The following is a 230,686-nucleotide window of genomic DNA, read 5'->3' on the forward strand; positions in this document are numbered from 1 at the left end:
CGGCGACATAGTGCCGCGCGGCCGGGTTGAGCGCGCGTCCAAGCCGGTGAAGAGCGCCCGCCCCGCTGCGCCGCCGTCAATGGAATTGCGGCAATGCCTGGTGAAACTACAGTCGCAATCCGTTGCCTTCACCCCCCTGCCCGACCAGAATTTCGGTGGCGGCTGTTCGGCGATGGGCAGCGTGAAGCTGCTCGACATCGGCGTGCCTGCCACCAACCTTGGCGCGATGACGTGCAATCTGGCGGCCAATTTCGCGGCCTGGGCACGCTATGGCGTTCAACCGGCTGCGCGGCTGATCTTGGGCGCGGAGATCGAGCGGATCGAAACATTCGGCACCTATAATTGCCGCCCGATCGCGGGGAGCGGCAAACTGAGCGAACATGCGCACAGCAATGCCGTCGATGTATCGGCCTTTGTCCTGTCGGATGGGCGGCGAATCACGGTTCAACAGGGCTGGAATGGCGACCGCCAGACCCGCCAGTTTCTGGAAATCGTCCGAGCCAGCGCCTGCAAGCGGTTCCGCACGGTGCTGAGCCCTGACTATAATGTCGCGCACCGCGATCATTTTCATTTCGACATGGGCGGTCGCGGCGGCTTTTGCCGCTGAGCGACAATCAAATAGCGGCGGCTTTTGCCGCTGAGCGCTCTTGGGTTTTGCCGCCCACGCGCCTAAGTTAGTTTCAATGACAAGAAAAGAGATTGAGGAACGCAAGTTCCGCCCCGCCCGCCAGGAAGCCGCCGATGCGCAAAAGCAGGTCGGCACACCGCAAACCAGCAGCGCGGCCTATCGCCTGGCCTTTCAGGACACGGAATTTCTGCTGCGTGAAGATTTGCGGCCCGTCCGTTTCCAGCTGGAACTGCTGAAGCCCCAATTGTTGATGGACGAAGCGGGGATCGAATCGACCTTCGTTTTCTACGGGTCGGCGCGCATTCCCGAACCGGAGCAAGTGCAGGCCCGGATCGATGCTGCAACAACGCCGGAGCAGCGGCGGATCGCTGAAAATCTGGGAAAGAAAGCGCGCTACTATGATGAAGCGCGCAAGCTGGCGCGGACAGCCGCCCAATATCCCGTGACGCAAAGCGGATGCCGTCATTTCGTCGTCTGTTCGGGCGGTGGCCCGTCGATCATGGAAGCGGCCAATCGCGGCGCGGCGGATGTTGGCGCTCAGACACTCGGCATGAACATCGTCCTGCCGCATGAGCAGGCCCCCAACCGCTTCGTTACGCCGGAGCTGTCCTTCCAATTCCACTATTTCGCGCTGAGGAAGATGCACTTCCTGCTTCGCGCGCGGGCGCTGGCGGTATTTCCCGGCGGATTCGGTACATTCGACGAGATGTTCGAGCTGTTGACTCTGATTCAGACCGGCAAGATGAAGCCCATTCCCGTGCTGCTGTTCGGACGCGAGTTCTGGACGCGGGTAGTGGATTTCGAAGCATTGGCGGATGAAGGCGTGATTTCGCCTTCGGACCTCAATCTGCTGACCTGGGTCGAAACGGCGGAAGAAGCCTGGGCGGCGGTGCAGAGCTTTTACGAGGATAGTGACGCGCCGGGTTGCGGTTAGAAAACGGCGCGCTCCTGCGGAGGCAGGAGCAGGTCATCTGTTATCCAACCCTTGCCCTGTTTGCCGCACAGGATTAGGGCGCGGCCATGCGTGATGAGCTTGCCCATGTCGATTGCTGGATCTTCGATCTGGACAACACGCTGTATCCGGCGAAAACGGACCTGTTCGCGCTGATCGACGTCAAGATGGGCGAGTTCATCCAGGGCTTGCTGGGATGCGATCCTGACGTCGCAAAGGCCACGCAGAAGCGTTATTTCATGGAACATGGCACGACGCTGTCAGGCCTGATGCATCATCATGGCATCGAACCGCGCGCTTTCCTCGACTATGTGCATGATATTTCGATGGACCGGCTGGAGGTGGACGAGGCGCTGAACGCCCATATCGCCGCCCTGCCCGGCCGCCGCCTGATCTTCACCAATGGCGACGCGGACTATGCGGCACGCGTGATTGACAAGCTGGGGCTGTCCGGCGCGTTCGAACTGATCCACGACATCCACGCCTGCCAATATATTCCAAAGCCCGACCCGTCGGGCTACACCGAACTGTGCCGCGTGCACGGGATCAACCCGGCCCGCGCCGCCTTTTTCGAGGATATGGCCCGCAATCTGAAACCCGCCAAGGCGATCGGCATGGCCACCATCTGGGTGAACAACGGGTCCGAAGCAGGCAATCACGACCATCATCCCGACTTCATCGATTTCGAAACCGACCATCTGACGCCATTTTTGGCCGACATCATTGGGGAAAAGCCATGAGCCAAGATCTGATCGCCACCATCGACGCCGCCTGGGAAGATCGGGCCAATATCAGCCTGACGACGCAGGGAGCGGTACGCCAAGCGGTGGACAAGGCATTGGCGCTTTTGGACAAGGGCGAACTGCGCGTCGCCGAGCCGACCGCGGAAGGCTGGCAGGTCAATCAGTGGGCGAAAAAGGCGGTGCTGCTGTCGTTCCGCCTCAACGACAATGTCATGATCGACAATGGGCCGGGCGCGGGCCATTGGTGGGACAAGGTGCCCAGCAAGTTCGCCGGATGGGACGAAGCCGCGTTCCGCGCCGCCGGTTTCCGCGCGGTGCCGGGCAGCTTCGCGCGCGCCGGATCGCATATCGCCAAAAATGTCATCCTGATGCCCAGCTTCGTCAACATCGGTGCGTTCGTCGATGAAGGCACGATGGTCGACACCTGGGTGACGGTGGGCAGCTGCGCCCAGATCGGCAAGAATGTCCATCTGTCCGGCGGCGTCGGCATTGGCGGCGTTCTGGAACCGCTGCAGGCCGGTCCGGTCATTATCGAGGATGACTGCTTCATCGGCGCACGTTCGGAAGTCGTGGAAGGCGTGCGCATCGGCAAGGGTTCGGTCCTGTCGATGGGCGTGTTCATCGGCATGTCGACCAAGATCATCGACCGCGCCACCGGGGAAGTCTTCATCGGCGAAGTGCCGCCCTATTCCGTGGTCGTGCCGGGATCGCTGCCTGGCAAGCCGCTGCCCGACGGCACACCGGGGCCGAGCCTCTATTGCGCGGTGATCGTGAAGCGCGTGGACGCGCAGACGCGGTCAAAGACCGCGATCAACGATCTGCTGCGGGACTGACAGGAACTCGCCCCTCCCCCTTCAGGGGAGGGGTTGGGGGTGGGGGCGAGCGAAGCGAGCGCTGGGCTGGCTGGCCGAGCTGGGCTGGCCGAGCTGGGCTGGCGGATAGGTTGCTGGCGATCATTACATGATCGCACCCTCCCCTTCCCCCTCCCGCAGGCGGGAGGGGCTTATAAGTGGCATTTAAGGCTCAGCTCTCCTACATCTGCCCCCATGCCGCCATCCACGCCTGACAACACACCCCTTCCACCCGTCTGGGCAACATTGCGGCGGTTTCTGCCCTATCTGTGGCCCGCCGATGCGCCTGCGCTGCGGCGGCGCGTCGCTATCGCCATGATCCTGGTAGTGATGGCAAAGGCCATCAGCCTGGCCATGCCCTTCGCCTACAAAGGGGCGATCGACCGCATGGCACCGGGGATGGAGCCTGCTGCCGGGCTGGCGATCGCACTGGTGGTCGCCTATGCCGGGGCGCGGTTCGCCAGTGTCTTGTTCGACAATTTGCGCAATGCCGTGTTCGAGCGGGTGGGGCAGGAAGCCGGGCGGCGGCTTTCGGACGATGTGTTCGTCCATCTGCACCGGCTGTCGTTGCGCTTTCATCTCGACCGGCGCACCGGCGCGGTCACCAAGATCGTCGAACGCGGCACCAAGAGCATCGACACGATGCTCTATTTCCTGCTGTTCAACATCGCGCCCACGGTGCTGGAACTGACGGCGGTCTGCGTCATCTTCTTCGTAAAGTTCGGGCCGGGGCTGGTGGTGGCGACGCTGGTGATGGTGGCGCTCTATATCTGGTTCACGCGCACCATCACCGAATGGCGCAATCAGTTGCGGCGCGACATGGTGGACATGGACACCAACGCCGTCGCCCATGCGGTGGACAGCCTGCTGAATTTTGAGACGGTCAAATATTTCGGCGCGGAACAACGGGAAGCCGCCCGCTATGGCAAAGCCATGCGGCGCTATGCCGAAGCGGCGGTGAAATCGGAAAACAGCCTTGCCTGGCTCAACGTCGGGCAATCCCTGATCACCAACCTTATGATGGCGGGCGCGATGGGATATACCGTCTGGGGATGGAGCCGGGGCGCGTTTTCGACAGGCGACGTTGTGCTGGTAAATACATTACTTAGCCAACTATTCAGGCCGCTCGATCTGCTGGGCATGGTGTATCGCACGATCCGGCAGGGCGTTATCGACATGGAGGCGATGTATAAGCTGATCGATACGCCGACCGAAGTGGGCGACAGGCCCGACGCGCCAGCGCTGAAGGTGAAGTCCGGTGAAGTGCGTTTCGATCATGTGCGCTTTGGCTATGATCCCGATCGCGAAATCCTGCACGATGTCAGCTTCACCGTGCCAGCGGGCCGGACGCTGGCGATTGTCGGCCCTTCAGGTGCGGGGAAATCGACCATCGCCCGCACGCTGTTTCGCTTTTACGATATTCAGCAGGGCCGGATAATGATCGATGGGCAGGATATCGCGGCGGTGACGCAATCCTCGCTTCGCGCCGCGATCGGCATCGTGCCGCAGGACATGGTGCTGTTCAACGACACGGTCGGCTATAATATCGGCTATGGCCGCGAAGGGGCGAGCCAGGCAGAGATCGAGGCAGCGGCCAGGGCAGCCTCCATCCACGACTTCATCATGCGCCTGCCACAGGGATATGACACGCGCGTGGGCGAGCGTGGCCTCAAGCTGTCCGGCGGCGAAAAGCAGCGCGTGGCGATAGCGCGCACGCTGCTCAAGGACCCGCCGGTGCTGGTGCTGGACGAGGCCACGAGCGCGCTCGACAGCCGGACCGAGACCGAAATTCAGGACGTGCTGCGCAACATAGCGCGCAAACGCACCACGCTGATTGTCGCCCACCGCCTGTCCACCGTCGTCGATGCCGATGAGATCATCGTGCTGGATCAAGGCCGCGTCGTCGAGCGGGGTCGTCATGCTGACCTGGTCCGCGCCGACGGCCTTTATGCGGTGATGTGGACGCGGCAGGCGAGCGAGCGGGAAGAACCCGTCAGCGAACCGGCCCTGAGCGACCTACGCTAACGCCGATCCGGCACTCAGCGCCCAGTATGATCAATGCCATTCGACGATGGGTTCTGGCTTGTCCGGGGCGACGAACGCCACCCGTTCAAACTGAACCGCGATCAGGCAACGGGGCGCCAGCGACACGTCATGCTGGAAACAATGGATGGGCTGGCCGTCCGCAAACCCGGAAATCTTGCCTTCCAGTTGGAGCTGATATCCGCGCGCTGACGGCGCTTCGCCTTCCTCCAGCTTGACCGTGGACGAATAGGGGCGGTCGCCGCGCCGCAACGTCCTTGGCCCCTCAGGTGAATAAAATTGAGCGATCGCCAGGCGCTGGCCCTGGGAGGCGGCGACGTCCTTCAGCACGCCCCCCTCGGCGGGGCACTGGTCCGCGCGGGTCCATGGACGGCGTATCCAGAACCCCTCGACCGCATCGAATTTCATGTCCGCCGCCAGCGTTTTCACCCATTCCGTATCGGCAAGGCTGTTGGCGCGGGCGCGAAGCCTGAGCGCGCGGCTCTTGGGATTGAAGCTCCACCCTGCCCACGCATCATCCGCTCCGTCCGTCATTTCGCCCGCGCAACCAAAAGGCATGCGCAGGATGAAGGATCGCCCGACCAGTTGCGCGTTGGATGGCGGCATCGCGCCGCCGCTGGCCGTCGCATCCGCCGCGCTTGCCGCAGCCGCCAGCAGGGCTGCGCGGTCCAGCGGTGGCGGTGGCACCGGAATGACGGGGATCTTGGGAACCTCCACCTTGGGTGGCTGTTTCGGTTCGGCCTGCGTGGGCTGGGGCGAGGGTGCCTGCTCCCGTGTAACGATGGCGACCGTCAACGCGGAACCCGCCGCAGCGGCAATCAGATAGGAAAGAATGCGCAACCGGATATTCTGTTCTGCCATGAACCAAGCCTAGCAGATATGATGGCGAAATTGACCCCTAGGCTCAAGATTTTCCTCGCCAATCTTCCATTTTCCCTGCCGGAAATCCTCCTTTATGCTACCGGGTGGCCATGACGCTTGAGCAACTAGTCACCCTTCTCGTGCTGGCGGGCGTGGTTGTCGCCCTGATCTGGGACAAGGTTCGGGCCGATGTCGTCGCCCTGTCGGGTGCGGCCATCCTTCTTCTGACCGGTGCGGTGCGGCCCAGCGAGGTGCAGGGTGCCTTTGGCAGCCCGGCGATCATCGCGCTCGCTTCCCTGTTCGTCATCGCCCACGCCATGGAATTGTCGGGACTGCTCGACCTGCTGATCCGCAAGGCGGTCGCGCTCTGCCGCCGGATCGGCGCGCTTGGCATCTGGTTGCTGATCCTGCTGTGCGGCGGCGCTTCGGGCTTTTTGAACAACACGCCCATCGTGGTGCTGGCTGCGCCCGTGGTGCGGGACGTGTCCCAATCGCTGAAGCTGGACCCCAAACGTTTCCTCATGCCGCTATCCTACGTCGCGGTGCTGGGGGGATGTTGCACGTTGATCGGCACGTCCACCAACCTGCTGGTTGACGATATGGCGCGGTCGTCGGGTCAGCCGCCTTTCTCCCTTTTCGAAATCACGCCGGTGGGTCTGGTCGTTGCCGCGGCTGGCGGCCTCTACCTTTTCTTCTTTTCTGGTCGGCTGCTCGCCAGGCCCCTGCCCGCACGGCTTGAACGGATGGAAGCCGCCCTGCCCCACCATGTCAGCCATGTGGACGTAGCCGGGGACGCGGTCGGCGATCCGGGCAGTTTCGTCGAGCAAAGGCCGCTCGCTCCCGCCAAGGCCATTGCCTCCACCGTGATCTTCCTGGGCGTCATCATCCTTGCCGCGCTCAACATCACCCCCATCGCTGCTTCGGCGTTCGGCGGAGCGGTGTTGCTGATATTGCTCCGCGTCATCCGGCCTGAGGAAGCCTATGGCGGGTTGCGGCCCGAAATCCTGATGCTGATCGTCGGCATGGTCGTGATCGGCATCGCGCTGGAACAGACGGGCCTTGCATCGTCGGCCACCAACGCGCTGATCGACAAGGTCGGACTGTTCGGCCCTCTGGGCGCGCTCATCCTGCTCTATGGCGCGACTTTGTTCCTGACCGAACTGCTATCCAATGCCACCGTGGCCGTTCTGGTGACCCCGATCGCGGTCGCGCTGGCCGAAAGCCTGAATGTCAGCCCTCGCCCGTTCCTGGTGGCGGTGATGATGGCGGGCAGCGCTGCGTTCGCCACGCCTTTCGGCTACCAGACCAATGTCCTGGTCTATCAGATGGCGGGTTACAGCTATCTCGACTTCACGAAGGTCGGGCTTCCGTTGAACTTGGTGACCTGGGTCGCGGCGGTCGCCGCCATCCATTGGTTCTTCCCGTTCTGATAGTCTAGGCCCGCGCGCGCCGCCCGCCTTCCGCCATCGCAAGTTCAGCCACATCCGCGCCCGTTGGCCGCTGAAACAACCTCAACCCGAACTGGGGCAGGATGGCGATCAGGTGGTCGAAAATATCCCCCTGCACCCCTTCATATTCGTCCCACACCGTGCTGTCGGCGAAAGCATAGATTTGCAGCGGCAGGCCATATTCGCTCGGTTCCAGCTGTCGCACCAACAGGGTTTTGTCCTGCGCGATATCACCGCGCGCCTTCAGATAGGCATGCACATAGGCGCGAAAGGTGCCGATATTGGTGAGCCGCCTGCCATTGACGGGGTTGCTCGCGCCATGTTGCTGGTTCCAACGGCCGATATCCTGTTGCTTGGCCTGCAGATATTCCTTCAGCAGCGAAAATCGCGTCAGGTTCTCGACGTCCTGCTGTTCAAGGAACCGGACGCTGCTCTGATCGATCATCAACGAACGCATGATGCGCCGCCCCCCGGATTCCGACATGCCGCGCCAGTTGCGGAAGCTTTCTGATATCAGGCGATGGGTGGGAATGGTCGTGATCGTCTTGTCGAAATTCTGGATCTTCACGGTGTGCAGCGCGATGTCGATGACGTCGCCATTGGCATCAAGCTGCGGCATTTCGATCCAGTCGCCCACGCGCACCATGTCGTTCGACCCGATCTGCACGGAAGCCACCAGTGACAGGATCGTATCCTTGAACACCAGCATCAAAACCGCAGCCATCGCGCCCAGGCCGGACAGCAGCAGCAGGGGCGACTGGTCCATCAATGCCGCGATCATCAGGATGGTGGCGGTGGCATAGACCATCAGTTTCGCCACCTGCACATAGCCCTTGATCGGCCGGTTCGCGGCATGGGGACGGCGCTGATACAGGTCATTGAACAGGGCCAGCAGCCCGCTGACCGCAATGGCCATCGTCAGGATGATGAAGGCCGCGCACAGGCTCTGGACGAACGATACCAGCCCCGCGGGCAGATGCGGCACGGCAGCGATGCCCTGCTGAATGACCAGCGCGGGCACGATGTTCGACAGCCGCGCGACGATCGCGCCTATATGCTGCGCCTCTATGTGAAAAGGCAGGTGGCGCAGCAACCGCAACAACACGCGCAGCACGATGCGTTTGGTGATCCAGTTCGCGATCCAGGAAAACAGGCCCAGCAGCAGCAGCGCCAGCCCGCTCTGCATCCACGGCTCACGCACATAGCCTTGGACCAGCGTGTCCAGACTGTCATTGGCGATGGGAAGATGGGTGATCAAGCGTGCGCCTCCTGCGCGAATGGGTCGCCCTGCAGGGACTTGCCTGCCGTTTCCGGCATAAAGCGCAGCGCGAAAAGGCCGACGATGCACGCGATCATCATCGTGAATGCGGGCATCAATTCATTGCCGGTCAGGGTGATGAGGCCGCTGTTGACCGCTGGCGCGGTGCCGCCAAAAATCGACGTCGACACATTATAGGCAATGGCAAAACCGGCGAAGCGCACCTGCGTCGGGAACAAGGCGGGAAAGGTCGCCGATATGGTCGCCAGCTGCGGAACATACAGCAGTCCCAGTAGGGCAAAGCCGACGATGGCGCCGATCAGCCCCGTGCCCATCAGCAGATAGAGCGGCACCGCCCCGATCAGCAGCCCGATCAGCGAGACGCGCCACATCGGCCGCCGCCCCACCCGGTCCGACAATTTGCCCGCAAACGGCAGGAAAGCCATCATGAACAACATGCCGATGATCGGGACGATCAGCGCTTCGTCCGGCGAAAGGCCGATGCGCCGCTGGAGGTAGGTCGGCATGTAACTGAGCAGCGTATAGTTGACGACATTGAGCGCCACGACCAGCCCACCGACGACCAGCATGGGCCGTCTGTAGCGCCGCATCAGCAGGCTGAGGCCGGGGGTAGGCGCGGTGCTTTCGCGGCTTGCATGTTCGCGGAAGATCGGCGTGTCCTCCATCTTGGACCGCAGATACATGCCCACCAGCCCCATCGGTCCGGCAATCAGAAAGGGGACGCGCCATCCCCACTGGTGCATCGCCTCTTCACCCAGCGTCAGGGAAAATCCCAGCATCAGCGATGCACCCAGCGAAAAGCCCGCCAGCGTCCCGAACTCCAGGAAGCTGCCGAAAAAGCCCCGCCGGTCGTCGGGTGCATATTCCGCCATGAACGTCGCGGCACCGCCATATTCGCCGCCGGTGGAAAAGCCCTGCACCATGCGCAGGATGATCAGCAGCGCGGGTGCCCACATGCCGATGCTGGCATGACTGGGGATCAGCCCCACGCACAGCGTCGCGCCCGCCATCAGCAATATGGTCAGCGCCAGCACCGACTTCCTGCCCAGCCTGTCCCCCAACGGACCCCAGAACAGCCCACCCAGAGGCCTGACCAGAAAGGAAATGGCAAAGGTCGCCAGCGCGAACAGCACCGCTTCGTCCGTATCTCCGGGAAAGAGCGCAGCTGAAATATAGGTGACGCCATAGGCGTAGATGCCATAGTCGAACCATTCGGTCGCATTGCCCATGGCCGACGCGGCAATCGCCCGGCGCATGGTGACGGCGTCCGCCGCCTGCGCGTCAGGCAAGGGTGGAAGGGTGGCCGAAGTTGCGGTCATCTCATTTGTCCTGCGATGGGTTCGTCATCCGAAACATTGGGGTCGAGCAGCGATGCCATGGGCGTCGTGCGCGGCATGATCTGAAAATCCTGCTGCTCGGCGGACGGGACGGGATCGGAGGCCCTCTGACGCCACAGGCCCAGCAACAGCGCGAGGCCAGCGCAGATCGCGATGAACAGGAACAGCCCGCCCGTGCCCGCGACGGTCATGAAGCCAGCGGCGCAGACCGGACCGAATGCCGCGCCAACGGAGTAAAGCAGCACCAGCCTTCCGCTGGCCGTCACGCGTTCCGATTCCAGCAACCGGTCGTTGCAATGGGCGACACACAGGGGATAGAGCGCGAAGCTGAGACCGCCGAACAATGCGCCCAGCGCCAACAGGCCGAATCCGCCCGATGCTGTCAGCGCCAGAGCGAGGCTGACCAGCGCGACGACAGCGAAACTGATGATGATGACGACCCGCCGGTCATAACGGTCGGACAGTCGGCCCAGCGGCCATTGCAGCGCTACGCCGCCCAGAATGACGATCATCATGAACCGCGCGGTTTCCGCCAGTTCCAGCCCCAGCCGCCGGACGTGCACCGCGGCCAGACCATAAAAGGCCCCCAGCATCAGCCCGGTGGCGAGAGCGCCAATGGTGCCGAGGGGCGAAGCCGCCAGCAGCGACCGGATCGAAAAGGCGCTCGCTTCGACCGGGGCGGGCGCTGAACTGCGAGTGAGACAGAGCGGGATGATCGCGAGCGAAATCAGGATGGATGCAATCTGGAAAGGGACAGCCGGATAAGCACCTGCCGCGCCCAGCAGCAGTTGGCCCACGGCCTGTCCCGAATAGAGAGCGACCATATAGGCCGCCAACACGCTGCCCCTCATGTGCGGCTCTGCACGGTCGTTCAGCCAGCTTTCCAGGCAGACGAACACACCGGCGACACAGACACCATCGATCAGCCGCAGCATCGACCAGAATAAAGGGTGCGCCAGCAATGCGTAGGCCAGGGTGCTCGCCGACAGAAGCGCCACGAAGGCGGCAAAGGCGCGGATATGCCCGACCTGCCGCACCACGCCGCCAGCCCGCAGCGACCCCAGCACCAAACCGCCGAAATAGGCGGTCGCGACCATGCCGATCGCCATGGTGCCGCTGCCCGCGCGCTCCAGCCGAAGACTGATGAGCGTCGCCAGAAATCCGCTTCCACTCATCAGCATGAATATGGACAGCAGCAGGCTGCGGACAGGCTGGATCGCCAGGAACATGGGTGCAGGCAGCGTCGGCGTCAGGCCGCGCGCCGTCCCTCCAGCACAGGCGCACCTTCTTCCACCAGCGCCCGATGCAGCGCCTGCACGGCGGTATCGAACTGGGCGGCATGGACCACGAACTGGACGTCCACATTGCGGATCTGATGTTGCATCGCGACCACTTCGACATCTGCCGCGGCCAGCGCCTGAAGCGCGTCAGGCACCAATCCCGGCCTGGATATATCGCTGCCGATGACGGAAACGATGGCCACTGGCTGCGTCGATATCGCCGCGTCCTGATAGCGCGCCTGCAGGTCCGCTATCACCCTTTTCATCGTCGTCGGGTCGGTCGCCAGATAATGGGTGATGGTATTGGCGTTGGACGATTTGCTGACGATCCAGGCATCATGCCGGGCCAGCGCGTCCAATATCGCCGCATCATATCCCTTCACGCCCACCATATCCTGTTCAAAGAACTGGAGCGCCTGGGCGTGGCGGATGCCGGTGACGATCTCGACGCGCGGGCTTTCCGACACATAGTCGCCGCAGATCAGTGTGCCGCCATCCTCCCGGTCGAACGTATTGCGGACGCGCAGCGGGATGTTCGTCTGGCGCAGACCCCGGCCCGCGCCGGGGTGGATCGCCTCCATGCCCAGATTGGCCAACTGATCGGCGACATCATAATTGGTGCGACCGATCTTGCGCGCCTTGTCCGTGCCGACCAGTTTCGGGTCGGCGCTCGACAGGTGGAACTCCTTGTGGATGATGGCTTCCCGCGCGCCAGTCAGCACAGCGATACGCGAAAATGTCATTTCCGAATAGCCACGCGCATAGCGTCGCACCATGCCCTCGCTGCACCCGGCATATCCGGTGACGATGGGCAGGCTGGTGGCAAGGTCGACGCCTGCAAAGGCTTGTTCGATCCGTTCGTCCAGGCCGCGCATGTCCTGCTGGTCCCAAAGCGTCAGGTCGACGAAGCGCGCATTGACCCCACGGTCGCGCAACAGCAGCGCGGTGCTGTGGGCGCTATGCGCTTCCCCCAGCCCCGCCAGCAGTTCGCGCACGGTCATCAGCTGTTCCTTGACGCAAAAGCGCCCGTGGCTGCGCAGCCGCGCCAGATCTTCCAGGCAGGCCGCGACCGCGTCGATGCGCCGGTCGACAAAGGCGTCCGCTTCCTGAACGCTTTGCGGCCGCACGAATATCGCGGCGTTGCGTTCCTGCATGGCGCGCCGGACATCTCCCATCGCCAGCCGCCATCCGTCCGCGCCATCATCCGCGACGAAGCGGGCATAGACACCGGAAACACCGCTTTTCTTGTGCTCCAGCAACAGGTCGGTCATCCCGGCATAGGCTGACACGACGAAGATGCGGTTATAAAGGTCCGCGCCCTTGCGGCCCGCGATCAGGACATTGTCGAACAATGTCGCGGTCGCCGCCATGGATGTTCCGCCGATCTTCTCGACGCTGTGCGTGCCTGTCATGCCAGCACCTCCGCCATCAGCGGCCCGGCCTGCGGCACGACCGTTTCAGCCTGCGCGCGCGCGGCGATGAAATCGGGCCTTGGCTTGTCGACGCCGAACGGAGCCACCAGCCGGTTGCTGACGGCGTTATACACCAGAAAAGCGTTGGCGCGCGGGAACGGGGTGATGTTCCCGTTCGACCCGTGCATGGCGTTGCAGTCGAAAATCACGACAGCGCCCGGTTTCCCGGTCGGCGCGACGATGCCATGCCGGTCGGCCAGCTCCGCCAGGCTGTCTTCGTCCGGCACGCCATATTCCTGGCGCTTGAGCGACATGCGATAATGGTCTTCCGGCGTCTCCCCAACACAGGTCAGGAAGGTGCGGTGCGATCCGGGGATCAGCATCAGCGGCCCGTTATTCGGCGTGTTTTCAGCCAGCAGCACCGACATGGACAGCGCCCGCATCCGGGGCATGCCGTCTTCGACATGCCAGGTTTCGAAATCGCTGTGCCAGTAAAATTCCTTGCCCTGGAATCCGGGCTTATAGTTGAGCCGCGACTGGTGGATATACACATCGTCACCCAACAGAAAGCGCGCGACATTGGCCAACCGCTCGTCGGCGGCCAGCCGGGCGATGACCGGACTTTGCGCGTGGATGCGAAAGATCGACCGGATTTCCCGGCCATCCGGCTCGCTGATGACCGTTTCGGCCTCCAGCGCATCGGGATCGGCCAGTAGCTTGCCTGCCTCCCTTTGCAGGAAAGTGACTTCCTCTTCGGAAAACAGGTCGTCCAGAACCAGATAGCCATCGCGATCGAACATCGCGGCCTGATCCTGCGTGATGGGTGCGTCATTGGTCCAGTCGCTGTGAACGACAGGGTCCAGACGCGGCAACATTTCCGCCTGAACGGATTGGCGGGACGGGTAGATGTCTTGCAAGGGACTTCCCCCTTTCTGGTTTAGGGTCAACTTACGGGCGCAGGCTCGCGCGCCATGTCGGCAGCCGCCGGATAGGCCCCGTTTTCGTCATGCACTTCCCGACCCGTCACGGGCGGGTTGAACACGCACGCGGTCAATATGTCGGTTTCCGGCCGCACCACATGCTTGTCATGGGCGTTGAGCGCATACATCACCCCGGACGCGAGCCGGTGGGTGACGCCTGTCCCCAGATCCTCGATCGTGCCCGTTCCTTTCAGGACCAGCACTGCTTCCAGATGGTTCTGATAGTGCATGTGGATCTCTTCGCCCGCATACATGGTGGTGACATGGAAGGAAAAACCCATGTCGTCATCCTTCAGCAGAAGACGGGCGCTTTCCCATTGTTCGGTGCGGACATTCTGGTCCGACTTGCGGATTGCCTGAAGCTTGCGAACGATCATGACTGTCTCCTTTTTACTCGGCGGCCACGCCGATGGGCGCGGACAACGCTTCGCGAATGCTGCGTTCCACTATGTCGAGCCCGGCTGACAGCAGGGCGTCGTCGATGATGAGCGGGGCGAGCACCTTGACGATTTCGTCATGCGCGCCGCTGGTTTCGATGATGACACCGCGATCGAAGCAGGCGGCGGTGACCGTGGCGGCGGTTTCGCCAGATCCCAGGTCGATGCCGCGCATCATGCCCCGACCACGGGTGGACAACCCAAATTCGACCGCGATCGCGTCCAGCCGCCGCTCCAGCAACGCGGCGCGGCGGTCGATATCCTCCTGAAAGCGGCCATCGCTCCAGAAGTGACGGAACGCCGCCGTCGCGGTGACAAAGGCGTGGTTATTGCCCCGGAATGTGCCGTTATGTTCGCCCGGCGACCATTGATCGAGCTCGGGACGAAACAGCGTCAGGGCAAAGGGCAGGCCCATGCCCGACAATGACTTCGCCATCGTGACGATGTCAGGCGTAAAGCCCATGCCTTCGAAGCTGAAAAAGCCACCCGTCCGGCCGCATCCGGCCTGGATATCATCGACGATCATCAGCGCGCCGTGGCGCTTGGCAATATCGGCGATCTTGCGCAGCCATTCAGGCGACGCGACATTCAGCCCACCTTCGCCCTGCACCGTTTCCACCAGGATCGCGGCGGGCGCATCCAGACCGCTCGACGGGTCGGCCAGACGGCGTTCCAGCAGGTCCGCCGTGTCCACGTCGGGTCCGTGATAGCCGTCATAGGGTTCATGCGCGACATGGTTCAACGGCACACCCGCGCCACCGCGCTTGGCGGCGTTGCCGGTGCAGGCCAGCGCGCCCAGCGTCATGCCGTGAAAACCATTGGTGAAGGCAATCACCATTTCCCGGCCCGTCACCTTGCGCGCCAGCTTGATCGCTGCTTCCACCGCGTTGGTGCCGGTCGGCCCGGTGAACATCGCGCGGTAATCCAGCCCCCGCGGCTTCAGGATCACCTGCTCCAGCGTGTTCAGGAAATCCGCCTTCGCATCGGTATGCAGGTCAAGGCCGTGGGTGATACCGTCACCCGCAATATAGTCCAGCAGCGCCTGTTTCAGCACCGGATGATTGTGACCATAGTTCAGCGTCGAACAGCCGGACAGGAAATCCAGATAGCGGCCACCCTGATTGTCGTGCATCCACACGCTTTCCGCCCTGGTGAACTGGCGGGGCATGGACCGGGTATAGCTGCGCACGACGGATTCGCGGCGCTCGTAAATGCTCGTGTCGGGTGCGTGGGACGTGGGCTTGGGACGGGTGAATATCATCTCGTCGTTCCTCCTGTTGATAATTTGCGCCGTCAGCGGCGCAGCGGGCCGATGCATGCTTCCCACTCGGTGGCGTGGGCGCCGGCGAAATGGGCGTCGCGCTCGAACAGCGCGCGCCGGGAAAGTGATGCATTCCATCGGGCGGCCAGCCCTTCGAACAACGCCCATGATGGCTTGTTGTCGTCCGTGACGGTGGTGATCAGGTGCGTGACGCCGCCAGCCTCTGGCCGGTCGAGCAGCGTTTCGATCATGCGGCCAGCCAGCCCCACCCCCCGTGCAGCCGGGGACACCGCGACCTGCCAGACAAAGAAGCATTCCGGGCTGGACGGAGGGCGATAGCCCGAAACCCATCCGACAATATCCCCCTGCCGTTCGGCAACGATGCAGAAGTCGGCAAAATGCGTGCACTGCAACAGGTTGCAATAGGCCGAATTCGGATCCAGCGGCGGACAAGCCGCGATCAGCCCGGTGATGGCGGGACCATCGGTGGCAGTCGGCCTGCGAAAAATCATATCGCCACTAGGGCCGGGGAGGGGATGCGAAAAAGAAGACCGTGGCAGCCCCCGCGCCGCGCCGGATATTCGATCAAAGATTGTTAATCTCCCGAATTATATTTTCAGGCAGGACGATGTCTCCTGCGATGATGCGGCGCTTTATATGCTGATTTTGACTCAGTTTTCAACCCTGAGCTGCCAAAACCAATCCTTCGGCTACCGAAGCATCTGGGAAAGATGCTTTATTATTCGAAGGAAACGGACTGGCGCAGCGCTCTGCATTTCTCTATCAATTGACTATGGATTCAGAGTTCGCCCCGCTCACGCTTCGCGCCCTTCGCCGCGTTCTGCGCGCGACGGAAATCGGCAGCCGCCAGCTTGCCGCCGCCACGGGCCTCACCCCATCGCAATTGCTGGTGCTCCGGGAAATCGCCGCTAGGGAAGCGGCCACGCCCAGCGCCATCGCCAACGCCCTGCAATTCAGCCAGGCGACGATTACCACCATTGTCGACCGGCTACAGGAATTGGGCTTTGTCCATCGGCAGCGCAGCGACCGGGACAAGCGACAGTTTATCCTGACAGTCGAATCCGCTGGTCAGATGGCATTGGCGGGCGCTCCCGATCCGGTGCAGACGACCTTTACCGCGCGCTTCGTTCGCCTGCCGCAATGGGAACAGGCGATGATCCTGGCGGCGGTCGAGCGCCTTGCCATGCTGATGGATGCCCAACATATCGACGCCGCGCCCCTGCTGGACAGCGGCCTGATCGACCGGTCAGAGCCCGCCTGAGTGATGACCGCAGGATCACGGCGGACGCCAATGAACTTCACCCTCTCCCTTCGTGGGAAGAACGGCCAATGACACAGCGCAGCGCGAACCCCATGCTCCGCCGCGCCAGGATCATGCTGCGGCGTCACGGTCCCCAGGCGCGGGTCTGGCGTCGGCGTATCGCTATCGTAGGCGGCGCAATTCTTGTCGGCCTGGTGGCGTTGCTGTTCGCGCATCTTTCGGACCTGGCGGGGGAATTGTTCCTGGAAGGGGCGCGGCGATGGTGGTGGGCACCGCTGGCCGTGACGCCGCCCGGCTTTGCGCTGCTGGTATGGATCACGCGCAAATATGCGCCACTGGCCGCAGGCTCCGGCATTCCTCAGGTAATCGCCGCCTCTCGCGATCCCGATCGCGGCATGGACAGGCTGGTGTCAGCCCGCACAGTATGCACCAAATTCTTCCTGACCATCGGCAGCCTGTTTCTGGGCGCGTCGGTCGGGCGCGAAGGACCCACGGTCCAGATCGCGGCGTCGATCATGGGATATGCGCACCGGGTCATGGCCGTCCCGCTGCGCGCCTCCGTCTATATCGCTGGCGGCGCGGCAGGTGTGGCTGCGGCCTTCAACACGCCGCTGGCTGGCGTCGCCTTTGCCATCGAAGAATTGGCCGCCGCCTATGAACAGCGCATGACCTTGCTGGTGATGGCCGCCGTCCTGATCGCTGGCATGGTCAGCCTGGGCATATCCGGCGACTATGTCTATTTCGGCGAGATGCGACAGACGTTGAGCGCGCGGGACGCGCTGATCGCCGCGCCGGTCGCAGGGGTGTTTGGCGGTCTTGCGGGCGGGCTGTTTTCACGCCTGATGTTGGGCGCGGGCGTGACGAGTTTCGCGCCGATGCGCTGGATGCGCGCCCGGCCCATCCTGTTCGCCGGAATATGCGGCCTGGTCGTGGCGATGCTTGGAACCTGTACAGGCCTGACCTGGGGCACCGGCTATCGCACCGCTCATGCCCTGATATCCGGGGCCGACGTCCCCCTCTGGTTTGGGGCTGCCAAATTTTTGGCAAGCCTGGCAACCGCCGTATCCGGCCTGCCGGGCGGTATTTTCGCGCCGTCGCTGTCGGTCGGCGCAGGCGTCGGGGATATGCTGCGCAATATCTTCCCCTCCTACCCGCCCGGTGCCATCGTGCTGCTGGGCATGATCGCTTATTTCACCGGCGTGGTCCGCGCGCCTTTGACGGCGGTGATCATCATATCGGAAACGACCGCCAGCCGGGGCCTGATGCTGCCCCTTCTGGCATCGGCGCTGACCGCCGATTTTGCTGCCCATCTCATATGCAAGGAACGGCTTTATCACGGCCTGTCGAGAAGGTTCATCACACCTTCCCATGGGGCGGGTTAACCTCTGCAAATGTGAAAAAAAGGTGGAACTTCGATCAAGCGCCCCTAGTTTACGATGAGGCGTAACGCCTTTTTGCCTATTGAAATCGTGGTCGTGTGTCTGATTTTTTCCTTCCGGCGCGCGTCCGCACAGCCGGAGAAATGACAAGATGCACCGTGCTTTGCTGACAGCCCTGTTTGTTTCAGTATCCCTTCCCGCTTTCGCTCAGGACGCCGCCCCTGCCGGGCAGGCCGCCACCCCCGCCGGGGAGGCCGCCGCCGCTCCCGCGCCAGCCCTCAGCCCGGACCAGATCAAGGCCTTCAACCAGGCCGTGACCGACTTTACCGCCGGTCAGCAGGCGCAACAGAGCGGCGACAATGTCACGGCATCCGCGAAATATGACGCCGCGCTGCCCGCCATCCGGGACGCGGTTAAGGCGCAGCCCGACAATATCGACAATGTGAACTTCCTGGCCAATGCTCTTTACGCTGCGGCAGCGGCCAATGCCGGGCTGCAAAAGCTGGACGCGGTCCCTCCGCTATATGAAGAAAGCCTGCCTTACTGGCGGCAGGTCATCGCGGCCCGGCCTGCGGACGCACAGAGCCGGGGCGTTCTGACCGGAATATTGATCCAGCTGGGCAATTTCAAACTGGGCAAGCAAGATAAGGCAGGTGCCGCGCCCTATTATGCCGAAGCGCTCCCACTCGCGCGCAAGGCGGTCGCCGAGAAAGCCGACGCGATCAACAAGAACATCCTTCTGTCCGCGCTGATCGGCGCAAGCCAGACGAGCGATGATCCGGCTATCAAGGCCGAAGCCGTCACCATGTCGAAGGCGATGATTGCCGATGGCAGCATCGACGCGATCAACAAGCCCGCCGCCCAGGTGCTCGCCGGAACCCCGGCAGCCTGATGATCTGACAGGGTTGGCATGTCTTCAGCCTGATGCTGGGGGCATGCCGACCATTCCTGCTGTTAAGCCAGCCGCGCGTCGTTCCGCCGCGCCGGGAAGACCCCGTTGATCGCGATGACGATAAAGGGAAAAATGGTGCTGCCGGTGAGGATTGAACTCACGACCTCAGCCTTACCAAGGATGCGCTCTACCACTGAGCTACGGCAGCACTTCACCATTTTCGCGCCCTGTCGGGCGACGGAGCCGGGCCTATGGCTGCGCGCGCCCACCTTGTCAAGGCGCTTGCGGCTACCGGTCCGATTTGCTTTAGGCGGTGCATGACAAGCGGACCGGATGATCGCAAGGAGCGGCTGGCGCAGGCGCTGCGCGACAATCTGCGCCGCCGAAAGGCGCAGGCGCGCGCCGTCACCACCGAACCACCGCCAGCAAAGCCCGATCCCGACCGATAAAAGCAGTCCACACGTCAAAGCGGCGCGCAGACTCCGTTGAGCCAGTCGCGCGCATCGCCATCCAACTGCGGCCCGATCTTCTCCAGCACCATGGCATGATAGTCGTCCACCCAGCCGCGCTCATCGGTCGTGAGCAACTCCACCGCGATGGCGTTCCGGTCGATCGGCGCAAAGGTCAGCGTTTCGAAACCCATCATCGCCCGCTCCCCGCCGGGCACATCGCGGCTTTCGACCAGCACCAGATTTTCGATGCGGATCCCATATTCGCCAGTCTTGTAATAGCCAGGTTCGTTGGACAGGATCATGCCCGGCTGCAACGGCTCATCACCGCCGCCAAATGTCGCGATCCGCTGCGGCCCTTCATGCACTGACAGGAAACTGCCGACGCCATGGCCGGTGCCATGGGCATAATCCAGCCCTTCCGCCCACAGATATTGCCGCGCCAGACTGTCCAGCTGCCCGCCGCGCGTCCCTTTCGGAAACTGCGCGCGGGCCAGCGCGATATGGCCTTTGAGAACCAGCGTGAAGCGGCGCTTCATCTCATCGCTGGCAAACCCGATTGCAACGGTGCGGGTGACGTCGGTCGTCCCGTCCCGATACTGCCCCCCTGAATCGACGAGGTAGAGCGAGTCAGGCTCGATGCGACGGCTGGTTGTTTCATCGACCCGGTAATGGACCACCGCGCCATTGGGTCCCGCGCCGCTGATCGTGTCGAAGGACAGGTCCTGAAGTTCGCCCGTATCGCGCCGGAACGCCTCCAGCCGCGCCGCCGCACCCAGTTCATCGACGCCGCCCTTGGGCGCTTCGACCGAAAGCCAGTGCAGGAACCGCGAAAGCGCCGCGCCGTCACGCAGCTGCGCCGCCTTATGCCCGGCAATCTCAACCTCATTCTTGATCGCCTTGGGCAGCACGGCGGGGTCACGCAGAGCCAGCACCGTCGCGCCACCCGCCTCCAAAGCCTCAAATATTGCCGCGACCGCCCGGTCGGGATCAGCGACCACCGTCCTGCCGTCAAAACCGCCAAGCGCCTGCGCGAAATCAGCGCGATCATGCACCCTTACGGCACTGCCCAGATGCTGGACGATCGCCTCATCCATCTTTTCCGGCGCAACATAAAGGTCGGCTGTCGCATCGGCATGGACAATCGCATAGGCCAAAGCGACCGGCGTCCGCGCAACGTCCTTGCCACGGATGTTGAAGGTCCAGGCGATGGAATCCAGCGCCGACAGCACCACCGCATCCGCCCTTGCCGCGGCCAGCCAATCGGCCATCGCCTGCAGCTTTTCCGCCGCGCCTTGGCCGGCATAACGCTCGTCATGCACCATGATCTTCGCGCTGCTGGGCGCTGGACGATCCGCCCAGACCGCATCGACCGGATTGCTGTTCACAGCGACCAGCGTCGCGCCTCGCGCCGCCACCGCCTCGCTCGCAGCCTTCACCCAGGCCCGCGTGTGCAGCCAGGGGTCATAGCCAATCCGCCCCCCCTCCGGCGCATGCGCGCCCAGCCATCCGGCGACCGAGCTTTGCGGAACGCCCTCATACTGCCACTGCGCCCCGTCCACCTGTTCGCGCACCTGCAGCGTATAGCGCCCGTCCACGAAGATCGCGGCGTCCTGTGCCAGCACCGCCGCGCTGCCTGCCGACCCCTGAAAACCCGTCAGCCACGCCAGCCGCTGCGCATAGGCCCCGACATATTCGCTCATATGTTCGTCGGTCAGCGGAATGACGAAGCCATCCAGCCCGTCGCGCTCCAATTGCGCGCGCAAAGCCTTCAGCCGGTCTTCATGGGTAGACATGGAAATTCCCTTGGATCACATCGGCCCCCTTGCGCAGGCCCTATCGCCGCCAACATAAGCAGGCATGCGCGCATATGCCAGCGCGCCCGACCCATGACCCAGGACTGTGAATGACCGCTTCCCTTGTTCCGCCCACCGCCGCCCGCCGCCCGTTCAGCCTGACCCGTCACGGCGTCACCGTCGAAGACCCTTGGGCATGGTTGCGCGACCCCGGCTATCCCGACGTGAAGGACAAGGATGTGCTGGCCTATCTGGGGGCGGAGAACGCCTTTTTCGAACAGGCCATGGCTCCGCGCAAGGCGCTGACCGACACGCTGTTCGCCGAAATGAAGGGCCGCATCAAGGAAGACGACCAGTCGGTCCCGCAGAAAGACGGCGACTATGTCTATTGGCGCGCCTTCGAAGTCGGGGCGCAATATCGCAAATGGTATCGGCGGCCGGTAGCGGCCAAAACCGACGGAACCGAGGATCAGCTGATCCTGGACGAACCGGCGCTGGCAGAAGGTCATGAATATTTCCGCCTGGGTGCGATGTCGGTCAGCCCGGATGGCCGTTACCTCGCCTACGCCATCGACAATAATGGATCGGAACGGTTCGAAGCGCGGATCAAGGATCTGTTCACCGGCGAATTGCTGCCGGAAATCATCCCCGACACGCTGTCGTCGCTGGTCTGGACCAGCGATAGCAAGGGGCTGCTCTACGGCATCGCCAACGAAAACTGGCGCACCGACAATGCCCGCCTGCACTGGCTGGGCCAGCCGGTCGAATCCGATGTGGAACTGTTCCATGAAGATGATGACGGCTTCCGCGTCTCGGTCGGCCTCACATCATCGGAAAAATGGATCGTCATCGCCACGGGCGATCATGTGACGACCGAAGTCTGGCTGCTCCCCGCCGACAATCCCACCGCCGCGCCGCTGCTGGTGACGGCGCGTCAGCCGGGCTGGGAATATGAAGTCGATGAACATGACGGCACGCTCTACATCCGCACCAACGACACCCACCCCAATTTCCGGCTGGTGAAAGCGTCTCTGGCCGCGCCGGGCGAGTGGGAGGAAGTGATCGCGCCTGACCCGCATTTCTATCTGACCGACTTCACTTTGTTCAAAACCTTCTACGTCACCGAAGGTCGGCAGGACGGGCTCGATCAGATCGAACTGCGCGATTATGCCACGCACAGCGCCAAACGGCTCCCCTTCCCCGAACAAAGCTATTCGGCGTCGCTGGACGACAATCCCGAATATGACGTGACGAAACTGCGCATCGGCTATGAATCGATGGTCACGCCCGACACCATCTATGACTATCATCTCGCCACCGGCGAACTGGAAGTGCTGAAAGTCCAGGAAATCCCGTCAGGCTATGACGCGACCCGTTATACGACCGAACGGCTGATGATCCCGGCCCGCGACGGCACGCAGATTCCGGTTTCGATCGTCTATCCCAAGGGCCTGCCCCGCGACGGCAGCGCGCCGCTCTACCTTTACGGCTACGGTGCCTATGGCATCGCGATGGAGCCTGGCTTTTCGACCAGCCGCCTGTCCCTGCTGGAACGCGGCTTCGCCTTTGCGCTGGCGCATATCCGGGGCGGCGACGATCTGGGCCAGCAATGGTATCTCGATGGCAAGCTGGACAAGCGCACCAACAGCTTCACCGACTTTGTCGACGTGGCCAAGGGGCTGATTGAAAAGGGCTATACGTCAAAGGGACGCATCGGCATTTCCGGCGGATCGGCGGGCGGCGAATTGATGGGCGCGGTGATCAACAGCGATCCCGATCTTTGGGGGGCCGTGGTCGCCCATGTGCCCTTTGTCGATGTCCTCAACACCATGCTGGACGAAACGCTGCCCCTGACGCCCGGCGAGTGGCCCGAATGGGGCAACCCGATCGAGGACCCCAAGGCATTCGAAACGATCCTGTCCTACGACCCTTATTGCAATGTGAAGGCGCAAAATTATCCGCCGCTGATGGTCACAGCGGGATTGAACGATCCGCGCGTCACCTATTGGGAGCCCGCCAAATGGGTCGCCCGGCTGCGCGCCACCAAGACGGACGACAATGTCCTGCTGCTCAAGACCAATATGGGCGCGGGCCATGGCGGAAAGTCGGGACGCTTCGAAAGCCTGCAGGAAACGGCGGAGGAATTTGCCTTCATCCTGTGGCAACTGGGGGTTGATCAGGGGTAAGCCCAATGGCCCGGAGGTCCTGATGCCATCAACCTACACAACGCAAATCACCGCCGGGCCGGAACACATCGATATCCTTGGCCATGTCAACAATGCGGTCTGGGTGCAATGGATGGAGCAGGTGGCGACCGAACATTGGACCCGCGACGCAGCGCCGGAACATCTCGACGCCTATATCTGGGTCGTCACCCGGCATGAGATCGACTATCGCGGCAATGTGAAAGCGGGCGAGGCCGTCACCGTCCGCACCTGGATTCCCGATGCCCCGCGCGGCGCGCGTTTTGACCGGCACATGTTATTCACCGGCGTCGATGGCAAAGTGAAGGTTAGCGCCAAATCCACCTGGGCGATACTGGATCGGCAATCGGGCCGCATCCTGCGGGTGCCGCCGGATGTCGCCGCCCCCTTCCTCGACCAAGATTGATCGTCAACCTGTCACCATCAGCCCCAGCCATAATGTCCGGGGCGTTCCAAGGTCGATCGACCCGCCCGCATTGCGGGTCACCACCCTCTCATCCAGCAGATTTTCGCCCCTGGCGATGATCGTCGCGCCATGGCCGATGGGGAAACGGGCCACCGCATCCACGGTCAGGGCATCGGGCAGCACATCCGATTGCAGGTCATCCTCATATTGTTTCGACACATAGCGCATGGTGGCGGACAGTTCCGGCCCCTGCGCGCGCCGCCACGCCAGCGTGGCACTGGCGGCATGGCGCGGGCTTTGAGCGGGCGAAAGACCGTCGAAATCCTCCCCCGGCGCATGGACCCTGCTGTGGCTATAGGCATAGGATGCCGACAGTCGGAAAGCGCCAGCATCGGCGCTGGCAGTCAATTCCACGCCTTTCGCAACGATGCGGTCGATATTCTGCCGTTCCCGCACGACGATCGCGCGCCCGCCGGTCACCGTCGAACTGATCGTCACATTGCCGACCGCATTGTCGAGCCGGTTGTAAAAGGCGGTGGCGGCCAGCCTGACGTTGGGCATCGGTGCCAGGTCGATGCCCGCTTCCACGCCCTTCAACTTCTCATTTTCCAGCGCCGGGTTGGCGCGCGTCGTCACCATCGACGCGGCTGACGCGATCACGAATGGACGATAGAGTTCATTGAGCGTCGGCAGGCGAAAGCCGGTATAAGCAGCTCCGCGCAGCGCCACGGCGTCGCTGATGCGATAAAGCGCGCCTGCCCGGCCCGACACTTCCCAGCCTGATCGGTCGGGAAACCTGTTGTCGGCAGCGCCCAGGCCCGCCGCGCGGAAAAATCCGTCCCGGATCGTCCAACGGTCCGCGCGGACACCGCCGGTCAGCACAAGGTCGCCCAACGTCCAGTCATCCTCGGCGAACAGTCCCGCCGTGACCTGCTTGCCCCCCGCATGCCGATGCGCACTGGCAAGGCCGGTCATGGCATTATAGGCGTCCTCGAACATGTCGCCGCTGGACAATCGGCTATCCGCGCCGACCCGCAACATATGGCCACCCCCAACGGGCGGGCGCAGTTCGATCTTGCCGCCAAGCCCCGTCGACGGCGTGTTCCGCTGGTCCAGTGACTTGCGGAAGGGTGGGCTGGACGAAATGACGATGTTCGAAAAATTGCGCGCCTGGACATAAGCGAGCGCGTCCAATTGCCACCGCCCCCGCGATACATAGCGAATGCTGGCGTCCTGCCCCTCGCTCACGCTGTCCGCCCCCCGGAACCGCAGCGTGCGCTCATCGCGAAAGATCGTTGCGCGGAACTGCACTTCCGACGTGGCCGACAATGGGGCCGCCGCCCGCAAATTGGCGGACCAGCCATCATAGGCGGCTGGCACCGTGGCCGCTCCACGCTGATCTTCCGGCACCGTATGGAATCCATCGCCGCGATCCCAGCGGCCCGACAGCGACACAAGGCCGCCGCCCAGGTCGGGGCTGAAGCTGGCCGACAATTCGGTGGCGTCGCGGCTGCCATAAAGGGCGCTCGCGGCGAAAACGGGAAGCTGGTCACGGGTGGCGCTGGCCAGTTCGATCGTCCCCGCGACCGCTCCTGCGCCGAACGGCCCCACGCCACCCCCGCGCGTCACCCGCACGACCGAAAGCCGGTCGGGGACCAACGCGCTAAACGGGATATAGCCGAAAAACGGGTCCGCCATCGGCACCCCGTCCAGCAGCACCAAGGTCCGGCTCGACGCATTGCCGCCCAGCGCTCGCAGGGTCGCGCCCTGTGCGGACGGATTGGCCGAACGGCTGTCGGACCGGCGGAATTGCTGGAACCCGGCCACGTCGCCCAGAATATTCTCGATCCTGCCCGACGCACTGTTCAACAGCCGGTCGCGATCGATGACCACCGATCCATAAGCAGGCGTGCCGGGCGGCAAGGGCAGGCCCGCGCCTGTGACGATGATCTTTGCCGGATCGATTTGGGCGGGCTGGCCCAGCGCGGCAGAGGGGAAGGCCAACAGGATGATAGGCAAGGCGGCTGCGTATTTCATGCCGCCTGCCCTACATCTCCCCCGCCTGCCCGGCAATCGCGCGGAGGAGCGTCTGGATCACGCCAGGGCCGAACCCTCGGCCCGCTCGATCAGCTTGTCGATGGTCAGCGGATAATCCCTCAGCCGAATGCCGGTCGCATTGTAGATCGCGTTCGCAATCGCCGCGCCCGCCCCGCAAATGCCCAGCTCCCCCACGCCCTTGGCCTTCATGGGGGAGCTTTTGTCATCCAGCTCCTCCACAAACAGCACATCCTGTTCGGGGATATCGGCATGCACCGGCACCACATATTCGGCCATGTCATGATTGACGAAGAAGCCGAAGCGCGTGTCGACCTGCAATTCCTCCATCAGCGCCGCGCCCGCGCCCATCGTCATGGCACCAATCACCTGGCTTCGCGCCGACTTGGGATTAAGGATGCGCCCAGCGGCAAAGGCCCCGCCCATACGGCGGATGCGGACTTCAGCCGTGTCGATGTCTACGCCCACCTCGCAGAAATGCGCGCCAAATGTCGCTTGCGCATAACGTTCGGTCAGGTCGCCAAACTCGATCCTGTCCTCCGCCCAAAGCCCGTCAGGCCCGGCGACCGCTGCCAAGGGGCGCGACTGGTTGCCCAGCCGCAGCAAACCATCTTCGAAGATCACCTGTTCAGCGGGGAAGCCCGCCCGTTCGGCCAGCTTCGTGCGCAGGGCCACGCAGGCGGCATAGACGCCAGCGGTCGAACTGTTGCCGCCGAACTGGCCGCCCGAACCCGACGATACCGGAAAGCGGCTGTCGCCCAGCCGGACCGTCACCGCTTCCAGCGGCACGCCCATCATTTCTGCCGCCGTCTGGCCGATGATGGTATAGCTGCCGGTGCCGATATCGGTCATGTCGGTTTCCACCGTCACCCGCCCCTGCGCATCCACGCCAACCCGCGCGCCCGACGAAGCGACCAGGTTGTTACGGAACGCCGCCGCCATGCCCATGCCCACCAGCCAGCGTCCGTCGCGTTTCTGGCCGGGCCGGGAATCGCGCTGCTCCCACCCAAACCGCGCCGCGCCCTGACGCAGGCACTCGACGAACTTGCGGCTGGAAAAGGGGCGCTTGGGTCCCACTTCCGGGTCATACTGCACATCATTGCGTATGCGCAGTTCAACCGGATCAACCCCGCACGTCTCCGCCAGTTCATCCATGGCGACTTCCAGCGCCAGCATGCCCACCGCCTCACCCGGCGCGCGCATCGCATTGCCTTCCGGCAGGTCCAGCGTCGCCAAACGGTGCGCCGTCCGGCGATGATCGCCCCGATAAAGCAACCGCGTCTGCATTGCCGCCGTTTCCGGCTCACCACCGGGCAAATCGCCAGACCAGACCTCATGCGCGATCGCGTCGATCACCCCATCCTTGTCCGCGCCGATGCGGATGCGCTGGATGGTCGCGGGGCGATGAGTAGTATTGTTGGGGATTTGCGACCGCGCAATCGCGACCTTCACCGGCCTGCCCACGGCGCGCGCGCCCAGCGCCGCCAGCAGCGCGTCGGCACGCAGGAACAACTTCCCGCCAAACCCGCCGCCGACATAGGGAGAAACAACGCGAATGCGGTCCTTTGGAATTTTCAAGGTCCGGGCCATGTCTCCCACGGCCCAGGCCACCATCTGATTGCTCGTCCACAGCGTCAGCCGGTCGCCATTCCAGGCCGCCGTGGTAGCATGGGGCTCCATCATGGCATGGCTTTGGTCGGGGGTGGTGTAGCTCTGGTCGATCTGCACCGCCGCGCGCCCGAAGGCGGCGTCGAAATCACCCGCGCTCGTGTCGGCGGGGCCTCCAAAACCATCCTCCGGCTTGGCCGCCCTGTCACGGTCGGCGGCTAGGTCGAATCTTCCCTGCTCAGCCCTGTAGTCGATCCTCAGAAGGCGGGCGGCGTCACGGGCATTTTCCAGCGTGTCAGCGATCACCAGCGCCACCGCCTGGTCATAATGTTCGACCGCAGGCCCACCCAGCAGATGAGCCGTGTTCATATTTCCCTTGCCCAGCGGACCGGCATTCTGATGGGTGACGACACCCAGCACGCCAGGCGCGACCTCCGCTGCGGTCAGGTCCATGGCGGCGATCCGCCCTTTGGCGATGGCGGAGCCCACGATCCAGCCATAGGCGGCGTTGGGGGCGGCATCATGTCGCTCATAGGCGTAGGGGGCGGTGCCCGTCACCTTCGCCGCGCCTTCGATGCGGTCATGGGCTATGCCGACAACCCGACCACGATCAATCGGATTGGCGGTAGCAGGTCTATCGAACTTCATGCCCGCGCCTCCTTCTGACGGAAAAGGGACGCAAGCGTTCGGGCCGTCAGCCCCTGTTTGAACGCATTTTGCGCGGTGGGTTGCGCGCCAGCCAGAGCAGCATCGGCCACAGCCTTTGGTCCTGACCCCACGGCGGCATCGGCGGCATCCACACGCCAAGGCTTGGGAGCGATGCCGCCAAAGGCAAAGCGCGCACTCCCGTCCTCTCCGAACACTGCCGCCACCGACACCAGCGCAAAGGCATATGAGGCGCGATCGCGCACTTTGCGATAGACCTGCGTGCCGCCGATGGGCGGGGGCAAAGTCACCGCCGCAATAAGCTCTCCCGGCGTCAGCCTATGTTCGACATGGGGCGTGTCGCCCGGCAACAGGTGGAAGTCCGCGATGGGGATCGACCTGCGCGTTCCGTCCGCCGTCACAGTCTCCACATTGGCGTCCAGCAAGCGCATAGCCACCGCCATGTCGGACGGGTGCTGCGCAATGCAGGCGTCACTGGTGCCGATAATTGCCAGCCCCCGGCTGATACCCTTCATCGCCGCGCAGCCGCTGCCCGGTTTTCTTTTATTGCACGGCATCCGCGTGTCGTAGAAATAGGGGCAGCGAGTGCGCTGGAGCAGATTGCCCGCCGTCGTGGCCTTATTGCGTAATTGCCCTGATGCTCCGGCCAGCAGCGCGCGGCTGAGCACCGCATAGTCGCGCCGCACGACCTCATTCGCGGCAAGATCGGTATTGCGGACCAGCGCGCCGATGCGCAGCCCGCCCTCATCCGTCGCCTCAATCCGATTGAGGCCGATGTGATTGACATCGATCAGGTGCGTGGGTGTTTCAATCTGCAGCTTCATCAGGTCCAGCAAATTGGTCCCGCCCGCAATGAAGCGCGCGCCCTGGACGCTGGCGGCGGTTTGCGCCGCTTCCTGAACGCTGGCCGCACGGCTGTAGGTAAAGGGCTTCATGCTTCGCCCTCCCCTGCGACATCCCGAATGGCTGCGATGATGTTGGGATAGGCGGCGCAGCGGCAGATATTGCCGCTCATCCGTTCGCGCAGTTCTGCGTCGGAAAACTCAACCTCGCCCAGATCCTGCGTCGCGTGGCTGGGAATGTCGGCCGCAATTTCCTCCAACATGGCCACCGCCGAACATATCTGCCCGGGCGTGCAATAGCCGCATTGATAGCCGTCATGGGTGACGAAGGCGCGCTGCATCGGGTGCAGGTTGTCCGGCGAGCCCAGCCCTTCGATCGTGGTCACATTCTCGCCTTCGTGCATGACCGCCAGCGTCAGGCAGCTGTTGATCCGCCGCCCTTCGACAATCACGGTGCAGGCGCCGCACTGGCCATGATCGCATCCCTTCTTGGTGCCGGTCAGGTGCAGATGTTCGCGCAGCGCATCCAGCAACGTGGTGCGTGGGTCCAGCTGGAGATGCACGTCCCGACCGTTCACGGTGAGTTCGACGGCGTCCATGCCACCTCCCTTGTTCGATTGTGGCACCCTTGCGGGCGCGTCCTGCGCTTGAGCCATCACAGGAAGGATGACCGCTGCCGCGCCGCTGCCCTGCAGCAGGCCTCGGCGACTCAAATGATCGGATGTCATATCCGTTTCCTTCTCCCTGCCTGAGACCACTACGCAGCACTATCGGGGATGATCCCGCATCCCCAAATAATAACATCCATCATTAGGACCATATCAGGTCGATGGCAGCGCGCAGGGTTCAACCATGCCCGTTCCTTGTGGCCCCCTCTACCTCACCGCACGTTGCGCGCGTTCGAAAAATTTGTGACCAGCCCAATTCTCCCCTTGCCCGTTCAAGGAACCGCTGCTAGTTGCCCGCCTCACCCGCCGAGAGGGACATATCCTCCGGCCGCCAGAGCGGGCGTAGCTCAGGGGTAGAGCACAACCTTGCCAAGGTTGGGGTCGAGGGTTCGAATCCCTTCGCCCGCTCCAGATTTCCAGAAAAATTATCACCGGCTTTCGCCCGGAACAGATTAGTCGTTCGCCGGAAGCAAAGCGTCGCGGGGTGCGAGCGGCCTGCGGCGGGCCCTGTTTGCTGTCAATTGGTTGCCGCCCCTGCTGGAAACGGTGATGCCACTCCCTGGATCATGATCTGGACTTACAGCGGTTCCGCCCACATGTTGCATGATAGTCGTAGTGGGAGAGAGACGTGTACAAGCATATTCTGATCGCGACCGATGGATCCGAGTTGGGTCAGCGGGGTATGGAACATGGGCTTTCGCTCGCGCGGGATTTGAACGCGCGCGCCACCATCCTGACGGTAACCGAACCATTCCCGATCTATTCCGGCGCAAATTTCGGGTTCGCTCCAAGTGGGGCAACAATCTCGGACTTTGGGGCCGGTCAGCAAGAGACCGCAAAAGCCTTGCTGGCGGCGGCTAGTCAAGCTGCCCGGAGCGCGGGCGTAGAGGCGGAGACCGTGTATATTGCTGACGCACAGCCTGCGGAGGCTATTGTCGATGCGGCCAACTCACGCGGTTGCGACCTGATCGTAATGGGATCGCATGGACGTCGCGGGATCGGTCGCATTGTCATCGGCAGCAAGACCTGGGAGGTCGTTTCACACGGCCATGTTCCGGTGCTGGTGGTCCGCTAGAACCTGCCGGTTAGAGCATGATCCGATCTGACTGAATCGAATCATGCTCTAATTATCCTTTGTTTCCCGCATTTTCCGAGTCGTCAGATGATGCCATCTGACTGGAAAATGCTCTAATCCTGCGCCCGTTCATCGGGCTTCGGACTGGGCGGAACGCCGAAGGTGGCCCATTCCGCGCCGGAATGCGGAGGGGGAGGCAGCGGATTCTCGTTTACCTCCGCCCTGCCGCCGGACACATGACGGCCATGGATATACGCCTTGGCGATCATGTTGGCCGCGATCGGTGCCGTGATGAACAGGAATAAAGTGATGAGTAGCTCATGCGCGGACCAGGAGAGGCCGTGCGTGGGAAAGTAAATCATAGAAGCGATCAGACAACTGCCCACGCCGAGCGTGGTCGCCTTGGTCGGGCCGTGCAGTCGGCTCATGAGCGAGGGCAGGCGCGCCAGGCCCCAGCTGCCGATCAGCGCGAACGCGCCACCCAATATGATTAGCGCGGCGATGATGAAATCAAGAATTGCAGTCATTGCCCCATCCCTATTCCACGATGTCGCCGCGTAGCAGGAACTTGGCATAGGCCACCGTCCCCACGAACCCGACCATCGCCAGCAACAGCGCCGCTTCGAAATAGACGGTGGTTTTTTCCATGATGCCGAACAGGATGATGAGGGCGATGGCGTTGATGACCATCGTGTCCAGCGCCAGAATGCGGTCGGACGCGGTCGGCCCGCGCAACAGCCGATAGAGGTTCAGCAACACGGCAAGAGCAATACAGGCGAGGGCGATCATCAGCGCCAGGTCGATCATCGAAAAATCTCCAGCAACCGCCGCTCATAGCGGGATTTGATCCGTGCGACCTCCGCCTGTGCGTCGCCAGTGTCGAGCGCGTGGACGAGGAGATGGCGGCCATCGGTCGATATGTCCGTGGACACTGTGCCCGGCGTCAGGCTGATCGTGCCCGCCAGCACTGTGATGGCCTCAGCGGATTGCAGGTCCAGCGGGATATTCAACCAGCAGGACCGCAGATCGCGGTTGCGGCGGAAGAGAATGAGGCGAGCAACGTGGAAATTCGCGATAATGATGTCACCGATCACCAGCAACACATAAGCGATTAGCGGCCAGCCATATCGCACCGACGGACGCTCTGGCCAGAAGGGAGCCGTAAACAGCGGCACCAGCGTGCCAAATATGACGCCCAGCAGAAGACCGCCGACACTCAGTTCGTTGAGCACCAGCAGCCACATGACGATCAACAGCCATGTCAGTCCGGGATGGGGGAATAGACGCTTCACCTACCTGCCCTTCCCTGCGTCGGGGCCGAGAACCGATCCGACATAGCCGTCGGCATCAAGAATCTGGGCGCTGGTCGCCTGCATATAGGCGGTGACGGGGCCAGCGCCTGCGGTCAGCGCGGCCAGCAAGGCAAGCAGGAAGATGGCGGGCACTGCTTCGCCCCAACGCGCCGTTGAACGATCGGATGTGATCGGCGGGGTGGAGGTATCTTTCCAGAACAAGTCACTGCCCGCCTGCGACAGGCCGACCAATCCGATCAGGCTGGTGACCAGAACCACCGTCCAGATCACCCCCATATAAGGCGAGGGGGTCGCCGCCTGCAGGATCAACAGCTTGCCGATGAAGCCGGACAGCGGCGGCAGCCCCAACAGCGCGACGGCGGCGGCCAGGAACTGGAAGCCCAGCCATCCCTGCCCCTTATAGCGTGGCGTGGGCACGATCGCTTCATCTTCCCCACCGCGCCAACGGATGATCAGGTCGATGGTCAGGAACAGCAGCGCAGCGGAAAAGGTGGTGTGCGGCAGATAATAGAGCGCCGCCGCCAGCGCAGGCCCATCGAACAGCGCGATGGCGGTAAGCAATGTCGCGGTCGAACCGATGAGGGCGAACGCAGCCATGTCCCCAAGCCCGCGCGCCGCGAGCAGGCCGATAAATCCGAGCAGCATCGTGCCGAGCGCGGCGGGCAGCAGGAACGACCCTGCCCCCGCATCGCCCAGGATCAGCGGCATCGTGCGCATGATCGCGTAAGCGCCCACCTTGGTCATGATCGCGAACAGCGCGGCAACGGCGGGTGCGGTCGCCGAATAGGTGCGCGGCAGCCACAGGTGAACCGGCACCAGCGCCGCCTTGAGCGCGAACACCACGGCCAGCAGCAGGCCACCGGCCCGCAACAGTCCACGATCGCCTGCGGGGAGCGCGGCGGCGCGAACCGCCATGTCGGCCATGTTGAGCGTGCCGGTAACCCCATAAAGCAGACCAAGCGCGATCAGGAACAGGATCGATCCGATCAGGTTGACAACCACATATTGGACCCCCGCGCTCAGCCTTCGCGCGCCCTGCCCATGCAGCATCAGGCCGTAGGACGCGATCAGCAGCACTTCGAAGAAGACGAAGAGGTTGAAAAGGTCCCCGGTCAGGAAGGCACCGTTGATGCCTAGCAGCTGAAACTGGAACAGCGGATGAAAATGCCAGCCTTTGCGATCGACCCCGGTAAACGTGGCATGAACCGCGACAGCAAGCCCCAGCAGCGCCGTCAGCAGCAGCATCAGCGCCGAAAGCCGATCCAGCACCAGCACGATGCCGAACGGAGCGGGCCAATCGCCCAGCGCGTAGGCGATGGCTTCACCCGATGCAGCCCGTGTCATCAATATGATCGCGACGACGATCATCCCCATGACCGATGCGATGGACACGATCGCGCCCGCCCAGCGATATCGCAGCCAGAATAGCAGGCTGGCAGTGGCGGCAAAGGCGGGCAGCAGTAATGGGGCCGCGATCAGCGCGTCCATCATGGCCGCGCCTCCGGGTCGGGGCGGGGCGGATCAGCCTCCACCACGCCGTCAACCTGGTCCGTCCCCGTTTCCAGGAAATTGCGCAGTGCCAGCACCACAGCGAGGGCGGTCATGCCAAAGGAGATGACGATGGCCGTCAGCACCAGCGCCTGCGGCAGCGGGTCGGTATATTCGGTCAGCCCCTTTTCATAAAGCGGCGGACGGTTCAGGACCAGACGGCCGATGGCGAACAGGAACAGGTTGATCGCATAGGACAGCATGGCGAGGCCCAGCACCACCGGAAAGGTGCGGCCGCGCAGGCAGAGATAGATGCCAGCCATGGTCAGGACGCCAATCGCCGACGCAACCAGAAACTCGATGCTCATGCCTCCGCCTCCCGCAGGGTCGCGGGATCGATGTCCATCGGACCTTCGTCGTCATCCGGTTCCTTCTGCACCCGCTGGGCGACGTGGCTGAGTTCGGCGAGGGCGAGCATCACGGCACCGATTACCGTCATGGCAACGCCGACATCGAAGAACATGGCCGTCGCCAACTCGAACGTGCCGATCAACGGCAGGGTGAAATAGCCGAAAGAGCTGGTGAATAGCGGCGCATGGAAGAAGAGCGAGCCGAGGCCGGTGAGCGCGGCAATGATGACACCCAGGCCGATCAACAGATGTTCGTCGATCTGCCGCCGCTGATCGGCCCATTCGAAGCCCGACGCCATATATTGCATCAGCATCGCAATCGACACGACAAGACCGGCGATAAAGCCGCCGCCGGGCATATTATGCCCACGCAGGAAGATGTAGAGCCCGATCATTGTCGCCAGCGGCAGCAGCAACCTGGCCGCCACGGCGAACATCATCGGGTGACGTTCCGGGGAGCGGGGCAGGTCCGCGACCCATTCGCGCAGCCTTCGTCCCGACACGCCACGGGTCGCCGGTTGCAGCAGCGCGAAGATGGTCAGCGCGGCAATGCCCAGCACAATGATTTCCCCAAATGTGTCGAAGGCGCGGAAATCGACGAGGGTCACATTGACGACATTGGTCCCGCCGCCATGGGCATAGGAATTGGTCCAATGGTAAGCGGAAATCGGATCATTGGGCGCGCGCGTCATCACCGCCCAGGCCGCAAGGCCCGTTGCCGTGCCGCCCGCCAGCCCGATCATCCCGTCGCGCAGCCTCCGGCCATTGCTCGACACACGCGCCGGTATCTTGGGCAACAGGTTGAGCGCGAGCAGCAGCAGCAGGATCGTCACAATTTCGACGGAAATCTGCGTCAGCGCCAGATCGGGTGCCGACAGGTAGACAAAGGCCAGGGAAACGATGAGGCCGATCACGCTGATGTAGATGAGGGTCAGGAAACGCTGCCGCTGTACCTTCACCACTGCGGCCACCGCTGCCAGCAGCAGCAGCCATGCGACGACCGCGACAGGCGGCGCTGCTATGGTGGCGCGGGTGCCCGGCGTATAGCCGCCGGTCCACGCCCCTACCGCGCCGAGGATGATCGCGACTATGAACAACAAAACGAGCTGCCGTTGCAACGATCCGTTGTGGATGGTCCGGGTGATCGTGTCGGCGCAGCGGACCATCCATTCGACGGTGGATTCGAACAGACGCCGGGCGTCCGGCAGGCGTACCGCGTCCCAGCCCCGCTGCAACAAGCCGTGCCGCCGCAGCAATGTCGCGCCGATGATCACGGCCAGCACGCTCATGCCGAGCGCGGGGCTCAGTCCATGCCAGAGCGCAGGTTTGAACGGCGGCGCGGTCCCGCCCGTGACAACTGCGGCGGCCGGAGCGATCAGGTCGAACGTCAGCGTCCGGGGGAACAGGCCGACCAGGACGGTGAGAGCGACCAGCACGGCGGAAGGAACCCATAGCCCCAAGGGGGGATCATGCGGGTTGGCCGGGTAGGATGCGGGGCGCTGGCCCAGATAGAGGTGGAAGATGTAGCGCAGCGAATAGGCGACAGATAGCGTCGCCCCGATCACGGCCAGCAGCGGAACCGCCCAATTCTGCCCGGCCCAGACAATATGGGCGGTTTCTTCCAGCATCATTTCTTTCGACAGAAAACCGCCGAACGGCGGCAATCCCGCCATGGACGCCGCAGCGATCACGCCCAACGTCGCCGTGATCGGCATCAGGCCCGCGACGCCGCCCAGCAGACGGATGTCGCGCGTCCCCGTTTCATGATCGACAATCCCTGCATTCATGAACAGCGCCGCCTTGAACAGCGCGTGGTTGAGCAGATGGAACACGCCAACCATCGCCGCCGCAGGGGTGCCAAAGCCGAACAACATGGTCAGCAGGCCAAGATGGCTGACCGTCGAGTAAGCCAGGATCGCCTTTAGGTCGTGGCGGAACAACGCGATCGCAGCGCCCATCACCATGGTGACAAGCCCGGTGGTTGATACCAGATAGAACCACAGATCCGTCCCCGCCAGCACTGGCCAGAAACGGGCGAGCAGGAACACGCCCGCCTTCACCATGGTAGCAGAATGGAGATAGGCGCTGACCGGCGTGGGGGCAGCCATCGCGTGCGGCAGCCAGAAGTGAAAGGGAAATTGGGCCGATTTGGTAAAGCAGCCGAGCAGGAACAGCACCAGCGCCACCGGATAGAGCGGCGACGTGCGGATCGCGTCTCCGCTGGCCAATATGTCGGCCAGTTCGAACGATCCGGCTATCTGGCCGATCAGCAGCAGCCCCGCGATCAGCGCTAGGCCGCCGCCGCCCGTCACCGCCAGCGCCATGCGCGCGCCCTGACGACCTTCGGCCTTGTCGTTGCGAAAGCCGATCAGCAGGAAGGAGGAGAGGCTGGTCAATTCCCAGAAGATCAGCAGCAGCAGCAGGTTGCCCGACAGCGATATGCCCAGCATCGCCCCCTGGAACAGCAGCAGCAGGGCAAGGAAGCGGCCCATGGGTTCGTTCGCGGGCAGATAGAAGCGGGCATAGATGACGATCAGCAGCCCGATGCCCAGAATGAGCGCCGCAAAAAGCCACCCCAGCGCGTCGACCCGCACGCTGATATCCAGTCCCAATGCGGGCACCCAGTCGGCGCGAAACTGGACGGCTTGCCCCCCCAGCACTGAAGGTGCCAGCAGCGCGAGCAATAGCAGGCCCACCAGCGCGGGCGTACAGGCAATGCCGGCCAGCATGTTGCGATGCGCACGGCCAGCGACCGACGTCAGCAGCGCACCGATGAAGGGCAGCAACATGAGCAGGACCAGATGCAAGAATTTCCCCCTGCGCAACGCCTGGGAACGGCATCGCGAATGCGTTTGCTGGTGGACGCGGAGCGACTATGTCCGCTTTCCGCTATCGGGGCAGCAAGGTCAACCGGCCAAGCCCGGATAATCAGACCACATCCTGGCCCCGCCCCGTGTGAAACGGCGAGACCGGCCAGCTGAGAGGGGTGACGGCGACCTACCCTGGCATGGTGACGGTTATCATATGCTACCACTGCAGCCGGTGCGATGATGCTGTCGTCAGTGTAAGAAACCGTTGGGATAGCCCTATGTCCGGGACGCATTCCGCTCGCGTTCTGGCCGGGGTTATGACAGGATAGGCATAATAGCGAGCAAGGTTCGTTCATTCGATGAGCGGCGACTGGGAAAGGATATTCCCGTGGAAAGCCGATGCCAACTTGCGCTGTTCCGCTTTTTGTTCGTGCTGGGTTTGTTGTTGCTCAGTGCTGTATCTACGCTTGTCCAGGCCGAACGGTCGACTGACAGGCGCGAAGTGCCGCGGCTCACGATAGACGGGGCCATTGGCCCGGCGACCGCCGATTATATCGTTCGCGGCGTTGCCGCTGCCGCGGAAAACGGCGCGCCCATGATCCTGATCCAGATGGACACGCCTGGCGGCCTCGACACCTCCATGCGCGAAATCATCCGGGCCATCGTCAACGCGCCGTTTCCGGTCGTGACCTATGTCAGCCCGAGCGGTGCGCGCGCCGCGAGCGCCGGAGCGTTCATTCTGACCGCAAGCCACGTCGCGGCGATGGCGCCGGGCACCAATGTCGGCGCGGCCAGCCCGGTCCAGATTGGCGCGCCCGGCCTGCCTCCCGCGTCCGACCCCAAGGATGGCAGTGGCGACAAGCCCAAGGATGGCACCTCCACCCCGCAAAAGCCCGCCAGCACGAGCGAGGCCAAGGCGCTGAACGACGCCATCGCCTACATCCGTTCGCTCGCTGAAATGCGCGGCCGCAATGCCGAATGGGCCGAAGCCGCCGTTCGTGACGCAGCCAGCCTTTCGGCGCAGGCGGCTCTCGATCAGAAGGTGATCGACCTCATCGCCCGTGACGACGCCGATCTGTTGGCCCAGTTGCACGGACGCGCCGTGAAGATCGGCGGCGGAGAGGTCCGCCTCGATACGCAAGCGGTAGCCCTTGCCAATGTCGATCCCAACTGGCGAACGCGCCTTCTGGTCGCGATCACCAATCCTAACATCGCACTGATCCTGATGATGATCGGTGCCTATGGCCTGCTGTTCGAGTTCATGAATCCGGGTGCCCTTTACCCCGGAACGATTGGTGTCATCTGCCTGCTGGTGGGCCTTTACGCGCTGTCCGCCCTACCGGTGAATTACGCCGGAATTGCGCTGATCATTCTGGGCATGGCGCTCATGGCCGCCGAGGCCTTTGCCCCATCCTTCGGCATATTGGGCATCGGCGGCCTCATCGCCTTTGCAATCGGCGCGACGATCATGTTCGACACCGACGTTCCGCAGTTCCGCGTAACCCTCCCCGTGCTGGGCGCGGTTGCCGTCGCCAGCCTGGGCGCGACCTTGCTGACCATGCGGCTGGCGCTGCAGTCGCGCCACAAAAGGGTCGCCACGGGGCGCGAGCAGATGGTCGGCACAGTTGCGCGCGTGCTGGATTGGGAAGGGCAAGGCGGGCATGTCCAGATCCATGGGGAACGTTGGCGCGCCGCCAGCACGGTTGAATTTCGATCCGGCCAGTCCGTGCGGGTCATCGATGTCCAGGGCCTGACCCTGATGGTCGAACCGCCTGCCTGACATTTGGGAAAGGAGACACGTCATGGAGATGATCGGAAACCTGGCATTTTATATTCCGCTGATAATCCTGCTGCTGATCTTCCTGATGGCGGCGATCAAGATCCTGCGGGAATATGAGCGCGGCGTCATATTCACGCTGGGCCGATATACGGGCGTCAAGGGGCCGGGCTTGATCCTGCTGGTGCCATTCGTGCAGCAAATGGTGCGGATCGATCTACGCACGATCGTGCTGGATGTGCCGACCCAGGACGTTATTTCACGGGACAATGTTTCGGTGAAGGTGAACGCGGTGATCTACTTTCGGGTGATCACGCCGGAGGCCGCGACGATCCAGGTCGAAAATTACATGCAGGCGACCAGCGAACTTGCCCAGACCACGCTTCGTTCGGTGCTGGGCAAGCATGAACTGGACGAGATGCTGGCCGAGCGCGACAAGCTCAACGCCGATATTCAGGAGATTCTGGATGCCCAGACAGACGCCTGGGGCATCAAGGTCGCCAATGTCGAAATCAAGCATGTGGACATAGACGAATCCATGGTGCGGGCAATCGCTCGCCAAGCCGAAGCCGAGCGCGAACGGCGGGCCAAGGTCATCAACGCTGAAGGTGAGCAACAGGCAGCGCATAAGCTGCTGGAGGCCGCCGAAATCCTTGGTCAGCGTCCCGAGGCCATGCAGCTGCGCTACCTTTCGACGCTGAATGTCATCGCTGGGGAGCGCAGTTCGACCATCATATTCCCCTTCCCCCTCGATTTTCTGGATCTGCTGAAAAACATACAGCGCGACGGCTGAAGCCATCGGAGAAATGATGTCGGCGCGGTGGATGCTTCGCGGGGCGGGAAGCGACCGGCCCGGCCGCGTCCCGCCCCCTTCGTCATTCCGCTGCGGGCAGGTAGATTTCGCCGCCCTTGTTTTTGAACGTCTCGCTCATCTCCGCCATGCCTTTTTCCGCATCTTCAGCTGCGATGAATGCGTCGGCGGGTTGGTTTTGCTTCGCTGCGAAGTCGCGAACCTCTTGAGTGATTTTCATCGAGCAGAACTTCGGGCCGCACATTGAGCAGAAATGCGCGGTCTTGGCGCCTTCGGCAGGCAGCGTCTGGTCGTGATATTTCTCCGCCGTGTCGGGATCGAGCGACAGGTTGAACTGATCGCGCCAGCGGAATTCGAAGCGCGCGCGGCTGAGCGCGTCGTCGCGAACCTTGGCGGCGGGGTGGCCCTTGGCAAGGTCGGCGGCGTGGGCGGCGAGCTTGTAGGTGACGACCCCCACCTTCACATCGTCGCGGTCGGGCAGGCCCAGATGCTCCTTGGGCGTGACGTAGCAAAGCATAGCTGTGCCATACCAGCCGATCATCGCCGCGCCGATGCCACTGGTGATATGGTCGTAGCCCGGCGCGATGTCGGTGGTTAGCGGCCCAAGCGTGTAGAAGGGGGCTTCGCCGCACGCCTCAAGCTGCTTGTCCATATTCTGCTTGATCTTGTGCATGGGTACATGGCCCGGCCCTTCGATCATCACCTGCACATCCTGTTCCCAGGCGCGCTTGGTGAGTTCGCCCAGCGTGTAGAGTTCGGCGAACTGCGCCTCGTCATTGGCGTCGGCGATCGATCCGGGACGCAGGCCGTCACCCAACGAATAGGCGATGTCATAGGCTTTGCAGATTTCGGTGATCTCGTCGAAATGTTCGTAGAGGAAGCTTTCCTTATGATGGCTGAGGCACCATTTCGCCATGATCGACCCGCCGCGCGAGACGATGCCGGTGACGCGCTTGGCGGTCATCGGGATATAGGGCAGGCGCACGCCCGCATGGATGGTGAAATAGTCGACGCCCTGCTCCGCCTGCTCGATCAGCGTGTCGCGGAAGATTTCCCAGGTCAGTTCCTCGGCAATGCCGCCGACCTTTTCCAGCGCCTGATAGATCGGCACGGTGCCGATCGGGACCGGCGAGTTACGCATGATCCATTCGCGCGTGTCATGGATGTTGCGGCCGGTGGAAAGGTCCATCACCGTGTCGGCGCCCCAGCGGATCGACCAGACCAGCTTATCGACTTCACTCGCCACGTCGGAGGCGACGGCCGAATTGCCGATATTGGCGTTGATCTTGACCAGAAAATTGCGGCCGATCGCCATCGGTTCCGATTCGGGGTGGTTGATGTTCGACGGGATGATGGCGCGACCGCGCGCCACTTCGTCGCGCACGAATTCGGGCGTCACATAATCGGGGATCGATGCCCCCCAATCCTGACCGTCGCGGATATATTCGGCGAGCCGGGCGCGGCCCAGATTTTCGCGGATCGCGACATATTCCATCTCCGGCGTGATGATGCCGCGCCGGGCATAGTGCATCTGGGAGACATTCATGCCCGGCTTGGCACGCAGCGGGCGCTGGACCGTTTTGGGGAAAGGCTGAACGCCGCCGCTGCGGTCGGGACCTTTCAGGCCATTATCTTCGGGCTGGATGGCGCGGGCATCATATTCCGCCACATCACCACGAGCCATGATCCAGTCGCGGCGCAGCGTGGGCAGGCCCGCCATGATGTCGATGCGGGCGTTGGGATCGGTGTAGGGGCCGGAGGTGTCATAGACGCGCACGGGCTGTTCGCCGCTGCCGGGCTCAAGTTCGATTTCGCGCATGGCGACCTTGAGCGGGCCGACATGGATTTTGCGGCTGCCCCGGATGGGGCCGGTGGTGACGTTCATTGCGGCCTGCTGGCCGGTGAAGCCTCCGGCTTCGGGCATTTCTGTGCGGGCTGGAATGTCGGCCATGAAGGTTCCTTTCAGACGATGAGGGTCGCTCGACCAGTCAGGCCAGCGAAAAAGAGGAGGATGCCGAGCAGGATCGAAACGACCGCCCACGCACGGGTGAAGTTCAAGGACCAACGGCCGATTCTGAGCAGCGGCCCCGGCACGGCGAGGAGCAACGCGCCTTCGATCAGAGCGGCGTAGCCGACGAGGCTGACGATCACGGCCAGTGGGTCGGTCCAGACGCTGTGGATCAGGACGAGCGCCGCGCCGATGGCGAAGACAGGAAAGCCCAGCGCCATCACCAGGCCGGGCGACCGTTCCAGATCGTCCATCATCTTGCGCCAGCGTTCAGGCGCGACCAGCCCGCCAATGCCGACAACGATCATGTAAAGGCCGATGGCTTCGGCCAGGCGCAGGGTCAGGACGGAAATTGTGTCCATCGGCAATCCGTCCTCCTCTTCGTCGCTGGGCGGAAGAAGGGCGCGGACATGCCTATGACAAGCCGTCCCTCCCTACGCCGGTCTTATCCGGATCAGGTTCAGCGGGTCGCAGCCACATCAGCTGCCTCTCAACCGCCTGTGAGCGGTCCCCCGGGGATGAGCCGGAATAGCCGATGGCGCGCGTCAGGGAAAGCCCCCGCGCGAACAAGGGAGCGCTGGACAGTCCCCGTGCATTTACGCAGTGATGCGCAACATGAAACATCCCGACCTTACCACCAAGCAGGGGCGAAAGGCGTGGCGGCACGACATGCGCATGATCGCCGTTCGCCCCCGCCGCTATGGACTGTGGCTGCTAACGGCGGGATTTCTGCTGCTGCTGACGCCATCGGCACTGGATGTGCATAGCCTGTTCGGATTGTGGCCGCCGATGCTGGGGGCGATCTGCATATTGGCGGGCACGCCCCTGCTGGTTGCCAGCGTCCTGCTGCGGCGTCGCTATGCGCAACAGCGCCTGGCTGGTCATGCGGTGGTTGAGCGGATCAGGGGCTGAATGATTTTGAAGAGGATCGTAACGATGATTTCCGCAACCCTGCTGACCGCCGCGGGCGCGCCGCCGCCTGCACCCGCCGACGATCCCTATGTCTGGTTGGAGGATTGGACCGGCCCGCGCGCGATGCAATGGGTCGAGGCGGAAAATCAGGCGACAGTCGCAACGTTGCAGGGGGACCGCCGCTACAAGGGTTTCTACGATCAGGCGCTGGCCATCGCATCGGCCAAGGACCGGATCGCCATGCCCATGATGATCGGGGGACGCATCTTCAATTTCTGGCGCGATGCCGATCATCCGCAGGGCATATGGCGCGTCACCAGCGAAGCCGATTATGCGACGGAACAGCCCCGTTGGGAAACCGTGCTCGACCTTGATGCCCTGTCCAAAGCGGAAGGCCGCAAATGGGTGTGGAAGGGCGCGAGCATCCTGGACCCCGAAGAGAAACTGGCCCTTATCCACCTGTCCGACGGCGGCGAAGATGCGGTTTCCTTGCGGGAGTTCGACCTGCAAGCCGGTCAATTCGTGCAAGGCGGATTCGATGTGCCGACGTCAAAGCAGAATGTCGATTGGGGGGATGAGGACACGCTGCTGCTGGCGCGCGACTGGGGCGACGGGTCGATGACGGCATCGGGCTATCCCTTCATCGTCAAGGCGGTGAAGCGAGGCTCTCCGCTTAGCGCGGCGGTGGAGGTCTATCGCGGTGCGCCCACCGACCAGCTCGGCGTCTATCCGATGCTGCTGTCCGATGGGGACGACAACCGCGCGGCATTTCTGGTGCGCGGCGTGACCTTCTTTGGCAATGAGACCTATTTGCTGACCGCAGCGGGCGCGAAGAAGCTGCCCCTGCCCGCCAAGAGCAGCCTGCAGGGGCTGGTGCAGGGCGAGTTGTTGATCCAGACCAGCGAGGATTGGACCAGCGGCGGCGTCACCGTGCCTGCTGGGGCCTTGGCGAGCGTGCCGCTGAAAGCCCTGGAATCGGGTGAAGCCTTGTCGCCCCGCATCCTGTTCGCGCCCAACGAACGGCAGTCGATCGACGGCGTCGCCGCGACCAGAAGCCGGGCGATCGTGACGATCAACGACAATGTGCGCGGGCGGGTGCTGAGCTTTGCTCCGGGCGCGGACGGGTGGACGTCGCAGGCGGTGGAACTACCGGACAATGCGACGATCAGCACCGTGGCGGCGACGCATCGGAACGACCGGGTATATTTGAGCGTCGCCGGATTTCTGGCCCCCACGACGCTGTGGGCGATGGACGCGGCCAGCGCCGCCCCGGTTCAGGTCAAGGCGATGCCCGCTCGGTTCGACGCGGCGGGACTGGTGGTGGAACAATATGAGGCGGCGTCCAGCGACGGGACCAAAATCCCCTATTTCATCGTCCACCGAAAGGACATGAAGCGCGACGGATCGACGCCCGCGATCATGACGGCCTATGGCGGCTTCGAAATTTCGATGACGCCCAGCTATGCCGCCATCATGGGCAAGCTGTGGCTGGAACGGGGGAACAGCTTCGCCGTCGCCAACATTCGCGGCGGGGGTGAGTTTGGTCCGGCCTGGCACGAAGCAGGCAGAAAGACGAAGCGGCAGATCATCTATGATGATTTCGCCGCCGTGGCGCGGGACATATTCGCGCGCGGCCTGTCGTCTCCGGCGAAATTCGGCATTTATGGCGGCTCTAACGGCGGGTTGCTGATGGGCGTGCAGTTCAGCCAGCATCCCGATCTGTGGAAGGCGGTGGCCATTCAGGTGCCGCTGCTCGACATGGTCCGTTATGAACAGATTGCGGCGGGCGCGTCGTGGGTCGATGAATATGGCAGCGTTTCGGTGCCGGAGGAAAAGGCGTTTCTGGAAACTATATCGCCCTATCGCAACATTCGGGCGGGGGTGGCCTACCCCACCCCCTATGTCTGGACCACGACCAAGGACGACCGCGTCGGACCGCAACATGCGCGGAAATTCGCGGCCCGGTTGAAGGAATACGGCTTGCCTTATCTTTTCTACGAAGATTTGGCGGGGGGCCATGCCGGCGACGCCGACATTGAACAGAGCGCACGGTTGCAGGCGATGCAGATGGCCTATTTCGCGCGGGAGCTGGAAGGCAAGTGATCGGGTCGCCCCCTTCGCGGTCGCCTACTCCACCCTGTCGAACATCAGTTTCATGCCCGTCCGGGGCCGGATGGTCAGGCGGCTGACCGGCTCAGGCTCGAACCCTTGCGGCACCGACAGGCGATAGCCGCGCAGGACGCTGGCAATCACCGTCATCACCTCCTGCTGGGCGAAGCCTGCGCCGACGCAGACGCGCGGGCCGCGGCCAAAGGGGAACCAGGCCTGCTTCACCATCTCCGCATTGGCGGGATCGTCGAAGCGATCGGGATCGAAACTGTGCGGGCAGGCCCAATTATCCTTGTTGCGTTGGGTCAGCCAGGGCGCGACCACCAGCATCGCGCCTTCCTCCAAATGCTTGTCGCGCATCGGCATCGGGCAGGGCACTTCGCGCGGAAAGAAGGCGACAGGCGGATAGAGGCGCAGCGTTTCGCGGAAGATGTTGCGGACGTGCCCCATGTCCTTGAGCATGGCGGCGGTGAGCGGGGCATCGCCTGCCAGCGCGCCCACTTCAGCGCGGGCGGCGTGCTGAATATGGGCGCATTCGGCCAGCATGTAGAGCGCCCAGGTCATGGTGCTGGCAGACGTTTCATGGCCGGCCAGGAAGACGGTCGAGACCTGGTCCATCACCTGTTGCAGGGTGAAGGGATCACCGGTTTCGGGATGCTTCGCCTCGATCAGCGACTGGAGGATGTCCTTGTGCGGCACCTCGCCACGCTCATGGAAGCCCTGATAGCGGGTCTCGACAATCGGGCGGAAGACGTCGTGGATCGCCTTGGCGGGTTTTAGCGACCGCTGTTCGAACCAGCGCGCCGGAACGCCGTAGAGGCGCAGCATCGAGGCGCTGTGGGCGTAGCGCTGGAACTTGCCGAACGCGTTGTGGATGATGTTGGAGCGATGCTCGTCCAAAGCTTCGGAAAAGAGGGTGCGGAAGATGATGTCGGCCGCGACATGGGTCATCATCGGGTCGATATCCACCGGCTTTGTGCGGTCGGCGGCATCGATGCGGGCCAGCAGATCGTCGGCGGCGGCGACCATCAGCGGCATGGACCGGTGCAGCGCGGTATGGGCAAAGGCCGGATTGACCATCGCGCGCTGGCTTTCCCAATCCTCGCCATTGGCGGAAAAGACGCTGTTGCCGATCAGCGGCGACAGGTTGCGGACCAACTCGCGATGCTTGGGGAAGGCGGTGCCCCCGCGCAGCACCTTGTCCACCAGCGGCAGTTCGTTGGCGATATACATGATCTGGCCGGGCATGCGGATTTCGCCCAGCTTCATCGTGTAGCTTTTTTCGAACAGCACATGAATCCAGCTGTGCCAGCCGCGCAGGAACCGCTTCATCAGGCCGCGCTTGGTCCGGGGCGGCTGCGGATAGGGAGGCGTGAAAGGATCGGTCACGGAATGGCCCTGAAAGCTGTAATGGCCTCGTCGATGGTGCGGCGGCCTGCGGTCAGGCTGACATAATCGAGCGGCGACAGGCGGTCACCCACGCGCAGATAATCGAAATGCGCCTCATATTTATTCGACCAGCCGCCATGATAATTTTCGGGATCGTAAAAAAGGTGGAAGCGCGGCGAAAGCAGGTCAATGCGCGCGGCGCAGCGGTCTGAAACCAGGCGGATCGGATGCACGTCATGATAGGCCGCGCCATCGGGCGGGGCGGATAGATCGACAAGGCGGAAATGCTTGTCGTCCAGCGCCTTCAGATCGCCATGATACCAACGGGCGTCCTTTCGCAGCGCGATCACCGGCACGACCTGACCCAAGGTCAGGGCGGTGAAATGATCGGGCAGCGGCTTGGCACCGCGCAGTTCCAGGATGCGGCGCAGGACGCTCATCGCGTAGATAGTGCCATTGCTATGGGATGCGAAGATCACCTCGTCCCACGGGCCGTCCATCTCCTGCGCGATGCGGGCGGCGAACTGGTCGAGACGGGCGTTCATATCTTCACCCGGTCCCTGCGCGGCGACCGTGTGGTTGTAATACATGAAGCGCAGCAGCCATGGCACGATCAGCTTGTTGAGGAAGCGGCCCGACAATAGCGCGCTGATACCGATCCCGATCAGCGCAGCCCCCCACAATGGCAGCAGCAGCGACAGGAGCAGCGCCGGGACAAGCGCCAGCGCCAGCGGGATCAGCAGGGCCAGCAGCGGCGGATAAAGGATGGTGATGACCGGGCCGGGGCGCAGCTTGCGCATACGCCGAAACTGCATGTGCCGGGCATGCGCGCTATAGGTGGCGATGGAGCGCCAGGCGAGCAGCAACGGATTGCGAATCCACACTTTTCCGACCAGATCCTCCCAGCGGAGAAACTCATATTCCGTCTCGACCCCGGCGCTTTCGTTGGAGACGGTCCAGATCGCGGACGATGCGGGGCCGGAACGGCGCGCGCTCACATCCACCTGCTCGCCCGACAGGCGCGCATAACGCTCCGCCTGCTCCCGATAGAGCTGGTGATAAAAACGCACCCCGCGCGGATCGAAACCGCCAAGGTAGAAGACTTTACGCTTGAACTTTTGCACGGCCCTGTTCCACATCGGGCCATGACGACACCCGAACGCGATTACTGCTATTTCATAGATCACCGCAAATACAACCGAAACATCGGCTGTCGTCGGCATGACAATGCCTATGGCATCAATGGTGGCGGCGGGGAGCGGGACCGGTGGCGGGCCGATTTCGCCTTTTACCGGCATATGCGGGGCAATGGCGATCCGATGGCGCTGCCCGCTTTGCTCGCCTGCCTGGTCTTTGGCTGGTTCTGCTGGAACTATCATCCGGGCAAGGGGCTGTGGCGGGGACAGCTCTTGCGCCGCTTCGCGAAAGCGCCGAAGTGAGCGGCATGACACAGCAACGCCATGTTTCGGTTGGATCAGTGACCTTCGGCAACGACCTGCCTTTCGTCCTGATTTCCGGCCCGTGCCAAATCGAAAGCCGCGATCATGCGATGATGATGGCGGAAAAGCTGGCGGGGGCGGCGGACAAGGCGGGCGTGCCCTTCATCTTCAAATCTTCCTTCGACAAGGCGAACCGGACGTCCGTGTCGGGGCAGCGGGGCGTGGGCATCGATGCTGGGTTGGCGATCCTGGCGGAGGTGAAGGCGCGGCTTGGCTGTCCGGTGTTGACCGACGTGCACGACGCTGGGCAGGTCGAGGCAGCGGCGCAGGCCGTGGACATCCTGCAAATTCCGGCCTTTCTTTGCCGCCAGACCGATCTGCTGATCGCCGCCGGGCGGACGGGGGCTGTCGTCAACGTAAAGAAGGGCCAGTTCCTCGCGCCCTGGGACATGGCGGCGGTGGCGCAGAAGGTCGCTTCGACAGGCAATGATCGCGTCCTGTTGACGGAACGGGGCGCGAGCTTTGGCTATAACACGCTGGTGAGCGACATGCGTTCGCTGCCGGTGATGGGTGAGACTGGCTATCCGGTGGTGTTCGACGCCACCCATTCGGTGCAGCAGCCCGGCGGACTGGGCTCTGCCTCAGGCGGGCAGCGGGAATTTGCGCCGGTTCTGGCACGCAGTGCCGTTGCCGCAGGGGTCGCGGCGATCTTTGCGGAGGCGCATGACGACCCTGACCAAGCGCCGTCCGACGGGCCGGTGATGCTGCCGCTGGAATGGATGGGGCTGCTTCTGGACAAGCTGAAGTCGATTGATGCGGTGGTAAAGGGATAAGAACCGCCTTTTCCCCGTTCGGGCTGAGCTTGTCGAAGCCTTCCCATTTGTAGAGAAGTAGAGCCCTTCGACAAGCTCAGGGCGAGCGAAGATTATGGCCGGGTCTGCCCCGTCCCCCGGACTTGCCATTTATATGTCGTCAGCCCTTCCAGCGCGACCGGGCCGCGCGCGTGGAGGCGACCGGTCGAAATGCCGATCTCCGCTCCCAGGCCAAATTCCCCACCATCAGCGAACTGGGTCGACGCGTTCCACATCACGATCGCGCTATCGACGGCATTCAGGAAATGTTCGGCCCGCTCGGCATTCTCAGTGATGATCGCATCCGTGTGGTGGCTGGCGTGGGCAGAAATGTGGCCCAGCGCCTCGTCCAGGCCGTCCACCATGCGCACGGAGACGATGGCATCGAGATATTCGGTGTCCCAATCTTCGTCCGACGCAGCGGTGACGCGCGCATCCATCGCCTGAACCGCTTCGTCGCCGCGCACTTCGCATTTGGCGTCCAGCAACGCCTTCACGATGGCAGGCGCTGCGTTGAAAGCCTTGTCGATCAGCACTGTTTCGGTCGCACCGCAAATGCCGGTTCGACGCATCTTGGCGTTGACCACCAGCTTGACCGCCATTTCGGGATCGGCCGCGCCATCAACATAGCTATGATTGATGCCGTCGAGATGCGCCAGGACCGGCACGCGCGCCTCCTCCTGCACGCGAGCGACCAGGCTCTTGCCGCCCCTGGGTACGACGAGATCGATAAACTCCGACGCCTTCAACAGCGCGCCAACGGCAGCGCGATCGGTAGTGGGCACCAGTTGCACGGCATCGGCGGGCAGGCCCGCTGCGGTCGCGCCCTCGATCAATGCGGCGTGGATGGCGCGGTTGCTTTCCTTCGCCTCACTGCCGCCGCGCAGGATCACCGCGTTCCCCGCACGCAGGCAAAGCGCAGCGGCGTCCGCGGTCACATTGGGGCGGCTCTCATAGATGATGCCAATGACGCCCAGCGGCACGCGGACGCGGGAAAGCTCCATGCCGTTGGGCCGGACCTGCGTATCGATGACGCTGCCCAGCGGATTGACCAAAATAGCGACCTGCTCCACGCCTGCCGCCGTCGCGGCGACCCGGTCTTCGTCCAGCCGCAGCCGGTCGAGCATGGCCGGGGACAGACCGTTGGCGGCGGCATTTTCCATGTCCCGTGCATTGGCCGCAAGAATCTGCGGCGCGTGGTCGCGCAACGCCTGGGCACCGCGACGCAGCGCGTCGATCTTTTGCGCATCGGTCACGGTCGCAAGGATGGCGGCGGCGGCGCGCGCGCGTGCGCCCATGCCGCTGATCAGCATTTCGGGGGTCTGGGTCAGGTCGTTCATGATAGTTCATGCCTTTCGCCCGCGCCCTTAGCATGAAAACCAAATGGAACGGAACGGCAGAAAACGATGGCAGCAGCGGTCACGCCGCCTGCGCCAGCCTTTCCGTTACGAGGCCCCTGAATGTACGGCACGGCGGGATGTTGCGCCATTCCACATTCTCTACGACATCATCGAACTGCGCGGACAGAAGCCGCCGCACATAAGCGGAATATTGATAGACCAGAAACTCTCCGCCAGGGCGCAACACGGCCCGAGTTTCAGCACAGATCGCGTCGCCCACGCCGTCGGGCAGAGTGGAAAAGGGAATGCCGGACAGGATGTAGTCCGCCTGGCGATGCCCTGCCTCCGCAATAAAGCGGCGAACGTCAGCGGCAGACCCATGCACGACCCGCAAGCGCGGATCGGCGATGCGCGCTTCCAGCCAGGCAACGAAATCGAGATTAAGGTCGATCGCGATCAGCGTGGCGTCGGGGTGCATCCGGTCCAATATCGTCCGGGTGAAGGTGCCGACCCCCGGACCAAATTCCACGAACAGGCGCGTGCGCTGCCAATCCACGCCGGACAGCATGCTGTCCACCAGCATCGATGAAGACGGAATGATCGATCCGATCATGCCCGGATGCTTCACGAACTGGCGGAAAAACATGCTCCACTGACTGAGGAAGGTCGCAGAACCATCCCGGCCGCGTGCCAGAAACCTGTTTTTATTCACGGGAGTGGAGGCCATTTACCCTCGCCTGATTGCCTTCTTTTCACGGCCTTGCAAATAGCGGCACGGCTTGCAAGCCGCTTTACAAGCAACCCGAACAAAAGACCGGGTTTTCGACTGGTTAAGCGAACGCGCGGATGGCGGATCGGTTCAATCCCCTGCCGCGCGACCCGCTCAATCGTCCCGTTCGCGCGATCGGACCATCCCCGGCGACACGAAGCCGATAGGATCGACCCGCATCGCGCTTTGCTTCAGCTGAGACTGGATCTGCTCATATTCATGTTCCATCTCGGCCGTTACGGACGCGCGGGTTTCGTCGAGCGCGGCCAGGAAATGCGCCTGGGTGACCTTTTCCACCGTCATTGATTGACGCAGCGCGAACAGGCCCGCCCGGCGAACCAGATCTTCCAGGTCCGCACCGGTGAAACGTTCCGCGCGTCCCGCGAGCAGATCGAGATCGACATCGTCCGCCAGCGGCATCTTGGCAGTGTGGATTGCTAATATATGCCGCCGTCCGCTTTCGTCGGGCACCGGAACATAGATTAATTCATCGAAGCGCCCCGGACGGAGAAGCGCAGGGTCAACCAACGTTGGCCGGTTGGTCGCGCCGATCACGACCACCGACTGCAACTCCTCCAACCCGTCCATTTCGGCGAGGATGGTGTTCACCACACGCTCGGTCACTGCCGGCTCGCCCAGCCCGCCGCCGCGTGCCGGGACCAGGCTGTCCAGTTCATCGATGAAAATGACCGTCGGCGCTACCTGACGGGCGCGGTTGAACAGGCGCGCAATCTGCTGCTCGCTTTCTCCATACCATTTGGACAACAGGTCGGACGATTTTGTGGCGATGAAGTTCGCCTGCGCCTCGCGGGCGACCGCCTTCGCCAGCAATGTCTTGCCAGTGCCGGGCGGGCCATAAAGCAGGAACCCCTTGGCCGGGCGAATGCCGATCCGGCGAAAGGCGTCAGGGTCCTTCAGCGGCAGTTCCACCCCTTCCTTGAGGCGCATCTGCGCGTCGTCCAGCCCGCCAATGTCAGCCCAGCCGATATTGGGTGCCTGCACCATCACTTCGCGCATGGCCGAAGGCTGGACTCGCTTGATCGCGGACATGAAGTCGTCGCGCGAAACGGACAGCTCCTCCAACACGTCGGGGGGAATCGTCCCTTCCTCCAGATTCAAACGCGGCATGAAACGGCGCACTGTTTCGATCGCCGCCTCGCGGGTCAGCGCCGCCACATCCGCACCGACGAAGCCATAGGTCATCCTGGCCAGTTCGCCCAGATCGACGCCCTCGCCCAGCGGCATGCCGCGCGTATGGATGCCCAATATTTCCCGCCGCCCGCGCTCATCGGGAACGCCCACGATGATTTCGCGGTCGAAACGTCCGGGCCGACGCAATGCCTCGTCAATCGCTTCAGGCCGGTTGGTGGCTGCGATGACGACCAGATTGGTGCGGGGCTCCAACCCGTCCATCAAAGTCAGCAATTGCGCAACCAGCCGCTTTTCGGTTTCGCCGGTCACATTGCCGCGTTTGGGCGCGATCGAATCGATCTCATCGATGAACAGGATCGAAGGCGCGGATTTGGTAGCGGCCTCGAAAATTTCGCGCAGCTGCTTTTCCGACTCGCCATAGGCCGAGCCCATGATTTCCGGCCCGTTGATCAGGAAAAATTCGGCCTCCGATTCATTGGCGACCGCGCGGGCGAGCCGCGTCTTGCCCGTTCCCGGCGGACCATGCAGCAACACCCCCTTGGGCGGGTCCACGCCCAGCCGCTCGAACAGTTCGGGATAGCGCAGCGGCAGTTCCACCATTTCTCGCAGCTGATCGATCGCGTCGGCCATGCCACCGACGTCATCATAAGTGACGTCGGCGCGCCGCGATTCGCGCGGCTCCTCATATTCCGCGCGCAGCTCGATCTCGGTGTCGGCATCGATCTGGACGAAGCCCTTGGGCGTTGTCGATACGACAACCAGCCTGATTTCCTGGAGCGCATAGGCCGGGGCCGCGAGCATCTGGCGCAGATGGGGCGGCATGTCGTTGGGCGGCACCTGCTGCTGTCCCGCCGTAGCGACCACGTCGCCCGCCGCCAAGGGCCGCTGAAAAAAGACCCGCTTCAGCCCGTCGGGGTTGCCCTGAAGCCGCAGATTATTTTGTGCAGGTGCAAAAACGACACGCTGCGCCGCTTTGGGCTCAATCTTGCGAATGTGGACGAAATCACCTGACCCCGCCCCCGCATTGGCCCGTTGCAGCCCGTCGAGCCGAAGCACGTCCAGCCCTTCATCTTCCTTATAAGGACGCACGACGCGTGCGGGGGTCGAGCGCTTTCCAGCAATTTCGACCACATCACCTTCGGCGAGTTGCAGTTCAGCCATTGCCGACACCGGCAAACGCGCAAGGCCGCGCCCGGCGTCTTCGGGACGTGCATTAGCCACCTGAATCTTGCGTCCCGGACTTTCTTGTTCGGCCATCGCCATCCCCATTCTTGTCGTCGCGTAACGAGATAGGTAACGCCGCCCGCCATGGGAAGGCCCGACCCCAACGGCGGCACGAACAAAAAAAAGGGCTGACCCGAAGGCCAGCCCGAAAAGGTTAAGGAGAGGATGCCTGAAAGGCCCGATCCCTCTGCCCGGCGCAAATACCCTTCGCAAGTGCGAAAAGGAAGGAGGAGTTGCAACTTTTGCATCTTGCCAAGCGGCCCGTTTTACTGCTCATGGGGAACGGATAAGAAAGAAAGCTGGAACAGTTCGTTAGAGAGGAAGCGATGACGCGTCGCAGCGCATCGCCGATATAGATTGACCCTTTATGCGCAGATTGCCGCCCCTTACAGCCCTCGAGGCTTTTGTTCAGGTCGCCCGCCTTGGTTCGGTGAAGGCCGCGGCGGAAGAACTTGCGCTGTCCACGCCCGCGCTCAGCCGACGCGTCCAGGCGCTGGAGCGCTTTATCGGCCGCCCCCTTTTTGATCGCAAACACCAGGCACTGGAAATCAACGCCGACGGTCAGCGGCTGCTAGACGACATCGCGCCCGCACTGGATGCGATGAGCCAGGCGTTGGAGAATATACAAAGCGGCGGCAACCAGTTGCGCCTGCGACTGGCCGTCATGCCATTGTTCGCGACGCAGCGGCTGTTTCCGCACCTGGGGGCGCTGCGGGAGAGGCATCCGCAACTACACATCGACATCGAAACCACGCCCCATGCTGTCGCGCGCTTGGGTGAAGGACTCGATGCGGCGATCGTGCTCGCCAAGGATATCGATCCCGCGCTTTACGCGCATGAACTGGATCATGACGAAGTCTATTTGATTGGCCGCAAGGCGCTAATGGAACCGTCGCAAGCGCTGGCTTCGCCCGCAGACCTTGCCCAACATACCATATTGCTTCACCGCGATATGGTGCTGGCGTTCGAGGCGTGGAAGGAAGCGGTCGGCCTGCCCGATCTTCAGCCGCTGGCTATCGACAATTATGATTCGGGCCAGTTGATGCTGGAGGCGGCAGCACAGGGATTGGGCGTCGCGGTCATGCACGCCAGCCATTTCAACGAAGCCGACGATTCGCGGCTGATGCGCCTGTTTCCCGCGACTCGGGTGGAAAGCCCCTACCGCTATTTCTTCGTCTGTCGCCCGCGCGCGCTTCAGACACGGGCCGTGCGCATTTTCCGCGATTGGCTGGTCGGGGCGGACATCTGACAAGCTAAAGACGGCTGTCTTCAACGGCTTGTCCCTTTTTACCTAGCAACGGCTTAACCCTGCCTTCCGTGGACCGTTATAGGACCCATGAATGGGGCATCATCATCAGCGGCAAGCCCGCAACACGGCCTGACCAATCGGCTCACACGTTGGGCAAGGGGGCTTTCGAGCAAAGGCGAGATTGAGAGCCACGAGGAGGAGGCAGATCCTCATCGTGCGCGGATCGGCAGCATCGCGCACAGGGAAATTACCCGACGGCGCAAGCTGTACGAAGATATTGGCGACTTCCTGTTCGCGCATGACCTGGACCTGACACCGCTCAATTTCGGCGTCGCGCATGACTATATAACCGGCGCGCATATCGGGGTGGAAAAGGCCGTGAAGGCAGTCCTCACCGAACGTGGAAAGATCACCAACAGCTGGGTCGAAACCGTGGTCGCGGAACAACGCACCGACGAGGTGACACCCGAAGCGCTCGCATCCATGCTGTGCAAGGTGGAGGAGAATCTGTCCGAATTCACCGGCCTGATGACAGAATCGCGCAATTCCGCGAAGGATTATGGCGCGGCCCTGCAGGAAGAGGTGAAGGGGCTGGCCCCCGGCGGCAACAATGAACCGGTTCTTAGCCGACTGGTGGCGCTGACCCGATCAATGGTCGAAAAAACCCGGCAGGTCGAAACCCAGCTGCGCCATAACCAGAAACAGAATTTGGCCCTGAAATCGAGCTTGGAAAGCGCTCGCCGCGCCGCGGAGCATGATCACCTGACCGGCCTGCCCAATCGCCGCGCCTTCGAAGCGGCGCTGCAACAGGAACTGACGCTGGCCAAGGAGCAGAATGAACAGCTGTCGGTGGCCTTTTGCGACATCGACCATTTCAAGCAGATCAACGACATTCACGGTCATGACACGGGGGACCGCGTCCTGAAATTCGTGGCCGGCCTGCTCGCGAAGATCAGCAACGACCGCTGCCATGTGGCGCGGCACGGCGGCGAAGAATTCGTCATGCTGTTCCGGGGCAAGACGGCGGCAGAGGCCTGCGAGGCGGTCGACGGCGTGCGCGAAGACCTGGCCACGCGCAGCCTGGTCAATCGCAGCAATGGCGAACGCATGGAGCGGGTCAGCTTTTCGGCGGGAGTCGCCAACGTATTTTTCTACGATGATCCGCGCAGCGCGTTGAAGGCGGCAGACCGGGCGCTGTATCTGGCCAAGGAACATGGCCGCAACCGGGTGTATCTGGCGGCGGAGGCCGACTAAGCATCGCCGCCCAAGGGCTACACCGTTATCCCCCGGCGAACACCCTAGAAGTCCGGCTTTTCATAATGGGCGGGCGGCGTGATCACCTCCATCCGTTCGGACAGGAGCGGGCGGAAGGAGGGACGGGATTTGAAGCCTGCATACCAGCGCTTCACCGTCTCATGCCCGGCCCAGTCGATGCCGCCCAGATAATCAGCGACCGAAATATGCGCTGCGGCGGCAATGTCGGCCAAGCTGAGGGTTCCTCCGGCCATCCAGCTGCGATGGTCCAGCAGATAGTCCATATAATCCATATGGACATTGGCGCGCTTCATCGCCTCCCGCAGCACGCGGGCGTCAGGCGGCGCTCGCTCGATCAGCCGCTTCTTCATCCGTTCATGCAGCAGCGGACCAACCACATCGCCATAGAAATTCTGGTCAAAGAAGGCCGTCAGCCGCCGCACCTCGGCGCGCCCTGCAGCGGTGCCCGAAATCAGCGGGAATTTTTCCACCGTTTCTTCAAAATATTCGCAGATGGCCTGGCTGTCGATCAGGGTGATGCCCTTTTCCTGATCCACCATTACCGGCGTCGTGCCCGCCGGATTGAGGTCGAGAAATTCGTCCCGCATCAACCATGGCGATTCGCGCACCAAGTCGTAGCCCACGCCCTTTTCACCGAGCAATAGGCGCACCTTGCGCGAAAAGGGACATAGGGGGAATTGGAAGAGTTGCCACATATGCGTCCCTGTTAAGCGGAGCGGGGCAGCGCGAAAAGCGGCAAATGGCGGTTGGGATCAAATTGATGAAATGATGGGAGCGTGACCGGACAGCGATGTATCGGACCCAGAGCATAGCACGCGTCCGTTTCCTGTTTTTGCTTCGGTTTTCGCGCTATTTTCGCACAAACCGGGTCCCACTTTCGTAGTTGATGTTCTAGAGGTCTGCGCAGCGAGGGTTTCGCAATGGAAAGGGTTCCCGATGTCTGACGATTTTTTCCCGGTTCCTTCTGAATGGGCTGCTTCGGCGCTGCTCGACCGGGACGGACGCGCGTCGGATTATCGCCGTTCGATCGAAGACGCGGATAGCTACTGGCTGGAGCGGGCAAAACGGCTGGACTGGATGCGTTTTCCAGCGAACAGCAACGAAAGCAGCTTTGCCGAGGCCGATTTCGGCGTGCAATGGTTTTCCGACGGCATCCTGAATGTCAGCGCCAACTGCATCGACCGGCATCTGGCCGAACGGGGCGACCAGACTGCCATCATCTGGGAACCCGATTCGCCCGATGCTGAACCGCGCCGCTACACCTACGAGCAGGTCCATGAGGAAGTGTGCCGCTTCGCCAACGTGCTGAAAGGGGCGGGTGCCAGCAAGGGTGATCGCATCACCGTCTACCTGCCGATGATCCCCGAAGCGGCCTTCGCGCTGCTCGCCTGCGCGCGGATCGGCGCGATCCACAGCGTCGTGTTCGGCGGTTTTTCGCCCGAAGCGCTGGCTGGCCGCATCATCGACTGCGATTCGACACTGGTGATCACCGCGGACGAAGGCTGCCGCGCAGGCAAGAAGGTGCCTTTGAAGGCCAATGTCGACGCCGCGCTGAAGGATTGTCCCAGCGTCAAGAAGGTGGTCGTGGTGCAGGCCACCGGCGGCGCGGTCAACATGGCCGACGGTCGCGACGTCTGGCTGCATGAAGAGGCGACCAGGGTCTCTGCCGACTGCCCGCCTGAACCGATGAACGCGGAAGATCCGCTGTTCATCCTCTACACATCGGGATCGACCGGCAAGCCCAAGGGGGTGCTGCACACGACGGGCGGCTACCTATTGTGGGCCAGCCTGACCCATGAATTGTGCTTCGACTACCGGCCCGGGGACATTTACTGGTGCGCGGCCGATATCGGCTGGGTCACGGGTCACAGCTATATCGTCTACGGCCCGCTGGCGAACGGGGCGACCACGCTGATGTATGAAGGCGTGCCCAATTATCCGACGCCAAGCCGCATCTGGGAAGTGGTGGATCGCCACCAGGTGCAGACCATTTTCACCGCCCCCACCGCCCTGCGCGCGCTGATGAAGGAGGGGGACGAATATGTGACCCGGACCAGCCGCAAATCGCTGCGCCTGCTGGGAACGGTCGGCGAACCGATCAACCCTGAAGCGTGGCGCTGGTATCACCATGTCGTCGGGGAAGATCGCTGCCCGATCATCGATACCTGGTGGCAGACCGAAACCGGTGCGGCGATGATCGCGCCAATGCCGGGTGCCACGGATTTGAAGCCTGGTTCCGCCACATTGCCGATGCCCGGCGTCGTGCCCCAGATCGTCGATGGCGAAGGCAAGGTGATGGAGGGCGCAGCGGAAGGCAATCTGGTGATCGCCCAGAGCTGGCCGGGGCAGATGCGGACCGTATGGGGCGACCATGAACGCTTCTTCCAGACCTATTTCACCACCTTTCCCGGCAAATACACGACCGGCGACGGCGCGCGACGCGATGCGGATGGCTATTACTGGATCACCGGGCGCGTTGATGACGTCATCAACGTATCGGGCCATCGCATGGGAACGGCAGAGGTCGAAAGCGCGCTGGTGCTGCACGAAGCCGTGGCCGAAGCCGCCGTGGTTGGCTTCCCGCACGACATCAAGGGCCAGGGCATCTACGCTTATGTGACGCTGAACAGCGGCGAGGTGCCGGGCGAGGACCTGCGCAAGACCTTGGTCACATGGGTCCGCTCCGAAATCGGGCCGATCGCCACGCCCGACGTCATCCAGTTCGCTCCGGGCCTGCCCAAGACGCGGTCCGGCAAGATCATGCGCCGCATCCTGCGCAAGATCGCGGAGGGCGAAGTGTCCGCGCAGGCGCTGGGGGATACCAGCACGCTGGCCGACCCTTCAGTGGTGGAGGATTTGGTGGCGAACCGGCAGAGTTGATAGGATGAGGGCGCAGGGGCAGCATCGGCTGCTCCTGCACAGGCTGGAGGACCAGCCCTAAATCATCTCGCCGATCAGCAGGCGGGGCAGCGCGCCGGATTCGCCGCGCGCTTCGGCCATGAAGCGATTTTTGAGCAGCGACGTCCGCTGCACCGCCGCCAGTCCGAAGCGGCGAACAGCCGACGGAATCCGGCCAGGCACGTCGAACAGCCGGACCAGCCCATCCATCGCAACGCTGACCGACAGCGCATCCATACCGCGCCAACGCTGGTATCGGGCCATTAGCTGGGCGTCGCCAGGGTCCAGGCCCAGGCGCATGCCTTCGACCAGCACCTCCGTCAGGGCCGCCACGTCGCGCAGGCCCAGGTTCAGGCCCTGTCCGGCGATCGGGTGGATGGCATGGGCGCTATCGCCCACCAGAGCCAAGCGCGTGTCCGTTATGCGGGCAGCATGGTGGAAACCCAGCGGATAGGAGGAACGCGGCCCCGCCAGTGAAATATCGCCCAAAAATCCGCCCATGCGCTTTTGCGCTTCAGCCAGCCATGCACGTTCTGACAGCTTGAGCATGGCAGGCGCCAGGTCTGTTGGCACAGTCCATACAACCGCTGATCGGGTGCCGGGCAGCATTGGCAGCAGGGCGAACGGGCCACCGGGATAGAAGATTTCATAGGCCGTGTTGGCGTGCGGTATCGCATGGTCGATGGCGGTCACCATCGCCACATGCTTGTAATTCCAGCGGGTTGTCCGAATGCCCGCAGCCTCGCGCGTGGGGCTGTTGCGTCCTTCGGCTCCAACCAGCAGCGCGCCCTGGATCGTCTCTCCGCTGGAAAGCGTCACGGTTACGCCATCCGCATCGCGGTCGACATGGGTGGGGCGGTCGGGCTGAAAGCGGACGAGATTGTCAGCTTGCTCTGCCGTTTGGGTCAGGGCAACGCGCAGGTCGCGATTGGGAAACATGATCCCCATCACGCCGTCATCTGCGTCGGGGGCGAAATCCAATGCGCCCGGCTCCAGCCCGTCGCTCACCCAGATGCGATCGATCGGGCAGCCCTTGCCGTCCAGCCGCTGGGCGACGCCGATGGCGGACAGCATCGCATGGCTGGTGGAGGAAATAGCGGACACGCGACCGTCGAAGCCGGTGGCATTGGTTTCCACCGGATCGGCCGGATCGACCACGGCGCAGCGCACGCCATGTCCCGAAAGAGCGATGCCCAGGGTAAGGCCGACCAGGCCTCCGCCCAGAATGACGACGTCGAAGCGTTGCATGAAGGCTCTTGTAGGGCGTCGAGAGATGAATGGGAAGCGTACGGAGCTGTCATACATTGGGCTCCTGCCTTCGCAGGAGCACGTCATACGATATTAGAGCTTGCGCACCCAAGTCGCCGGGTCGGCAACCGTGCCACGTTGGATGCCCGTGAGTTCAGCCCGCAGCATCTCGGTCACCAATCCGCCATCGCCATTGCCGACAGTAAAATCGCCTTCGACGCTCTTGACCGTGCCGATCGCCGTGACCACCGCCGCAGTGCCGCAGGCGAACGCCTCGCGCAGCTTGCCGCTCATGGCATCTGCGCGCCATTGGGCGAAGCTGTATCGTTCTTCACGCACATCATGCCCCTTGGCGCGGGCAAGTTTGATGATGCTGTCACGGGTGATGCCGGGCAGGATGGTGCCGCCCAGCGGCGGCGTCACCAGCGATCCGTCCTCCATCACGAAGAAGACGTTCATGCCGCCCAATTCTTCGACCCATTGATGTTCGGCGGCGTCCAGGAAAACAACCTGGTCGCAGCCGTGCGCGGTGGCTTCGGCCTGCGCGACGAGGCTAGCGGCATAGTTGCCGCCGCACTTGGCCGCGCCCGTCCCGCCCCGCGCCGCGCGAGTATAATGTTCCGACACCCACAGAGTGACCGCTTTCTTGCCGCCCTTGAAATAAGCACCTGCGGGCGAAGCAATGACGCAGAAAATATATTCAGCCGATGGCCGGACGCCCAGAAATGTCTCACTCGCGAACATGAAAGGCCGCAGATACAGGCTGCCTTCACCGCCGGGGATCCAGGCGGCGTCGATCTTGACCAGCTCTTCGACGGCCTCCAGGAAAATATCCTCCGGCAGGACGGGCATTGCCATGCGCTGGGCGGACTCGGCGAATCGGCGGGCATTTTCCTCTGGACGGAACATGGCGACCGTGCCGTCCGCCAATCGATAGGCCTTCATGCCTTCGAACACTTCCTGCGCATAATGCAGGACGGCGCAGGCAGGATCGAGCTGGAACGGTTCGCGCGGGCCGACGCTGTGGCTGTGCCAGCCCTGACCTTCGCTATAGCGGATCGTCACCATATGATCGGTGAACAGGCGACCGAACCCCGGATCTTCCAGCATTACCGCGCGCTGGTCAGCCGATACAGCCTTGCTGCTCGGGTTGACGATAAAGCGCGGCTTCTGCTGGACGTCCATGTTGGTTGCTCCCTGGGATGACCGGCCGCCTATGTCACAAACGACCCGGCGAAACAATGTGTCATCATTGCTGACCTAATGCCATTGATTTCTGAACGCCGATCCGCATGCGATGACATCTTGGCGCGATGATCGCTCCACTCTATTCCCCGTCCATGCAGTTTTTTTCCGACAATGCGACGCCCGTCTGCCCCGAAGTGATGGCGGCCATCGCTGCGGCCGACCAAGCGGACTTCGGCTATGACGGCGACGCGTGGAGCGGACGGTTGGATCAGGCCTTTTCGGCTCTGTTCGACGCGCCCGTAAAAGCATTGTGGGTTACCACGGGCACTGCGGCAAACAGCATCGCGCTCGCCTGCCTATGCCCACCCTATGGCGGCGTCATCTGCCACGAAGAAGCCCATATCGTGGTGGATGAGTGCGGCGCGCCCGGATTCTACACGCATGGCGCGGCCCTCATGACACTGCCGGGCAGCGGTGCGAAGCTGTCCCCCGACATGGTGAAGGATCGCCTGGGGGCCACCCGACCCGACGTGCATCAGGTGCCTGCACGCGCGATCAGCATCACCCAGGCGAGCGAATATGGCTTGGCCTACACGCCCGACGAAGTTGCGGCACTGGGGGCCGTGGCACGCGACCATGGGCTGGGGTTGCATATGGATGGGGCGCGCTTTGCCAATGCAGTAGCGTTTTTGGGCTGCCATCCCGCCGACCTGACTTGGCGCGCAGGGGTGGATATAGTGTCATTCGGCTGCGTGAAAAACGGGGGCATGATCGGCGAGGCGATCGTCTTCTTCGGCGCTCAAGCGAAGGATCGTGCTGCGCAGGCCGAACGCTGGCGCAAGCGGGGCGGGCATTTGTTATCCAAGGGGCGCTATCTCGCCGCGCAGCTGCTCGCCATGGTCGAAGGCGACCTTTGGCTGTCGAACGCCCGCGCCGCCAATGCCGCTGCCCGGTCGTTGGCAGACGCGGCGAGCGGTCGATTGCTCCACCCTGTCGAAACCAACGAGCTTTTCATTCGCCTGACCCACGATGAGGCTGCGCGGCTGCGCGCCGCCGGTTTCGACTTTTACGATTGGGGCGAAGGCGCGGCGCGGCTCGTCACCAACTGGTCGCAGGATAAGGACAGCGTGCAACCAATGGCCGATGCATTGAAGGCGCTGGGATGACCGACGCCAGCGCGAATCGCGGCATAATCCTTCCGTTTCTGCTGGTGGTGCTGATCTGGAGTTCGACCTGGATCGTGATTCGCGACCAGCTTGCCGCCGTGCCGCCCAGCTGGTCGGTCTGCTACCGTTTCCTGCTGGGCGGCATCGGCATGGCGCTGTTCGCCCGGTTGCGGCGCGTGCCGCTGACCCTGCCCTGGCAAGGCTTGGCGTTCGCGACATTGTTGGGGCTGGCGCAGTTCGTGCTGAACTTCAATTTCGTATACCGCGCCGAACATTATCTGACGTCGGGCGTGGTCGCGACCGTCTACGCCCTGCTGCTGATTCCCAACAGTCTGCTCGCCTGGATCGCCTTTCGCCAGCCGGTCAGCCGGTCCTTCATCCTGGGATCGATGGTGGCGATCGTGGGCATCGCCATGCTGCTGTTGCGCGAATATCGCGCAGCGCCAGTGTCCTCCGACGCCGTGCTGCTGGGCATCGCCCTAAGCACCGCCGGGCTGTTCAGCGCGTCCGCCGCCAATGTGATGCAGGGCATGGATATAGCCCGACGCTTGCCGATGGTCGCCGTGCTGACATGGGCGATGCTGATCGGCAGCGGGATAGATGCTGTTTTCGCGTGGATCACGGTCGGGCCACCGGTGGTGGAGTGGCGCGCAGGCTATCTGTTCGGCATCGCGTGGCTGGGGATCGCCGGGTCGGTGATTACCTTCCCGCTCTATTTTCAGCTGATCCAGCGCATGGGCGCGGGCCGGGCGGCCTATACCAGCGTGCTGATCCCGGTGATCGCCATGCTGATATCGACCGTGACGGAGGGCTATCGCTGGACGACGCTCAGCCTGGCCGGAGGGTTGTTGGCAGTGGTGGGCATGGGGATCGCGCTGCGGTCGAAGGCGACGTAACGCCTACTGCGGTCGCGACAATCCGCGCTGGCGAAGGTCGGGTTCATACATCCGCTTGGCCGCGTTCACCTTGGCAATCAGGCTCGCAAGCGGTTCGGGCGCGCAGGCAGGACGATCAGGCACGGACATGCTGGTCATCCGATGGCTGAGTGCGGCGAAAACATGCTCGATGCGATCCATGGTCTGTCCCTGCAAGTTGGCAGGTCCATCCATCGCGCCTTTTGGTTAACGAGCCGTAAGCGATGTTGCGGCGTTGCGCCGAACCGAGCCTAAGGCCCTTCATCGAAACAGGCCGCAAGCCCTTCCCTGTAGGTCGGATAGCGGGGTGCCCAGCCCAGCAGCCGCTTGGCCCGGCCATTCGCGACCCGCCGGTTTTCGGCATAGAAGGACCGCGCCATGGGCGAAAGCTGCGCCTCTTCCAGCGTCAGCAGCGGCGGCAGCGGCTCACCCAGCATGGCGCACGCGGCCTCGATCAGGCGGTTCTGCGCACAAGGCAGGTCATCCGCCAAATTGTATACGCCGGGCGGGCCATTGAAGGACGCGATGATCCCCTGGACAATGTCATCGACATGGGCGCGGCTGAATATCTGTCCCGGCAGGTCGATCCGATGCGCGCGCCCATCGCGCACCCGGTCCAGCGCCGATCGCCCCGGCCCATAAATGCCCGGCAAGCGAAAGCGGCGCATGTCGGGACGGAGCGCCCCCCAGTCCGCGTCCGCCTGAACCCGCGATCCGCGTCGGCCGGAGCCGACTGGGCTATTTTCATCCACCCAAGCTCCAGCGGCATCGCCATAGACGCCGGTGGAGGAAAGATAGCCGCTCCACAGTGCTGGCGCAGCGGCAATGGCCGCGCCGTAACGGACGAGGACGGGGTCGAAGTCCCCCTCGGGCGGGGCGGAGGACAGGATATGCGTGGCCTGTTTCACGGCCTCGCGCACCGCCTTTTCGTCATCGAAGGCGATTGTTTCGCCGTCAGCCGCGCGCCGGACGCCGGTGACTTGCCAGCCCTCGCTACCCAGCCGGGTGGCGAGGCGGGACCCGGTATAGCCCATGCCGATGATGAGCATATGAGGCATGATCTTAGACCGTGAAGCTCTCGCCGCAGCCGCAGCTGCCCTTCGCATTGGGGTTGTTGAAGACGAAACCGGCGGTGAAATCATCCTCCACCCAGTCCATCGTCGATCCAACCAGATAGAGCACCGACGCCCCGTCAATGTAGAAGGTGCCTCCCGGAGTTTCGATCTTCTCGTCGAACCGGGCTTCCTGCGTCACATAATCAACCGAATAGGCGAGGCCCGAACAGCCACGGCGAGGCGTCGACAACTTGACGCCGATCGCGCCCTCGGGTGCCTGGCTCATCAGGTCGGCGATGCGCGCTTCAGCGCCCGGCGTCAGGATGACGGCGGCTGGACGCGCACGAGGCTTGGTCTCAATGGTCATTACAGCATTCCCAGTTCCAGCTTGGCCTCGTCCGACATTTTCTGCGGGTCCCATGGCGGGTCCCAGACGAGGTTCACTTCCGCATCTCCCACGCCCGGCACCGCCCCGACGCGCAGTTCGACTTCACCCGGCATGGATTCGGCCACCGGACAATGAGGCGTCGTCAGCGTCATGGTGACGACGGCATGGCCATCGTCCGTCAGGTCCACGCCATAGATAAGGCCGAGGTCATAGATGTTGACCGGAATTTCAGGGTCATAAATTTCCTTCAGCGCGTCGATGACGGCATCGTAGAGATTGCCGCCCGGCTCGACCGCAGGCACCTGTTCCGGTTTCTGCGCCAGAAATCCTTCCAGATAATCGCGCTGGCGCGGAGCGTCGTCCACCCGCGCCTTGGGCGGCACGTCCACCGCCTCGACCTCTTCCACCATGATCTTGCGTTCCCCGGATTTTGCCTCAGTCATTGGCGAAAATCTTCCTCACTCGCTCTATGCCTTTGACCAGCGCATCGACGTCACTATCGTCGCTATAGATGCCGAAGCTGGCCCGCGCGGTCGCCTCTACACCCAGGTGGCGCATCAGCGGCTGCGCGCAATGATGCCCGGCCCGGATCGCCACGCCGGTTTCGTCCAATATGGTGCCGACATCGTGCGGATGCACCCCCTCCACTTCGAAGGAGAGGATTCCCGCGCTGTCCTCCGGCCCGAACAGGCGCACGCTGTTAAGGTTTTCCAGCGCGTTGCGGGCCTTGCCCACCAGCGCGCATTCATGCGCATGGATCGCGTCTAGGCCGATCGTTTGGACATAATCAATCGCCGCAGACAGGCCGACGACGCCGGTAATATGTGGCGTCCCGGCTTCGAACCGGGTCGGCGCAGGGGCATAGGTGGTCTTTTCAAAAGTCACCTTGTCGATCATCGACCCGCCCCCCTGATAGGGCGGCATGGCATCGAGCAGTTCCTTGCGGCCCCAGAGGACGCCGATACCGGTCGGACCATAAAGTTTGTGCGCGGAAAAGACGTAGAAATCGCAGTCCAGCGCCTGCACATCGACGGCAAGGCGCGGCACCGCCTGACAGCCGTCGATCAGGATTTTCGCGCCAACATTATGCGCGATGTCAGCGGCACGACGGACATCAAGGACGCTGCCCAGCACGTTCGACACATGGGCAAGCGCAACCATTTTATACGCCGGGGTGATCATCGCGGCCATGGCGTCCAGGTCGATCTTGCCATCCGTCGTCAGGGGGACGACATCGATCTGCGCCCCAACCTTTTCAGCGGCGATCTGCCATGGCACGATATTGCTGTGATGCTCCAGCACGGACAGCAGGATGCGGTCGCCCGCCTTGAGCTGCGTTCCGACCCAGCTGTGCGCGACAAGGTTGATCCCCTCGGTCGCGCCACGGACATAGACGATTTCGCTGTCCGACGCCGCGCCGATGAAGTCGGCGACCTTGCGCCGCGCAGCCTCATAGGCCAGCGTCATGTTGGCCGACCGCTCATAAACACCGCGATGGACCGTCGCATAGTCGGGGCCATAGGCACGGGCGATGGCGTCGATCACGGCATGGGGTTTTTGCGCTGTGGCCGCACTGTCGAGATAGTGCCAGTTGCCGACGCCGGGGAAATCATCCCTCAGCCTCAGAAAACCGTTCGGGCGAACGGAGCTGGGTTCACCCGTCATACCAGCGTCTCCAGCTTGGCGATCGCAGCCGCTTCGAGGCGGTCCTTGATCGCCTCATCAGCGACATCGTCGAACACGCCCGCGACAAAGGCCTTGAGCAACAGCGTCTTGGCCGTCGCCGGGTCCATCCCGCGCGACGCCATGTAGAACAGCGCCTGCTTGTCCAGCTCGCCCACCGTCGCGCCATGGGCGCATTTCACGTCATCCGCGTAGATTTCCAGTTCAGGCTTGGCATTGGCCGTGGCGGTGCGGTCGAGCAGCATCGCTTTTACCGACTGGAAGGCGTCCGTGCGCTGTGCATCGCGCGCGACGTTGATGGAGCCCAGATAGCTGCCGGTGGCCCGCTGGCCCAGGATCGAGCGGATCGTCTGGCCGCTGGTCGCGTCCGGCTGCGCATGGGTCACGGAGGTGATGATCTCCAGAGTTTGGTCCCCACCACCGATAATCGCGCCGTTCAGTTCGAAATGCGACCCTTTGCCCAGCGTGACGGTGAAGGTCACGCGGCCAAATTTGCCGCCGATATTGAGGACATGGAAATCGCAACGCGCGCCATCCGCGATGCTGATCACATAATCATGCACCGCCGCCGCGCCTTCGCCTTCATCCTGCAACAGATGATGGCGGGCCGTTTCGCCAGCCGCCACGTCAATGCGTGTGGGCGCACGAGTCGGCCAGATGGTCGCCAGCGCTTCCAGGTCGCTATAGCGCCATTCCTCTGCCTTGCGCGTGGGAAGGATGAGCGTGGTCACGCCGCGACCACCTCCGCCCCAACTACCTCGGCATAGCCTTCGCGTTCCAGTTCCAGCGCCAGTTCGGGTCCGCCCGACTTCACGATCCGCCCGCCAGCAAGCACATGGACATAGTCCGGCCTCACATAATCGAGCAGGCGCTGATAATGAGTGATCAACAGCACGGCCTTGTCGGGCTTGCGCATGATCGCATTGATCCCCGCGCCCACGACCTTGAGTGCGTCGATGTCGAGGCCGGAGTCGGTTTCGTCCAGAATGGCCAGCTTCGGATCAAGAATGCCCATCTGCACCATTTCGGCGCGCTTCTTCTCGCCACCCGAAAAGCCGACATTCACCGGACGCTTCAACATCTCCATATCGAGGCCGAGCAGGGCCGCCTTTTCCTTGGCGAGCTTGATGAACTCGCCGCCGTTCAATTCCTTCTCGCCCCGCGCGCGGCGCTGCGAATTGAGGCTCTCGCGCAGGAATTGCAGGTTTGAGACGCCGGGGATCTCTACCGGATACTGGAAGCCCAGGAACAGCCCCGCCGCAGCGCGCTCATGCGGGTCCATGCTGAACAAGTTCACACCGTCCAGAGAGGCCGTGCCACCGGTGACTTCATAGTTCGGACGGCCGCCCAGCGTGTAGGCCAGAGTCGACTTGCCCGCGCCGTTCGGCCCCATGATCGCGTGGATCTCGCCCGCGTTGATCGACAGCGACAGACCCTTGAGGATCGCCTTGCCGTCGATTTCGTTCGAGAGGTTGTCAATCGTCAGCATCATTCAATCCTTGTGCGCGCGCTGGAGCGTCCGCGCGGTCCAGAAAGCCATGTCCCGCACATCGCCCGGCGCGGGGAACAGCGTGTCGATATGGCGCTTGATCGGCATATAGGGCCACCAGTCGGCACCCGGTTCGGGCGCGCCTTTTTCCAGCAGGCCGACGACGAATTCGCTGACCGGTCCCATGCGAGCTAGGTTTGGAGCCTTTGCCTTGTGAAATGCCTTGTCGGTGCGCAGACGCTCGGTGAACGTCTGGTCGCCGCTCTCCAACGCAGCGCGACATTCGGCCTGATAGGCATCCAGGTCGCCGAAATCCTTGGCAGCGCGGGCCTGAAGCTCGCCTTCCTCCAGCTCATAATCCTCGGTCAGGATGCGAATGGCGGCGGTCCACGACTGACCATTGCTCACGTCCTCCGCAAAATCGGCGAGGGCATCCTGAATATCGTCTTCGTCGCTCAACTTACTTGTCCTTGAGATTTGATAAGCCCCTCCCCTGAAGGGCAGGGGAGTTCAAGGGTTGCCCCTTGTCGGATCACCCGACGCTACCCTCCAGCGAAATGCCCAGCAGCTTCTGTGCTTCGACAGCGAACTCCATCGGCAGTTGCTGCAGCACTTCGCGCGCGAAGCCGTTGACGATCAGGCCGACCGCCGTCTCCTGATCCAGCCCGCGCTGCATCGCGTAGAATAGCTGGTCATCGCTGATCTTGCTGGTGGTCGCCTCATGCTCGATCTGCGCGGAAGGATTGCGCACTTCGATATAGGGAATGGTATGCGCGCCGCACTGGTCGCCCAGCAGCAGGCTGTCGCACTGGGTGAAGTTGCGCACGCCTTCCGCGCCCGGCGCGACGCGCACGAGGCCGCGATAGGTGTTGTTCGAACGACCGGCGCTGATCCCCTTGGACACGATGGTCGAACGCGACCCCTTGCCATTGTGGATCATCTTGGTGCCGGTATCGGCCTGTTGCAGATTGTTGGTGAGCGCCACCGAATAGAATTCGCCGACGCTATTTTCACCATTCAACACGCAGCTTGGATATTTCCAGGTGACGGCAGAGCCGGTTTCCACCTGCGTCCAGCTGACCTTGCTGTTGCGGCCCTGGCACAGCGCCCGCTTGGTCACGAAATTATAGATGCCGCCCTTGCCATTCTCATCGCCGGGATACCAGTTCTGGACGGTCGAATATTTGATCTCCGCATCGTCCAGCGCAACCAGTTCGACCACAGCGGCGTGAAGCTGATTCTCGTCGCGCATCGGCGCGGTGCAGCCTTCGAGATAGCTTACATAGCTGCCCTCGTCCGCGACGATCAGCGTGCGTTCGAATTGCCCTGTATTCTCCGCATTGATGCGGAAATAGGTGCTGAGCTCCATCGGGCAGCGCACGCCCTTGGGGATGTAGACGAAGGTGCCGTCGGAAAAGACCGCGCAATTGAGGGTGGCGAAATAATTGTCGTGCATCGGCACGACCTTGCCCATCCACTTCTTCACCAGATCAGGATATTCGCGCACCGCTTCACTGATCGAGCGGAAGATGACGCCCGCCTCTTCCAACTCCTTGCGGAAGGTGGTCGCGACCGAGACGCTGTCGAACACGGCATCTACCGCGATCTTGCGGCTGCCCTTGACCCCTGCGAGCATTTCCTGCTCGGCAATCGGGATGCCCAGCTTCTGATAGGTGGCCAGGATTTCCGGGTCGACTTCGTCCAGCGAATTCAGCTCTGCCTTCTTCTTCGGCTCGGCGTAATAATAGGCGTCCTGATAATCGATCGGCGGAATGTTGAGCTTGGCCCAGTCCGGCGACTCCATCTTCTGCCACATGGCAAAGGCCTTCAGCCGCCATTCGAGCAGCCATTCCGGCTCATTCTTTTTGGCGGAGATGAAGCGAACGGTATCTTCGTTCAGCCCCTTGGGCGCGAAGTCCTGCTCGATGGCGGAGGACCAGCCATGCTCATAGGCAGAGGCGCGCTCTGCGGCCTCATGCGCTTCGAGATTGCGGATGCCAATATCCTTCAATGTAGCTTCTTCGGTCATGCCATCTCTCGTGTCAGGCTGGCGATGGTGACGCTGGCCAGCGCCGATCGAATCGCATCATTCGCCACATTCATATGGGCGCGCACCCGACAGTCCTGTTCCAGCAGGCAATCATGCGCGCCATGATCCGCGCAGGCAGTCATCGCGATGGGGCCTTCCACCGCCTCCACCACGTCAGCCAGGGTGATCGTCGCTGGCGGGCGCGATAGGCGCACGCCGCCGCCGGTGCCCCGGCTGGATTCCAGCAGACCAGCAGCCGAAAGCCGGCTCACCAGCTTTTGCGCCGTCGGAAGCGGGATGCCCGTTTCGGCGGCCAGCGTCGTCGCGTTCATGCGGGTCGCCCCGCAATGACGCGCGGCAGCCGACATCAGCACCACGGCATAATCTGCAAAACTCGAAAGCTTCATGCTGGTAGCGAGCGCTCCACCTTGCGAACCATTCTCAAATCGGATCGAATCCGTCTGATTGCGCATGTGGTCCCGGCTGGCCGGGGAATCAAGGTATTTTTCGCCCGGCGCTCAGCTCAGCCGGTTCAATACCGCGACATCGCCGCCCAGCGAACGGCGCAACAATGTCAGTTGCGCGACGGCGGTCGGTTCTGTCTGCAACTGGTGGGGCGTCAAGCCGATGAAATGCTTGATCTCCCGAATGAAGTGCGACTGGTCATAGAAGCGGCCATCCTCACAAAGGTCCTGCCAGCTATGCCCGTCCAGGGCGATCCGCGCGCTGCAACGCAAGGCGCGGTATTTGCGGGCGAGCAATTTGGGCGGGCAGCCATAATGACGGTTGGTCAGGCGGGCCAGCTGCCTGGGCGACAAGCCCGTGCGTTGCGCCAGCGTCTCGATTCGCGGCGACCCTTCTCCCATCAGCCAGCCATCGACCGCTTCCAGCAGCCTCCAGGTGGAATCGGAAAGCGGGTTCACCAGATCCTCAAGAACCGACCAGCATAGAGCCGCCATCGCCTGGGAATCGTCCATCCCGCGTAATCGATGAAGCAGATCTTCAAAGACGCGGCCCTTCTCTCCGCTTACACCCCCAAGCCGGTCAGCCTGCATGCTCGCATCGCCTCCATGGATGCTCAGCCAACCCGCAGGCAGCAGGGACATGCCCGCCACTTGTGATGGGCCGTCCAGGTGGAAGCATGTGGCACCCAGCGTCGGACCCAGCAGGCAGACTTCAGGCGTGGGAGCAGCCGTTCCATCGTGAAAATGATATGTGCCGCCGCCTTGCAGCATGAGGCGCAATTGTGGGACGTCGGCTCGCGTGACGTCAGAGTATGAATCAAGCGTTTCGCTGAACAGATAGAAGGAGCCGAAATAGGGCCGCAAATGTTCGGGCGGAGCGAAATACTGTAATCGAACGGGTCCGTCTTCAGCTTCCACCATAAAGGAAAGCGGCGCGCCGCCTTCCTTTTTCGCTACACTTTGCGCCCCCCCGGGCGCATCGCCATAAAGTCGGCTCATACTCACCCCTTGCACCCACTATTGGGCCATAGCGCCAAACGTGCAAGAGGTGTTGTTAGCGCCCACTAACTTTTTCTGAACTCAGGAAAAAGATGGCCCGGCAACAATGTTGCCGGGCCAGTGAAAGGTCTCGTCAGCCAAAATGGCTTAGAGCCTTCGGGTCGCATGGCTTTCATACGTCCGAATCGGATAATCATGATTGGATGGATCGGACATTCGCTGGATCGAATCGGGACGATAGGCGTCGAATCTCGCCGACGATCGTCGTTCTGGGGCGACTGTTGCAATCCCGCAACAGCGACTCGACGTAGCCATGATGCGCTGGCATAGCGCGGCGATGTTTTATCACCTGATCCGCCCGCTCTTCTTTTCCATGGATGCCGAGCGCGCGCATAATCTGTCCATCGCGTTGTTGCGGATGATGCCCACGCCTGCCGCGAAGAAGGCTGACCCCATGCTGGCGCAGACCGTCGCTGGCGTCCGCTTTCCCAATCCGGTGGGCCTTGCCGCCGGTTACGACAAGGAAGGCCTGGTCGCGCACAAAATGCACGGCTTTGGCTTTGGCTTTGCCGAACTGGGGACGCTGACCCCCTTGCCCCAGCCCGGCAATCCGCAACCCCGCCTGTTCCGGCTGGCGCAGGATCGTGCCGTCATCAATCGGATGGGCTTCAACAATGGCGGCCAGGCGGCGGCGGCCGAACGAGTCGCCAAGCGCCGCAGGGCTGGCGGGCCGGTCATTGGCATCAATATCGGCGCGAACAAGGACGCGACGGACAGGATTGCCGACTATGTAACGGGGGTCATGTGCATGGCCCCCCTGGCCGACTATCTGACGGTCAACATTTCATCGCCCAATACGCCGGGACTGCGGGCCTTGCAGGACCGCGCCGCGCTTGATCAATTGCTGGGTGCCGTCATGGCCGCGCGAGGCACCGACCGCACGCCCATTTTCCTGAAGGTCGCGCCGGATCTGGAGCAGGCGGATGTGGAGGATATAGCCGCTGCCTGCCTGGACCATGGCGTCGATGCGCTGATCATATCCAACACGACCATTTCGCGGCCCGAATTGCGGTCTCACGATGCGGACGAGTCGGGCGGCCTGTCCGGCGCGCCGCTGACGGACCTGTCGCTGCAGCGGCTGCGCGACTTCCGCCGCGTGCTTGGCAAGCGTCTGCCGTTGATCGGCGTGGGCGGCATCGCCACGGCGGAGCAGGCCTATGCCCGCCTGCGCGCCGGGGCGAGCCTGATCCAGATTTACAGCGCTCTCGTCTATGAAGGCCCCACCCTGCCCCGGCGGATCAACAGCGGACTCAAGGCTCTGCTGGCGCGGGACGGATTTGCCCATGTGAGTGACGCCGTCGGGGTCGACGCCTGATTCGACCCGGACGATCAGTGGCTTGCCCCGACCCGTCGCAACGATAAGGTGCGGCCATGATGTTTCGCCTTGCCGGGCCGCTGGCCGCCTTCGCCCTGTTCGCCCTTCCCTCCATGCCCGTTCAGGCGCGGGAGCCGGTTTCCACCAGCGCAACTGTTTCGGCGGCCGACCCCCGCGCGGCGGCGGCTGGTCAGGACATATTGCGTCAGGGGGGAAGTGCGACCGACGCCGCCATTGCAATGATGTTGGCGCTCAACGTCGTCGAACCGCATAATAGCGGCATCGGCGGCGGCGGTTTCCTGATGCACCATGATGGCGAGACAGGACTGCTGGAATCGATCGATGGGCGGGAAGCCGCGCCCGCCGCCGCCCGGCCCGACCGCTTCATCGACCCTGATGGCAAGCCAATGACATTCCGCAATGCCTGGCCCGGCGGCTATTCCGTTGGCGTGCCGGGCAATTTGCGGCTGGCATGGATGGCGCACCAGAAATGGGGCAAGCTGCCATGGGCGACGCTGTTCGACCCAGCGATCCGCCTGGCGAGCGAAGGGTTTGAGGTGCGGCAGCGGCTGGCGACCGCGATGAATGCGGTCGCGCCGGTCTGGGCCGATTTCCCGGAGATCCAGAAATATTTCTGGGTGGACGGCGCGCCTGCACCTATCGGGACGACGCTTAAAAATCCGCCTCTGGCTGCGCTGTTCCGCCGGATCGCCACGGAGGGGCCGGATGCCTTTTATCGTGGCGAAACGGCAAAGGCGATTGCCGATACCGTCACATCCGCACCCAAAAATCCGGTGCCGATGACGCAGGACGACCTTGCGTCCTACAAGGCCAAGTCGCGCAAGCCCATTTGCGGACCGTATCGCGGCTACACCATATGCGGCATGGGTCCGGCCTCTGCGGGCGGCATCACCGTGCTGCAGATTCTGGGCATGGTCGAGCGTTTCCCGCTGGCGCGCTGGGGCAAGGACGATGTGCGTTCCTGGCATGTCATCGGCGAGGCGATGCGGCTGGCCTATGCCGATCGTGACACATGGCTGGGCGACCCCGATTTCGTGAAGGTGCCTGTGGCGGGCCTGATCGACCCCGCTTATCTAAAGCGTCGGTCCGCGCTGATTTCGATGAACCGCGCGCTAGGCATCTACAGCCCCGGAACGCCGCCCGCAGCCGACCCCCGCACCATGGCGGGCCCTCAACCGGAGAGCGGCACCAGTCATTTCGTCGCGGTGGACCGGGATGGCGACATCGCCAGCTGGACATCGACGATCGAAAGCTTTTTCGGCAGCCAGCTGATCGCCCAGGGTGTCATCCTGAACAATGAACTGACCGACTTCAGCTTTACGCCCGAAAGAGACGGCGCTCCTGTCGCCAACCGGGTCGAGCCGGGCAAGAGGCCGCTGTCATCCATGTCGCCGACCATCGTGTATGACAAAGACGGCACGCCTGTTTTCACCATCGGCGCGGCGGGCGGACGGACCATCATCATGCAGGTCGCCAAGGCGCTGATCGCCCATTTCGACTGGGGGCTATCCGCGCAGGATTCCATCGCCCTGGGACTTGAGTTCTTCAACGCCGACGGGCTGGTGCTGGAAAAGGGAACGTCGCTTGAGGCGATGAAGGTGCCGCTGGAACAGCTGGGGCACAAGGTGACGGTCGCGCCGCTCGGCCTGAAGGCCAATGCCGCCGAACGCCGGAGCGACGGTCGCTGGGTCGGCGCTGCCGATCCGCGCAGCCCCGGCGTATCCCTGCAGGAATAGCATGGCTAGTCGAGCTTCAACCCGGCGACGTTGAAGGCGAAGGGAAAGGTCGCATCTTTTGGCCCGACCACCAGATTGACTTTTAAAGTCTCGCTGTCCTGGATCGCTTCATAGGCCTTTGACGCGGGGAGCACTTCGATGCCGTCCTTATTCTCGGTCATGCGGCCTTTCCATTCATGCGTCTTGCCATCACCCGTCACCGCCGTGACGCTGCAGTTGGACAAGTCGCAGGTGAAGGGGGCGCCGACCAGCTTGACGGTCACCTCCGCACCGCCTTCCTTCATCGGCTGGACCAGCAGCACGGAAAAGCTGTCCGGCGCGGTCATGGTGGAAACGCTGTTGGTGCTGCCAATATAGGCGACCTTGGGCTTTGCTCCTGCGTCGCCTTCATATTTCCATTGCTGGCCGATCTGTTCGCGCTGGGTCGGTTCCTGCTCTGCTGGAGAGCAGGCCGTCATCAGCCCGATCGTCGCCACCACCATGATGCCGCGCATCGCCAATCTCCTTGCTTCCGTTTCGGTTACGCAAGGAGAACGCGTAGCGGCTGCCGAGTTTCCTCGTTTCAGCTGTAGCGCGCGGCCGTCTGGCGGATCAGCGCGATCATGTTGGGGATGCCTTGGGTCCGATTGGAGCTGAGCTGGTTTTTAAGATCAAAGGGAGCAAGCGCGGATTCAATATCGGTCGCCCCGATCGCCACGGGCAAACGATCCTGCACGGTCAGCAGCACCAGGGCGATAATCCCCTTGGTAATGGCTGCATTGCTGTCCGCCAGAAAATGAAGACGCCCGTCATCCAGCACCGTGGGATAGACCCATACGGCTGCCGAACAGCCGCGCACCAGCGTCGCGTCGGTCTTGAGCGCATCGGGCATCTGTTCCAGCGCCCGGCCAAGGTCGATCAGCAGCCGATAGCGATCGTCAGCATCCAGAAATTCATATTCCTCCTGGAGATCGGCAAGGACGGGTTGGTCGGTCATACCCGCCATATAGGGAGAAAAGCGGCCCGCGAAAGCCGCTTTTCTCCCTATATATCCTTCCTGTCGGAAGCGTCGCCCGCGTCGCGCCGGGTCGATCAGCGCAGATTGTCGATCTCTTCTGCCAGGCGGGTGTTGCGGCTGGTATAATGGGTTTCGATGTCGGCCAGGCGGCGATCAATGTCGCGGAATTTGGAACGGACATCCCGCGTCGAGCGCGCCGGATTGGAGCGCACGCCCTGCCAGAATTTCTCATCGTCGCGGTCGGTGTAAAGGCCCAGCGGCTTGTTTTCGGCGAAATGCGCGACCGCGAAATAGGCGATCAGCGACCAGGGGAACGCCCCCATCAGCGTGACCAGCACGGCACCGACGCGGACCCATATCACATCGATCCCGCTATAGTCGGCGATGCCGGAACAGACGCCGAGCCATTTGCCATTCTGCTTGTCGAGATAATATTTGGTGCGGCGGGCGCTCATCTTACGTTCCTCCGGTCGAAATCATAGTCACTGTCCTGCGCTGGACGGGCGGGGCGGAAATCGGGGTTGTCAGCCGCGACGATCCGTTCGACCGTCTGCAACCTGTCCTCCAGCCGCCGGGCGAGCAGATGCAGTTCGTCCAACAGCCGCTCGTCTTCGTCGGTGATTTTGGGCGCCTGTTTCCACTTGGTGGAATAGTGCAGGATCAGCCAGGGCATGCCGATGAACAGCATGCCGACGACGGCGATGGGAACAACGATGTCTTCCACGATGTCAGGCTCCCTTGTTCATGCCAGCCTTGAGCGCGGCGAGTTCGGCGTCGACCTTGTCGGACGATTGCAGCTCCGCAATCTCTTCCTCCAATGTCTTTGGCTGCTGTCCCAGCGCCATGGCGTCGGCGCGGCCTTCGGCCATGTCGACCCGGCGTTCGAGCATGTCGAACCGAGCAAAGGCTTCGTTCACCTTCTCACCCGCATAAGCTTCCCGAAGGCGCAGACGATTTTGCGCGCTTTCCATGCGCGTGACCAGGCTGCTCTGCCGGGCGCGGGCTTCGCGCAGCTTGGCCTGCAACTTGGCGATATCCTCCTCCGACGCCGCCAACGCTTCGTCCAGCACTTCGATTTCATGCGACAGCTGTCCGGCCATGTCGGTCGCCTTCTGCTTTTCCACAAGCGCCGCCTTGGCCAGATCTTCGCGGTCCTTGCTCAACGCCAGCTGCGCCTTTTCCGTCCAGCTGTCCTGCAACGCCTGCAGCTTGCCGATGTGACGGCGCATTTCCTTCTGGTCGGCGATCGTGCGGGCGGCGGAAGCGCGCACTTCGACCAGCGTCTCTTCCATCTCAAGGATGATCATGCGGATCATCTTGGCCGGATCTTCCGCCCGATCAAGCAGGTCTGTGACATTGGCGGCGATGATGTCGCGGGTGCGGGAGAAAATACCCATCTGAACTTCACTCCTGTCTGGCTGCATAAGATGACGCTGCGGCGGCTTTGCCTTCATCATTGCAGGGGCCGTGCCAATTGCTGACATCAGCCGGAAAATGGGCGCTTTAAACGGTCGTTGTCGGACGATAGGCGTTGCCACTTGCCAAATCATGGTATTTTTCACCATAAGTTGGCAATGGAGAAGGCAGCCTATTTCATCGGCCAATCATTAGCGTTTCTGGACGCCGTCGAACAAGCCAGCCGCGCAGCCGAACTCAACCGCCCGGTTTTGATCGTTGGGGAGCGGGGGACGGGCAAGGAACTGATCGCTGAGCGGCTGCATCGGCTGTCGCCGCGCTGGGGCGAGCCGCTGATCATCATGAATTGCGCAGCGCTGCCCGAAACTTTGATCGAGGCGGAACTGTTCGGCCATGAACAAGGCGCGTTCACCGGCGCGGCCCGCGCCCGCGCCGGTCGGTTCGAGGAAGCGGACGGCGGCACGCTGTTCCTGGACGAACTGGGCACATTGTCCATGGCGGCGCAGGAGCGGCTCTTGCGCGTGGTCGAATATGGCGAAGTGACCCGCATCGGCGCATCCCGGCCCAAAATGGTCGATGTGCGCATCATCGCGGCGACCAATGATGACCTGCCTTTGGCCGCCCAAACGGGACGTTTCCGGGCTGACCTGCTCGACCGGTTGAGCTTTGAGGTCATCACTCTGCCGCCGCTGCGTGTTCGCGACGGGGATGTCGCCGTTCTGGCGGATCATTTCGGGCGGCGGATGGCGGCTGAACTTGGCTGGGAACAATGGCCGGGCTTTGCCCCCGCGAGCATAGCCGAACTGGACGCGCACCAGTGGCCGGGCAATGTCAGGGAATTGCGCAATGTGGTGGAACGGGCCATCTATCGCTGGGATGATCCTGCGCGGCCCGTTTCGCGCATCATTTTCGACCCGTTCGCATCGCCCTGGAAACCCGCAGCGCTCCAGATGGCGGCACATCCGCCCGAAGCGCAGTCACCGCCCGCAACCCCGCCCCCCGAACAGGTCAGCGACCTGCGGGCCACCGTCGATGCGCATGAAGCGGCAATCGTCAGGGCCGCGCTGGAACGTTACCGCTACAACCAGCGCGCCACCGCCAAGGGGTTAGGCCTCAGCTACGACCAGCTGCGGCACTGCATGAAGAAGCACCGTTTGGCTGTCAGCTAAAGCCCCTGCAATCAGCGCGTCGGCACCGGCTCCGCGCCCGAATAATCGTAAAAGCCCTTCCCGGTTTTCCGACCCAGCCAACCGGCTTCGACATATTTCACCAACAACGGCGCGGGCCGATATTTGGGATCGCGCGTCGTCGTCTGCAGCACGTTGAGCGCTTCCAGGCAGGTGTCGAGGCCGATATAATCGGCAAGCGTGAGCGGACCCATGGGATGATTCAGCCCCAAGCGCACGCCGGTATCGATATCCTGCATGTTGGCCACGCCTTCGCCCAGGGTGAACACGGCCTCGTTCAGCATCGGCAACAGGATGCGATTGACGACGAAGCCGGGCGCGTCGAACGCATGCACGACCTTCTTGCCAAGGCGCTTCACATAGGTTTCGACCGCGGCAACCGCCTCGCTCGACGTGGCCAGTCCACTGATGACTTCCACCAATGCCATTGCAGGCACCGGATTGAAGAAGTGAACGCCCAGGAAGCGCTCCTTGTCCGGCACGGCCTGTCCAAGGCGCGTGATGGGAATGGACGATGTATTCGACGCCATGATCGCGCCGGGTGCCAGGACCCCGCCGAGATTGGCGAAGATGGTGCGTTTGATATCCTCACGCTCGGTCGCTGCTTCGATGACCAGTTGCGCTTCGGACAACGGGGCCAGTTCACCGCTCACCCGGATGCGCGCCATTGCGGCGTCCACATCTGCCTGGGTCTGCTTTCCCTTCTCCACCGCCTTGCCAAGCTGCCGGGCGACGCCATCGCGGCCCTTTTCAGCGCGCGCCAGGTCGATGTCGCACAATATGACGTCGTAACCGGCCTGAGCAGAAACCTGCGCGATGCCCGCACCCATCTGACCAGCGCCAATGATACCTATTACCCGGATCTCGGTCACAGCCTTACCTCCGCTCTGATTGATTTGCCCGATTGATTTGGACGTTGCCCTAGCGGCAAGGCGCGGACGCGACCAGTGGTTTTGCAGCCCGGCACAGTGCGGGGCCGGACAGGGAAGGGATGGAGCACGACAGAAGGCCCCACCTGCCCGGCAGAATGGTTTCATGACGGTTATTTCCGTCTTTGCGCTGCGGCTGCATGATGGCTAAAAGGCCGCGCATGTCCGCTTTTGTGCCCATGCCCGCGCCGGCGACCGGAAGGTTCATCGGCGCGGCGCATCATTTTCCCCTGCGCGTCTATTTCGAGGATACGGATCTATCGGGTCTGGTCTATCACGCCAATTACCTGCGCTATATGGAGCGGGCACGGTCCGACATGCTGCGCGTCGCCGGGATCGACCAGCGCGCGACGCATGAAGCGGGTGATGGCGTCTATGCTGTCACGGACATCAAGATCCGCTATCGCCGCCCGGCGCGGCTGGACGATGACCTGATGGTGGAAAGCCGCGTGACTGCATTCGGGGCCGCGACCTGCGCCATTCATCAGAGAGTCAGGCGCGGCGAGGAATTACTGACGGATGGCGAAGTTTCGGTCGCCTTCCTGACGCAACAGGGCCGTCCACAGCGGCAACCAAGGCCCTGGATCGATATTTTTAGCCGTTTGATGACAGGGGAAGACATCAACCCATGAGCCTAATGATGCCCGGCATGGGCGCAGCAGCCGGCGCCGCCGCGCAAGCCGCCACCATTTCGCCGCTCGTCCTGTTCCTGCAGGCGGACATCGTCGTAAAGGTGGTGATGCTGGGGCTTTTGCTCGCCAGCATCTGGACCTGGGCGATGATTATCGGCTTTACCTTCACCCTGCGCCGCGCCAGCCGTCAAAGCAGCGCGTTCGAGGATGATTTCTGGAAGGCCGAGGATATCGACCGCTTCTTTGAAGCACGGGGCAAGGCGGACTTTCCCGCTGCCAAGGTGATGGCCGCAGGCGTCACCGAATGGCGGCGATCCACCGCGCAAAAGGTCATAGACCGCGAAGGGACACGCGACCGGCTATCGACCAGCATGTCGAGCACCATCGCGACGGAAATCGATCGCCTGTCCGATCGGCTGAACATCCTTGCCACCATTGGGGCGGTCGCGCCCTTCGTCGGGCTGTTCGGCACGGTATGGGGCATCATGCGCGCGTTCACCGCGATTGCGGCTGAACAGAATAGCTCGCTCGCCGTCGTCGCGCCCGGCATTGCGGAAGCATTGTTCGCCACCGCCATCGGCCTGTTCGCAGCTATTCCAGCAGTCATCGCCTATAATCGCTTCAGCCATGGCATCAACCGGATGGAAGCCAAGCTGACCCGCTTTGCCGACGGTTTCTATTCCACGCTGAGCCGCGAGCTGGAGGCGCAGCGGTGACGGGAGCAGACATATAATGGCCATGTCGGGACCTCCTTCCGGCCGCCGCGGGCGTGGCCGCGCGCCGATGGCGGACATCAACGTCACTCCGCTGGTCGATGTCATGCTGGTGCTGCTCATCATCTTCATGGTGACGGCCCCGTTGCTGGTGACGGGCGTGCCCGTGAACCTGCCGGAAACACGCGCCAAGGGGCTTGACCAGGACCAGCAGCCCAAGGTCGTGTCGGTCGATCGCGATGGCGCGATCTTCATCGACGACGATCAGGTGAGCGACGTCGACCTGCCCGACCGGCTGGCGGAGATCATGTCGGCCAATGCCGGACAACCCGATCCGCCCCAGATTTTCCTGCGCGCCGACACCGCCCTTGATTATGGCCGGGTGATGCGGGTGATGGGGGAACTGAACCGCGCAGGCCTGAACAAAGTCGCGCTCGTCAGCACGGGCAGTGAGGGCGGCGATGCATCCGCCGCGACTGTCAGCAGCGGTTCAGAATAGGAGCCATAGGGACCGGGGATGGAGAGCGCGGAGAAAATCGGCCTTGGCGTAGCGACGGCGGGACATGTCCTGCTGTTCGGACTCCTGTCCGCCGGTTTCCTGGCCACGCCCAATCCGCTCAAGCTCAATTCGCCGCCGATGGACGTGAGCCTGATCGATGAGGTTGCGCTGGAATCGATGGCACCCCGCCTGTCCACGCAGCCGCCACCGCCCAGCGTCGCGCCCGAAGAAGGCCCGACCGAAGACGCCGCGCCTGCCGCTTTGCCAGAACCGGCCCCCGCGCCGGAGCCGGAACCCGCGCCACCGCCCAAAAAGCCATCCCCGCCCCGCAAGGATGTGCCCAAGGCTGCGCCCAAGCCCAAGCCCGCGCCCGAAAAACCGGCTGTAAAGGCCAAGCCTACGCCGCCCAAGCCAAAGGCCGCAGCAGCGCCCGCCCCGGCGCAGCAGAAGGCGAAGGCCAAGCCCAAGGCTGACTCGCCTGCACGCGCATCAGGCGAGGGAAAAGCGCAGAAACCGCGCGGCTCGATGCTGGGCAAGGACTTCCTGAAAGGCATCGACACCGAAGCCGACGCGCCGCGCAAGCCCGCACCAGCCCCGGCTGCCACCTTGGGTCCGGCGCAGAAGGCGGCGCTGGACGCCGAAATTCGCCGCCAGCTCAAACCACATTGGCGTCCGCCGTCGGGAGCGGATGCCGATCAGCTCGTCACCCTGCTGGAAGTGCGGCTGGACAAGAATGGCCGTGTCGTCGGCGCGCCTGAAGTGATCGAACAGCGCGGGGTGACGGCCAGCAACCGCCCGCAGGCGCAGATCCATGCGGAACGCGCCATCCAGGCGGTGAAGCTGGCTTCGCCTTTTCGCAACTTGCCGCCTGAATTTTACGAACAATGGAAATGGCTGCGGCCACTTCGTTTTGATGCGAGGCTGAACCGATGATGACGACCCTGTTGCGCCGCCTGAGCGTGGCCGCCACCGCCCTGATCGCCCTGGCCACAGCCCCCGCTGCCATGGCGCAGCTGTCCGTGGACGTTACCGGCGAGATTGAAAGCAATCTCAAGATCGTGGTCCCGGCGCTTCCGGCGCAGGCCGAAGTCTCCACGCCTGCAGGATCATCGACCGAACTCGGTCGCAAGATCGCGGAAGTCATCGCGACCGACCTCAAAGGGTCCGGCCTGTTCGATCCGTCCGGGCCGGGCGGCATCCCTACTATCGCTTTCCCGGAAGTCACCAACCCCGTCTATGACAAATGGGGCGCTTATCAGGCGCTGGTGCAGGGGTTCGTCCGCACCACGGGCGGGGAAGCCGACATCACGGTGGGCTGCTACCTCTACGATGTAGCGCTGAAGCAGGAATTGACCCGTCAGGGCTATGTCGTCGCCCCGCGCGACTGGCGGCGCGCTGCGCACAAATGCGCCGACGCCATCTATGCCCGGCTGTCTGGGGAAAGCCCCTTCTTCGACAGCCGCATCGCCTATATCGCCGAGAGCGGACCGAAGGGGAACCGCACCAAGCGGCTTGCCATCATGGATTCCGACGGCGCGAACCACCGCTTCATCACCAATGGCCAGTCGCTCGCGCTCACGCCGCGATTTTCCCCCGACTATAAGTCGATCGTTTATGTGAGCTATCTGAACAACCGGGTGCGCATCTATGTCTATGACATCGGCACTGGCAGGCAGCGGCTGGTGACCGAAAGCAGCAATCCGACCTTTGCCCCGCGCTGGTCCCCGGATGGTCGCACCATCCTCTTTTCCATGGCCGTCGCCGGCAACACCGACATTTATCGCGTGCCTGCCGGCGGCGGGACGCCGGTGCGGCTCACCAACGCGCCGGGCATCGATGTGGGCGGTAGCTATTCACCCGACGGAACGAAGATCGTGTTTGAAAGCGATCGGTCGGGCAGCCAGCAAATCTATGTCATGAACGCCGATGGTTCAGCCCAGCGCCGGATCAGCCATGGCGGTGGGCGCTATGCGACGCCCGAATGGAGCCCGCGCGGCGACCTCATCGCCTTCACCAAGATCGCGGGCGATTTCAAGATCGCGGTCATGACGCCGACCGGCGATAATGAGCGGATCCTGACCAATGGCTGGCAGGACGAGCAGCCGACCTGGTCCCCCAATGGACGGGTGCTGCAATATTTCCGCACCAGCGCCGGTCGCCAGGGCAGCAGCCAAGTGTGGCAGGTCGACCTGACCGGGGTTAACGAACGCCGTATCCCCACGCCGCTCAGCGGTTCCGACCCTGCCTGGGGTCCATTGCTGCCCTGATATGGAACCAGATCGTCCCGACAGCGTAACGACATGATCAACGCTGCGGATTTCAACTCTCTTCAAGGAGATCCCGATGAAACTGTCCCGCCCCCTCCTGATCGCCGTTTCCGTCCTTGCCCTCGCCGCTTGCGGCAAGAAGGCACCCAAGGACCTGCCGCCACCGCCCGCCGGTGACCCCAGCGCGCAGACCGGCATCGGCACGACGCCCACCGGCCCGGTCAAGGGCAGCCAGGAAGATTTCGTGGCGTCGGTCGCGTCCGACCGAATCTTTTTCGACACCGACCAATATGATGTCGATGCCCAGGACCAGCAGACCTTGCAGAGCCAGTCCGCATGGTTGCAGCAAAACCCCAATGTCCGCGTCACGATTGAAGGCCATGCCGACGAACGCGGCACGCGCGATTATAACATCGCCTTGGGGGAACGCCGCGCCAATGCTGCGAAAAACTATCTTGCATCGCTGGGCATCGACCCCGGCCGGATCAACACGGTAAGCTATGGCAAGGAACGCCCGGCGGCGCTGGGTTCGGACGAATCCGCCTGGGCGCAGAACCGCCGCGCGGTGACCGTCACCGTCCAATATTAAAGCCGTCGGGTCGCACCAGGCTTTAGGAAGCCCGCCGGTCAACAGATCGGCGGGCTTTTTCATTCCCGCCTACCCTCGCGGGGAGCAGCTAAGGCAGCTTGCGCCGCTCCGCGATGCGGCGTCCGATCAGTTCCATGACATTCACGGTAATCTCGACCGCCGTGTCGGGCAGATCGTCGAACAACTCCCGTGTCAAACCGTCCAGCCGCGCCTCTATCCGCGCGGCCAGGTTGCTGCCCGCAGGCGTGAATTGAACGTGGTTCGACCTCTTGTCCTTGGGGTGGGGAAGGCGTTCGATCAGCCCCATGGTGGCCAGCTGATCCAGCGTGCGCACCAGCGATGGCTGCGTGATGCCCAGCTGTTCGGCCAGGTCCGCCTGCCGCACGTCGGGGCCCAGCCGGGCAAGGTGCACAAGGCACCAGCCCGCGCTGGCCGAAACCCCGAACTGCGCTAAGGCTTCATCCGTCAAATGCCGCCAGCTTCGCGCCACCTGCGGCATTTTCTGAACCAGCGAATATGTCAGGTCAGAGCGGGACATAAGGGTTAGTGGGCGGCGATATTATCGACCGCGCCACCGCAGCCTTTCACGCGCGCCGCGCGCCGGAAAAGCCAGCCGCACCGAATGCGCCCAACTGCATGGTGCCGTTGATGGCATCACCGTCCACGACCGCTTCGCAATCCATCGTCATCGGCATGGGGAGCGTCATGTTCATCTTCCAGGTCAGCTTGTCGCCGTCGACTTTGCCATCGGCCACGTCGAGGGAGCCCATCATGCCTGCGAAGGTGCCGTTGAAACTGTCCCCCGTGCTGATGACCGTAAAAACGCCCTTCTGGTCGCCCAAGGGTGTTTTTGCCACGCAGTCATAGGCACCATCGACATTCGGCATCATGCAATCTCCTTCGCTGCCATCAATCGGCAAGTGTACCCATTTCAACGGGCAGGCCCACCGCGTCAAGCTGCGGCCGCACAAGCTTCGCATCGCCGACCACGACCCAGATCAGCCGGTCGGGATTGATCGCTTCCCGCGCCGCCTGGTCAAGGTCGGCCGGGGTCATGGCCCGGTAGATATCGGGCAGCTTTTCATAAAAGTCGTCGGGCCGCCCCAGCAGGCGGTTGCGCATCATCGCGCCCAACAGATCGGACGATGTTTCGAAGCTGCCCGGCAGCGACAAGATCTGGCTGTTGATCGTCTGGTTGCGCTCAGCCAGCGTCGTACCCTTTGCCGTCAGGAAATCCGTCACATCCTGGCGCGCCGCGATGATGGATTCGCCGGTCTTGTCGGTCTGCACCGGCGCATAGATCAGCAACGGAATGGTTTCCTTCACCCCCGGCAGCGCGCTGCCCGCATAATAGGCCCAGCCTTTCGTTTCCCGCAGGTTCATGATCAGCCGCGACGTCGAACTGCCGCCCAGCACCTCGTTCGCGGTGGTCAACGTCACCGGATTGTCAGTGCCGCGCTTGTTGGTTAGCAGGCCCGCCAAGATCATCGACTGCGGGCTTTGCGGCTTGTCCACCAGGATGATGCGCGCTGGACGCATCATGCGGTCCATGCGGAACAGCTTCGTACCCTTGGCGACCGCCGGAGCCTTCCAGTCGCCGAACCGCTTTTCCAGCAGCGGCATGATGTCGGCCAGGTTGGTATCGCCCGTTACGAAGATGGTCGCATTGTCGGGCCGCATCCATGTGTCGTGGAACGCGATCATATCCGCGCGCGTCGCTGCCTTCACGCCGCTTTCGGTGCCGGACCCCGTGAACGGAATGCCATAGGGATGCGCCTTTCCATATAGCAGGGGCGGCAGCAGTCGCTGGGCGATCGGCATCGGTTCGGTCTTTTCCGCCGCGATGCGCGTCAGCAACTGGCCCCGCAGCCGCTCCACCTCCGCCGGGGCGAAGGCGGGGTTGCGAATGATATCGGCGAGCAGCCCCAGTGACGCGTCCAGATTGGGCTTGAGCGCGTATAGGCCGACAGTGGTGCTGTCCATGCCGTTGCCCGCGCTGATCGACGCGCCCAGCCTTTCCTGTTCTTCGGCGATCTGGATGGAGGTGCGGGTCGCCGTTCCTTCATCCAGCAGCGCCGTCGTCAGCCCTGCGACGCCCAGCTTTTCCTTGTCATCCGCCGCATTGCCGGCGTCGAACGATACCGAGACACGCACCACCGGCACGGTCGCGCGCCGAGCGAATATGACCGGGATGCCGTTTTTCAGCTTCGCACGCTCGACGTTCGGGAAATCCAGATCCTTGACCGGCTGAATCGCCGGCTCTGCGATTTTCGTGGGCGCTGGCGGCGTCGCGGCAGCGGGCGATGGCTTGTTGGGATCGCGGAAATAGGCCGGGCGGTGGGTGGCATTGCCCGCCAGCGCATTATCCTGCGCCGACCGCTGCCCCGGTGCCACGGTCAGTCGGAATATAGGCCGCCCCAACCATTTGCGCGCCGCCGCACTCACCGACTGCGGCGTCGCGGCGGCGTAAGCGGCCAGATCCTTCTTATATTTGCCCGGATCGTCGGAATAAACCGCGCCTTCGGCCAGCGTCACCGCTTTGCCACTGAAACCGCCCACTTTCTCCAGACCGCCGATCGTGCCGGACAACTGCCGGGTCGCCGCGCGCCGGACTTCATCGGCGCTGGGGCCATTTTTCAGATAGTCGGCGAGCAGCTGGTCCAAGCGCTTGCCGACGGCGACCGGGTCCTGCCCCGGCTTCACATCGACGGTTATCTCGGCAATCGACAGCTTTTCGAACGACTGGACGCTGGCCTTCACACCCACCGCGACCTTTTCGCCGCGCACCAATATATTATCGAGCCGCGACGAGCTGAGCCCGCCGAACACCGACATGGCAAGGTCAAGCTGTGGCAGGTCCTCGGAATTGACGCCCGGCACGATCCAGTTGCGATAAAGCCGGGTCGCAGCGACATTGTCGTGCATCAGCTTGTCGACATCCTGGTCCAGCGTGGGGACCGTCGCGTCGACGTCCACGGGTGCCGGACCCGCCGGGATATTGCCAAACCATTTTTCGACCTTCGCCTTGGCGGTCGGCACATCGATGTCGCCAGCCAGCACCAGCACGGCATTGTTAGGGCCGTAATGCGTCCTGAACCAGTTTTGCACGTCGGCAAGGCTGGCGGCGTTCAGGTCCGCCATCGACCCGATCGTCGAGTGGCGATAGGGATGCCCTTCCGGCAGCATGGCGGCCAGCTGCGCATATTCCACCAGGCCATAGGGCTCATTTTCGCCCATCCGCTTTTCATTCTGCACAACGCCGCGCTGCGTATCGAGCTTTGCCTGCGTAACCGCGCCCAGCAAATGACCCATGCGATCTGATTCCAGGAACAACGCCCGGTCGAGCGCGCCGGTCGGCACCGTTTCAAAATAGTTGGTGCGGTCGAACCAGGTCGTGCCGTTCCAATCGGTCGCGCCGATATCCTCCAGCCGTCCGAAAAAGGGTCCATCGGCATTTTCCGAACCGTAGAACATCAGATGTTCGAACAGATGGGCAAAGCCGGTCTTGCCCTTGGGCTCGAAGCGCGACCCCACATGATACCAGACCGACACCGCGACCACGGGAGCCTTGCGGTCGGTATGGACGATGACGCGCAACCCATTGCTCAGCGTGAACTGTTCGTACGGAATGTCGACGGCGGACACGAGGCTGGAGAGCGGTGCGGGAGCCGTCTGGGCAGCGGGGGCAGCGAGCGCGGCAGGGGTGGGAAAGGCGATGAGGGAGAGGCTCAAGGACGACAGGCCGAGCGACAAAGCCAGACGGCGCGCGGTGGAGGAAAATGTCATGTGTGAGGCGCCCTCATCAAAAGCTGGAGACCATGGCCGGGGAAGCTACGGTGACCGCAGCATAGCGGCGCATGGGGACGGCGCAATATGATTGGGATATGATGAGCGGCGCAAGCAGGGCTTATCTCCCTCAAATATGGGCAGCTTTGCTCAGGGCGCGCGGCGATGCTAAGGATATTTGCATAGCGCCTCTTGTGTGTCATTTATGCAACATTACATCGTGGCAAGTTTCACGAAGGGCTTCCTATGAACCTCGAAAAATTCACCGACCGCGCCAAGGGCTTTCTCCAGTCGGCGCAGACCGTTGCGATCCGCATGAGTCATCAGCGGATCAGCCCGGAACATCTGTTGAAAGCGTTGCTGGAGGACCAGCAAGGCATGGCGTCCGGCCTAATCAAGGCCGCAGGCGGCGACCCCGCCGTGGCGCTGCGCGAAACGGATGCGGCGCTGGCCAAGGTGCCCGCCGTTTCGGGCGGAGGCGCGCAGCAGACGCCGGGCTTGGACAATGATGCGGTGCGGGTGCTGGATAGCGCCGAACAGATCGCGGCGAAGGCAGGCGACAGCTTCGTCACGGTCGAACGGCTGCTGCTGGCGCTGGCCCTTGCCACGACCAGCGCAGCGGGCAAGGCGCTGAGCGCGGCGGGCGTGAAGGCGGAAGGGCTTAACGCGGCGATCAACGATCTGCGCGGCGGGCGGACAGCCGACACGGCGGGCGCGGAGGATCGCTATGACGCGCTCAAGAAATTCGCCCGCGACCTGACCGAAGCGGCGCGCGAGGGCAAGCTGGACCCCGTAATCGGTCGCGACGAGGAAATCCGTCGGACGATCCAGATTCTGGCTCGCCGGACCAAGAACAACCCGGTGCTGATCGGCGACCCTGGCGTTGGCAAGACCGCCATCGCCGAAGGCCTGGCGTTGCGCATCGCCAATGGCGACGTGCCCGACACGCTGAAGGACCGGACGCTGATGGCGCTGGACATGGGTTCGCTGATCGCGGGCGCGAAATATCGCGGCGAGTTCGAGGAGCGGCTGAAGGGCGTGCTGGACGAGGTGAAGGGCGCGGAAGGCCAGATCGTGCTGTTCATCGACGAAATGCACACGCTGGTCGGCGCGGGCAAGTCCGAAGGCGCGATGGACGCGGGCAATCTGCTGAAGCCTGCGCTCGCACGCGGCGAGTTGCACTGTATCGGCGCGACGACGCTCGACGAATATCGCAAACATGTTGAGAAGGACCCCGCGCTGCAGCGGCGCTTCCAGCCCGTCTTCGTGGGCGAGCCGACGGTGGAGGATACCATCTCCATCCTGCGCGGGCTGAAGGAAAAATACGAACTGCACCATGGCGTGCGGATCACCGATGGCGCGATCGTGTCGGCGGCAATGCTGTCCAACCGTTACATCACTGACCGCTTCCTGCCCGACAAGGCCATCGACCTGATGGACGAGGCCGCCAGCCGCCTGCGCATGGAGGTGGAGAGCAAGCCTGAGGAGATCGAGACGCTCGACCGGCGGATCATCCAGCTCAAGATCGAGCGGGAGGCGCTGAAAAAGGAAAGCGACAAGGCGTCCAAGGATCGCCTGGCGGCGCTGGAAGAGGATCTGGCGAACCTTGAACAGCAGTCGGCGGAACTCACCCAGCGCTGGCAGGCGGAAAAGGACAAGATCGCAGGCGAAAGCAAGCTCAAGGAGCAGCTGGACGCCGCGCGAATGGAACTGGAACAGGCGCAGCGGGCGGGCGACCTCGCGAAAGCGGGCGAGCTGGCTTATGGGCGCATCCCCGAACTGGAGCGCAGGATCGCCGAGGCCGAAGGCGCCACCGAGGGCGCGATGCTGCGCGAAGAAGTGACGAGCGAGGACATCGCTTCGATCGTCAGCCGCTGGACCGGCATCCCGGTCGACAAGATGTTGGAAGGCGAACGCGAAAAGCTGCTGGCCATGGAGGCCGAACTCGCCAAGCGCGTCATTGGCCAGGCCGATGCGGTGAAGGCCGTGTCGACCGCCGTGCGTCGTTCGCGGGCGGGCTTGCAGGACCCGAACCGACCGCTTGGGTCTTTCCTGTTCCTAGGCCCGACCGGCGTCGGCAAGACAGAGCTGACCAAGGCGTTGGCCGGTTTCCTGTTCGACGACGACAGTGCGATGGTGCGCATCGACATGAGCGAGTTCATGGAGAAGCATTCGGTCGCCCGGTTGATCGGCGCGCCTCCGGGCTATGTCGGTTATGAGGAAGGCGGCGTGCTGACCGAGGCGGTGCGGCGGCGGCCCTATCAGGTCATCCTGTTTGACGAGGTGGAAAAGGCGCATGGCGACGTGTTCAACGTGTTGCTGCAGGTGCTGGACGATGGCCGCCTGACCGATGGGCAGGGGCGCACGGTCGATTTCACCAACACGATCATCGTGCTGACATCCAACCTGGGCAGCCAGTTCATCGCCAGCCTTGCCGACGACGAGCCGGTGGAGAAGGTCGAGGACCAGGTGATGGATATCGTCCGGGCGCATTTCCGACCGGAATTCCTGAACCGGCTGGACGAGGTGATCCTGTTCCATCGCCTGGGCGCGGACCATATGGCCCCGATCGTCGACATTCAGGTTGCGCGGATCGGCAAGCTGCTGAAGGACCGCAAGGTGACGCTGGACTTGACGGACGGCGCGCGGGCGTGGCTGGGCCGGGTCGGCTATGATCCGGTCTATGGCGCACGGCCATTGAAGCGCGCGGTGCAGCGCTACCTTCAGGACCCGCTCGCCGACCTGATCCTGCGCGGCGAGGTGCCCGACGGGGCAACGGTGAAGGTCGATGAGGGTGACGGGGCGTTGCAGCTGAGCATCGCATGAAAAAGGGGCGGCAGTTGCGCTGCCGCCCCTTCTCAGGTCGAGCCATGGACAATCAGAATGTAACCGATGCGCCTATGAAGAATGACCTGCCAAGCGGATCATAAGTGGCGGGGAAGGTATTGCCGCTGTTTTCGATGGTGCCGCCATAATCATTGCCGACGACCGGCGGCTTCTTGTCGAACAGATTGTTGATGCCGCCGCGCAGCTGGAAGCGTTCAGCAACGCGAACCGTGCCGCTGAGATCGAAATAGCTGCGTGCGCCGATTACCGGGACGACGAAGTCCGCCGGATCGGCCCCGTTCAGGACAATGTCGTCCTTGGTGAGCTTACCGATATAGCGCCAGCGAAGCAGCAGGCTGACGGGGCCATAGTCCAGCTGCGTGTTCTGGACGAACTGCCATTTCGGCTGAGGCCGCAAGCAGGTCTTGCCCACCAGACCGACGCAGTCATAGGAGGGGAAGATGGCGGCGGGCTGATCCACCGACTTGATCGCGCGCGTCGCGTTGATGCCGAATTGCAGACGGGCATCCTCGCCAATCTTGAACTGATAGGCGGCGGCAATGTCGATGCCGGTACGCTTCAACGATGCAGCATTGAGCGTGCTAGCGTCGACGCCGGTTTCCGTGCCGCCGCTCAGCGACCCGTTGAGGGGGTTGCGACTGATCAGCTGACAGAAGAAGCCGTTAGGGTCCTGCTCCTGTTCGTAGCAGGCATCGATAATGACCTGTTCGGAAAACTGGGTGATCGCATTCTTCACCTTGATATCGAAATAGTCGATCGAGGCAGTGAAGCCAGGCAACTGGCGTGGCGCAAGGACCAGGCCGATGCTGAAGGTGTCCGACTTTTCCGGCGTCAGGACGGGATTGCCGCCGATATAATTGTTGATCTGACCAGCGATTGGACCGTTGACGGTGCCGATCCGCCCGGCAGGAACCCCCGTGTCGAGGCATAGTTGCGTCAAGGCCGCGTTACCCACGGGGTTGGAGCCAGCGCAGGGATCACTTTCCAGATCCCCGGTGCTGGAGGTGCGGGGTTCGCCCAGCTCCGCCAGATTGGGCGCCCTTACGGCCCGCTGATAGAGGCCGCGCACGCGCAGGCCCTGGGTCGGCTCCCACTCGCCGCCGGCCTTGAAGGTCCAGTTGGTAAAGCTGTTTGCAAATGTGCCGCCAGTGACGAGGTTGGTGACGTCGCTACTATATTTGGAATAGCGCAGGCCGCCCTCAAATGTCAGGGCTTGTGCGAAGGGCATGTCCTCCAGCAGCGGCACGCGGATTTCCGCGAACAGTTCCTTCACCGTATATTTGGCGTCAATGGGCGACTGCGACCCGAAGCCAGGCGAGTTACCCGCGACCAGATTAGCATCTGGCCGGGACACCGTCTTTTCCCGGCGATATTCCGCGCCGACCGCAAAGCCAGCCGCCGACGACGCGGTAGGAAGCGTGAACATATCCCCGGCGAGCGACGCACCAGCAACGAACTGCGTCGTCTTGTCCACCGCTTCCAGATCGAGACGGATGAACTGCCCGGCCTCCGGCGTCAGGTTACCGGCACCGAACAGGTTGACGGGGACGCAGCCATTGCTGGGATCGATGCAGGTAGGCACGCCGCCCACATTGCGGACCAGCAGGCCCTGCTGCGTCTTGGCGAAATCAATATCGTTCAGATACTGCTGCCTGCGCTTCACCTGGCCATATTGCGCGAACACCTCATAATTGAGGGAGTCGGTAATGTCTCCGCGCAAGCCGCCGACAAATTGCAGGGCCTTGTTGCGATAGATGGAATCGCGCGTACCCAGTTCGGTCGTGCGACGGCCGAAGGCTATGTCCACGTTACCGTCATTATCCGTATCCAGCGGCGACAATATGGTGCGGGCCTGATCCGACAGGAAGGGATTGTCGAGGTTCACCGTGAAGGGGAAGAAGAAGGTGCCCGACGGTGCGAGGATCGTCTTCACCTGGGTATCGACGTAGGAAACCCGGCCAAAGAAACGGGCTGAATCGGAAAATTCATATTTGAGCAGGGCGTGCGCCTGATATCGTTCCTGCGGGGCCTGGAAGAGGTTGTAGGGATTGAAGTTGAACGAACCGACCACCGGCCCCAGATCGCCGTTCGGCCGGAACTGGGCGAAGCAGTTGCCGTCATCGATATCGGCTTGCGAACAAATGGTGGGAAAGCTGTCCGAGATATTGCCCGGCGTGTCGGTAAGGCTGCCTGACGGCTGAAGATCCGCCTGGCCCAACGCGAATTCGGAAAAGCTGCGCCGACCCTGGCTGAGGGCGGCAGTCGTGGTATATCCGCCGTTCACGACGATATGCCCGCGCCCTTCGTTGAAGCTGGTGCCATAGGTCAGGCTGGCGTCGAACGTCCGCGCGTCTCCACGGCTCGTAATGCCATATTGCGCGTCTGCCTTGAAACCCTTGAACTCGTCATCAAGTATGAAGTTGACGACCCCCGCAACCGCGTCGGACCCATAAACAGCCGAAGCACCGCCAGTCACAACGTCCACGCGCTTGATCAACGCCGCAGGGATCATGTTGACGTCGACGATGCCGTCATTGTTGTAGGGTACGAACCGCTTGCCATCGATGAGGACCAGCGTCCGCTTCTCCTCCAGATTGCGCAGGTCGATCGTAGCCGCGCCTTCATTACCATTGTTGGTTTGACCGCCGATGCCCGGAACGGCCTGGGGGATGTCACGGAGCACGTCTTCAACGGAGGTAGCCCCGGACAATTTGATCGTATCGGCTGAAATGATCGAAATGGGCGAATTGGACGTCAGGTCCGGTCGGGCAATACGTGACCCGGTCACGATGATGGTTGCCGTCTCTCCCTCTGCGGCGTCAGATTGCACAGTGTCCTGTGCAACTGCCTGGAAGGAAGTGAACAGCCCCATGGTTGCGATCGCGATCGCAGACGCAGCGGCCCCGTTGGTCAGCAGCGCTGACTTGATAAATTGTTTCACGGTCCAGTCCCTTGCTCTGGAAGCACGCAGGGGAGTCCTGCGGCATTTTTATGGCGCAGGAAAAGGGTGGAAAGCCCGACAGCAAACCCTTCGTCATGCGCGCTGCATGCTAGTCTGCGCAGTCGTTTTAAGAGTGTAAAGCAATGTCAGACGCATCGCACACTTTGCTATTATACTGTCGTAAATTTGCCACAACGGGTTTCAAGGCGAGCTGAACGATTGTTCAATAACATTGTTATAGGCCTGCGAAGGTCTGGGAAACTTTGATTTCCGCCCCCTGCCCGGCAGTGCGATAAAATTGCTCTTCAGGAGAGCAGGGGGTGTCACTGAGCGGGCATCGGCCCTGCCAGACGTAGGGGATCGATGCGGGCGTCGTTCCAGCGGAGACCCCAATGAAGATGCGGCCCCGTTGCGCGGCCAGTCGCGCCGACAGCGCCGATCCGCTGCCCACGCACGACGGCATCCCCCAATTTCACGTCGATGCGGGAAAGATGCAGGAAAGCGCTGCTGAGACCATGGCCATGGTCGATCATCAACAGCCGCCCTTCCAGCGTGAAGGGGCGATCGGCAGCCAATATGACCACGCCATCGGCGGGCGCGACGACAGGCTCTCCGGTTGCTCCGGCTATATCAATGCCGCCATGATAGGAGCCCGGCACGCCCTGATAGATGCGTTGCGATCCGAACAGACCTGATATGCGTCCGATGCGCGGCCACAGAAATGCCTGTCGCCACCCCTGCGCGCCGGTCACCTTCGCCCGGGCCGCCGCGATCTGTTCGAGTTCGGGTCGGCGCAGGGCGAGGAAAGCTTCACTGCTCCGGCCAGCACGCAACGGCGCGTTCACCCGCTCTATCCGCCAGCTCCCCGGCGACACGGCAATCGAACGATCTGTCGTGCGTCCATCAGCAAAGCGCGCCGTCAGGCGCGCTTGCGGCAAGGCGTCGCAGTCAAATCCGATGAGGAAGCGGCCATCCGCGCCGATTGGAACCGGCTGGTCATCCAGCCGCATTTCTACCGTGCCAGATGGTGCCATGCCGGTGAGAATGCCGCCTTGCACGGCTGGTCCCGACAGAATGATGTCCGTTGGTGAAGCAAGGGAAGGAGCGGCAACCGTGGCAATCGCCAGCGCCACGACCATCATCCGCAGCATCACCGCCAGCCGTTCATACACCCGATCAATGCCCACCCGTCTATTCGCCCCGTGCCCTCAATTCCGCCTGGGCAGAAACTTCGGCGCTCGCATAAGGCTCCTGCCGCGCGATGCTCCAGTAGCGCAGGTCGTCGAGCGGGATTTTCTGACCCGTCACCGCGCAGACGACATGATCGCCCGCCTGCAGGACGCGGAAGCTGTAGGCCATGTAATGCAGCCGGGCCGGACGATCACGGTTGGACATCAGCATGAGTTCAGTCGGCCTTTTTCAGATCATGCCGCATCAGGAAAACAGGTCCTGCTGTCGGCGTTCTTCGCTCTCACGCGGCTTGCGCGACGGACGGGCTATAGGGGATATAGCCTGCGGTTGTGGCTTCTCAAGAGGGTCGGACGGCGGGCCGCCATCGATTGCCGCGCCTATCGCGCCATCGGCGAAATGAAGCGTCACCGTCCCGGCGGCCTGCGCCCCAGCCACCGACTTCACCAGCTGCCCTGCTGCCATGACCCGCGCAAAACCACGGCGAAGCGGCAGGTCGGGATTGACCGAGACGAACAGCCGCGACAGGCGATCGAATGCCGTCGCCTGATCCTGGAAAATACGGGTGAGATAGTCGGGGCGCAGGCGAAGGCGGTCGACGCGCTCCCTGGCGCGGCTGAGATGCTGGTGGAGCAGCGCAGGGCGGAGAGCGCCGCCTGCCTGATTGAGGTGCGCACGGGCATCGGCCAGGCGGTGGCGCAGGCCATTGCCCAGATTGTCCGACAGTTGGTCCAGCCTTTGCCGCTGTGGCGCGAGCAACGTATCGAGCGTCGGCATCAACCGCATTTGCATGTCCAGACGCTCACGCGCCTGCCCGGCGCTGCGACGCACGGCGCGCTCCATGCGGAGCCCCTGTTCCCTTAACATGGTCACTAGGTCGGCGCGTACCGGGACCGCCATTTCGGCTGCTGCCGTTGGGGTCGGCGCGCGCATGTCGGCGGCATGATCGCACAGCGTCGTATCGGTTTCATGGCCCACGGCGGAGATGATCGGAATCGAACATTCAGCCACGGCGCGGACGACGATTTCCTCGTTGAAGCTCCAAAGATCCTCTATCGACCCACCGCCGCGCGCCACGATCACCAGGTCGGGGCGCGGGATCGGCCCGTCCGCCTGCATCGCACTAAAGCCGCGCACCGCCCGCGCGACCTGCTCGGCGGCCCCCTGCCCCTGCACCAGCACGGGCCACACAAGCACATGGGTCGGGCAACGATCCTCCAGCCGATGAAGGATATCGCGGATGACCGCGCCGGTGGGCGATGTCACCACGCCGATGGTGCGGGGCATGAAAGGCAATCGCCGCTTGCGGCTGCCGTCGAACAATCCTTCCGCGCTCAGCCTGGCCTTCAGCTTTTCCAGCAGCGCCATGAGCGCGCCTTCACCCGCCAGTTCCATCCGTTCGATGACGATCTGATATTTGGACCGGCCGGGATAGGTGGTGAGCTTGCCGGTGGCGATCACCTCGACCCCGTCCTGCGGCGAGAACGGGAGCCGGGCCGCGCCGCCCTTCCACATCACGCCGTCGATGACGGCATTATCATCCTTGAGGCAAAGATAAATGTGTCCCGACGCTGCCCGCTTGAAGCCCGAAATCTCACCGCGCAACCGCACATGACCGAAACGATCCTCTACCGTGCGCTTCAATATCGCGGACAATTCGCTCACCGACAGCGGCGGCGCGTTGTCCCCTGCCCGTTCCTCGGCTAACAGGCGGGCCGACGCATCGATACCAGCTTCAAATTCCGGGGACATCGGCGAAATGAACATCCTTCTGCTTGGCGGTGGTGGCCGCGAACATGCGCTGGCCTGGAAGCTGGCGCAATCGCCCTTGCTACAGACCCTTTATGCCGCACCGGGCAATCCGGGCATAGCCCAGCATGCCACGCTGGTCGACCTTGACGTCGCCGATCATCGCGCCGTGGTGGATTTCTGCCTGCGCCAGTCGATCGGGCTGGTCGTGATCGGCCCGGAAGCGCCGCTGGTCGATGGGCTGGCCGACAATCTGCGGGTCAAGGGCTATCCGGTGTTCGGACCGGGGAAGAAGGCGGCGCAGCTGGAAGGGTCCAAGGGCTTTACCAAGGATCTGTGCAAGCGGGCCGGCATACCGACGGCAGGCTATGAACGGGTCCACAGCAAGGGCGGCGCGGTCGCCGCGCTCGATGACTTCGGGTTGCCGGTGGTCATCAAGGCCGATGGCCTGGCGGCGGGCAAGGGCGTGATCATCGCCGAGACGCGCGAAGAGGCCATTGAGGCGCTGGACTTCATGTTTTCCGGCGCGTTCGGCGGAGCGGGCGCTGAAGTCGTGCTGGAAGAATTCATGACGGGCGAGGAAGCGAGCTTCTTTGCGCTGACCGACGGAAGCGCCATCCTGCCCTTTGGTTCGGCGCAGGATCACAAGCGGGTGGGCGACGGCGACACCGGCCCCAACACCGGCGGCATGGGCGCCTACAGCCCGGCGCGAGTCCTGACCCCCGAACTGGAAGCGGAGGTCATGGAAAAGATCATCCGACCGACCGTCGATACGCTGGCCGCCGAAGGAACGCCCTATTCCGGGGTGCTCTATGCCGGTTTGATGCTGACCAGCGAAGGCCCCAAGCTGATCGAATATAATGCGCGCTTTGGCGACCCGGAATGCCAGGTGCTGATGATGCGCTTTGACGGCGACCTTGCCGCGCTTCTGCTCGCCGTGGCGCAGGGGAAGCTGGCGGATCAGGGGCCTGTGCAGTTGGCGGACCGGGCCGCGCTCACCATCGTCATGGCGGCCAATGGCTATCCCGGCACGCCCGAAAAGGGAGGCGAGATTCGCGGCATAGACGCAGCCCAAGCCAGTGGCGCACATGTTTTCCATGCGGGGACGGCGGAAAGCAACGGTTTGCTGGTGGCGAATGGCGGACGGGTGCTGAATGTCACGGCTACCGGCGACACAGTCAGCCAGGCACAGGCCGCCGCCTATCGTGCCGTCGATGCCATCGATTTCCCCAGCGGTTTCTGCCGCCGTGACATTGGCTGGCGGGAAGTAGCGCGCGAGACACGATAAAAGGTCAGACCGCCCTTGCTACAAACCGCCGGGCGTTCTTAGATAGCCGTCAGAACAGGGAGGACTGAAAATGCAGGAATTCTTCATGGACTACGGCCTTTGGCTGCTGGTCGGGCTGTTGATCGTCATCGCGCTGGTGTTCCTGCTGGCAGGACGGCGCAAGGCAGATATTCGCGGGGATGATGCGCAGGTTGCAGCCCCGACAGCGAATGCCGCCGACATAGCCCCCATCCCCGCCGCCCCGGTGCGCGCGCCGATCTCTGAACCAGTTGCTTCCTCGGCTCCCGAGCCAGTGGCGGCTGCGGAACCAGTGGTAGCGCCGACTCCGATTCCCGCCTCTCCATCGGTCGCCATGCCTGCGGGGGAAAGTGATAACCTGCTGCGAATGAAGGGGGTCGGCCCCAAGCTCAACCAGCAGCTCATCGACCTGGGCGTGACGCGCTACGCCCAGATCGCGAACTGGACTGACGCCGACATCGCGACGATCGACGGAAAACTCGGCAATTTCAAAGGACGCCCCGTGCGCGACCAGTGGGTCGAACAGGCGAAATATCTGGCCGCTGGCGACTTCGCAGGCTTTGAAGCCAAATACGGCAAGCTCTGACCGTTCAGGCTCCGCCAGCTGAGGTTTCGAAAGCTGAAATCAGCCGCGCGCCAGCAACTCGCGGGCGCGGGGGGCGAGGCGGTCGGTCGCGGCGCGGTGGATGCCGGGGGCGGCGCAAAGAAGGCCGAAGGCGGTAGGCTGGGGACGGTTGAAGGACAGTGGGTCGCCTAAGGCATCTGTGACGATTGCGCCGGATTCCTGCGCGATCAAGCCAGCGGCGGCGATATCCCATTCATTGCCCCAACGCACGGTGGCGACTAGGTCAGCTTCGTCCGCCGCCACCATGGCCATCCGCAGGGCGATGCTGTTGGGCTTGTCCACGGTGACAAGGTCGCTGTCGTGGCGGGGCAGTTGGTCGGCAGGCACGCGAGAGCCGGGCAGGCGGGTGCGCGTCCCGGCGGTGAGCGACCGCCCGTTTCGGCTCGCCCCCTGCCCCGCCTGCGCCAGCCATAGCTGGTTGCGAGCGGGCGCGGCGAGGATGCCGACGCGCACCGCGCCCTGTTCGACCAGCGCCACGGAGACGGCCCAGCCAGTACGCCCACGCAGATAGTCGCGAGTGCCGTCGATCGGATCGACGACCCACACGCGCGAGAGATTAAGCCGGTGAACCGTGTCCGCAGTCTCTTCCGAAAGCCAGCCGGCACCCGGATCGATCGCGCCCAGGCTTTGCCGCAGCATCTCGTCTATTTCCAGGTCCGCTTCGCAGACGGGATGGCCGGGCACTTTTTCCCATTGGCGCACGAGCGTCTGCCCGCCCGCCCACAGCGTCAGCGCCCGGTCCGCCGCATCCGATACCGCACCGACAATGGCGCGCAGGTCGATATCAGCCTCCGGCAATGGTCATCCCGTCGACGCGAAGCGTGGGAACGTTCATGCCGTGGCGGAACGCAAGGTCGTTGGCGGGCGTCATCGCGCGGAACATGTCCTTCAAATTACCCGCGATGGTGATTTCCGACACGGCCTGGCCGATCACGCCATCTTCGATCAAAAAGCCCACCGCGCCACGGCTATAGTCGCCGGTGACGCCGTTGACGCCCATGCCGATCAGGCTGGTAACATAAAGCCCGCGCCTGATGTCCGCCATCAACGCGGCGGGCGAGAGGCTGCCCGGTTCCATATGCACATTGCTGACCCCGGCAGAGCCTCCGCCCCGGCTGGCATGACCGGTCGGCTCAAGGCCCAGTTGGCGCGCCGAGGCGCTGTCGAGCAGCCATCCGGTCAGCACGCCTTGTTCGATCAACGCCCTGCTAGCGACGGGAAGCCCTTCTCCATCAAATGGCCGCGATCGCAAACCGCGCACCCGCAGCGGATCGTCGATAATGGTGACGGCGCTGTCGAACAGCGCCTGGCCCAGCGATTCGAGCAGGAAGCTGGAACGCCGCGCGATGGCCGGTCCCACCATGCCGCCGACCAGATGGCCGATCAGGCTGGACCCGACGCGCGGATCGAAGACGACGGGCATGACGCTGCTTTCGACCTTGACCGGATTGAGCGATGCCACCGCCCTTTCCCCGGCCCTGGTGCCGATCGCTACCGCATCCTCCAGGTCCTGCAGATAGCGCGCGCTATGGCTGGCATGATCACGCTGCATGTCCGCGCCCGTCCCGGCAAGGACGCTGGCCCAGGTCGAATGGCTGGTGCCTGCATAGGCTCCGGCGAACCCATGGCTGGTGACCAGTGCCATCTGGCTGCGGCCGTTGGATGCGCCACCGCCTTCGCTATTGGTCACGCCGGACACGGCACGCGCCGCTTCTTCCACGATATGCGCCCGTTCGCGCAGCGCCGCAGGTTCAGGTTCCGACGCGTCGGCCAGATCAAGATCGGCAGGCGGTTGCCGCAGCAGGCGATCTTCAGGCGCAAGCCCCGCATAGGGATCTTCCGGTGCCTCGCGCGCCATGGCGATGCAGCGTTCGACCAACGTCCCCAGCGTCTGCGGGTTCATGTCGGACGCGGAGATGCTGGCCGACCGCTGGCCGATGAAGAGGCGAAGGCCGATCTCTTCGCCTTCCGATCGTTCCACATCCTCCAGCGCGCCCAAACGAACCGACACGGTGGTAGACGCATTGCCGGAATAGACCGCATCGGCTGCGTCCGCCCCGGCCCTGCGTGCCGCGGTCACCAGATCCTGAGTGCGCGACTGGGCTTCTTCGAGGCTGAGCATGGGTTTGCGGCGATCCTGCTGGGTTGAGTGAAGGCTCAGGGCCTTACGCGCTTGGTCCGGGCGGGACAAGCTGCCCGTCGAGCCAGTGTTTCAGAAGATGGTGGGCGACGGCCATGGGCGGGGGCGCAATGAAAGGCGCGGCGGGATCATTGGAGAGGGCGGCGCGCACCCCGGCAGCATCGCACCAGAAGGCATGTTCGATTTCCGTTTCATCCAGCGTCAACGCGTCATCCTGCGCCTGACCGATGCAGGCGATCATCAGCGAGGATGGGAAGGGCCAGGGCTGGCTCATGACATAGCGGACGGAATGGACGGTGACGCCTGCTTCCTCCTTGATTTCGCGGGCGACCGCTTCCTCGATCGTTTCGCCCGGCTCGATGAAACCGGCGAGCGCGGAATAGAAGCGCTCCGGCCAGCCGTGCTGCCGCCCGACCAGCACCCGTCCGTCATGTTCGGCCAGCATGATCGCCACGGGGTCGACGCGCGGAAAATGCTCCGCATTGCAGGCGCTGCACCGCCGCGCCCAGCCCGCCTTTTCAGGATGAGTCGGCGACCCGCAAACGGCGCAGAAGCGATGGCGGGCATGCCAGTGGACCAGGCTGCGCGCCGTGCCATATAGCGCGACTTCGTGCGCGGGCAGTTCGTTCGCGACGGCGCGGCTCCGCTCTGTCGGGAAAAAACCGCCCTCCACCCCAGCCGATAGACGGACAAAGACCGGGCGCTGGCTTTCGTCGAGACCGAGCAGCACATGGTCCTGCGCCTGCGCGCCCGGCTCCGGCGCTGTCATAACCAGATGCCCGTCCGCCGTGACGGGATCGAGGCCATCAAGCACCACCAGCCGCGCTTCAGGCGATGCAAACGCCTGCGCAACCAGTTCCGGGCGGGTGCGGATATGATCGGCCCGGTCGATTTGCCCTCCAACGAACCCAAGCTGTTCGCGGCGCAGGCCGCTGCGGTCATGCATCTTGCCTACTCTCCTTCATCGCAGCCTCTGCCGCCCGGCGGAACAGGGTGGGAAGCCCTGCCTCTGCAATCTGTTCCAGCGGCCACCATTCGCCGTCGCCCGGCGGCGCGACGTCCAGCGGCAGATGCGTCACATGCACGGTCAGGTTCAGCGAAAAATGCGTGAAGACATGGGCCACTGGGTCAGCAAGCGTCGTCCATCCTGCGGCCAGCGGCGGGGCGGCGTCAGGCGCGGCGCTCCAGTCCGATGACGGCAGCGCCCGCATCCCGCCCAGCAGACCCTTGGCGGGACGACGGACTAGCCAGACGTGGCCATCGGCTCGCTCAATCCACCAACCATGACCCAGGCGGTGCGGGCGTGGCTTCTTGGCCAGCCTGACCGGAAAGGCGGCGGGATCGGCGGTGCGAAAGGCGGCGCAATCTTCTCGTAACGGGCAGATGCCGCAGGCAGGATTGCGCGGCGTGCAGATGGTCGCGCCCAAATCCATCATCGCCTGCGCAAAGTCACCCGCGCGGCTGTCGGGGGTGATGCGGCCCGCCGCCGCGCGAATCTCTGGCCGGGCGGCAGGCAACGGCGTTTCGATGGCAAAGAGCCGCGCCACCACCCGTTCGACATTGGCGTCCACCACGACCGCACTGTGGCCAAAGGCGATCGCGGCGACGGCGGCGGCGGTATAGTCGCCTATGCCGGGCAACGCTCGCAGGCCTTCTTCGGTCGATGGGAAAGCGCCGCCATGGTCCGCCGCGACGACGCGGGCGCAGGCGAGCAGGTTGCGAGCCCGCGCATAATAGCCCAGCCCGGCCCATGCCGCCATCAGGTCGGCATCCTGCGCCCCGGCAAGTGCATCGACTGTCGGCCAGCGTTCCGTGAATTTCGTGAAATAGGGGATGACCGCGGCCACCGTCGTCTGCTGCAGCATGACTTCGGAAAGCCACACGCGATAGGGGTCGGCGGCGTTGCTTCCCGGCGGCGCGCGCCAGGGCAGGCGGCGCGCGTGAAGGTCATAATGCGCCAGCAGGTCCCCGGCGATTTTTGTGTGAGTCCCCTCGACGCGCATGGCGGCGCTATGCCATTAAGCGAGCGATGACGGAACGCCCCGCAACGCCGAAAATGAAAAACCGCGATGCCAAGGGCAACGACCGTCCCCGCGTGGGCGGACCACGGCAGATTGCCGACCTGATGCCGCAGATCGGCGCCGCCGCGTTTCGCAAATTCGGGTTCGTCCAATCCAGCATCGTGACGCGCTGGGCCGAAATCGTGGGCGGGCATTATGCCGACATTTCCGCGCCCGAATCGATCCGCTTCCCAGTGGGCAAGAAAGCAGGCGGCACGCTGCAACTGACGGTGATGAGCGGCCATGCGCCGATGATCCAGCATGTGCTGCCCGACATCATCGAACGAGTGAACCGATTTTTTGGCTATGCCGCCGTGGCCAAGATCGCGATGCGTCAGGGCGAAGTGCGTCCCACGCCTTGCGAGCGCCGCCCGCCCCCCCGCAACCTGAAGCCCGTGCCGGTGGAACTGGGCGACTCGCTGCGCGGCATCGGCGACCCTGAACTGCGTGCTGTGCTGGAATCGCTGGCTCAGGGGCTTGCCAATTCCAACGGCTTGCCCAAAATCAGGTGACAGATGCTTCGGCTGCCATTCAGGGTGCGCACTATATGGTTCGGCATATGAGAAAATTTCTCCTGCCCCTGACGGTAGCGGTCGTCCCTACCGCCCTCGCCGCAGCCCCGGCGGCGAATTGGACCAATCAAGTGAGCCTGTCGCCGATCGGCGGCCATGTGCTGGGCAACCCGGCAGCGCCCGCCAAGCTGGTCGAATATGTCAGCTACACGTGCAGCCACTGCGCCCATTTCGTGGCGGAGGCGAGCGGGCCGCTCAAGACCGGCTATGTGCACGGTGGCAAGGTCAGCGTGGAGGTCCGCAATGCGGTGCGCGACAAATATGATCTGACCGCTGCCCTGCTTGCGCGGTGCGGCGGGCCAAAGCGTTTCTTCGGCAATCACGAGGCCCTGTTCGCCAACCAAAATGCATGGATGGAAAAGCTGCAAGTCTATGATCGCGATGCCGCCAAGCCGCAGGATCAGAAGGCGGCGCTGCGCGACATCGGGCAGAAGACCGGGCTCTATGCCCTGATGGCGAAGCGCGGCTTCACGCCTGCGCAACTCAACGCATGTATCGGCAATGCAGCGTCGATGAAGCAGATAGTGGCGATGACCGATGAAGCCTGGAAAAAGGTGAAGATCGGCGGCACGCCCGCCTTCACCATCAATGGGGCACTGGCTGGCGGATCGAGCTGGACGGACTTGCGCGCCGCATTGCCGACCACCGCGCAGTAAACTAAACAAGCCGAACGACACGCCCACAAGCGGAGCTGAATTACGTGAAAGCCCTTCCCGGACTCGCCCTGATCGCCCTTTCCCTGACCCTGACCGCCTGCGGCAAGACGGATGCGGGCAATTCGACCGCCGCCGGCCCCGTGGACGCCGTTGCGGCCCCCGCCGGAACCAGTTGGTCATCGACGGTGACGGCCACGCCAGACGGCAACTTCGTCATGGGCAACCCGCAGGCGAAGGTGAAGCTGCTGGAATTCGCGTCCTACACATGCAGCCACTGCCGCGACTTCGCCGCCGAAGCATCGGACGAAATCCGCAAGATCGTTGACACCGGCAAAATGAGCTATGAGCTGCGCAATTTCGTGCGCGATCCGATCGACATTTCCACATCGCTGCTGGCGCGCTGCGGCGGCAAGGACCTGTTCTACCCGCTGTCCGACCAATTTTTCGCCAACCAGAATGCGATGTTCGAAAAAGCGCAGGGCTTGGGCGACGCGAAATATCAGCAGTTGATGAGCGCGCCACCGGCTCAGCGCTTCGGTCAGCTCGCCGATGCCATCGGCCTCATCGATTTCGCCAAGCAGCGCGGCATCGCCGAAGATCAGGCTAAGCAATGCCTGGCTGACACCGCCGCCGCGGAAAAACTGGCCAAGGGCGTCGAAACCGCGAGTTCGGAATATAAGATCGAAGGGACGCCGACTTTCATCCTGAACGGCACCGTGCTGGAAAACACCGCAAATTGGGCAACGTTGCAGCCCAAGCTGAAGCAAGCGGGTCTTTGATTGTCATCCGGGGGGCTGACATTCCATTGTTCCTGTTCAGCAGGGGGCGCGGTTACGCAACCCTGCCCTGAAGTCGTCTTGTGCAGATAAAGCGGCTCAAACTATCCGGGTTCAAGAGTTTCGTGGACCCCACGGAGCTGCGGATCGAACCGGGGCTGACAGGCATTGTCGGCCCCAATGGTTGCGGCAAGTCCAACCTGCTGGAAGCCATAAGATGGGTGATGGGCGAATCCAGCGCCCGGTCGATGCGCGGCGGGGGCATGGAAGATGTGATCTTCGCGGGCACATCCACCCGGCCGCAGCGCGACTTTGCCGAAGTGTCGCTGCTGACGGTGCAGGAACAGGGTGAGCTGTTCAACGCCGTTGAAGTCGGCGCTGATGGCGAGCTGGAGGTTACGCGCCGGATCGAGCGCGGCGCGGGCAGCGCCTATCGCGCCAATGGCCGCGATGTCCGGGCCAAGGATGTCACGCTGATCTTCGCCGACGCCGCCACCGGGCCGCACAGCCCGGCGCTGGTCAGCCAGGGGCGCATCGCCGCCGTCATCGCCGCCCGACCGCAGGAACGGCGCGCCATGCTGGAAGAGGCGGCGGGTATTTCCGGCCTGCACGTCCGCCGCAGGGATGCCGAGCAAAAGCTGCGCGCTGCCGAAGCCAATCTGGTCCGGCTGGACGAAATCCTGTCCGATATGGAGGCGCGGGCCAACAGCCTGCGCCGCCAGGCCAAGGCCGCCGAACGCTACATCCGCCTATCGGAACAAATACGCAGCGCGGAAGGACGGGTGCTGTTCGCCCGCTGGCGCGAGGCAGCGGCCAGCGCCGAGGCTGCGCGGACGGAGGCGAAGGAGGCGGAGAATGCCGTCATCGAGGCGCAGGAAGCGCAGCGCGCCGCCGCCGTCCACGCCAATGCGGCGATGGAGGAACTGGCCCACAGGCGCGCGGCGGCGCAGGTCGCTCGCGATGAGGCGAGTGAGGCAGGACATAAGCTGGCCGCGTTGCGGTCGGAGCGCGACGGCGTGGTGCGGCGGCTGCATGACCTGGCGCAGCAGGCGGACCGGCTGGAAGAAGACCGTCTGCGCGAAGGCGCGCTGGCCAATGACGCGGCGGAGGCGATCACGCGCCTTGGCGATGAAGCCAGGAAGCTGAAAGCGCGGATCGCGGAAACCGAAGCGATACGCCCCGACTTTGCCGCCCGCATCGCCAGGGCCGAGGATGCAGCGCGCGACGCCGAACTGGAATTGGCGAAGGCAATGGCGCGCCAAGCGGGGGAGCAGGCGGAACTGCGCGTTGCCGAAGCCGCCTTGACCGCAGCCCGCAGCCAGATGGAGCGGGCGGAGCGGGATGCCGCGCGGCTGGAGGCCGAGGCGGCGGCGCTGCCGGATATCGCGCCTTTCAAGCAAAAGGGCGCAGACGCGCAGGCCGAACAGCAACGCGCGTCCGCCGATCGCGACAGCGCCGAAGCGGCGATTCGACAGGCCGACGCCGCGCGCCAGACCGCCGCCGAAGGCCGGGCCACCGCCGAATCCACATTGGCGGCGGCGCGGGCCGCGCTGGCTGCGCTGGATAGCGAGGCAGCGGCGATCCGGCGCACGGTCGACGGCGGCGGCAACGGACATGTGCGGGCGCTGGACCGGCTGAAGGCCAGGCCCGGCTATGAGAGGGCCTTGGCCGCCGCTCTGGGCGACGATCTGGAAGCGGGGATCGGGGATGATGGCACGCGGCGCTGGGCGGGGGCCGTTCCGCTCGACAGTGATCCGCCTCTGCCCTCCGGTTGCTCGTCGCTTGCCGATCATGTCACCGCGCCTGCTGAACTCAGCCGCAGGCTGGCGCAGATCGCAGTCGTTGAGAGGGATGAGGGACAGCCGCTGGCCACAGGTCAGCGGCTGGTGACCAAGGACGGCCAGATGCGCCGATGGGATGGCTATGTCGCGGCGGAAGGCGGCGCGGCGGCGGCGGAACGGCTGATCCGGCTCAACCGATTGGAAGCGATTCTGGCCGCCCACCCCGCCGCGCAAGCCGAGGTCGAGGCGGCGCGCGCGGCGCAAGACGCAGCAACGACCCGCGAACGCGACTCCGCGCAGGCGCTCGCCGACGGGCGCGCTGCGCTCTCGAACGCCGAGCAACGGCTGCGCACAGCCCTGCGCGCAGGCGACGAAGCGGCGACGGCGCTGGAACGACTGTCGGGACGCCGCGAAGCCATCGAAGAACGGCTCACCCAGGCACGTGCCGATTTGAGCGCTGCACAGGCTGAACATGACCAGGCGCAGGCAGCCCGTGCTGCCATGTCCGACGGCGCGGAAACGCGCGCGCTGGTCGCGTCGCTATTGCAGCAGAGTGAAAGGGCGCGGACGTCGGTTGGCCAGCTTCAGGCAGATCAGGCGCTGGCCGACCGTGCGCTGGCCGCCGACCGTGAACGCATGGCCGCCGCCGACGCCGAAGCGAAGGGCTGGCGCGCGCGCGCCGGGGAAGCCGCCAAGCGAATCGGCGCGATGGTCGAGCGTGGCGAAGCCTTGGCAAAGGAACGCTCCGACATCGCTGATGAGCCCGACCGGGTCGCCGCCGCGATTGCGCAGCTGAGCGAACGGGATAGCGGGCTGGCGCAGGCGGCCGAAACAGCGCGCCTTGCGGAAGCGGAGGCGCAGGTCGCCTTGCGCGTCGCGGAAAGCCACGCTGCGCAGGCGGGGGAAAAACTCGCCGAGGCACGTGAGCGGCGTGCCACGACCGTTGCCCGCGCCGAAGCGGCGGACGAAAAGCGGATCGAAGCGACCCGCCTGTCAGGTGAACGTTTCGAATGTCCGCCACCGCTGCTGCCGGAAAAGCTGGGCTTCGCGAGCGCCGAAGTGCGGATAGCGCAGACGGAGCAGGCGGACCATGACCGGCTGTCGGCAGAGCGCGAACGCATCGGGCCGGTCAATCTGGTGGCAGCGCAGGAGCTGGAAGAGCTGGAGACGACGCAGGCCACGAGCCGCGCCGAAAGCGAGGAACTGACGCAGGCGATCAACCGGCTGCGCGGGTCGATCGGCAGCCTCAACCGCGAAGGTCGGCAGCGGCTGCTCGCCGCTTTTGAAGCGGTGGACGGGCATTTCCGTCGGCTGTTCACCACCTTGTTCAACGGCGGCCAGGCGCATCTGGAACTGATCGACAGCGACGACCCGCTGGAAGCGGGCTTGGAAATCATGGCGCAGCCGCCGGGCAAGAAACTGGCCGCGCTGACGCTGTTATCCGGCGGCGAACAGGCGCTGACAGCGGTTGCTCTGATCTTTGGATTGTTCCTGACCAACCCGGCGCCGATTTGCGTGCTGGACGAAGTGGACGCCCCGCTGGACGACGCCAATGTCGAGCGTTTTTGCGACCTTCTGGACGCGATGGTGGCCCAAACGGACACGCGCTACCTGATCGTCAGCCATAATGCGGTTACGATGGCGCGGATGCACCGGCTGTTCGGCGTGACCATGGTGGAGCGCGGCGTCAGCAGGCTGGTGTCCGTCAATCTGGGCGGAGCCGAGGCGCTGCTGGCGGCGGAGTGAGCGGGTAGGATCTGCTCCTGTGATTTTCAGGACCACAGCTTCATTCGGCGGAATAGACCGCGCTGGTTCATCGGCTCCAGCATTTCATCAGGACCTTCCGGGTCCAATACCTCATGGTCGGCCAGCCAGGTCTGCACATCGTTGAGATCGGGCGTGACATAGGGGCGCAGGGTGCGGCCCGGCTTGTCCCGCAGTTCCTCAATCCCGGCGACCAGCCCGCGCTCGGCGATGACGGCAGCCACGCGCTCGACCGGCAGATCGAGATGTTCGGCAATCAGGTCATCTCGGATCGACAGAATGGTTGCTTCCTGCCCGGCATTGGCGGGCAGGCTGGCGTCGATGGTCACGTCGCACTCGGTATCCAGCCGCAACGAGCGGTTGTTCATGTTGGACGAACCCACGCGGATCACGCGATCATCGACGATCAATATCTTGGCATGGACATAGATCGGCTCCCCCCGGACGGTGAAGGGATGATAGATGCGCAACCGACCGTGAATGTCGCGGGCGCGCAATGCTTCCACCAACCTGGCGCGGGCCGTGTCCATGGCCTGTTGTTCCAGCCAGCCGTCCGCCTGTTCCGGGTTGATGATGACGATGTCGGGACCATCCGGTTCGCCAAGCCGCGCCGCCAGCGCTTCGGCAATGCGGCGGGAGGCGAAATATTGGCTTTCGGCATAGATGGACCGCTTCGCCGAGGCGATCTGGTTGAGGTAGAGCCGCTCTATTTCCAGCACCGGCTGCTGGTCATCCATTTCCGGCGCGGAGCGGGAAATGGCGACATCCACCTTTTCGAACTGCACGGGCAGCGCTTCGGGCCAGCAATCATGCTCGCCCTCTATGCGGGCCAGCTCACCGCCCCCAGCCTTGCTCCAGCGCGCGCGGGCATGATCACCCAGCACCATGGCAACATCCCCCTGCAGAGCGGTGGTCGCGTCGTGCCAGGGGCCATAGGGGTCGCCGTCGGGATGCCGACGGTTGGGGTCGGCGTCGCGATGATGGCGCGTGTCCCATCGATCGGCGGTCATGTCGATGCCGCCGCAAAAGGCGAAACAATCGTCGATCACCACGATCTTCTGGTGATGCGATGCGGCGGGTGGATGATGGCTGTCCAGCTTCACACGGATGCGCTTGTGCGTCATCCACTTGACCGTGGTGAACAGGTTGGTGGGTTGCACCATCGACTTCATCGCGCCCACGTCCCAGCGCAGCAGGAATATCTCCAGTTCCGGCGTCTGTTCGACCAGCCAGCTGATGAAATCGCCAATGATGACGGGCGCATCATCCTTTGCCTCATCCTGACGAATCAGGCTGATCGCGGCGTCGAAATCCCAGCCGATCAGCATGATCCGCCGCTTGGCCTTCATCATCGCGGCGCGGGCATGGCGGAAATAGCATTCAGCGTCGATGATGACGCTGGCGCGTTCGGCGCGGGCGATGCGCCAGCAATCGTCGCTTTCGCGCGGGGCGGTCATGCGCTGCCCACGACCAGGCAGCCCAGGAACATCAGCAGCCCGGCAAAGCGATTGGACCGAAATTTGCGGAGAGGGTCGACGCCGTCCTCCTTCAAGGTTGCCGCCTGCCAGGCGAGGTGAACGGCCACGGGCAGGAGCGCCACAAGCGCCAGAAGCTGCGGCCTTACCTGCCAGAGCGCGGCGACCCAAAGCGTGAGCGCGACAATATAGCAGAGCGATACGCCCGCACGGACGTGTCGGCCCATCGACAGGGCGCTCGACCCGATGCCGATCAACGCGTCATCCTCCCGGTCCTGCAGCGCATAGATGGTGTCATAACCCACGACCCAGAAAATCGTGCCACAATAGAGCAGCAGGCCCGGTGCCGTCAGCACGCCCATAACCTCGCTCCACCCGACCAGCGCTGCCCAGGAAAAGACGAGGCCGAGCCACAGCTGGGGCCAGCCGGTGATCCGTTTCATGAAAGGATAGGCGGCGACCAGCGCCAGACTGCCCAGCGCGACAACTTGCGCGGACAGACGCAGCTGATGCAGGACGACAAGGCCGATCAGGCACAGCAGGATCAGCCATGCCCAGGCCATGTTGAGGGATATCGCCCCGCTTGCCAACGGGCGCGCTGCCGTGCGCGCCACCTTTCTATCCAGATCGCGGTCGACAATGTCGTTGAACACGCACCCCGCGCCGCGCATCGCGATGCTGCCGATCAACAGCCACAGGATGAGCGGCCAGCGTTCGCCCACGCCGCCCGCCAGCGCCGTCGCCCATGCGCCCGGCCAGAAGAGCAGCCACCAACCAATCGGACGGTCAAAACGCGCGAGCAGCGCCAGCGCCCGCGGCGTTTCCGGCAGCCGGGCGAGCAGGCCCCGCGCCTGCGTGTCGGGAACTATGCTGTCACTCAACGTCACGCTCGCTTGTGGAAGGGCCGTTCTTCCTCTTTAGAGAAATGGAAGGGTTCGACAAGCTCAGCCCGAACGGAGTGCAAGGATATGACCGCAACCCCCGCCTGGCCGCCGCAAAGCGCCCCGCGCCTGCATGTCGAAACGCAGTTGGGCGAAGGCGTGGCTGTGCCGGTCGATGGCAATCCGGCCCATTATCTGATCAGCGTCATGCGGATGAAGCCCGATGACATCGTGCTGCTGTTCGACGGACGGTCAGGCGAATGGGCGGCACGGGTGCGGGACATGCGCAAGCGCGACCTGGTGCTGGAATGCGTGCAACAAACCAGGCCGCTGGACGATGTGCCCGATTTCTGGCTGTGTTGCGCGCCCATCAAAAAGGGGCGCATCGATCTGATCGCGGAAAAGGCTTGCGAACTGGGCGTTGCCAGGCTGCAGCCCGTGCTGACGCGTCGGGCGGTCGTGGACAAGCTCAACCTTGACCGGCTGCACGCGCATCTGGTCGAAGCGGCGGAGCAATGCGGGCGGACGGCGCTGCCGGAACTGAGCGCGCTCATCAAGCTGGACGCCCTGCTGCGCGACTGGCCGCAGGAACGCTGGCTGTTCTTTGCCGATGAAAGTGGAGGGCAGCCACTGGCAACCAGTCTGGCCGCCCATCCCGGCCCGGCGGCGTTCCTGATCGGTCCCGAGGGCGGGTTCGACCCAGCCGAACGCGACGCCATCCGCGCATTGCCAAAGGCGGTGCCAGTGTCGCTCGGCCCCCGAATCCTCAGGGCGGAAACGGCGGCAATCGCGGCGACAAGCGCATGGATGACGATCAACGGCGATTGGGGCGAACGCGATCGGCCCGCGATCACGGCGTGGCTGAGAGCGCCTTTTCAAGGGATCTGACGCGGTCGTCCGATTATCGCGCTCATTAGCAGAAAATGGCCGTCTTATACTTTTACACATGGTTGCAGACGCCTTATATCGACCGCGACGTCATCGAGTGGCGTTGGCTCGATGTGGCATGGGATCTAGCGCCCAGTTTCCACGGAAGGCGGAACTGGGCTTTTTTTAAGATCGGAAAAGCGAAGATAATGAACAATCCTAATGCCAATGCAGCCAATGATATTGCAGCACACTTTCACTCGTTCACGAATCTGACCGCTCATGCGCAAACTGGCCCGTTGGTCATTACTCGCGGCGACGGGATCTTCGTGGAAGACGACAAGGGCAATCGCTATCTTGAGGCGATGTCGGGCCTGTGGTGCGCGTCGCTCGGCTTCAGCAATGAACGTCTTGCCAAGGCGGGCAGCGATGCCCTGTACCAGCTGCCTTATTATCACACGTTCACCGGGCGCTCGAATCCGGCTGCGGCGGCACTTGCCAGCAAACTGATATCGATGGCGCCGGTGCCGATGTCGAAGGTATTCTTCGCCAATAGCGGCTCTGAAGCGAACGATACCGCGGTAAAGCTGATCTGGTATTATAATAATGCGATTGGCCGGCCGGAAAAGAAGAAGATCATCGGACGCATCAACGCCTATCATGGCGTGACCGTCGCTGCCGCAAGCATTGGCGGGATTCCGGTCAATCATCGCGATTTCGACCTGCCGATCCACAATATCATGCACGTCGATTGTCCGCACCATTTCCGCTACGCGCAGCCGGGGGAAAGCGAAGAGGATTTCGCCACCCGCCTGGCCGACAATCTTGAAAAGCGCATTTTGCAGGAAGGTCCCGAAACGGTCGCTGCATTCTTTGCCGAACCCGTCATGGGTGCAGGTGGCGTCATCGTCCCGCCCGCCACATATTTCGAAAAGGTGCAAAAGGTACTGGCGAAGTACGACGTGCTTCTGGTCGCCGATGAAGTCGTGTGCGGCTTTGGCCGGACCGGCGAGATGTTCGGATCCACCACTTACGGAATGAAGCCCGACATCATCAACACCGCAAAGGCGCTGTCGTCGGGCTACGCACCCATCTCAGCGGTGATGGTCAATGAGAAGATTTTTTCGGCCATCGCGGAAAACAGCGGCAACATCGGCACTTTTGGTCATGGCTTCACCTATTCGGGCCATCCGGTCAGCTGCGCGATCGCGCTCGAAACGCTGAATATCTATGAAGAGGATAACATCCTCGCGCATGTCAAATCCCTGACACCGCAATTCCAGAAGGGTTTGCGCAGCTATGAAGGTCGCAAATTCGTCGGCGAAGTTCGCGGAGTGGGGCTCATCGGCGCCATCGAGCTGTTCGCGGACCCCGCGAACCGCGTCGCCTTCGATCCGGCGGCAAAGGCCGGCACGCGGGTCGTGGAAATCGGGCTGGAACAGGGCATCATCGTGCGGGCTTTGGGCGATATAATGGTCCTGTGCCCACCGCTCATCATCACGTCCGAGGAATTGGACGATCTGTTCGAGCGCTTCGCCCGGACCATGGACATTTTCGAAAAGAGCTTCGCGTAACGGCATCGCCCCCGACAAGCAGCTGTGCCATGCACAGCTAAGCGGTCGGGGGCGACTGACCTATCGCGGCTTATGGCGGGTCCCGCGATGTTGAAGGCGCGACATCGCAGCGCCTCTCTCGACCGCCAACAGTAGATGACAAGCCAAAGGGCAGGCACAGGCCGTGGCCCGTGCGCTGCCTTCCGGTAACGGACTAGCCCTTAGGAATAACGGCTGATGGCAAGGTCAGCGGTTTCGATTTCTGGCTTCCGACCGCCGATAATATCCGCGATCACCTGCCCCGAACCGCAAGCCATGGTCCATCCCAATGTGCCATGGCCGGTATTGAGGAAGAGATTGGGAATATTCGTGCCGCCGATGACCGGCGTGCTGTCGGGCGTCATCGGCCGCAGTCCTGACCAGAAGGTCGCCGCACCGAGGTCGCCCGCGCCCGGAAAGAGCGAGCCCACCGAATATTCGAGCGTATCCCGCCGCGCCTTGGGCAGCCCCTTGGAATAGCCCGAAAGCTCCGCCATGCCGCCAACCCTGATCCGGTCGCCCAGTCGCGTGATTGCGACCTTGTAGCTTTCATCCAGCAAAGTCGAAACCGGGGCGCGGGGTTCATCGACGATCGGCACGGTGATCGAATAACCCTTCACCGGATAGACCGGCAACCTGATCCCCAGAGGTGCCAACAGCAGCGGCGAGTAGCTGCCAAGCGCCACCAGATAGGTATCGGCCTGAACCCGCCCCTGATCCGTTTCGACATGGCTGACCTTGCCGTCGTTCGTCGCGATCCGCGCAATGGTCCGACCGTTAAGGAAGGTCACGCCGCTGGCTTTCGCCATCTCGGCCAAGGCATTGGTGAACTTGAAACAATCGCCGGTTTCATCATTGGGAAGCCGCAGCCCCCCCGCCAGCGGAATGTCGCTACTGGCGAGGCCAGGTTCGGCCGCGATGCAGCCTGCCGGGTCCAGTACTTCGAACGGCACGCCATCGGCCTTCAGCACCGCAATATCCTTGGCGATGCCGTCGAGCTGCTTCTGCTCGCGGAACAACTGCAACGTTCCCTGGCTACGCTCATCATAAGCGATGCCGGTTTCCGTCCGCAGGTCGATCAGCCGGTCACGACTATATTCCGCGAGCCGCACCATCCGGCTCTTGTTGATCGCATAGGACCGCTCATTGCAGTTGCCCAGCATCGCTGTCATCCAGCGCAGCATCGCCATATCCATTTGCGGGCGCAAAATCAGCGGGGCATGCTTCATGAATAGCCAGCGCAATGCCTTCATCGGGATCCCCGGCGCGGCCCAGGGCGAGGCATAGCCCGGAGAAATCTCCCCCGCATTGGCAAAGCTGGTTTCCAGCGCCGGGCCGTCCTGCCGGTCGATCACGGTCACTTCGTGCCCCGCCTGCGCAAGATACCAGGCGGACGTTACACCAACGACTCCGCTGCCCAGAATAGCGACCTTCATGCCATTATGCTCCGTTTCTGATCGACCCGCTCCGCCACGACAAGTTCGCGGCGATAGCGGCGACCCAATTGGGTCAGGATTTCATAGGAAATGGTGCCCGCGTCCGTGGCGACATCGTCGATCGTCTGGTGAGGACCGATCAATTCCACCGCTGCGCCGGGATAAATCAGTTCGGCAGGCACATGGGTCACGTCCAGCGTGATGCTGTCCATCGACACCCGCCCGGCGATCGGCACGCGGATGCCCGCGATAAAGACCGACCCGCTATTGCTCAGATGCCGGGGCCAGCCATCGGCATAGCCGACCGGGATGGTCGCGATCCGGCTTTCGCGCTCGCACTTGTGGGTCAGGCCATAGCCCACACCAGCACCCGCGGCGATGGTCCGCACCTGCACGATCCGGGCTTCCAGGGCGACGACGGCGCGCAACGGGCGCGCGCCGGTTTGCGCCACGCCGCCATAAAGCGCGATGCCGGTCCTGACGATGTCGAAATGTCCGCGCGGCAGGAAACTGCCACCGCTATTATCGAGCGAGCGGGGCACATCGGGGAAATGCCGGGTCAGCGCTTCGAAATTAGCGGTTTGCTGCGCGTTAAAGGCGGAGTCCAGCTCATCGCCGCAGGCCAGATGGCTCATGATCAGCCGGACGTCGATCCCCGCGAGCCGTTCAGGCTGATCGGCCAGGACGGCGACCTCCTCCGGTGGCAGACCAAGGCGCGCCATGCCGCTATCGACCTGAAGCGCGGCTGGCAGCGGCTGGCCCATCCGGTGCGCCAAGGCGCTCCACCGTTCGATCTGGTCGAGCGAGTTGAGCACCGGCGTCGCCCCGATGGCAGCGCATTGCGCTTCGGCACCGGGCTGCAATCCGTTGAGGACGAACAACGGCACATCGGCGGGCAAGGCGGGCTTCAGCGCAATGGCCTCACCCAGTTGCGCCACAAAGAAATGGCGGCAATTCGCCTTCAGCAATGTCTGCGCGACAAGCTCTGCGCCGATGCCATAACCATCGGCCTTGACCACCGCCGCGACCGACGCTGGCGCGACCTGCCGTTGAAGCGCGCGATAATTTTCAGTCAGCGCATCCAGATCGATGCGCAACACGGCTCCGGCACTATCCGCACATTGCATGGCGCTTCCCTTCACAGGAATATTATCGCCATAATCCGTGGATATATTCCCAAAATGTCGAATAATCGTCTAAGATAGTGATAATTTTAGTGGATCATTCGCAGGATATGCAGAATGTTGAAATCAGTCGACGGCACGGACCGGGCCATCATCCGGGCCTTAAGGCTCAACGCTCGCCGTGCGAATTCGGAAATCGCGGCGGAAGTCGGCCTGTCGCCATCGGCCTGTCACCGCCGTATCCGCATGCTGGAGGATGCCAACGTCATTCGCGGCTATACAGTAATCACCAGCGCGCTGGACGCCGAGGCGCGCGGGGTCGATGTGCTGGTGCAGGTGACGCTGGAACGGCAGACAGAGGACTATCTCGCCCGGTTTGAACATGCGGTGCGGCAATGCCCGGAAATACGCGAATGTTTCCTGATGACCGGCGGCGTGGATTATTGGCTGCGCGTCCAGACCGACAGTGTGGAATCCTATGAAGCCATCCATAGCGAGCTATTGTCACGCATGCCCGGTGTGACCCGCATCAGCAGCAGCATCGCCATGCGAGACGCGCTGCGCCCGCCGCGAACGAAGAGGCGTTAGCAGCCACGGGACATCGCGACTTTACGAAAGCGCTTTGCCTCCTATGATAACCGGCAAAATGGGAGGATGTAGTGGACAAGGCGCAAATCGAAGCGAAGGCGGCGGAGCGTCTGGTTTCCGGGCAGGCGTGGGACGATTTCTGCGACGTGCTGAAAGTGGCGGGTCGGTTGATCGACGAATATGGCAGCCAGCCGTCCGACCTGGATCGCGCGGAATATTATCGCTTCCTGTCCCGCGTCGCGCGATCAAGCCTGGAACGACTGGTCGAAAATGCAGAACCAACGCGCCCTCGTCTGCGCGACATGGTCTGGCGGCAGTCGATCAACGTGCAATGCCCTGACCACGACCATCTGATGTGCCAGTTTGACGAGGCGCGCGACTACCGTATCGTAGGGACGCGCGGCACGATCCCCTATTTTGTCATGGCCGTTCTGACAGCACCAGTGCCCGGCGATGCCGCCGCGCGGGACTGGGCGCCGGAGGGGGTCGATGGGCTGAAGGCATTCGATCCTTCCAACCTTAAAACAACCGCTTTCCTGGGCAGTCAGCAGCTTCATGTCGAAGATGACGGCTCATTCGAAGTCATCCTGTCACAGGATGATCCGGGCGAAGGCAAGAACTGGCTGAAGCTGAACGCCGATACCAATTGCATCCTCATCCGCCTGGTCTGGCATGAGCGGGGCAAGGAAGTCGCGCCGGTCATGCGGATCGAGCGGATGGATGAAGCACAGCCCCTGCCCATCACCCCGGCGCTGATGGCCAACAACCTCGCCTGGGCGGCGCAGGGCGTGCTGGGCTATGCCGAACTGGTGCGCAACTGGTGGCAGGGCGGGCAGGGCGATTTCGCGTCCAAGCCCAATCGGCTGGACTATAGCCGGGCGCAATATCTGTCGAACGGTGGCGTCCCCGACCGGCACTTCGCTTTCGGCAGCTGGCAGGTGGAGGGGGACGAAGCGCTCGTGCTCGAATTCACGCCGCCCGAATGCGAATATTGGAACTTCCAACTGTGCAACATCTGGCAGGAAAATCTCGACACGTTTGAAGATGGCGGCGGTTACGTCACCAAGTTCAAGCGAGTGCAGGAAGCGGACGGGACCGTGCGCATCGTCATTGCGGCGCGCGACCCCGGCATCGGGGGCAACTGGGTCGACACGTTCGGCCATGACAAGGGCATGTGGGGCTTGCGCCTGATCCGCACGGAAAAGACGGCACCGGTAAAGCTGTGGCGCGTGCCGCTGACCACGCTGGAGGCACGGGGCAACCAGGCGCTCGATCCGGCGTTGGCGGTCGACACCGGCCAATTCGTGGACTGAACCATGGCTGTATTATCCCTGGACCATGTCAATATCCGCACGGCCGACGTTCCGGCGACCACGGCCTTTTTCCGCGACCTGCTGGGGTTGCGCGCCGGGATCGCGCCCGGCGCATCCTCCATCGATCAGGGCTGCTGGATCTATGACGGACAGGACCGACCCATTGTCCATATCGGGCCGGTCGATGCCACCTATCCCAGCGACGGCATTGCGCCCTTCACCCCGGCGCGGGGCGGCGGGTCGGTTCACCACGTGGCGCTGGAATGCGATGGCTATGAAGAAATGGCTGCGAGGCTGAAGGACGCAGGGCTGGCGACGGCGCAGAGCGACATCCCCTCCATCGGCCTGCGACAGCTGTTCGTGACCGAAGCCAACGGCATCCTGCTCGAACTCAACTTTCGGGAGGATTGATCATGCTGGGTCCGTCCGACCTGGTTTTGTGCGGCCCGCCGATTGCTCATATTCCGTTGCTTGACCGGCTAGCCCCGGCGCAAAAGGCCGGGTTCGCGGCGGTTTCGGTCACGCCGGGGGATTTGTGGGCGCTGGACGAACAAGGCGTTTCCCTGCGCGACCTGTCAGTTCGTCTATCTGACCACGGCCTGCAATTGGCGGAGGTCGATTGCATCGGCTGCTGGCTGCCGTCCCACGCCCATGCGCCCGCCGATGCGCGCTTTCGCGAGTTGCTCCTGACCCTGACACCTGAACGGGTGATCGATCTGGCGGCGCAGGCGGGCGCGCGATCTGTCGTGGCGGTCGAGATGATGGGCGTGACGCCTTCATTGGATGAGGCAGCCGAAGCATTCGCGCGCATCTGCGATCTGGCGGCGGAGCATGACCTGCCGGTGCATATCGAATTCCTGCCCTTTGGCGGCATCGCCGACCTCGCCGCCGCGTGGGCCATCGTCGAAGCTGCCGGGCGACCCAATGGCGGATTGACACTCGACAGCTGGCACCTTTTCCGCAGCGGTTCGACGCTGCAGCAACTTGCGGCGATACCCGGCGAACGCATCTTCACCGTGCAGATCAACGACGCACCGGCCCGTCCGGGCGCGGACCTGTTTGAAGAAACGATGACGGGCCGACTGCTGCCGGGCGAAGGCGACTTTGATCTAACCGGCTTCATCCGCACGCTCGACCAGATTGGAAGCAGGGCACCGATCGGCGTCGAAGTCTTTTCCCAGACGCAGGCGGGGGCGACGATGGATCAAATATCAATGGCCTGGGCATCCAGCGCGCGGGCGACAATCGAAAAGGCGAGGAACAGTGATGAGCGATGACGGTCAGCGGATTGGCGCGGCAGTGGTGGGCACGGGCTTTGGCCTGTTCACCCATGTCCGCGCCCTGCGTGAGGCAGGCTTCGAAGTGCGCGCCATCGTTGGTCGGAACCGGGAACGCACCGCGCAACGCGCCGCACCGCTGGGCATTCCGCTGGCGTCGGACAATCTGGAACAGGTGCTGGCTGACGATCCCGCGATCCGGCTGGTGACCGTGGCCACGCCGCCCCATGCGCACTACACGCCCGTCATGCAGGCGATCGCCGCCGGACGTGCGGTGATGTGTGAAAAGCCCTTTGCCAGGGATCTGGACCAGGCACGGGAAATGCTGGCTGCGGCGGAAAAGGCGGGCGTCGTCCATGGGTTGGGCGCGGAATTCCGTTTCGACAGCGCGCAGGCGCTGCTGCGCCGTGTCGTCAAGGACGGGCTGATCGGTGATCCGCTGATGTTCAGCCGCATCTACCAGCAGCCGGGCCAGGGCGAGGATGAACCGCTGGCCGACTGGTGGACGGACGCCAGCCAGGGCGGCGGCTTCCTGGGCGCGTTCGGCACTCACATGATTGATCAACTGCTGTCCACGCTTGGCCCCATCAAGGCGGTAAGCGCGATACTGCGCAAGCTGGCAACCACGCGGCCCGACATGACGTCGGATGATTTTTATAACGTCCAGTTCGTCACCGAGGGCGGTTGTAAGGGGGTGATCGAGGCCGCAATGAACTTCCCCGGCCCGTTCGTCATGGCGACCAAGGTCGCTGGCACAAAGGGTGCGGCCTGGATCCAGTCGGGTGCGGCCTTTGGCGATCCAGAGGAAGTCTGGCTGAAGGACGCGCAGGGCGCGCGACGGATCGACATGCCCGCCGAACTGATCAACCCCGCGCCCGAACCCTTTCCCGTGACCGAACTCATCCAGACCGAGATGGACCGTTGGCATACGCAGGGCTTCGACGTCGCGCCCTATGCCAAGCTGTTCGGCCAGATGAAGGCGCGAATGACCGGCACCGCGCCGCCGCTCCCCGATGAAGGCGGCACCTTCCATGACGCCGCAGCCGGTCAGGCGGTGCTCGATGCGGCACGGCGCTCCGCCGCCGAGGGCCGCTGGGTCGAAGTGGAGGCGGTTTAGACACCCCCTTCGCTTCCCCCCGTCCTCGCCGTCTGTGAGCGGCATCAGCATTGCAGCGAATTCATCGGCTGGTTCTGCAGGAACTGGCGAATACCCCATCCGTGCGCACCGTGATCCTGGTCGCACCCTTCCCAAAGTTCCGCCGCTGACGCGGATGGTCTATAACGAACTCGAGGTCGTTAAGAGCGGCTGACGGGTCAAACGGGTCGGCAAAGCTGGTCGTAAACGTCGCTGACCTTCTGGCTGTGGACCACTTCGCTGAAGCGATGACGTGCATCGACCTGCGCGCGGCTGGCCATGGCGGCTGCGGCGGCTGTGTCACGGCTGAGCCGGGCGCATTGGTCGGCCAACGCGTCCGCGTCGTCGGGATCGACCAGCACGCCCATCCCTCCTTCCAGCGCTTCGATATTGCCGCCCGATCGCGCGGCGACGATGGGGGTTCCGACCAGCATCGCTTCGACCAGCGTGCGGCCAAAGGGTTCACGCACCGCTGGCACCACCAGCTGGTCACACGCAGCGATCCAGAAAGCGCCCGGCGTGCGATAGCCCATCAGCTTCACCTGATCGCCGACGCCCTTCCTGCCGATGCGCCGCTGCAACGCGACGTCCATGGATGGCACGACCGACTCGCCGAACATGACGCCCACCACTGGCCGATCGAGCTTTTGGCGCAGCGCTGCCATCATGTCGATGAACAGCAGCGGTCGCTTGCGCGTGATGAACGCCCCGAAAAAGCCAAGGACCAGCGTGTCGGGTGTGACGCCCAGTTCGCGAACCAGTGTTTGGTGTGCATGGGCCCGGTCGATGTTCATGTCCGGGTTGAACGGACTATGCACGACGACCGCCTTCCTGCGCGCCGACCAGCGACCGGGCGCAGGCAGTGAGAAAGACGATACGGTCAACACCTGATTGGCGAGCAGCGGGGCAAGCAGGCGCAGCCCCAGTGCGCTAGGATCTCCGCGATGATGCCAGACCAGCTTGGCCCCCGCCAACCGCGCCGCGAGCGCCCAGTTGGCGTTGGTCTGGCCGTCATTCACATGGACGATGTCGATCCGGTGGCGTTGCAGGAAACGAACGCGCGGCCAGATGCCCCCCATGGTACGTACGAATTTGCGGATCGTGAACGGTTCGCCCGGAACGAACAGGCCGCAGCTTCCGGGATCGTCCAACTGCTCATGATCGGCGAAGAAGCGCGCGATCCGACCATCGGGCAATTCCGGTACGACGACGACGTCATATCGGGCGGGGTCAAGGCGGTTGAGCAAGCCCTTCACTGAAATATGGCTGCCGCCGACCGTGTCCCCCGAAAAAGGAAAGCATAGCCGCACCCGCGCATAGGCGGACGCAGCTTTCAGATCGCACTCATTCAACTGAACCAGGGAAGGTGACAGGGCTTTCATCTAGAAATCGCTCCTTTGCATCACCGCCCGCGACAACACGTCCAGAAATTGATCGAGGTTGGCGAGCCCGTCGCCATCCGCGTCCTCCCAGGCATCGGCACGGCGCGGATCGGTGCCATTGCGCGATTCCCAGCCGTCATCCATGCCGTCGCCATCGGCATCTGGATAAGCAGCCCCCGGCTCTATTTCATCGATGACGCCCGGCTGTTGGACGATGCGGCCCTTGCGGTCGCGAAGCTGATCAATCGCCCGGCGGTCGAACGGATCGCGGGGAAAGGCACCCGCTTCGCGCAAAACCTGATCATAAGCCTCCCGAGCAGGCAGGGGTGCGATAGTGACAGGACAGGGTGGCGTCGTCACTTCGGCTTCCTCGATCAGGGGCGATTTACGGACAAACTCCCCTTCGAACTGATTGTCCGCGATGTAGACCTTCGCCAGCCCCTTCGTCCCCAGCACGTTGCGGGTGATGCCGATGGTGGCGGCATGCGTATTCTTGCCTGCGATGAAGCTGTTGCCGATCAGGGCGACAGGACCGCCGCCATAGCTTTCCCAAATTTCCGCGAATTCCGACTGGGCATTGTAGAAGACATTGTTGATGACTTCTGTGCAGGAACCGGGTGGGAAGTTGATGTCGGGGTTGCGATCACCATTATGAGCGCAGAGGTTTCCAATGAAACTGAAATGCTGCGCGCCCTTGGGATCGCTCGCCAAAAGCGCGCATTTATCATGTTTGGGGATGCCTTCGGCGAAGATGGAATTGCTGACCGTGATCCAGTCATTGTCGCCATAGCCATTGACCAGTTCATCGCGCGCCCAGCTGCCACTAACGTGATCAAGGATGACCCGTTCGCTGTTTTCGATCGTGAAATTGTCTTCTGATCCCCGATCCCCGCCGATGCGGTCGTTGCGAACGCGGATATGACGGACCACGACATCATGCGTGTTTTTGATAAGAAGCGGCGTGATGCCCAGCGGTCCGCCCTCATGCGCCAGGGTGATGCCCCCTCCCGGAGCCGTCTGGCCCGCGATGGTCAGATATGGGTTGCGGATGACGGGCGGCTTCGTGGCGAAGCGGATCAACCCCGCCACTCGGAACACGCAGACACGCGGTCCCTGAGCGTCAATGCAAGCGCGCAAGGAGCCAGGGCCGCTGTCGGCCAGACTGGTGACGGCGATGACCCGTCCTCCGCGGCCGCCCTTGCTGGCGGCGCCATAGCCAACCGCGCCAGGAAATGCCTGCTCGCCCTTCACGCCTTGGGATGCGCTCTGGGATGCGTTGGTGGACCCGGAACAACCTGCGATCACGATGATAGCCGGAATTATCAGGCCGACCCCTGCGCGAACGGCCCGCCGCACGCCGATCCTGGGGGTTCCATAGGAACCTTTTGGCGCAACACGGCCCCGCCCGGTAGTCCCCGGTCGGGCGGTCGCAGTGCTCCCGCCGCCCATTGCACCTGTATTTGACGGCGAATCGCCATCGTGCGGATGATGCGTCACCAATTGCCCTTATCCGCCCGCGCCCGCTGCCCTGCGCAACGTCTTGCAAGCTGTGTTCCTTATCTCGTCGCGCGCAGATGGGATCAACGGAGCAGGAGGCTGATGCTGCGGCAAATTTGGGTAGATTCGCCCGGCAACGAAGGGACGATGCCGTTCCAGGGCCTTGAGCTGGAGCACATGCCCTATGGGCTAGCCATTATGCGCATATGGCTGTCCCGAAGTCCGATTGCTCCGGCCATCGTGCAAAGGCACGGTCCACAATGCCCTGGGAGGAGGGAAGGATGACCATTTCCGCGACTACGCCCGGCATCCCGCATGGCCCGCTGTCCGGTACGTCCATGGCGGGGGACAAGTGGGACAGTATCGCCCGCTATTCGTTGCTGGCATCAATCTTCATGAGTGGATGGTTCCTGCTGCGCGTGGGAACGGTCAATTTCACCTTTTCGGACGCAGCCCTTCTGATCTGCCTTATCATTACCGCCGCGCGCGGCCGGTTGGGGGCCATGCCCTTCGGTTCGCTTACTCCCTTTTGGGTGACGGGACTTGCCATGATGCTGGGCGGCCTGTTTATCGGGTCCATCATGAATGGCGATCCGCTCCGCTGGGTCAACATCGCGCTCCAATACAGCGTTTCCTTCCTACTGATCCCCATGGTTCTGATGCAACAGGACGATCAGGCGCGGCGGATCGGGCCACTGCTGTTCATGCTGGGGATCGTGCTTTCGCAGATCATCGGCATCACCGTGACGCTCCTCTTCACGCCCAGTGACACGCTGCCATGGCTGGGCACCGGATTTTACACCGGCAACCTGCGGCTGGGGTCGCTGTCCGGTGAGCCCAACAGCAACGGAGCGGTTATTTCCTTCGCCATACCCATGTTGCTCTATGCAGTGCGCCAGCGGCTGATCTCCCTCTATCTCGCGCTCGCCTGCCTGCTGCTGCTGGTATGGGGGCTACTGCTAACGGCGTCCTTTACCGGGTTCACCGCGACCCTGCTGACGGTTTTCGTCTGCCTGCTGCTGCTCGGCGGCTTTCGCTACATCGCTGGGCTGGCCGTCGTCATGGGCGCAGCCTTTGCCCTGTTCATCGCCAGTGGCGCTCCCCTGCCCAAGGCGTTTCAGGAGCGGGTCGGCAACGCCGTGGAAAGCGGCGACCTGACTCAGGCAGGCACCTTCACGGGCCGATCCGAACTGATCAAGGAAGCATGGACCTTTACCGAACAATATAGCGTCATCGGCATGGGCGTGGACCGCTACCGGGAGCTAAGCGCACATGATAATCCGGTCCACAACCTCTATCTGCTGATCTGGAACGAAGGCGGCATCATCGCCTTCACCGGACTGATCCTCCTGCTATCCTTGCTGTGCCTGATGGCGGTGGGCGGGCTGCGCGACCGAGAGCGGGGGGCACCCGCCATTGCAGTGCTGCTGGTATTCCTGATCTACACCCTGTCATACCCCCATATGTATTCCCGCATGTGGGTGATGCCGGTGATGATCATGCTGGCGCTGCTTTACGGTCCGCGCCGCGCGGCGGATACTCCCCGCGGCCAGTACATCTATTCAACCCCCGCCGGCCCGCAGCAGATGCCCAGTTTCTGACACGCTTCATCGCCAGGCGATCAGGCAGCGCCGATCAGCAGTGTCACGTCATCAGTCCGGGGATTGCGGGAACCACCGGCGATCGCTTTGCCATCCAGATGGACGACACGGTGCAGCACATTGGGTAGGCCAAGAACATGGCTGGCGATCGTGCCGGGGAACACTGCAAGGGTATCCAGATCGATAGGCAAGTCATGCCATTGCCCCCCAGCAAAAATCTGGGTCAGTGTGCGTTCCCGCCGACCGCACAATGCGGTGAGGTAGCGATAATCATAATGCGCGCCCTCGATCACGCGCTGCCCTGACGCGACCTGCCGAGACGGGTCCCGCCGCAGCAACATGTCATTCAACCGCCGGACGACCCGCCGCATCGCCGGTATATGCGCCAGCAAGCCATAGAGGTCGGATAAACCGCGCGGACTCAACACCCCAGCCGCCTCCCATCTTTGCACATCCAGCGCGCAGCCCGCTCGTCCCCAGCGCCCCATGGAGTTGCGGGCAAGCGCACCCAGATTCGCGAAATCCTCGGCGGTTTCCTGATATTTGAGACGTTGGACCGCCACCTCAAAATGCCCAGGCAACGTGCCTTCCGGGATTATCGCGGCCATCAGTCGTTGGCCCAGAGTCCAGCATTGATCGAGCACCGTCTGACTCGGCGCATAATGACTTTCATCCTTGACGAAGGAAGCAGGCCGGGCGGCCACGCGTCCGGTATCCTGTTCCCGCGACAAAGCCATCTTCCGCGCGATGTAGCCGTGCCTTCCCGGCTGAAAGTAAAATAGATCGCCCAGACTCGCCGTTATATCGGCGGAACCATAATAATTTCGGGCGATATTCACCAAGGGTGCCTGCCAGGGAAGCTGCTCTTCATCATTCTCCAGCAGATCGCGCCAAAGCGTCGACACAAGTTCGGGACAGTGAATCAGCACGGCGGCATTTCCGGCAGCGAAAAGCCGCGCCAGGGATCCTGCCTTCACATCCTGCAACCCGATTCTGGTTATCACTGAATATGTCCCGACATTGCCAGCTTGTTTTATGGTTCGGAATTCGTGGCGCAATTGCCGGTAAGGGGAACCTCATAATAGTCATGAAGCAGAAACACATGCTGACCGCCGACACTGAATAGCATCCTGCTCACAGGGGGCCGCGGAACGAATATCCATCGGGCAAGGAAGGTCGACCGTGCGCGCCTCATCCTAAGGGTTAGCTACAATGCGCACCGCTGGCTCCCGATGCGCTTTTGCACTGCGGGACCGCAGCAATCATACCCGTCTCAAGGAAAACGGCCATCGGGCCGATTACCACCGCATGCTCCGCAAGAAGAGGGAGATTAGCATGGCGTCCGCTCAGCTGACATTGACCGATGGCACCGGTTCGTCCAGCGGCTCCGCAAAACCGCGCGACCTGTCGTTCGAACTGCAGCAAATGAGCGCCCGCCAGATTTGGTTCCTGCTGCGGCGGCATATCAAGCTTGTGGCAGGGATCGTGGTCACCTGCGTCCTTATCGTCCTCGCCATCCAACTCCAGTTGCCCAATCTGTACCAGGCGACGGCGACCGTTCAGGTCCAGCTTAACGACGCTTCTGGATCGAACCAGGCGGACGCCGTCCGCAATCAGCAGCGTGTAGCGAACGAAGCGCGCATGTATCGGTCACAGGCGCTGGCGGAAAAGGTGGTGAAGGACCTGAAACTGCACCGCAACCCCCACTTCACCAACAATAATCCGATGTCGGTGCCGCAAGCTGCGGCGCAACTGATCGGCAACACGCAGGTATCGAGCTCGGCCGATTCCGATATCATCGACATCACCGTCCAGTCGCGGAAGCCGGACATGGCCGCTCGCATCGCCAACCGCTTCGTCCAAAGCCTGCAGGAGCTGCGTTCGGAAAGGCGGCAGGAGTGGCGAAATGACGTCACGCGCGCCTTGACCAACGAAGCAGGTAGGCTTTCCAGCGAGGCCTGGCGCGCTGAACAGGCGGTCGCCGACTTTCGGCGCGAACATGCGATGCCGGTGGGCGCCGGGAGCGCCGAGGATTATCAGCAGATGAACAGGCTGGCGGTCGAAGCGGCGTCCAGTGCCGCGCTGAGTTCGGGCATGCGCGCCCAGGCAGCAGGCGTCAGCAGCGCCGCGGGCATGCGCACCGTGGCAGGTGCCACCTCGCCCGCGCTGGACAATCTGCAGAAGCAATATGACGATTTGGTCCGCCAACGATCGGAACTGTCCGTGCAGATGGGCGCGAACCATCCACAGATGCAGGCACTGAGCGCGCAGATCGGCCAGGTCGGAAATGCGATGTCCCAGGAACGCTCGTCCGTCATCTCTACCCAGCAGGCACGCAACAATGCCGACGCCGGGCGTGAACGCGCCCTGGCGATCGCAGAGGCCAACGGGGCGGCTGCCCGGGCCGGTCAGTTGCAGGCGCGGCTGAACGCGATCACCAGCGCGGCGTTCCGCAACAATGCCAATTCGGTAGACCTATCAATCCTGGAGCGTCGTGCGGAAGTTGCGCGCCAAGCCTATCTGACCACGGCCCAGCGCGCGCAGACGGTACGCGCGGAACTGGAGACGACCGGCGTCAATTCAACCATGATGTCAGCCGCCCCCGTGCCACTTTATCCTTTCGCTCCCGCACCCAAGAAGATGGCCGTTGCTGCCTTTGTCGGATCGACGATGCTGGCGCTGCTGATCGTTCTGGGGATTGAGATGTTCGACAACAAGCTGCGCAGTGGCGAACAATTGCGTCGGCTGTTCGGGCTACGCACGCTGGCGATGCTGCCCGCGATGCCCCAGGCCATCGGATCGACTGTCGAGGATAATCCAGTCGTCACCGAACCACAGTCGCTGTTCACCGAAGTTGCCAGGAATTTGGCGAGCGAGGTCGAGGCCCTGCCACGAATGGAAGGCAGCCAGCGCGTACTCGTTACATCGCCCATGCCAGGCGATGGCAAGTCGAGCGTGGCGCTGACGCTGGCGGCGGCCGCCGCGTCGATGGGGCGGCGTGCGATCGTCGTCGATCTTGATCTGCGGCGGCCTGGCCCCAGCGTGCTGCGCAGCATTCAGGACAGTTCGAACCTGCCCGATCTTATCGACGTACTGAGTCATAGGGGCGAAACGCGAAAGCTCATCCCGCAGATCGAATCGCATGTCGAACATGATGCGGCTCATGGTGCCGCACCTGCGTCGCTGCTGCCCGTGGTCCTCAGCACCCGCGAACAAATACGCAATCCGGCGGCGTTGGTGCAGGGGTGGCAGGTAGCGCGCCTGCTTGATGAACTGCGCGAACAGTTCGACTTGGTCGTTATCAACGCCCCGGCGATTTTGGCGGTTCGAGACGCCCGAACCCTGTCCAGCCTGGCCGATTCGACCGTGATGGTCGTGCGCTGGGGCTCGACCACGGTGGAACAGTTGCGGGCATCGCTCCAGATGGTCAACAATCAGGTCGCTGGCGCGGTCTTCAATCAGGTGGACTATGAGGAGCATGCACGGCGTGGCTATGGCGATGCGGTGCAATTCTATATGGGTTCCGCCGCTTATTATTCGGACAGCTTCCCTGCCCGGCAGAAATGGACAAAGACCGCCAGTGACCGCGTGCGCAAAGTTTTCACGCGCGAAGCAGCTTGAAGGGCGGCGGGGCGTTGGAGGACACCGGTCTCGAAAGCCCAATGGCAGAGGGCGAGACCCGACCACTGCAGTTGCTTATCATCGATCCCAGCCCCCTGCGCCGCGCGTGCATGACAGTGGCGCTGGAATCGAGCGGGCTGAAGGTCATGTCGCTCGCCACGCTTGATGACCGCCCACCGCAATGCGAGGCTGATGTCATTCTGTTCCAAGCCGGGGACACAGCGGAAGAGGCTGCGTCCCTGACCGAGCAGATAGCCAGAGCCGCACGCCGCTGGCAGGATGTGGCCGTTCTGGTGATCGCCGATCATAATGATCAGCGACTGATGCTGTCCGCGATCGCTGCGGGCGCGCATGGCGTATTGACGTCCAACATCAGCGTGCCGCGCATCCAGGAAGCCTTGGCTTTGCTGAACGACGGACTTTCAATCTATCCCGTCGCAGTGAGCAAGGCGATCCAGACCCGGCTCAAAATTCAGGCCAGCCCGCCCGATGACACCAGCGATCGGGTCAAGACCGCGATGGATCAGCTTGCTACTCTGACAAGACGGCAGAGAGACGTGCTGGAACTGCTGGCGCAGGGCGCGTCGAACAAGGATATCGCCAACCGCCTCCAGATCAGCGAGAGCACGGTCAAAGTCCACGTCCGAGCCATCATGGCGCTGAAAGGTGCATCCAACCGCACACAGATCGTCGCTCATTTGCTCAAGGGTGGGCATCTGGGCGATTAGGCAAGGATGCATCGGCGCTGCTGCGCGATCACATTCGCGTGTCCCCTATCCGACTGTCACCCGGCGTTGGCGGCGACCGGGGGGCGTCGCGATTTTCGCAACCAGAATATATCCATGAGCACGGCCTCGACTATGCCCAGCACGACATGGGCGATATTGCCGCCCAAAGCGCCATAGCGCGGAACCGCATAGCTGGCGACCACAACGAAGATCGCGGTTCCCAGGCCGGAAATGGCCAGAACGTGCCAGGACTGGTTCATCGCCAACATGGCCGATCGTGATGGAGCTGCGTGCAGCAACAGCATCACCGCGAACAATTGGGTGAGCAGCAGGACATAGGCATCGGAATAGGCCTCGCCCGGTCCCAGACGGATCAGCAGAGGGCCAATCAGCCAGCCGCCCCCCAGCATGAGGATTCCCACCAAGGCGAGCGCCGCCTGCACTTGCAGCGTCGTCGCCCTGAATCCGCGCAAATTGCCTTTGGCCCACATGCGGCTGACATCGGGATAGATCACTGCCTGCACCTGCGCCCCGACCTGCATCGCGACCTTGGCGATCCGCTTGGCGAGATAATAGACCGCCGCCGCGCTCGTCCCCGCCAGTGCACCTACAAATAGGGAGTCGGCTTCTGTCGTGATCACGCGCAAGGTCAACGACAGATTTGTGGAGCAGGCAAAGCCGAAAAAGCCCGGAAAATCGGTCGTCAAACCCTTCAACTTTGCATGGAGCGGGTTCGCTATGCCCATCGCCCGAAGAGCGCGGAAACCGGTCCAGAAGACGATAAGGGATCCCAGCACCTGCGCGGCGGTCCAGGCCACCATGAATCCCAGGACGCCCGCGCCGCTGATCATGCAGAACAAGGCGAAGAAGATGCGCAGGACATTGCCCGCAACCTGCGCGTAGGCGAGCATTTTGAACTGGCCCGACAATCGCAATGCCGCGACCGGAACGCCTGCGACATTGAAAAGCGTCGCGATCGAATAGATGGCGACCAATTGTATGTGCAGCGGCTTCAGCCCGAACAGCGGGCCTAAAAGCAGCGCCAGCGCGATAGCGGTGACAGCGGCCAGGGCGGCAGCGCCCATGTCCAGCATAAGGCCATAGCAATAGAGACGCTGCATGCGGCGCGGCGACGCCCGGTTTTCGTCCTGAACGGCAAACCGGATAAGCGGTTGCCAGGATTCAAAGCGCAGGATGCGCTCCACGACCCGGTTATAGGACAGGACAAGCACCATGACGCCATAGGTCGCCGGTCCCAGGGACCGGGCAGCCATGGCGACGCTGACCAGCATGATGAGCGCATTCAGGAAATTTCCTGACAATAAATGCCCCACAGCGACAAGGCGGGCGCGCGTCCCCTTGACGAGGAACGCGCCAAACCTGTCGTGCAGCATCCGCAGGGCGCGCGGAACGCCCTGATTGGTCGGATATGTCATGATGACCCCTTTTTTGGGCCAGAAATTGTCAGGATCGTTTCAGCGCGCCGCCAATTCCATGGGCGCAAGCTGCGCGGCAGGAGGAACGTGCATGCCGACGGGCAGATCCGGTTCCACTTCGGTCACACGGCCACGCATGCCGTGATTGGCCGCCCAGATCGCCGCCTGGGTCCGGTTCTTGACGCGAAGCTTGCGCAGCACCGCCTTCACATGAACCTTCACCGTCGCTTCGCTGATTTCCATACGCTTGGATATGACCTTGTTGGGGCAACCCATGATGAGCCAGCGGAGTATTTCCAGCTCACGATCCGACAGGCAGGCTGCATCCACCGGACGTTCGACTTCCAGTGCGTCCGCAAGGCTGGGCCGTGACTGCAATTCATCGGCCAGCTGCGGTGGCAGGACCCGTTCGCCCATCGCCACCAGTCGAAGGGTAGCAACCAGCCGGTCGCAGGAAATTTCCTTGACGATATAGCCCAGCGCACCCAGCTGGAATGCTTTCAGCATGACCTGGAAATCGAAGCGATCCGACAACAGGACAAGGTAGGAACAGGAAAATCGCTTCTTGAGGAGAGACAATATGTCCTCGTCAAGCTCATCCATTCCATTGTCGATGAGAAGCAGCGCCGGAGCGGCATCCTCCTCGGGCATTTCCACCATCTCCAGTGCGGAGGCGATAGTGGCGTACTGCGTCACTCGGAACTCGCGATCCATGAGGATCCTGCTAAGCCCCTCTCTTACGATAGCATTTCCGCACAACAGACGCACATTGACTGGGTAAGCCATTGGGTGTTCCCCTCATGATCCCTTCCATCTTCGTTCGCAGGCCCCGAAGAAGTATGGAAGTCCAGTTATCAAATGCCTGCAGTGCAACCCTTTCTTTTGCTTTCAACAACTTATGACTAGCACATTTTCCACAGTAGAGTCTTGAAATGCGCGATGGAAATTTAGGGTTATGCTAACATTCCGTTAAAATGCTGATTTTATCGGTTATTTTTGGAATGTGAGAGCAGGATAGCGTTAATAAAAACGCTCATTTACACCTTTTGATGTAAGTCTAACGTTTTAAAAATCGGGCTATGAAGCCGCTGCTCGACATATCTTTGGTACGAGAAAAAAGGTGAGCGGAGAATCGCGGCTGCGCAGATTTAAAATGCTAAGCAATTGATATGTCACCGTTGATGCCCCTCATCTGAATTACATGGTCATATTGCAGGGCACCAGCCAGGCGGATTTCGAGTGCAATTGGGGATAGAAACGACAAAAATGGGCGAGTCGGCACCAGGAAATAGTGGCTGCCGCAGCCCGGCGGCCCCTTCAACCCACCTGCCGGATCATGACAAAAGCCTCCGCCGCATGTCGGTAGACCGTAGCGCCTCTTAGCGTCGCCAAGGCCCGGATGGCATCGATGGACCGTTCATCGGGGCTGGGTTTGACCTGGGTTTCAAAGCTTGAAAACGCCGCGATTTTGGCATCGATAGTGGTGCTGATATCAATGAAGACGTTGGGGATGAAGGCGGGTGTCACGCCGGGGGCCAGCCAATTGGTTTCGGACAAGGTTTCATAAGCCAGCACGCATGCAGGACCGCTGCTGGTGCGAGGGCGGGCGTGAACCATCGCCGCGTTAAAGACGATCTGATGATCCAGATGGATGTCGCCAACAAATGGAACCAGCAGGAGATCCGGTTCGATGCGGGAGAGCGCCGTGGACAGGGAATGGTTAAGGTCGCTGCGCGGAACCTGATCCAGCGCGGCGGCAGGAAAATCAAGAAAATGCGTGTCCGCCACGCCAATCATGGCGTGAGCATGCAGCGTTTCCCGGCGAATACGGTCGACCAGGCTCTGTTCGAACAAGGGCGGCTGGCCGCGCGTGACCACGATCACATGCACCTCTATCCCGGCCGCAGCCGCGCGCGCCATGGTGCCGCCACAACCCAATATCTCATCATCCGGGTGCGGAGCCACGACGGCGATCCTGCGAACAGTTGATAGCAGATTCATTCACTCATTCCCCAAGCAGGACGTGCAATCTGGGTGGCTTTTCGGGTCCGCTCCAATCCGTAGCGACCAGCCCGGTGCGATTACCGCACATCACCGTGAAGCTGTCGTCAGTGCGCGCGATCACCTGCCCAGGCCGGGCGAGATGCCGTTCTGCATCGTCGACCGACGCGGCCCAGATGTGAAGATCGGCCCCCTTCAGGCGGGTGAACGCGCCGGGATAGGGGCGGCCCGACGCTCGGATGAGGCGCGACACATCAGACGCGGGCAAGGTCCAGTCGATCAGGCCGTCCATCGGCGTCCGCCGCGCCGCCCAGGTCGCGCACGCCTCATCCTGCGTCGCGCGGCCCGCTTCGTCCCGCGCGAGCGCGCCGAGCGAACGGTCCAGCATGATGGCCAAGGCCGCCATATGTTTCGCATAAAGGGATGATGCGGTTTCGAGCGGTGCGACATGAAAAAACTGCTGATCCAGGATCGCCCCCGTATCGGTGCCCGCATCTATCCAGAACAATGATCCTGCGGTGATCGGCTCCTGCCGAAGGATCGTCCAGGGTATGGCGGCCCGACCGCGCAGCCGCGGCAATGCGGCGGGGTGGTAGCCAACCACCCGCTCGCTGAAGCGCTGCAGGAAGCGCGGCCCGCAAATCTGGGACCAGCCCATGACGAACACATAATCGGGACGCACATCTGCCATGGCATCCAGCGCTTCGTCCCGGTTGACGTTATCGACATATATGACCGGACAATCCCTGGAGCGCGCTGCGGCGGCGATGTCGGTGAAGTCCGAATGACGGTGACCAAGTTCGGGTTGCAGCGTGACAACCCCGCCCACCGTCCAGTCGGGGTGCCGGGTCAGCGCATCAAACGCAATCGTTGTGGTTTCAACCGCCCCAATAAGGAGGGCGCGCTTCATCGGCATGCCAATCGATCCTTTTTTCCCCCGCGACCATGACCCCGATCGTGTGCATCAATATCCGCGCGTCCAGCGCCACAGATCGATTGCGCACATACCAAAGATCGTATCGGAGCTTTTCCTCGACCGTCAGCAGCGTGTTGCCGCTGACCTGCGCCAGTCCGGTGAGGCCGGGCCGGACAAGGCCGCGCATCCTGCCCGCTTCGCCCAGCGCATGGATTGTATGCGGGAGCAGCGGACGCGGCCCCACGAAATCCATGTCGCCACGCGCGATGTTGATCAGTTCCGGCAACTCGTCCAGCCGGGAGCGGCGCAGGAAGCGACCCACGGCCGTCACCCGCAATTCGTCAGGCAGGGGAACACCGCTGTCATCGGTCAGGTCGCGCATGCTGCGGAACTTGAGCATCTCAAACTCTCGTCCGCCCTTCCCGCTGCGAATCTGCCGGAACAGTATCGGCCGTCCCACACTGGACATAACCAACACCCCCAAAAGCAGCAAAAGCGGCGACGCGAGCAGCAGGCCAGCAGCCGCACTCCACGCCGCCGGTCGGAACATTGGACTCATGCGCCCTCCGGCGTGAGCGTGGCCCTGGTGACGCCTCTGGACGGGGGAACGGTCACAGGCTCCTTGCCCTGCAGCCGCATGACATCCATCAGCGTGCAGTTCACCTTGTCGACATCATAGACGTCCACGGCCCTTTGGCGGGCCGCCTGGGCCATATTGCCGACCAGCGCCGGGTCCGACGCCAGCCGTTCCATCGCGGCGGCCAATGCCGGGGCATCGCGGGGCGGAACCAGCAGGCCATTGACACCCGGTTGAATGGGATCGCGGCAACCGGGCATGTCGGTAGTGATTACCGGCCGCCCGATCGCCAGCGCCTCCAGAATAGTGCGGGGCAATCCTTCCCGATAGTAGGATGGAAGGACGAAAACATGGGCCGACGCAACGAAGCTGCGGACATCGCGGGTTTCCGGCAGAATTTCGATCAACCCTTCTTCCCGCCATTGCCGCAGGTCGGCGGCGCTATAGCCGGTCGGGTTTTCCGTTTCGGGGCGGCTCAACAGCAGGAAACGCGCGTCCGGGTGCTTGCGCCGTAGCAGGCGCGCGGCTTCAACATATTCGCCCACACCCTTGTCGCGCATCAGCCGTCCCACCATCAGGAAGGTGAAGGGACCGTCGGGCAAGGGTGCCTGGGCAAAATGGCGCACGTCGATGCCCGACCCCGGAACCTGCATCACGCGCTGGCCTGACGAAACGATACCGCTATCGAGCATCTCACGATGGTCATCGCCATTGAAGACGAAGATGCATTCTGCCCGCCGCACTCCACTGCGATAGAGGCGCGACACGGCGGCGCGCAGCCACCGGCGGTCCTGCGCTTCGCCGCTGAAGACATAGCCAAGCCCGCTCATGATCGCGAAATAGCGCGACCGCCCCAGCAAACGCGCAGCAAGCCCGCCATAGATGATCGGCTTTTGCGTGTAGGCGACCACGACATCGGGCCGCTCGGCACGCAGCAGGCGCAGATAATGGAACAGGGTCCGCGCGTCGTGCAGCGGATTGGTCCCGGCCCGCGCCATCGGTGTGCACCGGAACCGCACGCCCATGGCCGCCAGCCGGGCAAGAACCTCAGGCTCTTCATCAGGCGCGCAGGCCAGCACGTCATGCCCCTGAGCCACCATGCGGGCGATCAGCGCGCCGCGAAAGTTGATGAGCGACCAGGACAGGCTGGAAAGGATGACGACCTTCATTCTGCACTGATCCTTCGATGACGCACGACCGTCGGTCGCCCACTGCCCTACCGGGGTATCACAGCGCCTGCACAGCAAGGCCTGTGCATCGGTAGATTACTCCTTTGAGGCAGTGCCGCTTGGCGTCGACGCTGTGTTGCGCCCCGAAATTGCGCGCTTGGGAAGTGCGAGTAGCCAAAAGCGCCACCGACTGCTTCAGGCGGGACCAGTGTGGGATAAAGGATAGTGTCTGATCGACCGATTACCGTGCGGCGATGCTTCCGATAGCTTGGCTGCAGACCGGCGGATGTCGGACGGAGCCGCGCATCTGCTTTCCAGCTGCCTTCCGGCCTCTTCCTTCCGCTTGCACAGGATCTCTACGGGAGCCCGGAATGTCGAATGTTGCGTCCACGAGGCAAGATCGGACCCCAGACGTCCAGCGCGAAATTCCCGCCACGACATTGCTGATCCGGCTTGAAGCTGCCGCGCGGGCCTTCGTTGAAAAGAGCCCGTCTCGCGCTCGTGCCGTCAGGCTCGCCACGATCCTGATAGTCGACGCGCTCGCAATGATGACGGCCTTTCAGTTGTCGCTGATAATATTGTCCAGCCTAGAAATGTCGCCCACAATGCATGATCCACGGTTCGCCCTCGCTTTTGTGGGCGTCAACCTGATAGCGCTGTTCGCCATCGGCACTTATCGGCAAAGCTGGCGGTTCGTGTCGGTCGGGGATGCGCTGCGCGTTGCAGGCAGTCTGCTCGTCACGTCATGGCTCATCTGGATGGTCACCGCCGGGTTCGTCATTCCCCAGCAAATGTATCGCGTCATGATGACGACGTTCCTGACCGTCAATGTTCCGATCACGGTGGCGGCGCTGCTGGGCGCGCGGGTCGCGCGACGCGCCTTCTTCCAATATCTTCGTGCAGCGCGGCTACGGCAATCTGCGCAGACGCGGGGCCGCATCCTGTTGCTGGGCGAACTGGACTGGGCGCGGGTGATGGCCGACCTGGTGCCCACCGATGCTCAGTCTGGCCTTGAGATTGTCGGCGTGATCTCCTTCGACGGGCGCGACCGGCGGCTTCAGGTCGGCGGCCTGCCGATTCTGGGATCACCCGACATGCTGCCGCAGATCGTCGCCGAGCTGGACCGCGCGGGCAAACGCCCGGTCAGCCTGGTGGTGCAGGAAAGCAGCGAGCGGCTGGACCGGCAACAGATCCTGCGCATCGCGGCGGCCGCCGAGCAGGAAAATCTGATCGTTTCCCGCTTCCGCAATCCGTGGACAGGGCCGCAACCGGATAAGGGCGACCGCCTGTCGATAGAAAAGATGCCGCTCGCCGAATTGCTGGGCCGCCCCGAAATCACGGTCCAGCACAGCTATCTGGAACGGGTCGTCACCGGCGCGCGCATCATGGTGACGGGCGCGGGCGGAACTATCGGTGGGGAACTGGTGCGCCAGCTGGCCTATTATCGCCCGTCCGAGATCATATTGCTCGATCACGCCGAATATAATCTCTACGCCATCGAGCTGGAAGCGAGGGAATCTTTCCCCGATGTCCGGTTCCACGCCGAACTTTGCTCCATCCGCCAGCGCGCGGCGCTGTGGCAGGTGTTCGAGCGGCGGCGGCCGGAGATCGTCTTTCACGCTGCCGCGCTCAAACATGTGCCGATGGTGGAGGCCAACCCGTGCGCGGGGGTGCATACCAATGTGCTGGGAACGCGCAACGTGGCGGACGCGGTCTGCGAATTCGAAGCGCGCGCCATGATCCAGGTCTCAACCGACAAGGCGGTCAATCCCGTCGGCCTGATGGGCGCGACCAAGCGGCTGGGTGAGCTATATTGCCAGGCGCTGGACCTGATCGGCAGTTGCGACCCGGACAGCCCCCGTTTCCTGACCGTCCGCTTCGGCAACGTGCTGGGGTCGAGCGGGTCGCTGATCCCGCTGTTCCAGCATCAGATCGCGGCAGGCAAGCCGCTGACCGTCACCCACCCGGACATCGAACGGTTTTTCATGACCGTGCAGGAAGCCGTGCTGCTGATCCTGCAGAGCAGCGCTCGCGCCCTGGAAACCGATTCGGAACGCGGCACCATCTTTGTCCTCGACATGGGCGAGCCGGTGAAGATCGTCGAAATCGCCCGGCGGGTCATCCGCATGGCGGGCCTTCGCCCCGACATCGACGTGCCGATCAAGTTCATCGGCCTGCGTCCGGGTGAAAAGCTGTTCGAGGAACTGTTCGACATGTCGGAAGACAAGATCGAAAGCGCCATTCCAGGTATTTTCGAGGCGATGCCTTCCCCCATCCCGCTTGAAATGCTGGTCGAAGGCTTTGGCCAGCTGGCCCGGCTGATCGCGGCCGGGGATTCACGGGAGTTGATCCGCCTGACCCATGAGATGGTGGCTGCGTCGGCCAGTTCGCGCTGGGCTGAAATATTGCGGCGGCTCGCTGCGGAAAGCCAGGACACGGTGTTCATGATGCCGCGTGGTCCTGAAGCCGCACCCGCATTGCCGGCAGCCCCGACGGCCCTGCCGCGCGATGTCGCCTGACCTTATCAGGAGCAACCCATGATCCAAGCCGCCGCCGCTTCCCTTTCCACCGTCCAAAGCCTGCCGGGCGACGAGCGGTTGAGTCCGCTTGACCATGCAGAACTGCGCTGGCCCCAGCACGAGCCGGACGAAATAGCCGCCGTGGTTCGGCTGCTCGAAACCGGGCGGGTCAATTCGATGATGCATGGCGAACAGACGCGCCAGTTCGAAGCCGAATTCGCCGCCTTCTGTGGCATGTCCCATGGCATTGCCGTGTCGAACGGCACCGTTGCGCTGGAACTGGCGCTCCGCGCGTTGGGGGTGGGACCGGGCGATGAGGTCATCGTCCCCTGCCGCAGCTTTTTCGCGACTGCCGCCTGCGTCGTCGCGGTGGGCGCAACGCCTGTGTTCGCCGATATAGACCCCGTCACCAACGGCATCGATCCAGCGTCGGCGCGCAGGATGGTCACCGCGCGAACCGCCGCGATCCTGTGCGTCCATCTAGGTGGCTGGCCCTGCGACATGACGGCCCTGCGCGCGCTGGCTGACGAGGAAGAATTGTGGCTGATCGAGGATTGCGCCCAGGCGCATGGGGCCAGCCTGCACGGCCAGATGGCAGGATCGCTGGGCGACGCTGCGGCCTTTTCCTTTTGCACCGACAAGATCATGTCGACAGGCGGCGAAGGCGGCATGCTGCTGCTGCGCAGAGAGGCGCACTGGAAACGGGCCTGGGCCTATAAGGACCATGGCAAGAATCCCGATAAATTCTTTAGCCCCCCGACCAAGAGCGGCTTTCGCTACCTGCATGACAGTTTCGGCACCAATTGGCGCATGACCGAAATGCAGGCGGCCATCGGTCGGGCGCAGTTGGCGAAGCTTCCCGGCTGGATCGCCAGGCGACGGCGCAACGCGGATGCGCTGGCCCGCTTCCTGGCCGACGAGCCGGGCGTGGAGGTGCCGATGATCCCTGATCATGTCGGCCACGCCTTCTACCGACTTTACGTCACGATCGACCCGAAGCGGCTAGGGGAAGATGGAACGACCACGCCCATCATCGACCGGATGTGCCGCATGGGCATGCCGGTGGGCAGCGGGTCCTGCGCGGATATGTCGCAGGAGGGTGCATTCGACGAAATCCACCCCCGGCGCGACGGCGCATTGGCCGCCGCGCGTGAGGCAGGGCGGCGCAGCATCGCGTTTCCGGTCGACCATCTGCTGGACGAAAGCGACATGCGCCGCATGGCCAATTGCCTGCGGATCGCGCTGGCCGAACTGGATAAATGAGGAAACGCGAGGCGCACGACATATGACGATCAATCATCGCCTGCCACATTTCGTTATCATCGGCGCGGTCAAGGGTGCCACGACCTGGATTCACAACCAGTTGAGGGACAATCCTGCGGTCTATCTGCCTGCCCCGGAGCCGCATTTCTTCAGCCAGGAATATGATTGCGGCCTCGATCATTATCGCCGCTTCTTCGACGGTGCAGCGCCGGGCCAGATGCTGGGCGAAAAGTCCGCCGACTATCTCGCCCATCCGCTGGCGGCCGCGCGCATGGCGTCGATTTTGCCGCAGGCCCGGCTGGTCGTGCAGCTGCGCAACCCCGTCGACCGCGCCTATTCCGACTATAAGATGCTGTTCCGGCGTGGCACCGTGACGCAGGGACCGGAAGCCTATCTGGACGGGCGGCCAAGCGATCAACCGCGCTTCCTGGAAGATGGCCTCTATGCCCGTCACCTCCGCCGCTGGCTTGACCATTTCAGCGCCGACCAGATCAAGATCATCCTGTTCGAAGATGTGAAGGCCGCGCCTGAACAGACTGTGGCGACGGTCAGCGCCCATGTCGGCGCGCCCTGCCATTATTCGAAGCAAGTGGGCGCGAGTCCGCGCAACGACAGCAGCGAGCGGTTCCTGCCGCTGCCCGTGCGCACCGCCTTGGCGCCGCTCAAGGATGCAGCCCGACCGCTGCGCGGTAACAGCATGTTCGAAAAGGTGCGGGGACTGTTCGCCCGTCAGATCCAATATCCACCGCTGCCAGGCGCATTGCGCACGCGCATGATGGACTATTATGCGCGAGACATTGATGATCTGGAAACACTGATCGGTCGCGACCTAAGTCATTGGAAACAAAAGTCCCGCCTGGCGGCGTAGAAGTAAATGTTCCAAATGCGCTGGCGAAATATCCCCTTTTCGCCTGCGCCCGATACGAAATTGCTCGCCGCAACGTGCCGGAAAGGCTTACACTCCACTTGTCAGTTGAGAGGGGAAACAGATGAGCAAGCGGTTCACCCATAGTGTCTGCCTTGGCATTTTCGTTCTGACGGCAGCCTGTTCCAGCGGTCTTTCAAATCTGGCGAGCCTACCGCCCGCCCCGACAGTCGCCTACCGTCTGGGCGCTGGCGATGAAGTCCGGGTTTCCATTCCGGGCCTGACGCCGACCGGCGCGACCGAGGCAAGCTATGTCGTCAACGACCGGGGCCAGATCGCCCTGCCGGTGCTGGGCGATGTTCCCGCCAACGGCAAGACCGTGCCGGAACTGCAAGCCAGCATCGCAGAGCTACTGACCCAGCGGCAGTTGCTGAACGCTCCGACCGTCAGCGTGCAGCCGGTGAAACTGCGCCCCTTCTACGTACTGGGAGAGGTCAAAAGTCCCGGCGAATATCAGTATCGCGCCGGCATGTCGGTCCTTGCGGCTGTTTCAGCGGCGGGCGGCTACACATTCCGCGCCCAGCAGGGCAATGTCGGGGTCACGCGCATGGTCGACGGCAGGCAGGTTGAAGGCCGGGCCAGCGAGCGCGACATGATCCAGCCCGGCGACACGATCCGCATCTATGAGAAGTGGTTCTGATGCAGAACCGGTCATCGGCGCAAGTCGCCATCGCCATCGTGGTCGCCGGCAGCGCACTGCCAGCCACCATTGCCCATGCACAGGATCTTCGATCCGCCGAAACCTTCCTGGACGTTCCATCCGCCTTGTTCGTGCCCACGCCTTTGCGGCTGGGCACTGCAACCGCCACGATCGGGGTCGATACCCGGCTGGAATATGACAGCAACATCTATGCCCAGCCGTCCGATGAAAAGGATGACTTCAAGCTGCTGGTCAACCCCTATGTGGAGCTGGTCCGATCAGGCGGCACGCTGCAGCTTTCGGCCCGCGCCGTCGGCAATTTTCGCCGTTATTTTCAGTATGACCGCGAAAATGCCGAAGCGGGACAGGTCGCCGCAGGGGCGACCTGGACGCCGTCCGCCGCTGACAAGGTTACGGCTGCGGCCAGTTGGAGCCGTGTCATAGAGGATCGCGGCGAGCCTGAAGCACGCGTCAACACCTTGATCGGCCCACGGAAGCTCAATGTCGTGAATGGCGACCTGTCCTACACCCGCCAAGGGACGCGGTTCGGCGTCATGGTGCGCGGCACTGCCAGTCGGTCCCGTTATCTAAGCGCCCTGGACGATGATCGCGAGCTTGATAATTTCGGCGTTCTGGGGCGCGTTTTGGTGCGCGCAACGCCGCTGATGAACGGCTTTGTCGAAGGGTTCGTGTCCAAGCGGGATTACCGGATCACGCCGTTCGGCAGCCCCGACCGCGATTCATCCACCTATGGCGGTCGCGTGGGGGTCGCCATTGATCCGGGGGGCACGATTCGCGGCGACGCAGCCGTCGGCCTTTATCGGTTCGATCCCAAGGATTCGTCGATCGAAGCGCGCACCCGTCTTTCGGCACAGGTCAGCATGACCTATTCGCCGCAGACGCGCACGGCCATCACGCTGGACGGGTTCATCGGCAACGTCGCCACCTACCGCACCGGCGTGCAATCCCGCGAAGACATGCGCTTCCGACTGGGCGTTCAACAGGAGGTTCGCCACAATCTGCGAGGCGAAGTGGGCCTGGTCTATCGCCGCAGCAAATTCTTTGGCGCAGGCGACGTCCAGAAGATCTACGGCGTCACCGGAGAGCTGGAATATTCGCTCAACCGCCGTATCGCGATCGCAGCCGACATACGCTATTCCAAGCGCGTAAGCTCCGTCCCGTTCGATGAATTCGAACGGGTCCGTGCCGGGCTGATACTTCGGCTCCACTACTAACCCATTGTGCGGCGGCCCTTTCATCCGAAGGGTCGCCGCCTACCCCCTACGCGCAATGGACTTAAACGTCCCCGGCTCAGAAACTTGGTAGCAACATGATGTTGTAAACAAGGATTCTTGATGCTCGTCCGCGCCAGCCGACCGCCGAACATCGCTTTCGTCCTTCCAGGTCTGGGAGCTGGCGGATCGGAACATATAGTCAGCCTGTTGTGCAATCATTTTGCGGCGCTGGGCTGGACCGTCCGGCTGATCGCGTTCGAGGATGAGACGACCCCGACCTATTACAGCCACCATCCGGCTGTTCGGATCGTGCGCCTGGGCATGAGATCCCGCCGCAGGCCCGCCCCCGCCGCAGCGTTGACCATGTTCAAGCGGCGGCAGAGGCTGCAAGCCGCGCTTGAGGAAGCCGCACCCGATCTGGTGGTGAGCTTCCTTACGCGAACCAACATTCTGTCGGTGTGGAGTGCCCGTCGGATCGGTGTCCCGGTGATCGTGTCTGAACGCAACAATCCTGAACTGCAAACCTTGGGGACCGTTTGGAGCAAACTGCGCCAATGGGCCTATCCGCGATCGGCGGGGCTGGTCACCATGACCCAGGGCGCGATGGATCATTTCGACCGCACAATGACCGTGCGGGGTTGGGTCATCCCCAATCCGGCGCCGCCGGCTGCCGCCGCCATGCCGCACATGTCGGACGGCAGGACCATCGGGGCGGTCGGCAGGCTGGTGCCGCAAAAGGGGTTCGACCGGCTGATCGACGCCTTCGCCCGCGTAGCCGCCGACATTCCCGATTGGCGGCTGGTGATCTGGGGCGAAGGGCCAGATCGCGCCGCACTGGAAGCCCAGAGGGACAGGTTGGGCCTGTCCGACCGAGTCACATTGCCCGGCATTACCCACCAGCCAGGCGAATGGATCGCCCAATCGGATATGTTCGTCCTGTCTTCCCGCTTTGAAGGCTGGGGCATTGTGGTGGGTGAAGCGATGGCGGGCGGACTGCCGGTCATTTCGTTCGATTGTCCCTGGGGGCCAGCGGAAATGATCGAGCAGGGCCGCAGCGGCGTGCTAGTGCCCAATGGCGACGTTCCGGCGCTGGGCGATGCCATGGCCGCACTGTGCCGCGATCCCGCGCGGCGCGATGCGCTGAGCATCGAAGCGAAGGCGCGCATGACGCTGTTCGACATGGACCATATCCTCGCCAGCTGGCGGTCGGTCATTTTCGAAGTGTTGAAAGATCATCCCGTTGGGGCGGAGCAATGAACGCTATGATGTTGAAGACCCTGGCGCGGACGGTAAGGCAGCGGTGGCGCGACGAACCCTATCTGCGCATGGTGGCCGCGAGCGCCGACGCTTTTCTGGTATCCTACCCCAAAAGCGGGCGGACGTGGCTGCGCTATCTTCTATCCTGTTATTTCGCGGAAAGCGCCGGGCTGGGGTTTGAACCCGACCTTACCACCACCTTTGGCGTGCTGCCGAATTTCGATCGTGATCCGGTGCGCGGCGTCGATGCCTTTATCGGGCGCGGCGCGAAGGCCGACCTGCCGCTCGTGCCTGTGAGCCATTTGCCCTACCGCCCACAGCTTTTCCTCGACAGGCCGGTGCTGTTCCTGGTGCGCGACCCACGCGATGTGATCGTGTCGGCCTATTTCCACGCGACGCGGCACAAGAAGAGCTTTTCGGGCGACATGGACGCATTCCTGTCGGAACAACATTATGGCCTGCACGCCCTGATTGCCTACCTCAATAGCTGGGCAGAGGGGCTGAAAAGCCACCCTCATCACGTCATCAGCTATGAAGAGATGCTCGCCAATCCCGAACAGGTGGTAACCGGCATCCTGACTTTCCTTGGCGAGGAGCCACGGCCCGACATATTGGCGAGAGCTGTCACCGCCGCGCAGTTCGACCGGATGCGCGACAAGGAACGGGATAGCGGCATCCCAGGCCACGACTATGACCGCACCGATTCACAAAGCATGCGGATGCGCAGCGGCAAGGCAGGAACCTTCGGCCAGTGGCTTCGGGAGGATCAGGCCAATCTGATCGTGGAGCGTTGCCGCCGCGAACTGTCGCCGGAAGCCAGGGCGCTGATTGCGATCACGCACCCCGACTTTCAGTCCTTCCGTGAAGGCCGGTGACCGATGCGCATCTGTTCGATCATCACCAGTTTCACGTCCGGCGGTGCAGAGATGCTGGCGCGAGACCTGGCCGAACGGTTTGCGGCGACCGGCCATGACGCGACGGTCATCGCGCTGAGCGACGCGTCCCGGATCGGCAACGACTGCGACACCGAATCCGCGATGATGGATCACATCCGGCAGGCGGGCGGACATGCGCTATCGCTCGGTCTTCACAACCGCAATGCATGGATCACAGGCGCGCGCTGGCTGCGCCAGATCCTGCGGACCACGCGCCCCGACGTCATCCACAGCCATACAGCCCGCGCGCTCCCCGTCATGGCGCTTGCGCGCCCGCAGGTGCCGGTGATCCTGACCCACCACAACAGCCGCCTGTCCTTTCCGCCTATGGCCTTCCACGTCTTCAACCGGATCGTGGACGGCTATGTGGCGATCAGCGAGCAATGCGAGGCGACCCTGCGGCAGCATAGCCGCAAACCCATCCAACTGATCTGGAATGCTGCCAATCCACGATTTCAGGCGGCAGGACCCCGTCGGGTACTGGCGCGGGACCCGCGAATCCTGGCCGTTGGCACCGTGTCGGAGCAAAAGGATTATCCGACGCTGGTGCGTGCCGCCCGGTTGCTGGCGGCCGCCATGGCCCCTCAGGGGCGCAAGCCGCGCATAGCCATCGCCGGGGGCGGGCCGATGCTGGGGCAACTGCAGGCGCTGGTCGAAGCCACCGGCGCGAGCGAGCATGTGGAATTGCTGGGCGCGCGGGGCGACGTCGACATGCTGATGCGTCAGGCGGACCTGTTTGTGAACAGTTCGCTATGGGAAGGCTTTCCCATTTCCCTTATCGAAGCCGCGACCAGTGGCTTGCCGATGGTGGCCACCCGCGTGGCGGGCAACAGGGAAATGATCATTCCGGGCGTGAATGGCGAACTGGTGCCGCCAGGGGATGCCCAGGCCCTGGCCGCCGCCATGGCTACTGCTTTGTCGGATGAGGCGGCCTATGCGGCGCTGTCCGCCGGAGCGTTGGAAAGCGCACGCCGCTTTTCTATCGAACGGTGCGCCCACGCTCATCTGACGCTGTATGGCGACCTGCGCGGCAGGCGGGACGGCGCGCCTCTTCCCCGGCAGGTTGCCGCCACCGGATGATCATGAGCGAAACCATGCGAATTGCCGTCCTAACGGACATCCATGCGCTCAGCGGCACATTGGAACCAGCCCTTTCCGCTGCGCGGGCGGAAGGGTTTGATGCCATGCTGATCCTGGGGGACCTGCTGACCTACGGCGTCCAGCCGGCAGAGACGCTGGATCTGGTTCAGGATGCCGTGGATCGGGACGGCGCGATTCTGGTGAGCGGCAATCACGATCTGCTCTACATGGCGGACGCGGATGCAGCGGCTTATGCCGCCGACTTGCCCGACTGGCTGCGCGAAAGCGTCGACTGGACCGCGCAGCGCGTGCCAGCAGGAGCGATGGACCGCTTCGCTTGGCGCAAGGACTGGAGCCAAGGGCCGCTGTTCGCCGCCCACGCCAATCCCTATTCGTTCGGCGACTGGCGCTACATCCGCTCCATCGAAGATGCCCAGGCAGCGTCCCCGGCACTGACAGAGCGCGGCTACAGTTTCGGCATTTTTGGTCATTCCCACCGAATGCGGCGCTATGATTGCGATGCGGCGACGATCTTCACCCTCGCCTCCTTGGGCCAGCCGCGGGACGACCAGGATCGAACGCCGCAATGGGCGATGGTGACGCTAGACCAGCAGCAGGTCACTGTCGCCTCCCGCCCCATCAGTTTCAATCCGGAGGACTATATGAAGGCGATCCACGCCACCAGCATGACGGCATCGACACGGGAGCGGCTCTGCCGGTTTTTTGCATGAAGGCGCTGGTCACGGGCGCCGGAGCCGTTCTGGGTCAGGGCATTATCAAGTCGCTGCGGCAATCGACGCTGGATTGCACGCTGATCGCCGCCGATCCCAACCCTCTTTCATCCGGCCTCTACTGGGCCGACGCCGCCTACCGCCTTCCACTGGCCCATGACCCAGCATTTGGCGAGCGCATCGATGAGCTGCTCGACCGCGAGCGGCCAGATGTCGTGCTGGTGGGAACGGACATCGAGCTCTCCTTCTTTGCGGAGCAGCGGCAACGATTGGAATCGCTGTTCGGCACCCATGTGATCGTCAGCGATCCGCGCGTTGTCGCGATTGCCGACGACAAGCTGGAAACCGCGCGCTTTTTCCAAAGCGTCGGCCTCAATCCCCCGCGCTCGGTCTGTGGGCTGGATGATGAAGGCGTGGAAGAACTGGTGGCGGCGATAGGTTTCCCGCTGGTGGTCAAGCCGCGCGTCGGCGCTCGGTCGGTGGGCGTGTCCGTGGTGCATGACAGGGACGCGCTCGAACAGGCGCGCGTTGATCGGGAGGGGTTGGTCATACAGGAATGCGTCGGCGATCCCGACAGCGAATATACCGCCAGCGTCCTCTTCTTCGACGACGATGTGCAGGCATCGATCGTGATGCGACGCGATCTTCGCGACGGCAATACCTATCGCGCCTATACCGGCGACTATCCCGAACTGAACGAACAGGTTCGATTGCTGGGCCGCGCGCTGCGGCCCCATGGCCCCGCCAACTTCCAGTTTCGCACCGACGCGCAGGGGAAGCCGCGCGTTTTTGAAATCAACGCCCGTTTTTCCGGCACCACGCCGCTGCGCGCGATGGCCGGATTCAACGAAGTGGAAATGTGCATACGCCGCCTGCTGTTCGACACCCCGATCGTGCAGCCAAAGATTCGATCCGGGGTGATCCTGCGCTATCTGGACGAAATGTTCGTCCCGCAGGATCGCATCGACGCTGTCCGGTGAAACCGGGCGCTGTCCTCGCGCTGACGGGTGGGTCCGGGTTTATCGGCGGGCATTTCGCCCATGCCGCCAGAGCTAGGGGCTATCGCATCCGCCATCTCGGCCGACAAAGGCCCTTGGCTGCGGCAGCGGGGGATGAGTTCCGACCGCTCGACCTGCGCGCCGTCGATCCACACGCACCTTTGTTGGAAGGGTGCGACGCGCTGATCCATCTGGCAGCCTATATTCCGCGCGATCATCAAGATCCTGCGGAGGCCGCGCACTGCTGGAACGTCAACGCATTGGGAACGCTTCACCTGCTGGAGATGGCGGATCGGGCAGGGGTCGCCTATGTCGTCCAGACGAGCAGCGCCAACGCCTACGCCCCCACCAGCCAGCCCCCGGACGAGGATTCGGCGCTGTTCCCGTCAAGCCGGGGCTATTATCTTGGCTCGAAGATCATGCAGGAAATCTATGCCGGGCAATATTGCCGGACTGCAGGCCTGACGCTTGCCACCTTGCGGCTTGGTTCGGTTTACGGACCAGGTCAGGAAAGCGGCGCACTGGGCAATATGGTGCGGGCGGCGAAGGCTGGGCAACCGATCCGGGTCGTGGGATCAGGCCGCTTCGGTTCGGACCTGGTCCTGGTCGATGACGTCATCGACGCGTTGTTGCTGGTGCTGGAGAGGGATTCGTCTGGTCCCTTCAACGTTGGCAGTGGGGCGCGAACCAGCATCGCCGAACTTGCGCAGGCACTGTCCGATCTTACCCGATCGCCGATCCGCCGGGACATGACGGAGGGCGAATCGGAATGGGGCTTTCCCGCGCTCAACATCGATCGCCTGAAAGCCTTGGGCTATCGCCCAAAATCTATCGGCCTGGGGCTACGCGCGATGCTGGAATCGCGGGGACAAGTGCCTTTCGACGCCTAGAGACCGGACTGGAAAGGCGTTTTCCTCAGCTTCCGTTCGGGCCGCCGGTGTTGCTGCCACCACCGCCGCCCATTCCGCCCATGCCACCAGCACCCACGGCGCCGATATTGCCAAAAATTTCGTCCAACAAGCTGCGATGACGGCCAAGTGTCGGCGTCTTGTCACCGCTCGGCGAGATTTTGGCGACCTGCTCCAGTCCCATACGGTCGACTGCGGCGACATTGCCCGCTGCATCGAAACGGACGCGAAGGATGGTCTGCGCAACGGGCTTCGGGTTGGAAAAGGCCAGCGCGCGCATGTCGCGCGACACATAATACCAGTCCTGATCGCCAAATTGCGCGGCGAAGGTCGGACGCCCCAGCGTGCCTTCCACCGATGCGCGGTTGTCGACGCCCGGCTGGATGGAATCGACCAGCAGCTTGTCGACCTGATACCCTTGATGCGTGCGGATGCGGGTGCAACCCGACATCCCCAGCGCAAGCGCCACAAGGCCACCCGCGAGCAAGATCCGCCCGCTGCGGGACTGTCGGCTGAACTGGCGCATGAACTTCTCCTGCCGGGACGGGACCCGGGAATCCTTAAAGCTGACGCCGCCATTGCATCGGGCGGCTCGCCGATCAATATGGAAATGAGCGGACCCCGGCAAGGGGGCCTCGTTCGGTTCATCCAGGAAACAGACACGTCATGCCAAAGCTTTTCCGGCGCCTGTTCGCAAGCCACGATCCCAAGAGTGCGATGCAGCCGCTTTATCAGGCCATTGTTCAGGAGGGCCGCCAGCCCCACTGGTATCTGGAAGGGCAGGTCCCCGACACGGTCGACGGGCGGTTCGACATGATCGTCGCCATATTGGCGCAGGTGCTGATGCGGCTGGAAAGCCTGGACGCGGCGCAGGAAAGCGTGTGGTTGACGGAATTATTTATCGACGACATGGACGGACAGCTGCGACAGGAAGGCATTGGCGACGTGGTCGTCGGCAAGCATATCGGCCGCATGGTCAGCGCCCTTGGCGGTCGCCTGTCCGCCTATCGCGCAGCCCTGGCGGGCGAAGCGGAACTGAGCGAGGCGTTGACGCGCAACCTTTATCGCGGGTCGCCGCCCGCTGCTGACGCGCTGGCTCATGTCGAATCGCGCCTGCGTTCGCGCTGGGTCAGCCTTGGCACGGTCGCGCGCGACGCGCTAATTGCAGGAGAGCTGGGATGACATCCCCTACCCCCGAATTTTCCCGCCCCGTCCGCATGGATCAGCTGGCCCGGCATGCCCAGGGCGTGACGATCAGCGCCGAATCCGCCGAGCGGGAAGCGCTGGCCCGCCGATTCCATCTGCTGAGCCTCGACCGGCTGGAGGCGGAATATGGCCTGACGGAGGACGCGGGCGGTGTATCGGCACGCGGACGTCTGCGCGCGGAACTGGTGCAGCCCTGCGTCGCAACCGGACTCCCCGTCCCCGAAAGCATCGAGACCGACTTTGTGCTGCGCTTCGTCACGGAAAACGAGACCGGTGGCGAAGGAGAAGAGCTGGAGATCGATTCGGACGATTGCGACGTCATCGGCTATGACGGGCAGGTGATCGACATGGGGGAAGCCGTCGCGGAAACGGTCGCGCTGGCCATGACGCCCTACCCCCGCTCCCCGGACGCGGACGCCCATCTTCGCGAAGCAGGGGTGCTAACGGAGGAGCAGGCCAGCCCGTTTGCTGCGCTGCTGTCGCTCAAGAACAAGAAATAAACGAGACGGCTGAGCGCTGATCATGTTTCCCTTTCGTTCCTGCCGTGCCATAGTCGCGCGCCATGGAAACCCCGCCGACCGGCACGCGCAAGATCATCCATGTCGACATGGATGCCTTTTACGCATCGGTCGAACAGCGTGATGATCCGGCCTTGCGCGGCAAGCCGATCGCCGTGGGCGGAGGTGGGCCGCGCGGCGTGGTCGCGACCGCCAGCTACGAAGCGCGCCTGTTCGGCGTAAAATCAGCCATGCCCGGCGCACGGGCACGGCGGCTCTGCCCGGACCTGCTGTTCGTTAAGCCCCGTTTTGAGGCCTATCGCGCCGCATCGTCCCAAATACGGGCGATCTTTGCGCGGTTCACCGACATCATCCAGCCATTGTCGCTCGACGAAGCCTATCTGGACGTCACCGCCAACAAGCCAGGCATCGCGTCGGCGACGGTGATTGCCCAAGAGATTCGCAGCATGATCCGCGATGAAACCGGCCTGACCGCCTCTGCCGGCGTGTCCTATAACAAGCTGATCGCCAAACTGGCGTCGGACCAGAACAAGCCCGATGGCCTGTGCGTCGTCCGTCCGAGCGAGGGTGCAGCCTTCATGGCCAGGATGCCGGTCCGCCGCATCCACGGCGTCGGTCCCGTGACGGCGCGGCGAATGCAGGCGCTGGGCATAGAGACGGGCGCTGACCTGCGAGCGCGCGACCTGCCCTTCCTGCAACAGCATTTCGGCAGCGCCGCCCCCTTCTACTATCGCGCCGCGCGGGGGGAAGATGACCGGCCAGTCCATGAACGGCAGGAACGCAAATCCGTCAGCGTGGAGGACACATTTTTCGGCGACCTCGTTGCAGAGGACGCGCTGGTCGCCGAAGTGGAGCGGATCGCCGCCAGCCTATGGACCAGGGTCGAAAGAAGCCGCGCCTATGGTCGAACCGTCGTGCTGAAAATCAAGTTCGCCGATTTTCGCATCATTACGCGATCCAAAAGCTTTACCGCGCCGGTGCGCTCACCCGATCTGCTCGCGCAAACGGGCCGCGCGCTGCTGCGGGCGCAACTGCCCTTGCCGATGGGCGCAAGGCTACTGGGCCTTGGCGTTCACAATCTGGATCATGAAGAGAGCGAAGAGCCGGGGCCGCAGCTCAGCCTCATTCTGTAGCGCCTTCAGAAAGGCAGCCAGTTCCGCTTTTCAGTGAATTTCATATAGCCCGCATTGATCCCCAGCCGATATCCGACGCCCAGCCGGATCGGGATGAGCACGACACTGCCCCAGCGCAGATAGCTGGCGGTGAAGCCACCCACCAGATAGGCCGTGCCCTCTGCTGCGGGAAACCGATGATAAAGATCCTGCGTGTCATAGAGATTATAGACGAGGACAAAGGTGTTGGCCGCGTTGCCACCCACATCGAAGCCGATCGACGGGCCAGTCCAATAGACCTGACGCGTGCCTTCCACCTTATGATTGAGCGTGCCGGATCCGTAGCGAAGGCCGACGACGAATGCGCCCGACGCCTCCCGCCCGGCGATATAGGCATTGGGGCGGCCCTGGTCCTTCAATATCTTTTCGATCAGACCAGCCAGGCCCTCTGCGCCCTTGCCGAACACGCCTTCGGCAGCACCGATCAGGTCATCTTCCTGATAGGATTCGCTGGAAGACGGAGCAGCCGGGGGTGAGTTGGCGGTGACCGGTGCCCCGGTGGCGGTGCTGTCCGATACGGGGGGAGCCTGTTCTGGAGTCGTCTGGCCCGGCGTTACACCAGGATCGATGCCCGGATCGGTGGGCGCGCTGTTCTGGGGCGGCACTGGGGCGAGATCGGCATCAATGGCGCTGTTCGGGTCGATCGTGCGTATCTGGGCCTGCGCGGCGACCGGTGCCAGTGCAACGCCGCCAATCGCCAGGATCAGCGTGCTCAATCGCGTCACGCGTGCCGTCGCCCGCTTCATCGTTCCGATCATGCCCGCCATTCCCTGTTTTGCCCGATCTTCTATCATCCCGCAGATTATCCCGTTTCAAGCTGAAACGACAATGAACGAACGGCGACCGGAGTCGATTCCGCGCCGGAACGAATCGCCGCCAGCTACTCTCAACAATTTTCGTGCGACAGGACCGTTGCCATGGGCAAAAGCCGCCGCTATAGCCCAATCCGCCTAGCCGCTGTCCCGCCCCAAGCGGGCGTTCAGGCCATGTTTGGAGACGTGGGTGAGTGGCTGAAACCAACGGTTTGCTAAACCGTCGTGCTGAGAATTCGGCACCGAGGGTTCGAATCCCTCCGTCTCCGCCAACACGCTGTCCTTTCACATTCGTTCCGAATCACCAGAGCAGGACCTGATCCAGGGAACATGGACCAGAAACTAACCCAGCGGGACGGTGACGAATTCGACCTGAGCTATCTGCCACGCGACGAGATGGTCGATACCTATCAATGGGAGCGCGTTCCTGAGGTGCCGGAGAACCGCTGCGCAATCTGACAAAATGCGGTCGCGCGTGGCGCGCCTTAAGCCTTAAGGGCTGCCAGCAGCTTTTCTATGTCTTCAGCATCATTGTGAATGCTGACGGAAACGCGCAGAATATCGTCCATGGCTCCCGCGTGGATATTGGCGGCCTTCAACCGCTTTCCCAGCAGTGGGTCATGTCTGGTGTCATAGACGATGAATGGCGCAACGCTGTCGGTAGGCGTGATCCGCGGATAGCCCATCGCCGCAAAACCTTCGTCCAGTTGCTGGAGGAGGAGCGCACGATGCTTTGCGATGGCATCCACGCCGATGCTTTCGATCAGTCCGATGGAAGCCTGTAACGATATCGCGGCGGTGACCGGCAGACTTCCCCCTTCGAACAATCCAATGGGACCAGGGACCATTTCCCACCGACGTTCGGTCCCAGTCAGGGGCGGCCAGGGCATGATGTCGCGCGCGATCTGGCGAAATCCCAGCAGCGGGCGCTCCAACTGCTGCACCACAGACGGTCGGACATAGAGGAACCCCAGCCCCATATCGCCCATCAGCCATTTATAGCCGCTGGCTGCACAGAAATCGACGCCCGTCGATGTGACGTCGAAGGGGACGGCACCGACCATCTGGATTATGTCGGCATAGACCAGCGCGCCGTGGCTGTGCGCTAGTTCCGTCAATGCCGCCAAGTCATGGCAGAAGCCCGTCATGTTGGAAATGGCCGACACGGCAATCAGACGAACCTCGCCCCGCTCAAGTGCCTTTGCGATATCGTCTAGGTGAATGCGCCCATCGCGCGGCTCCACGATGCGCACGTCCGCGCCTTTGGCCGCAAGAGAATCGTAGAAGCAGATCGAGCCGTCAAAATGCATGAGGTCGGTGACGATGGCACCGCTCGCAGGCAGGGCGAGCGCCCGCACGACCATCTGTTCCGCCATCGTGGTGGAGGGGACGAGGGCGATATCTTCCGCCGCAGCACCGATCAACCTTGCAAATGCGGCGCGGCTACCCCCTTGCGCAGCCGATCCGATATCTTCTCCCCAGCCCCCATCAGCCGCCCGGAAATGCGCATGTTCCTCCATCGCCTGAACCGCGACGCGCGGCAGCGGATGCCAGCGCGCGCCGTTCAGCGCGACGCGGCCCAAATCGGGAAATTGCGCCGCCGCGAGTTCGGACAGGGGTAGGTCTGCCATGCCGCATCACTCCTCGTGGGCAGCGGTCATCGCACGATAGAAGAAAGATGCAATAGCGTCGTCCTGCGCGGCCAGGCCGGTCAGGTCGACCATCGTGATCATATTCGCTTCTCTGATAAATGGCGCAGGAGAGGTCGCGGACAGCATCTCGCCCAGCGGTCGGTCGGCATCTTCGCGTACCAGCCCCGCGCGCACGGCATGGCCGAAATCGCCATGATGCAGGCACTGGCCATGATCGTCGGTCGCGATCAAGGCGCAACGCGCGACGAGCAGCGGGTCGAGTTCCGCCTTCCCCGGATTGTCGGCACCCAGTGCGACAATATGAGTTCCTGGCTTGACCCATTCCGACCGTATCAGCGGTTCAGGCGACGGAGTGGTCGCGATGAGGACGTTGGCCCAGTCGCAAAGCGCCCTTAGGTCATCATATGCCGTAGCGGGGGGACAGGTGTTCAATCGGGACACAAGACCGCTCGTACGATCGCCATTTCGGCCCCAAATCCCGATGCCTTCAACATCGCAGAAATCCGGTAGCCATTGCGCCGCCAACTCTGCCTGAAGCCCGCTGCCCACAATTCCTACGCGGAGCGGGCCAGACGGAGCGGCGACCTGCACGCCCAGAATGGCAGCAGCAGTCGTGCGCCAGGCGGTCAGATAGCCCTCATCCTCGAACAGGGCGAGCGGGAAGCCCGTTTCCTGGCTACACAGCAGCAGCAGACCATTGGCGCTCGGCAAGCCTTTGCGCGGATTGCCGTAAAAGCCGGTGGCCATTTTGATCGTGAAATTGTCCCCGCCCTTTAGGAACCCTGATTTAATGTGGCAGTCGCCGCCCGCAAAAGTAAGATGCGTGGGTGCCGGGAGGGCGTATTCGCCCGCCGCATGATCGATCAACGCTTGCCGGACCACGGCCAGTACCCCGTCAGGCGCAAGGTGGCGTTCCAACTGCGCTCGGGTGATGCGTAGCGGCGGACGCACCTGCGGATGCTCGATCGTCTTATTCAAAATATACTCGTATCATTCATGAAAGGCCAAGTAACGATGCCGGGCGGCGATATTCCGCCCGGCATCGTCCTGCGACCCGCTCGCGGGATCAGAAGGTTTTGGCGACCGACACACCGATGGTGCGTGGGCTGATCAAGCCCAGCTGGTACGGCGCATTCTTCGCGATGGTGTCACGCGGCACGCCGCTGACATAGCCACGCTTGTCGGTCAGGTTCTTCGCGAACAGCTGCACGCGCACGCCGCCGTTGAACTCCAGCCCTGCCCGCAGGTCTAGCGTCGTATAGCCGGGCAGCGGCAGGCGCGGCTGCGTCACGCGCGAGTTGAACTCGCCGATCCGCCCGCCCAGATAAGCGACGGTGAAGCCCAGGCTGCCCTGCACATCCGTGCTGAGCGGAATGACCTGATCGACCGCCAGGCTCGCCTGCCACTTCGCGGAGAAGGGAAGCCGGTCGCCCTTCCTGCCGTAGATGGTGGCGTTGGGCACGTCCTCCTCCAGCTTCGCGTCGGTATGAGTCAGCGCCGTCGCGACGGTCATTCCCGTAACCGGCCGCGCCGTTGTCTGCACTTCGAAGCCACGGCTGACCGCCTTGCCGCCATTGGCGTAGAAGGTGTTGCCGGTCGCGTCGCGTTGCAGCAACTGGATGCGGGTCCAGTCGATCCAGTAACCCGATGCTTCCAGCACCAGCCCGCCATCCAGGAAGCTGCCCTTCAGGCCCAGTTCGTAGTTGATCGCACGATCGGGATCATATTTCTGCGGCACGACCCCGCCGGCGTTCGAGTTCGGACCACCGGGACGATAGCCGGATGCCGCGCGGGCATAGACCATGACGTCGGGGGTGATCTTGAAGCTCGGCGACACCAGCCATGTGAAGGCCGAACCGGAAATCCGCCGCGTCGGGATGGTGTAATCGCCATCCAGCGGACCATTGCCCTGTTCGTTGTACCGCTGCTTGTTCTGCGCGTAACGGCCACCAACCTGCAAGCTCAGCTTTTCGCCGAAATGGAAGGTCAGATCGCCGAACCCGGCAAATTCCCGATAGCGATAGGGATAGCGGTAATTGCCCAGCAGGGTCTGGAATTCGGATGTTTCAGGCGTGACCTCGTTAAAGGTCTGGCGGCCCAACGTCCGTTCGCTGGTGAAAAAGCCACCGACCAGCCAGTCGATCGACTGCTTGCCATTGGACGCAAGGCGCACTTCCTGCGAAAAACGCTTGGTCTTAAACCGGTTGGCAAAGCTGATCCCGGCAGCGGGATTGGCGGCAAACCGATTGAAGGTGTAGGTAACGTCGGTGTAGCCAGAATAGTCGTTCACGGTGTAACCGCTCAGCGACGTCAGCGTTGCCGGGCCGAGGTCGGCAGTGACCGTCCCCGAATAAAAGCGCACCTTGCCCCTGAAGCTGTCGGCTCCCGCAATCCGGCTGTGCTCATATTCGCCGAAGATCGGGTTGAGGTTGAAATCGGTATCGACCGTGCCTGAATCATGGGTCCGCGTGTTCTGAAGCAAGGCGTTCAGCTTGACCTGCACCGCTGGCGAAGGCTTCCACAACAGCGATACGCGCCCGCCTTCGGCATGGCCGTCATTGGTGTTGCGCTCACCCGTCAGGACATTGTCGATATAGCCCGGATCGTTGCGGTAGAAACCACTGACCCGCAGCGCCAGTTCGTCGGCGATCAACGGAATGTTCACCGCGCCGCGCAGGGCAAAGCCTTCTTCGCCGTGGGCGACCGTGGACGCGTCGGCCTGCACCCGGCCGGAAAATTCCTGCGTGTTGGGATCGGTCGTCACATATTTCAGCAGGCCGCCCAGGGCGCTGGCACCGTAAAGCGTGCCCTGCGGGCCTTTCAGCACTTCGATGCGGTCGAGGTCGGACGGATCCAGATCCGCTGTCAGCTGATCGCCATAGCCTGCCGACGACGCCGAACCATAGGGAACATCGTCGATGGTCACGCCAACCGTCGGGTTGCTGCCCGCGCCGGTGGTCAAGCCACGGATCGCAAGCGTGGTCACGCCTGAATTGCGTCCATTGAGATTGAGGCCCGGAATGCGCGCAAAATAATCACGGAGCTGAACAAGGTTCTGCTGCGCAAGTTCCTGCGTATTCACAGCGGTGAGCGACATCGGCACGTCAATCGCACGCTCCAGACGCTTCTGCGCGGTCACCACAATAACGGCGCCCATTTCCGGCGCGGGCGCGGGCGCGGATTGCGCCTGAACCTGTCCAGCAGCCAGAACGGACATAGCCGCCCCAGCCAACATCATCGATCTCATGATCATGGCCATTTCCTTCCTCTTCCTTCGGCAGGGTTCTATGAACTCTCCACCCGACATGCCCCCCATGTCCGTGCGAGCCGAACCGCGAAGTGTTTAGACATAATGTCTGTTTTGGCTTGTATGTCAAATTATTTTCATCATAGTGTCGCAATTGCCGCATCGGCTGATAGACTGCCGGGCGCGCGGCGGTCGGGTCGATGCCCGGAGGGGTATGGGAAGAGAAATGAACCGCGATATGTCCGAAGACCTGGCCCGTCCCGTTCCGGCGGCGACGGCCATGTCACTGCCATTTTCGGTCAAGATCGGATGGGCGCTGGGGCAGTTGCCGATCGCCAGCCATATCGGCGTCGCGTCCTTCTACCTCCTCTATTTCATGACCGACGTGCACCATATCCCGCCTGCCTGGGCCGGGGTCGCGCTATTGCTCCCGCGTCTTTTCAACATGTTCTTCGATCCGGTGATGGGTTCGCTGTCGGATCGGACGCGAACGCGCTTTGGACGTCGCCGTCCCTATCTGCTGGGCGGATCGCTGGTCTGGGGCATCGCCTTCATCCTGTTGTTCGGCCTGCCGGTGCTGGCCGATCCGCGTCCCGGCATCGTCCTGTTGTTTGCGGCGTTCATGCTGGTGACGATCGGGCAGACGCTCTACCACGTCCCCTATTCCGCAATGCTGGCGGAAATGACCCGTAACAGCCGCGACCGCATCAGCCTTGCGTCGTGGAAGGAGTCGGTGTCGCGAATCGGTATCCTCATCGCCGCCACCACCACGCCCATCCTGGTGGCGTGGTTCGCATCCGAGGCACAGGGTTACCGAGTCGCGGGGGTGGTCTTCGGTGCCGTCATCATTTTTGGCGGGCTGGTCGCGTTCAAGACGACGGCAAAGGCACCTTCGCGCGAGGACAGTGCGCATGTCCCCGTCAGCTACCGTGCGCAGTTTCAGGCGATGCTGGACAATCGGCCCTTCTGCCTGCTGGTCATCGCTTATGTGTGCATCATGGCGGCGGACGAGTTGTTCAGTTCCAGCCTCATCTTTTACGCCGTCAACGTCCTTGGCCAGTCCGAAGCCTTTGTGGGCAAGGTCTATCCGATCAGTTCGATCGCGGCGATCTGCACCATCCCGGCGTGGAACCGCGCCGCGGTGCGGCTGGGCAAGAAGAATGTGCTGCTGATCGCCATCGCGGGCATGGCGGCGACATGGCTGTCCCTGCTGGCGATTCCGGCTTCGCATGCCTGGGTCATGTATCCGTTGATGGCGGTATCAGGGGCGTTCAATGCCGGATTGCTGCTGCTGCCCAATGCGATGGTGCCGGATACGGTGGAGTATGACGCGTATCACAGCGGCCACAGGCGCGAGGGCGCGATCTATGGCGCGTGGATATTCTGTCAGCAAAGCGCGATGGCGGCGGGCGGGTTCATGCTGTCGATCTCGCTCGGCTTCATCGGTTACAAGGGCGCGGTCGCGGTTCAGCCCGCCAGTGTCCAGGATGGTTTGGTGGTGATCATATCGGTCGTGCCTGCAGCGCTGCTGGCGATCGCGGCGCTGCTGGTGCGGGCCTATCCGTTGAATGAAGAGCGCGTAAAAGCGCTGGAGACAGCATGAACGGGGCCAGGTATTTCCGGCGGACATTGAGCGCCTTCGCCCTGACTATCGGGACCCTGGCCGTCAGCGCCCCGGCGCTGTGCCGCCCGACGACGGGGGAAGTGCATGCACCCAAACCCGTCCCCATGACGGTCGAGCAGATCGTCGCCCGCGCGCCGGACGGGAAAAAACTTGGCACACTCGTTGTGCCGTCGCTGGTCGCGGCGAAGCGCGACGTTGGCCGACCCGTTATCTTCGCCTTCAACGGCGGGCCGGGGGCCGCTTCAGGATGGCTGCAACTGGGCCTGCTTGGCCCCCTGCGCATCGTCTTGGCGGACGATCCGGCCAAAGCCATCCCGCCCTCGCCCCCGCTCGAGCGCGCAAAGGACGGACTGTGGGACGTGGCGGACATTGTTTTCATCGATCCACTGGGAACAGGGTTCAGCCGGGTTGACGCCGGGGTGCCCAACGCCCTGGTCCAGGATTGGCGCGGCGACGGGGATTATATCGCGGGCGCGATCCGCGAGTGGCTGACGCGCCATGGCCGGGCCGACGCGCCAGTGCTGCTGATCGGGGAAAGCTATGGCACCGAACGCGCCGTCGCTGTCGCCGACGCATTGACGCGTGGCGACAGCCCGATCCGTCTCACGGGTGTCGTCCTCGTTTCGCAATCCATCACGGTGGAAAACAGCCTGCAGCGCAACGGCAACGATCTAGGCACCGCAATCGGCCTGCCGACCATCGCGGCGACCGCTTGTTATTGGAAGAAGGCGAAAGGTGCGCCGAAGAATTGCGCCGCCGCCGCGCAGGAATATGCGCTGGGTCATTATCTGCCCGCACTGGCGGCGGGTAACCATTTGTCCATCGCGCGCCGCGCTGCGGTGGAACGGCGGATGTCGCGCATCACCGGCCTGCCCGCCGATCATTTCAATAAGAACGGCCTGCCCCTGACCAAGGACGCCTATCGTCAACTAGCGCTGGCGAAGGACGGCAGGTTGCTGGGCGTCTACGACAGCCGCTATGCCGCCCCGATCGACCCGGCGCGCAAGGGGCAGGACCCGTCCTTCGACATATTGCTCCCCGCGATGGAGGATGCGGCGGCGCGCGCCAACCAGATGCTGCTGGGCCTTTCCGCGTCCCCGGTCGATGGGTCCGCCTATCGACTGGTCGATCTTAGCCTCGGCGAACAATGGGGCTATGGCGGGCTGGCCGATCCCTATCGCAGTCTCGACATGATGGGCGTGCTCGCGCAAAGCCTGCGGCGCAGCGGCGGGCGGTTGATGATCGCGGGCGGGCTGTTCGATACGGCGGGGTCCTATGGCGCGGATCACTATCTCGCTTCGCATATCGACTTGCCTCGCGATGCCGTCGATCTGGCAAGCTATGACGGCGGGCATATGTTCTATCTGAATGGCGAGAGCCGCCGCGCCTTTCTGGCAGCGCTTCGCACCTTCACGACACGCGCTTCGGGAGACAGAAAATGATCCGCTTCAGCTTCTGCATGGCGGCAGCCGTCGCCCTTTTCGCCGCGCCCGCTTCGGCGCAGCAGGTCGCGATCCAGGCTGGGCATCTGTTCGACGCAACCGACGGGCGCATGCGCGGCCCAACCACCATCTTCGTTTCGGGCGAGCGGATCGAACGGGTCGAGGATGGCTTTGTCGAACGGCCCGGCTATCGCATCGTCGATCAGCGGCAGCGGACAGTGCTGCCCGGACTGATCGATTGCCATGTCCACCTGACCATGAGCGACAACAGCTACAAAATCGCAGCCTCGACACCCGATCGCAGCACCGCAGCCCTGGCCCTGCTCGCCCCCCGCAATGCGCAGGCGACGCTGGAGGCCGGTTTCACCAGCGTGCGCAACGTGGGTGCCTATGGCGGGACCGACCTGTTGTTGAAACAGGCGATCGATGCGGGAGACTTGCCCGGCCCACGCATGTTCGTAGCGCTGGAGGCGATCGGCCCCACCGGCGGACATAGCGACCCCGCCAACCACAATGACGCCGCGCTCGACAGCCCCGAACGCCGCAACGCGGTGGCCGATGGCGTCGACGCGTTTGTCCAGCTGGTGCGCGATCACAAGCGGCGCGGCGCGACCCTGATCAAGATCATGCCCGGCGGCGGCGTAGGATCACCGGGCGATGACCCGAACCGGCAACTGATGACCGATGCGGAAATCGTCGCCGTGGTCGAAACCGCCCATAGCCTGGGGATGCGCGTTGCGGCCCATGCGGAGGGCGAAGGAGCAATCGATGCGGCGTTGCGCGGTGGCGTCGATTCAATTGAGCATGGCGATTTCGCCAGTGCCAGAAGCTGGACAATGGCGAAGGCCAAGGGCATCGCACTCGTGCCGACGCTGGCCACGTCCGAAGCGTTGATGATCGCCTTTCGCGAACATCCCGACCGTTATCCCGCCGAAATTCGGGAAAAGATCAGTATGGTCACGCCTTATTCGATCAAGGCGCTTGGCGCGGCCTATCGCGCCCATGTCCGCATCGCCTTTGGCACTGATGCGACCGGACTTGTCCCCCATGGCGGCAATGCGATGGAATTTCCACTGATGGTGAAGGCAGGAATGAGCGCGTCGGACGCCATCCTGGCGGCGACGGCGAATGCGGCGGACCTGATCGGCTCCCCCGATATCGGTCGCCTTGTCCCCGGTCGCTATGCCGACATGATCGCGGTCGATGGCGACCCGCTGCACGACATTAGCATCCTGTCCAACGTCGCCTGGGTGATGAAGGGCGGCGCGGAGGTTGCAGGCAGATGATTGGCAAAGCCGCCGACAGGTGCCACAAGATGGACATGCATAGTCCCAGCAGCAAGAGTCCGGCGAAAGCCATTTCCGCCGCCAAAGCCGCACCCGACCTTTCGGCGTATTTTTCCACTACGCAGGCGATTGCCGCCCTGCTCCATCCCCATGCCGAAGTCGTCGTGCACGATATGATAAACGACCGCATCGCCGGGATATGGAACGCCTTTTCCAGTCGGAAGGTCGGCGACCCGTCCAACCTGGGCCAGGATGCCAGCCTGCGCACCGATGAGCTGGTCATCGGCCCCTATGACAAGGCGGAGCGGGACGGGCGCCGGTTAAAGTCGATCAGCGCCGCGCTGCGTGACGATCACGGTGAGCGCACGGGCTTTTTGTGTATCAACCTCGACATGTCGAAGTTTGACGGCGCGATCGAGATGCTGCGCGCCTTCGCCACGACCGCCACGCCGATGCCCGACGTATTGTTCAAGGGCGACGTGCGTGAACAAATCAACCTCATCATGCGGGACGAGCTGGTCAGCCTGAACCGATCCGTTTCATCCCTGACGCGCGAGGATCGGCGGCAGATCATCGCACGGTTCGAATCCGCCAACATCTTTCAGGCGCGCAACGGCGTGCCCATGGTCGCGACCGCGCTCGGCATCGGCCGGGCCAATCTCTACAATATCCTGCGCTCCCTGCGCGAGGATGGGGCAAAGGCGGCGGAGGAAGCACCGGTGAAAAAGAGCCGGACGACTCGCACGAAATCCAAAAGCTAGAAAGAACGGCAGGGTGGCATGACGCTCTTTGGCACGATAGGCGCCCACGTATGGCGGGGCGCGGCCGCTCTTCTGCTGATGATCGCGATCCTTGCGCCCGCCCATGCGGAAGGCGCGGCAGACAAGGGCGGGGTAGCGACGCCTTATCCCGTCGTCACGCACCATGCGAGCAAGTTTGGCGGGCGCAAGATATTCTACACCGCGACCATCGGTGAGATGCCGCTGTTCGACGATAAGCGGCAGCCCGCTGGCAGGATCGTGTCGATCAGCTATGTGGCCACCAATGCGGGCCGCGACCGACCGGTGCTGTTCGTCTTCAACGGCGGCCCCGGATCATCGTCCGTCTGGCTGCACATGGGCCTGGTCGGTCCCCGCCGCGCCGCTTTCACCAATGACATCCAGCCCGAAACCGCCGCGCCCTTTGCACTGGCTGACAACCCCGACAGCCTGCTCGACGTCGCGGACGTCGTCCTGTTCGATCCCCCGGGAACGGGATTCAGCCGCGCAGATGGGGCAGAGCGCAAACGCTATTTCAGCCTGAAGGGCGACGCCGACCTGACCGTTGCCTTCATTCAGGACTGGCTGCGCCGGAACAAGCGGTGGAACGCGCCCAAATATCTGATGGGCGAAAGCTATGGCAGCATCCGTGCCGCCGCCGTCGCGCGCGCGCTTGCAGGCACGGAAGCCGGGCGGATGGAGGCCGTAACGCTGAACGGCGTCATCCTGCTGGGCCAGGTGCTCGACTTCATGAACGGGGGTAGCGGCGACGATCGCGCGCCGCTTACAGGCCTGTCCACGATGGCCGCGACCGCCGCCTATCACAAGCGCACCACTTATTCGGTGCAGGACGCCTATGCCGCCGCGACCCGCTTCGCGCGCGACGACTATGTCCAGGCCCTGTTCGAGGGCGACCGCCTGTCGCCAGAGCGCCGCCGCGCGATCGCGACACGGCTGAGCGACCTGACCGGCCTTGGCGTCGATTTTATCCTGGAACATAATCTGCGCGTGACGCCGCTCATGTTCATGAGCGAATTGCTGCGCGGCGAGGGGAAACAGATCGGTTTCTACGATGGCCGCTATGTCCTGCCGCTGGCGGCGAACGGCGGGGATTCGGTCAGCGACGATCCCGCCATGGCGCAATATGTGCCGGGCTATGTCGCGGCCCTCAACGACTATCTGTCGTCAGAGCTCAAGGCACCTAACACCGAGCGCTACATTCCCATCGATTTCGACATCAATAGCAAGTGGGATTGGGGACAGGGAAGCGGGGTCGGCCCATCGGGCAACTATGCCGATGCCCTCGCCACCGCGATGCGCCGCAACCCCGCGCTCCGGCTATTCGTGGCGGCGGGCCTTTACGATCTAGCGACGCCGCCCGGCGCAGCGGAATATGTGCTCGCCCATTCGGGAATCCCTGCCGAAGCGACATCGCTGCACCATTATGAATCGGGCCATATGCCCTATATGGGACCGTCGCGGGCGTTGATCGCGCGCGACCTGCGCGCCTTTATCCGCGCGTCGTCGGGAACCGCCAGGCAACCCTAAGCCGCCGCTTGTTTCAGGTGAGGCGCGGCATGCCCTCACGCGCGAGGGTACAGAGCAACAGCGCCGTCAGGCTGGCCCGCTCGGCCAGGCTAGGCACGATCAGATATTCGTCCGGCGAGTGGATTGCTCCACCGCGCACGCCCATCGTGTCCACCACCGGCACGCCGCATGCCGCGATATTATTGCCGTCGCAAACACCGCCAGTGTCGCGCCAGCCGATGCGCTGCGCCAGCCTGCGGCCACAGGCGCTGACGAGGTCGAGCAGGGCGAGCGCCTGGGCATCGAGCGTTTTGGGCGGGCGGCCAAAGCCGCCATGAATGTGGATCGATACGTCGCGCATCCGGGCGACCTCGCCGATGATGTGCGCCATTGACGCTTCCGCCAATTGCTGGCGCTCCGCCGATACGGGGCGAATATTGACGCGCAGGATCGCATGATCGGGCACGACATTGTTGGGGCCGCCACCGTCGATCCGCGCCGGATTGACCGAAAGCCCTTCCCCCACCAGCTGTTCCAGCCGCAGAGCGATGTCCGCCGCCGCCAGCAAAGCGTTGCGCCCGTCCGCCGGATTGCGCCCGGCGTGGGCGCTGCGGCCCGTCACGATGATCGAGAAATTGCCGCTGCCGGGTCGCGCGCCCGCCAGCGTGCCGTCCGGCAAGGCTGATGGTTCATAAGTGAAGGCGGCTTGCTTACCCTGCGCCGCCTGCCTCAACAGCGGGGCGGAACCGGGCGAGCCGATCTCTTCATCGCTGTTCAGCACGACTTGATAGCCGATACGATCATGCAGCGGCGACCCTTCGAAAGCCCGCAACGCCGCCAACATCACCGCGATGCCGCCCTTCATGTCGGCAACGCCCGGCCCGTTCAGCAGATCGCCGTCCATCCGGCAGTGGCGAAAGGCGCTGTCAGCTGGAAAGACCGTGTCCATGTGGCCGGTGAACAAAAGTTGCAGCGGCGCTTCGGGTCGCACAGTCAGCAATATGTTGTCACCCAACGGCATCGCATTTTCGCGCCCGTCCGCATCGACGGAGGTCACCGCCGCCGCGCCGGACATAGTCATTTCGCCGGGCAGCACTGAAAAGGCGTCAGCCAGTCCCGATGCCACCGTCTTAAGGCCCGTCAGGTTGCGCGATCCGCTGTTGATCGCGGACCATGCCAGCACTTGATCCAGCATCGGCGCGGCGCAGGCGGCCTCGACCACCGCGCGATCCGGGCCGATGTCCATCAGGGGTAGGTCGCCATCTGTCATGTCAGCCCCGGAACCGCCAACGCTTCGACCTGATTAGCTTCGAAACTGGCGGCGGGATAGGCGCAATAGTCGGCGGCATAATAAGCGCTGGGCCGGTGGTTGCCCGATTGCCCCAGCCCGCCGAACGGCATCGCGGACGCCGCGCCCGTGGTGGGCCGGTTCCAGTTCACGACCCCAGCCCTGATGTGCATGGCGAAACGCTGCCACAGGGATTCATCGCCGCAGATCAGCCCGGCGGACAGGCCATAAGTGGTGGCATTAGCTTGGGCGATGGCAGCGTCGAAATTGTCGGCGCGGCGCACCTGAAGCACTGGGGCGAAGATCTCACCATCGGGCACATCGACCCCGGTCGTTTCCACGATGGCCGGCGTCATGAAAGCGGCACTCCGTCCTTCCAGCGCCCGCCCGGCGAGCAAAGGCTGCGCGCCCGCGGCTAGCAGCGCGTCGAGCGAAGCGCGGGCGCCATCAGCAGCGCGTGCTGAAACCAGCGGCCCCATGAACGCCCCACCCGGATCGTTCCACGCCGCGACGGGCAACCGCGCGGCAAGCGCCACGACCGCCTCGACCATCGCGTCCCCGGTCGCACCGGTCGGCACGATCAGCCGTCGCGCGCAGGAACAGCGCTGGCCGGTGGTGATGAAGGCAGAGTGGACGACTTGCGCCGCGACCGCTTCAGGCTCGCCGTCCCAGGCAATCAGGGGGTTGTTGCCGCCAAGCTCCAGCGCCAGCAACACGGCAGGCCGGTCAGCAAAAGCGCGGCGGAAATGCGCACCCGCCGCCGCCGACCCGGTGAAGAGCAGGCCGTCGATATCGGCCTCTAGCAGCGCCGCGCCGGTGTGCCGGTCGCCCTGCACCACTTGCAATACGTCTTCGGGCAACCCGGCCAACCGCCATGCCTGCCGCATCCGCTCGGCTGTTGCAGGCGCTTCCTCCGACGGCTTGAACACCACGCTGTTACCCGCCAGCAGCGCAGGCACGATGTGGCCGTTGGGCAAGTGGCCGGGGAAATTATAGGGGCCAAGCACGACCATCACCCCGTGCGGGCGATGGCGCAGCACGGCACGGCCAAACGGCATCGCCTGCTCGCGCGTTCCGGCGCGCTCCGCCTGCGCAGTGATGGAGATTTCGACCTTCCCCACCATCGCGCCGACCTCGGCACGGCTTTCCCACAGCAGCTTGCCGTTTTCGCGCGAGATGATCACGGCCAGTTCCTCGGCATCCGCCTTCAGCGCGTCGGCATAGCGGCGCGCGATCGCGACACGTCCTTCGACCGGCGTTGCGGCCCAGCCTAGAAACGCAGCCCGCGCCCGCGCCACCGCGCTTGCGCAGGCCGCTGCATCCGCCACGCCCCCTTCCCACACACTTTCCCCGGTGGCGGGATCGATCGATCGGAACATGCTCACGCGCTCACCTGTACCACAGCGCCCGCATCCACTCGCAGCAGCGCTGCGGTAGCGGACGAGACGAACGCCTCCGCCCCCTCCACCCGCACAGGCGCGCGCACCGCGCGGAACTGCGCAATGCTGTCGGTAGAGATCAGCCTGTCCTGCATGTCTTGGTCTCCGTCGCTATCGTCAGCGATGTTCAGTGTCGCCCGCCGTGTTCCGGTAATGGTGCGGATGGCATCGCGGCGGCACGTCATCGTCGGGCCGCCGTCAAAAATGTCGACCAAGCCGGACTGTTGGAACCCTTCCTGCTCCAGCATCCGCAGCGCAGGGACGCCATGCCGGTGAACCGAACCGATCGCCTCGCGCGCCGCCTTCTCGACCAGCTCCATGTAGATGGGGTGCCGGGGCGCCAGATCCAGTATGAACTGGCCGTCGGTGGAGGTGATCATGCGATCCGCCTCCTCGAATGGCAGGCGGAAGAATTTGCTGGCTATCCCCTCCCAGAACGGGCTGACATCGGCTTCGTCGAACCAGCCGCGCAGTTCCGCCATGATGGTGTCGCAAAAGCGCGCCCGATCCGCTCCAATTAGCAGATAGCGCGAGCGGGCGAGCAGCGCCCCTGCCCCGCTCTGCCGCTTTCCGGGGCGCAGGAACAGTGACCCCACTTCCGAACAGTCGCTGCATTCGTTGACCAGCACCAGCGCCTTATGGTCGAAGCGGGTCGCCGTGGCCGACGAATATTGCGCCAACGTCACTACGCGGAAGGAAAAATGCGGTCGCTTGACCCCGACGCCGCCTTTTACCCCGGCCACGCCTTCGACCCGGCCCGTCTCGTCATTTTCCAGCATCAGCACGTACCACGCGTCGCGCGGCTCGACTTGGCCGGCAAAGCTCTCCGCCGACAGCGCCAGCCGTTCGCTCAGCGTGCCCCTATCCTCCGGCAGGCTGGTGAAGCCGCGACCGGACAGGAAGGCGAGTTCCATCAATGCGTCGATGTCCGCCGGTCCCGCCGGTCGCACCACCAGCATTCAGGCGGCCTTCGCCAGATTTGCGCGCGTCTCCGCAAACGCCACCTCCAGCCGCGCGACGGCATCCTCCGCCTCCTGCGCGGCGATAAGCAGTGAGGGGAGCAAGCGGATGCAATTTTCGCCGCCGCCCGCGACCAGCAACCCGTGATCCCGCGCCGTCGCCATCATCTCGCGGTTGTTGGGGATCAGCTTGACGCCGATCAGCAGTCCCTTGCCCCGCACGTCCACCGCGATATCGGGATAGCGCGCGACCAGATCGCCCAGCCTGTCCTTGAGCAATTGCGACACCGACAGCACGTTGGCCATCGTCGCATCCTGCGCGATCAGGTCGAACGCCGCCGTGCCGACCGCCATGGCGAGCGGATTGCCGCCAAAGGTCGACCCGTGGACGCCAGTGGTCATTCCTTTGGCAGCTTTGGCGGTGGCGAGGCAGGCGCCGACCGGAAAGCCACCCCCCAGCGCCTTGGCCACTGCCATGATGTCGGGAGCGAGGCCGTCGAACCATTGATGCGCGAACAGCTTGCCCGTGCGCCCCATGCCGCATTGCACTTCGTCGAAGATCAGGAGCGTGCCGGTTTCGTCGCACAGCTGGCGCACCCGGCGCAGCCATGCCTCGTCCAGAGCGCGGGCGCCGCCTTCGCCCTGCACCGGCTCCACGATAACGGCGGCGGCAGCGGGACGGCGGATTGCTGCCTCGATACCGGCGATGTCATCTACGTCCAGCTGCTCATAGCCCGGCAGACGCGGACCGAAGCCTTCGACATAGGCCGGGTTTCCCGACGCGTTGATCGCGGCATAGGTGCGGCCGTGGAAAGAACCGGCGAACCCGAAGATGTCGATGCGCTCCGGCGCGCCGCTGACCGCATGGTAACGCCGCGCGGTCTTGAGGGCGCATTCAACCGCTTCGGAACCCGAATTGCCGAAGAACACGACATCGGCGAAACTATTGTCGACCAGCCTGGTCGCCAGCGCTTCCTGCCCCGGAATGCGGAAGATGTTGGACACATGCCATAATTTGTCCGCTTGGCGGTTCAGCGCCTCCACCAGCGCGGGGTGCGCGTGGCCCAGGCTGTTGGTCGCGATCCCCGCCACGCAATCGAGGAAGGTTCGCCCGTCGGTCGTGTGCAGCCACACGCCTTCGCCCCGCTCCACTTCCACCGGCGCGCGGTTATAGACCGCCATGAGGTCGCTCGACATGATGCTCGTCACTCCATCGTTCCAAAATCGATCCGTCCCAGCGGGACCGGAGCCAGCAGTCGCTGGACTTCGCCGGACAGGCGGCGGACGTCGCTCGCCACGAACCGGGCGTAATGTTTGATATTGCGAGGGCCGACGCCATGTTCGGCGCTGAAGCTGCCGCCAAATTCATCGACCACGCAGGCGAAGACCGATGCCCGCGCGTGATCCATTACCGCTTGGTCGGGCGGCCCGGCATGACGGGGCCAGACCAAATTATAGTGGAGGCCGCCATCGCCGATATGGCCGAAGTCGTGCGGGACCAGCGCGGGCGTTTCCGTCCCTAGTCGAGCCGCCATCGCGCTGCGAAAACGCATGACATCGCCGCGCCGCAACGCGATGTCGCACGCGACCACTGCGCCCGCCGCCCGCAATCCTTCGGTCAGCGCGTGGCGGATCGCCCAAAGCCGTCCCCTATGATCGATGGCGATGTCCACGATGGCAGCGTCGACCGCCATCATCATCGGCTCGAGCACCGTACCCAGCTTTTCCTCCAGCATCGCCGCGTCCAGCGCGGCACCGGCGGACAATTCGATCAGCACCGCATAATCGGGCACCGCCGCGAACGGCGCGCGCAGCGTCTGCACATGGGTGAGCGCTGCCGTCATCGCATGCGCGCTGATTCCCTCAAACGCGGTCAGCAGCGTCCCGAATTGCGCCTCCAGCTCCAGCAATAGCGGCAAGGCCGCGTCGGCATCGCGCAGCGCGACCAGCGCCGTCATCTGAACAGATGGCAATGGCTGAAGCGCCACCGTCGCGCGCGTCACAATGCCCATCGATCCACCGCTGCCCACCAGCAATTGCTTGAGATCGAGGCCGCTATTATTCTTCCACAACGGCGCGCCGAGCGACAGCATCGTACCCGCCGCGTCGGCGCGGACCATGTCAACCGCCATCAGATTGGTGCGCACGTCGCCATAGCGCAGCAGGCGCGCGCCACCTGTATTGGCAGCGATCATGCCGCCGATCGACGGGTCCGCCCCCAGGTCGATGGGGAAGAACAGCCCGTGTTCCGCCGCCGCCGCGTTGAGCGCGCTCAGGCGCACACCGGCGTCGACGGTTGCGGTGCGGTTGGCTGGATCGATATCGATATGGCGGTTCAGCCGGTCCAGGTTCAGGACGATATCGCCACCACTTTCCCCCGGCTGCACATTCTCCCGCGACAGCCCCGCCCCCATCAGGCCGGTGCGACCGCCCTGCACCACGATCCGCATACCGGTTTCCGCCGCGAGCGCGACCAGCGCGGACACCTGTTGGGCGCAATCCGGGCGAACGACCGCATCGGGCACCCCGCCGCCCTCGCCCCGACCGTCGAACCGATAGGGGGCGATGTCGTCCGGGATGGTCAGGACATGGTCCGGGCCTACCACGCCGCACATCCGGTCGATCAAGCCGGGGATCAGAGATGAGCCGACGCTCATTGCTTCGTCATGTGAAAAATGCCGGTCGCATTGCCGCTGTCGAAGGACAGGTCGAGCGCCCCCGTCGCCGGATCAACGTCGCGGCTGATGAATTCGTAGAAGGAGCCGGGCACCATCCTTCGAAGCTCCTCGCCCGAAGCGGTGGCAAAGCAGCGCTCCACCATATCGGCGCGGAACGCGGTCTGGCGCACGCGACCAGTGCGGGAAAATTCAACCTTATCCTTGATCGGGCGGCCCAACGCGCGCTGTTCTTCGGCCAGCGCAACGACGTCGGCGACGCGATCGGTCGCATGGTTGAAGGCATTGCCTTCGGTCGCGATCCAGGCGGCTTCGGCAGAGACGCTGCGCAGCCGCTCATAATCCTCGAGAGTGCAGGGCGCATGATGACAGCCAAAGGCGGCGACCAGCGTCGGCAGCATCGCAACCGCGCTGTCGAAAGGGATAGTTTGTCCGGCAGCGAGACGATCGAGCGCCGCCACCGCCTCGGCATCCAGCGGGTCGCGCGACGTGCCGAACACGCGATCGGCGACCGCCCCGAACTCTTCATCGAACTGATCGACATGCAGTTCGCTGACGAAGAACTGGGGAATGGTTTCGGGAAAGTCGCGATGGCGATAGGCGCGGCCCGTCATCCGCAACGCGGGCAGCGGATAGGTCGCAGCATCCTCATAACCGAGCGGTTCAAGGAAGCGGCGAAACGCCTGTTCGCCGCGTGGCAGCGCACCAGTTCCCCCCTGCGCAAAGGCGATAGTGCGGATCGCACCATGATCGAAGCACAGGCGGCGGCCGCTCGCCACCGCGTCACCGACATAGCCCGCCGCGCTCGGCACCCGGTCCAGCAGCCCTGCAAACAACACGATGTTCATCGCTGCGGCGATCTGCGCGCGGGTGACGTCACCCGATGCCGCGATCTCCTCCGTCATCATGGGGGTCAGCAGGTCGAGAGTGCGGCATCCGCCTTCCTCGCCCAACATGGCGATAACCAATCGCCGCACCCCTTCATTCTCGAACATCATATCATATTTCCATCGCCGCATTGATCGATATCGGTATAATGCCTTGCATAGCGATGTTTCCAAAACGGAATAGGATCATCTGTTAATGCGTATTTGGAATGAATGAGGGTCGCCGCTTGCTGCCGCCCATGGCCGCGCTCAACAGCTTTGCCGCCGCCGCCCGCCATGGCAGCTTCTCGCGCGCGGGCGAGCAGGTCGGCCTGACGCAAAGCGCGGTGAGCCGTCAGATCGCGATCCTTGAGGATTGGCTGCAAACCCCGCTGTTCGAACGCAGGGGCCGCCGCGTCGTCCTCAACCCCGCAGGCCAGGCGTTCGCGGATCAAATCCGGCCTGCCCTCGATCGGATCAGGGCGGCGACCGAACAGGCTTTGATGCTCCATTCGGGGCGCAGGCTGAACATTGCTACCCTGCCCAGCTTCGGCATGCGCTGGCTCGCCCCGCGCCTGCCGGACCTGACCGCGCAATATCCCGACATGACCGTGAACTTTGCCGCCCGCTCTTTCCCCTTCGACCTTGCCGAAGAAGGTTTCGATGCGGCGATCCATTTCGGTCGCCCGGACTGGCCCGATGCCGACCATCTGTTTCTGTTTCGGGAAGAGGCCGTCGTAGTGGCCGCGCCGGGATGGCTGGCCGATCACAAGATCGTGCAGCCGTCCGACCTGCTGACCAAAGCGCTCTTGTTCCAATCGTCGCGTCCGTCGGCATGGAACCGATGGTTCGCGGAAGCGGGGATCGTCGATCTGCCACCCCTCAAAGGTGCGACGTTCGAACATTTCCTGATGCTCGCGCAAACAGCGGCGGCGGGCGCGGGCGCGGCGCTGATCCCACGCTTTCTGATCGAGCCCGAGCTTGAAGCAGGCACCCTGGCCACTCCCTTTGCCCAGACGCTTTCGACCGAAGACGCCTATTATCTCGTGAGACGTCCAGGCTGGGAGGGCCATGCGGGGCTGAGCGACTTTGGGACGTGGATAGCGCAACAGAGTCAGGGCTGGGTCGGCTGACTCCACATCGTGGAAAATCAGCAAGTTACGCAACCTGCTTGATCCCGTTCGCACAGCGCCCTTCAGCCGTCGCATGAGGCAAACCCCACCTGAGCAGCCAGTATCAGGGGCGATGCTTCCAGCTTGTGCGCAATCCGTATGGCCGTCACCTGATCAATGGCGTCGATGACGCACCGGCAGATCAGGATATCATCCTCCATATGCGCCTCCACATTGCGGGGCGTCACCCAAGCCTGTGAAAAATGTCCGAGGATCCGGCAAAGCGACTGTGGGTCCACTATTGCCCGAACCTCGAATATGGCTGTCATGCGCTTACGGCACGGGCCGCCTCCACGATCCGGCGCGCGGCGGCATCGGCTACTATTGCGGGCGACACCCCCTGCGCTGATGCCTGGTCCAGAATCAGGCGCGTGCGCGGCCCGATGGCCAGGACGCGGTCGCGAACCTGATCCGCTTCTTCATTCAGATATTCGGCGGACACGTTGATGATGCCGCCAGCGTTGGCAACATAGTCGGGAACGTAGGAAATGTTCCGCGCCATCAGCATTTCGGCAACGTCTGGGCTGGACAGTTGGTTGTTGGCCCCGCCGCATATGACGCGGGCGGCTATGCGGGACACGCTATCAGGCGTCAGCACGCCGCCCAAAGCGCAGGGTGCGAATATGTCGGCATTCGTTTCTGCTATCGCGTCTATCCCGACGACCTCCGCGCGATACGCTTCACGCATGCGCTCCGCACGCCGGGGATCGATATCGGCGACCACCAGATGCGCGCCCGCTTCGGCCAGCAGCGCGCACAGACCCTCGCCCACATTGCCGACGCCCTGCACCGCTACGCGCAGGCCCGCCACCCCGGAACCCAGCCCATGGTCTGCGGCAGCTTTCATCGCCTCGAAAATGCCAAGCGCCGTCCATGGGGAGGGATCACCCCCCGCACGACCGCCCTGTTTGGCGAGGCCAGCGACATAGGCAGTTTGGCTTGCTATATTTTGCATGTCCGTGATGTTGGTGCCGACATCCTCCGCGGTCACGTAGCGACCCTGAAGCGCCTCCACCGCTTCCCCGAAGGCGCGGAACATCGCTTGCCGGTCGAAGTCGCCTTCAGGACGTCGGATCACGGCCTTGGCACCGCCGAAGGGCAGGCCTGCCAGCGCGTTCTTAAGTGTCATCCCTTCGGCCAGGCGAAGCGCATCGGCCAGCGCGGCTTCGTCATCCTCGTAGGTCCACAATCGGCAGCCGCCTGCACCCTGGCCCAAGGCGGTTGAATGAACGACGATGAAGCCCCGCAGGCCGCTTTGCGGGTGGTCCAGTGCGATGACCTCTTCGGGTCGGGCGTCGGGGACTTGCAATGTCATGATGTCTCTTTTCCAAATATCTGTGGGATGAAGCTGCGCGCGGCTCAGGCCGCGTCGTCCCCGGCCTCCAGAGCGAGGAGCGCAAAAGTGGCCAGCCAATGCTCGCCCATATAGTCGCCCGCCACGTGCGGGAGGGTGACGGCAAGATGCCGGTCGGCCGCGGCGATCCCCAGTTCTTGAGCAATATGTCCGTCTGGAAGGGCGGCAGCGATGCGCCGCCAGCACCAGGCGCGGCTGAGATTCAGGCCATCGAGGTGCGCGATCTTGCCGTCCGTCCGGTCGGACACGAAGGCTGGCGTCAGCAGGGTTTCCGGCGCGCCGCTGCGAAGGTCGGGCAGAAACGCGTCGAACCAAGGCACGAAATCTTCGCGCGGAAGTATGCGGCTCATGAGCAGAGCCTGCATCAGCGTGGGCGATAGAAATTCATCGCCCGATGGCTCCCAAGCCTGGCTTGTCCGATCGCCCAAATACCAGTCACGCGCGCGTTGTTCGATCAGGACGGCGAGTTGCGCATCTCGACCCTTCGCCCATCCATGCGCCAGCACGAGCGCAAACGCGCTATTGGTGTGAATGCCATGACGGATAGGGTAAGTCAGCTTGGGTAGATAATCGTGAAAGCGGAGGGCGAAGGCCCGTGCCAGCGGCTCGACCGCCGTCGCCCATTCCCGTCCGGCATGCCGATCAAGTTCCTGATGCAGCGCGAGCAACCACGCCCAGCCATAGGGCCGCTCGAAACCGCCAGCCATGGGGCGGGCGAGATACGCAACTTCTTCTTCGACCTTCTGCCGGGTCAACATGACATCGGCGCGCTCCCTGATTGCCGCAGCCTGGGGAATGTCGGGGAATAGCCGCAGCAGGCGCATGACCTGCCACCAGCCATGGACGCAGCTGTGCCAGTCGAAGCTGCCGTGAAAGATCGGATGCAATGCAGCGGGCGTCATCGCATCCTGCGGACCAGTCAGCACATGGTCGAGCTTGTAAGGATATTCGCGACCCAGATGGCCCAGCGTGAGGCCCGCAAACCTGGTGGCATGAAAAGCATCAAGGCGGTTCGTCATGACGGGAATCCCAGAAAGTAGAGCAGCAGGATATTGGCCCCCAGCATGACGACGGCGGTCGGCATCTGCGCCCAAATCACACCATAGGGGTCGCGCAGGTTGAGAAGTGCCGCAGGGACCAGATTGAAATTGGCTGCCATCGGCGTCATCAAAGTCCCGCAGAAACCGGCCAGCATGCCGATCGCCGCCACCGCAGCCGGGTTGCCACCCTGCGCGCTGATGAGCAGGGGCACGCCGATCGCGGCGAACATGACCGGGAAGGCGGCGAGCGCATTCCCCATCAGCGCCGTCAGCAACGCCATGCCCACGCAATAGATCGCGACCTGCGCGAACAGATTGCCACCTGTAGGCACGTAGCCGAGGATGTGCCCCACAGCCTCGCCCATCCCCGACGCGGCATAGACGACGCCAAGGCTTGCGAGCATCTGCGGCATCAGCGCGGCCCAGCCCATGCCGTCCATCAACCGCACCCCGGCCTTGAGCGGCGCGGCCGGGCCGGGGCGAAACCAGATCATGCAAAGAAGCGCCGCCAGCACTGCACCGAGGGCCAGGGAGATGAGCGTGGCGTTCGAAGCCTGCACGATGCCCGGAACCGCCTTGAACAGCAGCGTTCCGCCCAGAGCCGCGAGTGGGATCAGCAAAGCGGGCAGGAACAGCCGATTGCCAAAGCGCATAGCCATCACGGTTCGGGCGGCGACGGACTCATCGGCGGCCTGATGCTTCGCGAGGGTACGGCCGGATGCCGCCACCACCACAATCGCGATGGCGACGATACCATTGCCAGTGTCGCCGATGACGTCGCCCAGCAGGAAGCTCACCGACACCAGCCCCCACAGCAGCGCCGTGGCCCAACGCCGCGCGTCCCGCCGGGACAACAGCGTGACGACCGCAAAGCCCAGGAACATCGCACCGGCGAGCGCATAGACAAGGCCAAGCCCGATCATCGCTCTACCTCCGTGGCGGGCCGAACGCGCCGCCGGTCCAGCATAAGCACGCGCCCGCCATGGATCACCAGGGCAGCGATGGCGGTGGGCACAGCCCAGATCGACAGGTGGAACGGCTCCACCGCCATGCCATAGCCCTTCATCACCCCCATCATCAGCAGGATGGAGCCGATGGCTAGGAAGATATCCTCGCCGAAGAACAGGCCGATATTATCCGTCGCCGCGCTCATCGCCTTCACATGTTCCGGGTCATGCTCGGCCTCGTCCTGCTCGGCAGCGGCCTGGGCCATCGGTGCCAGCATGGGGCGCACCATCGTGACCTGCCCGCCAAGCTGGGTCAGGCCGACTGCCGCACTCAACTGCCGCGCGAACAGATAGATGAGCAGCAGCCGTCCCAGGGTCACGCCCTTCAATCCGGCCATCAACTGGCGCGCCCGTTCCTGAAGGCCGTGCTGCTCCAGCAGGCCGATGGTGGGCAAGACGAGGAACACGGCGGTCACGAACTTGTTCGCATTGAACGCGCCGCCGAAGCGCGCGATCATCTCATGCGGTGAAAGGCCCGCGGCCAACCCCGCCGTGGCCGCGGACGCCAGCACGACGATCAGCGGATTGATCCGTGCGATCAGCCCCGCAAGAAGCACCAATATGGCGAAAAGAACGAACATAGGATCGAAGTCCTGTTGATAAGGCAAGCCGTGACCTATTCCGGCGCGCCATAGCCTCCGCCGCCCGGCGTCTCGATGACGATCGCGTCGCCGGTTTCCAACAGCGTCTGCGCCGTGCCCGCGAGGGTGGTGGAGGTGCCGTCGCTGCGTTCCACCCGCTGCCGGCCAGGAGCGCCCGCGCGGCCGCCGTTCAGGCCGAATGGCCCTTCGCTACGGCGGGACGACACGATGCTGGCGGTCAGCGGCTCCAGCGCAACGATCCGCCTGACGACGCCGTCGCCACCACGATGCGCACCTGCACCGCCGGAGCCGCGCCGCACGGCGAAACGGTCGAGCCGCACCGGATATCGCATCTCCAGCACTTCGGGATCGGTAATGCGCGTGTTCGTCATGTGCGTGTGCACCGCCGACGCGCCATCGGCATCCGGCGTGGCTCCCGCGCCACCGCAGATCGTCTCATAATATTGCACCCGATCGTTACCGAACAGGAAGTTGTTCATCGTCGCCTGCGCACTTGCGGTCGCACCGAGCGCGCCCAGCAGGGCATTGCAGACCGCCTGGCTCACCTCGGTATTTCCGGCGACGACGGCGGCACCAGGTCGCGGCGACAGGAAAGTGCCGGGGGGCACGACGATGTCGAGCGGCAACAGGCAACCTTCGTTAAGCGGCAAGTCTTCATCAACCAGGCAGCGGAAGGCATAGAGGACGGATGCACGCGTGACGGCGGGCGGCGCGTTAAAGTTTCCGGGGCGCTGTACATCCGTGCCGGTGAAATCGATGCGGGCCGAACGGCGCGCCCGGTCCACGGTCACGGCCACACGCAAGAGAGCGCCGTCGTCCATGCGATAGTCGAACGTTCCGTCACCGATGCGATCGATCACACGGCGCAGGCTTTCCTCCGCATTCGCCATGACATGGCCGACATAGGCATGCACCTTGCGCCAGCCATAGCGATCCAGCAGGGAACGCATTTCCTTTATGCCCGCTTCGTTCGCGGCAACCTGCGCTTTCAGGTCAGCGACGTTGGTATCTGGACTGCGCGCGGGGTAACGGGCCGATCCGAGCAGCCCGCGCAGTTGGCCCTCCCGAAAGTAGCCACCATCCAACAGCAACAGATTGTCGATCACCACCCCTTCCTCGTCCAGCGAGGTGGAGGCCGCCGGTGTAGAGCCGGGCGCGATGCCGCCGATATCGGCATGATGGCCGCGATTGGCGACGAAGAAGCGGATCGTCTCGCCATCGTCCGCGAACATCGGCGCGACCAGCGTGATATCGGGCAGATGCGTGCCGCCGCGATAGGGATCGTTCAGCGCGACCATGTCGCCGGGTTTCAGGCTTTTGCCCCGCGCGGCGATCACCGCGCGCACGCTTTCGCCCATGGCGCCCAAATGGACCGGGACATGCGGCGCGTTGGCGATCAGATTGCCATCCGCATCGAAAAGAGCGCAGGAAAAATCCAGCCTTTCCTTGATGTTGACGCTGGTCGATGTGTGGCGCAGCACCGCCCCCATCTGTTCCGCGACCGCCATGAACATCTTGTTAAACAGCTCAAGCATCATGGGATCGACCGCGGTGTCGTCCGCCGTCGCCGCAACTGTCGCTACAGCGGTTCGCACGATGACGAGATTGCCCAGTCCATCGACTGTGGCTGCCCAGCCGGGCTCCACCACCGTGGTGGCCAGGGCTTCGCGGATCAGCGCGGGGCCGACGATGCGATCGCCCGCCAGCAGCGCTGCGCGATCATGGACAGGCGCTTCTACCTGCGCCCCCATGCACCATAATAACGTGCGGTCCAACACGGGCACGGCAGCGTCCGCTTCGCGCTTCGCCAGTTGCGGCATGGCGACGGGTTCGCCCGGCAGCACCACTTCCACTTCCAAACTATCGATCACCAATGCGCGACCGGGGGTGGAAAAGCCGAAGCGGCCGATATGCGCACTGTCGAACGCGGCCTTCATGGCGGTCGCGTCGGCCAGGTCCACGGCCAGGCTGGTATCGGTCCCATCGTAACGCAAATAGGCGCGGGCCTCGCTGCGCAACAAACTCGCATCAGCGGCATTGGCTGCCATCGCCGCGCGGAGTTCGGACGCGATTCCATCAGCCTTCGCGCCAAGACGCGATACCGATGCCAGGTCCATCCCCTCTTCAATCCCGACGCGGCGCACGTCCGACTGATCGGCCAAGCCCATGCCATAAGCGGAAAGCACCCCGGCAAAGGGATGGACGAACACCGTGGCTATGCCCAGTTCCTCAGCCACCAGACAGGCATGCTGCCCACCCGCGCCGCCAAAGCACTGGAGCGCGAAGTCGACGAGGTCGAACCCTTTTTCGGTGGATACTTCCTTGATCGCGCGCGCCATGGCGGCGACGGCGACGCGGACGAAGCTTTCCGCCACGTCGCGCGGATCGGTGGGGCGGCCATAGGCAGCCTCGACCTGGGCGGCGAGTTCGGCAAACCCCTGCTCTACAACGACATGGTCGAGCGGCTGATCGCCTGCCGCGCCGAAAATGGCGGGGAAGAAACGCGGGACGATCTTGCCCAGCATCACATTCGCGTCGGTGACGGTGAGCGGCCCACCCCGGCGATAGCTGGCCGGGCCGGGGTTCGCGCCCGCGCTGTCCGGGCCGACGCGATAGCGCGCGCCGTCGAAATGCAGAACCGACCCGCCCCCCGCCGCGACCGTGTTGATCGCGATCATCGGCACCCGCACCTGCGCTCCAGCGATTTCCGCTTCGACCAGCCGTTCCAACGCGCCTGCATAGAGCGCGACATCAGTGGAGGTGCCGCCCATGTCGAAGCCAATGATCCGCCCGAACCCGGCCGCCTCCGCCGTTCGCGCGGCGCCAACGACACCGCCCGCCGGGCCGGACAGGATCGCGTCCTTGCCGTGGAATTTGTCAGGCGTTGTCAGCCCGCCGCTCGACTGCATGAAATAGAGCGGAACATCGCCCAGCTGCGCCTCGACCCGCCCGACATAGTCACGCAGCACAGGCGACAGATAGGCATCGATCACCGTTGTCGAGGCGCGAGACCCCAGCCCGACAAGCGAACTGGTGCCGTGACTGGTCGAAATCTGGGTAAAGCCTGCCTGCGCCGCAAGCTCGGCAAGCCGCTTTTCGGTCGCGGGATATTTCCAGCCATGGGCCAAGGCGATGGCGCAGGCAGTGATACCGCTGGCGCGATGGCGAGCAAACATGGCGACGGCGGCTTCTTCATCGAGCAAGGAGATCGTTTCGCCCGCCGCACCGACCCGGCCACCGACCTCCTCCACCGCTTCATAAAAGGGCGCGTGACGCCGGATGTCGAGCGCGAACAGGTCCGGGCGCGTCTGGTCACCGATGACGAGCAGGTCGCCAAAACCTGCGTCCACAACCAACAGGACCCGCGACCCCTGCCGTTCCAGCAAGGCATTGGTAGCGACCGTCGTCCCCATCTTGACCCCGGCAAGGATGTCGGCCGGTATCCGCGCATCGAAAGGCAGATCGAGCAGCGTCCGAATACCAGCCGTCGCCGCATCGGAATAGCGTTGCGGGTTCTCGCTCAGCATCTTGACCGATGTGAAAGCGCCATCCGGCCGCCGTGCGACGATATCCGTAAAGGTGCCGCCACGGTCTATCCAGAATTGCCAACCGGCCAGCATCACCCGCTCCATTATATTGTGACATATTGTCTATAATGGAATATATGTTCGGCGTCAAGAACGGCGGTCAGATAGGGACTGCAGTCGTATATTTGACCTGCGATAGCGCGAAATGAGACGATCCAGTCGCGACCGACGGGTGGCGCAGCACCGTGCGCATCAGGAAGCGGTTATAATCCTCGACACCGGCGACGACGATGCGCAACAGATAGTCCCAGTCGCCCGACATCGAATAGCAGTCCATGATCTCATCGCGCGACGCGATGAAATTCTCGAACGCCTCGGTCGTTTCCGCGAGGTGGTTCTTGATCTTGATGTGGCACAGGACGTTGACACCGCGCCCCAGCCGGGTCGCATCTACCAGCCGAACCTGGCGGCCAAGCACGCCGTCCGCCTCCAGCGCGCGCATCCGCCGCCAGCAGGAGGCGGTGGACGCGCCGACCCGTTCGGCAAGTTCGGCATGGCTGATCGACGCGTCGCGTTGCAGCTCCTGCAACAGCTTGCGGTCAATCGCGTCTAGCGGGCGGACCGAACTCATGACGCCGCTCCATCCGCATCGGGTTGCCGATCCGGCGCGGCGCGCGCGAAGGCATCAATCGTCGCACAGCGCGCGTCCACCGCCACCAGTCGGGGGAAAGCGCCCAGATCGATGTCGAACCGACGGGCATTGTAGATTTGCGGGATCAGGCAGCAATCGGCAATGGTCGGTCGATCACCGAAGCAGAATCCGTCGCCGTGGCGCGCGACCGTTTCCTCCAGCGCAGCGAATCCCTCCCCGATCCATCTGCCGACCCATGAATCGATACTGCTCTGCGGCGCGCCGAGATCATGCTTCAGAGCCTTGAGCACACGCAGATTGTTGAGCGGGTGGATGTCGCACGCGACGGCCGCCGCCATCGACCGCACCTGCGCCCGCGCGATAGCGCCTTCGGGCAGCAGCGGCGGTTCGGGATGGGCTTCCTCCAGCCATTCGAGAATGGCGAGGCTCTGCGTCAACGTCTCCCCCTCAATCTCCAGCGCGGGCACCAGCCCCTGCGGCGCGAGGCGGCGATAATCCGGTGCCGTTTGCGCCCCCGTGCGCAGGTCGTGCGAGACCTGACGATGGTCGATCCCCTTGAGGTTGAGTGCGATCCGGACGCGATAGGCGGCGGACGATCGCCAATAGCCGTGGAGGACGGGCGTCACGACGCGGACACCTCGGTTCCGACTCGCGTCGGACGACCATATTGCCTTTTTACCTGCTGCATCGCTTACGCCCCTGGCCTAATGATGAGTTTCATTCGATAAATGAGTTTAACGTGATCGCATCCTATCTTCATTGCCCCCAATGAGGCAATAATTGAAACCAATATTTGTACCTATCCGTTATTATTCGTTCATGACGAATGATGATGCACCGCCCGCGCATGCAGCGTCCGACCCGACCATCGATGCCGGGACACAGGCCTATGCCAGGGGAAAAGCAAGAGCATGACCGACAACCAGCCCATATTCTCCGCTTTGCGCCCGCAACAGCCTGACGCGCTACTAGCGCTGATCGCGATGCACCGCGCCGATCAGCGCGGGGAAAAGATCGACGTGGGGGTCGGCGTCTATCGCGACCGGTCGGGCCTGACTCCGGTGATGCGCGCGGTCAAGATGGCCGAAACGCGGCTGGTGGCGCAGCAGTCCAGCAAATCCTATCTGGGGTCTGACGGCGATATCCGCTTCACTCAGTTGCTGGGGGAGCTGATATTCAGCGCGCAGTCGGTGGACGACGACCGCCGTTTCGGCCTCCAGACGCCCGGCGGCACTGGCGCACTGCGGGTAGGCGCGGCGCTGCTGACGCGGGCAATGCCCGATGCGCGGGTGTGGGTCAGCCAGCCTACCTGGCCCAATCATGCCCCGATATTTGCCGAAGCGGGCATGGCGACGCTGACCCATCCCTATTTCGACGCGAAAACAGGGGGCATCGCGTTCGACCTCATGCTGACCGCGCTCGATGAAGCGCGGGCGGGCGACGTCGTCCTGCTGCACGGATGCTGCCACAACCCGACCGGCACGCAGTTCTCAGTGGAACAATGGCAGGCGCTGGCCGCGCTGTGCAGCTTGCGCGGCCTCATCCCGTTCATCGACCTGGCCTATCATGGGCTGGGCGACGACCTGGCACCCGATGGTGCGGGCGCGCGCATGATGATGGAGGCGGTGCCCGCCGCGCTTCTCGCCTATAGCTGCGACAAGAATTTCGCGCTGTACCGCGACCGGGTCGGCGCATTGTTCGTGCAAGCGCCCAGCGCACCGCTGGCGGAGATGGCGCGCGCGAACACTTTGGCGTTGGCGCGTAGCCTGTGGTCGATGCCGCCCGATCACGGCGCGGCAGTGGTGCGCATGATCCTGGACGATCCCGCTCTGCGCAAGGACTGGCGCAGCGAGTTGGAGAGGATGCGCACACGATTGAACCGGATGCGCACGGCGCTCGCCGCTGCCCATCCCCTGCTCGCCCCGATCGCCCGGCAGCGCGGCCTTTTCTCCCGCCTGCCGATTGACCCGCAGACGGTCGAGGCGCTGCGCGATCATCACGGCATCTACATGCCCGCCGATGGCCGCATCAACGTTGCGGGCCTGAACGACGCCAATATCGGACGCTTTATCGAAGGGCTTCTGCCGCATCTGGAAGAATGCAGCGACGCCCCTTCCCCTACCATATTGTCCCATTCCTCCCTGAAGGAGCCTTGCACATGACCGCTTTCGACAACCCCATCGGCCTGGACGGTTTCGAGTTCGTCGAGTTCAGCGCCCCGGAAAAGGGCGTGCTGGAACCCGTCTTCGCCGCCATGGGCTTCACCATGATCGCGCGCCACAGGTCCAAGGACGTGCAACTGTGGCGGCAGGGCGGCATCAACCTGATCGCCAATTACGAACCGGGCAGCCCAGCGGCTTATTTCGCCGCCGAACATGGCGCGTCCGCTTGCGGCATGGGCTGGCGGGTGAAGGACGCGGCGAAGGCCTACGCCCTTGCCGTCGAGCGCGGTGCGGAACCGGTCGAGGTGCGCACCGGCCCCATGGAACTGCGCCTGCCTGCCGTGCGCGGCATTGGCGGGTCGATCATCTACCTGATCGACCGTTATGAAGGGGGCGAAGGCGCGCTGTCGATCTACGACATCGATTTCGTTTATGAGCCGGGCGTGGACCGGCATCCGGTCGGCGCTGGTTTCAGCATCATCGATCACCTGACGCACAATGTCTATGGCGGGCGCATGGCTCATTGGGCGGGCTTTTACGAGCGCGTCTTCGGCTTCCGGGAAATCCGCTATTTTGACATCAAGGGCGAATATACCGGCCTGACCAGCAAGGCGATGACCGCGCCCGACGGCAAGATCCGCATCCCCCTCAATGAAGAGGGCAAGGCCGGCGGCGGCCAGATCGACGAGTTCCTGCGCGCCTATAACGGCGAAGGTATCCAGCATATCGCGCTGCTGTGCGACGACCTCATCGCGGCGTGGGACCGGCTGAAGGCACTGGGCACACCGCTGATGACAGCGCCGCCCGCGACCTATTATGAAATGCTGGACGAACGCCTGCCCGGCCATGGCGAGCCGGTGGCGGAACTGCAGTCGCGCGGCATTCTGCTCGACGGATCGACCACGGAAGGCGACCCACGCCTGCTGCTCCAGATATTCGGTCAGGCGACGGTCGGCCCGGTCTTCTTCGAATTCATCCAGCGCAAGAAGGATGAAGGGTTCGGCGAAGGCAATTTCACCGCCCTGTTCGAAAGCATCGAGCGCGATCAGGTGCGGCGCGGCGCGCTCAATATAGGAGAACCGGCATGACCGCTCCAGACCTCAAGCGCATCCACCATGTCGCCTATCGCTGCATCGACGCGAAGGAGACGGTGGAATGGTATGCCCGCACGCTGGGCATGACATTCACCACGGCCTTTGCCGAGGACAAGGTGCCTTCGACCGGCGCGGACGACCCCTATATGCATGTCTTTCTCGATTGCGGCGGCGGCAACGTCCTCGCTTTTTTCGAGTTGCCCAGCCAGCCTGCCATGGGCCGCGACGCCAACACGCCCGAATGGGTCCAGCATATCGCCTTTGAGGTGGAAGGCGAGACCGCTTTGCTTGCGGCCAAGGCCCATATCGAGGGTCAGGGCATCGACGTCCTTGGCCCCACCTGGCATGGCGTGTTCAAATCGATCTATTTCTTCGACCCTAACGGTCACCGCATCGAACTGGCCTGTAACATCGGCACGCCGCAGCAATATGATGAACTGAAACGCGTCGCTCCGCTGATGCTCGAAGAATGGAGTCGCACCAAGCGCGCGCCCCGCCACGCCGAATGGCTGCACAAGGAACCCGACGCATGAAGCTTGCCAGTCTAAAAGGAGGCCGCGACGGCCGTCTTGTCATCGTGTCCGACGATCTGTCGACCTGCGTCGATGCGAGCGCGATTGCGCCGACCCTGCAGGCCGCGCTGGACGATTGGGCCAATATCGCGCCTCGACTGGAGGCGCTGGCGCGCGATCTGGCGAGTGGGGCCGCCACCGGCCAGCCGTTCGACCAGGCCGCCGCCGCTGCCCCCCTGCCCCGCGCTTATCAATGGGCGGACGGGTCCGCATATGTGAATCATGTCGCATTGGTGCGGCAGGCGCGCGGTGCGGAACTGCCCGACAGCTTCTGGCACGATCCGCTGGTATATCAGGGCGGATCGGACAGCTTTTTGGGATGCCGCGATCCCATCATGCTGGCTGACGAGGCATGGGGATGCGACATGGAGGCGGAGATCGTCGTCGTCACCGACGATGTGCCGCAGGGCGTCACGTCGCAAGACGCTCGCGGGCTCATTCGGCTGGTCGGCTTGGTGAACGATGTGTCGCTACGCAACCTCATTCCCGGCGAACTGGCCAAAGGATTCGGCTTCTACCAGTCCAAGCCCGCCAGCGCGCTGTCGCCCGTTTTCGTTACACCGGACGCGCTGGGCGCGCGCTGGCGTGAGGGCAAGCTGCACGGCACGCTTAGCGTGGACCTCAATGGCAAGCCTTTTGGCCGCGCGGATGCAGCCGTCGACATGACGTTCGATTTCGGCACGCTCATCGCGCACTTGGCAAAGACGCGGTCGCTGGGCGCCGGCACGATTGTCGGCTCAGGCACGGTTTCCAACCGCGACGCTGAAGGCGGCCCAGGCCGCCCCGTTGACGATGGCGGCCTGGGCTATAGCTGCATCGCCGAAGAGCGCATGGTTCAGACGATCCAGCGCGGCGCGCCGGAAACGTCCTTTCTACAAGATGGCGACACCGTGCGCATCTGGATGGAGGATGAGCAGGGCAAGCCGATTTTCGGCATCATCAACCAAAGGGTGAAGCGTTTGGCATAGCGGCAAGCTCAATGATTCTTGGAACGGGCATGACACACTGTCCTCGGCAACGGCATAAACGAACGGAAACGTTGTATTTAACGTCCTAAGCTGCAATATTGATGCATCGTGGAGTATATCTTCGCGCAAAAGACATCATGGGAGGACAGCAGTTGGCACGTTTTTCGCAAATGAAGCTTGTGTCCTGCACGCTCGCGCTCACATTGCTAAATACTGGCGGCGTGTCGGCTGAGGACGTTCCACTCGACTCCTTCCAGACTCCGCCGTCGGCGGCCAAGCCCAGAGTGTGGTGGCACTGGAACAGCGGCCAGATCAGCAAGGCCGGTATCGATGCCGATCTCGCCTGGATGCAGCGTATCGGGCTGGGTGGATATCAGGCATTCGACGTGGATGTAGGCGCGCCCCGCGTTATCGAAGCGCCGCTGGCCTATATGAGCCCGGAATGGAAGGACGCCTTCAAACACGCGGTCGATGGAAGCATCGCGCGTAATCTGGAGATTGGCGTGGCCGGTTCACCCGGCTGGAGCGAAAGCGGTGGCCCCTGGGTCAAACCCGAACAAGCCATGAAGAAATATGTTTGGAGCGAAACCCGGATTGACGGGGGCAAGCCCTTTGTTGGAAAACTCGCCCAACCGCCAGAATCCGCCGGACTGTTCCAGAACAACGGCACTGCCGACCCGTCAAACAGTCCTTCCCTTTATCGCGATTCAAAAGTGGTCGCGTTCCGCCTCCCCCCTCAATATTTACTGCCGCTTCCGGTCGCAACGGCCAGCGGTGGGGACTTCGGCACGGCAAAGCTGACGGACGGCGACGTCGTTGCCGCCAGCGAATTGACGGCACGCGCGCCTGGGAGCGACGCCTGGCTGCAATATGATTATGGCCGACCGGTAACGATAAGAGCCATTACCGTTGCAACCGGACACTTTGCCCATTTCGGCGGCAGTGGCGGAGCTGGACTGGGTCCGCAGGCCCGGCTTGAAGCCAGCAATGACGGCCAATCCTGGAAAATGGTCAGCGAGCTGGAAACTGCCGGGCCGCAACGCACGACCGCTGTACCTGCGACCACTGCACGCCTGTTTCGTGTCGTCGTTCCGGCAGCGGCCAAAACTGAGAAAAAGGCAGACGCTATCCTTAACATTGGCGATGGCCCGTCAGGCAAATTGTTGATTTCGGAGCTTGTGCTTCATGGCGCGCCGGCGATCAACGCCTGGGAAAGCAAGGCCGGTTTCACGATCTCACACGACTATTATGCGTTGGCGACCCCTGCCGAGCGGAGCGCCTTGCGTGCTGCGGATGTCATCGACCTGACAAGCAAACTGGGTGCCGATGGCTCCCTGAACTGGACCCCGCCGCGCGGGCAATGGGTCGTGCTGCGTTTTGGCTATTCGCTTACGGGGCAACGCAACGCACCTGCTCAGGCGTCTGGCTCCGGCCTGGAGGTAGACAAGCTGAGCGGTGCGGATGTCACCAGCTATATCAGCCAATATCTCGACAAGTACCGGGACGCGAGCGGAGGTCGGCTGGGTCAGTCCGGTGTCAGCAATATGATTTTCGACAGCTGGGAAGCAGGGCAGGCCAACTGGACACCCGCCATGCTGGATCAGTTCAAACGACTGCGCGGCTATGATGCGATCCCATTTCTCCCTGCCCTTGCCGGTTATGTGGTGGACAGTTCGGAAACCAGCGACCGATTCCTGTGGGATTTTCGCCGGACGCAGCAGGAGCTGCTCAAAACCCAGCATTATGATTTGCTGAGCGCGGAACTGCACCAGGTCGGCATGATCCGTTATGGCGAATCCCATGAAGGGTCCCCCCATGTGATTGGGGATGGCATGGAAATGAAGGCGTCAGCCGACGTGCCGATGGCGGCCATGTGGGTAAGGGGCGAGCCGGGCTCATTCCAGGCGGAATCATTCGCGGACATTCGGGAATCGGCGTCGGTGGCTCATGTCTGGGGCCAGAATCTGGTGGCCGCCGAATCGCTTACCGCTGCCGGATCGCCATGGTCGCTCTCACCCCGTTCGCTCAAACCCTATGCCGACCTGATGATGCTGGCCGGGGTCAACCGATTCATCCTGCACAGTAGTGTTCACCAGCCGCTGATCGGCAAGGCACCGGGCCTGGTGCTGGGTCCGTTTGGGCACTGGTTCAACCGTAACGACACATGGGCGGAGCAAGCCGGTCCCTGGGTCAGTTATCTGGGTCGCGCCTCCCATCTTTTGCAACAAGGGCAGGCCGTCAACGATGTCGCGGTTTTCTATGGCGAAGGCGCATCGATCACCGCGCTGTTCGGTGAAAAGCCACCCGCCGTGCCGGAGGGTCTGCAATATGATTATGTCAATGCCGACGCCATCAAGACGCGCCTGAGCGTCAAGGACGGACGCCTTGTGACGGAAAACGGCATGTCGTGGCGGCTTATCTACATGAGCGGCCAGGTCCAGTGGGTGACGCTGCCCACACTTGAGCGGTTGCGGGATCTGGTGCGGGCGGGGGCTGTGCTGGTGGGCGAACGTCCGCTGGGGTCGCCCAGCCTGAGCGACGATCCTGCCAAAGTGCGGGCCGTCATATCGGAACTCTGGCCATCGGCGAGTGGCGTGGCCAAGGTCGGCGCGGGCAGGGTGTATGCGGCCAAATTGCCGGACGCCGCCCTGGCCGCAGAAAAGATCACCGCCGATTTCGAACTGGTCCAGGCACCTGCGGATGCGGAGGTCCGCTTCCTGCATCGTCGCGTGGGCGATTCCGACGTCTATTTCGTCGCCAACCGCAAGGATCGAGCACAGACGGTCCAGGCATCATTCCGCACGGTCGGCAAGGCGGCAGAATTGTGGGACCCCATCACCGGCAAGTCGACCCCGGCCAGCTATCGCACGGATAATGGCCGCACCATCGTCGATATCCCCTTCGATCCTTTCGGCACCACCTTCGTAGTGTTCCAGAAGAAGGGACCGGACGCCCAAACGATCCCTGTCGCCATGTCCCAGCAGCTTGCCGATATGTCCAATGACTGGTCGGTGGCGTTCCAGCCCGGACGGGGGGCACCGGCAAAACTGGCGCTGGACCAACTTCGGGACCTAAGCAAGGATGCCGACCCCGGTGTCCGCTATTTTTCCGGCACTGCCAGCTATAAAAGGACGCTGCGCGTTCCCAAATCGTGGCTGAGCGGTGCGACCGCCGTCAAGCTGGACCTCGGCCAGGTCGAGGTCATCGCGGAAGTGCTGGTCAACGGCCGGTCGGCGGGGATCGCGTGGACGACACCTTATCAGCTTGATGTCGCGCCCCTGCTCAAGCCGGGCGTGAACAGGTTCGAGGTTCGGACCAGCAATTTGTGGGTGAACCGCGTCGTCGGGGACCGCCAGCCCGGCGTGACCCAGCGGATCAGCTTTACCCACGAAGATGCGCCCAGCCTGGGCCTCGAGCAGCCGGTCACGATGTTCGACACGATCGGTGCCGGGGGCAAGGCTTTTGGGGCTACCCCTTATACAGCCGACACTCCGCTGCCGTCGTCGGGCCTGATCGGTCCGGTACGCCTGATACGCGAAACGAGCGCTGCGAAAGGTCGCTGAAGCCTGCGGCGTGCGATAGATCGGATTCACACCATTTGGGCTGTTTGAACGAGCAACTTGTCTCGTTCAAACAGCCCAAAGGGGAACCGTGATTTTGCCTTAAAAGGTGGAGAACCTGACGCGCAGGAGCACCGGCTGTTCGTTGAAATTGAAGCCATGGGCAGTCTGGTCGCCGTTCCAGCGGCGCTCCATCTGCCATTGGCCTCCCACGAACGTCCCTTCCTCCGCGCTCATGATCTGGGCATTGGCTGCGGCATTGACGGGCGTGAAGCGAAAGCGGCTATATTGGCCCGCGATAACGAATTCATTGGGGCCAAGTTGGGCGACGACGCCCCCGCCGACCGGTTCTTTCGCCCATGGCGGCGGCTTCATGTCCGGCCATTCGGGGACATCGAAATTATTCTGACCATAAGCGACGTCAATCTTCCACTCGCCCAACACGGTGGAATCGGTGCCTGAGCTGGTCTTCGCAGTGCCCCAGGTCGGGTTCTGGCTCGCGATTCTCGCCCAGTCGCTGGCGATGGGCCGGAACAGGCGATAGAGTGGGGCAAATGCCTCGATCGTATCGGCATCCAGCGTGCGCGCACCTAGCGGATAGTTGGAATAATTGGTTGCATCCATGCCAAAGGGCGCCCAGCCGATAGCGCCCCGCCCAAGCGCGGCCCAGAAGAACCGCGCAGCCCAGGTCGCATTGCTGGTTTCCGGCACGAAAAGCGGATTGTCAGGTCGCGCATATCGGTCGAGCAGGCCGGTATAGGTCGAATCGATGGGCAAATAGAGGTCGGGGGCGATCATATCCACGGACGGCGCAACGGCCTTCCAGATTGGCAGGACATTCCAATTAGGTCCGCCGCTTGCGATCTGCGCTGCCATTGCGGTGCTGTCCGCATCGAACACCGCCGCGTTGATGTACAGGGGCAGCGCCTTTTCCGCCTTGCCCGCCGACGCCACCTTTTCAACGAAGCGAGCATAGCTCCACGCGGCAAAGGCCTGGTCGGCTTCGGCACCGAACGCCTCTGACCATGTCCCCGCCTGCTTGCCGGCTGCACGCTGGACCAGCTCTGGCACAGGCTGCGCGAACAGGCGTTCGGCGGCGGTGGAATAATCCCGCGCGACGCCGTGGGTGCCGATCTCATTTTCGACCTGCACCATGATGACCGTGTGCTGCGGATCGGCCTGACGCAAATAGCGCATCAGCGCGACGAAGGCCTTTTGATCGGCAGCAAGAGTGGCTTCCCCGAACGGCGACAATGTCAGTGTCGGTCGACCGCCCTGCCGTTGCAGGCGGGGAAAGCGCCTCGTATCGGCCTTTACCCATTCCGGCGCATAGGTGGATTCTCCATTTTTCCAGCTGCCGAACCACAGCAGGACCACGCGCATGTCGTTCCGCCTGGCATCCCGCAGCAGCGCATCGACCCACTCATAATCGAAACGGCCTTCCACCGGCTCAAACTGTTCCCACGCGACCGGTGCTTCGACCACGTTGGCGTTCAGCGCACGCATCACCGGCCAGATTTTGGGCAGCACCGCGGGATAATTGCTCGAATTGTGGATTTGCGCTCCCAGCATGAGGAAGGGCTTTCCATCGACGAAGAAGGCATGGCGGCCCTTGTCCGTCTGAATCCGGGGAAGTTCCGACTTCGCCAATGAGGGCGTGGCGCTGCTGACGAACGCAAGGGCGAAAAGGGCGGAGAGAAGGTGTGAAATGCGGGGCATGGGCGAACCCTTAACAGGGAAAGTCAAAGTGAGGCAAGCCGATGGCGGGACCGGCGGCGGCTGAGCTGGCGTTGAATGCCGTCCGCGAAAATGTGCGGCAGTCCAAATGCTCGTCTGCGGATCAGGCCACCATCCGGGCGGTGGTTTTCTTGTGGGGAAACAACCGCCTCCAGCCGATGACGATGCCGCTTAAGGAAATGACCACGCCAGCGCAGGACAAGAACCAGATGAAGATGTGCCGTGCCGGTGGCCAGATGAGCAGCCAGGGCAGGTCCAGACTGTGCAGCGCGTTGAACAGCCAACGATGGGAGCGTCCTCCCGATCCCAATTGTCCAAGCAAGGCACCGGTCGCCGGATCGATATGCAGCCATGTGCGCGCAGGGTCGTCGAATTTCAGCCGTAATATCGGCAGGGGACGGCTGTCATCACGCAGATCGCCTGTCGAATACCAGTAGCGATCGGGTTGCTCCAGCCGATCGACCTCCGTCAGGCGCGCGCCCGGCATGGCGCGTTGAGCGATTGCGACAATATGCGCCTGATCCGGGACCATGGCGTTGCCGCTTTTCGCATCCAGCAGCGCGGTCGGTCCACGTCCCCATATGCTGATGATCGGATCGCCCCCCAGATATGCGAACCGAACTTCGCGAGCGCCCTGTGCCGCGCGGGCCAATGTCGCATTGTCGGTCGCCGGAAAGCCGCTTCGCGCGTCGGTATAGAGGCTGGCAACATCGGCGCGCCGCTTGTCCCCCAATCCGCCCCAAGGGCTCATGGACAGCCAGCCGCTGAACACCCAGCCGATGAGAAAAACGCCGCCGAACAGCCCGATGACATGATGCCATTTCATCCAGCCGCGATAGGGGCTGACTGACCCGGATTTGTATCGCCGGGCCAGTCGGACGCGCATCCAGCCGATCCAGAAACCAGCCACCGCGCCCAACATGCCGATGCCCGATGTCCACAAGACTGTCTGTCGCCAGGGTTCCTGAAACACACGCAGCGCTTCGAAATAGATCCAGTGGGGGACCGCGCCCAGCCAGTTCCAGAAGCGCTCATGCGCCGTCGTGTTCTGCACCACCTCGCCGGTTTTCTGACTGACATAGACGTCGGTCGCCGCCGCGTCGGCCAGCCGCACACGCCAAAAGGGGGCCATTGCTTTATAAGATCGGGTGACGACCCATTGGTCATGATCGACCAGATCGACGGAAAGGGCAGGCGCGCCGACAAGCATCCCCGCGATCTGCCGGGCGCGCGATGCATCGACGCCATGGATTTCCCCGCCGGTTTTCGCTGAGACCGCCCGCCTTCCTGCTTGAGTGACGAAGCGATAGACCGGCTCCCCGGCTGTCATGCCGAGCCGCATTTCCGTGGGGAACTGCGTTTCGTTCAGGCGTGCCAGCGCCTGACCGGGACCGACATGCACTTGCCCCCAATCGATCGGCGCTGCGGTCGCCACCCGCTCCCCCGCCCGGAAGGAGGGGAAGGAGACATAGAGCATCACCAGCCCTGAAAGAAACCAGATGGCGAAGAACAGGCACAGGACAATGCCTGTCCAGCGATGAAAGATGTAGAGCCAGCGCCGGGCCACACGGCCCGGCGCTGGTCTGCGGCGTGCTTCAGAAACTGGCACGGAGCGCCACGTCTACCGAGCGGGGCCGACCGAGCAGCCATTGCTCGTCATTGTAGGTGGTGACCGCATAGTCCTTGTCGAACAGATTATAGGCGCGGACGCTGAGCGCGACATTATCCGTCAAGGCATAGGAGACGCTCGCATCTACAACCGCGTACCCCGGCACTCGATAGGCGTTGGCGTTGTCGGAGAAGCTATGGCCGACATAGCGCAGGCCCGCACGGGTCTGTAGTCGCCTGGTAGCGTCATAGCGCAGCCACAGATTGGCCGTCGTCTCGGGGATGTTCGGCGGGGTGTCGCCGTTGTACGAAATGCCGCCCGCGTTGAACTCGTCAAACTTTGCCTCGAGCACGGTGCCGTTGGCTTCGATACCGAATCCCTGTGGCAGGTCGAGCGTTAGCGATGCCTCCAGCCCCTTTGCCGACCGCTGGCCGACCTGGAGCGGTGTCGTGCTAGTGAGATTGTTCGGGTCGCGCACCAGCAGGTTCTTCTTGACGATGCGGTAGGCGGCGAAGGTGAAGCTGCCGCGTCCGTTAAGGAAGCTGGCCTTGACGCCGGCTTCGACCTGATCGCCGGTCGTGTTCCTGAACTGCGACTGGCTGGGCGAGAAAGTAACCAGCGATCCCAGAGGGTCCACCGCCGTCGCATATTGCGCGTAGAGCGAAAGCGACGGCACCGGCTGATAGACGGCCCCGACCCGCCAGGTGGTGTTGCTGAGCGTTTTGTCGAGCGCATGCGTTTCGCTGCCGTTCGTGGCGATCGTAAGGCGTTTCACATTGGCATGCTCGAAATTGATCCCGGCGACCAGCGAGAACCGGTCGGTCAGCGCCAGCCGGTCCTCGGCAAAGAGCGAATATTGCCGCGTGCGCGTGCGATAGGCGGGCAGGATCGGCACGGTCGTATCAAACAGACCGGGCGTGAAGTCGAACGGATCGACCGGACTATCGGGTATCGCCGGAGCGCCGGGATAGAAATCATTGCCGTGCTTGAACCTGATGCGGTTGAGATCGAAGCCGATGACGAGGTCATTTTTCATCTTCCCGACGGGACGGCTGATGAGAAGGCTCGTCTGATTGCCGGTCTGTGTCTGGTCGTGATCGATACCCAGATAGTCGGTGCGATCGATCTGGCCGGTCGTGCCATTCCAGAAATAGCTTTCCAGATTGCGCCAGCGCCGGTCGGTGGTCAGCCGGTAAGTGGTGCTGGTGAAATCGATCCCTTCGGCGATGCCCCATTGCGCTTTCAGCGTCGTCCGGTTGTCCCTGTAATGGATCACCGCGTCCGATACGTTGTAGTTCAGGCGCCTGTTGCGATCGTCCAGCTTTCCGTCAATCAGCGGGGTGCCGAAATAGCGCGTCGGCTTCTGATCACTGTAATCGTCCGACAGCGTCAGCGCGAAATTGTCAGTCGGCGCGAAGCGTAGCGAGCCGGATATCGCCAGCCCCTTCGAGCCGCCGCGATCGACCCAGCCGTCAGACTGGGTGCGGCTGACATCGACGCGATAGGAAAGCGTGTCGCTCGCCGGTCCACCGATTCCAGCGCCGATCCGCCAGCTATCCTGTGATCCGTAGCCAGCTTGCGCATCGACGACGGTACGTTCGCTGTTCGGCTTTCTGGAGATGACGTTCACCGCGCCGCCGATAGCGCCCTGTCCGTAGAGCACAGATGCCGGGCCGCGCAGAACCTCGATCCGGTCGACCGTCCAAGGGTCGGTGGGGAAGGTAACAGTGCCCGCGCCGGGATAGAGACGAACGCCGTCATAAAGGATCATTACCGATCCCTGACCGCTGAACCCACGTGCGGCGAGGCCGGTCCCGCCGTTCCCAGGATTGGCGACCGAACTGATGCCGGTGGCGCGGGTGACGGCATCGACGATCGTCAGATCGCCGCGCGCGCGAATCAGGTCGCCGGTCAGTGTTTCGACGCTAGCTGGCGTTTCCAGGGCGGTAAGATTGAGTCGGCTGCCGGTGGATTGCGGCTCATCAAGGGCGGTGTTGCGCTGGCCGGTCACCAGGATGGAAGACGCGCCGTCATCGGCCTCTTCGGCATGGACGAGCTTGGTTGTGCAGGAGGCCGCCAAGGCGAAGGCCAGAACCAGGCGAGAGGCGTAGGAAACTGTCATAATCATTAGAAATTCACCCCGTCGGCGTCTCGCGACATTCAGCCGGGGCGTGCCGTTCACGAACGGTCGGCAGCCGACATCGGTCGGACGCCAGGGGCGACCAACACGGCTTCCGATGCGGCCCCAGCCGCTCAGTCGTCGCTCAGACGGAGTTCACCGTGCCGCGGCCATCCCCTGGACCAAGGCAAGAGCGACCAGACGCCGGCAGGTCTCCTGGCTCATGGGTCATCGGTTGATATACGGCCTTCCCAGGCCTCGCAGGATTTAGCGTCCGGCCCAGTGGCTGGCGGAAGGGCGTGAATGCCGTCCGCACATGTATATCGCGCTCGCCACTTACAGTTGCAGGGACAGCCGCGGAATTGGGCCGCTCACACAGCCCGCACCGCATTCCCTTTTCATCCCCGTTTCCGGGGAACCGACGCGATCTTTGTCCTTCTTGCACCCGTCAGGTGCGGAGGGGACGAGGCTCCTTATATTTCCAGCTTCGCCTATGCAAGACCTGTCCAACAAGTCCTGCCCAGGCACCAGAAAGCTCGGCGGCACGCGCTGACTATTTGGCCCAGCGCGAACTATGCTGCGAGTCAGGCAGGGACGAGCCGCCGTTCATAGCGCCACGTACCCCAGACCTGCTGAACCCGGCGCATGGCCGTGCGTATGCGATTTGCGGGCAGGAGCGTCGGTTCGGCATGTTCATCCGCCAGGGAGGGCGGCAGATCATGGAATCCGGCGGTCCGAATCCCAGGCAGGCATGCAGCCTCCCGGCATAATGCGGTGAAGCGTCGCATGACCGCATGATTGGGGCGCTGACGGTCGCGCGACAGCATTTCAAAACTGTGGGTCAGGGCCATGAAAGCGCCGTGACTTTCCTGCACCGCATGTCTGAGGCCAGCGCGCATCTCCGTGGCGGACATGGCGCACAGCTGGGCTGGACGGAAGCTGCCAGGGCGGTCGATGATCCCGCTCACCGGTACCTCCAGCATTCCCAGCTGACGCGTGATTCCCGTCTGCGCGCGCGCGTCGGTGATGCGGCAGCCATGTTGATGATAGGCCGGGTTGACGCTGCTGTCCCAGGCAATGCCCAGTTGCGCCAAGGCGCGGAGCGTGTCGTCATTCGCGCCAAAATTGCCCGCCCGAAAGGCGTTGATGGCAGGAGCGCCCGCATCTTCGAGCCATGTCCGCGCCATGCGCAGGAGGGTCAGCTGATCGCCGAGGGAAAAGTCGCCAATATTGCGTCCCGTCAGCCCCTGAACGGGAGAGTGCGTCGCATGGGCCAGCCATTCGGTATGGACGTGCAACTGCACCTCATGCCCGCGCTCCGCGATCGCGGCGACAATGGGCTTGAGGAAATCAGGGCCAAAAACCAGAGCAGGCATGGGGTCGAGAAAGAATACGCCTTTCAGGCCATGTTCTTCGAGCTGGTCCATCTGCCAGCCGATCCCATAGCTGCCGCCTTTCGCATCACCCCAGATCGAGCTGCGGACATTATCATCCAGGCTCATCCCCCGCTGATGCAGCAAGGCGGACAATTCCGTATCGACGGTGATCAGCAGGGCGGTAGAGGCGTTATCATCCAACATGGCTCCCACCCTAGCCACTGCAGCTTAAGGAGCAGTAACTCCGCTCCGAAGGCCGCAAAGCATAGGCGTCAGGCCGATAGATCAGACCAGCGGGTTGAATTCGCCATAACCACCCTGGAAAAACAGCAGCGGCTTGCCCGGCGTTTCCGCCTCCAGCGCCATCACGCGCCCGACGGCGATATAATGGTCGCCCGCGTCATGAACCGCGTCCAGCGTGCAGTCGATCCAGGCAACCACGCCGTCCAGGATCGGGGAGCCATTGGCCGAATCGCGATGCGTCACGCCGGAAAACCTGTCCTCTCCCTTGCCCGAAAGCTGCTGGCAAAGCAGCCTCTGGTCGCTGCCCAGCACATTGACGCAGAATTTGCCCGCGCGCTCGATCAAGGGCCAACTGGTCGAACTTTTGGCAGGGAAAAAGGCGACCAGCGGCGGGTCAAGCGAAACCGAGGTGAAGGAACCAACCACCATGGCGACGGGCGCGCCCTGGTCGATGGCAGTCACGACGCAGACGCCGGTCGGATAGTGACCGAGCACGCGGCGGAAAGTTGCACTGTCGATCACCGTTATTTCCGTCATTGCCACGTGCCTGTCCCTATGAAGAATTAAAGCGCAACGCCTGCCGAAGCGAGCACCGCAAGCGTCAGAAGTTCCGAAGCGTTGGACGCCATGGTCGCGATTTGCACCGATTTGTCCATACCGACCAGCATCGGGCCGATCATTGTCGAGCCGCCTATTTCGCGCAACAGCTTGGCAGAAATATTGGCCGATTGCAGTCCCGGCATCACCAGGACATTTGCCGGGCCGGACAGGCGGCTGAACGGATAGTTTTTCATGACGGTGGGATTGAGCGCGACGTCCGCCGTCATTTCCCCTTCATATTCGAAATCGACATCGCGCCCATCGAGCACCTTGATCGCATCCCGCATATTTTCCAGATGCGCGCCGGGCGGATTGCCGAAGTTGGAATAGGACAGGAAAGCAACGCGCGGGTCATGACCCATGCGGCGGGCGACGGCGACGGTGCCTTCCGCAATATCCGCCAGTTCACTGGCCGATGGCCGTTCATTGACGGTCGTATCGGCAAGAAATACGGTCTTGTCCTTCGAAATGATGACATGAATGCCAAAAGGCGTCCGGCCTGGTGCCGGGTCCATGACGCGCTTCACTTCGCGCAGCGTCTGGGCAAAGGGACGGGTCATGCCGGTGATCATCGCATCGGCGACCCCCATGGTCACCAGCAGCGTGCCAAAGATGTTACGATCCCGGTTGACCATGCGCTCGCAGTCGCGACGCAGATAGCCGCGCCGTTGCAGCCGTTTATACAGTGTGTCCACCATTTCGGGCACCAGCGGCGAATTGACGCTGTTATGCAGTTCAAAGCTTTCAGGGTCGCGCACGCCCAACGCTTTCAGCTTGTCTACGACATCCTGGCGTCCCACCAGCACCGGGACGCCATAGCCCAGGTCGCGGAACTGAATGGCGGCGCGCAACACGACTTCTTCTTCGGCTTCAGCGAAAACGACGCGCTTCGGGTTCGCCTTTGCCACTTCATAGGCAGTGGTGAGCACCGACGTAGTCGGATTAAGCCGGCCTTTGAGCGATTGGCGATAAGCGGCCATGTCCACGATCGGCTTCTGGGCGACACCCGATTCCATCGCCGCCTGCGCCACCGCTGCAGGCACGACTTCCATCAGGCGCGGGTCGAAGGGCGCGGGGATGATATAATCGGGGCCAAAGCTGTGCGAGCGGCCATAGGCTTTCGCAACTTCTTCGGGCACCTGTTCGCGCGCCAGTTCGGCGATCGCCTGCGCCGCAGCGACCTTCATCGGTTCATTGATGCCTGTCGCCCGCACGTCGAGCGCACCGCGGAAGATGAAGGGGAATCCCAGCACATTGTTGACCTGGTTGGGATAGTCCGACCGACCGGTTGCGACGATCGCATCGGGGCGCACCTCCAGCACGTCGGGCGGGGTGATTTCCGGGTCGGGATTGGCCATGGCGAAAATGATCGGGCGGGGGGCCATGGCCTTGACCATGTCCTGCGACACCGCACCCGCGACCGACAGGCCCAGAAACACATCGGCGCCCTTGATTGCTTCGCCCAGCGTACGCGCATCGGTTTTCACCGCATGGGCCGATTTCCACTGGTTCATGCCTTCGGTGCGGCCCTGGTAGATAACGCCCTTGCTGTCGCACATGATGACATTGTCATGCCGGACGCCAATCGCCTTGATCAGTTCGGTGCAGGAAATGGAGGCCGCCCCTGCCCCGTTCACCACCACCTTCATGTCTTTCAGATCACGGCCAGTCAGCATCGCTGCGTTGATGACGCCTGCCGCGGCAATGATCGCCGTGCCATGCTGATCATCATGAAAGACCGGAATGTTCATCCGTTCCTTCAGCGTCTGTTCGATAATGAAGCATTCGGGTGCCTTGATATCTTCAAGGTTGATGCCGCCGAAGGTCGGCTCCATCAGTTCGACCGCATCGATGAACCTGTCGACATCCTCGGTCTTGAGCTCGATGTCGATCGAGTCCACGTCGGCGAAGCGCTTGAACAGCACCGCCTTGCCTTCCATCACTGGCTTGGACGCGAGCGCGCCCAGATTGCCCAGGCCCAGGATCGCCGTGCCGTTGGAGATGACCGCGACAAGATTGCCCTTGGCGGTGTAATCATAGGCGGTCGCCGGGTCCTCTGCGATGGCGCGGACCGGCACCGCGACGCCGGGCGAATAAGCGAGGCTGAGGTCACGCTGCGTCGCCATCGGCTTGGACGCGATGATCTCAATCTTGCCTGGGCGGCCAGTCGAGTGGAAGAACAGCGCCTCGCGCTCTGAAAATTCCACACTCGACTTGTCGGCCATAGTCCCATCCATTCAGTTTTTCTGCTTCTAGCGGCCCTAGCGTCATGCCGTGCCTGTGGGCAAGCGCGAGAAGGGATTTTTCGCGCTCTTCCCTCATCGAAGCCATGCGGCTATCGGCTGGTAAGTGATGTCCACATCGAAGGATCCAGCCCCCTCGCAGCCCACGCCGATGATGGCGCAATATCTCTCGCTCAAGGGGGAGGCGCAGGATTGCCTGCTCTTTTACCGGATGGGGGATTTTTTCGAGCTGTTCTTCGACGATGCGAAGGCGGCGGCGGCAACGCTCGACATCGCGCTAACCAGCCGCGGCGAACATGACGGCGCGCCCATCCCGATGTGCGGGGTGCCGGTGCATAGTGCGGAAAACTACCTCGCCCGGCTGATCAAGGCGGGGCATCGCGTCGCCATCGCCGAACAGACCGAAACGCCCGCGCAGGCCAAGGCGCGCGGGTCCAAGGCATTGGTCGGACGCGCCATCGTTCGATATGTGACGGCGGGCACGCTGACCGAAGAAACCTTGCTCGATTCCCGGCGCGACAACATGCTGGTGGCGCTTTGCCAGACTGGCGGCGACGGCGCGGGCGAATATGGCCTTGCCGCCGCCGACATTTCGACCGGCCTTTTCGAAACGCTGATGCTGCGCACGGGCGATCTGCCCGCTGAGCTGGCCAGGCTGCGCCCCAGCGAAATCGTCGTGCCGGAGGGGCTGGTCCTGGACCTACCCGAAGCCCATCCCTTCGACCGCGCCGCCTTTTCAAGCGGCCGGGCGGAAGCCGCGCTAAAGCGCCTGTTCGGCGTCGCCACGCTGGACGGCTTTGGCCAGTTCAGCCGCGCGGAATTATCGGCGATGGGCGGGCTGCTCAGCTATCTCGACCATGCAGGCAAAGGCACCCTGCCCTTCCTCGCCCCCCCGGTTCGCAAGGCCAGCGGGGCGCATGTCGCGATTGATGCGGCTACGCGCGAAAGTCTGGAAATCACGGCGACGATGAGCGGCGCGCGCGCGGGCAGCCTGCTGGGCGCGGTCGACCGCACCGTCACGGGCGCAGGGGCGCGGCTGCTGGCGCAGGACCTTTCCGCTCCTTTGATGGACCGGGCGGCGATTGAAGCGAGGCTGGGGCTTGTTCAGCTGTTCCACGACGATCCGTTGCTGCGTGATCAACTGCGCGCGGCCCTGCGCGCGCTGCCCGACATCGGCCGCGCGCTGGGGCGGGTCGCCATCGGTCGGGGCAGCCCACGCGATCTGGGCCAATTGCGCGACGGGCTGGGCGAAGCGCGGCTGCTGCGGGAAAGGCTGGCGCGGTTGTCCGGCATGCCGCCGCTGCTTGCGCAGCTGCTGCCTGCGATGGACGGCCACGGCGCGTTGGTCGATGGCCTTTCGCGCGCGCTTGTGCCCAGCCCGCCGACGGAAACGGCCAGCGGCGGCTATATCGCCGACGGTTACGATCCCGCATTGGACGAACTGCGTCGGCTGGCTGGCGATGGCCGCCGCGCAATCGCAGCGCTGGAGGCGAAATATCGCGAGCAGACCGGCATCGCCAGCCTGAAGATCCGCCACAATGGCGTGCTGGGCTATCATGTCGAGGTTCCTGCGCGAGCAGCCGACCCATTGATGCAGCCCGATAGCGGCTTTACCCACCGCCAGACGCTGGCCGGGGTCGTTCGCTTCAATTCGGTGGACCTGCATGAACAGGCCGGGCGAGTCGCACAGGCGGGCGCGCATGCGCTGATCGCCGAAGCGTCGCATCTGGAAGAACTGGTCGCCTCCGTCCTTGACCGCAAGGCGGACATCGCGCTGGCCGCAGAGGCGCTCGCGCGGCTTGACGTTGCCGCCGCCCTGGCCGAACGCGCGGCGGAAGGCGGCTGGGCGCGGCCCCATTTCCTGGCCGATGATGGCGAAGGCCCCTGCCTGGAGATTGTCGGTGGTCGCCATCCGGTGGTGGAAGATTCGTTGCGCCGCGACGGCCAGCCCTTCATCGCCAATGATTGCCGGCTGGGCGACGCCGACCGGCTCTGGCTGGTCACCGGCCCCAATATGGGCGGCAAGTCGACCTTTCTGCGGCAGAATGCGCTGATCGTCCTACTGGCGCAGGCAGGTGCCTATGTCCCGGCACAATCAGCGACGCTGACGCTGGTCGACCGGCTGTTCAGCCGGGTGGGCGCATCGGACAATCTGGCGCGTGGCCGCTCAACCTTCATGGTCGAGATGGTCGAAACCGCCGCTATCCTGTCCCAGGCGACCGCACGCAGCTTTGTGATCCTGGACGAAGTGGGGCGCGGCACTTCTACCTATGATGGTCTGGCGCTCGCCTGGGCGGTGGTGGAGGCGGTGCATGAGATCAACCGCTGCCGTTGCCTGTTCGCGACCCATTATCATGAGCTGACGCGGCTCGCCGAAACGCTGCCATCGCTGTCGCTCCATCATGTCCGCGCGCGCGAATGGAAGGGTGACCTGGTCCTGCTGCACGAAGTGTCCGAAGGGCCGGCGGATCGCAGCTATGGCTTGGCGGTCGCCCGGCTGGCGGGGCTGCCGACCGCCGTTCTCAAGCGCGCCAAGGATGTTCTTGCGCGGCTGGAAGCGGGGAAGGCAAAAACCGGCGGGATCGCCGCAGGGCTGGACGACCTGCCGCTATTCGCCGCCGCAGCAGCCCAGGCAGAGGAAAAGGCCGATCCACTGCGCGCCGCGATCGACGCCATCGATGTGGACGCGCTGTCCCCGCGCGACGCGCTCGATCAATTATACCAGCTGAAACAACTGGCCGCCGCATCGGGCGAGGACTAGATTAGATTCATGGTCATGCAATTCCCCACATTGGGATCGCGCCGGGCGATCATCGACCGCCGCGCGATTTCCGACAGCATCAACGCCCTGGCGCAGGACCATAGGGGCGACACGATGAAGCTGCGCGGCTTGGTCGTGAAGGAATTGAAGAGCGCGCTGGACGAGGGCCGGTTGGAAGTCGCACGTCGGCTTGAGGCGAAACCGACAAAGGGACGGGAGGTGGTGAGCGCCTTTGCCTTCCTGATCGATCAGATATTGCGCGTGCTGTACGACGCGACCACGCATCACCTATATCCCGCGAGCAATCGCAGCACCGGCGAGCGGTTGGCCCTGCTGGCCGTGGGCGGATATGGCCGGGGCGAAATGGCACCGCATAGCGACGTCGATATTGCCTTCATCACCCCATGGAAACCAACCGGCTGGACCGAGCAGGTCATCGAATCCATGCTCTATTCGCTGTGGGACCTGGGCCTGAAGGTCGGCCATTCCAGCCGGTCGATGGACGAAACCATGCGCATGGCCAAATCGGACCTGACCGTGCGCACCGCTTTGCTGGAGGCGCGTTACATCTGGGGCGACCGCGCCCTGTATGAAGAATCGGCCAAGCGGTTCGACGCCGAAGTGATGCAGGGCACGGCCCGCACCTTCGTCACGGAAAAGCTGGAGGAGCGCGACGAACGTCATCGCCGGATGGGCGACAGTCGTTATGTGGTCGAACCCAATGTCAAGGAAGGCAAGGGCGGGCTGCGCGACCTGCATACGCTGTTCTGGATCGGCAAATATGTGAACCGCGTGCGTTCCGTCGCCGAACTGGTCGATGTTGGCCTGTTGACCGAGGTTGAACTGCGCCAGTTCCAGAAGGCGGAGGATTTCCTGTGGGCCGTGCGATGCCATCTGCACATGATCACGGGGCGGACCGAAGACCGCCTGACCTTCGACCTGCAGCTGGAAACGGCGACGCGCATGCACTTCACCGGTCGACAGGGCCGGTCAGGGGTGGAGCGTTTCATGCGCTATTATTTCCTGAATGCGAAAATCGTCGGCGACCTTACTGCCGTGTTCCTGGCGCATCTGGATGACCAGCTGGGCGCGAAGGGCCGCCGCTATATCCCCGCGATGTTCCGCCGACCTAAGAAGCTGGACGGGTTCGTGCTGGACCGTGGACGCCTGGCCTTGCCCGACGATGATTTCTTCAAGGCCGATCCTGTCCGACTGCTGGAAATATTCGCCATCGCCGATCGCCACGGGCTGGCCATTCACCCCAGCGCCATGCGCACGGCGAGCCGGGACGCAGGCCTGATCACCGCAAAAATTCGGCGCGACCCGCGCGCCAATGCCGCCTTCATGGATGTGCTGACATCGCCGCGCGACCCCGAAACGGTGCTGCGCTGGATGAATGAATCCACCGTTTTCGGTCGTTTCGTCCCAGATTTTCGCCGCGTTGTCGCGCAGATGCAATTCGACATGTACCATCATTATACGGTGGACGAACACACGATCCGCGCCGTGGGCCTGCTGGCCAAAATTGAAAAAGGCGATCTGGCGCAGGATCACCCGCTGATGACCAGCCTCATGGGCAAGCTGATTTCGCGGCGGGCGCTCTATGTTGCGGTGCTGCTGCACGACATCGCCAAGGGGCGCGGCGGCGATCACAGCGTCCTGGGGGCGGAAGTCGCCGAACAGCTGTGCCCGCGGCTGGGTATGACCGCCGCCGAAACGGAAACGGTCGCCTGGCTGGTCCGCTATCATCTGTTGATGTCGGCCACCGCCTTCAAACGCGACCTGGCCGATTACAAGACCATCCTTGATTTCGTGGAGGTGGTGCAGAGCCCTGAGCGCCTGCGCCTGCTGCTCTGCCTGACCGTGGTCGATATCCGCGCCGTTGGTCCGGGGGTGTGGAACAGCTGGAAGCGACAGTTGCTGGCCGACCTTTACGAAGCAGCCGAGGAAGTGCTGCGCCTGGGGCATAAGCAGAAGGGCCGGGGCGAGCGGGTCGCCGCCAAGCAGGAGGCATTGCGGCAGGCGCTGGGGCTGTCGGCAGCCGACTTCGCGGCGCTGGCCAAACGTCTGCCCGAATCCTACTGGATTGCAGAGCCTGAGGACATTTTGATCCACAATGCCCAGCACATACTGGCATCGACCGGGTCCCAGCTGTCGATCGCCGCGCAATATTATCCGCAACGGGGCGCGACCCTCGTCACCGTCTATGCTGCTGACCATCCGGGCCTGTTCTACCGCATCGCCGGTGCCATTCATCTGGCAGGCGGTAATATCATTGATGCGCGCATCCACACCACGCGGGACGGCGTGGCCATCGACAATTTCCTGGTGCAGGACCCGCTGGGCGGCGCTTTCCACAGCCCTGACCAACTGACGCGCATCCGCGGCGCGATCGAAGATTCCCTGTCGAACCGCCACCGCATGATCACCAGGCTGGAAGCGCGCCCCCTTCCCCGCACCCGCGCGGAAGCGTTCCGCATCGAACCCAATGTGTTGATCGACAACAAGGCGTCGAACCGCTTCACCGTGATCGAAGTCAATGCCCGTGACCGCCCTGCCCTGCTGTTCAGTCTGGCCAATGCGCTGTTCCAGTCCAAGGTGACAGTCCACAGCGCCCATGTCGCCACCTATGGCGAGCGGGCGGTCGACACTTTCTATGTGACCGACCTGCTGGGCGGGAAGATTGAGAGCAAGGGGCGGCTGCAGACGCTGGAGCGCAGGCTGCTCGAAGCGGCGGATGGCGGCGTGAGTGAAACGCTGGAGCGGGCCTGACCGACGGTCGCGCGTAAACTACGCAATTTCCATCACGTCACCCGGCGCGAGCAACGGCAACAGCTTCAGCATGTCGGCCCGGTCCACAGCTACGCAACCGGCGGTCGGTCTCCCTTCCGACAGGTGAAAGAAGATGGCGCTCCCCTGCCCAGGGACCGGCGGCGCGTCATTATGGCCCAGCACGACGATCACGTCATAGGCGTCATCGTCGCGCAGCAGCGATTCGGCTGAGAACGCGCGCGGCAGCTGCACGGGCCGATTATAGGCCGGGTCCGCGGGATCGTCCGACCAGCCGTCCCCCTCCCTGACCCAGCGCCACGGTAGCCGGATGCCATCAGGCGCCGCTTTTCCCGGTCGCAACAATATGCCGCGCACCGGCCAGCGTCCCACAGGCGTGCAGCCGTCGCCTTCCCGCTTGTCCGCCGCCGCGCAAAGGCCGCCCCGACCGATGGTGCAAGGCATGTCGATCGCGCCGAAGCGAAGCCTGCCGGCTGCGCCATCGACGCGGATCGCCATCACAACTGATGCCCGGTGCGGTCGCGCTTGGTCGCCAGATAATGTTCATTATGCGGGTTGGCGGGCAGAATGATCGGCAGACGTTCCGCCACCTTGATCCCTGCGGTTTCCAAACCCGCCACCTTGTTCGGATTGTTGGTCAGCAGCCGCACTTCGGCAACACCCAACAGGTCCAGCATTCGCGCGGCCACTGAAAAATCGCGCGCGTCGATGGCGAAGCCCAGCCGGACATTGGCATCCACCGTGTCAAAACCCTGATCCTGTAGCGCATAGGCGCGCAGCTTGTTGATCAGCCCGATGCCGCGCCCTTCCTGCCGCAGGTACAACAGCACGCCCCAGCGCGATCCGGCGATCTGATGCAGGGCCTGATGCAATTGCGGGCCGCAATCGCATTTCAGGCTGCCCAGCACATCGCCGGTCAGGCATTCGCTATGCAGGCGCACGACCGGCAGGGAATCGTCGCGCTTGCCGATGACCAGCGCGACATGTTCGCGCGGTTCATCGGGACTGCGGAATGCGACGATTTCCGCCGTTTCGCTGGTGGATACCGGCAGCCGCGCCCGTGTTGCGATGGCCAGGTGCGTGGCATCGTCATAGGCATCGACATCTTCAGCGGCGACTTCCGCTTCGCTGGCGCCGGTGGAGGTCACGAAAAATGCGGGCAATATTCCGGCAAGCCGCGCGAGTTTCAGGCTGGCCTTGGCCGCGAGCGGGGCAGCCAGCGGCTTGGCGGAGAACGGCCCTTTCAGCGGTGACGCGAGATCCATCACCGGATCCGCGATCGTCATCGCAACATCGCCGTCGATCCATGGCGCACGCGCGATCAACACAGGCATGTCGGGATCAGCGGCGGCAAGCTGGTTCGCCAGCTTCAAGGTTTCGCCCCGCGCAGCCGCGATCAATATGTCCGCTTTGGCGGTCGGGTCGAAATCGGACAGGGTTACCGCGTCCGCTCCTTCGACCGCCATTACCCGGATTGCACCATCGGCGGCGCTGACCGTCACCGCCCAGCCCCGTCGTAGCGCATCAATGGCGCGAGCAGCGGCGCGCGCGCCCATCAGAACGCGAATTCCGTGATGATCGGGATATGGTCCGACGGCTTGATCCAGCCGCGCGCCGGTTCGACGACACGGTGGCTGATCGCCTTGTCCGCCACATCCTGCGTCATCCACATATGGTCCAGCCGCCGCCCGCGATCAGATTCCGCCCAGTCGCGGGCGCGATAGCTCCACCAAGTATAGAGCCGTTCAGGCGCGGGGTAAAATCGGCGGCCAATGTCGACCCAATCGTTCGAATCCTGCAGGCGCGCCAGGATTTCGCATTCGATGGGGGTGTGGCTGACGACATTCAGCAGTTGCTTGTGGCTCCACACGTCGCATTCCATCGGGGCGACGTTGAAATCCCCTGTCAGGATGGTGGGCTTATCCTCCAGCTGTGAGGACCATTCGATCATCCGTTCAAGAAAGTCGATTTTCTGGCCGAACTTCGGATTGACGGTGCGATCCGGCACATCGCCACCAGCGGGCACATAGACATTTTCGATCCTGACCCCATTGTCGAGCCGCACGCCGACATGCCGTGCTTCGCCATTGGCCTGCCAGTCGAGCCGGTCATCTTCCCACATCGGCACCTTGGAAAGGATCGCGACGCCATGGTGCATCCGCTGGCCGTTCAGCACCTGATGCTGATAGCCCAACTGGCGGAAATGCGCGGCGGGGAAAATGTCGTTCACCACCTTGGTTTCCTGAAGACATAATATGTCCGGCGCTTCTTCCCTCAGGAAATGTTCGACGATGTCGAGCCGGGCGCGGACGCTGTTGATATTCCAGGACGCGATGCTGAGTGTTTGCGGCATAAAGGTCCACTAGGACCCTGCGGCGAGCGGTGCAAGCTGCGGCGGGTGCATGTCCTCATTTCCACATCGGCGAAGTCGTGGTGCATCCACAAAGTAAGACCCCCGCTCCGGGGGCATGGAACGGGGGTCTCGATCGCGCCCTTGAAGCGCTTCGCGGAGAGAGTGAGTTCCGGGTAACAGGGGGGAAATCCCGATCTTCGTCCCTCGCCGTGGACTTCCTATTAGGGGTCCTCATATGAGCGGCAGATGAACAATGCCGACGGTTTTTCCGTCCATCGCGCAGATGGAGCGATTCACCCTCCCGCAGCGCGTCCCTTTGGCCGGGGATCATTCCAGCGGAAGGTAGAATCGGACACCGGCACGCCATAGGCATGGTTGGAAAGTCGCACGGACGTCCGGTTATTCTGCGAATCCAGCGCGACCCATCCATAAAGCTGAAGTCCTGCCGGGCCGGACGGATCACGTTTGAAGATCATGGTGATCGTGCCGAATTCGGGACGGCGCGGATCGCGCGCCTGCACGCTCAGCACCGACGGATCACCGGTCTGAACGACCTTGCCGAATTTCGACAGGTCCTTTTTCGGATCGATCAGCGCGCCGAGCGGCGAATTGCCGATGGGCCAGCGCTGGACCTGCCGCACTTCATAATCGATCATGGTAAGCGCTTTGCCGTCGCCGACGATCAGCAGGGGCACGCCCTTTTGATATTGAAAGCGGATCTTGCCGGGCTGCTTGATCGTCAGCTTGCCGCTGAGCGTCTGGCCGTTGCGATCGGTCTGGGTGAAATCAGCCGTCATCGTGGTGACGCCACGAATATAGGCATTGACCCGGTTAAGTTCCGGCTGAGCCTGCTGCGCAACGGCAGTAGCCGCAGGCATCAACACAGGCGCGGCGGCCAGGGCCAGAAGGGGCGCGATGATGCGCTTCATGCAATCTTCTCCGCTCTTGTTCAGATGATCTAGATAAAAGGCCGGGTTTGAACCCGCTCTGAACTGTCTCGTTCCCTTTGAGACAGGTTTCGCAGGAAGAGCAACTCTGTTGCCCCGCCGCCATTGTGTCGGAGTGGGGCTGCCCCAAGGCAATCCAGAAGGGCAAAAAAAAGGCTGATCCGAAGATCAGCCTGGAAAGTTTTAGGAGAGGATGCCTGAAAGGCAGGTCCCTTTTCCTCGATCCAGGCTGATGCCGCAAATGCGAAAGGAACGTTCACGATTGCGTTATTTGCAATCAATGGAACGTCCCCGTTCATTTCCCCTTAAAGTGGGCTGCCATTCTCATCGCGCAGCACCTCGCGCCGTCCGACATGATTGGGGGGGCCGACCAGTCCTTCTTCTTCCATGCGTTCGATCAGGCGGGCCGCGCTGTTATAGCCGATGCGCAACTGGCGCTGCAGCCAGCTGGTGGACGCTTTCTGATTCTCAAACACCAGCTGGCACGCCTTGCGGAACAGCTGGGCATCAGGGCTGTCGTCGCCCAGGTCAACGCCATCCAGCGCGAAGCTGCCCTCTTCCGGCTCTTCGGTCACGGCGGCGATATAGTCCGGCTGACCCTGGGCACGCCAATGATCGGCGACCACCCGGACCTCATCATCCGAAACGAAGGGACCGTGGACGCGCATCAGCCCCTTGCCGCCGTGCATGTAGAGCATGTCGCCCTTGCCCAGCAGCTGTTCGGCGCCCTGTTCGCCCAAAATGGTGCGGCTGTCGATCTTCGACGTCACGAAGAAACTGATGCGGGTCGGCAGGTTCGCCTTGATCACGCCGGTGATGACATCGACCGATGGGCGCTGCGTCGCGAGGATCAGGTGGATGCCAGCGGCCCGTGCCTTCTGCGCCAGCCGCTGGATCAGGAATTCGACTTCCTTGCCCGCCGTCATCATCAGGTCGGCCAGTTCGTCCACCACCACCACGATCTGCGGCAGCGGCTGGAAATCCAGCTGCTCCTCTTCATAGATCGGCTTGCCGGTTTCGGGGTCGTAGCCGGTCTGCACCCGGCGGCCCAGCGGCTTGCCCTTGGCTTTCGCGGCGCGCACCTTCTCATTATAATTGGCGAGGTTGCGAACGGAGATGGACGCCATCATGCGATAGCGATCCTCCATCTGCTCGACCGCCCATTTGAGCGCGCGGATCGCCTTGCTCGGTTCGGTGACAACGGGCGATAGCAGATGCGGGATGTCGTCATAGGTCGACAGCTCCAGCATCTTGGGATCGATCATAATCAGGCGCAGCTGATCCGGTGTCATGCGGTAAAGCAGCGACAGGATCATGGCGTTAAGGCCCACCGACTTGCCTGAACCCGTCGTGCCGGCGATCAGCAAATGGGGCATGGGTGCCAGATCGGCGATGATCGGTTCGCCCGAAATATTCTTGCCCAGGATGATCGGCAGCGTCGCATCCTGCCCAAACTGTTCGGACGTGACCAACTCGCGGAAGGACACGCCTTCGCGATTGGCGTTCGGCAGTTCGATGCCGATCACGGTGCGGCCGGGAATGGTCGCCACGCGTGCGGAAAGAGCCGACATGTTGCGGGCGATGTCGTCGGCCAGGGCGATCACGCGGCTCGCCTTGATGCCGGGTGCGGGCTCCAGCTCATACATGGTGACGACGGGGCCGGGACGAACCTCGACGATATTTCCCTTCACATGGAAGTCGTCGAGCACGCTTTCGAGCAATCGGGCGTTACGCTCCAACGCGGCCTTGTCGATCTTCTGCCCCTGACTGACGGGAATGGGATTGAGCAGGTCGGCGGACGGGAGCGAATTGTTGCCGAACAGATCGTCCTGCGACACGGGTGCCATTTGCCGCTGGGCGGGCGCGGGCTTGGGTGTCTGGATGTTGATGGGGGGCTTGGGTTCGTTGCTGACCGCGCGGCGGGGGGCGATGACGCGGCCTTCGACGTCATCCTCATCCTCGGGGTCGGCGGCGATGGACCCGCCGCCAATCAGGGCGAAACTGGGCTTGGGCAGGCTGAGCGTCGGTAATGTGGGACGGCGCAGGGCGATGATGGGCTTTTCCAGCGCCAAGCTGCGATACCAGATGAAGAGACCGCTGATCAGCATCAGGACGATGAGAATGCCGGTGATCCAGCCCTGCGCCGCCGGAGCCTGCGCGGTAAGGCTGCGCACGCCGCTGGCGGTGGCCAGGCCCACCAGCCCACCCCAGCCGGACGGCAGGTCGATCAGGGAATCAGGTTGGAACATGGCCAGTCCGATGCTTACCAGGGCGATACCGAGCAGGCATTTGCCGAATTGGGCTTTCCAGTCGGTCATGTCCTGATCGCCCCACAAACGGCGGGCGGTGATCGCCAGCAGCGGCAGGATCAGCGCGACGGGGACACCCAGCAGGGTCAGCAGAAGGGCGGACACCCATGCACCGGGCAGGCCCATGATATTCTGGACGTGATTGTCGGCCACGGTCATCATGGACGGGTCGCTGAGCCGAAAGCTGAGCAGCGCGAGTGCCAGGAACAGCGTTGCCAGCATCAGCGTGATTGCGCTGATCAAAGCGCCGCTTCGGATCAGGCTGCGTTTCAGCATTTCGCGCCATTCCGGCGTGCGCTTTGATCCGCGGCTGACAGCCATGGCTTAAATGTCCCCCAAATGTTCCCGTTCGGCACAATGCGCCGAGCGGGGAGTTCGCGTCAAGAGTCCGGCGTTTCGACTGGTCGTGGGAAAAGCATGAAGGAAATGGTGAATGGAATGCGTTGCCGGGGGAAAAGCCAAGTTATGTGATTCACTCATGCATTTGCGGGACGGGCGTGCTGCGCAGGGCGATCAGGCAGCCCGCAACGATCAACCCCGCGCCCGCCAGCGTCGGCAGCGTCATCCGTTCCCCAAAGGCGAGCCAGCCGATGACCGCCGCCCAGATGAAGGCGGTATATTCCACCGGAATGAGATTTTGCGCCTCCGCCCGCGCATAGGCCCAGGCGAAAGCGGCGAGCGAGGTGAAGGCTAGACCGGCACAAGCGGCGACCAGCAGCCAGGAACCCAGGCGGGGCAAATCAAGCCGCAACGGCACCAGATCCGGCACCAGCCACGCGGCGAGCGCGCACAGGCCAAAGAGGATGAACATGACCAAATGCTGGAAAAAGGCGACCTCCACTGGGGAGGCAAGCTGCGCCTGCTGCCGCTGGATAATGAGGTTCCAGGCGAAAAGCATGGCGGAAAGCAGCACCGCAACGCTGCCCAGCAAGGCCTGCGCGTCATAGCTGCCCTGCATCCTGCCCGACAGGATCACGGCGACGCCGACAAGCCCCAGCAGTGATGCGCCGATTGCCCGTCGGCTGATCCGTTCCCCCAGCAGCAGCGCGGCGAGATAGAGGGCGATGAGCGGCGCGATGAAGGAAAGGGCGATGGCTTCGGCCAGCGGCATGCGCATGAGCGCGAAGAAAAAGAGGCTGGCCATCAGCGTGACGACCACGCCGCGCAGCAAATGCAGGCGCAGGACCGCCCTGTCCGGCCAGCGGTGGCCGCCCGGCAGCATGAGCGCAAGGCCAAGCACCGTTCCCGCCAGCGCGCGCCAGAAGAGCGCGTTGAACAGACCGATGGAAAGACTCAATCCCTTCATCGCGGCGTCCATGAGGGCAAAGAGCAGGACGGCGGCGCAGCAGACCGCGAAGGGAATGGCCAAGGAGCGGGATTGAGGCTTGTTCATGGCGGCGGGCGTAGTGGTGAGGGGGCTATTGCCATTGGGGGGCGCCAGAAGATCGAAAAAGAAGAAAAGGGCTTCGACGGGCTCAGCCCGAACGGGGGTGGGGTAGCTTGGAGGGCCGTGCCTTACCCATAAAGGGGACGGGGGTGAGGGTGGCTAGCAGCGACGAACCCCCTGCCCTATTCCGCTGCCTGCGCCTTGCCCGCGTCCGTTGTTTCCGCTTCGAGCTTGGCCGCCTCGATCTCGGCGGCCTTGGCCTCGACCAGCTGGACGATATGATCGACCATCCCCGCGTCCTGGATGGTGTGGTCGGTGATGCCGGACAGATAGACCATATGCTTGCCCGCGCCGCCGCCGGTCAGGCCGATGTCGGTTTCGCGCGCTTCGCCGGGGCCGTTGACGACACAGCCCAGGACCGAGAGCGACAAGGGCGTGTGGATATGCTGGAGCCGTTCCTCCAACGCCTGCACGGTGCGGATGACGTCGAAGCCCTGACGCGCGCAGCTGGGGCAGGAGATGACCTTGACCCCGCGCGTGCGGATGCCGAGGGATTTGAGGATTTCATAGCCGACGCGGACTTCTTCTTCCGGTTCGGCGGAGAGGGACACGCGGATCGTGTCGCCGATCCCGGCCCAGAGCAGGTTGCCGATGCCGATGGCGCTTTTCACCGTGCCGCCGATCAGGCCGCCCGCTTCGGTAATGCCCAGATGCAGGGGGCAATCCACGGCTTCGGCCAGCTGCATATAGGCGGCGACGGCAAGGAACACGTCGCTGGCCTTCACCGCGACCTTATAGTCGTGGAAATCCTGATCCTGCAGCAGCTTGATATGGTCGAGGGCGCTTTCGACCAAAGCTTCGGGGCAGGGTTCGCCATATTTTTCGAGCAGGTCCTTTTCCAGGCTGCCTGCATTGACGCCGATTCGGATCGCGCAACCATTGGCCTTGGCCGCGTCGACCACTTCCTTGACGCGCGCTTCCGATCCGATGTTGCCGGGATTGATGCGCAGGCAGGCCGCGCCCGCGTCCGCCGCTTCCAGTGCGCGCTTATAGTGGAAATGAATGTCGGCGACGATCGGCACGCGCGCGGCGCGGACGATCTGTTTCAAGGCTGCGGTCGATTCTTCGTCCGGGCAGGACACGCGGATGATATCGACGCCCGCGTCCTCACAGCGGCGGATCTGATCGATCGTCGCGCGCGCATCGGATGTCAGCGTGTTGGTCATGGTTTGCACCGTGACGGGCGCGCCGCCGCCCACCGGCACGTTGCCGACCATGATCTGGCGGCTGGGCCTGCGGGCTATGTCGCGCCAGGGACGCAAGCCGGGATTATGGTCGGACATGGAAAATGGGGCTCCAATATGATGAAGCCCCTATAGAGAGATATGCCGCCGGTTAAAACCGCGCCGTGACCGATGCGGCGATCTGGTCGACATTGCCGCCAGCCCGTGACCGCGTCGTGGTCGTTACGGCTGCACCGCCCGCATAATAATGATCAGGACGGTTGATCGTCACGGATTGAATGAAATTATGCGCATAGCTGAGGTTGAGCGCGAGGGAGGACGACATATTCCATGTCGCTCCGCCCGAAAGCCACACCCGGTCGCCGTCGGGCACGCGCGTGGTCAGATATTGCGGGTTGGTAGGCGTGCGGTCGAACATCGTGCCCGCGCGCAAGGTCAGCCGTGGGCTGACATCATATTCGCCGCCCGCGCTGACGCTGTAGCTGTCGCGATAGCGCACCGGCTTGACCGATGTGCCAGTGCCGGACGTGATGGTGATAGCCTGGAACACCGACCAATTATACCAGCGCGCCGTCACCATCGCCCGTGCGCGCGGCGTCAGCCGACGCATGACGCTGACCGTGGCGATGTCGGGCAGATGGAGCGGGGCAACAAGGTCCGACGTGCCGTTCAAGGCCGCAAGGGGTCCTTGCAGATCCGAAAGCGTCGCCAGCCCTTCGATCCGGTGTTTCATGCCCGACCGATAGTGCAGCCCCACCTGCGTATCACCGGCACGATAGAATAGTCCGGCATTCCAGCCGATCGACAGGTCATCCCCCTCCATCCGGGCATGTCCATCGGCGGCGACTGGCGACAGATTGGGCAGGGCGTTGGTCAGCACGACCTTCACATATTGAACGTCCACGCCGCCGCCGATCGACAGGGATTCGGTCAGCTTGAATGCGGCAGAAGGCTGAACATTATAGGTTTTGAGTTCGGTGTGAAGCGAGTCATAGCGCCCGAAGAAATCTTCATCATAGTCCAGCTTCAGCCCGAACGGCGCGGTGACGCCGACGCCCAGCCACAGGCGGTCTGTCACTTGCGCCGTCGCGTGGACGCTGGGGACAGCAATCAGGCTGGCGAAGGGTTTGCCGCCCGAACCGCCGCTGACAGCCACTTCGCCGGGGCTGCCGGGTACTGTCCTGGTCGTGCCGAGATTATTTTGCCGCGCGGTGACCGAAAGCAGCACCCCGCCCATCGACATCTGCACGCCGGGCAAGGCGGTCATGGCGGCAGGATTGAAATAGACGATCGACGGATCGTCCGCCGCCGCCGCGCCGCCGGACAGCGCCCTGCCTGTTTCCTTGGGCGATTGTTCCTGCAGGTAAAATCCGCCAGCCAAGGCCGGGGCGGGCACCATCGCGATGACCATGGGAAGCAGGCTGGCAATGGGACGATGACGCAGGAACATGAGAATCCTCTTTAAGTCTGGTCTGATGCCGACTTTTGGCCGGATCGGGATTTTGATCTCAGTTAGAGTGGCATGGTTAAGATCAAGTTCACGATTCGACCAGCCGTGCGACGAGCAAAAAAAAGCCGCCCCGAAGGACGGCTTGGAAGTTTTAGGAGAGGATGCCTGAAAGGCCCGTTCCTTTTGCGTTGCAGCGAATATTCTCGCAAATGCGAAAGGTGCGCTGCCGATTGCGTCCGATGCAACTGTCGTCGCGAGCCTTGCTTTCCGTAGCGTCATGGCAATCCAAAAAATGCACGGCAGCGATTATTTTCTGCTTTGAGGCACGTCATGCCAGTGGATGGAGCGGCAGAATCCCCGATTCTGCCAATTGCGAATCAAGTTCCATCATCAGCCGGTCCAGCCCTGCCTGATCGCGGGCTTCGACTCGTGCCACTAGTTCGGCCTGGGTATTGGACGCGCGCAGCAGCCACCATCCGTCCGGGGTCGTGACCCGTGCGCCGTCCGTTTCATCGACCTGAGCGCCAGCGATGCGGAGGCGACCGACTATCTGGGCGACGATGGCGAATTTGCGCGCGTCTTCAACCGGGAATCGCAATTCGGGGGTGGTCAGCAGGACGGGCATGGCATCGTGCAGCACGGTGACGCTGTCCCCCAGCACGGCCAGCGCGCGGATCAGCCGTACTGCCGCATAAAGTCCGTCGTCAAAGCCATAATAATCATCCGCGAAGAAGATGTGGCCCGTCATCTCCCCACCCAAGGGGCTGCCGACCTGTTTCATTTTTGATTTGATCAGGCTGTGGCCGCTTTTCCACATCAGCGGTCGGCCACCCAGTTGCGCGACCTGATCGAACAGGGCCTGGCTGGCCTTTACGTCCGCGACGATGGTGGATCCGGGTATCTGCCGCAGCACGACCTGCGCAAACAGGCCCAGCAGCTGGTCGCCCCAGATTGCCCGCCCCCTGCCGTCGATTACGCCGATCCGATCGCCGTCGCCGTCAAAAGCTACTCCAAAATCGAGCTTGTTGGTGAGGACAAGCGCGCGAAGATGCTCCAGATTCTTCTCAACGGTGGGATCGGGATGATGATGGGGAAAATTACCGTCTACCTGGGTGAAGAGCGTATGGTGCTCACCCGGAAGCAGTTTGATGAGCTTTTCCACGACCGGACCCGCAACGCCGCTGCCTGCGTCCCAGCCGATGCGGCAGGCGGGACCATCGAATCCGTCGACCAGCCGCGCGACATAACGGTCCATGATATCGACGGTTTCGACCTGCCCGGTGCCGGTCGTCCAGGCTTCCGCCGCCGCAATGTCGCCCAGCCGCGCAATGTCCGCGCCAAAAAAGGGTTGATGGCCCAATACCAGCTTGAAGCCATTGTGATCGGGGGGATTATGGCTGCCGGTTACCTGAATGCCGCCATCCACATCCAGGACCGCTTCGGCATAATAGAGCATTGGCGTGGGGCCAAGGCCTATGCGCAGGACATCCACGCCGCCATCGACAAGGCCGCGCACCACTTCGGCTTCAAGCAGCGGTGAGCTTAACCGGCCATCATGGCCGAGCGCGACCCTGGACCCGCCCCCTTCCCCGACAATGGCCGCAAAGCTGCGACCCAGGGCATAGCCGTCGGCTACGCCCAGCGTATCGCCGAAGATGCCGCGCATGTCATATTCACGCAGCAATGATGGGTGGAAGCAATGAGCCATGCATCCTCCTGTGTCGGTCGATCAGGATCGTGGAGCGGAATCCCGTTCGGCAAGGCGCGCCAGCAGCAGGTCGCGCGCTGCGTTGAGCTGGGCGGCGAGCGCTTCGGTGCCGCCGCGATCCGGGTGGACGGACGCGATCAGCCTGCGATGTGCCGCCCGAATCTCTGCCGCGTCGGCATCTGGCGCGACGCCCAGCAGCGCACGGGCTTTGGCTGCGTCATCCTGACTGGAGGCTGGCGGGGATTTGACCCGGCGACGCTGTGCCTTGTCCTTTTGCCCTTCGACAAAGAAGAACAGCGCCGCGCCCAGTAGCAGAGGCGCGCCCACCACCGGTTTCCCCTTGGCCGCCATGACCGCGCCGACCAGCGCCGCGCCCAGCACCATCCCGTCCTTCATGCTCATGCGCTGCAATCGTCCCGTCCAGATGAGCCAGGCAGCCAACCCGACGAACAAAAAGGCAAACAGCCCCATCAGGCCGCGCCGAGCAGATCGACGGACGCCGTTTCCTCCCGCGCGGGCAGGGACAGGCCCGACACCATTTCGCGCAATTCCTGCCGTGCGGCGATGTGGCTGACGCCCAGTTCGCCCAGATGTCCCTTGTCCAGCAAGGTCAGGCCGGAGGGGAAAAGCTCCCGAAAGATCACGCGTTCGGACAGGCCGGGGATCACGCGGAAACCGACGCGGCGCGACAGCTCCATCAATGCGTCGCCCACGCGTTTCTTGTTGCGGGCGTCATGATGCTGCACGCGGTTGCGCAGCACCACCCAATCGATCGATACGCCGTCGGCCTTCGCCCGCGTCTTGCGTGCTTCAAAAATCAGTTCGGAATAGAAGGACAGGCGGCGAACCTTGAAGGTTTCGGCATCCACCTGGCCGATCAGGTCGAAATCGACGAAGCTGTCGTTCATCGGCGTGACCAGCGTGTTGGCGCGCGCCGCCATGTGCCGGGCGAACGGATCGTCGCGGCCCGGCGTGTCCACCACCAGGAAATCCTTGCCCTGCGCAATCGCGGCGGATTCTTCCTCCAGCGCTTCGATGCTGTCGCCCTTCAGCACGGCGAAGTCGGGCGCGGGCAGGTCTATACCGCGCCGCCGCGCTGTTTCGGCGCGGTTTTCCAGATAGCGGGTGACGGTGCGCTGGCGCGGATCAAGGTCGATCATGCCGACCCGGTGGCCCAGCGCGGTCAGTGCGATGGCCGTGTGCACCGCTGTCGTCGACTTGCCGGTTCCGCCCTTTTCATTGGCGAAAACGATGTGATGCGTGTGGGCGTTCGCCATCGGACCTAGATAACCCCGTTTTTGAAATGTCGCATGATTCTTGACCGTCTTGCCCGGCCATGCCTAGCAAGGATAACCCCTTGGTTGATGCCTTATCGGAGCCCCTCGTCCCGTGCAAACCTTCCGTGATGTTCCCGCCCTGCGATCCGCCGTCGCTGCGTTGAAAAGCGACGGGCGCGTCGCCCTGGTCCCGACCATGGGGGCGCTTCATGACGGGCATATCGCCCTGGTCGAAGAAGCCCGCCGCCAGGCAGACCATGTCGTCGTTTCGATCTTCGTCAATCCGCGCCAGTTCGGCGTGAATGAGGATCTGGATTCCTATCCCCGCAGGGAAGCCAAGGATGCGCAGATGCTCCAGGCGGCGGGCGTTGACATATTGTGGGCGCCGACGGTCGAGGTCATGTACCCGCAAGGATATGCGACCAATATCAGCCTGTCGGGCGTTACCGAAGGGCTGGATGGCGCGGCGCGTCCGGGGCATTTCGACGGGGTGGCGACCGTCGTCACCAAATTGTTCAACCAGGTCCAGCCCGACATCGCCCTGTTTGGTGAGAAGGATTATCAGCAGCTGACCGTCATCCGCCGCATGGTGCGCGACCTGGACCTGCCGGTCGAGATCATGGGCGTGGCGACGCAGCGGGCCGAGGACGGCTTGGCCCTGTCGTCGCGCAACGCCTATCTGAGCGAAGAGGAGCGGCACAACGCTCTGGCCCTGCCCCGCGCGCTGGGGGAAGCCGCGCGGCAGATGGAGAAAGGCGCGACCGTCGATGCGGCGATTGCCAAGGCGATTGCCATGCTGGCCGCGCATGGTTTTGACCCGATCGACTATGTGAGCCTGTGCGATGCGGAAACGCTGGAGCCGATGGCGGCGCTCGACCGGCCTGCGCGGCTGTTGGGCGCGGCGAAGCTGGGACGGACGCGGCTGATCGACAATATTGCAGTCAATCCGGCGGGCTGACCGACCTCAGAAGGGCTTGACGATCACCGCGACGACGATCACGGCGGCGGCGACGCCGGGTATCTCGTTCAACAGGCGCAGTCGTCTTTCGGTGAGGGGTCGCAGGCCTAGGGCGAGCTTTCTGGAATAGCTGACGATCCAGCCATGATAGGCCGACAGACCCAGGACGAAGAGCAGTTTCAGGTGGAACCAGCCGAAACTCCACGCGCCGATCTCGACCATCAGCATCAGGCCGAAGACCCAGACCAGTATCAGCGAGGGGTTGAGGATGATCTTGAGCAGCCGCCGTTCGCGGTCGATCCACTTGCGGTCCTCGTCCGATCCGACGGCGCATTGGTGATGATAGACGAAGAAGCGCGGCATCATGAACAAGCCCGCCATCAGGAAGATGACGAAGATCAGATGGGCGGCCTTCACCCACAGATAGGCAGCACCGAGATAGGGCATCAGCGATCCTTTCCCCGTTAGCGGTTTGACTGCCGGACATAGGCAATCAACGCTTCGACATGCGCGATCGGCGTGTCGGGCAGGATGCCATGGCCAAGATTGAAGATGTGCGGACGGTCGGCAAAGGCGGCCCGGATATTATCGACCGCTTCCTCTACCGCGCGTCCCCCCGCGATGAGCGCGAGCGGGTCGAGATTACCCTGAACCGGAAGCCCGGCGGGCAGGATGCGGTTGGCCCAATGGGGATCGACCGTTTCATCGACGCCCACCGCATCGACGCCGGTGCCCGCCGCATAGTCGGCCAGTTTCGCGCCCGCGCCCTTGGGAAAACCGATGATCGCAATGTCGGGATGCAGCCGCCTAAGCCGTTCCACGATTGCCCGGTTGGGTTGGATGACCCAGCGGTCGAACTGTAGCGGCGCAAGGCTGCCTGCCCAGCTGTCGAAGAGCTGCACGGCCTCTACCCCCGCATCGATCTGCCCGGAGAGATAGGTCACGGTCGCATCGACGATCGCGTCGATGATCGCGCCGAACCGGGCCGGGTCCTGATAGGCAAGCCGCCGGGCCGCGCCCTGATCCTTGCTGCCCTGGCCCGCGACCATATAGGTGGCGGTGGTCCAGGGACTGCCGGCAAAGCCCAGGAAGGTGACCTCGGGGTCCAGCGCCGCCTTCACCTGCCGCACCGTTTCATAGATTGCGTCAAAGCGGGTGAAATCGGGCTTCAACGTGGCAAGATCCGTCTGATCGAGTGTTGGCGCGAGCCGCGGCCCCTCCCCCGTTTCGAACCATAGTTTCTGGCCCATGCCATAGGGGATGATCAGGATGTCGGAAAAGAGGATGGCACCGTCAAAACCGAACCGGCGCAGCGGCTGCAACGTCACTTCCGCCGCCGCCGCACTGTCATAGACGAGTTCCAGAAACCCGCCCTTTTCAGCGCGCAAGCTGCGATATTCAGGCAGATAGCGACCCGCTTGCCGCATGAGCCACATGGGCGGCACGGTTGGGCGATCACCCTTTAGAACGGAAAGCAGCGGCTTGGGCGAAAAACCGGCTGGATGGCCCATATCAGGTCCCGACATATATACTCTTAAATTAGATTCTAGAAGGATGATGGAGATAGTAGGGCGCTTGGCAGTGGGGTTTATGCGCTGCGCCCCGATTTGCCAACAGCTTGACTCTTTAGAGGTAGTTCGACCCGGTCGATTCAAAGACTTTACCCCCATTATCCACAACCTGTGGATGAAAAAGCGGGCCTGTTGAGGGGCTGTGGATAAAAACAGGCGGATCGGAGAGAGGGAAATCAGGTCGGTTTTGTCCGCAACCTATCCCTTGCTTTATCCACAGGCTCCACACAGAGATATGCCCCATGTCGCGCATCCACCTTCATCTGTTGTCGGATTCCACCGGCGAAACGCTGGAAAACATCGCCAAGGCAGCGATTGGCGCATTCGAAAATGTGGAAGCGGTGCGCCATTTCTGGCCGATGGTCCGATCCGAGGTTCATCTGGACCGGATCATGGAGGAAATCGCCGCCAATCCCGGCCTTGTGCTGTTCACCTTGTCCAATCATCAGTTGCGGCGGCGGTTGGAGACGCGATGCCGGGCGCTGGGCCTGCCCCATGTCGCCGCGCTGGATAGCGTCACCGACGCGCTGTCCAATATTTTGGGCCAGGAAACGCGCAACCGCCCCGGCCGCAAGCATATATTGGACGAAGCCTATTTCGCCCGGATCGACGCGATCCAGTTCACCATCGCCCATGATGATGGCGTGGGCCATGAAAATTGGGAAGAGGCCGACATTGTGCTGGCGGGTGTGTCGCGCGCGTCCAAGACGCCGACGTCCATCTATCTGGCGAACAGGGGATATAAGACCGCCAATATCCCGCTGGTGCTGCAATCGCCGCCGCCCCAAAGCCTCTATTCGCTGAAGCATCCGATGGTCGTCGGCCTGACCGTCAGCCCGGAACGGCTGGTGCAGATCCGCCGCAATCGTTTGCTCTCGCTCAATCAGGCGCCGGAAACCAGCTATGTGAATATTGACAAGGTGCAGGATGAACTGGCCTTTGCCCGGCGCATGTTCGCCGATAATGGCTGGCCGGTGATCGATATGACCCGCCGGTCGATCGAGGAAGCCGCCGCCGCGATCATCAACCTGTTCAATGACCGCGTGCTGGCGGAAGGGAATGACATATGATCGTGCTGGCGTCGCAAAGTTCGAGCCGCCGGGCGCTGTTGCAAGCGGCGCAAGTGCCGTTCGAGGCGCTGTCCCCCGGCGTGGATGAAGAGGCGGCGAAGGAAGCGTTGCGCGCCGATGGGCTGGACGCGCGGGCGCTGGCCGACGCGCTGGCCGAATTGAAGGCTCTGCGCGTTTCACGGCGGGTCGCTGGCGCTCTGGTGCTGGGCTGCGATCAGACGCTGAGCCTTTCCGACGGGACGATGATCGACAAGGCGGAAGATCGCGCCGATGCCGAACGCATATTGAAGCTGTTGTCGGGGAAAGTGCATCATCTGCACAGCGCCGCCGTCATCGTGATGAATGGTGAGCCGATCTGGCGGCATGTCGAACGGGTGCGTATGACCGTGCGGCCATTGTCGGATGCTTTCATTACATCCTATCTCGACAATGAATGGGATCAGTGCCGCTGGTGCGTCGGCTGCTATCGGATCGAAGGCCCCGGCGCGCAGCTGTTCAGCCGGATTGAGGGCAGCCAGTTCGCCATTCAGGGCCTGCCCCTGCTCCCCCTGCTTGACTTTCTGCGCATACGGGGCGTTCTGCCGTCATGACTGACACGCTCCCTTATGCTGAAGTGATCGGCGACCCGATTGCCCACAGCAAATCGCCCCTGATCCACAATTTCTGGCTCGATTGCCTGGGCATCGAAGCGGAATATCGCAAGACTCATGTGACGAGCGAAGGGTTGGCCGCCTATTTTCTGGCGCGACGGGCCGACCCGGACTGGCTGGGGTGCAATGTCACCATTCCCCACAAGATTGCGGTCATGGACTTTACCGACGATCCGGGCGGTGTGCGTGAACGGATTGGCGCGATGAACACCATCGCCAGCGAAACCGGCGGGCCGTTGATCGGCACCAACACCGACGCGGGCGGATTCCTCCAGCCGCTTTTGCGCGACAAATGGAAGGGCGAAAGCGCCGTGCTGATCGGCGCTGGCGGCGCGGCCCGGGCGATCCTGTTCGCCCTGACCAGCCTGGGCGTGCCCGACATCACCATCATGGCCCGCGACGCTGCCAAGGGGCAGGCGCTGCTGGACCGGGCCGGGATCAAGGGCAAGGTCATCGGCATAACCGATGCGCTGCCGGCTGCCGACCTGCTGGTCAACAGCAGTTCGCTGGGCATGGTGGGGCAGCCGACGCTGGACCTGGACCTCGCGCCGCTGGCGCAGGGAGCGACCGTTTATGACATCGTCTATGCGCCGCTGGAGACGGCGTTGCTGAGCAGCGCGCGGGCGCGGGGCCTGAAGGTGCTGGATGGGCTGGAAATGCTGATCGGGCAGGCAGCGCTGGCGTTCGACATATTCTTTGACGCGCAGGCACCGCGTGAACGGGATGAGGAGCTGCGCGCCCTGCTCCTTGCCGCCTGACCCATGAAGATTTACGGGCTGACCGGATCGATCGGCATGGGCAAGTCAGCTGTCGCGCGCATGTTGCGACGGGAAGGCGTGCCGGTGTTCGACGCAGATGCCGAGGTGCATCGGTTGCAGGGACCCGGCGGCGAATTGATCCCGGCGATCGAGGCGCGCTTTCCCGGCACCACCGGCCCGGCGGGCGTCGACCGGGCCAGGCTGGGCGCGGCGGTGTTCGGCCATCCGCATGAATTGAAAGCACTTGAGGCGATCGTCCATCCCGTGGTGGCGCAACGGCGCATGGCGTTTCTGCGCCGTCATCGTGCGCGCGCCTTTGTCGTGCTGGACATCCCGCTCCTCTTTGAAAAGCATCATGACCGGAAGGTGGCGGGAGTCATCGTGGTCACGGCACCCGCCTGGAAACAGCGCAAGCGCGTGTTGGCGCGTCCGGGCATGACGGTCGCCAAGTTCCGCAGAATCCTGCATCTTCAGACGCCTGACGCCGAAAAGCGCCGACGTGCCGACCATGTCATCAACACCGGGACGACCTTTGCTGCCACACGCGCGCAAGTGCGTCGCTTGGTCGCTTGCCTTGAGGCAAAGACAGGCCGATAAGAGGAACCCGGCCAGAATCGGTTAAAAGAGGCCAATGCGCGAAATTATTTTCGATACCGAAACGACCGGGCTCGACCCCGCCTCAGGCGACCGCCTGGTTGAAATCGGGTGCATCGAACTGTTCAACCGTGTCCCCACAGGACGCACATTCCACGCTTATTATAATCCGCAAAGGTCGATGCCCCCGGCGGCGGAAGCCGTCCATGGGCTGTCCGATGGGTTTTTGAAGGACAAGCCGCTTTTTTCAGCCGGGGCGGAGCAATTGCTGACCTTTTTGGAGGACAGCCAGCTGGTGGCCCATAATGCCCGGTTCGATTTCGGCTTCCTCAATCATGAATTGAAGCGGTGTGGCCTGCCCGAAGTCGGCCTGCACCGGATGATCGACACCGTTGCGATCGCGCGCCAGCTTCATCCGGGCGCGAAGCACAGCCTGGACGCGCTGTGCAGCCGTTATGGCATCGACCGCAGCCATCGCATCAAGCATGGCGCGCTGCTCGACGCCGAATTGCTGGCGCAGCTCTACATCGAATTGACCGGCGGCCGTCAGATCGGCCTGGGCCTGGCACAACAGGAGGAGAAAGACGCCATTCAGGTGGAACTTGCGACCCTGATCGCGGTTCGCCCTGTTCGTCCCGCGCGCGTTTTTCAAGCGAGCGCGGCGGAACTGGAACGGCATGCGGCGTTCATCGCGACGCTCGCAAAGCCGCTCTGGCTGGAAGAAGCCTGAAGGTCGGATTGGGAAAATCCAGTCTTCTGGTTTCGTCCAACCGGGTTGCTGTCCAGCGACCTGGCAAGAATAAGGAGAAGATATATGGATATTCGTGTTTCCGGGCATCAGGTCGACACGGGCGACGCGCTCAAGCAGCATGTCTGGACTCGGCTGGAGACGATGGCTGAGAAATATTTCGCTCGCACGATTTCCGCTCATGTCACGTTCCGACCCGCTCCCCATGGAGCCTTTCATTGCGATATCGTCTGTCATGTCATGACCGGCCTGATCCTGAAGGGTTCAGGAGAGGCGCAGGAGGCCCATCCCGCTTTCGACCAGGCGGCTGAGAGGATTGAAAGGCAGCTAACCCGCTATTTGCGCCGGTTGAAGGACCGGCATCAGCAGGCCGTTGCGGCCGAGGCCCAGCGCGCCAATGGATTTGAGCTTAATGGCCTGGATGGGGCCGGCTACACGATTTTCGCAGGAGCGCAGGAAGAGGAAGAACCTGCCGACGCGCCCCTGATCGTGGCGGAGACGCGCGTGGACATTCCCGAAGCGAGCGTGTCCGATGCGGTGATGATGCTGGACCTGCGCAACACCAACGCATTGCTGTTCCGAAACGCAGGAACGGCGGCCTATAATATGGTTTATCGCCGCCAGGATGGCACGATCGGTTGGGTTGAACCAAGCGCCTGACCTGGCATGCCCGTCCCTGGGCCGCCGGTTGACCTTGGTCAGCAGGCGGCTTATGGGGCCGGGCTTCACATTTCCGAGTGACGCGCAATCTGATGAATCCGGGCGCGGCTCGGCTGTTCCGGGTTGGTCATGGTCCATTTCGCCGATATCCTCGCGCCTGACGCACTTGCCACCGACCTTTCGGTCAATGGCAAGAGGGCGCTTTTCCAGAAGTTGGGGCAGCTGGCTGCGACCGCCTATGGATTGGACCCGGTGACGGTGGCGGACGCTCTGTTCGAACGCGAACGGCTTGGCTCCACCGGCTTTGGTGGGGGAGTCGCCATCCCTCATGCTAAGATTCCGGGCCTTGAACGGATGCGCGGCGTGGTTGCGCTGCTCGACCCGGTGATGCCGTTCGATGCCGTCGATGACGCGCCGGTCGATATCGTCTTTGCCCTGTTGTCCCCGGTGGACAGCGGCGCCGAACATCTCAAGACGCTGGCCCGCGTGTCGCGTTATCTGCGGGAAGAAGGCCATGTGGCCCGGTTGCGCGGGGCCAATTCCTCAGAGGCGTTGCATGCGCTGCTGGCCGGGGGCGAGGCGCGTGACGCGGCCTGACGCGGCGGCCATTCCCAGCGGCGAAGCGGCGCATTTCCGCGCATTGGAACATCTGTATCAGTCCGCGCCGATCAACAAGCTGTTCAAGTCGGAGCTTGTCATCACGCAGGCCGGTCATTCGGTGATCGAATTCGACGTCGATGAAAGCCAGTTTCACGCCGCTGGCGCGATCCATGGCACAGTCTACTTCAAGATGCTGGACGATGCGGCCTTCTATGCCGCCAACAGCCTGGTCAGCGACCGTTTCCTGCTGACCACCGCGTTCAACCTGCTGTTCACCCGCCCCATCGGCCCGGGCCGGATTCGCGCCGAAGGGCGATGGATCAGCGGCAAGCGCCGAGTCTTTGTCGCCGAAGCGAGCCTGATCGACATGGAAGGGGAGGAAGTGGGACGCGGGACCGGGACATTCATGCGGTCGCAATTCCCGCTATCCTCCTTGCCGGGCTATGCAGCCTGACCGGCTGACCAGCGCGCTGCTGATCGGCGTGCTGGTGCGTCGGGCCGCCGCCGCTGGAGGCTTTGCCACAGTGCTGGTGAAGGGGGACGAGATAAGCGGCGTCATCCTGGTCCAGGCGGTTGAAAAGGGGCAGGAATCTGGACTTTTCGAGCGGGTTTCCGACTGGGACGGGGGCTACCGCCTGACCCGTTGTGGACCCGACCCGGCAGATGGCGGCGAAGCACTGTCCCAATATATTGAGCGTCGCCGCAAGTCGGACCCCGACCTGTGGATCATTGAACTCGATATCGCGGATGCGGAACGGTTCGCCGCTGAAACGATCTGCTGATCGTTGACTCTTTTCGCGCGGGAGGGCACTGGCCCCGCACGCTGAACGCGCAGGTTGCCGTTTTCGCCCGTGGGGGGCGGGCATGGTAAACACGCAGACGGGGGGCGGCCTGACGTCGATGCGAGTAAGGTTTTACGCGACGTCCCTGGCCAAGAACCGCACGTTTTTGAGACGTAATGAGTTACCGTTTGAAGGCCGCGATTGCCGCGGCGTTTGCCTTGTCCGCCAGTGCGGCGGTCACCGCAGCCGATATGTCGAGCGCCAGTGAAGCAGCTCCTTCGGCCCATATGCTCCCAGCTATTTCAGAGCTGAATGCAGCTCCGTCGACGGCCACCAAGCCCGACGTTATTTTCGCCGCGCCGCGCGAAGTCGCGCAGCCGCTGGCCCCCCTTTCCGACAGCGCCGATATTCAGGCGGACAATCTGGCCGCACTGGTCAGCGCCCATGGGGACGCAGAAACGCTCGATGGCGACATGAAGTGCCTTGCCGGAGCGGTTTATTTCGAATCGAAGGGCGAAAGCCTGGAAGGTCAGCTGGCCGTGGCGCGTGTCGTTATCAATCGCGCCAAGTCGGGCCGTTTCGCCAGCAGCCTGTGCGGCGTCGTCTATCAGCCCGGTCAGTTCAGCTTTGTGCGTGGCCGTGGCATGCCCGCCATCCCGACGGCGAGCCAGAGCTGGCGCCGTGCGGTGGCCATTGCCCAGATCGCCATGAAAGACGCCTGGGACAGCCAGGCGGAAGGCGCTCTCTTCTTCCACGCGCGCCGCGTGTCGCCCGGTTGGGGCAAGGCCAAGCTGGCTGCGATCGACAACCATATTTTCTATCGCTGATCCTTACGAGGCAGCCGATTTAAAAAAGGCCGGTTCGGGACATGCCGAATCGGCCTTTTCTTTTGTTCCCTTCCTGTTCTAAGATACGGCGATGACCGCACTGGCATCTTCCTCATCCGACGGCTGTTCGCCGTTGACGCACGGCACTGCGCTCGCGGTTGCGCGTGGCACTTTGCGGCTGTTTTTTCGGCACGACATGAGCGGGATATTGGAAGTGCCGCTGCCCAACGGCAGGCGGGCGGACATCATGGCGCTCGACAGCGCCGGTCGAATCACCATCGTCGAAATCAAATGCAGTCGCGCGGACCTGCTGGGCGACATGAAGTGGCCCGAATATTTCGATTTTTGCGACCGGTTCTTCTGGGCGGTTCCGGCGGGATTCGATCTGTCGCCCTTTGACAGCGAAGCGCTGTGGCCGGATCGCACCGGGCTGATCGTGGCCGATCAATATGATGCCGAACTGCTGCGCCCAGCGCCTGCCGAGCCGCTGGCGGCTGCGCGGCGCAAGGCGGAAACATTACGCTTTGCCCGGCGCGCGGCGCGGCGGCTGACCGCGATTGCCGACCCGGACCATGCGGCTGAGTTGGGGTGGTGAAGGCGGATCACCAGAGCAGCGAGCGCTAGATCGAGATCATTTCTTGGGTTTGCCGGGAGCCTGTCGATGGCGATAGCCAGCGGCGCTGCGTGTTCGGGTGTTGCGCGTGAGAAGGAAAAAGAAGGGCCCTTCGACAGGCTCAGGGCGAACGGGATGTAACTCCGCCCATATAATTGAATCGACGGCGGTTCTGATGGATCAGTAGGGGCGCTTGCCCCAATATTCGTCTGCCAGGCATCGCCCCAGCGCAGTCGATCCCTGCCGCGCTGCGGTGCGCGCCATATGTTTGCGAATTTCGTAGCTGCTCGATCCCAGCGATGAACCGAAGGTGTCGATTGCCTTGGCCACAGGATCGCGGTCAGTCGCGGTATAGGGTTTGAAGATGTTGCCGAGCGCCTGTTCCCAGGCTTTCTCCATCTGGATGCGTTTGCCTTCCATCGCCTTCCTCTTCGCGCAAGGGACAGGGTCATAAGATGGTGAGACGTGCGCGCTTGGACAAGGGGTTGGGAAGGTTTTGAGGGGAGTGTGGTTAAGCGGAATCACTTCCTCCGTTCACTGTATGCCTGCCGGCCCGAAGCGCGGCGATGGCCAACTGCTTATCGCTTCAGGCTACGCATCAGAAGAAAGAGAAGGCTTCGACAAGCTCAGCCCGAACGGGATGAGTCCGATTTAACGCTCGTTGCTCTAGCGGGCGGGAGAGCCGTTGAGACACGTCCCCCGCTATCGCCAGAATCAGAATATCGGGCCTTGGACCGGGCCCTTGGGCGCGGGCTTGCTTGTGGCGGCGCTCAACGCTTCCTCAAGCCCGGCGGTGCGGCCATCGCGCTTTGCATAGTCGCGGGCCGACATGCCTGCCAGCGTGTCGCGCCGGTCGGGATCGGCACCCTGAGCAATGAGCAGCCGGGTCAGCCCGATATCGCGCAACTGGACCGCCCGGATCAGGGGCGTTTCACCACTGCCATTGGTCTTGTCGATTTGCGCGCCATGGGCCAGCAGGGTGCGGACGCCATCTTCGAACCGGGACTGCACCGCATCCATCAAGGGCGTGTTGCCGTCCCTGTCGGCGATATTGGGATTGGCCCCCTTGCCCAGCAGGAAACCGAGCCAGGTGGCGTCCCGCCGCGCGATCACCAGATGGAGCGCGGTTTCACCGCTGGTGACATCGCGGCTGTTGATGACCGTCGAGCCGGGTTTCTGGATCAGGTCCGTCGCCTTTTGGCCGTCGGCATCCTTCACCGCCTTGAGGAAATTGTAATTGTCGGAAAACTGCGCCTGTGCAGCGACCGGAGAAAGCAGCGCCAGCGCCAGGGCGGCGGCGCGGCCCATGCCAATCCAATGCGAAAAACGTCCTGTCATCGTCCTGATAGCCCCGTTGGGATTTGCAAAAGAAGGGATAGCAGGGCATGGCTGGCGGCGCCATGAACAAAGCGCTTATCCCGCTCGCCCTGTCCCTTGCCGCCGTGGTGAGCGCCTGCAATATCGGGGGCGGAGACGCCGCCAACGGCAGCCAGAGCGCGCCGGGCGATCTGGCCGGAGCGCGGATCGGCGCGCCCTTTACCCTGACCAATCAGGACGGCGCGAAGGTCAGCTGGGACGATTTCAAGGGCAAATACCGGCTGGTCTATTTCGGTTACACCTATTGCCCCGACGTCTGCCCTGTGGACTTGCAGCGCATCATGCAGGCCTTTGGCCGGTTTGAAAAAATGGACCCCGCGCGCGCTGCCAAGGTGCAGCCGGTCTTTATCAGCCTGGACCCTGAACGTGATACGCCAGCGGTTATGAAAACCTATGTTGCCGCTTTTCATCCGCGGCTGATGGGTCTGACCGGCAGCACGGACGAAATTGCCAAGGTGGCGAAGGATTTCGTCGTGGTTTACGGCAAGGAAGAGGCCAAGGGCGCGAGCGACTATCTGGTCAGCCACAGTCGCACGCCCTATCTGTTTGGCCCGGACGGTGAACCGGTGGCGCTGGTGCCGGTGGACGACCCCGCAACGCCGGACAAGGATGAAGGCGGGCTGGACGCGGTGCTGGCCTTCCTGGAAAAATGGGTCAAGTGACAGTTGGATTTCTGGGAAAAGCCTCTTGATCAGTTGGACCGCGCACAGTGGGAAGCGCTGTGCGACGGGTGCGGCAAATGTTGCCTGCACAAGGCCGAGGATGAGGATAGCGGCCGCATCTATCCCACCAATGTCGCCTGCAAGCTGCTGGACCGCCACAGCGGGCTGTGTTCCAACTATAAGGATCGCCGCCGCTTCGTTCCCGACTGCGTCCGCCTGACGCCGCAGAAGGTGAAGACTTTAAGCTGGCTGCCGCGCACCTGCGCCTATCGGCTGCGGGAAGAGGGCCAGCCACTACCGGAATGGCATTATCTGATCAGCGGCGACCGGGAAGCGGTGCATCGCGCCCGCCAGTCGGTGCGGGGCTGGACCGTGGCCGAAGCGGATGCGGGCGACTGGGAAAATCATCTTGTCGATCGGGAAATCTGACGGCGCGATCCTGGTCGATGGCGTCAAGGTGCCGGTGCGCGTCCGCCGGTCGGCCAGGGCGAGGGCCTACCGGCTTTCACTGGACCGGACGCTGGGCGAATTGCGATTGTCCCTGCCCCTGCGCGCTGACATCAAGCGCGCCCTGGGCTGGGCGCAGGGGCATGAAGGCTGGGTTCGGACGCAATTGGCCGCGCAACCCGCCGCAGTGACGCTGGACGACGGCGAGACATTTCCGTTTGAGGGGCGCGACCTGACGATCTGCTGGACGGCGGGAACGTCGCGCAGCATCCGGGTGGAGGGCGATCAACTGATGTTGGGCGGTGCAGCCGAATCCGTGCCGCAGCGGGTGGTTCGTTGGCTCAAGGCGCGGGCGCGGGCGGTGCTGGAGGTCGATACGCTGGCGATGGCGCAGGACCATGGACTGATCGTGACGTCGGTGGGGATTGGCGATCCGCGCAGTCGATGGGCCAGTTGCTCCTCCAGCGGCGGCATTCGCTACAGTTGGCGGCTGATCCTGTGCCCGCCCGACGTTCGCCGGGCGACCGTTGCCCATGAACTGGCGCATCTGCTGCATATGGACCATAGCCCGGCCTTCCATGCGGCCCATCAGCGCATATTGGGTGAGGACCCGCGACCCGCGCGCGCCTGGCTGCGGACGCATGGATCAGCGTTGCATCGCTTCACGGACTGATCGTGGGGTTACGCCTCGGACAGGCATGGTCTTCGTCCAGGCGATGGGGAAGGCCGCAGGCACGGCAGAGGCCATGGCTGCCCGCTTTCAGGCCGTGACCCACCGCCACCCGTTCATCGAAGACATAGCATTCGCCCTGCCACCGGCTTTGGGATTCGGGCATTTCCTCAAGATAACGCAGGATGCCGCCGCGCAGATGATAGACATCGTCAAAGCCGCGCGCGCGGATCAGGGCGGTTGATTTTTCGCAGCGGATTCCCCCCGTGCAGAACATCGCGATCCGTGGCGTCCGGCCTTCGTCCCGCAGTTTTTCCGCAAAGCCATCGAACCAGGCGGGGAAATCGCGAAAGGAACGGGTGCCCGGATCGATGGCCCCGTCGAAGCTGCCGACCGACACTTCATAGGCGTTGCGCGTGTCGATGACGATGGTGTCGGGGTCGGCGATCAAGGCGTTCCATGCTTCGGGATCGAGATGGTGGCCGGCCTGGCTGGCGGGGTCCAGTTCCCCTGCGTCCAGCGTCACGATTTCGCGCTTCACCTTCACCTTCATGCGCGCAAAAGGCGCTTCCGCCCCCGTCGCATATTTGACGTCCAGTTCGGCGCAGCCGGGAAGCGTGCGGATATGCGCGATCAGGGCGGCGATGGCGTCTTCGCTGCCTGCCACGGTGCCGTTGATCCCTTCCTTTGCCAGGATCAGCGTGCCGCAGGTCTTCAGTTCGCCGCAGAGCACCCGCAATTGCTGCGCCAACTGATCAGGATCGGCAAAGGCGGCGAAACGGTACAGCGCGGCGATGGTGAAGGGCGCGGGGGTGAAGGGAGCGGGCATGTCGGCCCCATAGCCGGTCTGCCTTCTTCTTGAAAGACGCGGCGCAAGCGCGCATAGGCGGACCATGGTTCCCCTTTCGTTCGCAGGTCATGACTTTCTGGCGCTGCCTGAAGCCGCGCTCTTCTGGCCAGCGAAGCGGGCTTTGCTGGTGGCCGACCTCCATTTCGAAAAGGCGAGCTGGTTCGGGCGTTTCGGCCAGTTCCTGCCGCCCCATGACAGCCAGGCGACGCTGGACCTGATCGCCACGCTGGTCGAGCGGACCGGCGCGCAATCGGTCTGGTCGCTGGGCGACAGTTTTCATGATGCGGATGGTCCGGCGCGCTTGCCCCGAAAAGCGCGGGAGCGGCTGGCGGCGCTGACCGGGCGGGTCGACTGGCTGTGGATCACGGGCAATCATGACGTCGGCATGACGGACGTGCCCGGCGGGCGGCGGCTGGCGGAAGTGGAGATGGACGGCATCTGGTTGCGGCACGAAGCCGATCCCGCCGATGCGCGACCGGAAATTTCGGGCCATTTCCATCCAAAGCTGCGGCTGTCGCTGCGCGGGCGGCATGTGTCGCGGCGCTGCTTCGTGGGGTCGCCGTCCAAGCTGATTCTGCCTGCTTTAGGGGCACTGACCGGGGGGCTGGATGCTGGTCATGGCGAAATTCGCCGTGCGGTGGGGCCGGGCGCGACTGCCCTGGTGCCCCTTGCCGACCGGTTGCTCCGCTTTCCGCTCGCTTAGCGGATCGTTACGGAAAGCTGATTTAAACCTGTGCTATTTTAACAACGGTCATGGAGCATTCGGCCCTGCCATGAGCAATAAGGGGCAGAAAGCTTTGGCTTGCTTGTCATAACCCGACTGTGGCGGCATAATCGCACAGGTGGCAACGACGTGGAATTACCATGCGCTTCAGGAGAGAAAGGGGTCCGTCATGAACAAGAAGAATTTCTGGCTGCTGTCGGCTGGATTGGCGGCTGTGGCCGCTCCGATGTCTATCGCTCACGCACAGGAAACAGCAGAGCCGGTCGCGGTTGAGGATAACGGCGCTGTTATCATCGTCACCGCCACCCGCCGGGCAAGCCCGCTGTCGGACGTGCCGATCGCCGTGTCCGCCGTGAGCGGGCAGGCCATGCAGAATAGCGGGGCGAGCGATATTCGCAGCCTCAACCAGCTGGCCCCTTCCCTGCTGGTGTCCTCCACCGGATCGGAAGCCAATGCGTCGGCCCGCGTGCGCGGCATCGGCACCGTGGGCGACAATCCAGGGCTGGAAAGCTCGGTCGCGGTCTTTATCGACGGCGTATATCGATCCCGCACGGGCGCAGGCCTTAACGAACTGGGCGAGATTGAGCGGGTCGAAGTGCTGCGTGGTCCGCAAGGAACATTGTTCGGGCGCAATGCGTCCGCGGGCCTGATCAACGTCATCAGCAAGGCGCCTGAGTTCAAGCTGGGCGGCAAGGCCGAGGTTACCTACGGCAATTATGATTTTTGGCGGCTGGCCGGGCGTATCACCGGCCCGGTCAGCGATAGCCTGGCGCTCAGCCTGGACGGCGTGTGGTCGAAGCGGGACGGGTTTTTCGACCTGGTCGATGCGAGCGGCGACAAGGTGGGCGAAACCAACGACCGCGATCGTTACTTCGTGCGCGCGCAGGCGCTGTTCGAACCCACCGACGCGCTCTCTATCCGCCTGATCGGGGATTATACCAATCGCGATGAAAGCTGCTGCGGCGCGGCCTATATCGAAACGCGCGAACGGCTGCCCGTGGCGGGCGGCGGATACAGCACCGCCCCCTTCAATCGCATCTCGGCGATCCTGGCGGGGCAGGGCAGCGTCTTTGCATCCGACCCCTATGACCGCGAGCTGACCATCACCGAAGGGCGCAACTATGTCAGCAAGGTCAAGGATTGGGGCCTGTCGGGCGAGGTCAACTATGATCTGGACGGGGTGAAGCTGACCAGCATCACCGCCTATCGCGATTATAAGAGCCAGGATTACGGCGATTATGACTATAGCGGGGCGGACCTGCTGTATCGCGATCCGAACACCTATCGCCAGTTCAAGACCTTTACCCAGGAATTGCGCGCGCAGGGATCGGCCTTCAACGACGTGCTCGACTGGCTGGTTGGCGGCTATTATGCGAATGAAAGGCTGACGCTGGAGGACAATATCGTCTTTGGCGCGGATTATGGCCGCTTTGCCGCCTGCCGCCTGATGG

General features: G+C 63.1%; 207 protein-coding genes, 3 tRNA genes and 2 riboswitches (2 of these 212 only partly in view). Of the genes, 97 read left to right on the plus strand and 113 right to left on the minus strand.

The features are described 5' to 3' along the window. The 5 genes from FHS54_RS03610 to FHS54_RS03630 all read left to right on the plus strand — a co-directional run. On the plus strand, window positions 1-607 hold the 3' portion of the coding sequence (locus FHS54_RS03610; protein ID WP_208404774.1) for an extensin family protein. Its footprint begins 101 nt before the window's first position; the window shows 607 of its 708 coding nt (coding positions 102-708); its start codon lies off the left edge, out of view; its stop codon occupies window positions 605-607. Window positions 608-683: 76 nt separating this feature from the next. Then, the gene (locus tag FHS54_RS03615; protein ID WP_167302398.1) at window positions 684-1,562 is read left to right on the plus strand and encodes an LOG family protein; all 879 of its coding nucleotides are present in this window, start codon (window positions 684-686) and stop codon (window positions 1,560-1,562) included. 86 nt (window positions 1,563-1,648) lie between these two features. Further along, a complete protein-coding gene (locus FHS54_RS03620; RefSeq protein ID WP_167302399.1) occupies window positions 1,649-2,320 on the plus strand; it encodes a pyrimidine 5'-nucleotidase in 672 nt (223 codons plus the stop codon). After that, window positions 2,317-3,156 carry a 2,3,4,5-tetrahydropyridine-2,6-dicarboxylate N-succinyltransferase gene (gene dapD, locus FHS54_RS03625; RefSeq protein ID WP_167302400.1) on the plus strand — a complete coding sequence of 280 codons (840 nt, stop codon included), beginning with the start codon at window positions 2,317-2,319 and terminating at the stop codon, window positions 3,154-3,156. The genes FHS54_RS03620 and dapD overlap by 4 nt, the downstream gene beginning before the upstream one ends. Window positions 3,157-3,369: 213 nt before the next feature. Continuing rightward, window positions 3,370-5,199 carry an ABCB family ABC transporter ATP-binding protein/permease gene (locus tag FHS54_RS03630; protein ID WP_167302401.1) on the plus strand — a complete coding sequence of 610 codons (1,830 nt, stop codon included), beginning with the start codon at window positions 3,370-3,372 and terminating at the stop codon, window positions 5,197-5,199. 30 nt (window positions 5,200-5,229) lie between these two features. Here FHS54_RS03630 and FHS54_RS03635 read toward each other — a convergent pair whose 3' ends face one another. Then, on the minus strand, window positions 5,230-6,078 hold the full coding sequence (locus FHS54_RS03635; protein WP_167302402.1) for a hypothetical protein: 849 nt from the start codon (window positions 6,076-6,078) through the stop codon (window positions 5,230-5,232). A gap of 110 nt (window positions 6,079-6,188) precedes the next feature. Here FHS54_RS03635 and FHS54_RS03640 point away from each other — a divergent pair, with 110 nt between their 5' ends. Next, a complete protein-coding gene (locus tag FHS54_RS03640; RefSeq protein WP_167302403.1) occupies window positions 6,189-7,508 on the plus strand; it encodes an SLC13 family permease in 1,320 nt (439 codons plus the stop codon). Window positions 7,509-7,512: 4 nt separating this feature from the next. On the opposite strand, the gene FHS54_RS03645 is transcribed toward FHS54_RS03640, so the two are convergent. Genes FHS54_RS03645 through ectA form a run of 8 tightly spaced genes read right to left on the minus strand, consistent with a single transcriptional unit; the run spans window position 7,513 to window position 16,024 of the window. Next, a complete protein-coding gene (locus tag FHS54_RS03645; protein ID WP_167302404.1) occupies window positions 7,513-8,784 on the minus strand; it encodes a mechanosensitive ion channel family protein in 1,272 nt (423 codons plus the stop codon). Continuing rightward, window positions 8,781-10,124: an MFS transporter gene (locus FHS54_RS03650; protein ID WP_167302405.1), complete on the minus strand. Its 1,344-nt coding sequence runs from the start codon at window positions 10,122-10,124 to the stop codon at window positions 8,781-8,783. Before FHS54_RS03650 ends, FHS54_RS03645 begins: the two co-directional genes overlap by 4 nt. Beyond that, entirely contained in the window at window positions 10,121-11,371 is a 1,251-nt protein-coding gene (locus FHS54_RS03655) for an MFS transporter (protein ID WP_167302406.1), read from the minus strand. The genes FHS54_RS03650 and FHS54_RS03655 overlap by 4 nt, the downstream gene beginning before the upstream one ends. A 20-nt stretch (window positions 11,372-11,391) precedes the next feature. Next, a complete protein-coding gene (locus FHS54_RS03660) occupies window positions 11,392-12,834 on the minus strand; it encodes an aspartate kinase (RefSeq protein ID WP_167302407.1) in 1,443 nt (480 codons plus the stop codon). Beyond that, window positions 12,831-13,751 (minus strand): ectoine hydroxylase, encoded by a 921-nt coding sequence (gene thpD, locus FHS54_RS03665; RefSeq protein WP_167302408.1) that lies wholly within the window; start codon window positions 13,749-13,751, stop codon window positions 12,831-12,833. The genes FHS54_RS03660 and thpD overlap by 4 nt, the downstream gene beginning before the upstream one ends. A gap of 26 nt (window positions 13,752-13,777) precedes the next feature. Continuing rightward, window positions 13,778-14,191, minus strand: a complete 414-nt coding sequence (locus FHS54_RS03670) for an ectoine synthase (RefSeq protein ID WP_167302409.1) — start codon at window positions 14,189-14,191, stop codon at window positions 13,778-13,780. A 13-nt stretch (window positions 14,192-14,204) separates the two neighbouring features. Then, the gene (gene ectB / locus FHS54_RS03675) at window positions 14,205-15,512 is read right to left on the minus strand and encodes a diaminobutyrate--2-oxoglutarate transaminase (protein ID WP_167302410.1); all 1,308 of its coding nucleotides are present in this window, start codon (window positions 15,510-15,512) and stop codon (window positions 14,205-14,207) included. 32 nt (window positions 15,513-15,544) lie between these two features. Next, window positions 15,545-16,024 carry a diaminobutyrate acetyltransferase gene (gene ectA / locus FHS54_RS03680; protein WP_167302411.1) on the minus strand — a complete coding sequence of 160 codons (480 nt, stop codon included), beginning with the start codon at window positions 16,022-16,024 and terminating at the stop codon, window positions 15,545-15,547. Window positions 16,025-16,305: 281 nt separating this feature from the next. On the opposite strand from ectA, the gene FHS54_RS03685 reads away from it, so the two are divergent. The 3 genes from FHS54_RS03685 to FHS54_RS03695 all read left to right on the plus strand — a co-directional run bounded on the left by FHS54_RS03685 (window position 16,306) and on the right by FHS54_RS03695 (window position 19,065). Continuing rightward, a complete protein-coding gene (locus tag FHS54_RS03685) occupies window positions 16,306-16,794 on the plus strand; it encodes a MarR family winged helix-turn-helix transcriptional regulator (protein ID WP_167302412.1) in 489 nt (162 codons plus the stop codon). Window positions 16,795-16,862: 68 nt separating this feature from the next. After that, window positions 16,863-18,176: a chloride channel protein gene (locus tag FHS54_RS03690; protein WP_243855596.1), complete on the plus strand. Its 1,314-nt coding sequence runs from the start codon at window positions 16,863-16,865 to the stop codon at window positions 18,174-18,176. A 148-nt stretch (window positions 18,177-18,324) separates the two neighbouring features. Further along, a complete protein-coding gene (locus FHS54_RS03695; protein ID WP_167302413.1) occupies window positions 18,325-19,065 on the plus strand; it encodes a hypothetical protein in 741 nt (246 codons plus the stop codon). Between the two features lie 133 nt (window positions 19,066-19,198). On the opposite strand, the gene FHS54_RS03700 is transcribed toward FHS54_RS03695, so the two are convergent. Beyond that, window positions 19,199-19,273, minus strand: a tRNA-Thr gene (locus FHS54_RS03700). Window positions 19,274-19,382: 109 nt separating this feature from the next. On the opposite strand from FHS54_RS03700, the gene FHS54_RS16530 reads away from it, so the two are divergent. After that, complete coding sequence (locus FHS54_RS16530) at window positions 19,383-19,514, plus strand: hypothetical protein (protein WP_279589125.1); 132 nt, start codon at window positions 19,383-19,385, stop codon at window positions 19,512-19,514. 14 nt (window positions 19,515-19,528) lie between these two features. Here FHS54_RS16530 and FHS54_RS03705 read toward each other — a convergent pair whose 3' ends face one another. After that, window positions 19,529-21,310 (minus strand): aminopeptidase P family protein, encoded by a 1,782-nt coding sequence (locus FHS54_RS03705; protein ID WP_167302414.1) that lies wholly within the window; start codon window positions 21,308-21,310, stop codon window positions 19,529-19,531. A gap of 110 nt (window positions 21,311-21,420) precedes the next feature. Here FHS54_RS03705 and FHS54_RS03710 point away from each other — a divergent pair, with 110 nt between their 5' ends. Beyond that, window positions 21,421-23,496, plus strand: a complete 2,076-nt coding sequence (locus FHS54_RS03710; protein WP_167302415.1) for a S9 family peptidase — start codon at window positions 21,421-21,423, stop codon at window positions 23,494-23,496. A gap of 22 nt (window positions 23,497-23,518) precedes the next feature. Next, entirely contained in the window at window positions 23,519-23,920 is a 402-nt protein-coding gene (locus FHS54_RS03715) for an acyl-CoA thioesterase (protein WP_167302416.1), read from the plus strand. Between the two features lie 3 nt (window positions 23,921-23,923). On the opposite strand, the gene FHS54_RS03720 is transcribed toward FHS54_RS03715, so the two are convergent. From FHS54_RS03720 to paoA, 4 genes are read right to left on the minus strand one after another with little or no spacing between them, the layout of a single operon-like run. Further along, complete coding sequence (locus FHS54_RS03720; RefSeq protein WP_167302417.1) at window positions 23,924-25,957, minus strand: TonB-dependent receptor plug domain-containing protein; 2,034 nt, start codon at window positions 25,955-25,957, stop codon at window positions 23,924-23,926. A gap of 57 nt (window positions 25,958-26,014) precedes the next feature. Next, window positions 26,015-28,231, minus strand: coding sequence for an aldehyde oxidoreductase molybdenum-binding subunit PaoC (gene paoC / locus FHS54_RS03725; protein ID WP_167302418.1), 2,217 nt, complete (start codon window positions 28,229-28,231; stop codon window positions 26,015-26,017). Continuing rightward, the gene (locus FHS54_RS03730) at window positions 28,228-29,184 is read right to left on the minus strand and encodes an FAD binding domain-containing protein (RefSeq protein ID WP_167302419.1); all 957 of its coding nucleotides are present in this window, start codon (window positions 29,182-29,184) and stop codon (window positions 28,228-28,230) included. Before FHS54_RS03730 ends, paoC begins: the two co-directional genes overlap by 4 nt. Next, window positions 29,181-29,819: an aldehyde dehydrogenase iron-sulfur subunit PaoA gene (gene paoA / locus FHS54_RS03735; protein WP_167302420.1), complete on the minus strand. Its 639-nt coding sequence runs from the start codon at window positions 29,817-29,819 to the stop codon at window positions 29,181-29,183. Before paoA ends, FHS54_RS03730 begins: the two co-directional genes overlap by 4 nt. Window positions 29,820-30,095: 276 nt before the next feature. Between paoA and FHS54_RS03740 the strand changes: the two genes are divergently transcribed. Both FHS54_RS03740 and FHS54_RS03745 read left to right on the plus strand, forming a co-directional pair. Then, window positions 30,096-30,170, plus strand: a tRNA-Gly gene (locus tag FHS54_RS03740). Window positions 30,171-30,387: 217 nt separating this feature from the next. Beyond that, entirely contained in the window at window positions 30,388-30,834 is a 447-nt protein-coding gene (locus tag FHS54_RS03745) for a universal stress protein (RefSeq protein ID WP_167302421.1), read from the plus strand. A gap of 113 nt (window positions 30,835-30,947) precedes the next feature. On the opposite strand, the gene FHS54_RS03750 is transcribed toward FHS54_RS03745, so the two are convergent. From FHS54_RS03750 to FHS54_RS03775, 6 genes are read right to left on the minus strand one after another with little or no spacing between them, the layout of a single operon-like run. After that, window positions 30,948-31,361, minus strand: coding sequence for a Na+/H+ antiporter subunit G (locus tag FHS54_RS03750; protein WP_167302422.1), 414 nt, complete (start codon window positions 31,359-31,361; stop codon window positions 30,948-30,950). Between the two features lie 10 nt (window positions 31,362-31,371). After that, entirely contained in the window at window positions 31,372-31,641 is a 270-nt protein-coding gene (locus FHS54_RS03755; RefSeq protein WP_167302423.1) for a K+/H+ antiporter subunit F, read from the minus strand. Continuing rightward, a complete protein-coding gene (locus FHS54_RS03760; protein ID WP_167302424.1) occupies window positions 31,638-32,126 on the minus strand; it encodes a Na+/H+ antiporter subunit E in 489 nt (162 codons plus the stop codon). The genes FHS54_RS03755 and FHS54_RS03760 overlap by 4 nt, the downstream gene beginning before the upstream one ends. Then, entirely contained in the window at window positions 32,127-33,638 is a 1,512-nt protein-coding gene (locus tag FHS54_RS03765) for a monovalent cation/H+ antiporter subunit D (protein WP_208404729.1), read from the minus strand. It lies immediately after the preceding gene. Then, on the minus strand, window positions 33,635-34,003 hold the full coding sequence (locus tag FHS54_RS03770; RefSeq protein ID WP_208404730.1) for a Na+/H+ antiporter subunit C: 369 nt from the start codon (window positions 34,001-34,003) through the stop codon (window positions 33,635-33,637). Before FHS54_RS03770 ends, FHS54_RS03765 begins: the two co-directional genes overlap by 4 nt. After that, window positions 34,000-36,852, minus strand: coding sequence for a monovalent cation/H+ antiporter subunit A (locus FHS54_RS03775; RefSeq protein ID WP_167302425.1), 2,853 nt, complete (start codon window positions 36,850-36,852; stop codon window positions 34,000-34,002). The genes FHS54_RS03770 and FHS54_RS03775 overlap by 4 nt, the downstream gene beginning before the upstream one ends. A gap of 391 nt (window positions 36,853-37,243) precedes the next feature. Here FHS54_RS03775 and FHS54_RS03780 point away from each other — a divergent pair, with 391 nt between their 5' ends. Then, the gene (locus FHS54_RS03780; protein WP_341785928.1) at window positions 37,244-38,635 is read left to right on the plus strand and encodes an NfeD family protein; all 1,392 of its coding nucleotides are present in this window, start codon (window positions 37,244-37,246) and stop codon (window positions 38,633-38,635) included. 22 nt (window positions 38,636-38,657) lie between these two features. Then, on the plus strand, window positions 38,658-39,425 hold the full coding sequence (locus FHS54_RS03785; protein ID WP_167302426.1) for a slipin family protein: 768 nt from the start codon (window positions 38,658-38,660) through the stop codon (window positions 39,423-39,425). A gap of 82 nt (window positions 39,426-39,507) precedes the next feature. Here the strand turns inward: FHS54_RS03785 and thiC are convergent, their stop codons facing one another. Next, window positions 39,508-41,394, minus strand: a complete 1,887-nt coding sequence (thiC, locus tag FHS54_RS03790) for a phosphomethylpyrimidine synthase ThiC (protein ID WP_425057292.1) — start codon at window positions 41,392-41,394, stop codon at window positions 39,508-39,510. An 11-nt stretch (window positions 41,395-41,405) separates the two neighbouring features. Beyond that, the gene (locus FHS54_RS03795) at window positions 41,406-41,813 is read right to left on the minus strand and encodes a DUF2065 family protein (RefSeq protein WP_167302427.1); all 408 of its coding nucleotides are present in this window, start codon (window positions 41,811-41,813) and stop codon (window positions 41,406-41,408) included. 52 nt (window positions 41,814-41,865) lie between these two features. Next, window positions 41,866-41,976, minus strand: a riboswitch (TPP riboswitch). Between the two features lie 90 nt (window positions 41,977-42,066). Between FHS54_RS03795 and FHS54_RS03800 the strand changes: the two genes are divergently transcribed. Then, window positions 42,067-42,363 carry a hypothetical protein gene (locus FHS54_RS03800; protein ID WP_167302428.1) on the plus strand — a complete coding sequence of 99 codons (297 nt, stop codon included), beginning with the start codon at window positions 42,067-42,069 and terminating at the stop codon, window positions 42,361-42,363. A 24-nt stretch (window positions 42,364-42,387) separates the two neighbouring features. Then, window positions 42,388-44,466, plus strand: coding sequence for a prolyl oligopeptidase family serine peptidase (locus FHS54_RS03805; RefSeq protein ID WP_243855598.1), 2,079 nt, complete (start codon window positions 42,388-42,390; stop codon window positions 44,464-44,466). A gap of 24 nt (window positions 44,467-44,490) precedes the next feature. On the opposite strand, the gene FHS54_RS03810 is transcribed toward FHS54_RS03805, so the two are convergent. Next, window positions 44,491-45,861, minus strand: coding sequence for a cytochrome P450 (locus tag FHS54_RS03810; RefSeq protein ID WP_167302430.1), 1,371 nt, complete (start codon window positions 45,859-45,861; stop codon window positions 44,491-44,493). Continuing rightward, the gene (locus FHS54_RS03815; protein WP_167302431.1) at window positions 45,858-46,985 is read right to left on the minus strand and encodes a hypothetical protein; all 1,128 of its coding nucleotides are present in this window, start codon (window positions 46,983-46,985) and stop codon (window positions 45,858-45,860) included. Before FHS54_RS03815 ends, FHS54_RS03810 begins: the two co-directional genes overlap by 4 nt. Window positions 46,986-47,006: 21 nt before the next feature. On the opposite strand from FHS54_RS03815, the gene FHS54_RS03820 reads away from it, so the two are divergent. Both FHS54_RS03820 and kdsA read left to right on the plus strand, forming a co-directional pair. Then, window positions 47,007-47,300, plus strand: coding sequence for a hypothetical protein (locus FHS54_RS03820; protein WP_167302432.1), 294 nt, complete (start codon window positions 47,007-47,009; stop codon window positions 47,298-47,300). 5 nt (window positions 47,301-47,305) lie between these two features. Further along, window positions 47,306-48,133, plus strand: coding sequence for a 3-deoxy-8-phosphooctulonate synthase (kdsA, locus tag FHS54_RS03825; protein WP_167302433.1), 828 nt, complete (start codon window positions 47,306-47,308; stop codon window positions 48,131-48,133). A gap of 92 nt (window positions 48,134-48,225) precedes the next feature. Here kdsA and FHS54_RS03830 read toward each other — a convergent pair whose 3' ends face one another. The 3 genes from FHS54_RS03830 to FHS54_RS03840 form a co-directional block, all read right to left on the minus strand. Next, window positions 48,226-49,491: a glutamate-5-semialdehyde dehydrogenase gene (locus FHS54_RS03830; protein WP_167302434.1), complete on the minus strand. Its 1,266-nt coding sequence runs from the start codon at window positions 49,489-49,491 to the stop codon at window positions 48,226-48,228. Window positions 49,492-49,570: 79 nt separating this feature from the next. Beyond that, window positions 49,571-50,218 (minus strand): class I SAM-dependent methyltransferase, encoded by a 648-nt coding sequence (locus FHS54_RS03835; protein ID WP_167302435.1) that lies wholly within the window; start codon window positions 50,216-50,218, stop codon window positions 49,571-49,573. 156 nt (window positions 50,219-50,374) lie between these two features. Beyond that, a complete protein-coding gene (locus FHS54_RS03840) occupies window positions 50,375-52,669 on the minus strand; it encodes a CDC48 family AAA ATPase (protein ID WP_208404732.1) in 2,295 nt (764 codons plus the stop codon). Between the two features lie 334 nt (window positions 52,670-53,003). On the opposite strand from FHS54_RS03840, the gene FHS54_RS03845 reads away from it, so the two are divergent. Then, window positions 53,004-53,885 (plus strand): LysR substrate-binding domain-containing protein, encoded by an 882-nt coding sequence (locus FHS54_RS03845; protein WP_167302437.1) that lies wholly within the window; start codon window positions 53,004-53,006, stop codon window positions 53,883-53,885. 87 nt (window positions 53,886-53,972) lie between these two features. Continuing rightward, complete coding sequence (locus tag FHS54_RS03850) at window positions 53,973-55,139, plus strand: GGDEF domain-containing protein (RefSeq protein ID WP_167302438.1); 1,167 nt, start codon at window positions 53,973-53,975, stop codon at window positions 55,137-55,139. A gap of 44 nt (window positions 55,140-55,183) precedes the next feature. Here FHS54_RS03850 and FHS54_RS03855 read toward each other — a convergent pair whose 3' ends face one another. Further along, a complete protein-coding gene (locus FHS54_RS03855; protein ID WP_167302439.1) occupies window positions 55,184-55,855 on the minus strand; it encodes a glutathione S-transferase family protein in 672 nt (223 codons plus the stop codon). Window positions 55,856-56,096: 241 nt separating this feature from the next. Here FHS54_RS03855 and acs point away from each other — a divergent pair, with 241 nt between their 5' ends. Further along, complete coding sequence (gene acs, locus FHS54_RS03860; protein WP_167302440.1) at window positions 56,097-58,040, plus strand: acetate--CoA ligase; 1,944 nt, start codon at window positions 56,097-56,099, stop codon at window positions 58,038-58,040. 57 nt (window positions 58,041-58,097) lie between these two features. Here acs and FHS54_RS03865 read toward each other — a convergent pair whose 3' ends face one another. Both FHS54_RS03865 and FHS54_RS03870 read right to left on the minus strand, forming a co-directional pair. Then, window positions 58,098-59,306, minus strand: coding sequence for an FAD-dependent monooxygenase (locus tag FHS54_RS03865; RefSeq protein ID WP_167302441.1), 1,209 nt, complete (start codon window positions 59,304-59,306; stop codon window positions 58,098-58,100). A gap of 93 nt (window positions 59,307-59,399) precedes the next feature. Then, complete coding sequence (locus tag FHS54_RS03870; RefSeq protein ID WP_167302442.1) at window positions 59,400-60,491, minus strand: branched-chain amino acid aminotransferase; 1,092 nt, start codon at window positions 60,489-60,491, stop codon at window positions 59,400-59,402. Between the two features lie 155 nt (window positions 60,492-60,646). Here FHS54_RS03870 and FHS54_RS03875 point away from each other — a divergent pair, with 155 nt between their 5' ends. Both FHS54_RS03875 and FHS54_RS03880 read left to right on the plus strand, forming a co-directional pair. Beyond that, the gene (locus tag FHS54_RS03875) at window positions 60,647-61,660 is read left to right on the plus strand and encodes a threonine aldolase family protein (RefSeq protein ID WP_167302696.1); all 1,014 of its coding nucleotides are present in this window, start codon (window positions 60,647-60,649) and stop codon (window positions 61,658-61,660) included. Continuing rightward, window positions 61,657-62,556, plus strand: coding sequence for a DMT family transporter (locus tag FHS54_RS03880; protein ID WP_167302443.1), 900 nt, complete (start codon window positions 61,657-61,659; stop codon window positions 62,554-62,556). The genes FHS54_RS03875 and FHS54_RS03880 overlap by 4 nt, the downstream gene beginning before the upstream one ends. A gap of 3 nt (window positions 62,557-62,559) precedes the next feature. On the opposite strand, the gene FHS54_RS03885 is transcribed toward FHS54_RS03880, so the two are convergent. From FHS54_RS03885 to FHS54_RS03935, 11 genes are all read right to left on the minus strand, one after another. Continuing rightward, window positions 62,560-62,736 carry a hypothetical protein gene (locus tag FHS54_RS03885; protein ID WP_167302444.1) on the minus strand — a complete coding sequence of 59 codons (177 nt, stop codon included), beginning with the start codon at window positions 62,734-62,736 and terminating at the stop codon, window positions 62,560-62,562. A gap of 89 nt (window positions 62,737-62,825) precedes the next feature. Next, window positions 62,826-63,632 carry a Rossmann-fold NAD(P)-binding domain-containing protein gene (locus FHS54_RS03890; RefSeq protein ID WP_167302445.1) on the minus strand — a complete coding sequence of 269 codons (807 nt, stop codon included), beginning with the start codon at window positions 63,630-63,632 and terminating at the stop codon, window positions 62,826-62,828. A 4-nt stretch (window positions 63,633-63,636) separates the two neighbouring features. Then, complete coding sequence (locus tag FHS54_RS03895; RefSeq protein WP_167302446.1) at window positions 63,637-63,996, minus strand: HesB/IscA family protein; 360 nt, start codon at window positions 63,994-63,996, stop codon at window positions 63,637-63,639. Continuing rightward, window positions 63,996-64,460, minus strand: coding sequence for an SUF system Fe-S cluster assembly protein (locus FHS54_RS03900; protein WP_167302447.1), 465 nt, complete (start codon window positions 64,458-64,460; stop codon window positions 63,996-63,998). Before FHS54_RS03900 ends, FHS54_RS03895 begins: the two co-directional genes overlap by 1 nt. Further along, window positions 64,453-65,682, minus strand: coding sequence for an aminotransferase class V-fold PLP-dependent enzyme (locus tag FHS54_RS03905; RefSeq protein WP_167302448.1), 1,230 nt, complete (start codon window positions 65,680-65,682; stop codon window positions 64,453-64,455). The genes FHS54_RS03900 and FHS54_RS03905 overlap by 8 nt, the downstream gene beginning before the upstream one ends. After that, window positions 65,679-66,431, minus strand: coding sequence for a SufD family Fe-S cluster assembly protein (locus FHS54_RS03910; protein WP_167302449.1), 753 nt, complete (start codon window positions 66,429-66,431; stop codon window positions 65,679-65,681). Before FHS54_RS03910 ends, FHS54_RS03905 begins: the two co-directional genes overlap by 4 nt. Continuing rightward, a complete protein-coding gene (sufC, locus tag FHS54_RS03915) occupies window positions 66,428-67,189 on the minus strand; it encodes a Fe-S cluster assembly ATPase SufC (protein WP_167302697.1) in 762 nt (253 codons plus the stop codon). Before sufC ends, FHS54_RS03910 begins: the two co-directional genes overlap by 4 nt. Before the next feature lie 3 nt (window positions 67,190-67,192). Beyond that, window positions 67,193-67,648: a hypothetical protein gene (locus FHS54_RS03920; protein ID WP_167302450.1), complete on the minus strand. Its 456-nt coding sequence runs from the start codon at window positions 67,646-67,648 to the stop codon at window positions 67,193-67,195. A 73-nt stretch (window positions 67,649-67,721) separates the two neighbouring features. Then, entirely contained in the window at window positions 67,722-69,218 is a 1,497-nt protein-coding gene (gene sufB, locus FHS54_RS03925) for a Fe-S cluster assembly protein SufB (protein ID WP_167302451.1), read from the minus strand. Further along, complete coding sequence (locus FHS54_RS03930) at window positions 69,215-69,625, minus strand: RrF2 family transcriptional regulator (RefSeq protein ID WP_167302698.1); 411 nt, start codon at window positions 69,623-69,625, stop codon at window positions 69,215-69,217. The genes sufB and FHS54_RS03930 overlap by 4 nt, the downstream gene beginning before the upstream one ends. Window positions 69,626-69,736: 111 nt before the next feature. Next, on the minus strand, window positions 69,737-70,681 hold the full coding sequence (locus FHS54_RS03935) for a helix-turn-helix domain-containing protein (RefSeq protein WP_167302452.1): 945 nt from the start codon (window positions 70,679-70,681) through the stop codon (window positions 69,737-69,739). A gap of 337 nt (window positions 70,682-71,018) precedes the next feature. Here FHS54_RS03935 and FHS54_RS03940 point away from each other — a divergent pair, with 337 nt between their 5' ends. Both FHS54_RS03940 and ggt read left to right on the plus strand, forming a co-directional pair. Then, entirely contained in the window at window positions 71,019-72,056 is a 1,038-nt protein-coding gene (locus FHS54_RS03940; RefSeq protein ID WP_167302699.1) for a quinone-dependent dihydroorotate dehydrogenase, read from the plus strand. 56 nt (window positions 72,057-72,112) lie between these two features. Further along, a complete protein-coding gene (gene ggt / locus FHS54_RS03945) occupies window positions 72,113-73,813 on the plus strand; it encodes a gamma-glutamyltransferase (RefSeq protein ID WP_167302453.1) in 1,701 nt (566 codons plus the stop codon). A 5-nt stretch (window positions 73,814-73,818) separates the two neighbouring features. On the opposite strand, the gene FHS54_RS03950 is transcribed toward ggt, so the two are convergent. From FHS54_RS03950 to pspA, 5 genes are all read right to left on the minus strand, one after another. Next, complete coding sequence (locus tag FHS54_RS03950; protein ID WP_167302454.1) at window positions 73,819-74,307, minus strand: hypothetical protein; 489 nt, start codon at window positions 74,305-74,307, stop codon at window positions 73,819-73,821. Between the two features lie 68 nt (window positions 74,308-74,375). Beyond that, a complete protein-coding gene (locus FHS54_RS03955) occupies window positions 74,376-74,798 on the minus strand; it encodes a SufE family protein (protein WP_167302455.1) in 423 nt (140 codons plus the stop codon). Window positions 74,799-74,884: 86 nt separating this feature from the next. Further along, window positions 74,885-75,265, minus strand: coding sequence for an envelope stress response membrane protein PspC (pspC, locus tag FHS54_RS03960; protein ID WP_167302456.1), 381 nt, complete (start codon window positions 75,263-75,265; stop codon window positions 74,885-74,887). After that, window positions 75,262-75,534, minus strand: coding sequence for an envelope stress response membrane protein PspB (gene pspB, locus FHS54_RS03965; protein WP_167302457.1), 273 nt, complete (start codon window positions 75,532-75,534; stop codon window positions 75,262-75,264). Before pspB ends, pspC begins: the two co-directional genes overlap by 4 nt. Before the next feature lie 4 nt (window positions 75,535-75,538). Next, window positions 75,539-76,207 carry a phage shock protein PspA gene (pspA, locus tag FHS54_RS03970; RefSeq protein ID WP_167302458.1) on the minus strand — a complete coding sequence of 223 codons (669 nt, stop codon included), beginning with the start codon at window positions 76,205-76,207 and terminating at the stop codon, window positions 75,539-75,541. Window positions 76,208-76,384: 177 nt separating this feature from the next. On the opposite strand from pspA, the gene pspF reads away from it, so the two are divergent. Next, window positions 76,385-77,395 carry a phage shock protein operon transcriptional activator gene (gene pspF, locus FHS54_RS03975; protein ID WP_167302459.1) on the plus strand — a complete coding sequence of 337 codons (1,011 nt, stop codon included), beginning with the start codon at window positions 76,385-76,387 and terminating at the stop codon, window positions 77,393-77,395. 11 nt (window positions 77,396-77,406) lie between these two features. On the opposite strand, the gene FHS54_RS03980 is transcribed toward pspF, so the two are convergent. Beyond that, window positions 77,407-78,285 (minus strand): 3-hydroxybutyryl-CoA dehydrogenase, encoded by an 879-nt coding sequence (locus FHS54_RS03980; RefSeq protein ID WP_167302460.1) that lies wholly within the window; start codon window positions 78,283-78,285, stop codon window positions 77,407-77,409. Window positions 78,286-78,503: 218 nt separating this feature from the next. Between FHS54_RS03980 and ybgC the strand changes: the two genes are divergently transcribed. The 6 genes from ybgC to pal all read left to right on the plus strand — a co-directional run bounded on the left by ybgC (window position 78,504) and on the right by pal (window position 83,042). Further along, the gene (gene ybgC / locus FHS54_RS03985; RefSeq protein ID WP_167302461.1) at window positions 78,504-78,974 is read left to right on the plus strand and encodes a tol-pal system-associated acyl-CoA thioesterase; all 471 of its coding nucleotides are present in this window, start codon (window positions 78,504-78,506) and stop codon (window positions 78,972-78,974) included. Further along, on the plus strand, window positions 78,971-79,690 hold the full coding sequence (gene tolQ / locus FHS54_RS03990) for a protein TolQ (RefSeq protein WP_167302462.1): 720 nt from the start codon (window positions 78,971-78,973) through the stop codon (window positions 79,688-79,690). Before ybgC ends, tolQ begins: the two co-directional genes overlap by 4 nt. A gap of 16 nt (window positions 79,691-79,706) precedes the next feature. Beyond that, complete coding sequence (tolR, locus tag FHS54_RS03995; RefSeq protein ID WP_167302463.1) at window positions 79,707-80,186, plus strand: protein TolR; 480 nt, start codon at window positions 79,707-79,709, stop codon at window positions 80,184-80,186. A gap of 18 nt (window positions 80,187-80,204) precedes the next feature. Next, window positions 80,205-81,119 (plus strand): TonB C-terminal domain-containing protein, encoded by a 915-nt coding sequence (locus FHS54_RS04000; protein ID WP_167302464.1) that lies wholly within the window; start codon window positions 80,205-80,207, stop codon window positions 81,117-81,119. Then, window positions 81,116-82,453, plus strand: a complete 1,338-nt coding sequence (tolB, locus tag FHS54_RS04005) for a Tol-Pal system beta propeller repeat protein TolB (RefSeq protein ID WP_167302465.1) — start codon at window positions 81,116-81,118, stop codon at window positions 82,451-82,453. Before FHS54_RS04000 ends, tolB begins: the two co-directional genes overlap by 4 nt. A 76-nt stretch (window positions 82,454-82,529) precedes the next feature. Continuing rightward, window positions 82,530-83,042, plus strand: coding sequence for a peptidoglycan-associated lipoprotein Pal (pal, locus tag FHS54_RS04010; protein ID WP_167302466.1), 513 nt, complete (start codon window positions 82,530-82,532; stop codon window positions 83,040-83,042). 88 nt (window positions 83,043-83,130) lie between these two features. Here pal and FHS54_RS04015 read toward each other — a convergent pair whose 3' ends face one another. The 3 genes from FHS54_RS04015 to FHS54_RS04025 all read right to left on the minus strand — a co-directional run bounded on the left by FHS54_RS04015 (window position 83,131) and on the right by FHS54_RS04025 (window position 86,828). After that, on the minus strand, window positions 83,131-83,511 hold the full coding sequence (locus tag FHS54_RS04015) for a MarR family winged helix-turn-helix transcriptional regulator (protein ID WP_341785929.1): 381 nt from the start codon (window positions 83,509-83,511) through the stop codon (window positions 83,131-83,133). A 115-nt stretch (window positions 83,512-83,626) separates the two neighbouring features. Next, on the minus strand, window positions 83,627-83,929 hold the full coding sequence (locus tag FHS54_RS04020) for a hypothetical protein (RefSeq protein WP_167302700.1): 303 nt from the start codon (window positions 83,927-83,929) through the stop codon (window positions 83,627-83,629). 22 nt (window positions 83,930-83,951) lie between these two features. Then, entirely contained in the window at window positions 83,952-86,828 is a 2,877-nt protein-coding gene (locus FHS54_RS04025; protein ID WP_167302468.1) for a M16 family metallopeptidase, read from the minus strand. A 246-nt stretch (window positions 86,829-87,074) separates the two neighbouring features. Here FHS54_RS04025 and clpB point away from each other — a divergent pair, with 246 nt between their 5' ends. After that, window positions 87,075-89,654, plus strand: a complete 2,580-nt coding sequence (gene clpB / locus FHS54_RS04030; protein WP_167302469.1) for an ATP-dependent chaperone ClpB — start codon at window positions 87,075-87,077, stop codon at window positions 89,652-89,654. A 52-nt stretch (window positions 89,655-89,706) separates the two neighbouring features. On the opposite strand, the gene FHS54_RS04035 is transcribed toward clpB, so the two are convergent. From FHS54_RS04035 to xseA, 4 genes are all read right to left on the minus strand, one after another. Continuing rightward, window positions 89,707-92,616 carry a TonB-dependent receptor domain-containing protein gene (locus FHS54_RS04035; RefSeq protein WP_167302470.1) on the minus strand — a complete coding sequence of 970 codons (2,910 nt, stop codon included), beginning with the start codon at window positions 92,614-92,616 and terminating at the stop codon, window positions 89,707-89,709. Window positions 92,617-92,939: 323 nt separating this feature from the next. Further along, entirely contained in the window at window positions 92,940-93,767 is an 828-nt protein-coding gene (locus FHS54_RS04040; RefSeq protein WP_167302701.1) for a M23 family metallopeptidase, read from the minus strand. Window positions 93,768-93,807: 40 nt separating this feature from the next. Further along, a complete protein-coding gene (locus tag FHS54_RS04045; RefSeq protein WP_167302471.1) occupies window positions 93,808-94,017 on the minus strand; it encodes a DUF2093 domain-containing protein in 210 nt (69 codons plus the stop codon). Window positions 94,018-94,050: 33 nt separating this feature from the next. Further along, complete coding sequence (gene xseA / locus FHS54_RS04050) at window positions 94,051-95,556, minus strand: exodeoxyribonuclease VII large subunit (RefSeq protein WP_167302472.1); 1,506 nt, start codon at window positions 95,554-95,556, stop codon at window positions 94,051-94,053. A 7-nt stretch (window positions 95,557-95,563) separates the two neighbouring features. Here xseA and purD point away from each other — a divergent pair, with 7 nt between their 5' ends. After that, window positions 95,564-96,841 carry a phosphoribosylamine--glycine ligase gene (gene purD, locus FHS54_RS04055; protein WP_167302473.1) on the plus strand — a complete coding sequence of 426 codons (1,278 nt, stop codon included), beginning with the start codon at window positions 95,564-95,566 and terminating at the stop codon, window positions 96,839-96,841. 70 nt (window positions 96,842-96,911) lie between these two features. Beyond that, entirely contained in the window at window positions 96,912-97,445 is a 534-nt protein-coding gene (locus FHS54_RS04060) for an NADH-quinone oxidoreductase subunit E (protein ID WP_167302474.1), read from the plus strand. 39 nt (window positions 97,446-97,484) lie between these two features. On the opposite strand, the gene FHS54_RS04065 is transcribed toward FHS54_RS04060, so the two are convergent. Genes FHS54_RS04065 through FHS54_RS04080 form a run of 4 tightly spaced genes read right to left on the minus strand, consistent with a single transcriptional unit; the run spans window position 97,485 to window position 101,627 of the window. Beyond that, entirely contained in the window at window positions 97,485-98,282 is a 798-nt protein-coding gene (locus tag FHS54_RS04065; RefSeq protein WP_167302475.1) for a 3'(2'),5'-bisphosphate nucleotidase CysQ, read from the minus strand. After that, entirely contained in the window at window positions 98,269-99,606 is a 1,338-nt protein-coding gene (locus tag FHS54_RS04070; protein ID WP_167302476.1) for a TldD/PmbA family protein, read from the minus strand. The genes FHS54_RS04065 and FHS54_RS04070 overlap by 14 nt, the downstream gene beginning before the upstream one ends. Window positions 99,607-99,649: 43 nt before the next feature. Next, window positions 99,650-100,570: an NAD(+) diphosphatase gene (gene nudC, locus FHS54_RS04075; protein ID WP_167302477.1), complete on the minus strand. Its 921-nt coding sequence runs from the start codon at window positions 100,568-100,570 to the stop codon at window positions 99,650-99,652. Continuing rightward, window positions 100,563-101,627, minus strand: coding sequence for an A/G-specific adenine glycosylase (locus FHS54_RS04080; protein WP_167302478.1), 1,065 nt, complete (start codon window positions 101,625-101,627; stop codon window positions 100,563-100,565). The genes nudC and FHS54_RS04080 overlap by 8 nt, the downstream gene beginning before the upstream one ends. Window positions 101,628-101,653: 26 nt before the next feature. Here FHS54_RS04080 and FHS54_RS04085 point away from each other — a divergent pair, with 26 nt between their 5' ends. The 4 genes from FHS54_RS04085 to smc all read left to right on the plus strand — a co-directional run bounded on the left by FHS54_RS04085 (window position 101,654) and on the right by smc (window position 107,215). Continuing rightward, window positions 101,654-102,196: a DUF721 domain-containing protein gene (locus FHS54_RS04085; RefSeq protein WP_167302479.1), complete on the plus strand. Its 543-nt coding sequence runs from the start codon at window positions 101,654-101,656 to the stop codon at window positions 102,194-102,196. Window positions 102,197-102,243: 47 nt separating this feature from the next. Beyond that, entirely contained in the window at window positions 102,244-102,912 is a 669-nt protein-coding gene (locus FHS54_RS04090) for a thioredoxin domain-containing protein (RefSeq protein ID WP_167302480.1), read from the plus strand. A gap of 44 nt (window positions 102,913-102,956) precedes the next feature. Beyond that, window positions 102,957-103,691, plus strand: a complete 735-nt coding sequence (locus tag FHS54_RS04095; protein WP_167302481.1) for a thioredoxin domain-containing protein — start codon at window positions 102,957-102,959, stop codon at window positions 103,689-103,691. Window positions 103,692-103,771: 80 nt separating this feature from the next. Further along, on the plus strand, window positions 103,772-107,215 hold the full coding sequence (smc, locus tag FHS54_RS04100) for a chromosome segregation protein SMC (RefSeq protein WP_167302482.1): 3,444 nt from the start codon (window positions 103,772-103,774) through the stop codon (window positions 107,213-107,215). Window positions 107,216-107,241: 26 nt separating this feature from the next. Here smc and FHS54_RS04105 read toward each other — a convergent pair whose 3' ends face one another. Beyond that, complete coding sequence (locus FHS54_RS04105; RefSeq protein ID WP_167302483.1) at window positions 107,242-108,690, minus strand: phospholipase D-like domain-containing protein; 1,449 nt, start codon at window positions 108,688-108,690, stop codon at window positions 107,242-107,244. Then, window positions 108,687-109,589: a 4-hydroxybenzoate octaprenyltransferase gene (gene ubiA / locus FHS54_RS04110; RefSeq protein ID WP_167302484.1), complete on the minus strand. Its 903-nt coding sequence runs from the start codon at window positions 109,587-109,589 to the stop codon at window positions 108,687-108,689. Before ubiA ends, FHS54_RS04105 begins: the two co-directional genes overlap by 4 nt. An 87-nt stretch (window positions 109,590-109,676) precedes the next feature. On the opposite strand from ubiA, the gene FHS54_RS04115 reads away from it, so the two are divergent. Then, the gene (locus tag FHS54_RS04115) at window positions 109,677-110,477 is read left to right on the plus strand and encodes a 16S rRNA (uracil(1498)-N(3))-methyltransferase (protein ID WP_167302485.1); all 801 of its coding nucleotides are present in this window, start codon (window positions 109,677-109,679) and stop codon (window positions 110,475-110,477) included. Between the two features lie 188 nt (window positions 110,478-110,665). Then, window positions 110,666-112,030, plus strand: a complete 1,365-nt coding sequence (locus FHS54_RS04120; RefSeq protein WP_167302486.1) for an aspartate aminotransferase family protein — start codon at window positions 110,666-110,668, stop codon at window positions 112,028-112,030. A gap of 200 nt (window positions 112,031-112,230) precedes the next feature. Here FHS54_RS04120 and FHS54_RS04125 read toward each other — a convergent pair whose 3' ends face one another. Then, window positions 112,231-113,484, minus strand: a complete 1,254-nt coding sequence (locus FHS54_RS04125; RefSeq protein ID WP_167302487.1) for a D-amino acid dehydrogenase — start codon at window positions 113,482-113,484, stop codon at window positions 112,231-112,233. Beyond that, a complete protein-coding gene (alr, locus tag FHS54_RS04130) occupies window positions 113,481-114,611 on the minus strand; it encodes an alanine racemase (protein WP_167302488.1) in 1,131 nt (376 codons plus the stop codon). The genes FHS54_RS04125 and alr overlap by 4 nt, the downstream gene beginning before the upstream one ends. 114 nt (window positions 114,612-114,725) lie before the next feature. Between alr and FHS54_RS04135 the strand changes: the two genes are divergently transcribed. From FHS54_RS04135 to FHS54_RS04155, 5 genes are all read left to right on the plus strand, one after another. Further along, window positions 114,726-115,196 (plus strand): Lrp/AsnC family transcriptional regulator, encoded by a 471-nt coding sequence (locus FHS54_RS04135; protein ID WP_167302489.1) that lies wholly within the window; start codon window positions 114,726-114,728, stop codon window positions 115,194-115,196. Between the two features lie 71 nt (window positions 115,197-115,267). Next, window positions 115,268-116,509, plus strand: a complete 1,242-nt coding sequence (locus FHS54_RS04140) for a DUF1214 domain-containing protein (RefSeq protein WP_341785930.1) — start codon at window positions 115,268-115,270, stop codon at window positions 116,507-116,509. A 3-nt stretch (window positions 116,510-116,512) separates the two neighbouring features. Continuing rightward, window positions 116,513-116,920, plus strand: coding sequence for a VOC family protein (locus FHS54_RS04145; RefSeq protein ID WP_167302490.1), 408 nt, complete (start codon window positions 116,513-116,515; stop codon window positions 116,918-116,920). 2 nt (window positions 116,921-116,922) lie between these two features. Further along, window positions 116,923-117,786, plus strand: a complete 864-nt coding sequence (locus FHS54_RS04150) for a sugar phosphate isomerase/epimerase family protein (protein WP_167302491.1) — start codon at window positions 116,923-116,925, stop codon at window positions 117,784-117,786. Then, complete coding sequence (locus FHS54_RS04155; RefSeq protein WP_167302492.1) at window positions 117,776-118,903, plus strand: Gfo/Idh/MocA family protein; 1,128 nt, start codon at window positions 117,776-117,778, stop codon at window positions 118,901-118,903. The genes FHS54_RS04150 and FHS54_RS04155 overlap by 11 nt, the downstream gene beginning before the upstream one ends. Before the next feature lie 197 nt (window positions 118,904-119,100). Here the strand turns inward: FHS54_RS04155 and FHS54_RS04160 are convergent, their stop codons facing one another. Together FHS54_RS04160 and FHS54_RS04165 are read right to left on the minus strand one after the other, a co-directional pair. After that, window positions 119,101-120,303, minus strand: coding sequence for a glycosyltransferase family 4 protein (locus tag FHS54_RS04160; protein ID WP_167302493.1), 1,203 nt, complete (start codon window positions 120,301-120,303; stop codon window positions 119,101-119,103). Further along, complete coding sequence (locus FHS54_RS04165; protein ID WP_341785931.1) at window positions 120,304-121,659, minus strand: pectate lyase family protein; 1,356 nt, start codon at window positions 121,657-121,659, stop codon at window positions 120,304-120,306. A 422-nt stretch (window positions 121,660-122,081) separates the two neighbouring features. Here FHS54_RS04165 and FHS54_RS04170 point away from each other — a divergent pair, with 422 nt between their 5' ends. Then, window positions 122,082-123,401: an O-antigen ligase family protein gene (locus FHS54_RS04170; protein ID WP_167302494.1), complete on the plus strand. Its 1,320-nt coding sequence runs from the start codon at window positions 122,082-122,084 to the stop codon at window positions 123,399-123,401. Window positions 123,402-123,421: 20 nt separating this feature from the next. Here FHS54_RS04170 and FHS54_RS04175 read toward each other — a convergent pair whose 3' ends face one another. Beyond that, complete coding sequence (locus FHS54_RS04175; protein WP_341785932.1) at window positions 123,422-124,378, minus strand: 2OG-Fe(II) oxygenase family protein; 957 nt, start codon at window positions 124,376-124,378, stop codon at window positions 123,422-123,424. A gap of 358 nt (window positions 124,379-124,736) precedes the next feature. On the opposite strand from FHS54_RS04175, the gene FHS54_RS04180 reads away from it, so the two are divergent. Together FHS54_RS04180 and FHS54_RS04185 are read left to right on the plus strand one after the other, a co-directional pair. Then, window positions 124,737-127,022: a GumC family protein gene (locus FHS54_RS04180; protein ID WP_167302496.1), complete on the plus strand. Its 2,286-nt coding sequence runs from the start codon at window positions 124,737-124,739 to the stop codon at window positions 127,020-127,022. Between the two features lie 14 nt (window positions 127,023-127,036). After that, on the plus strand, window positions 127,037-127,750 hold the full coding sequence (locus FHS54_RS04185; RefSeq protein ID WP_243855600.1) for a response regulator transcription factor: 714 nt from the start codon (window positions 127,037-127,039) through the stop codon (window positions 127,748-127,750). Between the two features lie 56 nt (window positions 127,751-127,806). On the opposite strand, the gene FHS54_RS04190 is transcribed toward FHS54_RS04185, so the two are convergent. From FHS54_RS04190 to FHS54_RS04215, 6 genes are all read right to left on the minus strand, one after another. Continuing rightward, complete coding sequence (locus FHS54_RS04190) at window positions 127,807-129,186, minus strand: lipopolysaccharide biosynthesis protein (protein ID WP_167302497.1); 1,380 nt, start codon at window positions 129,184-129,186, stop codon at window positions 127,807-127,809. A 39-nt stretch (window positions 129,187-129,225) separates the two neighbouring features. Continuing rightward, the gene (locus FHS54_RS04195; protein WP_167302498.1) at window positions 129,226-129,972 is read right to left on the minus strand and encodes a LuxR C-terminal-related transcriptional regulator; all 747 of its coding nucleotides are present in this window, start codon (window positions 129,970-129,972) and stop codon (window positions 129,226-129,228) included. Window positions 129,973-130,503: 531 nt separating this feature from the next. Beyond that, window positions 130,504-131,187: a PIG-L deacetylase family protein gene (locus FHS54_RS04200; RefSeq protein ID WP_167302499.1), complete on the minus strand. Its 684-nt coding sequence runs from the start codon at window positions 131,185-131,187 to the stop codon at window positions 130,504-130,506. A 4-nt stretch (window positions 131,188-131,191) separates the two neighbouring features. Beyond that, window positions 131,192-132,103, minus strand: a complete 912-nt coding sequence (locus FHS54_RS04205; protein ID WP_167302500.1) for a formyltransferase family protein — start codon at window positions 132,101-132,103, stop codon at window positions 131,192-131,194. After that, the gene (locus FHS54_RS04210; protein ID WP_167302501.1) at window positions 132,066-132,662 is read right to left on the minus strand and encodes a sugar transferase; all 597 of its coding nucleotides are present in this window, start codon (window positions 132,660-132,662) and stop codon (window positions 132,066-132,068) included. The genes FHS54_RS04205 and FHS54_RS04210 overlap by 38 nt, the downstream gene beginning before the upstream one ends. After that, window positions 132,659-133,849, minus strand: coding sequence for a glycosyltransferase family 4 protein (locus tag FHS54_RS04215; RefSeq protein ID WP_167302502.1), 1,191 nt, complete (start codon window positions 133,847-133,849; stop codon window positions 132,659-132,661). The genes FHS54_RS04210 and FHS54_RS04215 overlap by 4 nt, the downstream gene beginning before the upstream one ends. 371 nt (window positions 133,850-134,220) lie before the next feature. Here FHS54_RS04215 and FHS54_RS04220 point away from each other — a divergent pair, with 371 nt between their 5' ends. The 11 genes from FHS54_RS04220 to FHS54_RS04270 all read left to right on the plus strand — a co-directional run bounded on the left by FHS54_RS04220 (window position 134,221) and on the right by FHS54_RS04270 (window position 146,322). Beyond that, complete coding sequence (locus tag FHS54_RS04220; RefSeq protein WP_167302503.1) at window positions 134,221-136,368, plus strand: polysaccharide biosynthesis protein; 2,148 nt, start codon at window positions 134,221-134,223, stop codon at window positions 136,366-136,368. A gap of 18 nt (window positions 136,369-136,386) precedes the next feature. Continuing rightward, window positions 136,387-137,631, plus strand: a complete 1,245-nt coding sequence (locus tag FHS54_RS04225; RefSeq protein WP_167302504.1) for a DegT/DnrJ/EryC1/StrS family aminotransferase — start codon at window positions 136,387-136,389, stop codon at window positions 137,629-137,631. A 22-nt stretch (window positions 137,632-137,653) separates the two neighbouring features. Further along, window positions 137,654-138,499, plus strand: a complete 846-nt coding sequence (locus FHS54_RS04230; protein WP_167302505.1) for a sulfotransferase family protein — start codon at window positions 137,654-137,656, stop codon at window positions 138,497-138,499. Between the two features lie 121 nt (window positions 138,500-138,620). Next, window positions 138,621-139,196, plus strand: a complete 576-nt coding sequence (locus tag FHS54_RS04235) for a polysaccharide biosynthesis/export family protein (RefSeq protein WP_167302506.1) — start codon at window positions 138,621-138,623, stop codon at window positions 139,194-139,196. Continuing rightward, window positions 139,196-140,431 (plus strand): outer membrane beta-barrel protein, encoded by a 1,236-nt coding sequence (locus tag FHS54_RS04240; RefSeq protein WP_167302507.1) that lies wholly within the window; start codon window positions 139,196-139,198, stop codon window positions 140,429-140,431. Before FHS54_RS04235 ends, FHS54_RS04240 begins: the two co-directional genes overlap by 1 nt. A 120-nt stretch (window positions 140,432-140,551) precedes the next feature. After that, window positions 140,552-141,688, plus strand: a complete 1,137-nt coding sequence (locus FHS54_RS04245; protein ID WP_167302508.1) for a glycosyltransferase family 4 protein — start codon at window positions 140,552-140,554, stop codon at window positions 141,686-141,688. 5 nt (window positions 141,689-141,693) lie between these two features. Then, window positions 141,694-142,563 carry a sulfotransferase domain-containing protein gene (locus tag FHS54_RS04250; RefSeq protein ID WP_243855604.1) on the plus strand — a complete coding sequence of 290 codons (870 nt, stop codon included), beginning with the start codon at window positions 141,694-141,696 and terminating at the stop codon, window positions 142,561-142,563. A 3-nt stretch (window positions 142,564-142,566) separates the two neighbouring features. Beyond that, the gene (locus FHS54_RS04255) at window positions 142,567-143,703 is read left to right on the plus strand and encodes a glycosyltransferase (RefSeq protein ID WP_167302510.1); all 1,137 of its coding nucleotides are present in this window, start codon (window positions 142,567-142,569) and stop codon (window positions 143,701-143,703) included. A gap of 14 nt (window positions 143,704-143,717) precedes the next feature. Then, complete coding sequence (locus tag FHS54_RS04260; protein ID WP_167302511.1) at window positions 143,718-144,434, plus strand: metallophosphoesterase family protein; 717 nt, start codon at window positions 143,718-143,720, stop codon at window positions 144,432-144,434. Next, a complete protein-coding gene (locus FHS54_RS04265) occupies window positions 144,431-145,414 on the plus strand; it encodes an ATP-grasp domain-containing protein (RefSeq protein ID WP_167302512.1) in 984 nt (327 codons plus the stop codon). The genes FHS54_RS04260 and FHS54_RS04265 overlap by 4 nt, the downstream gene beginning before the upstream one ends. Further along, the gene (locus FHS54_RS04270) at window positions 145,411-146,322 is read left to right on the plus strand and encodes an NAD-dependent epimerase/dehydratase family protein (RefSeq protein WP_167302513.1); all 912 of its coding nucleotides are present in this window, start codon (window positions 145,411-145,413) and stop codon (window positions 146,320-146,322) included. Before FHS54_RS04265 ends, FHS54_RS04270 begins: the two co-directional genes overlap by 4 nt. A 25-nt stretch (window positions 146,323-146,347) precedes the next feature. Here FHS54_RS04270 and FHS54_RS04275 read toward each other — a convergent pair whose 3' ends face one another. Further along, window positions 146,348-146,866, minus strand: a complete 519-nt coding sequence (locus FHS54_RS04275; protein WP_167302514.1) for an outer membrane protein assembly factor BamE — start codon at window positions 146,864-146,866, stop codon at window positions 146,348-146,350. Window positions 146,867-147,006: 140 nt separating this feature from the next. Between FHS54_RS04275 and FHS54_RS04280 the strand changes: the two genes are divergently transcribed. The 3 genes from FHS54_RS04280 to dinB all read left to right on the plus strand — a co-directional run bounded on the left by FHS54_RS04280 (window position 147,007) and on the right by dinB (window position 149,197). Next, entirely contained in the window at window positions 147,007-147,522 is a 516-nt protein-coding gene (locus FHS54_RS04280; RefSeq protein ID WP_167302515.1) for a ubiquinol-cytochrome C chaperone family protein, read from the plus strand. Beyond that, window positions 147,519-148,046 carry a YceD family protein gene (locus tag FHS54_RS04285; RefSeq protein ID WP_167302516.1) on the plus strand — a complete coding sequence of 176 codons (528 nt, stop codon included), beginning with the start codon at window positions 147,519-147,521 and terminating at the stop codon, window positions 148,044-148,046. The genes FHS54_RS04280 and FHS54_RS04285 overlap by 4 nt, the downstream gene beginning before the upstream one ends. Window positions 148,047-148,108: 62 nt before the next feature. Then, window positions 148,109-149,197 (plus strand): DNA polymerase IV, encoded by a 1,089-nt coding sequence (gene dinB, locus FHS54_RS04290; RefSeq protein WP_167302517.1) that lies wholly within the window; start codon window positions 148,109-148,111, stop codon window positions 149,195-149,197. Between the two features lie 5 nt (window positions 149,198-149,202). On the opposite strand, the gene FHS54_RS04295 is transcribed toward dinB, so the two are convergent. After that, window positions 149,203-149,994 (minus strand): DUF1134 domain-containing protein, encoded by a 792-nt coding sequence (locus FHS54_RS04295; RefSeq protein ID WP_167302518.1) that lies wholly within the window; start codon window positions 149,992-149,994, stop codon window positions 149,203-149,205. A 234-nt stretch (window positions 149,995-150,228) separates the two neighbouring features. On the opposite strand from FHS54_RS04295, the gene FHS54_RS04300 reads away from it, so the two are divergent. After that, window positions 150,229-150,320: transfer RNA gene (locus tag FHS54_RS04300), tRNA-Ser, on the plus strand. Between the two features lie 58 nt (window positions 150,321-150,378). Continuing rightward, window positions 150,379-150,507 (plus strand): hypothetical protein, encoded by a 129-nt coding sequence (locus FHS54_RS16535; RefSeq protein WP_279589126.1) that lies wholly within the window; start codon window positions 150,379-150,381, stop codon window positions 150,505-150,507. A 26-nt stretch (window positions 150,508-150,533) separates the two neighbouring features. Here FHS54_RS16535 and FHS54_RS04305 read toward each other — a convergent pair whose 3' ends face one another. The 3 genes from FHS54_RS04305 to FHS54_RS04315 all read right to left on the minus strand — a co-directional run bounded on the left by FHS54_RS04305 (window position 150,534) and on the right by FHS54_RS04315 (window position 154,953). After that, window positions 150,534-151,679, minus strand: a complete 1,146-nt coding sequence (locus tag FHS54_RS04305) for an aminotransferase class V-fold PLP-dependent enzyme (RefSeq protein ID WP_167302519.1) — start codon at window positions 151,677-151,679, stop codon at window positions 150,534-150,536. A 6-nt stretch (window positions 151,680-151,685) separates the two neighbouring features. After that, the gene (locus FHS54_RS04310; protein WP_167302520.1) at window positions 151,686-152,678 is read right to left on the minus strand and encodes an ornithine cyclodeaminase family protein; all 993 of its coding nucleotides are present in this window, start codon (window positions 152,676-152,678) and stop codon (window positions 151,686-151,688) included. An 88-nt stretch (window positions 152,679-152,766) separates the two neighbouring features. Then, window positions 152,767-154,953, minus strand: a complete 2,187-nt coding sequence (locus FHS54_RS04315) for a TonB-dependent receptor (RefSeq protein ID WP_167302521.1) — start codon at window positions 154,951-154,953, stop codon at window positions 152,767-152,769. A 232-nt stretch (window positions 154,954-155,185) separates the two neighbouring features. On the opposite strand from FHS54_RS04315, the gene FHS54_RS04320 reads away from it, so the two are divergent. Genes FHS54_RS04320 through FHS54_RS04340 form a run of 5 tightly spaced genes read left to right on the plus strand, consistent with a single transcriptional unit; the run spans window position 155,186 to window position 161,605 of the window. Then, the gene (locus FHS54_RS04320) at window positions 155,186-156,550 is read left to right on the plus strand and encodes an MFS transporter (RefSeq protein ID WP_167302522.1); all 1,365 of its coding nucleotides are present in this window, start codon (window positions 155,186-155,188) and stop codon (window positions 156,548-156,550) included. Continuing rightward, entirely contained in the window at window positions 156,547-158,013 is a 1,467-nt protein-coding gene (locus FHS54_RS04325; protein WP_167302523.1) for a S10 family serine carboxypeptidase-like protein, read from the plus strand. The genes FHS54_RS04320 and FHS54_RS04325 overlap by 4 nt, the downstream gene beginning before the upstream one ends. Further along, window positions 158,010-159,299: a metal-dependent hydrolase family protein gene (locus FHS54_RS04330; protein WP_208404735.1), complete on the plus strand. Its 1,290-nt coding sequence runs from the start codon at window positions 158,010-158,012 to the stop codon at window positions 159,297-159,299. Before FHS54_RS04325 ends, FHS54_RS04330 begins: the two co-directional genes overlap by 4 nt. Before the next feature lie 29 nt (window positions 159,300-159,328). After that, a complete protein-coding gene (locus FHS54_RS04335; protein ID WP_167302524.1) occupies window positions 159,329-160,060 on the plus strand; it encodes a helix-turn-helix transcriptional regulator in 732 nt (243 codons plus the stop codon). An 18-nt stretch (window positions 160,061-160,078) separates the two neighbouring features. Further along, window positions 160,079-161,605 carry a S10 family peptidase gene (locus tag FHS54_RS04340; RefSeq protein WP_167302525.1) on the plus strand — a complete coding sequence of 509 codons (1,527 nt, stop codon included), beginning with the start codon at window positions 160,079-160,081 and terminating at the stop codon, window positions 161,603-161,605. A gap of 13 nt (window positions 161,606-161,618) precedes the next feature. Here the strand turns inward: FHS54_RS04340 and FHS54_RS04345 are convergent, their stop codons facing one another. Genes FHS54_RS04345 through FHS54_RS04370 form a run of 6 tightly spaced genes read right to left on the minus strand, consistent with a single transcriptional unit; the run spans window position 161,619 to window position 168,943 of the window. Continuing rightward, window positions 161,619-162,854, minus strand: a complete 1,236-nt coding sequence (locus tag FHS54_RS04345; protein WP_243855606.1) for a hydrolase — start codon at window positions 162,852-162,854, stop codon at window positions 161,619-161,621. Continuing rightward, complete coding sequence (astD, locus tag FHS54_RS04350; protein ID WP_208404785.1) at window positions 162,851-164,251, minus strand: succinylglutamate-semialdehyde dehydrogenase; 1,401 nt, start codon at window positions 164,249-164,251, stop codon at window positions 162,851-162,853. Before astD ends, FHS54_RS04345 begins: the two co-directional genes overlap by 4 nt. 2 nt (window positions 164,252-164,253) lie before the next feature. Next, the gene (locus FHS54_RS04355; protein WP_167302527.1) at window positions 164,254-165,270 is read right to left on the minus strand and encodes an arginine N-succinyltransferase; all 1,017 of its coding nucleotides are present in this window, start codon (window positions 165,268-165,270) and stop codon (window positions 164,254-164,256) included. Continuing rightward, a complete protein-coding gene (locus tag FHS54_RS04360) occupies window positions 165,271-166,467 on the minus strand; it encodes an aspartate aminotransferase family protein (protein WP_167302528.1) in 1,197 nt (398 codons plus the stop codon). It abuts the gene before it with no gap. Window positions 166,468-166,475: 8 nt separating this feature from the next. Then, the gene (locus tag FHS54_RS04365) at window positions 166,476-167,927 is read right to left on the minus strand and encodes an FAD-binding oxidoreductase (RefSeq protein ID WP_167302529.1); all 1,452 of its coding nucleotides are present in this window, start codon (window positions 167,925-167,927) and stop codon (window positions 166,476-166,478) included. After that, window positions 167,924-168,943 carry a DUF1338 domain-containing protein gene (locus FHS54_RS04370; RefSeq protein ID WP_167302530.1) on the minus strand — a complete coding sequence of 340 codons (1,020 nt, stop codon included), beginning with the start codon at window positions 168,941-168,943 and terminating at the stop codon, window positions 167,924-167,926. Before FHS54_RS04370 ends, FHS54_RS04365 begins: the two co-directional genes overlap by 4 nt. A gap of 98 nt (window positions 168,944-169,041) precedes the next feature. Here FHS54_RS04370 and FHS54_RS04375 point away from each other — a divergent pair, with 98 nt between their 5' ends. Further along, window positions 169,042-169,944: a LysR substrate-binding domain-containing protein gene (locus tag FHS54_RS04375; protein WP_167302531.1), complete on the plus strand. Its 903-nt coding sequence runs from the start codon at window positions 169,042-169,044 to the stop codon at window positions 169,942-169,944. 62 nt (window positions 169,945-170,006) lie between these two features. Here FHS54_RS04375 and FHS54_RS04380 read toward each other — a convergent pair whose 3' ends face one another. From FHS54_RS04380 to maiA, 8 genes are all read right to left on the minus strand, one after another. Continuing rightward, window positions 170,007-170,144, minus strand: a complete 138-nt coding sequence (locus tag FHS54_RS04380) for a hypothetical protein (RefSeq protein WP_167302532.1) — start codon at window positions 170,142-170,144, stop codon at window positions 170,007-170,009. A gap of 104 nt (window positions 170,145-170,248) precedes the next feature. After that, window positions 170,249-171,298 carry a Leu/Phe/Val dehydrogenase gene (locus tag FHS54_RS04385; RefSeq protein ID WP_167302533.1) on the minus strand — a complete coding sequence of 350 codons (1,050 nt, stop codon included), beginning with the start codon at window positions 171,296-171,298 and terminating at the stop codon, window positions 170,249-170,251. 44 nt (window positions 171,299-171,342) lie between these two features. Further along, window positions 171,343-172,356, minus strand: coding sequence for a DUF2891 domain-containing protein (locus FHS54_RS04390; RefSeq protein WP_167302534.1), 1,014 nt, complete (start codon window positions 172,354-172,356; stop codon window positions 171,343-171,345). Next, the gene (locus tag FHS54_RS04395) at window positions 172,353-173,300 is read right to left on the minus strand and encodes a 5-oxoproline transporter, DUF979 family subunit (protein ID WP_167302535.1); all 948 of its coding nucleotides are present in this window, start codon (window positions 173,298-173,300) and stop codon (window positions 172,353-172,355) included. Before FHS54_RS04395 ends, FHS54_RS04390 begins: the two co-directional genes overlap by 4 nt. Beyond that, entirely contained in the window at window positions 173,297-173,965 is a 669-nt protein-coding gene (locus FHS54_RS04400; RefSeq protein ID WP_167302536.1) for a 5-oxoproline transporter, DUF969 family subunit, read from the minus strand. Before FHS54_RS04400 ends, FHS54_RS04395 begins: the two co-directional genes overlap by 4 nt. A gap of 35 nt (window positions 173,966-174,000) precedes the next feature. Beyond that, window positions 174,001-177,606: a hydantoinase B/oxoprolinase family protein gene (locus FHS54_RS04405; protein ID WP_167302537.1), complete on the minus strand. Its 3,606-nt coding sequence runs from the start codon at window positions 177,604-177,606 to the stop codon at window positions 174,001-174,003. Between the two features lie 67 nt (window positions 177,607-177,673). Further along, entirely contained in the window at window positions 177,674-178,144 is a 471-nt protein-coding gene (locus tag FHS54_RS04410; RefSeq protein ID WP_167302538.1) for an Lrp/AsnC family transcriptional regulator, read from the minus strand. After that, window positions 178,141-178,791 carry a maleylacetoacetate isomerase gene (gene maiA / locus FHS54_RS04415; protein WP_167302539.1) on the minus strand — a complete coding sequence of 217 codons (651 nt, stop codon included), beginning with the start codon at window positions 178,789-178,791 and terminating at the stop codon, window positions 178,141-178,143. Before maiA ends, FHS54_RS04410 begins: the two co-directional genes overlap by 4 nt. Window positions 178,792-179,076: 285 nt before the next feature. Between maiA and FHS54_RS04420 the strand changes: the two genes are divergently transcribed. The 5 genes from FHS54_RS04420 to FHS54_RS04440 all read left to right on the plus strand — a co-directional run bounded on the left by FHS54_RS04420 (window position 179,077) and on the right by FHS54_RS04440 (window position 186,524). Then, complete coding sequence (locus FHS54_RS04420) at window positions 179,077-180,327, plus strand: amino acid aminotransferase (protein WP_167302540.1); 1,251 nt, start codon at window positions 179,077-179,079, stop codon at window positions 180,325-180,327. Further along, complete coding sequence (hppD, locus tag FHS54_RS04425) at window positions 180,324-181,415, plus strand: 4-hydroxyphenylpyruvate dioxygenase (protein ID WP_167302541.1); 1,092 nt, start codon at window positions 180,324-180,326, stop codon at window positions 181,413-181,415. The genes FHS54_RS04420 and hppD overlap by 4 nt, the downstream gene beginning before the upstream one ends. Continuing rightward, window positions 181,412-181,954, plus strand: coding sequence for a VOC family protein (locus tag FHS54_RS04430; protein WP_167302542.1), 543 nt, complete (start codon window positions 181,412-181,414; stop codon window positions 181,952-181,954). Before hppD ends, FHS54_RS04430 begins: the two co-directional genes overlap by 4 nt. Continuing rightward, entirely contained in the window at window positions 181,951-182,961 is a 1,011-nt protein-coding gene (locus tag FHS54_RS04435) for a fumarylacetoacetate hydrolase family protein (RefSeq protein WP_167302543.1), read from the plus strand. Before FHS54_RS04430 ends, FHS54_RS04435 begins: the two co-directional genes overlap by 4 nt. A gap of 152 nt (window positions 182,962-183,113) precedes the next feature. After that, window positions 183,114-186,524 carry a glycosyl hydrolase gene (locus FHS54_RS04440; RefSeq protein WP_167302544.1) on the plus strand — a complete coding sequence of 1,137 codons (3,411 nt, stop codon included), beginning with the start codon at window positions 183,114-183,116 and terminating at the stop codon, window positions 186,522-186,524. Window positions 186,525-186,623: 99 nt separating this feature from the next. On the opposite strand, the gene FHS54_RS04445 is transcribed toward FHS54_RS04440, so the two are convergent. From FHS54_RS04445 to FHS54_RS04470, 6 genes are all read right to left on the minus strand, one after another. Then, window positions 186,624-188,240, minus strand: a complete 1,617-nt coding sequence (locus FHS54_RS04445) for a DUF5597 domain-containing protein (protein ID WP_167302545.1) — start codon at window positions 188,238-188,240, stop codon at window positions 186,624-186,626. A gap of 121 nt (window positions 188,241-188,361) precedes the next feature. Next, entirely contained in the window at window positions 188,362-189,867 is a 1,506-nt protein-coding gene (locus FHS54_RS04450; protein ID WP_167302546.1) for a PepSY domain-containing protein, read from the minus strand. Next, window positions 189,854-191,995 carry a TonB-dependent receptor gene (locus tag FHS54_RS04455; RefSeq protein ID WP_243855607.1) on the minus strand — a complete coding sequence of 714 codons (2,142 nt, stop codon included), beginning with the start codon at window positions 191,993-191,995 and terminating at the stop codon, window positions 189,854-189,856. Before FHS54_RS04455 ends, FHS54_RS04450 begins: the two co-directional genes overlap by 14 nt. 180 nt (window positions 191,996-192,175) lie before the next feature. Next, a riboswitch (cobalamin riboswitch) is annotated at window positions 192,176-192,424 on the minus strand. Between the two features lie 146 nt (window positions 192,425-192,570). Beyond that, window positions 192,571-193,566 carry a polysaccharide deacetylase family protein gene (locus FHS54_RS04460; protein WP_167302547.1) on the minus strand — a complete coding sequence of 332 codons (996 nt, stop codon included), beginning with the start codon at window positions 193,564-193,566 and terminating at the stop codon, window positions 192,571-192,573. 81 nt (window positions 193,567-193,647) lie between these two features. After that, window positions 193,648-194,142 (minus strand): flavin reductase family protein, encoded by a 495-nt coding sequence (locus tag FHS54_RS04465; RefSeq protein WP_167302548.1) that lies wholly within the window; start codon window positions 194,140-194,142, stop codon window positions 193,648-193,650. Window positions 194,143-194,168: 26 nt separating this feature from the next. Further along, window positions 194,169-196,430: an NADP-dependent malic enzyme gene (locus FHS54_RS04470; RefSeq protein WP_167302549.1), complete on the minus strand. Its 2,262-nt coding sequence runs from the start codon at window positions 196,428-196,430 to the stop codon at window positions 194,169-194,171. 127 nt (window positions 196,431-196,557) lie between these two features. Here FHS54_RS04470 and mutS point away from each other — a divergent pair, with 127 nt between their 5' ends. Together mutS and FHS54_RS04480 are read left to right on the plus strand one after the other, a co-directional pair. Next, window positions 196,558-199,209, plus strand: a complete 2,652-nt coding sequence (gene mutS / locus FHS54_RS04475; RefSeq protein ID WP_167302550.1) for a DNA mismatch repair protein MutS — start codon at window positions 196,558-196,560, stop codon at window positions 199,207-199,209. 9 nt (window positions 199,210-199,218) lie between these two features. After that, window positions 199,219-201,981, plus strand: coding sequence for a [protein-PII] uridylyltransferase (locus FHS54_RS04480; protein ID WP_167302551.1), 2,763 nt, complete (start codon window positions 199,219-199,221; stop codon window positions 201,979-201,981). 18 nt (window positions 201,982-201,999) lie between these two features. Here FHS54_RS04480 and FHS54_RS04485 read toward each other — a convergent pair whose 3' ends face one another. The 11 genes from FHS54_RS04485 to FHS54_RS04535 all read right to left on the minus strand — a co-directional run bounded on the left by FHS54_RS04485 (window position 202,000) and on the right by FHS54_RS04535 (window position 214,674). Next, window positions 202,000-202,500 (minus strand): L,D-transpeptidase family protein, encoded by a 501-nt coding sequence (locus FHS54_RS04485; RefSeq protein WP_167302552.1) that lies wholly within the window; start codon window positions 202,498-202,500, stop codon window positions 202,000-202,002. Next, window positions 202,497-203,555, minus strand: coding sequence for a GTP cyclohydrolase II (gene ribA, locus FHS54_RS04490; protein ID WP_167302553.1), 1,059 nt, complete (start codon window positions 203,553-203,555; stop codon window positions 202,497-202,499). The genes FHS54_RS04485 and ribA overlap by 4 nt, the downstream gene beginning before the upstream one ends. After that, window positions 203,555-204,352: an exodeoxyribonuclease III gene (gene xth / locus FHS54_RS04495; RefSeq protein ID WP_167302554.1), complete on the minus strand. Its 798-nt coding sequence runs from the start codon at window positions 204,350-204,352 to the stop codon at window positions 203,555-203,557. The genes ribA and xth overlap by 1 nt, the downstream gene beginning before the upstream one ends. Before the next feature lie 293 nt (window positions 204,353-204,645). After that, a complete protein-coding gene (locus tag FHS54_RS04500) occupies window positions 204,646-205,281 on the minus strand; it encodes a LolA family protein (RefSeq protein ID WP_167302555.1) in 636 nt (211 codons plus the stop codon). A 323-nt stretch (window positions 205,282-205,604) separates the two neighbouring features. After that, window positions 205,605-207,929 (minus strand): FtsK/SpoIIIE family DNA translocase, encoded by a 2,325-nt coding sequence (locus tag FHS54_RS04505; RefSeq protein ID WP_167302556.1) that lies wholly within the window; start codon window positions 207,927-207,929, stop codon window positions 205,605-205,607. A gap of 151 nt (window positions 207,930-208,080) precedes the next feature. Then, window positions 208,081-209,001 carry a DMT family transporter gene (locus FHS54_RS04510; protein ID WP_167302557.1) on the minus strand — a complete coding sequence of 307 codons (921 nt, stop codon included), beginning with the start codon at window positions 208,999-209,001 and terminating at the stop codon, window positions 208,081-208,083. Window positions 209,002-209,177: 176 nt separating this feature from the next. Then, window positions 209,178-210,338 carry a flavodoxin-dependent (E)-4-hydroxy-3-methylbut-2-enyl-diphosphate synthase gene (gene ispG, locus FHS54_RS04515; RefSeq protein WP_167302558.1) on the minus strand — a complete coding sequence of 387 codons (1,161 nt, stop codon included), beginning with the start codon at window positions 210,336-210,338 and terminating at the stop codon, window positions 209,178-209,180. Between the two features lie 52 nt (window positions 210,339-210,390). After that, window positions 210,391-211,689, minus strand: coding sequence for an OmpP1/FadL family transporter (locus tag FHS54_RS04520; protein WP_167302559.1), 1,299 nt, complete (start codon window positions 211,687-211,689; stop codon window positions 210,391-210,393). 328 nt (window positions 211,690-212,017) lie between these two features. Continuing rightward, window positions 212,018-213,397 (minus strand): phosphoglucomutase/phosphomannomutase PgmG, encoded by a 1,380-nt coding sequence (pgmG, locus tag FHS54_RS04525; RefSeq protein ID WP_167302560.1) that lies wholly within the window; start codon window positions 213,395-213,397, stop codon window positions 212,018-212,020. Between the two features lie 21 nt (window positions 213,398-213,418). Continuing rightward, window positions 213,419-213,868, minus strand: a complete 450-nt coding sequence (locus FHS54_RS04530) for a J domain-containing protein (RefSeq protein WP_167302561.1) — start codon at window positions 213,866-213,868, stop codon at window positions 213,419-213,421. After that, window positions 213,868-214,674, minus strand: a complete 807-nt coding sequence (locus FHS54_RS04535; RefSeq protein ID WP_167302562.1) for a division plane positioning ATPase MipZ — start codon at window positions 214,672-214,674, stop codon at window positions 213,868-213,870. Before FHS54_RS04535 ends, FHS54_RS04530 begins: the two co-directional genes overlap by 1 nt. Before the next feature lie 112 nt (window positions 214,675-214,786). Between FHS54_RS04535 and panC the strand changes: the two genes are divergently transcribed. Then, window positions 214,787-215,632: a pantoate--beta-alanine ligase gene (gene panC, locus FHS54_RS04540; protein WP_167302563.1), complete on the plus strand. Its 846-nt coding sequence runs from the start codon at window positions 214,787-214,789 to the stop codon at window positions 215,630-215,632. A gap of 6 nt (window positions 215,633-215,638) precedes the next feature. Here panC and FHS54_RS04545 read toward each other — a convergent pair whose 3' ends face one another. Both FHS54_RS04545 and hemE read right to left on the minus strand, forming a co-directional pair. Next, window positions 215,639-216,079, minus strand: coding sequence for a CopD family protein (locus FHS54_RS04545; protein ID WP_167302564.1), 441 nt, complete (start codon window positions 216,077-216,079; stop codon window positions 215,639-215,641). A gap of 17 nt (window positions 216,080-216,096) precedes the next feature. Continuing rightward, window positions 216,097-217,158, minus strand: a complete 1,062-nt coding sequence (gene hemE, locus FHS54_RS04550; protein ID WP_167302565.1) for a uroporphyrinogen decarboxylase — start codon at window positions 217,156-217,158, stop codon at window positions 216,097-216,099. Window positions 217,159-217,445: 287 nt separating this feature from the next. Here hemE and FHS54_RS04555 point away from each other — a divergent pair, with 287 nt between their 5' ends. The 11 genes from FHS54_RS04555 to FHS54_RS04605 all read left to right on the plus strand — a co-directional run bounded on the left by FHS54_RS04555 (window position 217,446) and on the right by FHS54_RS04605 (window position 224,487). Then, window positions 217,446-218,273 (plus strand): pyruvate, water dikinase regulatory protein, encoded by an 828-nt coding sequence (locus FHS54_RS04555; protein ID WP_167302566.1) that lies wholly within the window; start codon window positions 217,446-217,448, stop codon window positions 218,271-218,273. Then, window positions 218,270-218,863 (plus strand): Maf family protein, encoded by a 594-nt coding sequence (locus tag FHS54_RS04560; protein WP_167302567.1) that lies wholly within the window; start codon window positions 218,270-218,272, stop codon window positions 218,861-218,863. The genes FHS54_RS04555 and FHS54_RS04560 overlap by 4 nt, the downstream gene beginning before the upstream one ends. Then, window positions 218,860-219,681 carry a shikimate dehydrogenase gene (gene aroE, locus FHS54_RS04565; RefSeq protein ID WP_167302568.1) on the plus strand — a complete coding sequence of 274 codons (822 nt, stop codon included), beginning with the start codon at window positions 218,860-218,862 and terminating at the stop codon, window positions 219,679-219,681. The genes FHS54_RS04560 and aroE overlap by 4 nt, the downstream gene beginning before the upstream one ends. A 3-nt stretch (window positions 219,682-219,684) precedes the next feature. Continuing rightward, on the plus strand, window positions 219,685-220,278 hold the full coding sequence (gene coaE, locus FHS54_RS04570; protein ID WP_167302569.1) for a dephospho-CoA kinase: 594 nt from the start codon (window positions 219,685-219,687) through the stop codon (window positions 220,276-220,278). A gap of 34 nt (window positions 220,279-220,312) precedes the next feature. Next, on the plus strand, window positions 220,313-221,005 hold the full coding sequence (gene dnaQ / locus FHS54_RS04575; protein WP_167302570.1) for a DNA polymerase III subunit epsilon: 693 nt from the start codon (window positions 220,313-220,315) through the stop codon (window positions 221,003-221,005). 84 nt (window positions 221,006-221,089) lie between these two features. After that, a complete protein-coding gene (gene hpf, locus FHS54_RS04580; RefSeq protein WP_167302571.1) occupies window positions 221,090-221,683 on the plus strand; it encodes a ribosome hibernation-promoting factor, HPF/YfiA family in 594 nt (197 codons plus the stop codon). Between the two features lie 129 nt (window positions 221,684-221,812). Continuing rightward, a complete protein-coding gene (locus FHS54_RS04585) occupies window positions 221,813-222,280 on the plus strand; it encodes a PTS sugar transporter subunit IIA (RefSeq protein ID WP_167302572.1) in 468 nt (155 codons plus the stop codon). Next, window positions 222,240-222,737, plus strand: coding sequence for a PaaI family thioesterase (locus tag FHS54_RS04590; protein WP_167302573.1), 498 nt, complete (start codon window positions 222,240-222,242; stop codon window positions 222,735-222,737). The genes FHS54_RS04585 and FHS54_RS04590 overlap by 41 nt, the downstream gene beginning before the upstream one ends. Continuing rightward, a complete protein-coding gene (locus tag FHS54_RS04595) occupies window positions 222,727-223,065 on the plus strand; it encodes a DUF1491 family protein (protein WP_167302574.1) in 339 nt (112 codons plus the stop codon). Before FHS54_RS04590 ends, FHS54_RS04595 begins: the two co-directional genes overlap by 11 nt. Before the next feature lie 176 nt (window positions 223,066-223,241). Then, window positions 223,242-223,892: a cell wall hydrolase gene (locus FHS54_RS04600; RefSeq protein WP_167302575.1), complete on the plus strand. Its 651-nt coding sequence runs from the start codon at window positions 223,242-223,244 to the stop codon at window positions 223,890-223,892. 91 nt (window positions 223,893-223,983) lie between these two features. Next, window positions 223,984-224,487 (plus strand): MmcB family DNA repair protein, encoded by a 504-nt coding sequence (locus FHS54_RS04605; protein ID WP_167302576.1) that lies wholly within the window; start codon window positions 223,984-223,986, stop codon window positions 224,485-224,487. A 198-nt stretch (window positions 224,488-224,685) separates the two neighbouring features. On the opposite strand, the gene FHS54_RS04610 is transcribed toward FHS54_RS04605, so the two are convergent. Both FHS54_RS04610 and FHS54_RS04615 read right to left on the minus strand, forming a co-directional pair. Then, window positions 224,686-224,925 carry a hypothetical protein gene (locus tag FHS54_RS04610; RefSeq protein ID WP_167302577.1) on the minus strand — a complete coding sequence of 80 codons (240 nt, stop codon included), beginning with the start codon at window positions 224,923-224,925 and terminating at the stop codon, window positions 224,686-224,688. A gap of 294 nt (window positions 224,926-225,219) precedes the next feature. Then, window positions 225,220-225,843 carry an ankyrin repeat domain-containing protein gene (locus FHS54_RS04615; RefSeq protein ID WP_167302578.1) on the minus strand — a complete coding sequence of 208 codons (624 nt, stop codon included), beginning with the start codon at window positions 225,841-225,843 and terminating at the stop codon, window positions 225,220-225,222. A gap of 47 nt (window positions 225,844-225,890) precedes the next feature. Between FHS54_RS04615 and FHS54_RS04620 the strand changes: the two genes are divergently transcribed. The 3 genes from FHS54_RS04620 to FHS54_RS04630 are packed head-to-tail and all read left to right on the plus strand — an operon-like array spanning window position 225,891 to window position 227,664. Further along, complete coding sequence (locus tag FHS54_RS04620; protein WP_208404737.1) at window positions 225,891-226,544, plus strand: SCO family protein; 654 nt, start codon at window positions 225,891-225,893, stop codon at window positions 226,542-226,544. A gap of 3 nt (window positions 226,545-226,547) precedes the next feature. Further along, the gene (locus tag FHS54_RS04625) at window positions 226,548-226,973 is read left to right on the plus strand and encodes a YcgN family cysteine cluster protein (RefSeq protein WP_167302580.1); all 426 of its coding nucleotides are present in this window, start codon (window positions 226,548-226,550) and stop codon (window positions 226,971-226,973) included. Next, window positions 226,930-227,664, plus strand: coding sequence for a M48 family metallopeptidase (locus FHS54_RS04630; protein ID WP_167302581.1), 735 nt, complete (start codon window positions 226,930-226,932; stop codon window positions 227,662-227,664). The genes FHS54_RS04625 and FHS54_RS04630 overlap by 44 nt, the downstream gene beginning before the upstream one ends. On the opposite strand, the gene trhO is transcribed toward FHS54_RS04630, so the two are convergent. Then, window positions 227,654-228,490: an oxygen-dependent tRNA uridine(34) hydroxylase TrhO gene (gene trhO / locus FHS54_RS04635; protein ID WP_167302582.1), complete on the minus strand. Its 837-nt coding sequence runs from the start codon at window positions 228,488-228,490 to the stop codon at window positions 227,654-227,656. The genes FHS54_RS04630 and trhO overlap by 11 nt on opposite strands. Before the next feature lie 64 nt (window positions 228,491-228,554). Between trhO and pdeM the strand changes: the two genes are divergently transcribed. After that, the gene (gene pdeM, locus FHS54_RS04640) at window positions 228,555-229,214 is read left to right on the plus strand and encodes a ligase-associated DNA damage response endonuclease PdeM (protein WP_167302583.1); all 660 of its coding nucleotides are present in this window, start codon (window positions 228,555-228,557) and stop codon (window positions 229,212-229,214) included. Between the two features lie 190 nt (window positions 229,215-229,404). Further along, window positions 229,405-230,686: the 5' portion of a TonB-dependent receptor gene (locus FHS54_RS04645; RefSeq protein WP_167302584.1), read on the plus strand. Its footprint extends 1,490 nt past the window's final position; only the first 1,282 of its 2,772 coding nucleotides appear in the window; its start codon is at window positions 229,405-229,407; the stop codon falls past the right edge of the window.

This window comes from Sphingobium vermicomposti (assembly GCF_011762025.1).
GTDB classification, from domain to species: domain Bacteria; phylum Pseudomonadota; class Alphaproteobacteria; order Sphingomonadales; family Sphingomonadaceae; genus Sphingobium; species Sphingobium vermicomposti.

Bases quoted from the DNA above. Each gene is read 5' to 3' on its own strand.
- FHS54_RS03615 (WP_167302398.1), top strand. From the start codon at position 684: ATGACAAGAAAAGAGATTGAGGAACGCAAGTTCCGCCCCGCCCGCCAG.
- FHS54_RS03620 (WP_167302399.1), top strand. From the start codon at position 1,649: ATGCGTGATGAGCTTGCCCATGTCGATTGCTGGATCTTCGATCTGGAC.
- dapD (WP_167302400.1), top strand. From the start codon at position 2,317: ATGAGCCAAGATCTGATCGCCACCATCGACGCCGCCTGGGAAGATCGG.
- FHS54_RS03630 (WP_167302401.1), top strand. From the start codon at position 3,370: ATGCCGCCATCCACGCCTGACAACACACCCCTTCCACCCGTCTGGGCA.
- FHS54_RS03635 (WP_167302402.1), bottom strand. From the start codon at position 6,078: ATGGCAGAACAGAATATCCGGTTGCGCATTCTTTCCTATCTGATTGCC.
- FHS54_RS03640 (WP_167302403.1), top strand. From the start codon at position 6,189: ATGACGCTTGAGCAACTAGTCACCCTTCTCGTGCTGGCGGGCGTGGTT.
- FHS54_RS03650 (WP_167302405.1), bottom strand. From the start codon at position 10,124: ATGACCGCAACTTCGGCCACCCTTCCACCCTTGCCTGACGCGCAGGCG.
- FHS54_RS03655 (WP_167302406.1), bottom strand. From the start codon at position 11,371: ATGTTCCTGGCGATCCAGCCTGTCCGCAGCCTGCTGCTGTCCATATTC.
- FHS54_RS03660 (WP_167302407.1), bottom strand. From the start codon at position 12,834: ATGACAGGCACGCACAGCGTCGAGAAGATCGGCGGAACATCCATGGCG.
- FHS54_RS03670 (WP_167302409.1), bottom strand. From the start codon at position 14,191: ATGATCGTTCGCAAGCTTCAGGCAATCCGCAAGTCGGACCAGAATGTC.
- ectB (WP_167302410.1), bottom strand. From the start codon at position 15,512: ATGATATTCACCCGTCCCAAGCCCACGTCCCACGCACCCGACACGAGC.
- ectA (WP_167302411.1), bottom strand. From the start codon at position 16,024: ATGATTTTTCGCAGGCCGACTGCCACCGATGGTCCCGCCATCACCGGG.
- FHS54_RS03685 (WP_167302412.1), top strand. From the start codon at position 16,306: ATGGATTCAGAGTTCGCCCCGCTCACGCTTCGCGCCCTTCGCCGCGTT.
- FHS54_RS03690 (WP_243855596.1), top strand. From the start codon at position 16,863: ATGACACAGCGCAGCGCGAACCCCATGCTCCGCCGCGCCAGGATCATG.
- FHS54_RS03695 (WP_167302413.1), top strand. From the start codon at position 18,325: ATGCACCGTGCTTTGCTGACAGCCCTGTTTGTTTCAGTATCCCTTCCC.
- FHS54_RS16530 (WP_279589125.1), top strand. From the start codon at position 19,383: ATGACAAGCGGACCGGATGATCGCAAGGAGCGGCTGGCGCAGGCGCTG.
- FHS54_RS03705 (WP_167302414.1), bottom strand. From the start codon at position 21,310: ATGTCTACCCATGAAGACCGGCTGAAGGCTTTGCGCGCGCAATTGGAG.
- FHS54_RS03710 (WP_167302415.1), top strand. From the start codon at position 21,421: ATGACCGCTTCCCTTGTTCCGCCCACCGCCGCCCGCCGCCCGTTCAGC.
- FHS54_RS03715 (WP_167302416.1), top strand. From the start codon at position 23,519: ATGCCATCAACCTACACAACGCAAATCACCGCCGGGCCGGAACACATC.
- FHS54_RS03720 (WP_167302417.1), bottom strand. From the start codon at position 25,957: ATGAAATACGCAGCCGCCTTGCCTATCATCCTGTTGGCCTTCCCCTCT.
- paoC (WP_167302418.1), bottom strand. From the start codon at position 28,231: ATGAAGTTCGATAGACCTGCTACCGCCAATCCGATTGATCGTGGTCGG.
- FHS54_RS03730 (WP_167302419.1), bottom strand. From the start codon at position 29,184: ATGAAGCCCTTTACCTACAGCCGTGCGGCCAGCGTTCAGGAAGCGGCG.
- paoA (WP_167302420.1), bottom strand. From the start codon at position 29,819: ATGACATCCGATCATTTGAGTCGCCGAGGCCTGCTGCAGGGCAGCGGC.
- FHS54_RS03750 (WP_167302422.1), bottom strand. From the start codon at position 31,361: ATGACTGCAATTCTTGATTTCATCATCGCCGCGCTAATCATATTGGGT.
- FHS54_RS03755 (WP_167302423.1), bottom strand. From the start codon at position 31,641: ATGATCGACCTGGCGCTGATGATCGCCCTCGCCTGTATTGCTCTTGCC.
- FHS54_RS03765 (WP_208404729.1), bottom strand. From the start codon at position 33,638: ATGATGGACGCGCTGATCGCGGCCCCATTACTGCTGCCCGCCTTTGCC.
- FHS54_RS03770 (WP_208404730.1), bottom strand. From the start codon at position 34,003: ATGAGCATCGAGTTTCTGGTTGCGTCGGCGATTGGCGTCCTGACCATG.
- FHS54_RS03785 (WP_167302426.1), top strand. From the start codon at position 38,658: ATGGAGATGATCGGAAACCTGGCATTTTATATTCCGCTGATAATCCTG.
- thiC (WP_425057292.1), bottom strand. From the start codon at position 41,394: ATGGCCGACATTCCAGCCCGCACAGAAATGCCCGAAGCCGGAGGCTTC.
- FHS54_RS03795 (WP_167302427.1), bottom strand. From the start codon at position 41,813: ATGGACACAATTTCCGTCCTGACCCTGCGCCTGGCCGAAGCCATCGGC.
- FHS54_RS03800 (WP_167302428.1), top strand. From the start codon at position 42,067: ATGAAACATCCCGACCTTACCACCAAGCAGGGGCGAAAGGCGTGGCGG.
- FHS54_RS03805 (WP_243855598.1), top strand. From the start codon at position 42,388: ATGATTTCCGCAACCCTGCTGACCGCCGCGGGCGCGCCGCCGCCTGCA.
- FHS54_RS03820 (WP_167302432.1), top strand. From the start codon at position 47,007: ATGACGACACCCGAACGCGATTACTGCTATTTCATAGATCACCGCAAA.
- kdsA (WP_167302433.1), top strand. From the start codon at position 47,306: ATGACACAGCAACGCCATGTTTCGGTTGGATCAGTGACCTTCGGCAAC.
- FHS54_RS03830 (WP_167302434.1), bottom strand. From the start codon at position 49,491: ATGAACGACCTGACCCAGACCCCCGAAATGCTGATCAGCGGCATGGGC.
- FHS54_RS03835 (WP_167302435.1), bottom strand. From the start codon at position 50,218: ATGGCCTCCACTCCCGTGAATAAAAACAGGTTTCTGGCACGCGGCCGG.
- FHS54_RS03840 (WP_208404732.1), bottom strand. From the start codon at position 52,669: ATGGCCGAACAAGAAAGTCCGGGACGCAAGATTCAGGTGGCTAATGCA.
- FHS54_RS03845 (WP_167302437.1), top strand. From the start codon at position 53,004: ATGCGCAGATTGCCGCCCCTTACAGCCCTCGAGGCTTTTGTTCAGGTC.
- FHS54_RS03850 (WP_167302438.1), top strand. From the start codon at position 53,973: ATGAATGGGGCATCATCATCAGCGGCAAGCCCGCAACACGGCCTGACC.
- FHS54_RS03855 (WP_167302439.1), bottom strand. From the start codon at position 55,855: ATGTGGCAACTCTTCCAATTCCCCCTATGTCCCTTTTCGCGCAAGGTG.
- acs (WP_167302440.1), top strand. From the start codon at position 56,097: ATGTCTGACGATTTTTTCCCGGTTCCTTCTGAATGGGCTGCTTCGGCG.
- FHS54_RS03865 (WP_167302441.1), bottom strand. From the start codon at position 59,306: ATGCAACGCTTCGACGTCGTCATTCTGGGCGGAGGCCTGGTCGGCCTT.
- FHS54_RS03870 (WP_167302442.1), bottom strand. From the start codon at position 60,491: ATGGACGTCCAGCAGAAGCCGCGCTTTATCGTCAACCCGAGCAGCAAG.
- FHS54_RS03875 (WP_167302696.1), top strand. From the start codon at position 60,647: ATGCAGTTTTTTTCCGACAATGCGACGCCCGTCTGCCCCGAAGTGATG.
- FHS54_RS03880 (WP_167302443.1), top strand. From the start codon at position 61,657: ATGACCGACGCCAGCGCGAATCGCGGCATAATCCTTCCGTTTCTGCTG.
- FHS54_RS03885 (WP_167302444.1), bottom strand. From the start codon at position 62,736: ATGGATCGCATCGAGCATGTTTTCGCCGCACTCAGCCATCGGATGACC.
- FHS54_RS03890 (WP_167302445.1), bottom strand. From the start codon at position 63,632: ATGCCTCATATGCTCATCATCGGCATGGGCTATACCGGGTCCCGCCTC.
- FHS54_RS03895 (WP_167302446.1), bottom strand. From the start codon at position 63,996: ATGACCATTGAGACCAAGCCTCGTGCGCGTCCAGCCGCCGTCATCCTG.
- FHS54_RS03900 (WP_167302447.1), bottom strand. From the start codon at position 64,460: ATGACTGAGGCAAAATCCGGGGAACGCAAGATCATGGTGGAAGAGGTC.
- FHS54_RS03905 (WP_167302448.1), bottom strand. From the start codon at position 65,682: ATGACGGGTGAACCCAGCTCCGTTCGCCCGAACGGTTTTCTGAGGCTG.
- sufC (WP_167302697.1), bottom strand. From the start codon at position 67,189: ATGCTGACGATTGACAACCTCTCGAACGAAATCGACGGCAAGGCGATC.
- sufB (WP_167302451.1), bottom strand. From the start codon at position 69,218: ATGACCGAAGAAGCTACATTGAAGGATATTGGCATCCGCAATCTCGAA.
- FHS54_RS03930 (WP_167302698.1), bottom strand. From the start codon at position 69,625: ATGAAGCTTTCGAGTTTTGCAGATTATGCCGTGGTGCTGATGTCGGCT.
- FHS54_RS03935 (WP_167302452.1), bottom strand. From the start codon at position 70,681: ATGAGCCGACTTTATGGCGATGCGCCCGGGGGGGCGCAAAGTGTAGCG.
- FHS54_RS03940 (WP_167302699.1), top strand. From the start codon at position 71,019: ATGTTTTATCACCTGATCCGCCCGCTCTTCTTTTCCATGGATGCCGAG.
- ggt (WP_167302453.1), top strand. From the start codon at position 72,113: ATGATGTTTCGCCTTGCCGGGCCGCTGGCCGCCTTCGCCCTGTTCGCC.
- FHS54_RS03950 (WP_167302454.1), bottom strand. From the start codon at position 74,307: ATGCGCGGCATCATGGTGGTGGCGACGATCGGGCTGATGACGGCCTGC.
- FHS54_RS03955 (WP_167302455.1), bottom strand. From the start codon at position 74,798: ATGGCGGGTATGACCGACCAACCCGTCCTTGCCGATCTCCAGGAGGAA.
- pspC (WP_167302456.1), bottom strand. From the start codon at position 75,265: ATGAGCGCCCGCCGCACCAAATATTATCTCGACAAGCAGAATGGCAAA.
- pspA (WP_167302458.1), bottom strand. From the start codon at position 76,207: ATGGGTATTTTCTCCCGCACCCGCGACATCATCGCCGCCAATGTCACA.
- pspF (WP_167302459.1), top strand. From the start codon at position 76,385: ATGGAGAAGGCAGCCTATTTCATCGGCCAATCATTAGCGTTTCTGGAC.
- ybgC (WP_167302461.1), top strand. From the start codon at position 78,504: ATGTCCGCTTTTGTGCCCATGCCCGCGCCGGCGACCGGAAGGTTCATC.
- tolQ (WP_167302462.1), top strand. From the start codon at position 78,971: ATGAGCCTAATGATGCCCGGCATGGGCGCAGCAGCCGGCGCCGCCGCG.
- tolR (WP_167302463.1), top strand. From the start codon at position 79,707: ATGGCCATGTCGGGACCTCCTTCCGGCCGCCGCGGGCGTGGCCGCGCG.
- FHS54_RS04000 (WP_167302464.1), top strand. From the start codon at position 80,205: ATGGAGAGCGCGGAGAAAATCGGCCTTGGCGTAGCGACGGCGGGACAT.
- tolB (WP_167302465.1), top strand. From the start codon at position 81,116: ATGATGACGACCCTGTTGCGCCGCCTGAGCGTGGCCGCCACCGCCCTG.
- pal (WP_167302466.1), top strand. From the start codon at position 82,530: ATGAAACTGTCCCGCCCCCTCCTGATCGCCGTTTCCGTCCTTGCCCTC.
- FHS54_RS04020 (WP_167302700.1), bottom strand. From the start codon at position 83,929: ATGCCGAATGTCGATGGTGCCTATGACTGCGTGGCAAAAACACCCTTG.
- FHS54_RS04025 (WP_167302468.1), bottom strand. From the start codon at position 86,828: ATGACATTTTCCTCCACCGCGCGCCGTCTGGCTTTGTCGCTCGGCCTG.
- clpB (WP_167302469.1), top strand. From the start codon at position 87,075: ATGAACCTCGAAAAATTCACCGACCGCGCCAAGGGCTTTCTCCAGTCG.
- FHS54_RS04040 (WP_167302701.1), bottom strand. From the start codon at position 93,767: ATGCTGCGGATGATGGTCGTGGCGCTGGCGATTGCCACGGTTGCCGCT.
- FHS54_RS04045 (WP_167302471.1), bottom strand. From the start codon at position 94,017: ATGCTGATGTCCAACCGTGATCGTCCGGCCCGGCTGCATTACATGGCC.
- xseA (WP_167302472.1), bottom strand. From the start codon at position 95,556: ATGTCCCCGGAATTTGAAGCTGGTATCGATGCGTCGGCCCGCCTGTTA.
- purD (WP_167302473.1), top strand. From the start codon at position 95,564: ATGAACATCCTTCTGCTTGGCGGTGGTGGCCGCGAACATGCGCTGGCC.
- FHS54_RS04060 (WP_167302474.1), top strand. From the start codon at position 96,912: ATGCAGGAATTCTTCATGGACTACGGCCTTTGGCTGCTGGTCGGGCTG.
- FHS54_RS04070 (WP_167302476.1), bottom strand. From the start codon at position 99,606: ATGCTCAGCCTCGAAGAAGCCCAGTCGCGCACTCAGGATCTGGTGACC.
- nudC (WP_167302477.1), bottom strand. From the start codon at position 100,570: ATGCATGACCGCAGCGGCCTGCGCCGCGAACAGCTTGGGTTCGTTGGA.
- FHS54_RS04080 (WP_167302478.1), bottom strand. From the start codon at position 101,627: ATGCGCGTCGAGGGGACTCACACAAAAATCGCCGGGGACCTGCTGGCG.
- FHS54_RS04085 (WP_167302479.1), top strand. From the start codon at position 101,654: ATGACGGAACGCCCCGCAACGCCGAAAATGAAAAACCGCGATGCCAAG.
- FHS54_RS04090 (WP_167302480.1), top strand. From the start codon at position 102,244: ATGAGAAAATTTCTCCTGCCCCTGACGGTAGCGGTCGTCCCTACCGCC.
- FHS54_RS04105 (WP_167302483.1), bottom strand. From the start codon at position 108,690: ATGACCGCCCCGCGCGAAAGCGACGATTGCTGGCGCATCGCCCGCGCC.
- FHS54_RS04115 (WP_167302485.1), top strand. From the start codon at position 109,677: ATGACCGCAACCCCCGCCTGGCCGCCGCAAAGCGCCCCGCGCCTGCAT.
- FHS54_RS04120 (WP_167302486.1), top strand. From the start codon at position 110,666: ATGAACAATCCTAATGCCAATGCAGCCAATGATATTGCAGCACACTTT.
- FHS54_RS04125 (WP_167302487.1), bottom strand. From the start codon at position 113,484: ATGAAGGTCGCTATTCTGGGCAGCGGAGTCGTTGGTGTAACGTCCGCC.
- alr (WP_167302488.1), bottom strand. From the start codon at position 114,611: ATGCAATGTGCGGATAGTGCCGGAGCCGTGTTGCGCATCGATCTGGAT.
- FHS54_RS04135 (WP_167302489.1), top strand. From the start codon at position 114,726: ATGTTGAAATCAGTCGACGGCACGGACCGGGCCATCATCCGGGCCTTA.
- FHS54_RS04145 (WP_167302490.1), top strand. From the start codon at position 116,513: ATGGCTGTATTATCCCTGGACCATGTCAATATCCGCACGGCCGACGTT.
- FHS54_RS04150 (WP_167302491.1), top strand. From the start codon at position 116,923: ATGCTGGGTCCGTCCGACCTGGTTTTGTGCGGCCCGCCGATTGCTCAT.
- FHS54_RS04155 (WP_167302492.1), top strand. From the start codon at position 117,776: ATGAGCGATGACGGTCAGCGGATTGGCGCGGCAGTGGTGGGCACGGGC.
- FHS54_RS04160 (WP_167302493.1), bottom strand. From the start codon at position 120,303: ATGAAAGCCCTGTCACCTTCCCTGGTTCAGTTGAATGAGTGCGATCTG.
- FHS54_RS04170 (WP_167302494.1), top strand. From the start codon at position 122,082: ATGACCATTTCCGCGACTACGCCCGGCATCCCGCATGGCCCGCTGTCC.
- FHS54_RS04180 (WP_167302496.1), top strand. From the start codon at position 124,737: ATGGCGTCCGCTCAGCTGACATTGACCGATGGCACCGGTTCGTCCAGC.
- FHS54_RS04190 (WP_167302497.1), bottom strand. From the start codon at position 129,186: ATGACATATCCGACCAATCAGGGCGTTCCGCGCGCCCTGCGGATGCTG.
- FHS54_RS04195 (WP_167302498.1), bottom strand. From the start codon at position 129,972: ATGGCTTACCCAGTCAATGTGCGTCTGTTGTGCGGAAATGCTATCGTA.
- FHS54_RS04200 (WP_167302499.1), bottom strand. From the start codon at position 131,187: ATGAATCTGCTATCAACTGTTCGCAGGATCGCCGTCGTGGCTCCGCAC.
- FHS54_RS04205 (WP_167302500.1), bottom strand. From the start codon at position 132,103: ATGCCGATGAAGCGCGCCCTCCTTATTGGGGCGGTTGAAACCACAACG.
- FHS54_RS04210 (WP_167302501.1), bottom strand. From the start codon at position 132,662: ATGAGTCCAATGTTCCGACCGGCGGCGTGGAGTGCGGCTGCTGGCCTG.
- FHS54_RS04215 (WP_167302502.1), bottom strand. From the start codon at position 133,849: ATGAAGGTCGTCATCCTTTCCAGCCTGTCCTGGTCGCTCATCAACTTT.
- FHS54_RS04220 (WP_167302503.1), top strand. From the start codon at position 134,221: ATGTCGAATGTTGCGTCCACGAGGCAAGATCGGACCCCAGACGTCCAG.
- FHS54_RS04225 (WP_167302504.1), top strand. From the start codon at position 136,387: ATGATCCAAGCCGCCGCCGCTTCCCTTTCCACCGTCCAAAGCCTGCCG.
- FHS54_RS04230 (WP_167302505.1), top strand. From the start codon at position 137,654: ATGACGATCAATCATCGCCTGCCACATTTCGTTATCATCGGCGCGGTC.
- FHS54_RS04235 (WP_167302506.1), top strand. From the start codon at position 138,621: ATGAGCAAGCGGTTCACCCATAGTGTCTGCCTTGGCATTTTCGTTCTG.
- FHS54_RS04240 (WP_167302507.1), top strand. From the start codon at position 139,196: ATGCAGAACCGGTCATCGGCGCAAGTCGCCATCGCCATCGTGGTCGCC.
- FHS54_RS04245 (WP_167302508.1), top strand. From the start codon at position 140,552: ATGCTCGTCCGCGCCAGCCGACCGCCGAACATCGCTTTCGTCCTTCCA.
- FHS54_RS04250 (WP_243855604.1), top strand. From the start codon at position 141,694: ATGATGTTGAAGACCCTGGCGCGGACGGTAAGGCAGCGGTGGCGCGAC.
- FHS54_RS04255 (WP_167302510.1), top strand. From the start codon at position 142,567: ATGCGCATCTGTTCGATCATCACCAGTTTCACGTCCGGCGGTGCAGAG.
- FHS54_RS04260 (WP_167302511.1), top strand. From the start codon at position 143,718: ATGCGAATTGCCGTCCTAACGGACATCCATGCGCTCAGCGGCACATTG.
- FHS54_RS04265 (WP_167302512.1), top strand. From the start codon at position 144,431: ATGAAGGCGCTGGTCACGGGCGCCGGAGCCGTTCTGGGTCAGGGCATT.
- FHS54_RS04275 (WP_167302514.1), bottom strand. From the start codon at position 146,866: ATGCGCCAGTTCAGCCGACAGTCCCGCAGCGGGCGGATCTTGCTCGCG.
- FHS54_RS04280 (WP_167302515.1), top strand. From the start codon at position 147,007: ATGCCAAAGCTTTTCCGGCGCCTGTTCGCAAGCCACGATCCCAAGAGT.
- FHS54_RS04285 (WP_167302516.1), top strand. From the start codon at position 147,519: ATGACATCCCCTACCCCCGAATTTTCCCGCCCCGTCCGCATGGATCAG.
- dinB (WP_167302517.1), top strand. From the start codon at position 148,109: ATGGAAACCCCGCCGACCGGCACGCGCAAGATCATCCATGTCGACATG.
- FHS54_RS04295 (WP_167302518.1), bottom strand. From the start codon at position 149,994: ATGATCGGAACGATGAAGCGGGCGACGGCACGCGTGACGCGATTGAGC.
- FHS54_RS16535 (WP_279589126.1), top strand. From the start codon at position 150,379: ATGGACCAGAAACTAACCCAGCGGGACGGTGACGAATTCGACCTGAGC.
- FHS54_RS04305 (WP_167302519.1), bottom strand. From the start codon at position 151,679: ATGGCAGACCTACCCCTGTCCGAACTCGCGGCGGCGCAATTTCCCGAT.
- FHS54_RS04315 (WP_167302521.1), bottom strand. From the start codon at position 154,953: ATGATCATGAGATCGATGATGTTGGCTGGGGCGGCTATGTCCGTTCTG.
- FHS54_RS04320 (WP_167302522.1), top strand. From the start codon at position 155,186: ATGTCCGAAGACCTGGCCCGTCCCGTTCCGGCGGCGACGGCCATGTCA.
- FHS54_RS04325 (WP_167302523.1), top strand. From the start codon at position 156,547: ATGAACGGGGCCAGGTATTTCCGGCGGACATTGAGCGCCTTCGCCCTG.
- FHS54_RS04330 (WP_208404735.1), top strand. From the start codon at position 158,010: ATGATCCGCTTCAGCTTCTGCATGGCGGCAGCCGTCGCCCTTTTCGCC.
- FHS54_RS04335 (WP_167302524.1), top strand. From the start codon at position 159,329: ATGGACATGCATAGTCCCAGCAGCAAGAGTCCGGCGAAAGCCATTTCC.
- FHS54_RS04340 (WP_167302525.1), top strand. From the start codon at position 160,079: ATGACGCTCTTTGGCACGATAGGCGCCCACGTATGGCGGGGCGCGGCC.
- FHS54_RS04345 (WP_243855606.1), bottom strand. From the start codon at position 162,854: ATGACAGATGGCGACCTACCCCTGATGGACATCGGCCCGGATCGCGCG.
- astD (WP_208404785.1), bottom strand. From the start codon at position 164,251: ATGTTCCGATCGATCGATCCCGCCACCGGGGAAAGTGTGTGGGAAGGG.
- FHS54_RS04355 (WP_167302527.1), bottom strand. From the start codon at position 165,270: ATGCTGGTGGTGCGACCGGCGGGACCGGCGGACATCGACGCATTGATG.
- FHS54_RS04360 (WP_167302528.1), bottom strand. From the start codon at position 166,467: ATGTCGAGCGACCTCATGGCGGTCTATAACCGCGCGCCGGTGGAAGTG.
- FHS54_RS04365 (WP_167302529.1), bottom strand. From the start codon at position 167,927: ATGAGCGTCGGCTCATCTCTGATCCCCGGCTTGATCGACCGGATGTGC.
- FHS54_RS04370 (WP_167302530.1), bottom strand. From the start codon at position 168,943: ATGATGTTCGAGAATGAAGGGGTGCGGCGATTGGTTATCGCCATGTTG.
- FHS54_RS04375 (WP_167302531.1), top strand. From the start codon at position 169,042: ATGAATGAGGGTCGCCGCTTGCTGCCGCCCATGGCCGCGCTCAACAGC.
- FHS54_RS04380 (WP_167302532.1), bottom strand. From the start codon at position 170,144: ATGGAGGATGATATCCTGATCTGCCGGTGCGTCATCGACGCCATTGAT.
- FHS54_RS04385 (WP_167302533.1), bottom strand. From the start codon at position 171,298: ATGACATTGCAAGTCCCCGACGCCCGACCCGAAGAGGTCATCGCACTG.
- FHS54_RS04390 (WP_167302534.1), bottom strand. From the start codon at position 172,356: ATGACGAACCGCCTTGATGCTTTTCATGCCACCAGGTTTGCGGGCCTC.
- FHS54_RS04395 (WP_167302535.1), bottom strand. From the start codon at position 173,300: ATGATCGGGCTTGGCCTTGTCTATGCGCTCGCCGGTGCGATGTTCCTG.
- FHS54_RS04400 (WP_167302536.1), bottom strand. From the start codon at position 173,965: ATGTTCGTTCTTTTCGCCATATTGGTGCTTCTTGCGGGGCTGATCGCA.
- FHS54_RS04405 (WP_167302537.1), bottom strand. From the start codon at position 177,606: ATGCTGGCCGGTTGGCAATTCTGGATAGACCGTGGCGGCACCTTTACG.
- FHS54_RS04410 (WP_167302538.1), bottom strand. From the start codon at position 178,144: ATGAGTTCGGTCCGCCCGCTAGACGCGATTGACCGCAAGCTGTTGCAG.
- FHS54_RS04420 (WP_167302540.1), top strand. From the start codon at position 179,077: ATGACCGACAACCAGCCCATATTCTCCGCTTTGCGCCCGCAACAGCCT.
- hppD (WP_167302541.1), top strand. From the start codon at position 180,324: ATGACCGCTTTCGACAACCCCATCGGCCTGGACGGTTTCGAGTTCGTC.
- FHS54_RS04430 (WP_167302542.1), top strand. From the start codon at position 181,412: ATGACCGCTCCAGACCTCAAGCGCATCCACCATGTCGCCTATCGCTGC.
- FHS54_RS04435 (WP_167302543.1), top strand. From the start codon at position 181,951: ATGAAGCTTGCCAGTCTAAAAGGAGGCCGCGACGGCCGTCTTGTCATC.
- FHS54_RS04445 (WP_167302545.1), bottom strand. From the start codon at position 188,240: ATGCCCCGCATTTCACACCTTCTCTCCGCCCTTTTCGCCCTTGCGTTC.
- FHS54_RS04455 (WP_243855607.1), bottom strand. From the start codon at position 191,995: ATGATTATGACAGTTTCCTACGCCTCTCGCCTGGTTCTGGCCTTCGCC.
- FHS54_RS04460 (WP_167302547.1), bottom strand. From the start codon at position 193,566: ATGTTGGATGATAACGCCTCTACCGCCCTGCTGATCACCGTCGATACG.
- FHS54_RS04465 (WP_167302548.1), bottom strand. From the start codon at position 194,142: ATGACGGAAATAACGGTGATCGACAGTGCAACTTTCCGCCGCGTGCTC.
- FHS54_RS04470 (WP_167302549.1), bottom strand. From the start codon at position 196,430: ATGGCCGACAAGTCGAGTGTGGAATTTTCAGAGCGCGAGGCGCTGTTC.
- mutS (WP_167302550.1), top strand. From the start codon at position 196,558: ATGTCCACATCGAAGGATCCAGCCCCCTCGCAGCCCACGCCGATGATG.
- FHS54_RS04480 (WP_167302551.1), top strand. From the start codon at position 199,219: ATGGTCATGCAATTCCCCACATTGGGATCGCGCCGGGCGATCATCGAC.
- ribA (WP_167302553.1), bottom strand. From the start codon at position 203,555: ATGGGCGCGCGCGCCGCTGCTCGCGCCATTGATGCGCTACGACGGGGC.
- xth (WP_167302554.1), bottom strand. From the start codon at position 204,352: ATGCCGCAAACACTCAGCATCGCGTCCTGGAATATCAACAGCGTCCGC.
- FHS54_RS04500 (WP_167302555.1), bottom strand. From the start codon at position 205,281: ATGAAGCGCATCATCGCGCCCCTTCTGGCCCTGGCCGCCGCGCCTGTG.
- FHS54_RS04505 (WP_167302556.1), bottom strand. From the start codon at position 207,929: ATGGCTGTCAGCCGCGGATCAAAGCGCACGCCGGAATGGCGCGAAATG.
- FHS54_RS04510 (WP_167302557.1), bottom strand. From the start codon at position 209,001: ATGAACAAGCCTCAATCCCGCTCCTTGGCCATTCCCTTCGCGGTCTGC.
- ispG (WP_167302558.1), bottom strand. From the start codon at position 210,338: ATGTCCGACCATAATCCCGGCTTGCGTCCCTGGCGCGACATAGCCCGC.
- FHS54_RS04520 (WP_167302559.1), bottom strand. From the start codon at position 211,689: ATGTTCCTGCGTCATCGTCCCATTGCCAGCCTGCTTCCCATGGTCATC.
- pgmG (WP_167302560.1), bottom strand. From the start codon at position 213,397: ATGGCTCATTGCTTCCACCCATCATTGCTGCGTGAATATGACATGCGC.
- FHS54_RS04530 (WP_167302561.1), bottom strand. From the start codon at position 213,868: ATGGGGCTGTTTGCCTTTTTGTTCGTCGGGTTGGCTGCCTGGCTCATC.
- FHS54_RS04535 (WP_167302562.1), bottom strand. From the start codon at position 214,674: ATGGCGAACGCCCACACGCATCACATCGTTTTCGCCAATGAAAAGGGC.
- FHS54_RS04545 (WP_167302564.1), bottom strand. From the start codon at position 216,079: ATGCCCTATCTCGGTGCTGCCTATCTGTGGGTGAAGGCCGCCCATCTG.
- hemE (WP_167302565.1), bottom strand. From the start codon at position 217,158: ATGTCGGGACCTGATATGGGCCATCCAGCCGGTTTTTCGCCCAAGCCG.
- FHS54_RS04555 (WP_167302566.1), top strand. From the start codon at position 217,446: ATGTCGCGCATCCACCTTCATCTGTTGTCGGATTCCACCGGCGAAACG.
- FHS54_RS04560 (WP_167302567.1), top strand. From the start codon at position 218,270: ATGATCGTGCTGGCGTCGCAAAGTTCGAGCCGCCGGGCGCTGTTGCAA.
- aroE (WP_167302568.1), top strand. From the start codon at position 218,860: ATGACTGACACGCTCCCTTATGCTGAAGTGATCGGCGACCCGATTGCC.
- coaE (WP_167302569.1), top strand. From the start codon at position 219,685: ATGAAGATTTACGGGCTGACCGGATCGATCGGCATGGGCAAGTCAGCT.
- dnaQ (WP_167302570.1), top strand. From the start codon at position 220,313: ATGCGCGAAATTATTTTCGATACCGAAACGACCGGGCTCGACCCCGCC.
- hpf (WP_167302571.1), top strand. From the start codon at position 221,090: ATGGATATTCGTGTTTCCGGGCATCAGGTCGACACGGGCGACGCGCTC.
- FHS54_RS04585 (WP_167302572.1), top strand. From the start codon at position 221,813: ATGGTCCATTTCGCCGATATCCTCGCGCCTGACGCACTTGCCACCGAC.
- FHS54_RS04590 (WP_167302573.1), top strand. From the start codon at position 222,240: ATGCGCTGCTGGCCGGGGGCGAGGCGCGTGACGCGGCCTGACGCGGCG.
- FHS54_RS04595 (WP_167302574.1), top strand. From the start codon at position 222,727: ATGCAGCCTGACCGGCTGACCAGCGCGCTGCTGATCGGCGTGCTGGTG.
- FHS54_RS04600 (WP_167302575.1), top strand. From the start codon at position 223,242: ATGAGTTACCGTTTGAAGGCCGCGATTGCCGCGGCGTTTGCCTTGTCC.
- FHS54_RS04605 (WP_167302576.1), top strand. From the start codon at position 223,984: ATGACCGCACTGGCATCTTCCTCATCCGACGGCTGTTCGCCGTTGACG.
- FHS54_RS04610 (WP_167302577.1), bottom strand. From the start codon at position 224,925: ATGGAAGGCAAACGCATCCAGATGGAGAAAGCCTGGGAACAGGCGCTC.
- FHS54_RS04615 (WP_167302578.1), bottom strand. From the start codon at position 225,843: ATGACAGGACGTTTTTCGCATTGGATTGGCATGGGCCGCGCCGCCGCC.
- FHS54_RS04620 (WP_208404737.1), top strand. From the start codon at position 225,891: ATGGCTGGCGGCGCCATGAACAAAGCGCTTATCCCGCTCGCCCTGTCC.
- FHS54_RS04630 (WP_167302581.1), top strand. From the start codon at position 226,930: ATGCGGGCGACTGGGAAAATCATCTTGTCGATCGGGAAATCTGACGGC.
- trhO (WP_167302582.1), bottom strand. From the start codon at position 228,490: ATGCCCGCTCCCTTCACCCCCGCGCCCTTCACCATCGCCGCGCTGTAC.
- pdeM (WP_167302583.1), top strand. From the start codon at position 228,555: ATGGTTCCCCTTTCGTTCGCAGGTCATGACTTTCTGGCGCTGCCTGAA.